The organism is Massilia sp. BSC265 (assembly GCF_000740675.1).
Taxonomy (GTDB): Bacteria; Pseudomonadota; Gammaproteobacteria; order Burkholderiales; family Burkholderiaceae_D; genus Telluria.
The window spans coordinates 283,341-512,735 of the sequence record NZ_JPXI01000033.1 but is presented as its reverse complement, the minus strand read 5'-3'; the positions used below and the strand labels follow the sequence as shown (position 1 = coordinate 512,735).

Below are 229,395 nucleotides of genomic sequence, written 5' to 3'. Positions count from 1 at the left end.
CAAGTCTTATGTAGGAATAGGACTACACCTATTTCCGGAAAGCAGTAGGTATTACCTTATCCGACACGCATACGGAGGCGCGAAGATGTTCACACCGGCGCGCACTCCGCCAGTGTATGATCGGCGGTTTGCATCATCGTATGGGCACGCCACCGTGCCAATACTTCTTCCTGTGAGCTGAAAATGAACCAAGAAAACACCCCGCCGAATCCTGCGGAGCTCGATTCACTCGACTCGATCGCCGATTGCCTGGCCGATGCTTTCGAGGATGGCGACGGCGCCGTCATTACCGTCGCCATGCAGGCCGTGGCGAGGGCGCCCGGCCTCGGCGCGCTGGCGGCGGCCGTCGGCATACCGCGCGAAGAACTGCAGGCCGCCCTGGTAGCGGAAGAATTCAACCTGGATCTTACCCTTGAGATCATGAAGGTGGTCGACCTGCACATGTCGGGTGGGCGCGGCTAAGCAGCCGCTTTTCTGTCCAGCTAGTCTCCCAACGAAAAACGCGCCTTGCGGCGCGTTTTTCTTTCCGTGCGTGTTCAGCTCCCTCAGTCCGACGACGCCTCGCCCTGCATCGAGCCGGCGCCTTGCTCCAGGAAGGAGCGCAGCATCCATGCATTCTTCTCGTGTACTTCCATGCGGGTGGTCAGCATGTCGGCGGTTGGGAAGTCGTCCAGCTCGTCGGCAACCTTGACGCCTTCACGCATGGTGCGCACCAGGATCTCGTTGCCTTCGACCAGCTGGCGGATCATTTCCTTGGCCGACAGTACTTCCGGCTCTTCCTTGATGCTCGAGAGTTGGACATAGCGCTGCGAGGTGGCCGGCGCGAAATGGCCGAGGGCGCGGATGCGCTCGGCGATTTCGTCCAGCGCGTTCCATTGCTCGGTGTACTGCTCCTCGAACATCACGTGCAGGGTCGAGAACATCGGCCCGGTGACGTTCCAGTGAAAATTGTGCGTCTTCAGGTAGAGCATGAAAGCGTCGCTCAAGACGGTCGACAGCGAATCGACGATCTTGGCGCGGTTTTCGGTGTTGATTCCGGTATCCATGTGCATCGTTTTTCTCCTGAGGTAAGTGCAGTGTTTGTAAGGAAATGACAACACTGTCATAGATACATCAGCTTAGCACCGCTGTAAAAAATGCGTGTTTCGAGTGTCACGGTTCATTAGCGGGGCGGTGGGAATGTGTGCACATTGATCATCCGGCTGTCTTTACAATGCTGGGCATCTCTCACGAATGAAGGATGTGCATGAAGCGACTTTCCATCATCGCCGCGCTGCTGGCGATGGCCGCGCCTGCATTTGCCCAGGACGGTACCCCGGCGGAAGCGCCAGCGGCCGCCGAAAAGGTCGAAGTCAGCAGCATCAGGGATCCGGAGCTGCTTCCCTACCGCCGCATGGTACGTGGCCTCGACGCATGGGAAGAGAAGCGTGCGCTGGCGCCCAAGGCAGACCTGCGCTTCGAACTGTGGACGAAGGATGGCAAACCGGCGCAAACCGACGGCCTGCAGCTGCGCATCGCCGGCGATGCGGTCAGTATCGCACTGCCGCTCGACGCGGACGGCACTTTCGTCCTGCCGCGCAGCCAGGAAGCCTTCGACGACAAGGCGGATCTGGTCTCGAACCGCAAGAAGGCCGAGATCCGCTGGCGCCCGCGCGTGCGCACGCCAGGCGTCCCGGAGAACGCGCGGCGCCTGGGCGACCTGCGCCTGGAGTGCGAAGTCAGCGTTGCCGTACGCAAGGAAGAAATACCGCTGCTGTACCGCGCCGGGGCCGCAGCGGCAGGCGGCCTGTGCAGGTTGCCGATGACCGGCTACATCTATCGTGCGCCGAAGCGTCTTGCTTCGGCCACCGTGGTGTCGGGCGAGCGCAAGGCCAGGCTGTCGCTGCTCGGCAACGGGGAAGGCTACCATGCGCCGCTGCGCGACAAGAGCTGGGGCGACGAGGCGCTGGTGGTGTACGAGTTCGCCGAGCCCCCGGTTCCGCCTGCGCCGTAAACGGCAGATGGGCGGCACAGCCGCCCATCTTCAGGAAACGAATCCGCCGGCTTGGTTGAGGCTTAGTTGATGCTCCCGCTCGCAGGCATCATCGTCTCCACCGGAGTGTCGCTCGCGAACAGTTGGGCGCAGTCCACCTTGTCGAAGGCATAGTGCTTGCCGCAGAAGTCGCAGTTGATGCCCAGCTCGCCCAGATCGGCCAGCGCCGACTCGACCTCTTCCTGGCCCAGCATCTTGAGCATGTTGCCGACTTTCTCGCGCGTGCAGCTGCAGTGGAACTGCGGGTGCTGCGGATCGAACACGCGGATGGTCTCTTCCCAGAACAGGCGCTTGAGCAGGGTCTCGATGCCGGTGGACAGGAGCTCCTCGCGCTTGAGCGTCTGGCCCAGCATCACGGCGCGGTTCCAGGTCTCCAGGTCTTCGGCTTCGGAAGCCTGCTTCTGCTGGTCGTCCTTGCCGCTGTGGCGCGGGAGCTTCTGCAGCAGCAGGCCGCGCGAGACCTGGTCGTCGGCCGCCAGCCACAGGCGCGTGTCCATCTGCTCGGAACGCAGCATGTAGTTCTCGATGACGGTCGCCATGTCCTCGCCGATCAGCGGCACCACGCCCTGGTAGGGCTGCTGGCCGGGCACCTTGTCGACCGGGTCGAGGGTGATCACGAAGCGGCCCTTGCCGTGCGCATTGAACATCTGGGTCAGCGTGGCGTCGTCGGCCAGCTCGGCATCCGGCGCCAGTTTTGCCGTGGCGCGGATGCGCAGCTGGGCGTCGCACTCGACCACCAGCAGGCGCACCGGGCCATCGCCGAAGATCTGCATCACGATGGCACCGTTGAATTTCAGGTTGGCCGACAGCAGGGCGCTGGCCGCCACCATCTCGCCGAGGGCGGCGCGCACCGCCTTCGGGTAGGCGTGCCTGGCCTGGATCTCGCGCCAGGTGTCGGAAATCTCGATCAGCTCGCCACGCACGGCAGCGTTATCGAAGATGAATTTCTGGAGGGTGTCGCCGGTTTGAGTCATATCTTCAGTAGTCATTCTTTATCCGATCAGCTTGAGCTCCGCCTTGAATAGCTGGCCGCGCGCCACGTAGCTCGCGGCGCTGGCCTCCAGGCGCAGCATGTCTTCTTCCGTCAGGGTGCGCACGACCTTGGCAGGTGAACCGAGGATCAGCGAGCCGTCCGGGAACTCCTTGCCTTCGGTGACCAGCGCGCCGGCGCCAACCAGGCAGCCCTTGCCGATCCGGGCGCCGTTCAGGATGACGGCCTGGATGCCGATCAGCGACCCATCGCCGACCGTGCAGCCGTGCAGCATGGCCTGGTGGCCGACGGTCACGTTCTTGCCCAGCGTGAGCGGGAAGCCCATGTCGGTGTGCATCACCGTGCCTTCCTGCACGTTGCTGTTTTCGCCGACGGTAATGCGCTCGTTGTCGCCGCGCAGCGTCGCGCCATACCACACCGAAGCATTCGCCTCCAGCGTGACCTTGCCGATCAGGGTTGCCGAATCGGCCACAAAGCTTGAGGCGTGGATCTCGGGCGCATGCTCGCCCAGCTGGTAAATCGCCATGGATGTGCTCGCGGAAGATTGAAATGCCGCTATTGTAAACCCTGCGTCCGCCATCGTCCGGTCGATGGCAAGTGGGGCCGGGCAAGACGAAATCAAGACTGAAGCGGTATAATGCGAACGGTCGTACTTTTTCGCCACTCTTTGCCCACAGCCCATGCAAGCATCCCGTTCCGAATTCCTGACCGTGCGCGGCCTGCGCACCCATGTGCGCCACTGGGGCCGCGAAGGCGCCCCCAAGATCTTCATGCAGCACGGCTGGATGGACGTCTCGGCCTCGTTCCAGTTCGTGGTCGACGCCCTGGAGGGCGATTGGCACGTGATCGCGTTCGACTGGCGCGGCTTTGGGCTGAGCGAGCGCTCGCATTCGGACACCTACTGGTTTCCGGACTACCTGGCCGACCTGGAAGCGGTGCTCGACCATTATGCGCGGGGCGATACGGTGAACCTGCTGGGCCACAGCATGGGCGGCAACATCGCCAGCCTGTACGCGGGCGTGCGGCCGCAGCGCATTGCCAAACTCGTCAACCTGGAAGGCTTCGGCCTGCCGGCCACCCGCCCGTCGCAGGCGCCCGGGCGCTTCGCCAAATGGCTCGACGAACTGCGCGCCAAGCCCGAGATGCGCGGTTATGCCAGCCTGGATGAAGTGGCGGCGCGGCTACAGAAGACCAATCCCCGTTTGCCGGCCGGGCGGGCAGCCTTCCTGGCAGGGCACTGGTCGGCGCAGGATCCGGATGGCCAGTGGCGCATCCTGGGCGATCCGGCGCACAAGATGACCGGGCCGCTGCTGTACCACGCCGACGAGGTGCTGGCCTGCTGGACGCAGATCACCGCGCCGGTGCTGTGGGTCGAGGCGGAAGAGACCGAGATGTGGCGCTGGATGGGGCCGAAGGAACAGGCCAGGGCGGAGATCGACCGGCGGCGCGAGCACCTGGCCGATGTGACGGCACGCATGATGCCGGAAGCGGGGCATATGCTGCATCATGATCAGCCGGAACTGCTGGCAAGGATGATCGAGGCGTTCTTGACCGGGGCCGAAGTGCCGGGCTGATGCCTTGCCTGCCCCTGGCGTTGTAGGCAGCCCTCAGCCAGTATCTCAATAAATTGCCGTGTGGAAATGCGTGTGCTACAGTCGCACCCGACCCGGCGCCCTGTGCGCCATCGAATCAGACTGACAGGATTACCATGCGATTTCGAGCCGGCCTCGCGCTTTGCGGCGCCCTCCTGACGGCAGGCTGCGCCGTTCCCTACAGCCCGGCCCCGGTGGCCACCAACTTCCCCAGCACCCAACAGGCCAAGCTGCAGGCGGCTGCGCACTGGGGTGTCATCGCACGCCACATGGCCGGCCAGCTTGCGCCTTCGCTGAAGGTGAACGCGAAGCGTCCGCTGTACGTCGGCTCGCAGCAGTCGAGCGCCTTTGCCCAGGGTGTCAGCGCTCACCTGGTCACGGCCCTCGTCAACGAAGGCTATATCGTGGTCAAGGTGCCGGACGCGAACACCCTGCGCATCGAACTCGACACCCAGGTGGTGGCTTTCTCGGCCAAGCGTCCGCAGTACAAGTTCACCGGCGAGCGCAGCCTGCTGGTGGCGGGCGCCTGGGTGCTGACCGAAATCGACCACACCGTCGAGTGGCTGGCCACTGCCGCCATCTTCGCCCAGGACGCCTATTCCTGGTTCCGTTCCCAGTTCGCCACCGGCGACACGCCGAAGACCGAGATCATCGTCAACCTGTCGCTGGCCGACGACGCGCGGTACTACGCGCGCACCACCTCGGTGTACTACACCACCGACAGCGATCGCGCCCTGTACGACGCGGCGGCGCAACCCACGAGGACCTACGCGGTTCGTAATCACTAAGCAGGAGGCCCCGGATGCGACCACTGACCTTTCGCGCCGCCGTGCTGGCGCTGCCCTTGATGCTCGGCGCCTGCGCCACGAATCCGGAAGCAAGTACCGACTACACCGCGGTGTCGGCCAACGCCTTCGTTGCCGCAAATTACCGCGCCGCCGACGCGCTGGCCCTGCAATTGCGCGGCAAGCTGGCGGACGACAAGCCGCTGATCATGGCCACCATCGTCAACATCGACGCGCTCGAGCAGACCTCGATGCTGGGCCGCCTGGTGTCGGAGCAGCTCTCGACCCGCCTTGCCCAGGGCGGCATGAAGATGCTGGAGATGAAGCTGCGCAACAGCGTCTACCTCAAGCGCGGACAGGGCGAGCTGATGCTCACCCGCGAGATCGGCGAAGTGGCCAGCACCCACAATGCCCAGGCCGTGGTGGTCGGCTCGTATGCCGAGACCCGCGATGCCGTCTTCATCAACGTCAAGGTGATCCAGCCGACCACCAACCTGGTGCTTGCCGGCCACGACTACGTGCTGGCGAAAGAGGGGACGGTGCGTTCCATGCTGCAATCCAACTGATCCCGTAGCCGCACGGCGGAGCGATTGGCGCGTACAATGTTTCGCTCTATTGCTATCGACGTCGCCGCGCCATGAAAGCCGATCTCCACTGCCATTCCAACGTCTCCGACGGCGTGCTCGCGCCAAGCGCCGTCGCCGCCTATGCCCGTAGAAGCGGTGTCGACGTCTGGGCGCTGACGGACCACGACGAGGTCGGCGGGATCAAGGCCGCGCGCAAGGCGGCCGGCGAGCTCGGGATGCGCTTCGTGGCCGGCGTCGAGATCTCGGTGACCTGGGCCAATGAAACCGTGCACATCGTCGGCCTGCAGATCGACGAGGACAACCAGGGTCTGGTCGACGGCCTGGCCGCCACCCGCAACGGCCGCCAGGCACGCGCGCAGGAAATCGCGGCCCAGCTTGCCAATGCCGGCATTCCCGGCGCCTACGAGGGCGCGCTGCGCTACGTCGGCAACCCGGACCTGATCTCGCGCACCCACTTCGCCCGCTACCTGGTCGAGATCGGCGCCTGCGGCTCGACCTCCGAAGTGTTCCGCAAATACCTCACCGAGGGCAAGCCGGGCTACGTGCCGCACCGCTGGGCCACGCTGGCCGACGCCGTCGGCTGGATCCGCGGCGCCGGCGGCATTCCCGTGATCGCGCACCCGGGTCGCTACCCGTTCAGCGACACGGCCGAAGGGGCGCTGTTCGACGAGTTCCGCCAGCTCGGCGGCAACGCCATCGAAGTGGTCACCGGCAGCCATACGCCGGACCAGTACCTGAGCTATGCCGAGGTGGCGCGGCGCTACGGTTTCCTGGCCTCGCGCGGCACCGACTTCCATGCGCCGGGAGAAGCCCGGGTGGAGTTTGCCGAGCTGCCGCCATTGCCGGCAGGGCTGACGCCGGTCTGGCATGACTGGTTCTGATGCTGTGTATAGCCGGCAAGTTCTGCACGCGACAGTAAAATAAAGTCGAAATCATTAGGTGAGACCGGCAAAGTCCTGTATCTTCAATCGGGCACAACATCAAGTCGTCGTTCTCGTTGGTCTCTTTCCCGTCTTGCCGTCCGGCAGTCCTGTTTGATTCCCTACAGTCGCTCTCTTCTTGCTTACCTGTGCATTCCGGCATTTTTGCCCTCATCACATTCAAGGTATTTACATGACTACTCAAACCGGCACCGTCAAATGGTTCAACGATTCCAAGGGCTTCGGCTTCATTACCCCTGACGCAGGCGGTGGCGACCTGTTCGCGCACTTCAAGGACATCCAGTCGGATGGCTTTAAAAGCCTGGCGGAGAACCAGCGCGTCTCCTTCGAACGCGCCAGCAGCCCGAAAGGCGACAAGGCGAGCAACATCCGCGGCATTTAAGCCGCCGGGGCGGCGCTCACGAGCCCGCCTTACTGCAATACCGAGGCCCGCACATGCGGGCTTTTTTTCGCTTGAAATTCCGGCTCGGCAGCCCAATCTTGGCAGCCTGACATCATCTTGCTGCCAGGAGGGCTTTCCATGAAACGCGTCGTTCTGTTCCTCGCCACCAACCTTGCGGTCGTGCTGGTGGTATCGCTCGTACTCAACCTGCTCGGGGTGGGGCGCGCCGTCACGGGACAGGGCATCGACATCGGCGCCCTGGCCGTGTTCTCGCTGGTGGTGGGCTTCACCGGTTCCTTCATCTCGCTCCTGATGAGCAAGCCGATGGCCAAGTGGTCGACCGGTGCGCGCGTCATCGAGACCCCTGCCAGCGCCACCGAACGCTGGCTGGTCGACACCGTGCGCAGGCTGTCCGAGCGCGCCGGCATCGGCATGCCGGAAGTGGCCGTCTACGAGGGCGAGCCGAATGCGTTCGCCACCGGCGCCTTCAAGAATTCCGCACTGGTGGCCGTGTCCACCGGCCTGCTGGCCAACATGAACCAGGACGAGGTCGAGGCCGTGCTCGGCCACGAGGTCGCGCACATCGCCAACGGCGACATGGTCACGCTTACCCTGATCCAGGGCGTGGTCAATACCTTCGTCGTGTTCCTGGCGCGCGTGGTCGGCTTTTTCGTGGATAAGTTACTGTTCCGCAGCGAAGACCGCGGCCCCGGTATCGGCTACATGATCACCGTGTTCGTGTGCGAGATCGCGTTCGGCATCCTGGCCTCGATCATCGTGGCCTGGTTCTCGCGCAAGCGCGAATTCCGCGCCGATGCCGGTTCCGCCAAGCTGCTGGGCACCCCGGTGCCGATGCAGCACGCGCTGGCCCGCCTCGGCGGCCTGGCGCCGGGGGCGCTGCCGTCGTCGATGGCCGCTTCCGGCATCTCGGGCAGCGGCGGCGGCTGGGGCGCGGTGTTCTCGACGCACCCGCCGATGGAACAGCGCATCGCCGCGCTGCAGGCGCTGCGCTAAGCTGCTGTCAAACGAAAACAAGACCAATGGCCCAATACTTCCAGATCCATCCCGAGAACCCGCAGCCCCGGCTGCTCAAGCAGGCTGCCCAGATCATCAGCTCGGGCGGGATCGTGGCTGCGCCGACCGATTCGGCCTATGCGCTGGTGTGTCGCCTCGACGACAAGGGCGCGGTCGAGAAGCTGCGTCGCATCCGCGGCGTCGACGACAAGCACCACCTGACGCTGCTGGTGCGCGACCTGTCCGAGATCGCGCACTTCGCGCGCGTCGACAACACGCAGTACCGGATGCTCAAGGCCACCACGCCGGGTCCGTACACGGTCATCCTCGAGGCCACGCGCGAAGTGCCGCGCCGCCTGTCGCACCCTTCGCGCAAGACCATCGGCGTGCGCGTCCCGGAAAACCACATCCTGCTGGCGCTGATCGAGGAGCTGGGCGAGCCCCTGATCGGCACCACGCTGCAGCTGCCGGGCGACGACCACATGCTGTCCGATCCGGACGAAGTGCTGGAGCGCCTGGGCAAGCAGATCGAGCTGGTGATCGACGGCGGCGCCGGCACGCTCGAGCCGACCACGGTCATCGACCTCACCGGGCCGGCGCCGGAACTGGTGCGCGAGGGCAGGGGGGATCCGGCTGCGTTCGGGCTGTAGGGTGTCCGGCGATGCCGAACGCGCGTTCAGCCAGCCCGGGAATAATCGATTCGTGTCTACTCAGCGTGTAGTCGGACGCGCTCGGCAAGCCGACCACCCTACGCCGCAGCATCCCGTCAAGCGATGCCTTCAGCAAGGTCTAACTGCCGGGTCCTGCGGACCTGATAGAATCGCGCACATGGATCCAGAACTCATACGCAATATCGCCGTCTACGCGCTCCCCGTTCTTTTTGCGATTACCCTGCACGAAGCCGCCCACGCCTATGTCGCCCGCTACTTCGGCGACAACACCGCCTATGCCGCCGGGCGCATGACGCTCAACCCGCTGGTCCATGTCGACATCCTCGGTACCATCGTCATCCCGATCGTGCTGTACCTGACCAGCGGCTTCGTATTCGGCTACGCCAAGCCTGTCCCCGTGGATTTCAGCCGCCTGCGCAACCCCAAGCGCGACATGGCCTGGGTGGCGCTGGCCGGCCCGGGCGCCAACTTCATCATGGCCTTCCTGTGGCTGGTGCTGGCGGTGCTGCTGGTGGCCTTCGGCGTGGAGGAGGAATTCCCGCACAAGGTGGCGCAGGCCGGCCTGTTCGCCAACCTCCTGATGTTCGCCTTTAACCTGCTGCCGATTCCGCCCCTCGACGGCGGCCGCGTGGTCACGAGCATGCTGCCGACCCGCCTGGCCTACAAGTTCTCGCGCATCGAGCCCTACGGTTTCTTCATCGTGCTGGCGCTGATCTTCCTGAACGTGCTGGCCTTCTGGGTGATGCCGGTGATGACGCTCGGCCGCATCCTGCTGCAGCTGATCGCCTCGCCCCTGACCCTGCTGCTCACATGAACATGATGAACCTGCCGGTCTCGCCCTGGGTCGCACGATTCGCTTCGCTGGCAAAGCCCGGCGAAGCGCTCGACCTGGCTTGCGGCAGCGGCCGCCACACGCGCCTGCTGGCGGCGCGCGGCATGCAGGTGCTGGCGCTCGACCGCAACCCGGAACTCCTGGGGCCGCTTGCTGGTCGCAATGTCGCCACGCTGCAGCACGACCTCGAAGCCGAGGGCGCCGTCTGGCCCTTCGAGCCGGGGCGCTTCGCGCTGGTCGTCGTCACCAATTACCTGTACCGCCCGTTGTTTGCGCAGCTGGCCGCCAGCCTGCGTCCGGACGGCATCCTGATCTACGAAACCTTTGCGCAGGGAAACCAGATCTACGGCAAGCCGTCGAATCCGGACTTCCTGCTGGCGCCCGAGGAACTGCTGGGCTTGGCACGCCAGGGTGGCTTGCAGGTGCTGGCCTACGAGGACGGCCACGTCGACCGTCCCCACCCGGCGCAGGTGCAGCGCCTGTGCGCGGCTGGCCCCGCCTTTGCCAAAACCGAGGCGCGGCTCGACCATAATGTGGCCACGAATGAACCATAGACGCGGGCTATCCGCTACAATCAGACTTTTATTTACTTTCCGGCACGGCCAACGCATATGATTAAGGGCAGCATCGTAGCAATCGTCACCCCGATGTTCGAGGACGGCAGTCTTGACCGCGACTCTCTGCGCAAGCTGATCGACTGGCACATCGCGGAAGGCACCGACGGCATCGTCATCGTCGGCACCACGGGCGAATCGGCCACCGTCTCCCCCGAGGAACACGCCGAACTGATCAAGATCGCGGTGGAGCACACCGCCGGCCGCATCCCGGTGATCGCCGGGGCGGGCGGCAACTCGACCACCGAAGCCATTTCGCTCACCCGGCACGCCAAAGACGTCGGCGCCGACGCCACGCTGCAGGTTGTCCCGTATTACAACCGCCCGACCCAGGAAGGCATGGTCCGCCACTTCAAGGCCATCGCCGAAGCGGTCGACCTGCCGGTGATCCTGTATAACGTCCCGGGCCGCACCGTTGCCGACATGAGCAACGAGACCGTCGCGCACCTGGCGCAGGTCGACAACATCGTCGGCATCAAGGACGCCACCGGCAACATCGGCCGCGGCATCGAGCTGCTGCGCATGGTCGACAAGTCCTTCGGCGTGTACTCGGGCGACGACCCGACCGCTATGGCCCTGATGTTCTGCGGCGCTGCCGGCAACATCTCGGTGACCGCCAACGTGGCGCCGCGCGCCATGCACGAGCTGTGCGTTGCCGCGATGGCGGGCGACGTGGCACGCGCGGTCGAGATCAACAACCGCGTGCTCGACCTGCATGCCAAGCTGTTCGTCGAGCCGAATCCGGTGCCGGTCAAGTGGGCACTGGCCGAAATGGGCAAGATCCCGTCCGGCCTGCGCCTGCCGCTGGCGCCGCTGGGCGCGTCCTTCCATGCTACCGTCCGCGGCGCACTGGCCCAGGCGGGCCTTCTCTCTGCCTGAACCCGCGAGGGTTCCGGTTCCTGGTAACTGATATCGAACGACATGACAAATCGCACTATTACGACCCTCGCGACTCCTGGCGCCGCGCGCGTGCTGACGCTGACCGCGATCGCGCTGAGCCTCGCCGGCTGCACCACCATCTTCGAATCGGACAAGGTTGACTACCGCGGCGCCAAGAAAGCCGCCGCCCTGGAAGTCCCGCCTGACCTGACCGCGCTGCAGCGCGACAACCGTTACGCCGTCCCGGACGGGAAGGGTGTCGCGACCGCCTCCGGCTTCCAGCAGCAGATGGGCGCACAGGGTGCGATGGCACCGGTGGCCGGTTCGATGCAGCCGATCGGCCCGGTCTCGACCGATGCCGTGAGCGTGCAGCGCAACGGCGACCAGCGCTGGCTGGTGGTCAAGCAGACCCCGGAACAGCTGTGGCCGCAGCTGCGCCAGTTCTGGGAAAACCAGGGCTTCGCCATCGAGACCGAGTCGGCCACGACCGGCACCATGGAAACCAACTGGGTCGAGAACCGTTCGAAGATTCCACAGGACTTCATCCGCCGGTCGATCGGCAAAGTGTTCGACAGCGCCTACTCGACCGGCGAGCGTGACAAGTTCCGCACCCGCCTGGAGCGCCTGCCGGACGGCTCGACCGAAATCTGGATCAGCCACCGCGGCGCCGAGGAAGTGCTGCAGGGTGCCCAGAAGGAAACCACGATCTGGACCGTGCGTCCGAACGACCCGGGCCTGGAGGCGCAGTTCCTGGGCCGCCTGGTGGCCCAACTGACCGGCGTGAAGGAAACCAAGCAGGCCGAGACCATGGTCGCCAGCGCACCGGTGGCGCCGCAGCAGGCCACGCTGGCCGGCAATGCGATCCAGCTGAACGAAGGTTACGACCGCGCATGGCGCCGCGTCGGCCTGGCGCTCGACCGCGTCGGATTCACCGTGGAAGACCGCGACCGCGTGCAGGGCATGTACTTCGTGCGCTACGTCGATCCGGATGCTGTGAACAAGGAAGGCTTCCTGAAAAAACTGTTTACCTTCGGCAGTGCCGAAGACAAGGCCAAGGAAGCCCAGCGTTACCGCGTGATCGTCAAGGCGGAGCAGGGCGCGTCGACCAGCCAGGTGACCGTGCAGACCAATGACGGCAAGTCGGAGACCGGCGAGACCGGCGCGAAGATCCTGAAGCTGCTGACGGATGAGCTGAAGTAATCCTGCGTTTCGATGCTCGATGAAAAACCGGCCTTGATGGCCGGTTTTTTTACGCCTGTTTGCCTGTACGGGAGCACCATCGGGCAACCCGTATGCAGCGCGCCAGCGCGCAGGCGAAAAAAAACCGGCCCGCAGGCCGGTTCCGAATCAGATCGTGCTGATTACTTGGTGGTCGCAGCAGCGTCAGCAGCCGGGGTGGTCGCAGCAGCGTCAGCAGCCGGGGTAGCGGTTGCAGCAGCAGCGTCAGCAGCCGGAGCAGCGGTGGTTGCGTCGGTAGCGGCCGGGGTGGCAGCAGCGTCGGTGGTAGCAGCAGCCGGTGCTTCAGCAGCGGTCGGAGCGGCCGGAGCAGCTTCTTCTTTCTTGCTGCAAGCAGCCAGAGCAACAGCCATCAGGGAAACGATCAGCAGGGATTTTTTCATGATTTTCCTTAATATTTCAAAAGTAAATACTGCTTGTTTGAATAATAATTACCGGTAATTATTGCTCAGAGGAATTCTCGTGCTTTCAGTAAAAGCAATGCTGCCAGATCGGCAACGGATCCTTCCTGACCTGATATTATAGCCAAATTTACTGAATCGCAATAGCGGAGTCATGCCTATGCGAAAGTAATTTGCGGCTTAATAAGCTTTATATTGTTTCAAGATGAAACGGCAAGGCCGTCAACTTGGTGACAATACCCTTATAACGTTCACAAGCCTGTTGTGGTTGACTGAAAGACAGGAAAAGATTCTTCCCAAATCGCATCGAAGCGGTGGCGCGGCAGGTCGACGGCGTCCGGCACGGCGAAGCTGGCCCCGCCCCGCATGTGCGCACTGTGAAAGCGGCGCACCACATGCACGTCGTCGGCAATGCAGAAGGAATCGGTGAGAGTGCGCAGGCCCTTGGGTGTGTTGCGGCAGCTGAGCAGGTGGCTGTAGTCGCGCAGCAGGCGTACGAAGCGCGGGTAGTGGCGCTCGATATGGGCAGGCGAGTGCATTGCCAGGCGCAGCACCCCGCCACGCTTGAGGAATTCCCGCAGGCTCGCCTCGACCTCGCTGGCTCCCAGCGGGAACACGGCGAAGTCGGGGTCGAACAGGTCGATGCGGGCGCGGGCAGCGGCCAGGCAGGCGCGGAACTGGATGTCGAATTCCGCCCGGGTATCGAAACGCACCGTCTGTGCTTCCTGCATGGCCGTCCTCCCTTACCCCAGCTCGACCCAGCCGTCCTGGTACCAGGTGTACAGGGCTTCGAGCACGTCGTCGGTGGCGCTGGCCAGCAGCTCGCCCTGGAGGCGCCGCTCGTTGGCCAGCACGTCCAGCACTGCCTTGTCGGCGCGGCCGACGGCGAAGGATTCGCCATTGATGAAGACGTTCTTGCCGCGGTAGAGCATCAGGGTCTTGCTCGACAGCTTCAGGCCCCGTTTCGCCGCGGTCTCCATGAAGCGGCCGACCGTCAGCGGCTTGGCCGGGCCGGTGAAGAACACGTTGTGTTTCGGTTCGGACAGGTATTCGCCCAGGAAGATGGTCACGTCTTCCTCGTCCCAGCGCACCTTGTTGAGCTCTTCGGTAATGGTCGAGAGCATCTCGCGCGGGATCTCGGCCGGGTTCTTCGGCTGCTGCAGGTCCGGATCGTCATAGCGGCCCGGCAGGTCGATCGAGTCGGCCATGAACTGCAGGAAGGCTTCGCCCAATTCCTGGAACGAAGGCGAACGGAAGCCGATCGAGTAGGTCATGCATTCGCCCTCGGCGACGCCGTCGTGGGCGTAGTGCGGCGGCAGGTAGAGCATGTCGCCCGGCTCGAGCACGAATTCCTCGTCGGCCTCGAAGTTGGCGAGGATCTTCAGCGGCAGGCCTTCGACCAGGTCCAGGTTCTGCTGCGCGCTGATGCGCCAGCGGCGCTTGCCCTGCGCCTGCAGCAGGAACACGTCGTAGGAGTCGAAGTGCGGACCGACGCCGCCCCCGTCGCTGGCGTAGCTGACCATCAGGTCGTCGAGGCGCGCGTCCGGCACGAAGCGGAACTGGCGCAGCAGTTCGTCGGCGCGCTCGTCATGGAGGTTGACGCCCTGGACCAGCATGGTCCATTCGCGTTCGGTGCGGGCCGGCAGTTCGGCGAGCGGGCCGTGCTGCATGTCCCACTGGCCGTCGCGCAGGGTCACGAGGCGCGATTCGACGTAGTTCTGGCGGGCGAGCTCGGCGAGTTTCGAGAAGGTGAGCAGGGGCTTGAAGCCGGGGATGGCCTGGCGGATCAGCAGCGGTTTCTTGTGCCAGTAATCGCGCAGGAACTGGGCGGGAGTAATATTCCCGAGAAGCTGTAATTTTTTCATGCGCCATTATAACCAGCCAATGAGGCACCCAACCATGCCATCCAAACAGGTGTCATAGTCGGGTGAGGGTATAATCCGGGGTTCATAACGAAAGGATCTGCGATGAAGATTGCCAAGAATACGGTCGTGTCGGTCAACTACAAGCTGTCGGACGCCCAGAACAACCTGATCGAGGAGGGCTCCCAGCCGATGGTGTACCTGCACGGCGGCTACGAAAACACCCTGCCGAAGATCGAAGAAGAACTCGACGGCAAGGAAGCAGGCTACTCGTCGACGATCCAGGTCGAGCCCGAGGATGCCTTCGGTGACTACGATCCGGAGCTGGTGAAGGTCGAAGACCGCAAGCGCCTCCCGGAACCGCTCGAAGTCGGCATGCAGTTCGAAGGCGTGGCCGAAGGCGTGGACGACGAACCGACCATCTTCACCGTCACCGACATCGCGGACGACAAGGTTGTGCTGGACGGCAACCACCCGCTGGCCGGCATGGCGCTGCGTTTCGACCTGTCGGTGATCGACGTGCGTGAAGCGACGCCGGAAGAGATCGCCCATGGTCACGTGCACGGTGCGCATGGTCACCATCATGAAGAGATGGAAGACAGCGAAGAGGGCGACCACTTCCGTAGCAAGCCGCTGTAAGCGCGGCGGATTGCATGCAGGGCGGTCGGCTGAGCCGACCACCTTACGGGCGCAGCCGCTAGCGGTGTGCTTCGCCCAAGCTGAACAACTTATCTCCCTTGCCCGCCACCCGCACCTCCACCGCGTGCGCACCGACGGACAAGTGCCCCAGATTGCCGCGCCATTCGATCGCCGGGCGGGCTTCCTTGGGCAGCCCGGCGCTGTCCACCACCAGTACCCGTCCCTTGAAATTGGCCGCACGCTGCTGCAACTGGCGGCGCGTTTCCGCAAAGCCATCCTGAATCGCAGGAGCCCGCTGCAGCAGGGCGCGCAGCCCGTTGGCCGGCTGTAGCAGCGGCTGCATATTCCCTTCGGCGAACAGCACCACCGCATCGACCTTGTCCTGCTTGGCGATCGCGAACAGGCGGTTGAGCCAGAAGCGGTTGGCCACGGTCCGGTCTTCGTACTCGCTGTTGCGTCCCGCGGCCGGCAGGTAGTGGTTGTTTGCCGCCGGCAGGTTGATGGTGGCGTACAGCACCTTGCCGACCTGCCAGTGGGCGTTCTCGGCATAGCTGCGGAAACGCGGGCTGCTCGACAGGCGCGTCAAGGCAAGCTTGTCCTTGCCGAGCGATTCCGGCTCGCCGTAGAACAGCTCGCGCAGCCGGTTCAGGCGTTCGATGGCATTCGTGCGGCCCGCCGAATTGCGGCAGCCGGTCCAGTCGTCTCCGCTCAGGGAAAGGATGACGGGGCGCCTGGCCTTGTCGAACAGCGCGCGCCGTTGCTGATACACGCTGTCGCGGCAGGTTTCCTGCTCGCTCTTGATGCCGTTGACCACCAGGAAGGCAAGGTCCTCGTCCTTCGCATCCAGCAGCACCTCCTTCAGCGCCTCCTCTCCACCCTGGGCTGCGCGGTGGCCCACGACCGCGAAGCGGTGCGCGTGCTCATCCGTTTGCTTTTCCTTTTTCTTGTCACGGGCGATGGCCGGCGCCGCGGCCAAGGCAGCCGCGAGCAGGCCAGCCAGGATGAAGGGACGGCGCGCCGGCATCAGGCGACGAGTCGCTTCAGCTCGTAGAGCCGTTCGAGCGCTTCGCGTGGGCTCAGGGCATCCGGGTCGATCGCAGCCAGGGCTTTGTGCAGCTCGTGGTTCACGCCATCGTCGGGAGCAGCATGGGGCGCCGGCGCCACGTCCGCCGCTTCTTCGGAAGGAGCGGCGAACAGGTCGAGCTGCGGCGTCGTGTCCAGCGCCTGCGATTCGAGGCGCGCCAGGTGCTTGCGCGCGGCGCGGATCACCGCGGGCGGCACGCCCGCCAGCTGCGCCACCTGCAGGCCGTAGCTCTGCGACGCAGGGCCGTCCTGCACCGCGTGCAGGAACACGATGCTGTCCTTGTGCTCGACCGCCGACAGGTGCACGTTCACCGCGCTCGGATGGGCTTCCGGCAGCTGGGTCAGTTCGAAATAGTGGGTCGCGAACAGGGTGAAGCTGCGGCTGGTGTCGATCAGGTGGCGCGCGATCGCCCAGGCCAGCGCCAGGCCGTCGAAGGTCGAGGTGCCACGGCCCACTTCGTCCATCAGCACCAGCGACTGCTCGGTGGCGCCGTTGAGGATGGCCGCCGATTCGGTCATCTCGACCATGAAGGTCGAGCGCCCGTTGGCCAGGTCGTCGCTGGCGCCGATGCGGGTATAGACGCGGTCGATCGGGCCGATCACTGCTTCGGTAGCCGGCACGTAGCTGCCCACGTAGGCGAGCAGGGTGATCAATGCCACCTGGCGCATGAAGGTCGACTTACCGCCCATGTTGGGGCCGGTAATCAGGAGCATGCGGCGGTCGTTCGACAGGCGGCAGTCGTTGGCGATGAAGCGTTCGATCTGGTTTTCCACCACCGGGTGGCGGCCTTCGACGATGGTCAGGCAGGGCTCCTCGACGAGTGTCGGCGCGCACCAGTTGTTGCGTACCGCATGGCTGGTGAGGGCCACCAGCGTGTCGAGCTGGGCCAGCCCGCCGGCGATCGACTGCAGGCAGCCGATGAAGGGGGCGAGGTCGCCCAGCAACTGGTCGTACAGCATCTTCTCGCGCGCCAGGGCGCGGTCCTGGGCCGACAGCGCCTTGTCCTCGAAGGCTTTCAGTTCCGGCGTGATGTAGCGCTCGCAGTTCTTCAGGGTCTGGCGGCGGCGGTAGTCTTCCGGCACCTTGTCGGCCTGGCCGTTGGTGACTTCGATATAGAAGCCGTGCACGCGGTTGTACTCGACGCGCAGGTTGGCGATGCCGGTACGGGCGCGCTCGCGCGCTTCCAGGTCGACCAGGAACTGGCCGGCGTTCTCGGACAGCGCGCGCAGTTCGTCGAGCTCGGCGTCGAAGCCGCGCGCGAACACCCCGCCGTCGCGCACCATCACGCTCGGCTCTTCCATGATCGCGCGGCTCAGCAGGTCGACGCAGGCCTCGGGTGGCGCCAGCAGGTCGTGGATCTCGCGCAGCAGGGACGTATCGCCCGGGACGAAGCAGCGCGCTACCCCCTCGCGCAGGGCGGGGAGCTGCTTCAGGCCGTCGCGCAGGCAGGACAGGTCGCGCGGGCGTGCCGACAGCAGGGCAATGCGGGTGGTAATGCGTTCGATGTCGGGCACGTTGGAAAGCAGGGCGGACAGGCCGTGCGTGGCTTCGGCTTGCGCCAGCGCGGCGATCGCCTCGTGGCGCGAGCGCGCCACGCGCTGGTTGCGGCGCGCGTGGTGCAGCCAGTGGCGCAGCATGCGCGAACCCATCGCGGTGCGGCAGCCGTCCAGCAGCGAGAACAGCGTCGGCGCTTCCTGGCCGCGGATGGTTTCGGTCAGTTCGAGGTTGCGGCGCGTCGCGGCATCCAGGCCGATGTATTCGTTTTCTGTTTCGCAGGCCAGGCTCTTCACGTGCTGCAAGCCACGTCCCTGGGTCGACTGGGCGTAGCGCAGCAGTGCGCCGGCCGCGCCGAAGGCGGCGCCCATGCCGTCCGCGCCGAAGCCGGTGAGGGTGGCCACGCCCAGCTGCTCCAGCAGCGCCTGGTGGCCCTTGAGGACGTCGAAGTGCCATTCCGGCACGCGGTTGGTGTGCGCCACCGGCTCGGATTCGAACAGGTCGGCGCTGTCTGCGCGCAGGATCTCGGCCGGCGCGATGCGTTCGAGTTCGTGCGCCAGCCGCGTCTCGGCGGCGCGTCCGTCGCCGGAAAATTCCATCAGGCGCAGCACGCCGCTGGCCAGCGACAGCCAGGCCAGGCCGACCGTGACGGTCTTGCGCTGTGAGAGGAGGCACATGGCCAGCAGCGGGCGCTCGGCCTTTTCCGGCAGCAGGTCGCTGTCGGTCAGGGTGCCCGGCGTGACGACCCGCACCACCTTGCGCTCCACCGGGCCTTTGGAGAGGGCCGGGTCGCCGATCTGCTCGCAGATCGCGCAGGATTCGCCGATCCTGACCAGCTTGGCCAGGTAGCCGTCGAGCGAGTGGAAGGGCACGCCGCACATCTTGATCGGCTGGCCGTTCGAGGTGCCGCGCGCGGTCAGGGTGATGCCGAGGAGTCGTGCCGCCTTTTCCGCATCGTCGTGGAACAGCTCGTAGAAATCGCCCATGCGGTAGAAGACCAGCATGGTGGGGTAATCGGCCTTAATGCGCAGATATTGCGCCATCATCGGTGTGACTTTTTCCGTCGCGCCCGTCTTGAGGGCGGCGGCGTTGATTTCGTTGGGAGCGTTCATTTCTTCGTGATCGGTACGGCAAGGCGGATGCTGGCCTGGGCTTGCCATTTTACCGCGATCGGCTCAGCCGGCGCTGCAAAACGGACAATCGGCCGGCCGAATGTTGCTTTGTTTGCGCTTGCGTCGGAAACGATGCCGGATTGTATCGATCCTTTGCCGACTGACTACAATTCTTGGACAAATGTGACCTACTTCCAGACACGGCATCCCCCTATCCTCGGCCTTTTCCTCACACCACAGGAGACGCCAATGACCATTCAAAAAAAACTCGTCCTGGGCATGATCGGCTCGGCCTGCCTGCTTGCTGCGTGCGGCGGCGACACGCTCGAGCTCGAGCCGCCAACGCCACAGATCAGTACCACCTTTTCCGGCTCGGCCGATGGCTGGCAGGGCGCTTTTGCCGACTATCACCCGGAAACCGCACCGACCGATGTCGTGTGGGAGTCGCGCGCCCTGCCGGCGCCCTTGTCAGGCCAGGCGTACTACACGGGTGGAACGAATCGCAGCGACGACCTGTTTATCTACAATAAGAAGAAATTCAGCGGCTACGCGCCATCCACCTCGTACCTGCTGCGCTTTGAAATCGAGATTGCCAGCAACCAGTCATCCGGCTGCGTCGGCGTCGGCGGCGCGCCGGGCGAAAGCGTCTACGTTGTCGCCGGAGCGGCGCCGACGGAACCGAAAACCGTCCTGAATAACGGGGAATACACGGTCAACCTCGACCGCGGCAACCAGGCGACACCGGGGACCGCGTCCCAGGTGCTCGGCAACGTCGCCAACGCGGTCCAGAACTGTGGTCCGCAGGTGTGGCAGACCAAGGTGCTCAAGAGTACGGCGCCGCTGGCGGTCACCAGCAATGCCAGCGGTGAAATCTGGGTCTTCTTCGGGATCGACTCCGGTTTCGAGGCAAAGAGCACCGTGTTCTACAAGTCGATCAAGGTCGCGGTCGAGCCGGCGCGCAAACCCTGATACGGCTGCCCATGGGGCGTCACGCCAGCGTGCAGGCGCCCGTCACCGCCGCTTTCCCATGCGCTTCCACCACGAATCCGCCTGTCGTGGACGTCGCACGCAACACGGCGGAGCTGCCCAAGGCCACCGGTGCGCGGAAGCGGCATTCGATGCGGGCAGCGCGGCCGCCGCTCGCGTTTTCCAGCGCGGCACAGGACGACGCTAGCGTGTGCATGCCATGGATGATCGGCGTGCGCATGCCCATCAGGCGGGCACTCCAGCCGGTCAGGTGGATCGGGTTCCAGTCGCCGGACAGTCGCGCATAGCGGCGGCCCGCCGCCCGATCGAGCGTCCATTGCGCCAGTGGGGTGCCTGACAGGTCGGTGTCGGCATCCGGCTGCTTCGCGCCGCCGCGTTCGCCGCGCCGGATGAGGTAGGTGCTGGAACAGCCGAATACCGGCCCGGCCTCCGTGCTGCCCGTGGTCTCCAGTACGCAGCGCAGCGCGCCGCTGGACGAAGGCGGCAGCATGCGCAGCACGGTGCGCAGTAACAAGGCCTGGCCGGGTACGGCCTTGCCGTGTTCCCCGAGCGCATTCTCCATGTGGACCAGTCCAGCGATCCTGAACGGGAAGCGCGGGTCGAGCATCGTGGCCAGGTGCGCGCGCTGGGCAGGCAGGTACCACCAGGTCAACGGAACATGATCGCCCGCGAAGCCGAAGGCCGCACGGTAACGCGCGATGTCGTCCAGCGGCAGGCTGTCGAGGCGGTACTCGGTAACGAGTTCCGGCAGGGCGGAAGGAAGGGGACGCTGCGGACGCTTGAATAGCGCCCGCAGCAGGATGACGGGACCCATGGCCGGCAGCGCCGGCACATGGGGAGCACGCACAGCAGGCTTCAAGCCTCGGCCACGCGCTGCTTGATGTGGGCGAGCGCCTCGTCCACCTGGTCGATCAGGATCAGGCACAGGTCGCCTTCTTGCAGGCGCGACAGCGCGCGGTCGATGGCGACGAATTCGCCGTTGATCTCTTCCACGTGGCTGGTGCGGGCGGCGCCGTCCAGTCCTTTGCGCAGCAGGGCGAGCACTTCGCCATCGGCGCGGCCGCGCTGGCACTGGTCCTGGTACAGCAGCACATCATCGAAGGACTTGCCGAGGATTTCGGTCTGCTGGGTGATGTCCTGGTCGCGGCGGTCGCCGGCGCCGCTGATCACCACCGAGCGGCGCTTGCCCGGCATCGCTTCCACCGCATTCACCAGGGCCGCGATCGCATCCGGGTTGTGGCCGTAGTCGGCAATCACGGTGGCGCCGCGGTAGTCGAACACGTTGAAGCGGCCCGGCGCATTGTCGCTCTCGCCCACAAAGGTCTTGAGGCCAAGGCGGATCTTGTCCCAGTCGATGCCCACGGCCCAGGCCGCGGCCACCGAGGCCAGCACGTTCTCGACCTGGAAGCCGATGGTGCCGCCTCGGGTGATCGGGACTTCGCCAAGGGGCACGCGGTGTTCGAGCTTGCCCTGCGCCGCTACCAGGTGGCCATCCTCGACGAAGACGACGCGGCGGCCCTGGGCGCGGTGCATCGACATGATCGGGTGGCCGGCGTCGAGGGCGAAGAAGGTGACGTCGCCGCGGGTGAATTCGGCCATCGCGGCCACGGCCGGGTCGGCCGCGTTCAGCACGGCCATGCCCCCGATCGCCACGTTTTGCACGATCACCCGCTTGAGCACGGCGAGGTCTTCGAGCGTGGTGATGTAGTTCAGGCCGAGGTGGTCCCCGGCGCCGATGTTGGTCACTACCGCCACCTGGCAGCGGTCGAACGCCAGGCCTTCGCGCAGCAGGCCGCCGCGCGCGGTCTCGAACACGGCCGCGTCCACGTCCGGGTGCAGCAGCACGTTGCGTGCGCTGCGCGGGCCCGAGCAGTCGCCACTGTCGATGCGGCGGCCTTCGATGTACACGCCGTCGGTGTTGGTCATGCCGGTGCGCAGGCCGGACGCCGTGAACAGGTGGGCGATCAAGCGCACGGTGGTGGTCTTGCCGTTGGTGCCGGTCACGGCCACCACCGGAATGCGGCCGTCGTCGCCTTCGGCGATCAGGGTGTCCATGATGGCTTCGCCGATCGGGCGGCTCTTGCCGAAGGAGGGCGACAGGTGCATGCGCAGGCCCGGCGCCGCGTTGACCTCGACGATGCCGCCGTTCTGTTCCTCGATGGGCTTGAGCACGCTGTCGCACACCAGATCGACGCCGCAGATGTCCAGGCCGACCATGTGGGCGGCGGCGATGCAGCGCTCCGCAACGTCCGGATGGACGTCGTCGGTTACGTCGGTGGCGGTGCCGCCGGTGGACAGGTTGGCGTTATTGCGCAACACCACGCGCTGGCCCTTGTCCGGCACGGAATCGGCATGCATGCCGCGGGCCGCCAGGGTCGCCAGCGCGATGTCGTCGAAACGGATCTTCGTCAGCGAAGTGGAATGGCCCTCGCCGCGGCGCGGGTCGCGGTTGACCTGTTCCACCAGTTCGCGCACGGTGTGCACCCCATCCCCGACCACGAAAGGCGGATCGCGGCGCGCCGCGGCCACCAGCTTGTCGCCGATGACGAGCAGGCGGTAGTCGTGGCCAGGCAGGTAGCGCTCGACCAGGATGTCGTCGCGGAATTCGGATGCGGCGTGGAAGCCGGCGGTCAGCTGTTCCCTGGTCGTGACGTTCACGGTCACGCCCTTGCCCTGGTTGCCGTCCTTCGGCTTGATCACGACCGGCAGGCCGATCTCGAGGGCAGCGGCCCAGGCGTCTTCCGGGTCGCTCACGCTGCGGCCCATCGGCACCGGCACGCCGGCGGCGTCGAGCAGCTTCTTGGTCAGCTCCTTGTCCTGGGCGATGGTCTCGGCGATCGCGCCGGTGGCATCGATCTCGGCGGCCTGGATGCGGCGCTGGCGGCTGCCCCAGCCGAACTGCACCAGGCTGCCTTCGGTCAGGCGACGGAAGGGGATGTTGCGGGCAACGGCGGCCTGCACGATGGCGCCGGTGGACGGGCCGAGGCGCACGTCCTCGTCCAGTTCGCGCAGGCGGGCCAGGGCACCTGCCAGATCAAAAGCCGTGTCCTTGCGGGCGGCATCGACCAGTTCCTGGGCCAGGGCCAAAGCCAGGCGGCCCACGTCTTCCTCGCTGTACTCGACCACCACCTGGTAGATGCCGCGCTCGACGGTGGCGGTGGTGCGGCTGAAGGTCACCGGGCAGCCGGCTTCGGCCTGCAGGGCCAGGGTCACGCGCTCGAGCACCTGGGCCAGCGGCACGGTGTCGTCATGGCCGTAGGGCTGCAGTTCGCCTACCTGCGGAAAGCGCGCGCGCAGGCGCGTCTCGAAACCGGCCAGCTCGCGGATCGATTCTTCTTCCGGCGTGCAGGAGACGATCGCCTCCACCGAAGTGTGATGGCTCCAGAGATTGGGGCCGCGCAGGGCCCTGACGCGAGATACTTCCATAAACCTTCAGTCCTTTCGGGGCGCTGCGCGAGCGGCAGGGGCTGCTCGGCATGGCCATGGCCGACTGTAGACGCCGGCCTTCTTGTTTAATGAGTTGCTTAGTGAATCGTCTTCTTCGGGGTGGCGTCGAAGGCGCGCAGGCCGCCGCAGATCAGGTCCGAGGGCACGCCCAGGGCCCAGGCCGCCGCCACTGCCGCCAGCACGCTGTCCGGGTGCTTCACCGTCGCCGGCGGGATCTTCGCCAGGTCGAGCAGGGCGGTTTCTTCGCTGCCTTCGGCCAGCGTAATGCGGTTGCCGCGCACGAATACGACGCGCTCGCCGCTTGCACGGTGCGCGGCCATGACAGGGTGATGCTCATCGAGCGCATAGAAGATCACGCGGCCGTCCGACAGTTCCGCCAGCGCCGCCACGGCTTCGTTCGCGGCGTTCAGCACCGCCGTGCCTTCCGGCAGGACGACATCGACCTGGCTGCGGATCACGTTGCGCAGGGCGTCCTGGTCCTTGATGTGGAATTCAGCCACATCGCCAAGTCCTTCCATGTCGGTGACGATGCCGACCAGGCAGCGGTCGTAGGGCAGGCCCTCCGACAGGATCGAGCGCGCGTTCGACTCGAACACGGCAGTCTGCACGGTGCGGTTGATCAGGAGGCGCTGGCCGGCGTCGAAGCCGGTCGAATCGCGGCTTGAAACCTGGCGCGCATCGAGGTATAGGCCTTCTCCGTTGGCCACGCCGACGTGCTTGCCGGTGATATGGACCAGGCAGCCCACCAGTCGCGCGATCAGGCTGGTGCCGAGCGTGCCGGTGACGCCGACCACCGGGATGCGCCCGGTTTCGCCTTGCGCAAACAGGTGGTCGACGATCGCCTTCCCGACCTTGCGCGGCTGGCCGCTGGCCGGCTTGATGTGGGCCAGCAGGCCGGGGCTCGAATTGACTTCGATGATGGCGCCGCGCTGTTCTTCCAGCGGGCGCGAGATGTCCTCGCACACCAGGTCGATGCCGGCGATGTCCAGGCCGACGATGCGTGCGGCCAGGGCGGCGGCGTGGGCGACCGAGGGATGGACCTGGTCGGTGACGTCGTCGGCGACGTTGCCGTTCACCTGGATCAGCACCTTCTGCCCACGCTGCGGCACGGAGTCGGGCGTGAGGCCCTGGCGTTTCAGGTCCAGCATGATTTCGCTGTCGTGCGGATTGACCAGGCCGAGCGGGTGTTCTTCGCTCTCGCCGCGGCGCGGATCGGTATTGATCTGGCTGTTGCACAGCTCGACGACGCTCGCACTGCCGTCGCCCGTCACCCACAGCGATTCGCCCTTGGCGGCGGCCACGACCTCGCGGCCGACCACCAGCAGGCGGTGCTCGTTGCCGGGGATGAAACGCTCGACCAGCACGGACTGGCTGTCGCCGGCCTCCGCGGCGATGGCATAGGCGGCGCTCACTTCCGCTTCGCTCATCAGGTTCAGGGTCACGCCGCGGCCATGGTTGGCGTCGACCGGCTTGACCACGACCGGCAGGCCGATGTCCTGCGCTTCTTCCCATGCCTCTTCGGCGCTCCTCACCAGGGCGCCTTCCGGCACCGGCACGCCGCAGGAAGAGAGCAGGGTCTTGGTCAGGTCCTTGTCGCTGGCGATGCCTTCGCCGATGGCGCTGGTGCGGTCGGTTTCGGCGGTCCAGATGCGGCGCTGCGCGGCGCCGTGGCCGAGCTGCACCAGGTTGCCTTCGGTGAGGCGGATCGAGGGGATGCGGCGGTCGGTGGCGGCATCCACGATGTGGGCAGTCGACGGGCCCAGGCACCAGCGGTCGACCAGCTCGGTCAGGCGCTGCACCGTGGCGGCCATGTCGAAGGGCGTGTCGTTGATGGCCGCCATCATGAGCCGGTGGCCGGCGTCGAGTGCGGCGCGGCCGACGATCTCGTCGCGGGTACGGAAGGCCATCTTGTAGACGCCGCGCTGGCCGGTCGAGCGGGTCTTGCCGAAGCCGGTCTTCATGCCGGCCATGTTCTGCAGCTCGAGCACGACGTGCTCGAGGATGTGGCCGGCCCAGGTGCCGTCGCGCAGGCGTTCCAGGAAGCCGCCGCGGTGACCGACACCGCAATGGTGTTCGACCAGGCCCGGCAGCCAGGCGGTCAGGCGTTCGGTAAACCCGGGCAGGGTGTTCGAGGGGAAGTCTTCGAGTTCCCCGATGTCGAGCCAGGCCTCGATCACAGGGCGGTAGGTCCAGATGTTCGGGCCGCGCAGGTGGGTCACGCGGAGGAACTTGATGTCGTTCTTCTTGTTCATGAAAAAATGTCTTTATCGGCTGCGACCATTCCGCACACCGCCGTCCTTGCCTTTAGTTGCCTGCCTGTTGCCTGCCTGTTGCCACGGTATCCAAGCCGCCTTTTGGCGGCGGACATCCGCAGTGCATCTCCGCAGTGCACCTCATATATACTTCCCGGCCCGGAATTTGCCGGGTCGAAATCTTTTCTCCCAGAACGCTTCATTTTGTCATCCAAAGGATACGTAGAAACGTTAAGCCTGTTTGTGGCACGCTTCACGCAACGGGCATTCCGGCAGTCCTGTGCATTGCCAAGCCTTGCCGCTGTTTGTATCCCACCAGAACCATATGCCTGATCTCGGGCACAAACCATGACAACTCAACAACTTGCTATTCCGTCGTTCCTGGCGGTCTCCGCCAATGTTTTGCCCGAACACTGGCAAAATGACGTCGCGAAACAGCTTGCACCAGGGGAAAACGTTTTAACGGGCGTTGAGGTTGACCTCGATGCGAAATTACGTTTCAAGAAGGGCATGGTGGTGGTCACCAGCCGCCGTTTGCTGGCCAAGGCCCCGGGCGAAGACGCCTGGCGCGACTGGTCCTACCGTCCGGGCCTGGCCTTGCGCCACCACGACCATGCCGGCGTCGGACACCTTGAACTGGTCGATACCGAAGGATTGCTGGGGGCCTGGCGCTTCACCCTGGGCCAGAACCTGGGCGCGATCCGGGTGGTCGACCACTTTAACGAGCAGGTCAAGAGCCATGTGACCGGCGTGGCGGTGACGCCGCCAGACCAGCACACCTGCCCCAGCTGCAAGGCGCCGCTCGAGGCCGATGACGCCGAGTGCGGGGTGTGCGCCAAGGTGCTGCACACCCCGCCGTCGACCTGGACCCTGTTCCGCCTGTGGCGCTTTGCCAGGCCCTACAAGGGGCAACTGCTGCTGGGCTTCCTGCTGATGGTCGGCTCGACCGGCGCGCACATGATCCCGCCCTACCTGACCAAGCCGCTGATGGACAATGTCCTGATTCCGTACCAGAACGGCCAGGTCATCGACACGAGCCTTGTCTATCTATATATGGGAGGCCTGTTCGGGGCGGCGCTGCTGGCCTGGGCGCTGGGCTGGGGCAAGACCTATGTGCTGGCGCTGGCCTCCGAGCGCATCAGCGCCGACCTGCGCTCGACCACCTATGAACACCTGCTGCGCCTGTCGCTGGAATACTTTGGCGGCAAGCGCACTGGCGACCTGATGTCGCGCATCGGCAGCGGTTCGGACCGGATCAGTGTCTTCCTGTCGCTGCACCTGCTCGACTTCCTGTCGGACGTCCTCCTGATCATCATGACGGGCGTGATCCTGTTCAGCATGAACCCCTGGCTGGCGCTGGTGACACTTGTTCCGCTTCCTTTCATCGCCTGGATGATCCACGTGGTGCGCGACAAGCTGCGTACCGGTTTCGAGAAGATCGACCGCGTGTGGGGCGAGGTGACCAACGTGCTGGCCGATACCATCCCCGGCATCCGCGTGGTGAAGGCCTTCGCCCAGGAAAAGCGCGAAGCGGCGCGTTTCCGCGAAGCGAACAAGCACAACCTGGCCGTCAACGACAAGCTGAACAAGGTCTGGTCGCTGTTCTCGCCGACCGTCTCGCTGCTGACCGAGATGGGGTTGCTGGTGATCTGGATATTCGGCATCTGGCAGGTGTCGCGCGGCGAGATCACGGTCGGCACGCTGACCGCCTTCATCGCCTACAGCGGCCGTTTCTACGTAAAGCTCGATTCCATGAGCCGCATCGTCTCGGTGACGCAGAAATCGGCCTCGGCGGCCAAGCGCATCTTCGACATCCTCGACCATGTGTCGAGCGTGCCGGACCCGGTCAACCCGGTGAAGGTCGGCAAGGTGGCGGGCAATATCGAACTGCGCGAAGTCGGTTTCCGTTACGGCAACCGCGCGGTCAACCGCGGCATCTCGCTCAAGATCCGGGCCGGCGAAATGGTCGGCCTGGTCGGCCATTCGGGCTCGGGCAAGAGCACGCTGGTCAACCTGATCTGCCGCTTCTACGATGTGGCCGAGGGCGCGATCCTGCTCGACGGCCAGGACATCCGCACCTTCGCCGTCAGCGACTACCGCCGCAACATCGGCCTGGTGCTGCAGGAGCCCTTCCTGTTCTTCGGGACGATTGCCGAGAACATCGCCTACGGCAAGCCGGGCGCCACGCGCGAAGAGATCATCGCGGCGGCGCGCGCGGCCCACGCCCACGAGTTCATCCTGCGCCTGCCGCAGGGCTACGACTCGATGGTGGGCGAGCGCGGCCAGGGCCTGTCGGGCGGCGAGCGCCAGCGCATCTCGATCGCGCGCGCGCTCTTGATCGACCCGCCGATCCTGATCCTGGACGAAGCGACGTCCTCGGTGGACTCGGAAACGGAAAAAGAGATCCAGAAGGCGCTCGACAACCTCGTGCAGGGCCGCACCACGATCGCCATCGCGCACCGCCTGTCCACGCTGCACAAGGCCGATCGCCTGGTGGTGCTGGACCGCGGCGTGGTGGTGGAAGAGGGCCGCCACGACGAGTTGATGGCGCGCGAAGGCGCCTACCACCGCCTCTACGAAGCGCAGGCGCGCAACGTGGACCAGGATCCGGATGACAAGGAAGACTAAATGACGACGAGTTTTCAACAAGGGTTCCAACTTCGGCGCGACAGTTTCGGCAAGCTGGTGCTGACCACCGCCGAAGGTGAAGAGCACGTCGGCGTCATCCCGGTGCGCGCCTTCCCGATCCAGGCGCCGACCAGGGGCATCTCGATGGTGCGCGAGGGCGGCAAGGAAGTGGCCTGGATCGACGACCTGGCCGAGGTGCCGGAACAGGTCCGCACCCTGGTGCAGGAGGAAATCGAGGGCCGCGAGTTCATCCCCGAGATCCTGCACATCAAGAGCGTGTCGAGTTTTGCCACGCCCTGCACCTGGTACGTGCAGACCGACCGCGGCGACACCGAGTTCGTGCTCAAGGTGGACGAGGACATCCGGCGCATCGGCGAGGCCTCGCTGCTAATCGCGGACAATCACGGCATCAACTTCCTGGTGCGCGACATGTTCGATATCGACAAGCAAAGCCGCAGGATCCTGGACCGCTTCCTGTAGCCGTCGAGGGCGCGCAGCGTACGGAGCATCCGTGCTACCGTCTTCCTTTGGCATGAACGGGACGGGGCAATGCAACGGACCGCGCTGGGGGGCGCGGCCGACCTGCGGGACGAAGCCGGGCTGGCCGCGGCGCTGGCTGTGGGGCCGCATTGCTGACTGGTTCGGCGTCCGGGTTGCGGGCTTCAGCGGCACCGTCCAGCCGCTGGAAAGCGCGCTGGCGAACGACCACGCCTTGTGGCGCGACATCGCCGGGCGCCATGGACTGGTGGAGGCGGACACCGGCGAATCCTTCTTCGACCTGTTCGCCCATCTGCGCGCGGCACGCCTGATTCCCTGATTTTCAAGCAAGCCGGTTGCACTGCCGGCTCGCTGGTGCTAAATTCGTTAACACGTTAACGATATGGGCGATATCCGTGCAACCCGAACACCACTCCATCCCGGCCGGCAGGATCCCGGTCGAGGCCACCTGCTGGCCGGTACCCGGTGCGGCCGCTACCGTCATCCTGCACCCGGCCACGGCAGTCACGCAGGCCTATTACGAGCCCTTCGCGGCGTGGCTCGCCGGGCGTGGGTTCAACGTCGTCACCTACGACTACCGCGGCACCGGCCGTTCGCGTCCGCACAGCCTGCGCGGCTTCAGGACGACCATGAGCGACTGGATCGACAAGGACGTCGCGGCCGTCACGCGCTGGGCCAAGGAGCGCTTTCCGGACCTGCCGCTGCTGGCCGTGGGGCATAGCGTGGGCGGCCATGCGATCGGCCTGTCGCCCGAAACCGCACGGCTGCGCGCCGCCGTGCTGGTGGCTTCGCACGCGGGTGCCAGCCGCACCGTGCGCGGCATCAAGGAGAGATTGCGGGTGCGCTTCGTGCTGCGCGTGCTGGCGCCGCTGCTGTGCGCCTTGTTCGGCTACATGCCGGGGCGGCGCATCGGCCTGGGCGAAGACCTGCCGCGCGGTGTGATGCTGCAATGGGCCGGCTGGACCGCGCTGCCGCGCTACTTCTTCGACGATCCGGAGGTCGACGCCGCGCGCCGCATGGCCCGGGTCGACATCCCGCTGCTGGTGCTGGGCTTCGACGACGATCCCTGGGCCAATCCGGTGGCCGTTGACATGCTGGTGTCGCACCTGGTCAATGCGCAGGTGGAGCGCCGCAACATCGATCCGCACACCGCCGGGGTGCCGGCAGTGGGGCACATGGGTTTCTTCCGGCGCCGCTGCGAAACGGCGCTGTGGCCGCAGGTGGCCGACTGGCTGCATGCCCGTGCCGGACAGGTAAAGGAGGTGGCGCATGCAGCAGGCTAAGTCAGCGACGCGGCCTCGTTTTGTTCATCTGCTGAACCGTGCTCAGCGCGCGCTGCAGCGCTGGATCGAGGCGCGGCCCGAATCCTGGGAAGGGATCAGCGCGGCCCAGGTCGGCCTGCTGTTCGTGCTGCAGGCGCGCGGCGATGCGGCAGTCGGCGAAATCGCCGCCGAACTGGGCGTGGCGCCGGCCGCCGTCACCAACCTGTCCAAGCGCATGCAGGCGGCCGGCATGGTCGAACGCGTCGCCGATGCGCGCGATGCGCGCCTGACCCGCCTCCAGATGACCGGCGCCGGCCGGGATGCCGGTGAACGCGCAGGGGAGGTGCTGCTCGAACTGAATGCGCGGCTGACCGAAGGTTTCACCCCGGACGAGCTGCAGCTTGTCGCGCGCTGGCTGTCCCAGGCGGCGGCACTGGAGCCGTGCCCGCCCCGGGATTGACCCAGCTTGTGGCGGGTGTCGACTTCCAGTGTACGTCCGCCCACATACCGGCAGGCAGAGCGCTGGTAGAGTCGTCACATCCGACAAGCTGCTGGAGATTCCCGTGGATTCGATCAACCGCAACCAGCCGGAACAGAACCGTAAGGACCTCAGCGGCCAGGAAGCCATGCAGCGCCTCAAGGACATGGCGAAGGATGCCGACAGCTGCTTCTTTGTCACCCAGGGCGGCATCGGGCCGAACCGGGGCGTGCGCCCGATGAGCGTGCGCGAAGTGGACGATGCCGGCCAGCTCTGGTTCCTGAGCGCCAGCGACAGCCACAAGAATGCGGAACTGGCGGCACACCCCGCCGTGAAACTGTATTTCCAGCAGGGCGCGCATTCCGGCTTCCTGGAGCTCGACGGCTATGCCGAGGTCCTCACCGACCGCCGGCGCATCAAGGAATTGTGGAACTTCATGCTCAAGACCTGGTTCACAGAAGGCGAGGATGACCCTCGCATCACCGCCATCCGCGTGATCCCGCGCCAGGGCTACTACTGGGACAACAAGCATGGGGATGTGGTCTCCGGCGCCAAGGTGGTGGTCGGTGCCGTGATCGGCAAGACGCTCGACGATTCGGTCGAGGGTAGGCTCAGTTTCTGACGGCCCGGACCCTGAACGATGCCGCAGTTGCACTTCCTCGTCGTCACCATCGGCTCGGCCGGTGACCTGTTTCCCTTCATGCGCATGGCGCTGGCGCTGCGCGATGCAGGGTACCGGGTAACGATGCTCGGCCCCGTGCAGCATGCGCCCTTCGTGGAGCCGACCGGCCTGGCCTTCCATGGCCTGCCGGCCGACGAAGCGGTGCTCGACCATCCCGACCTGTGGCACCCGACGCGCGGTCTGGCCGTGGTCTGGCGCGCTACCCGTCCGGCCATGGCGCAGGTGCCGGCCTTCGTGGCCGCGCTGCCGCATAGCGAACGCATCGTGCTGCTGGTGCATCCGCTGGCCCTGCCGGAAGCGGACCTGTGCCGCGTGCGCCGCCCCGGCCTGAAAGTGGCGGCGGCCTACCTGGCGCCCTCGAACCTGCCGACCGTGCATGACCCGCTGCTGCTCGGACCCTGGCCGGTGCCGCACTGGGTGCCGCTGGGCGCGCGCCGCTGGCTGTGGCGGCGGCTGGGCGAAGCCCTGATCAATCCGGTGGCGCTGCCGGATGTGAATGCGGCGCGTGCCGCCGAGGGACTGGCGCCGGTGTCCGACCTGATCGATACCATCGTGAAGGTGCCCGACCTGTCGGTGACCCTGTTCCCGGAATGGTTCGCGCCCACCCAGCCGGATTGGCCCCAGCCCCTGGTACGCACCGGCTTTCCGCTGTACGATCCAATGCCCCAGGCCGAGCTGTCGCCCGAAGTGGCGCGCTTCCTGGAGGCGGGCGCGAAGCCGGTGGTGTTCACGCCCGGCACCGGCAACTGCCAGGCGGCCTACTATTTTCGCTGCGCGCTCGACGCCTGCGCGCGGCGCGGCCTGCGGGCCATCCTGTTGACGCCGCACCGCGCGCAGTTGCCTGCCCATCTGCCGACACCGGTGCTGTGGCAGGACTACGTGCCGCTACGCGCTCTTCTGCCGCACGTGGCCGGGCTGGTGCACCATGGCGGCATCGGCACCACGGCCGAAGCCTTGCGCGCCGGCACGCCGCAAGTGGTGGTGCCGTTGGCGCACGACCAGTTCGACAACGCGGCGCGGGTCGGCAGGCTGGGCGTCGGCGGCAGCGTGCGCGCCGCCCGCCTGACGGCCCGGCGCCTGGAAAAGCGCTTGGCAGAAGTTGTCGGAAATAAAGCTGTCGACGATGCCTGCCGCAATGTCGCTGCGCAATGCGGACCCGCCGACCTGGGACCCTTGTGCGAACGGCTGGCGTCCCTCTTCGGCTGAACTGTTGGGGAACGCACGGTCAATTTCTTTTATGTAGGATGAAATACGGCATCGAACTCACGATGCCGGGGAATCCATGCGCCACAAGCCGACGCATCACAAGCGTGATGAGCCGCCCGCCGCCGGCGAAAGCCGCGAAGGCTACGTCCGGGTACGCGGCGCCCGCGAGCACAACCTGAAGGACGTCGACGTCGACATCCCGCGCGGCGCCCTGGTCGTGTTCACCGGCGTGTCCGGTTCGGGCAAGTCCTCGCTCGCCTTCGGCACCCTGTACGCGGAAGCCCAGCGACGCTACCTGGAATCGGTCTCGCCCTATGCACGCCGCCTGTTCCACCAGATGCCGGTGCCCGAGGTCGACGAGATCGACGGCCTGCCGCCGGCGGTGGCCCTGCAGCAGCAGCGCGGTTCGCCCACGGCGCGCTCTTCGGTGGGCAGCGTCAGCACGCTGTCGAATTCCCTGCGCATGCTGTACTCGCGCGCCGGCGACTATCCGCCGGGGCAGGAGCTGCTCTACGCCGAGTCCTTCTCGCCGAATACGCCGGAAGGGGCCTGCCCCGAATGCTCGGGCCTGGGCCGGGTGTATGAGGTGACCGAGCAGTCGATGGTGCCTGACGACTCGCTCACCATCCGCGAACGCGCCGTGGCCGCCTGGCCGCCAGCCTGGCACGGCCAGAACCTGCGCGACATCCTGGTCACCATGGGCTACGACGTCGACACGCCCTGGCGCGATCTGCCCAAGAAAGACCGCGACTGGATCCTGTTCACCGACGAGACCCCGACCGTGCCGGTCTACGCCGGCCTCACACCTAGGGAAACGCGAGCGGCACTGAAGCGCAAGGACCCGCCGAGCTACCAGGGTACCTTCACCGGCGCGCGCCGCTACGTGCTGCAGACCTTTGCCAACACCGAAAGCGCGTCGATGAAGAAGCGCGTAGCGCGCTATATGGTGAGCACGGAGTGTCCGCTGTGCCGCGGCAAGCGCCTGCGCCGGGAAGCGCTGTCGGTGACCTTTGCCGGCATCGACATCATGGAACTGTCGCGCATGCCGCTGGCGCGGCTTAGCGAGCTGTTGCAGCCTTATGCCGCGGGGGAAGCGGCCAGGGACAGTACGCGCGCCAGGGAACATCCCGAACAGATGATCGTCACCCGGCGCATCGCCCAGGACCTGTGCGCACGCCTGGGCGTGCTGCTCGACCTGGGGCTGGGCTACCTGGCGCTGGAACGCAGCACGCCGACCTTGTCGCCGGGCGAGCTGCAACGCCTGCGCCTGGCGACCCAGGTGCGTTCGAACCTGTTCGGCGTGGTCTACGTGCTGGACGAGCCCTCGGCCGGCCTGCACCCGGCCGATACCGAAGCCCTGCTCGATGCGCTGGCCCAGTTGAAGGCCGCCGGCAACTCGCTGTTCGTGGTCGAGCATGCGCTCGACGTGATCCGGCGTGCCGACTGGATCGTCGACGTCGGGCCGCAAGCGGGCGAGAAGGGCGGGCAGGTGATATACAGCGGCGTACCCGACGGCCTGAAGCGGGTGAAGGAATCGCAGACGCGCCGCTACCTGTTCGACGAAGCGCCATTGGAAAAGCGCACGCCGCGCCAACCGACCGGCTGGCTGCGCCTGGAGGGCGTGCGCCGCAATAACCTCGACGGCATCAGCGCCGAATTTCCGCTCGGTGTATTGAGCGCCGTGACCGGCGTGTCCGGCTCCGGCAAGTCGAGCCTGGTCAGCCAGGTGCTGGTCGAACTGGTCGGCGCCGCCCTCGGCCAGGCCGCTCCCGAGGCCGACACTCCGGAAAGCGAAGAACCCGGCCTGGAACAGGAAGCCGGCCTGCCGCTCGAAGGCCGCATCGTCGCCGGCATGGAAGGAATCCGGCGCATGGTGCGGGTCGACCAGAAGCCGATCGGCCGCACCCCGCGTTCCAACCTGGCGACGTACACCGGCCTGTTCGACCAGGTGCGCAAGCTGTTCGCCGCCACGCCGGATGCGAAGAAGCGCCGCTACGATGCCGGCCGCTTTTCCTTCAACGTGGCCAAGGGGCGCTGCGAGCACTGCGCGGGCGAGGGTTTCGTCATGGTCGAGCTGCTGTTCCTGCCCAGCGTGTATGCGCCATGCCCGACCTGCGAGGGCGCGCGCTACAACGCCAAGACCCTCGAGGTCCGCTATCGCGGCAGGAACATCGCCGAGGTGCTGGGCATGACGGTGGGCGAGGCGATTGGCTTCTTCGAGGGCGAGCCGTTGGTGGAGCGCTCGCTGGAAGTGCTGCTTGAAGTGGGCCTGGACTACCTGCGCCTGGGCCAGCCGGCCACGGAACTCTCGGGCGGCGAAGCGCAGCGCATCAAGCTCGCGTCCGAGCTGCAGCGCGCCGGCCGCGGCAACACCTTGTATGTGCTGGACGAGCCGACCACCGGACTGCATCCGCGCGATGCCGATCGCCTGGTGCTGCAGCTCAACCGCCTGGTCGATGCCGGCAATACGGTGATCGTGGTCGAGCACACCATGCGCGTGGTGGCCGGCTGCGACTGGGTGATCGACGTCGGTCCCGGCGCCGGCGACGAGGGTGGACAGGTAATCTGCGCCGGGCCGCCGGCCGAGGTGGCGGCTTGCAAGGCCAGCAGGACTGCGCCCTACCTGGCCGCTCATCTCCCTTAGCCGAATTTCACCAGGTTCATCGCGGTAAGCGCCCCGCCCGGGAACTGGGTCAGGCGGCCGCTCTTGGCCAGTCCGCCCGGGTCCACCGGGAGATAACTTAGTTGTCCCGCCAGACCGGCCACCTGCGCCTTTGCCGGCGGATCGTCCGCAGCCACGAACAGCAGCCGTTGCCCGCCCTTGGTGCGCGGATCGGTGGCCAGCAGCGCCGCGAAAAGGTGATTGAAGTCCTTGACCACGCGCGCTCACCGGGCAGTTCCGGAGCAGCAGCTGGCCGAGCATTTCCGGGCCGGCTGATCGGGGTATTTATTGCTTAACTGACAATTGTCGTGCTAGTAAGGCAATCCAATTGTGTGCGAGAAGAACACAGGTTGCGTTACACTTAGGATATTTTTTTCCCAACATTTGTCGCGCATGACTGGCTCCTCCATCGATAACCAACAATTCCGGCGCATCCTGACCCGCAATGTGGCCCTGCCGCTGGGAATGAGCGTCATCACCGCGATCGTCTTCGTGGCCATCATTGCCTATCTGATCAATGTCCTGACCTGGGTCGAGCATTCCGAGCGGGTGATCGGCCAGGCCCAGGAGGTCAGTAAGCTGTCGGCCGAGATGGAAGCGGGTATGCGCGGCTACCTGATCGCCGGCGACGAAGGTTTCCTGGCGCCGTATTCCTCGGCCAAGGAGCGCATGAAGAGCGGGCTGCAGAGCCTGGATGAGACGGTCAGCGACAGCCCCGTGCAGACCGAGCGGGTCAAGCGCATCCAGGCTGCACAGTCTCAGTGGGAACAGTTCGCAGACAACATGATCGAGCTGCGCCGCGGCGGCTTCGACGTGGTCGAGGCCGTGCGTACCGGCCGCGGCAAGAATCTCACCGACGAAATCCGCCGCAACTTCGACCTGTTCCTGGACGCCGAACGCCGCCTGCTACAGGAGCGCAACGATTCGGCGCGCGGCGTGACAACCTGGTCGGTCGCCATCTTCCTGTTGCTGAGCCTGTCGATCGGCGGCGGCCTGGCCATGTTCGGGCGCCGCCAACTGGTCAGCCTGTCGACTTCCTACCAGGAAGTGCTGGAGCACGAGGCCGAGCACAATGCCCAGCTGCGCCACCAGGACTGGCTGCGTTCCGGCCAGGCCGAACTGGCCACGAAGAGCGCCGGCATCCATACCCTCGAACCGCTGGCCGACGCGGTGCTGGCCTACGTGACGCGCTACCTGGAGGGCGTGGTCTCGGCCATGTACGTGCGCAGCGAGGAAGGCGTCCTGCGCCGCATCGGCGCCTACGGCTTCGCCCACGACACCGCCGAGCACGCCCAGCTGATCCAGCCGACCGAATCGCTGGCCAGCCAGGCCGCCAACGAGAACCGCATGCTGCACCTGCGCGAACTGCCGGAGGGCTACATCAAGGTCGGTTCCGCCCTGGGCGAAGCCTCGCCGCGCGAATTGCTCATTGCTCCGGTGGTCAACTACGGCAAGGTCAAGGGCGTGATCGAGATCGGCTTCCTGCATCCGGTTACGGCGCGCGACCGCGAGTTCCTGGAACTGATCGCGCCGAGCGTCGGCGCCTCGATGGCGGCCGTGCTGTACCGCCAGCGCCTGCAGAACGCGCTGGAAGAAACCCAGACCCTGAACGAGGAACTGCAGGTCCAGCAGGAAGAGCTGCGCACTGCCAACGAGGAGCTGGAAGAGCAGTCGCGCGCGCTGGAAGAATCGCAGACCGCGCTGGAAAACCAGCAATCCGAGCTGCGCGCCACCAACGACCAGCTGGCCGAGCAGGCGCTCAACCTCGACATGAAGAACGCGGCCCTCACGGCCGCTCAGGAGCAGCTGCGCCAGCGCGCGCTCGAACTGGAACGCGCCAGCCGCTACAAATCGGAATTCCTGGCCAATATGTCGCACGAGCTGCGCACGCCGCTCAACAGTTCGCTCATCCTGGCCAAGCTGCTGGCCGATAACGCTGCCGGCAACCTCAATGAAGAGCAGGTGCGCTTCGCCCAGACGATCTACTCGGCCGGCAACGACCTGCTGCACCTGATCAACGACATCCTCGACATCTCGAAGGTCGAGGCGGGCAAGCTGGAACTGGTGCCGGAAGAGGTGCCGCTGCGCCGCATGGTCGAGGGTCTGGCACGCAGCTTCGAGCCGCTGGCGCGCCAGAAAGCGCTCGACTTCAGCGTGGCGATCGACCCAAACGTGCCCGGCACCATCACCACCGACCGCCAGCGCGTGGAACAGATCCTCAAGAACCTGTTGTCCAACGCAGTGAAATTTACCGACAGCGGCGCCGTGGGCATGACCGTGGGCGTGACGCCGGAAGGCTGGGTGCAGTTCAGCGTGCGCGATTCCGGCATCGGCATCGCCCCGGACCAGCAGGAAAAGATCTTCGATGCCTTCCACCAGGCCGACGGCACCACCAGCCGCCGCTTCGGCGGCACCGGCCTGGGCCTGTCGATCTCGCGCGACCTCACCAGCCTGCTGGGCGGTACCCTGAACGTGTCGAGCCAGCCAGGCGAGGGCAGCCTGTTTACCCTGAGCCTGCCGCGCAGCGGCGCCGTGGCGGCTACGCCGCCGCCAGCGCCAGTCCTGAGCCCTGCGCTGGCCCCGGCGCAGCCGGCGCCCGTGGCAATCGCGGCCACGCCGGCGCCTAGCGCGGCCCCGGGGGCCGAGCCGGCCGCCAGCTTCCCGGACGACCGCGACAAACCGGCTGCCGGGATGCGCACCGTGCTGGTGATCGAGGACGAGCCGGAATTTGCACGCATCCTGTTCGACCTGGCGCACGAACTCGACTACCGCTGCCTGGTGGGCCTCAGCGCTGGCGAGGGCCTGGCGCTGGCCGCCAGCCAGAAGCCGGACGCGGTGCTGCTCGACATCCGCCTGCCGGACAGCTCCGGCCTGTCGGTGCTGCAGCAGCTGAAGGACAACCCGGCCACCCGCCATATCCCGGTGCACATCGTCTCGAGCGTGGAGAACGGCGGCGAGGCCCTGCACCTGGGCGCGATCGGCTATGCCCTGAAACCGACCAGCCGCGAACAGCTGGAAGAGGTGTTCCGCAAGCTGCAGGAAAAATCGAGCCAGAAGATCAAGCGCGTGCTGCTGGTCGAGGACGACGAGCGCCAGCGCGACAGCGTGGTGCAATTGATTGCCGACGCCGATGTCGAGATCAATGCGGTCGGTACCGGCGGCGACGCCCTGGCCCTGCTGAAAGAGCAGATCTTCGACTGCATGATCATCGATCTCAAGCTGCCCGACATGCAGGGCGGCGAGCTGCTCGAACGCATGGCCAGCGAGGAAGTCTGCTCCTTCCCGCCGGTGATCGTCTACACCGGCCGCAACCTCACGCGCGACGAGGAGGCCGAGCTGCTCAAGTATTCGCGCTCGATCATCATCAAGGGTGCCCGTTCGCCCGAGCGCCTGCTGGACGAGGTCACGCTGTTCCTGCACAAGGTGGAAAGCGAGCTCTCGTCGGAGCGCCAGACCATGCTGAAAGCCGTACGCGGGCGCGACCGCGTGTTCGAAGGGCGTACCATCCTGCTGGTGGACGACGACGTGCGCAACGTGTTCGCGCTGACCAGCGCGCTCGAATCGCGCGGCGCCCGGGTCGAGGTGGGACGGAATGGCTTCGAAGCCATCGCCAAGCTCGACGACATTCCAGGCATCGACCTGGTGCTGATGGACGTGATGATGCCGGGCATGGATGGCCTGGAAGCGACCCGCCGCATCCGCGCCGACGGACGTTTCGACCGCCTGCCGATCATCGCGATCACGGCCAAGGCGATGAAGGACGACCAGGAGCAGTGCCTGGCCGCCGGCGCCAACGACTACCTGGCCAAGCCGATCGACCTGAGCCGCCTGTACTCGCTGCTGCGGGTGTGGATGCCGGCGCTGGAGAGGATGTGAGCCCGGAGATTCCCGAACAACCGGACGACTTCGACATCGAGCTCAAGATGCTCATGGAAGCGGTCTACCTGAAGTACAACTACGACTTCAGGGACTACACCGGTGCGTCGCAGAAGCGCCGCATCCTGGTGGCCATGCGCGAGATGGAATGCGTCACCGTGTCCGCCCTCCAGGCGAAGGTGATGCACGAGCCGGACGGCTTCGCCCAGCTGCTGCAGTACCTGACCATCCCCGTCACCGAGATGTTCCGCGACCCGGAATACTGGGTGGCGCTGCGCGAGCACGTGGTCCCTTTCCTGAAGACCTATCCCTCGCTGAAGGTCTGGGTGGCCGGCTGCAGCACCGGCGAGGAGGTGTATTCGCTGGCCATCCTGCTGCAGGAAGAAGGACTGCTCGAGCGCACCATCATCTACGCCACCGACATCAACCCGGAATCGCTGGAAGCGGCGCGGCGCGGCGTGTTCAAGCTCGACGCCATGCGCCAGTACACCGAGAACTACCAGAAGGCCGGCGGCAAGCGCGCCTTTTCCGACTATTACACGGCGGCCTACAAGGGCGCGCTGTTCGACCGCGCATTGGTGGAGAACGTGACCTTCGCCGACCACAGCCTGGCCACCGACAGCGTGTTCTCGGAGACCCATTTCGTCAGCTGCCGCAATGTGCTGATCTATTTCAACCGCAAGCTGCAGGACCGCGTGCTCGCTTTGTTCCACGAGTCGCTGTGCTACCGAGGCTTCTTGGGACTGGGCAGCAAGGAGAGCATCGAGTTCTCCAGCCATGCCGACCGCTTCGACGTGCTGGCCCGGCGCGAGCGCATCTACCGCAAGGGCGCCGCATGAGCATCCGGTTAAGCGCACCGGCGGACGTCGGCCAGGCCCTGCGCGGGCGCCGCGTCGAACTGGTCGTCATCGGCGGCTCGGCCGGCGGCGTCGATGCGCTGTTCCAGCTGCTGCCCGGCATTCCGGCCGACTACCGCGCCACCGTCGTGTGCATCCTGCACGTGCCGGCCGGCCGCGACAGCCGCCTGGCCGAGCTGTTCGACCTGCGCGCCGCGTTGCCGGTGCGCGAGGCGCGCGACAAGGAGCCGCTCGAACCCGGCGTCATCTATTTTGCGGGATCGGGCTATCATCTGTCGATCGAGCGCGACCGCTGCTTCTCGCTCAGCTGCGAGCCGCCGGTGCAGTTCGCGCGCCCGGCGATCGACGTGCTGATGGAGTCAAGCGCCGATGCCTACGGCCCGCGGCTGGCCGGCATCCTCTTGAGCGGCGCCAACCATGACGGCGCCGACGGCATGTGCCGCATCCGCGAGTGCGGCGGGCTGACCGTCGTGCAGGACCCGGGCGAGGCCCAGGCCAGTACCATGCCGATCGAGGCGATCCGCCGCTGCGCCCCCGATCTCGTGCTGCCGCTGTCCGGCATCCGGACACTGCTTCCCATGCTGAGGAACCTATGAGCTCGCAAGACCCTAGCAAACTCCTGATCGTCGACGACCTGCCGGAAAACCTGCGTGCGCTCGACGCCCTGATCCGCGGCGAAGGACGCCTCGTCTACCAGGCTTCCTCGGGCGAGGAAGCACTGGCGCTGATGCTCGAACACGACTTCGCGCTCGCCATCCTCGACGTCCAGATGCCGGGCATGGATGGCTTCGAACTGGCCGAGCTGATGCGTGGCACGGAACGCACGCGCAACATCCCGATCGTGTTCGTATCCGCCGCCGGCCGTGAGCTGAACTACGCCTTCAAGGGCTACGAGACGGGCGCGGTCGACTTCCTCTACAAGCCGCTCGATTCGGATGCGGTGCGCAGCAAGGTCAACGTGTTTGTCACGCTCGACCAGCAGCGCCGCCAGATGCAGCGCCAGATGGCCGCGCTCGAGCGCAGCCGCCAGGAGCAGGAAACCCTGCTGCGCGAGCTGAACCAGACCCAGGAAGAACTGCAGCGCTCGCTGCGCATGCGCGACGAATTCATGTCGCTGGTGGCGCACGAGCTGCGTACGCCGCTCAACACCCTGTTCCTGGAAGCGCAGATGCGCAGCCTGCAGCTCAAGCGCGGCACGCTGGCCGCCATCAAGCCCGAGCAGTTCGAGACCATGATCAAGCGCGACGAGCGCCAGATCAAGGCCATGATCCGCCTGATCGACGACATGCTCGACGTCTCGCGCATGCGCAGCGGCCAATTGTCGATCCGCCCGGGGCCGGTAGCGCTGATGGACCTGCTCGAGCGGGTAGTGAGCGACCTCTCGCTACAGGCGGCGGCCACCGGCTGCAAGATGTCATTGCAGCCGCATCCGCCGGTGGCAGGCTGCTGGGACGAGTTCCGCATCGAGCAGGTGGTGGTGAACCTGCTCACCAATGCCTTGCGTTACGGCGGTGGGCAGCCGGTCGAAGTCAGCGTTCACTACGCGGGCGACACGGTGCGGATCGACGTGCGCGACGAGGGCAAGGGCATTGCGCCCAGCGACCTGGAACGCATCTTCGAACCCTATGAGCGCGGCGCGCGCAACGGCGAGCCGAAGGGGCTGGGCCTCGGGCTGTATATCTCGCGCCAGCTGGCGATCTCGCATGGGGGCGAGCTGCGGGTGAGCAGCAAGCCGGGGGAGGGCTCGACCTTCTCGCTGATTCTGCCGACCTGCGAGCAGACGGTTGCCGCGGCTACTACGGTTTGATGTTTTCTGTATCGTAGGGTGGGCGGGTTCTCCGCCCACGCGGTGATCGCTACCGGTTCCAATACCGTACCGAATGATCTCGCTGCAAACTATCACCGCGTGGGCGGGAGACCCGCCCACGCTATGAAAACCATCCTGTAACACATCTCCTCTATCCTCCTCAATCGAAGCACGGGTTGCACGACGCTGTCGTTTCGTCCACACTTCACGATTGCGCCGGCTTGCCGGCGTGATTACCCTTCGAAAGGGGAGAGCAATGCTTGTTTGATAGTTAAAATCAATCACGAGCATCGCATCAATCAATTTCACAAAAGACGACCAGGGCAGTACACTGGCGTCTATCAAATCTCTCAACAACCCGAAAACAGGAGAATACATGTCCCTCATCAACACCCAGATCAAGCCGTTCAAGGCCACCGCTTACCACAACGGCAAGTTCATCGATCTGACGGAAGAGAACTTCAAGGGCACCTGGTCGGTTCTGATGTTCTACCCGGCTGACTTCACCTTCGTCTGCCCGACCGAACTGGAAGACCTGGCTGCATTCCAGCCGGAATTCGAAAAGATGGGCGTGAACGTGTACGGCGTGTCGACCGACAGCCACTTCGCGCACAAGGCATGGCACGACACCTCGGAAGCCATCAAGAAAGTGAACTACCCGCTGATCGGCGACCCGACCGGCACCCTGTCGCGCAACTTCGAAGTCATGATCGAAGAAGAAGGCATGGCACTGCGCGGCACCTTCGTGATCAACCCGGAAGGCCAGATCAAGGTCATGGAAGTGCACGACAACGGCATCGGCCGCGACGCGTCGGAACTGATGCGCAAGGTGAAAGCTGCCCAGTACGTCGCATCGCACCCGGGCGAAGTGTGCCCGGCCAAGTGGACCGAAGGCGCCGAAACCCTGACCCCGTCGCTGGACCTGGTCGGCAAGATCTAAGCTGGCAGTAGAGTAGTACCGTGCCGGGCCGCCGCGGCGGCCCGGTGCATTTCAGGGACCCGTTCTGGGTTCCAGGCACCGCCATACATTGAACAATAACGTCATAGTCAAGGAAAACATCATGCTGGACGCAACCCTCAAGAAGCAGTTGCAAGCCTATCTGGAAAAAGTGGTGCAGCCGATTGAGCTCGTTGCATCGCTGGATGATTCGCCGAAGGCGCGTGAAATGGATGAACTGCTCCGCGAAATCGCCGCGTTGAGCAACAAGATCACCGTGCGCAACGACGGCAACAATGCCCGCAAGCCGTCCTTCTCGATCCAGCGCGTGGGTACCGATATCGCCGTGGATTTCGCCGGCATTCCGCTCGGCCACGAATTCAGCTCGCTGGTGCTGGCACTGCTGCAGGTGGGCGGCCACCCGATCAAGCTGGACCAGGCTGTCATCGACCAGATCAAGGACCTGGACGGCGACTATGTATTCGAGACCTTCATTTCGCTGAGCTGCCACAACTGCCCGGAAGTGGTGCAGGCTCTCAACGCGATGTCGGTGATTAATCCGCGCATCAAGGTCGTCGCCATCGACGGCGGCGTGTTCAAGAGCGAAGTCGAAGCGCGCCAGATCATGGCGGTACCGATGATGTTCCTGAACGGCCAGCACTTCGGCCAGGGCCGCACCAGCGTGGAAGAGATCCTCGCCAAGATCGATACCGGCGCCGGCGCCCGCAAGGCGCTTGAACTGAACAAGAAAGACCCGTTCGACGTGCTGATCGTCGGCGGCGGTCCTGCCGGCGCGGCCGCGGCGATCTATGCTGCCCGCAAAGGCATCCGCACCGGCGTGCTGGCCGACCGTTTCGGCGGCCAGGTGCTGGACACGCTCGCCATCGAGAACTTCGTCTCGATGAAGGAAACCGACGGCCCGAAGTTCGCCGTTGCCCTGGAAGAGCACGTCAAGCACTACGAAGTCGACATCATGAACACCCAGCGCGCCAACAAGCTGGTCGAAGGCAAGCTGATCGAAGTGCACACCGAAACCGGTGCGGTGCTGAAGTCGAAGTCGGTGATCCTGGCCACCGGCGCCCGCTGGCGCGAGATCAACGTGCCGGGCGAGCGCGAGTACCGTAACAAGGGCGTGGCGTACTGCCCGCACTGCGACGGCCCGCTGTTCAAGGGCAAGCGCGTGGCCGTGATCGGCGGCGGCAACTCGGGCGTGGAAGCGGCGATCGACCTGGCGGGTATCGTCAAGGAAGTGACCCTGATCGAGTTCGGCGCCGAACTGCGTGCCGATGCGGTCCTGCAGCGCAAGCTCTACTCGCTGAAGAATGTCACCGTCATCAAGTCGGCGCAGACCACCGAGATCCACGGCGACGGCAAGATCGTCAACGGCCTGTCGTACAAGGACCGCAACAGCGGCGAACTGAAGCGCGTTGACCTGGAAGGCGTGTTCGTCCAGATCGGCCTGGTGCCGAACGCCGAATGGCTGAAGGGCACGCTGGACCTGTCGGCGCACGGCGAGATCGAAGTCGACGCCAAGGGCCAGACCTCGATCCCGGGCGTGTTCGCGGCGGGCGACGTCACCACGGTGCCGTTCAAGCAGATCGTGATCGCGGTGGGCGAGGGCGCCAAGGCCTCGCTGGCGGCCTTCGACTACCTGATGCGCCTGCCGGTGGAGGAAACCGGCGCTGTCGAGGAAGCCAAGGCAGCTTAAGGGCAAGCAGGCTGCCCGGCCTGCCTCGCTCCCCAGCCAGGAACGCCATTCCCCTCATGGGATGGCGTTTTTTTTACGCGCTACGCGTCCAGTTTACTGGATGAATAAATCCAGTATAATGGACGCATGGACATCAACGAACTGATTTCCCGCCGCGTGCGAACCTTGCGCGAGGAGCGGGGTTTGTCGCTCGCGACGCTTGCCGAACTGAGCGGAGTAGGCCGCTCGACCATTTCCCTGATCGAGCGTGGCGAAAGCAGCGCCACCGCCACGGTGCTCGACAAGCTGGCCAGCGCCCTCGGCGTCACCCTGGCCTCGCTGTTCGAGCAGGCCGGCGACGGCGGTGCCGAGCCCTCTCCCGTCTCGCGTACCGCGGAGCAGCCGGTATGGACCGATCCGGTCACCGGCTACCTGCGCCGCAACCTGTCTCCGGCAGCGCCTTCGCCGATCCAGCTGGTCGAGGTGGTCTTCCCGCCCGGCCAGCGGGTGGCCTTCGAGACCTCGACCGGCGACGTCGACATCCGGCAGCAGGTCTGGATCATCGAAGGAGAAATGGACATCACGGTCGGCGACGGACACTGGCACCTGGACAGCGGCGACTGCCTGGCCATGCGCGTGGACCGGCCGACCACCTTCCATAACCGCGGCGGCAAACCGGCGCGCTACGTGGTGGCGCTGGTGACGCAGGCGAATATCTCTAACAGGAGGAATGGATGAACGAAGCCGTCACAGTACGGCGCCTCGGTGCCCGGGAAGCCTTCGACGCCGTCGAGGCCCTGGCCGACGTGCTGGTCGATTGCGTCGAAGGCGGCGCTTCCGTGAGTTTCATGCTGCCGCTGGCGCGCGACAAGGCCCTGGCGTTCTGGCGCGGCGTGGCCGAGGGTGTCGCGCGCGGCGAGCGTGCCCTGCTGGTGGCCGAGGATGCCGAGGGCCGGATCGTCGGCACCGTGCAGCTGGTCACGGCGATGCCGGACAACCAGCCGCACCGGGCCGATGTCGCCAAGATGCTCGTTCATCGCCGTGCGCGCCGCGCCGGCATCGCACGGCGGTTGATGGCAGAGCTCGACGAGGTGGCGAAAGAGGAGGGGAAAAGCGTGCTGGTGCTCGACACGGTCACCGGCGGCGATGCCGAACGCCTGTACGAGCGTGCCGGATGGCAGCGGGCCGGCGTGGTGCCGAAGTTCGCGCTGATGCCCGGCGGCGAGTTGTGCGCGACGACATTCTTCTACAAGCATCTCTAGCATTGCTCTACGGATCGCCGTGACGCCTGGAGCAGGCGTGATATCGGTGTGCACGCGTAGCTTGGCCGAATAAACGCTTATTCGGTTCGATCATTTTGTCGATTACATCGCATGCATCGACATGACAAGACTTGTTTTTCTTCCATCGGCACGCCGTCAGAATATCCCGGGAAAATGCCGGCAAATCAAAACGGAAATTTTCGGACCGGTATTGTACAGGTGTTTTTCTTTATTAAGCCCGCCTATTTTCTATCTTTTGAAATAGCCCGATAAACGGACTCATATATGAAATAGCTGTTAGTATGAATTTCCGCTCTAGGTGAATTTCGCTGAATCGGCAATATGAAGGTTTACCACAATGATCCAATATGGACTAAGCCGTTTTATCGAAAACAACATGGAGCCCATCATGCAGGCATGGGAGGATTTTGCGCGAACGATCGAGCCGCCCGCCTTGACGATGGACGATGTCGAACTGCGGGACCATGCCAAGCAAATGCTGCATGCCTTCGCCGCCGACCTGGCCACACCGCAATCCGAATACGAGCAGATCGCCAAGTCGAGAGGCCTTGGAAAGCGCGGGCCCGACGATACGGCGGCCGAGACGCACGCCGAGGCCCGCCTCCTGTCGGGGTATACCGTTGTCCAGCTTGTCTCCGAGTACCGTGCATTGCGTTCGAGCGTGCTGATGCTGTGGGCTGCTGACACGGGAGGTCATCAGCGCAATGATCTTGCCGACATTACCCGCTTTAATGAAGCGGTCGACCAGGCCTTGGCCGAATCAATTGCCCGCTACGAATTCATGGTCAAGCAATCGCAGAACATGTTTCTTGCGATTCTTGGACACGACCTGCGCAATCCGCTCGGCACCGTGGTTTCCGGGGCGAGCTTTCTCATGCAAGCCGTCGACCTGCCGCCCAAATACATCCTCGTGGCGACCAGGATGTTCAACAGCGGCAAACGCATGAGCAAGTTGATCAACGACCTGATCGATTTCACGCGTACCCACCTCGGTCCAGGCATCCCGATCCGCGTCAAGCAAAGCAGCCTTGTCGGGTTATGTGAAGAGGTCGTCAACGAGGCACGCACCTTCCATCCCGAGCGCTCGATCGAGCTGCAGGTTCCGGGAAAGCTCGATGCCATCTTCGATGAGGGGCGCCTGGCGCAAGCGATGTCGAACCTGATCGGTAACGCGATCCAGTACAGCTCCCCGAATTTTCCGGTGAGCGTCCGGCTTTCCAGCGACAACGATACAGTCAGCATCTCCGTGAACAATCGGGGAGAAACCATTCCGCCGGACAAGATGGCAAGCATTTTCGATCCGATGGTACGCATTGCATCGCACGTCAGCCAAATGGACCAGAACGATACGGAACGTACCAGCTTGGGTATCGGCCTCTACATTGCGCGCGAGATCATCCACGCACATGAGGGGAAGCTTCATGTCACATCAAATATGGAGGATGGAACGACCTTCATGGTGACAATGCCGCGCCTGCCGGCAGGATTTCGCGATGCTGATGCGGCAACGGGTTTCAAGATGCGCCAAAGCCCAGGCAGCCATGATTGACGATACCGATACCAGTAATGTGGTAGAGCACAGAATTGCGGGACCCCGGTTCAAGACCCTGGTGATCGATGACGAACCCGAGCTTGCAAATATCGCCGGAGAATTGCTCACCTATTATGACATCGAGGTGCTGGTCGTTTATTCGGCGCGTGAAGCACTCGTGCTCCTGGAAGCACACGGCGATATCGACGCAATTTTTTCCGACGTGATGATGCCTTGCATGACCGGATTGGAATTGGCGGAAACTGTTGCCAACGCCTACCCATCGATCAGGATCGTTCTCACCTCCGGATTTACTGCGCGTGCTCTTTGGGAGCGGCACACGCGCCGTTTTCCCTTCATCGGGAAACCCTATTCCATCGAAGCAGTGATCCAGCTTCTGAAGTCCTAGATCCGTCGCGCACTACCGTGCGCTCAGTGAAAAGCAAGAAGCAGGGAGCCGGTCAGCGCTTCGGTCTCGAACAGCAGCCAGGTGGCCGCGCTGGCCAGTGCCAGGTGGACTGCGGTCCAGGTCATTGGATGATGGCGTGCCATGATGAGACTCCCTGATCGCTTGGATTCGTAGTGATGATGGTGTCATCTTAGCCACCTGTCCCGACCATAACCATCGGCAAAAACACCGTCGCTTTGTAGGAGTAAAGCTTGTGTCATTGCCACGAAGAATTGAGGTTACGCGACGGGCGTGGCAAAAGTTGAGTTCCTACGGGTGAGGTAGGCTGCGTCCTATATTGCGTGGCATGTGGGAGGCATAGAGTAGCGTGCATCATGACCCGACACGAACCCAAACTCCTGCACCGCGGCCTGCTCGCCGTGCGCCGTAACACCATCCGTCGCCTGCTGCGTTCCACCTTCGGAATCGACCAGCTGCGCGAAGGCCAGCAACGCGTCATCGACAGCGTCCTCGACGGCAAGGACACGCTGGCGATCATGCCCACCGGCGGCGGCAAGTCGCTGTGTTACCAGATCCCCGCCAAGATGCTCGAGGGGATCACGATCGTCGTCTCGCCCCTGATCTCGCTGATGAAGGACCAGCTCGAGAAACTGGAAGAGCTCGGCATCCGCTCGGTGCAGGTCAACAGCAGCCTGAATGCCGAGGAAGAAGCCGCCGCGATCGAGGCGATCGCGGGTGAAGCCTGCGAGATCGTGTTCTGCACGCCGGAACGCCTGGTCTCGCCCGAATTCATCGACGTCCTCAAGGGGGTCACGCTCGACATTGTCGTCGTCGACGAGGCGCACTGCATCTCGCAATGGGGGCATGATTTCCGCCCGGCCTACATCGGCCTGTCCGCGGCCCTCGACGCCCTTGGCAAGCCACCGGTGTTGGCCTTGACGGCGACCGCGACCGAAGACGTCATGGCCGACATCGGCAAGCAACTGGGCCGCAAGCTAAATGTCATCAACACCGGCATCTACCGGCCCAACCTGCACTACAGCGTGGTGCAGGTGACCAATCCGCAGGAAAAGCTGACGCAGGCATTGAAGCTGGTGCAGGAAACCGAGGGCATCGGCATCGTCTATGCCGCCACCGTGAAGGTGGCCGAGGAAATGCTGGCCGTGCTGGAAGAAGCCGGCGAGTCGGTCACGATCTACCATGGCAAGCTGGCAGCCAGCGAGCGCAAGCAGAACCAGGACATGTTCATGAACGGCGAGCGCCGCGTCATGGTGGCCACCAATGCCTTCGGCATGGGCATCGACAAGAGCGACACCCGCTTCGTGATCCACCTGCAGATTCCGGCCAACCTCGAATCCTATTACCAGGAATCGGGTCGCGCCGGACGCGACGGACTCGATGCGACGTGCACGCTGCTGTTCCTGCAGGACGACAAGCGCATCCAGCAGTTCTTCCTGGTCAAGCACTATCCGGCCGAAGCCGAACTGCACATGGTCTACGAGACGGCGCGCGAACTGGCCCAGGAAGGACCGCTGACCATGGAGCGCCTCGAAACCGCACTCGAGGGCGCAGGTGAAGCCAAGCTCAAGGTCTGCATCAAGCTGCTCAAGGATGCCAAGTTGCTGCGGCAAAACCGCAAGCTCGCGTTCTCGGTGCCGAACAAGGAGCCTGAACCGGGAGTGTTCGGCAAATTGGCCGAGGTCTATGTCCAGAAAGCTGAACGGGAACGCGAGGCGCTCGACCAGATGGTAGGCTATGCCGTAAGCGGCTTTTGCCGCTGGAAGCTGTTGCTGGACTATTTCGGCGACGAAGTCGACGGCTTCGAGAGCTGCTGCAAGTGCGATAACTGCCTGAACCCGCCTGCGCTGACCTTGACGGAAGACATCAAGATCCGCGATGACGAATTCGACCGTGAACCTGCTCCTGTGCCTTCCGGCCCGCAATTCGACCTCGGCAGCCGCGCCAAGGCGCCGAAGTACGGCGAGGGCACCGTGGTGGCCGTTGCCGGCGACCAGGTGACACTGGCGTTTCCGGGCCAGGAAGAACCGCGAACCTTCCTGGCTGAATTTCTGGAGCCAGCCTGAGGCTGCGCTTTTTCTGTGAAAGGACCGCATGGGAGACATGGTCGTCGTCCGCAAGGAGGGGCTGTACTGCGTACCTGGTGGGTTCTACATCGACCCCTGGCGCCCGGTGGACCGGGCCGTGATCACGCATGCCCACGGTGACCATGCGCGCTACGGCCACGGCCACTACCTGTCGGCGGCGCCCGGCGTCAACGTCTTGAGGTCGCGCCTGGGCGACATCCACGTCCAGGGCCTCGGGTACGGCGAGACGATCCAGCACAACGGCGTCACCATCTCGCTGCACCCGGCCGGCCACGTGCTCGGCTCGGCGCAGGTCCGCATGGAGTGCGGCGGCGAGGTCTGGGTGGCCTCGGGCGACTACAAGGTCGAACCCGACAAGACCTGCGCCCCCTTCGAGCCGGTGCGCTGCGATACGTTCATTACCGAATCCACCTTCGGCCTGCCGATCTACCGCTGGGATCCCGAGCAGCAGGTCATCGACGAAATGAATGCCTGGTGGCGCCGCAATGCCGACGAGGGGCGCTGCAGCGTGGTGTTCGCCTACGCCTTCGGCAAGGCCCAGCGCATCCTCTCGCGCCTGGATGCATCGATCGGGCCGATCGTCTGCCATGGCGCGGTGGAGCCGCTCAACCGTGTGTACCGCGCCGGCGGCGTGGACTTGCCGGAGACCGTCATGGTCAGCGAGATCGACAAGGCGCTGCTGCGGCGGGCGATCGTGATCGCGCCGCCTTCGGCCAGCGGCTCGCCCTGGATGAAACGTTTCGGCGACTACAGCGATTCCTTTGCCAGCGGCTGGATGCTGCTGCGCGGCGCCCGGCGGCGGCGCGGGGTGGACCGCGGCTTCGTGCTGTCCGACCATGCCGACTGGCCTGGCTTGATGAGCGCCATCAAGGCGACCGAGGCACAGCAGGTGATCGTCACCCACGGTTCAATTCCTACCATGGTGCGCTGGCTGTGCCAGAACGGGCTGGACGCCAAAGGCTTCGATACCGAATACGGTGACGAGGAAGAGGACGAGGCTGGCCCGCCGGCGGGCGCGGCGGCGAACAGGGTGCAGAAAGAGGCGGCAGCGGAAACGGAGGCATCGGAACCGGAAGGAGCGGCCGATGCGTGAATTCGCCCGCCTGTACGCCGAACTCGACGAAACCACCTCGACCACCCGCAAGCTCGACGCCCTGCAATCCTATTTCTCGCACGCCGCCCCCGAAAACGCTGCCTGGGCGGTGTACTTCCTCGCCGGCGGCAAGCCGCGCCAGGCGGTACCGACGAAACTGCTGCGCCAGTACGCCATCGAATATTCCAGCCTGGACGACTGGCTGTTCGACGAGTCCTACCACGCGGTGGGCGACATGGCCGAAACCATCGCCCACATCCTGCCGCCGCCCACCCGCCGTAGCGACGTCGGGCTGGCCGAGTGGATGGAGCAGAGGATCGGCCCCCTGCGCGGCGCCGACCCGGGCACGATCCGGGAAGCCCTGTTCGCGGCCTGGGATGAACTCGACTGGCGCGAGCGCTTCCTGTTTGTGAAGCTGATCGGCGGTGGGTTCCGCGTGGGCGTGTCGCGCCTGCTGGTCACCCGCGCGCTGGCGGCGATCGCCGCCGTCGACAGCAAGCTGATCGCCCAACGTTTGATGGGCTGGACCGACAACTCCGTTAGACCGACCGCCGCCAGCTTCCTGCAGCTGATCGCCGCGCAGTCGGATGAGGAACACAAGCTGCGCGGCGGCCAGCCCTATCCTTTTTTCCTGGCGCACCAGCTGCAGGGCGAGCCGAGCGCCCTGGGCGAGGTCGACGACTGGCAGGTGGAGTGGAAATACGACGGCATCCGCGCCCAACTGGTCCGGCGCGGCGGCCAGAACTTCCTGTGGTCGCGCGGCGAAGACCTGATCACCGAGCGCTTTCCCGAGTTGGCCAATGTGCGGATTCCGGAAGGGACGGTGCTGGATGGCGAGGTCCTGATCTGGCAGCCGGGTTGCGATGCGCCGGCGCCGTTTGCCGACCTGCAGAAGCGCATCGGCCGCAAGACCCTGAGCGCGAAATTGCTGAACGAACTGCCGGCGGTGCTGTGCTGCTACGACCTGCTCGAATTCGGCGGCGTCGACTTGCGCGCGCTGCCCCAGCACGAGCGGCGCGCGCTGATGGAGACCGAGGTGGCGGCCATCGACGTGCCGCAGCTGCGCCTCTCGCCCGTCGTGCAGGCCGGCAGCTGGGACGCGCTGGCGGCGCTGCGCGCCGAGTCGCGCCAGCGCGGCGTCGAGGGCATGATGCTCAAGGCGCGCAGCGCGCAGTACGGCGTGGGCCGTACCAAGGATGTCGGCACCTGGTGGAAGTGGAAGATCGATCCGTATACGGTGGACGCGGTGCTGATCTACGCCCAGGCCGGCAGCGGTCGCCGCGCCTCGCTCTACACCGATTACACCTTCGCCGTGTGGGACGGGGAGGGCGAGGAGCGCAAGCTGGTCCCCTTCGCCAAGGCTTATTCGGGCCTGACCGATGCCGAGATCCAGCAGGTGGACAATGCCGTGCGCAAGACCACCATCGAGAAATTCGGGCCGGTGCGTTCGGTGAAGCCGACCATGGTGTTCGAGATCGGCTTCGAGGGCATCGCCCTGTCGACGCGCCACAAGGCCGGCATCGCGGTGCGCTTCCCGCGCATCCTGCGGCGGCGCTTCGACAAGCCGGTCGAGGAAGCCGATACCCTCGATACCCTGAAGGGGTTGCTGGCAGCCGCCTAGTGCAGGCGGCTGCGCTTGCGGTTATACATCTGCTCGTCGGCCAGCAGCACATAATCCACCAGCGACTGCCCGCTGAGCGGATTGCAGGATACGACGCCAGCGCTGACCGATACGGTGTAGGGCCTCTCCTGCATCAGGTTGAAGGCACGCAGGTTGGCCTCGATACGGTCGAGGATCGCGCGCGGGCGTTCATCGTCCAGGGTATAGGCGACAAACTCGTCCCCGCCGAGGCGCGAGACCACGTCGGCCTGGCGGAAGGACTGGCGAAACACCTGTGCCGCATCGCGGATCAGGCCGTCGCCGGCGTCATGGCCGAGTTCATCGTTGACGCGTTTCAGGCCGTCGATGTCGGCGAAGATCACGGCGCTGCGTGCACGCTTGCGCTGCGCCACCTTGAAGACGCGTTCCGCCTGCACGAAGAAGCCGCGCCGGTTGTACAGGCCGGTCAGCACATCGGTAAGCGACAGCATGCGCATCCTGGTGGCCGCCTCGTCGCGCAGCGCCAGTTCGACGGCATGGGCCGCGGCCGTATTGGCCATGTTCTCGCGATGCTGCGTGATCTGTTGTTCGAGGATGGTGCGCGTTTCGATCTTGCCCAGTGCCGCCGCCGTCAGCTCGAGGATGGTCTGGTCGATGCGCCGGCAGCCATCCCCGGCTTCCTCGGGCAGTGCACGGTCCCAGGCGAAGGTGAGCGAGGCCAGTGCGGCATGCACGGGGACGGCAAGCGAGAGCATGCGTGCATCCGGCGGAACATCCTCGACGAAGGAGTCCGGGTCAGGGCTTTCCAGGGAGGACAGCTGCGCCATCCCCGCAGGGTAGAGAGAATGCGCCGTGTCTGTGTCATGGGCCCTGCCGAGGTGGTCGAAACCCGTCAGGACCCAGCGTCCGTTGCGCAGGATGAGCAGGGCCGCTTCCGGTTGCAGCATCTCGGCGATGGTGCGGCCGGCCAGGGCTAGCGTACTGGCGATGTCATCGGTCTGGAACAGTTCGCGGGACAAGGCCAGGAGAACGCTCAGCTGGGAAGCGGCCAGGGGCAGGGCTCCTGCTTGATCTTTGCTCATCATCGTTGTCTCCATGCTTCGCTTGCCCGGCACCGGCCTAATCGTCGGCAGGGCCGGGAGGGAAGGGGACGATCGCTTCCGAGATCGCCTGTTCGGCGCTGGGCGTACGGCGCAGTCCGGGGTGGTCGAGTACGCGCGCGATGACATCTGCAGGAACATGCATGTACTCCATATAGTGCCTTGCGACCGAGCGATCGCGCACCATCAGGATGTTGACCCCGCGCGTCACCACATTCGCCGTCTCGATATCGGTTCGCCTCTGCCGTTCGCTCATGTATGTCCTGTCCGCCACGCTTTCCAAAGGCTCACCATACACCCATTTCGCCGCGCATCGCGGAAAAGTTCGGCGTTTGCCTCAGTACTATTTCGCGCTAGATACTAGCTCATGACGCATGGGCCATCCGGCCCGTGTTCGCTGGACGGATGGCCTGCGCCGCCCGCGATGCTCCTCTGCTAGACTCGGCCCGAGGCCGGCGTCTCCGGCATACCCGGCCGCACCTGGAACTGCAAATGCAAGCAAGCATGGACACGAGATTCGATCAAGAGCGTACGGCCGGCGTGCATGTCCGACCGCCTAGGGGTGCATGAGCGGGCCCACGCCAGCCACCGTCAAGGCATGGTTCGCCGCGCGCGGCTGGACGGCCTTCCCCTTCCAGCGCCAGGTCTGGAAGGCGGCGTTGGCCGGCCAGTCCGGCCTGTTGCACGCCAATACCGGTGCCGGCAAGACCTTTGCAGTCTGGTTTGCCGCCCTGCAGCGCGGCGCGCTCGTCAAGGGCAGGAAAGCGGCCGGACTGCGGGTCTTGTGGATCACGCCGATGCGTGCGCTCGCCGCCGACACCCAGCGCGCGCTGGAAAGTTCGGCAGCCGAGCTGGCGCCCGACTGGACCATCGGCGCACGCACCGGCGACACCGGCTCGGCCGAGCGCGCGCGCCAGTCGCGCAAGATGCCGGCCACGCTGGTAACCACGCCCGAGAGCCTGTCGCTCATGCTCAGCCACGCCCAAGCCGCCGAGCAGTTCAAGCACCTCGACATGATCGTCATCGACGAGTGGCACGAGCTGATGGGCAGCAAGCGCGGCGTGCAGGTGCAGCTGGCGCTGGCGCGGCTGCGGCACTGGCGCCCCGGGCTCGTGGTCTGGGGTGTGTCCGCGACCATGGGCAACCTGGACCTTGCGCGCCAGGTGCTGCTCGGTGGCGACGACGGGGTGCTGGTGGAGGGCGACTTGCGCAAGCAGATCGTCGTCGACTGTTTGATCCCCGAGAACGTGGCGCGCTTCCCCTGGGGCGGCCACATGGGCCTGCAAATGCTCGGTCCCGTGATCCGCGAGATCGAACAGCATGAGGCGACGCTGGTCTTCACCAATACCCGCGCCCAGTCCGAGATCTGGTACCAGAACATCATCGACGAGCGCCCCGACTGGGCCGGCCTGGTCGCGCTGCACCACGGCTCGCTCGACCGCGAAGTACGCGAATGGGTCGAGATGGGTCTCAAGAAGGGCGGGCTGAAGGCCGTGATCTGCACCGCCAGCCTGGACCTGGGCGTGGACTTCCTGCCGGTCGAGCGCGTGCTGCAGGTGGGCAGCGCCAAGGGCATCGCGCGCCTGCTGCAGCGGGCCGGGCGCAGCGGCCACGCGCCGGGGCGGGTGTCGCGCGTGACCCTGGTGCCGACCAACAGCCTCGAGCTGCTGGAAGCGGCCGGCGCCAAGAAGGCAGTGGCGGCGCGCCGTATCGAAGGCCGCTACGTGCCCAACAAACCCTTCGACGTGCTGGTGCAGCACCTGGTCACGGTGGCGCTGGGCGGGGGCTTCCGCTCGGGCGAGCTGTACGAGGAGGTGAAGCGCGCCTGGTCGTATCGGAACCTGGACGAGGAAGAGTGGCAGTGGGCGCTCGATTTCGTGGCGCGCGGCGGCCAGAGCCTGACCGTCTATCCGGAATACAAACGCGTGCTGCCGGACGAGGAGGGCGTCTACCGCGTGCCGGATGTGGCGATCGGACGCCGTCACCGCATGGGCATCGGCACCATCGTGTCCGACTCGACCATCTCGGTGAAGTACATGAGCGGGGGCCGCATCGGCAGCGTCGAGGAATCCTTCATCTCGCGCCTGAAGCCCGGCGACCACTTCCTGTTCGGCGGGCGCATCCTGGAATTCGTGCGCGTGCACGAGATGACGGCGTTCGTGAAGCGCGCCACCACCAACCGCGGCGCCATCGCGCGCTGGCAGGGCGCCAAGATGCCGATGTCCTCGGAGCTGGCGCATGCGGCGCTGGAAGAGCTGCGGCTGGCCTCGCAGGGCATCTACGACAGTCCCGAGATGGAGGCGATCCGTCCGCTGGTCGACATCCAGTGCCGCTGGTCGGCGCTGCCAACCAGCGAGACCCTCGTCATCGAAAGCATGAAGAGCCGCGAAGGCTGGCACTTGTTCGTCTATCCGTTTGCGGGGCGTTCGGTGCACATGGGGCTGGCCTCGCTGTTCGCCTACCGGATCGGACGCATGCAGCCCTCGACCTTCTCGATTGCGATCAACGACTACGGTTTCGAACTGCTCACACCGGAGCCGGTGGACTGGTCCCGCATGTTTGCGGCCGGGATGGGCCTTGATGTGGACCTGTTCAGCACCAACTGCCTGCTGGAAGACGTGCTGGGCAGCCTGAACGCCACCCAGCTGTCGCAGCAGCGCTTCCGCGAGGTGGCGCGCATCGCAGGCCTGGTATTCCAGGGCTATCCGGGCCAGCCGAAGTCGAACCGCCAGCTGCAGGCCTCGTCCTCGCTGTTCTTCGAAGTCTTCCGCAAGCATGACTCGGGCAACCTGCTGCTGACCCAGGCGCAACGCGAAGTGCTGGAGCAGGAGCTGGAGCTGACGCGCCTGCGCGAGACCCTCGTTGAGCTGCACGGGCGCCGCGTGGCCTTCCGCGAAGTCAGGCGCGCCACGCCCTTCGGCTTCGCGCTGATGGTCGAACGCTTCCGCGAGAAGGTCAGCACCGAGAAGCTGTCCGACCGCGTCGCCCGCATGGTGCGCGAACTCGAGAAGGCGGCCGCGGCATGACCGGCGCATCAAGCAAGAGCGCCAGCAGCGTCGCGGTCCGGGTCGCCGGCGAAACGGTCCTGCTGCTGCCGGAGAAGGCGCTGTACTGGCCGCATGAAAGCATGCTGGTCATCGCCGACATCCACTTCGGCAAGGCGGCGGCTTTCCGCGCGCTCGGCGTGCCGGTGCCGCGCGGGACCACCACGGAAAACCTGCTCGGGCTCGACGCCCTCGTCGATGCGCACGGGGCGCGCCATGTGGTCTTTCTCGGCGACTTCCTGCATGCGCGCGCGGCCCATGCGAGCGCGACCCAGCAAGCCATGCTGGCCTGGCGCGAACGCCGTCGCGACCTGCAGCTCACGCTGGTGCGCGGCAACCACGACCGCCATGCGGGCGACCCGGCCGAGGCGCTCGGCATCGACCTGGTGGACGAACCGCATGCGCTCGGCCCCTTCGCCTTCTGCCACCATCCCGACCTCGATATGGCGGGGGGAAATCCGGGGTATGCCCTGGCCGGCCATATTCACCCGGTCTATGTGTTGGCGACCCGCTTCGATGCGCTGCGCCTGCCGTGCTTCGTGGTCGGGGAAGACCGCATGATCCTGCCTTCCTTTGGCGCCTTCACCGGCGGGCATGCGATCCGTCCGGAGCCGGGCGACAGCATCTACGTCACATCCGGCGACACCGTCCACTGCGTACGATAGCGTACCGACCCATTGTCGTGCTGGCGCGAAAATTCTTCTCGACATTGAGGTGATCCTGTACCGCCATCGACAAGGGAGGAGAAGCCATGGTTTTCCGCAAGCTCTTGCAAGCCGGGTTCGCCGCGCTGATTGCGCTCGGACCGGTCCTGACGGGGAGTGCCACCGTCCAGGCCCAGCAAGTCCAGAACCGCGCCTACGGGCCGGTCATCAACGGGTTCAATGTGGAAGAAGTGCGCCGCCTGACGCCCGGCGTCGGGCTGCATTTCGACCTGTACGGCAGCCCGGGGGGCATTGCGACGCTGCGCATCGACGGCGCCACCCGCAACCTGAACCTGACCGAAGTCGAGCCCGGCCAGTACACCGGCAGCTATACCATCGGCACCCACGACCGGATCCGCCCGGAAAGCGGGGTGACCGCCAACCTGCGCCTGGGCAACCAGGTTGCCACGAGCTTGCTGAGCGAATCTCTGCTGCAGCCGAACGCACCGCGGGAACGGCGCGGCCAGTTGGCTGCGGCGCCGGCGATCGAGCGCTTCGACGTGCAGGGCAGCCCGGACCTCAGCCCGGGCAATGAACTGCGCTTCACCGTGTTCGGCACGCCGGGTGGCCGTGTCGAAGTAGCGATTGCCGGAGCGCGCGGCGTGTTCTTCCTGCCGGAAGTGCGGCCGGGCGAGTACGACGCCGTGTACACGATTCGCAACGCCGACCGGATTGCCCCGGACAGCCGCGTCACTGCGACCATCCGCGCCAACGGCCGCTACACCACCTCGGTGCTGGGCCGTCCGCTGCAGGCGGGTGGACTGGCAAACGCGCGCATCAGCGAGCCGCGCCAGGCGCGCTACTGCACCAACTGCGCGGTGGTAGAGGCGGTGAACGTGATCGAAGTGTCGGGTAATGGCAATTACCTGGGCACGGCAGGCGGGGCCGTCATCGGTGGCCTGCTCGGCAGCCAGGTCGGCAGCGGCAGCGGCCGTACCGCGGCCACGGTGGCGGGCGCCGTGGCGGGTGGCATGGCAGGCCGCAACGTCCAGCGCAACATGAACCGCAGCCAGCGTTATGAGGTGGTCGTGCGCTATTCGACCAGCGGCGCGACGCAGATCCTGCAGTTCGAGAACGATCCGGGTTTCCGCCAGGGGGATCGGGTGCGGGTGAACAATGGAGTGTTGTCGCGGGATCAGTAACGGTAGAGCACTTTTATACCGTAGGGTGGGCGGCTTCGCCGCCCATGCGTTCAAGCCCAGCGAGATCTGCCCGTTCGTTATGTCATCCGTCCACTATCACCGCGTGGGCGGCAGAGCCGCCCACCCTACATAACAAGGGGCGGCCTTGTTGTTTTTCAGGCACACCGTTCAGGCGGTTGCCAGGACCTGGTCGTCACCCGGCTGTTCGCTCTCGGCCTTCTGCTTGGCACCACCCTTGGTGCGCGAGCGCGACGGCGGCAGGCGGCGCAGGGTCTTGAGCGCTTCGGCGTCCTTGATGCCGATGGTGCGCTGGTCGACGGTGATCAGGCCGATCTCGTTGAAGGCCGACAGGGTGCGGCTGACCGTTTCCAGCGTCAGGCCGAGGTAGCTGCCGATCTCGTGGCGCGTCATGCGCAGGTTGAACAGCTTGCTCGAGTAGCCCATTGCGGCAAAGCGGTCGGCCAGCGAGACCAGGAAGCGGGCCACGCGGGCTTCGGCGGACAGGGCGCCGAGCATGCCGATCATGGTCTGCTCGCGCACCAGTTCGCGGCTCATGACCCCGTACATCATGTTTTCGAGCTCCGCGTGGACGCGGCCGAGGGCGGTCAGCTTCTTGAACGGAAGCAGGATCAGGTCGCAGTCGGACAGGGCCACCGCTTCCGAGGCGTAATGGCGGGTGTGGATGCCGTCCACGCCCAGCATGTCACCCTTCATCGGGAAGCTCAGCACCTGCTCGTTGCCGAACTCGTCGATGAGCACGGTCTTGAGGAAGCCCGAGTTGACGATGTACAGGGTGTCGAAGGCCTGGCCGATGGTGTGGACACGCTGGCCGGTCTTGAACTGGACATGCTGGAACAGCAATTCTTCGGAAGTCACCGAGACGCTGGCCGGGATGCGGAGCAGGTCGCAGACTTCCTTGAGGTTGGACCAGAGGCGTCCCTGGCGCTGGCGGCCAGCTTCCATGGGGGAGTGCAGGGTCGGCTGGGTGACGTTGCGTTGTTCTGACGTTGGCTAGGACTGCATACTCATCTCCAGGTGAAAGACTCAAGGTTTCAGGCGGCGACCACAGGGCGGAGCAAGCAACCGGGGCTAGAGCAGAACCTTGCTGCAGGTTGGCTCACGCTGGGACTTGGATCGCAAGCAAGTCGAAACGCTGGATTCAGTATGCCAACACGAGTCCGGCACGGATATCAGCGATGGCTGAATATGTAGGTAGGAAGGCTGACAGACCTGTAGGAATAATCCGACCGACAATGTTGAACGACAGAGGGAAGAGCCGGGAAGGCGTTGTAGGAGGAGGGGCAGTGCGGGGACGGGGAGGATGCCCCCCTGGGAGGGGCAACTGGCGGCACAAAATCGCCGCCAGTGTGTCTAATTCTTCTTGATCCTAGGCCTTCATCGGTGACAAGAGCCGGTGCGCCACGGCGTACTGCACCATTTCGGACAGCGAGGTCATGCCCATCTTCTGCATGATGCGGGTCTTGTGGGTACTGACCGTCTTGACCGACAGGTGCAGGTTGTTGGCGATCTCGGTGATCGATTTCCCGCCGACGAGAAGCGAAAACACCTCGAATTCACGGTCGGATAGCTGTTTATGCAACAACTGTTCGTTCGGCGCCATGATATTCAGCGCCAGCTGCTCGGCCACCTCGGTACTGATATAAGGACGTCCCGAGGCCACCTTGCGGATCGCGCCGACCAGCTGGGTGCCCGCGCTCTCCTTGGTGAGGTAGCCCTGGGCGCCGGCGCGGATCGCCCGCACCGCGTACTGTTCTTCCTCGTGCATGGTGAGGATCAGGATCGCCAGCTTGGGCGCCTCGCTGCGCACCTGGCGGATCAGGTCGACACCGCTGCGGCCCGGCATCGACAGGTCGAGCAGCAGCAGGTCGAATCCGCCCTGACGCACCTGAGCCAGCACTTCGAAGCCGTTGGTCGCTTCTCCGGCGATCTCGATATCCGGCGCCCCATCGAGGATGCGCTTGAGTCCTTCGCGCATGATCGTGTGGTCGTCGGCAATGACGATGCGAATCATAAAACCATCCTTCTTGGTGAAAGCGACGATGACCGGTTCAGGCTAACACAGGACGGCGCCGGCATTTGTCGTTCTTTCTTCACGCGGGCTTCCTTTTCAGGCGGGTACAGGCTCACTGATCAGGCGGTGCACCAGCACTGGCTTGGTCGTGTGCGACAACACCTTGTTGGTGACGCTGCCAAGCAACAGCTGGCCCCAGCCGCTGCGGCCGTGCGATCCCATGAAGATGAGGTCGCAGCCTTCCTGCTCGGCGACGTCGACGATTTTCAGGGCCGCAGTATCGGAAAACGCGGTCATGCAGCCGTGCTTCAGGCCCGCGCCGGCGCAGGACCGCATGATCTTGCCCATGTACTCCTCGCCCATGCGGCGCATCTGCGCGATATATTCTTCTTCGCTCGGGTAGGAGGGGGGGATGATTTCCACGTACACGGGATACTGATACTCGGGAGCGACGAACAGCGCCAGCACCTCGGCGCCCATCTGTTGCGCGAATTTGACGCCGGCGCAGGCCGTATGCTGCGACACGGCCGAGCCGTCGGTGGTGATCAGGATTTTGCGGTACATGGTGACTCCTCCAATGGCCACGCCATTCTGGGGCGTACCGGGCGCGGCGGCGATTGCAAGAACGCAAACTGTTGAGCTCGATCAAACTTCGGGCTCTTATTTTCCGGCAAGAGGGATACGATGACAAGCAGACCCGTCGAGTTACGAAAAACAACACCTCCCTTGTGTAAACATTCAGGAACCGTGCTGTTTAATTGTCGCGGAATTAAGTTTCGCTGTCCATTTTGTTGTGTCTCTGCCGATGAGATTTACCTGTGGCAACTACGCTGCTACACTCGCATGCAAACCTTGAACCAACCGGCATTGCCGCCCGTGCGCACCGGATGGTTGCAGTAATCACACCGAATGCAACGCTCATTGCGAACTAATACACCATGGAGAAGCAGGGATTATGACCGACGCCGCTGACGATTTCGACGCATTATTCGAGGAAGTGGCGGCCCAGCGCGCCAGCGCTCCGGCTGCCCCTGCGCCGGCGGCCGAGCCGGCACCTGCCGTCGCTGCCGCCACCGTTGCCGCAGACGAAGACGACCTCGACTCCCTGTTCGACCAGGTCTCGGCGGCGAGCGCACCTGCCGCTGCCGCTCCGGTTGCCGCCGTTGCCGCCCCGGTGGCCGCCGCGCCGGCCCTGCCGCCCGCGACCAGCGACGGCGAACACGCGATGTTCGAGCGCCTCGGCGGCATCGTGCGCCTGCTGCACGATTCGCTGCGCGAGCTCGGCTACGACAAGGCGCTGACCGAGGCTTCCTCGGCCATCGTCGACGCCCAGGACCGCCTGGAATATGTCGCTACCCTGACCGAGCAGGCCGCCAACAAGGTGCTCAACACCCTGGACGACGGCATGCCGGCCCAGGACCTGCTGTCGAAGCAGGCCAAGGACATGGAGACCCGCTGGGCCGACCTGTTCTCGGGCAAGCTCAGCCTGGATGAATTCAAGGCCCTGGCCGGCGATTCGCGCCAGTTCGCCACCGCCGTGAACGAAGCGACCGAAGCCGAGAAGGCGCGCCTGCTCGAAATCATGATGGCCCAGGACTTCCAGGACATCACCGGCCAGCTGATCAAGAAAGTGGTCAAGATCACCCAGACGGTGGAGAACGAGCTGGCGCAGCTGCTGCGCGACCACGCTCCGGCCGACCTGAAGGAAAAGCTGGCGAAGAAGGAGGTGCCGTCGCCGCCCGCGCCTGCGCCGCTGATGCAGGGTCCGTCGGTGCCGGAGTCGGCACTGAACCAGGATAGCGTTGACGATCTTTTGGCCGATCTGGGGTTCTAATGGACGATATGCTCAAGGACTTCGTCGTCGAGGCGATGGACCTTGCGGTAAATGTTGAAGAACATTTGCTGCGCCTCGAACGCGATCCGGACAACAAGGAAACACTGAATGCGGTGTTCCGCTCCTTCCACACGATCAAGGGCGGCGCCGGCTTCATGGGCCTGCCCGCGCTGGTCGCGGCCTGCCACCTGACCGAGAACCTGTTCGACGCCCTGCGCACCGGACAGGCGCCGGTGACACCGCTGGCGATCGAGGCCGCACTCGAAGCGTCGGGTTTCGTGGCCGACCAGCTCAATGACCTGAACAACGGCACGCCGCCGGAAGGCCTGGCGCAGATGCCGGCCGCCCTCGAGCGCATCCTGACGGACGCGATCGAAGGCAAGGGCGCACCGAGCGCCGCGCCCGCCGCGCCGGTGGCTGCGCCCGCGCCTGCGCCAGTCGCCGTCGAGCCTGCCGCCGCTGCCGCGGCGCCGGGCCCAGGTGACGATGGCCTCGACTGGGTCGGCATGTACAACGCCGTGGTGCCGGCCAGCGCCGCGATCGCCGCAGGATCGGCGCCCGCAGCGGCGGCCGCGGCTGCGCCGGTTGCCGCCGCTGTCCCGGCCGAAGCCGCACCGGCCGCCAAGCAGGGCGGCTGGGACGGCGTCGATCGGCGCCAGAACGACAAGGTCGCCGATGCGCGCGCCGCCGCAGCCCCGGCCAAGGACGAAAGCATCCGTATCGATGCGGTCAAGCTGGACGCGCTGCTGGAAGTGGCGGGTGAATCGGTGCAGGCCGCGAACCAGGCCGCCGTGCTGCTCGAACGCCTGCAGCAGTTCAAGTTCGAAGGCCCGGCCGCCGCCCTGATGGCAACGCTCACCGAGACCCTGGAGCGCGCCTCGCGCTACTCGGCCGAACTGCAGCGCGCCACGCTGGCGACCCGCATGCAGCCGGTCGGCCGCCTGTTCCAGAAGTTCCCGCGCCTGGTGCGCGAGCTGGCCAAGGACCTCGGCAAGGACGTCGAGCTGACCATCGAAGGCGCCGAGACCGAAGTCGACCGCGTCGTGGTGGACAGCCTGTACGACCCGCTGGTACACATGCTGCGCAACGCACTCGACCATGGTGTCGAGTCGCCGGAAGAACGCATCGCCGCCGGCAAGCCTGCCAAGGCCTTCATCCTGCTGAAGGCATGGCAGGAAGCCAACAGCGTCATGATCGTGCTGCAGGACGACGGCAAGGGCATGGACCCCGTCAGGCTGCGCCGCAAGGCGATCGACAAGGGCCTGATCGGCGAGAACGGCGCCCCGAACGACGACGACGCCTACCAGCTGGTGTTCCTGCCCGGCTTCTCGACCAAGGAGGTGGCTTCCTCGGTCTCCGGCCGCGGCGTGGGCATGGATGTGGTCAAGACGGCGGTCGAGAAGAACCGTGGCGCGATCCGCATCGAATCGCAGCTCGGCCAGGGCACGCGCTTCGCGATTCGCCTGCCGATCGAACTGTCGATCGTGCCGACCATGCTGGTGTCGACCTCCAGCGCCTCGCTGGCGCTGCCGATGGCCGTCGTCGAGCGCGTGGTCGAGTTGCCGGAAGAGTTCCAGTGCGTCGGCGGCGCGCCGGTGCTGAAGGACCAGGGTCGCCCGCTGCCGGTGCGTTCGCTGGCCCTCGCCCTGGGCTACGAAGCCTGCTCGGAACGCGTCGGCATCGTCATCAACGCCCCGCAGCCGTATATCCTGGCGGTGGAAGCGGTGGACGGCACGGCCGACCTGGTGATCAAGCCGATGACCGCGCTGTCGGTCGAGGGCATCACCGGCACCGCGCGTTCGGCCGAAGGCGAACTGGTGCTGGTGGTGGGACTGTCCTTCCTGATGGATGGCTGCCGCTCCACGGTCCGTTTGGCCGCGTAAGTAGTTACTGCAGTGCGCAAAGCGGTCCAATGACCGCTCTGTGACAAAAGCGCATACAAAAGCCTGAGCAAGCCTGCTCAGGCTTTTTTTATTTGCATGCTGAGTTGTCTATGCAAATAACATTTGCTTTTATTTTTATTCCTTAGCAGAAAAATGCGTTGCCCCCGCTTGGTGCGGCAGTGCACAATTATGGCATAATCAAAAACCGTCCCCGCGCTTCGCCATTCCTTGGGGTACCGCCTTCACCGGATAGACCATGCAAAAAACGCTCTACGACAAACTCTGGGATTCCCATGTCGTGCGTGCCGACGCCGATGGCACCACCGTCCTCTACATCGACCGCCACCTGGTGCACGAAGTCACCAGCCCGCAAGCCTTCGAGGGCCTGCGCGAGGCCGGCCGCGGGCTATGGCGCACGGCCGCGAACCTGGCGGTGGCCGACCACAACGTGCCGACCACCGACCGCGCCCACGGCATCGCCGACCCGACCTCACGCCTGCAGGTCGAGACCCTGGACGCCAATGCGAAGAGCTTCGGTCTCACCTACTTCGACATGAACGACAAACGCCAGGGCATCGTCCACGTGATCGGCCCGGAGCAGGGCGCCACGCTGCCCGGCATGACGGTGGTCTGCGGCGACTCGCACACCTCCACCCATGGCGCCTTCGGCTGCCTGGCGCACGGCATCGGCACCTCGGAAGTCGAGCACGTGCTGGCCACGCAAACCCTGCTGGCCAAGAAGTCGAAGTCGATGCTGGTGCAGGTCGACGGCGAACTGCCGCCGGGCGTGACCGCCAAGGACATCGTGCTGGCCGTGATCGGCAAAATCGGCACCGCCGGCGGCACCGGCTATGCCATCGAATTCGGCGGCTCGACCATCCGCGCCCTGTCGATGGAAGGCCGCATGACGGTCTGCAACATGGCGATCGAAGCGGGCGCGCGCGCCGGCATGGTCGCGGTGGACGACACCACCATCGACTACGTGAAGGGCCGCCCGTTCTCGCCCAAGGGGGAGCAGTGGGAGCAGGCCGTCGCCTACTGGCGCACCCTGCACTCGGACGAAGGCGCTGCTTTCGACACCGTCGTCAGGCTCGATGCGGCGGAGATCCGTCCCCAGGTTACCTGGGGCACCTCGCCCGAGATGGTGACCTCGGTCGACGGCCGCGTGCCTGATCCGCGCGAAGAGAGCGACCCCGTGCGCCGTGGCGCCATCGAGAAGGCCCTGGCCTACATGGACCTGGCGCCGAATACCCCGATCGAGCAGATCCGGATCGACAAGGTCTTCATCGGCTCCTGCACCAACTCGCGCATCGAAGACCTGCGCGCCGCAGCAAGCGTCGTGCGCGGCCGCCAGCGCGCGCCCAACGTCAAGCTGGCGATGGTGGTGCCGGGGTCGGGCCTGGTCAAGGAACAGGCCGAGCGCGAAGGCCTGGACCGCATCTTCACGGAAGCCGGCTTCGAGTGGCGCGAGCCGGGCTGCTCGATGTGCCTTGCCATGAACGCCGACCGCCTGGCTCCGGGCGAGCGCTGCGCCTCGACCTCGAACCGCAACTTCGAGGGACGCCAGGGACAGGGCGGCCGCACCCACCTGGTGTCGCCCGCGATGGCGGCGGCGGCAGGCATCGCCGGCCATTTTGTCGACGTACGCGCACTCTGAAACGTTAATGAACTCTTGAACAAGCCGCTTTATCCGTCATACCGAAACAGGAACATCATGAAAAAAGCAATCGCCCTCGCACTCGCCGCAGCATTCGTCCTCACCGGCTGCAACACCATCTCGGGCATCGGCAAGGACGTGCAGAAGGTCGGCCAGGTCGTCACCAGCGCCGGCGGCAAATAACAATTCATCAGGAGCCGGAGCGACCATGGATAAATTCACCGTACACGAAGGACTGGTGGCGCCGCTCGACCGCGCCAACGTCGACACCGATGCCATCATTCCGAAGCAATTCCTGAAATCGATCCGCCGCACCGGCTTCGGCCCCAATCTATTCGACGAGTGGCGCTACCTGGACCACGGCGAGCCGGGCCAGGACTGCAGCACCCGTCCGGTCAACCCGGATTTCGTGCTCAACCAGTCGCGCTATGCGGGCGCCTCGATCCTGCTGGCGCGCAAGAACTTCGGCTGCGGCTCCTCGCGCGAGCATGCGCCCTGGGCCCTGCAGCAGTACGGCTTCCGCGCCATCGTGGCGCCGAGCTTCGCCGACATCTTCTTCAACAACTGCTACAAGAGCGGCCTGCTGCCGATCGTGCTGTCCGAAGAAGCGGTGGACGGCCTGTTCAAGGCGGTGGAGGCGAACCCGGGCTTCAAGCTGACGGTGGACCTGGAACAGCAGCGCATCAGTTCCGCCGACGGCAGCCTGTCGTACGGCTTCGCCATCGACGACTTCCGCAAGTACTGCCTGCTCAACGGCCTGGACGACATCGGCCTGACCCTGCGCCACGCCGACGAGATCCGCGGCTTCGAACAACGCCACCTGGCCGCCCAGCCCTGGCTGGCCAACACGATTTGAGAGAGACCGCATGAAAATCGCAATCCTGCCGGGTGACGGCATCGGCCCGGAAATCATGGACCAGGCGGTCAAGGTCCTGGACGCGCTGGGCGAACCGTTTGAAATGGAAACCGCCCAGGTCGGGGGCGCCGGCTACGCGGCCCACGGCCACCCGCTGCCGGAAGGCACCCTGAAGCTGGCCAAGCAGGCCGACGCAGTGCTGTTCGGCGCCGTCGGCGATTACCAATACGACACGCTCGAGCGCGCGCTGCGCCCGGAGCAGGCCATCCTCGGCCTGCGCAAGGAGCTCGGCCTGTTCGCCAACCTGCGCCCGGCCATCCTGTATCCGGAACTTGCAGGCGCCTCCACGCTCAAACCCGAGGTCGTCTCCGGCCTCGACATCCTGATCATCCGCGAGCTCACCGGCGACATCTATTTCGGCAAGCCGCGCGGCGTGCGCGAATGCCCCGACGGGCCGTTTGCGGGCCAGCGCGAAGGCTTCGACACCATGCGCTACGCCGAAGGCGAAATCCGCCGCATCGCCCACGTGGCATTCGGGGCGGCGCGCAAGCGCGACCGCCGCGTCACCAGTGTCGACAAGGCGAATGTCCTCGAGACCTTCCAGTTCTGGCGCGATATCGTTACCGACGTCCACAAGGAATACCCGGACGTCGAGCTCGAACACATGTACGTCGACAACGCGGCCATGCAGCTGGTGCGGGCGCCGAAGAAGTTCGATGTCATCGTTACTGGTAACATGTTCGGCGACATCCTGTCGGATGCCGCCGCCATGCTGACCGGCTCGATCGGCATGCTGCCCTCGGCCTCGCTCGATGCGAACAACAAGGGGCTGTACGAGCCCTCGCACGGCTCGGCGCCGGACATCGCCGGCCAGGGCGTGGCCAATCCGCTGGCGACCATCCTGTCGGCCGCGATGATGCTGCGCTTTACCTTCGGCCGGACGGAGCAGGCCGACCGTATCGAGAACGCGGTCAAGCGCGTGCTGGCCCAGGGGCTGCGCACCCCCGACATTTACGAAGCAGGTACCAGCAAGGTCGGTACCGAAGAGATGGGCAATGCCGTAGTTGCAGCCCTCCAATAATTTGAACTATCCAAGGGAAAAATAATGAAATTAGTAGGCCTGGTAGGTTGGCGCGGCATGGTGGGTTCGGTCCTCATGCAGCGCATGCAGGAAGAGGGCGATTTCGACCACATCGAGCCGGTGTTCTTCACCACCTCCAACCCGGGCGGCGCCGCGCCTAAGATGGCGAAAAACGAAACCCTGCTCAAGAGCGCGACGGACATCGCCGAGCTGTCGAAGTGCGAGATCATCATCTCGTGCCAGGGCGGCGACTACACCACCGAGGTGTTTCCAAAGCTGCGCGCGAGCGGCTGGAACGGCTACTGGATCGACGCCGCATCGACCCTGCGCATGAACGACGACGCCGTCATCGTGCTGGATCCGGTGAACAAGGACGTCATCAAGAACGCCATGTCGCGCGGCGTGAAGAATTTCATTGGCGGCAACTGCACCGTGTCCTGCATGCTGATCGGCCTGGGCGGCCTGTTCGAGCGGGGCCTGGTCGAGTGGATGACCTCCATGACCTACCAGGCGGCATCGGGCGGGGGCGCCCAGCACATGCGCGAGCTGCTGACCCAGTTTGGCACCATCAACCAGTCGGTCAAGCCGCTGCTGGACGATCCGGCTTCGGCCATCCTCGAGATCGACCGCACCGTGCTGGCGACCCAGCATGGCCTGAGCGCCGAGGAGACCAAGCAGTTCGGCGTGCCGCTGGCCGGCAACCTGATCCCCTGGATCGACAAGGACCTGGGCAACGGCCAGTCGAAGGAAGAGTGGAAGGCAGGCGCCGAGACCAACAAGATCCTGGGCCGCGGCGAAGGTTTCGGTACCAGGGCCATCCCGGTGGACGGCCTGTGCGTGCGCATCGGTGCGATGCGCTGCCATTCGCAGGCACTGACCATCAAGCTGGCCAAGGACGTGCCGCTGGATGAGATCAATGACATCATCGCCTCGCACAACCAGTGGGTGAAGCTGGTGCCGAACACCCGCGAAGCCTCGATGCGCGAGCTGTCGCCGGCCGCCGTGACCGGCAGCCTGACCATTCCGGTGGGCCGCCTGCGCAAGATGTCGATGGGTAACGATTACCTGTCGGCCTTCACCGTGGGCGACCAGCTGCTGTGGGGCGCCGCCGAGCCGCTGCGCCGCATGCTGCGTATCGTCCTCGATAAGTAAGTCCTTGCAGGGAGGTCGGCCATGCCGTCCTCCCGCGGGCGATTCAGTCGCCGCACCGTGTTGCCAGCCTTGCCACGACCACTATAAAATTGCCAAGCGCTTGTAATCAAACGCTATCAATTTCACTCCGCATCGGTCATTCTGGCCACACATCCTCTGTCGCCGCGCCATCCTTGTGCGCGGGGAGCTTGCATGCTCCAGAGCATGATGATATGTTGAGACTCCCGGGAATTGTCTTTCCTCTGGCCAACTTCCTTAGGTTTAACCATCCATTGCCCATTATGCATTTTCAACACCGTCCTCCGCTTATGGCGTTTGCGCTGAAAGCAGTCACCGCAGCCGTCGCCAGCGCCGTGCTCCTGTCGCCCGCTGCCCAAGCTGCCGGCCTCGGGAAACTGACGGTGCTGTCGGCGCTCGGCCAGCCGCTGCGTGCCGAAATCGAACTGACGACGACCGCCGGCGAAGATGCATCGAACATGGCAGTGAAACTGGCCTCGCCTGAAGCCTTCCGTGCGGCCAACATCGAATTCAACCCGGCCCTGCTGTCGCTGCGCTTCAATGTCGAGCAGCGCGCGGGGCGCCAGTTCATCCGCGTCACCTCGACCCAGCCGCTGAACGAGCCCTTCGTGGACATGCTCCTCGAGCTGTCGTGGAATAACGGCCGCCTGGTACGCGAGTACACCTTCCTGCTCGATCCGGCCGAACTGCGCAACACCCAGCCGGCCCAGGTGGCGGCCGAGACGCGTCCGGCAGCGGCCCAGGCGGCTGCTCCGGCTGCACAGTCGCGCCCGCTTGCACCACAGCCGGCAGCGCCGGCGGCGCAACAGCCGCAGCAGGCTCCGGCGCCGCGCGCCGCTGCGCCCGCGCCCGCCGCCGCGATCGATACCCCGTCCAGCTACCGCGTGCGCCAGGGCGACACCCTGGGCAAGATCGCCGCCAAACTCAAGCCCGCGGACATCTCGCTCGACATGATGCTGGTGGCCTTGTACCGCGCCAACCCGGACGCCTTCATCGGCAACAACATGAATCGCTTGAAGTCGGGCCAGATCCTGTCGGTGCCCGATTCGAGTGCCATGCGTGGCACCGGCGACGCCGAGGCGCGCGGCATCGTGGTTGCGCACGCGGCCGACTTCAATGCCTACCGCAACAAGCTGGCAGGGCAGGTCGCCAATGCCGCCCCGCAGCGTACCCCGCAGGCCGGCCAGAGCGCGGCCGGCAGAATCACTGCCAAGGTCGAGGAACGCCCGACCGCGGCCAACGAATCGCAGGACCAGCTGCGCCTGTCGAAAGCCATCCAGGCGGCGGCTGGCGCGCAGGGCGATGGTAATAAGGCAAGTGCCGAAGACACCATTGCGCGCGAGCGCGAGCTGGAGCAGGCCCAGGCCCGCGTGAAGGAACTCGAGAAGAACGTCAATGAGCTCGAACAGCTGATGACGGTGAAGAGCCGTTCCGGCAGCGAGGTGCAGAATGCCGCCGCGGCGGGCGTCGCAGGTGCCGCAGCCGGCGTTGCCGCCGGCGCGTCCGCGGCTCCGGCAGCCAAGCCGGTCCCGAAGGCCGACCCGGTCACGCCGGCCGAGCCCAAGCTCGTGGAGAAGAGCTTCGCCGACACGCTGATGGACAACATCAACTACCTTGCCGCCGGCGCCGCCATCCTGCTGCTGGGCGCGCTGGGCATCTCGCAGCGCCGCAGGAAGAAGGGGGACGGCGCCAAGGCCGTCGTCGCCGAACCCTCGGTGCTGGGCGTGCCGACCCAGGCCGCGCATTCGCTGTTCGCGGAAGCGGGCGGCCAGAGCGTCGACACCAGCAACAGCGTATTCAATTCCAGCTTCGCTCCCTCGGCTTCGCAGCTCGACACCAATGAAGTCGATCCGGTCGCGGAAGCCGACGTCTATATCGCCTACGGCCGCGATGCCCAGGCCGAAGAGATCCTGAAGGAAGCGCTGCGCACCCATCCGGAGCGCCATGCGGTGCGCCTGAAGCTGCTCGAGATCTACGCGGCCCGCAAGGACCTGCGTGCCTTCGAGACCCAGGCCAGCGAGCTGTACAGCCTGACGCGCGGCCACGGCGACGAGTGGGCACAGGCCGCCGCGCTCGGCCTGAGCATCGACCCGAGCAATCCCTTGTATGCCAGCGCCACCGGCGCCGCGCCGGTCACGCCGGCCCCGAGCCCGCAGGAGCGCGACCAGCAGTCGCTGCTGTCGCAGCAGCTCGAAGCGTCGTTCCGCGGCGCTTCGGCACCGGCAACTGCGGCAGCGCTCGGCGCAGGCGCGGCCTATGCCGCGATGGACCACGACGAACAGCAGGACACGACCGCCGTGCCGGTGGCCGACGCTACTGCGGCAGCCGAGCAGCGCCTTGATGCCAACTCGCTCGACTTCGACCTTGGCGGCCTGACCTTCGAGCCGGTCGCCAGCACCGAACCGATCGCCATGGCCGGCCCCGGCCATGATGCCGCCCTGGATGAAACCGCCGTGCCGGACCTCGACTTCGCACTGGACCCGCTCGATGATTCGTCGATCACCGAGCCTCCGGCCGACGTCACCGCGGCCCCTGCGCCCGCCGGCGAGGAGCCCTTCGACCTGGCCTTCGACATGAGCTTCGGCGAGCCGGAAACCGCCGCGCAGCCCGAGGCGGCAGCGGCTGTGCCGGGATCGGACGTGGACATGGCCGGGCTGGCCGCCGAATTCGACCTGCCGCCGCTGCCCGCGGTGGCGGAAGACGAGGTGCCTGCGCTTGCCGCGACGGCCGCCTCCTCGGCTGCGGGCGCCGAAGCGGACCCGCTGTTCGACCTCGACACCATGGACTTCGGCCTGCCGCCCACCCCGGCGGCGCCTGCTGCCGTGGCCGACGCCACCCCGTTCCGCGACGAGGTGCCGGCCATCGCCGCACCGGTGTCGGCCGTGTCGCTCGGCACGGACGACCCGCTGTTCGACCTCGACACCATGGACTTCGGCAGCCCGGCCGAACAGGCCGCTGCGCCAACCCTGACCCCGGCACCGGTCGAGCCCTTCGAATTCGACGCGCCGCAGGAAGCAGCCAGCCCGGCGGACAGCGAAGCGATGCCCTTCGACATCCCGTCCACTGGCGACGACCCGTTCGCGCTGGACGAGGTCCCGGCGATTGCGCCGACTGCCGCCGCGCCTGCCGCGGCACCGGTGGAGCCGAACTTCGACCTGGCCGACATCGACCTCGACCTGCCGTCCTTCGAGCAGCCTGCGGTCGCGAACGCCGACCTGCCGGTGCCCGGCGAGGCGCTCGCGCCGGCAGCGATGTCGCCGGAATACATGGAAATGGAAACCAAGCTCGATCTCGCGATCGCCTACCAGGAAATCGGCGACAAGGAAGGTGCGCGCGAGCTGCTCGATGAAGTCATCAAGGGTGGCAGCAGCGAACAGGTGAGCAAGGCCAGCGCAATGCGCTCCCTGCTCGCGTGAGGCGCATCGCACTGGGTGTCCAGTATGTAGGCACCACCTGGAACGGCTACCAGAAGCAGCCGGCACGCAACACGGTCCAGGACCAGCTCGAGATCGCCCTCGAGAAGTTCGCCTGCACGCCGCTTGGCACCACCTGCGCCGGCCGCACCGATGCCGGCGTGCACGGCATCGAGCAGGTGGTCCACTTCGACACGGAGCTCGACCGCGCCATGCAGAGCTGGGTGCGCGGCGTGAACGCCTTCCTGCCCGACTCGATCGTGGTGCGCTGGGCGCACGAGGTGGCGCCCGACCCCGACGGCAACGAATTCCACGCGCGCTTCTCGGCGCGCTCGCGCACCTATCACTACGTGCTCTACAACCACCCGAACCCGTCGGCGCTGCTGGCCGGCCGGGCAGGGTGGGTGTTCCGTCCGCTGGACGTGGAGCGCATGGTTGAAGCTGGCCGGTACCTGATCGGCGAGCACGATTTCTCGGCCTTCCGGGCCTCGGGCTGCCAGGCCAATTCGCCGGTGAAGCAGATGCACGAGGTGAGCATCGAGCGCTACGGCGACGTGCTCGTGTTCACGGTGCGGGCCAGCGCCTTCCTGCATCACATGGTGCGCAATATCGTCGGCTCGCTCATCTATGTGGGCACGGGCCGCAACGAGCCGGCCTGGATGAAGGAAGTGCTGGAGAGCCGCTCGCGCGACGTTGCCGCGCCCACCTTCATGCCCGATGGCCTGTACCTGGCCAAAATCGATTACGATCCCAAGTGGGGATTGCCGCAGGAGCCTGCGCATCCGCTGCCGTGGCTGTAAGCCGCTACTTGGGAATGACTATGCAACGCACCCGTATCAAGATTTGCGGCATCACGCGCGAGGAAGACCTGCGCGCGGCCGTTGATTCCGGCGCCGACGCGCTGGGATTCGTTTTCTATTCGAAAAGCCCGCGCTATGTCACGCCCGAGCAGGCTGCCGAGCTGTGCACGGCGCTGCCGCCCTACGTCAGCGCCGTGGCGCTGTTCGTCAATGCCAGCGTGGAAGAGCTGAGGGCGGTGGCGGCCAGGGCGCCGCTGTCGCTGATCCAGTTCCACGGCGATGAAACGCCTGAAGCGTGCGCGGAGCTGGCTGCAGCCGTGCAGCGTCCCTTCGTGCGGGCCTTCCGCGTCAGGCCGGACACAAGCCCGGATGAACTGCTAGAATATGAGCGTATATACCGCGCCGCCAGTCCCTGGTTCTCCGGCCTGTTGCTGGATACCTGGGTGGACGCCTACGGCGGCGCAGGAAAGGTCTTCGATTGGTCTCTCGTCCCAAAAGAGCTCGCGCCTCGGGTCGTTTTGAGTGGTGGCTTGAACGTACAAAACGCGACTGACGCGATCGTACGTGTTCGTCCCTTCGCGGTCGACGTCAGCAGTGGCGTCGAAGCACGGAAGGGCATCAAGGATGCCCGCATGATTGCCGACTTCATCAAGGCCGTGCGGGCCGCCGGCGCCATCATTACGAGTGAGAACCATCATGAAAGATCGTCCTAGCGGAAATACTCCGCTGTTCCAGACCCCTGACTACCAACTGCCTGACCAGAGCGGGCACTTCGGTCCCTACGGCGGCAGCTTCGTCGCCGAAACCCTGTCGCACGCGCTGGCCGAGCTGAACGAGGCCTATGCGCGCTTCTCCACCGACCCCGAATTCCTCGAAGAATTCCGCTACGAGCTGGCCCATTTCGTCGGCCGTCCGTCGCCGGTGTACCACGCGCGGCGCTGGTCCGAGCAGCTGGGGGGCGCCCAGATCTTCCTCAAGCGCGAAGACCTGAACCACACCGGCGCGCACAAGATCAACAACGTGATCGGCCAGGCGCTGCTGGCGCGCCGCATGGGCAAGAAGCGCATCATCGCCGAGACCGGCGCTGGCCAGCACGGCGTGGCCACCGCCACCATTTGCGCGCGTTTCGGCATGGAGTGCGTGGTCTACATGGGCAGCGAGGACGTCAAGCGCCAGGCCCAGAACGTCTACCGCATGAAGTTGCTGGGCGCGACCGTCGTGCCGGTGGAATCGGGCTCCAAGACCCTGAAGGACGCGCTCAACGAAGCGATGCGCGACTGGGTCACCAACATCGAGAACACCTTCTACATCATCGGTACCGTGGCGGGACCGCACCCGTATCCGATGATGGTGCGCGACTTCCAGTCCGTGATCGGCGAGGAGTGCCGCGTGCAGATGCCGGCCATGACCGGCCGCCAGCCGGACTACGTGCTGGCCTGCGTCGGCGGCGGTTCCAATGCGATGGGCATTTTCTATCCCTACATCGACGAGCCGGGCGTGAAGCTGGTCGGCGTGGAGCCGGCGGGCGAGGGGCTGGAGACGGGCAAGCATGCGGCGTCCTTGAATGCCGGCATCCCGGGCGTCCTGCACGGCAACCGCACCTATCTGCTGCAGGATGAGAACGGGCAGATCATCGAGACGCACTCGGTGTCGGCCGGCCTGGATTATCCGGGCGTGGGGCCGGAACACGCCTGGCTGAAGGACATCAAGCGCGCCGAGTATGTGTCGATCACGGACGAGGAAGCCCTCGGCGCCTTCCACGACTGCTGCCGCATCGAAGGCATCATCCCGGCGCTGGAGTCGTCGCACGCGATCGCCTACGCGACCAAGCTGGCGCCGACCCTGGGCAAGGACAAGCTCATCCTGGTCAACCTGTCGGGCCGCGGCGACAAGGACATGCACACGGTGGCGCAGAGGATGGGGCTGGATTTCAGCTGACCCATCTTTTGCTCATCCATCCGTACATTCTCATAGAAAGAACAGCATGTCCCGTATCGCATCGACCTTTGCGTCCTTGAAGGCGCAGAACAAGACCGGCCTCGTCACCTTCATCACCGCCGGCGACCCCGGGCCCGAACTGACGGTGCCCCTGATGCACGCCCTGGTGGAGGGCGGCGCCGACGTCCTGGAACTGGGTGTCCCGTTTTCCGACCCGATGGCCGAAGGCCCGGTCATCCAGCGCGCCTGCGAGCGCGCGCTCAGGTTCAACATCGGCCTGAAGGACGTCTTCGGGTTCGTCCGTGAATTCCGCGAGACGAACACCACGACGCCGGTGGTCCTGATGGGCTACGCCAACCCGATCGAGCGCATCGGCCCCGACAGCTTCATTCGCTGCGCGAAGGAAGCGGGCGCCGACGGCGCGATCGTGGTCGACTATCCGCCGGAAGAGTGCGCGGCCTTCGCGGAAGCCATGCGCGCCAACGAGCTCGACCTGATCTTCCTGCTGGCCCCGACCTCGACCACCAAACGCGTGCAGCAGGTGGCGCAGTACGGCAGCGGCTTCAGCTACTACGTCTCGCTGAAAGGAGTGACGGGCGCCGGCAGCATCGACACGCAAGACGTCGCACGGCGCGTGAGCGCGATCCGCGAGCACGTCAAACTTCCGATCGGCGTCGGCTTCGGCATCCGCGACGGCGCCACCGCGCGTGCGGTGGCGGAAGTGGCGGACGCGGTCGTGATCGGCAGCCGCATCATCCAGGAACTGGAGTCGGTGCCGAAGGAGCGGGCCGTGGAAGCGGTGCGCACTTTTACCTCCGGTATCCGCAGCGCCCTGGACGCCTGAACGAAGATTGCCTTCACGCAAGACGCGGCTTGTGCCGGCACGTCTTGTGCTGGAGGTCATCGAGGTACATTGGATTCGTTGTTCCTATAAACGATTCTTTGGATCCTACGATGAAAATACATATTGTCAACGTATCGGTCGGCCAGTCTGCCAAGGTCCTGGCCGTGCTGTACACAGTCATGTCACTGCCCATCATGCTGTTCGTGACACAGGGACGCCATCGCGGCGTCCTTTTTTTTAAAGATGTCGGATTGCTAATTAGCCGGGCGACAGCATTCGACAAGCGGGGCGCTTGCGGCTACACTACCGCCACTTCGAAGACTTGCCGCAAGGAGAAAAGATGAGTTGGCTAGAAAAACTGCTGCCCCCACGGATCCAGCGCTCCGATGCCGCCAAGAGTAAGACCATGCCCGAAGGGCTGTGGGTCAAGTGCCCGTCGTGCGAGTCGGTCCTGTACCGCGCCGACCTGGAATCGAACCAGCATGTTTGCCCCAAGTGCGACCATCACATGCGCATTCGCGCCCGCGAGCGCCTCGATGCGCTGCTCGACGAAGGCGGCCGCTATGACATCGGCCAGGAAACCCTGCCGGTCGATACCCTGAAGTTCAAGGACAGCAAGAAGTATCCGGACCGCCTCAAGCAGGCCATGGATGCCACCGGCGAGACCGATGCCCTGATCGTACAGGGCGGCTCGATCATGAGCCTGCCGGTCGTCGTTGCCTGCTTCGAATTCGAATTCATGGGCGGCTCGATGGGCTCGGTCGTCGGCGAGCGCTTCGTGCGCGGCGCCCAGGTGGCGCTCGAGCAGAAGGTGCCCTTCATCTGCATCACCGCCACCGGCGGCGCCCGCATGCAGGAAGGCCTGCTGTCGCTGATGCAGATGGCCAAGACCACCGCCATGCTGACCAAACTGTCGGAGAAGAAGCTGCCGTTCATCTCCGTGCTGACCGACCCGACCATGGGCGGCGTCTCGGCCTCGTTCGCCTTCATGGGCGACGTCGTCATCGCCGAACCGAAAGCCCTGATCGGCTTCGCCGGCCCGCGCGTGATCGAGAACACCGTGCGCGAAAAGCTGCCGGAAGGCTTCCAGCGCGCCGAGTTCCTGGTGCAGAAGGGCGCCGTCGACATGATCGTCGACCGCCGCAAGATGCGCGAGGAAATCGCCCGCCTGCTGGCACTGCTGCAAAACCAGGCCGCCGACGCGCTGGCCTGATCCACTCCTGGTGCGGGCGTCCACGCGTCCGCACCAGCGCCCCGCGCGCTATCACCGAAGTTCATCCAATGTCCACTCTCCCGACCACCTTGCCCGACTGGCTGGCGCTGCTCGAGTCGCGCCATGCCGAAACCCACATCGACATGGGGCTCGACCGTGTCCGCGCCGTCAAGGAACGCATGGGGCTGGCCTTCGGCTGCCCTGTGATCATGGTAGCCGGCACCAACGGCAAGGGCTCGACCTGCGCCATGCTGGAAGCCATGCTGCTGCAGTCCGGCTACCGCGTGGGCCTGTACATCAAGCCCCACTTCCTCGACTTCAACGAGCGCGCCCGCATCAATGGCGAGATGGCTTCCGATGAAGCGCTGGTAGCCAGCTTCGATGCCGTGGAAAGCGTGCGCGGCGAGGTCTCGCTGACCTACTTCGAATTCACCACGCTGGCGATCATGCACCTGATCTCCCAGGCAAACGTGGACGTCGCGATCCTCGAGGTCGGCCTGGGCGGACGCCTGGACGCCGTCAACGTGGTCGACGCCGACGTGGCGATCGTCACCAGCGTCGACATCGACCACACCGACTACCTGGGCGACACCCGCGAGGAGATCGGCTTCGAGAAAGCGGGCATCTTCCGTCCGGGTAAGGCCGCGATCTGCAGCGATCCGGTGCCGCCGCAATCGCTGGTCAAGCATGCCGAAGACATCGGCGCCGACCTGTGGCTGCTGGGCCGCGACTTCAACTACCAGGGCGACCAGCAGCAGTGGAGCTACGGCGGCCGCGGCCAGCGCCGCAATTCGCTGGCCTATCCGGCCCTGCGCGGCGCCAACCAGCTGCTCAACGCCTCGGCCGCGCTGGCCGCGCTCGAGGTGCTGCGCATGGAGCTGCCCTGCGGTGCGCAGGAGGTGCGCGCCGGCCTGGCCATGGTCGAGCTGCCGGGACGCTTCCAGGTGCTGCCTGGCCGTCCGACCCAGGTGCTGGACGTGGCCCACAATCCGCATGCGGCGGCGGCCCTTGCGCACAACCTCGGCAACATGGGCTTCCACCGCTTTACCTATGCGGTGTTCGGCATCATGGAAGACAAGGACATCGAGGCCGTGATCGCTCCGCTGCGCGGCATCGTCGACCACTGGTGCGTCACCGCGCTGCCGTCGCCGCGCTCGAGCGACCCGCAGCAGCTGGCCGAGAAGCTCGCGGCCCTGAAGCCTGCCGGGTCAAAGCCCGATGATTTTTCGGTCACGCCTTTCGCCACGCCGGCCGAAGCCTATGCGAATGCCGTGAGCCGCGCAGGGGAGAATGATAGAATTGTGGTCTTTGGCTCGTTCTACACGGTCGCCGGCGTCATGGCGGCCCGCAAAAACTCACTACACTGATTCTAGATACGCATGGGCTTGTTCTCGTTCGGTAGCAAAAACAAGCAAGACACTGTCCGGGACAGTGGCCACTTCGTCAAGGACGACGATGCCGCCTACGGGCAGCAGGCCCGCGCCAAGCGCGCTTCCCACGCCGGCGAAGGCGCCAGCCGCGCTCGCGGCCGCACCGGCGCCGATCCGATCCTGCCCGAGAAGAAGCGCGCGCGCCGCCGCCTGGTAGGCGCGATCGCGCTGGCCCTCGCCGCGGCGGTCGGCCTGCCGATGCTGCTCGATTCCGAGCCCAAGCCGCTCGGTGCCGACATCGCCATCAATATCCCGTCCAAGGACAAGGCGGCGCCGCTGCCGGTGCCGGCGGCGGCCACCGTCGACAGCGGCGAGGAAATCGTCGAGCCGACGGACGCCGTGACCGCCGACACGGTCCAGCCGCAAGCGGCCGTGCCCGCAGCCGCAGTGGCGACCCGGCCGGCCGATCCGCCGCCGCTGCGCACTCTCGACACCGCCCGTACCGAGCCCACCGCGCCAAAGGCCGAACCGAAGCCGGAACCGGCCAAGCCCGAGCCCAAGCGCGAGCCGAAACCGGAAGCGCACCCGAAGGTCGCCGACCTGGAGCCGAAGAAGCTTGACAAGCCGGCCGAGAAGCCGCCGGTCAAGCCGGTCGACGCGAAACCGGACCTTGCCCAGAATGACGCTGCCCGCGCCATGGCCATCCTCGAGGGCAAGCCGGTCGTCAAGGCAACCGGCCCGTCGCAGAAGTATGTGGTCCAGGTGGCCGCGCTGGCGACACAGCAGAAGGTGGATGAGCTGCAGGGCCGCCTGCGCGCCGCCGGCGTGTCCTCGTTCACCGAGAAGTCGGGTGAGCTGATCCGCGTGCGGGTGGGGCCGTACACGAAGGAAGAGGGCGAAAAGATCCGCTCGAAACTCATCAGCATGGGCCTGTCGGGCACCATGGTGCCGCTCTGATTCCAGAAAAATAAGGTGTTGTTGGCGTGACGATTTTCGATTACCTGGTCTTGTTCGTACTGGTATCGTCCGTCATCATTTCCACCCTGCGCGGGCTGGTGAAGGAGATCTTGTCGCTGCTGGGCTGGATCGTGGCATTCGTGGTGGCGAATGCCTACGGCGCCAAACTGGCACCGATGCTGCCGGAATTGCTTCCTGGCGAGACCGCGCGCCTGATCATGGCCTTCGTGCTGCTGTTCCTCGGCGTGCGCATCCTGATGGGCCTGCTATCGCTGGCCATCGGGGCCCTGATCACGGCCACTGGCCTGAGCCTCGCGGACCGCGGGCTCGGTGGATTGTTTGGATTGGCGCGCGGCATTGTAATCGTGCTGGCCGCCGTCATATTGTGTGGGATGACTTCCATTCCGCAACAGGATTTCTGGAGGAACGCGCTGCTCTCGCCGATGGCGGAAACCGGAGCGCGCACGGTCAAACCCTTTCTCCCGGCTGCCCTGGGGCAGCACATCAGATTCTAGATTCGGTTTCAACCTTTTGTAATCAGCAGTCCAGTTTTAGGAGCGCACCATGTGTGGCATCGTCGGCGTCGTCTCGAACAATCCCGTCAACCAGCTTCTGTATGACGCATTGCTGCTGCTGCAGCATCGCGGCCAGGACGCGGCGGGTATTGCAACCAATCACAGCAGCATGTTCTCGATGTACAAGGCCAACGGCCTGGTACGCGACGTGTTCCGTACCCGCAATATGCGTACGCTGCAGGGCAACACCGGTATCGGCCACTGCCGCTACCCGACCGCTGGTTCCTCGAGCGAGGAAGAAGCGCAGCCGTTCTACGTGAACGCGCCCTTCGGCATCACCCTGGCCCATAATGGCAACCTGACCAACCAGGCCCAGCTGAAGGAAGATCTGTTCAAGAACGACCGCCGCCACATCAACACCGATTCCGATTCGGAAGTGCTGCTGAACGTGCTGGCCCACGAGATCCAGGAAGCGGCCGACGGCTACAAGCTCGACACCGACGCGGTGTTCAAGGCGGTGGCGGCAGTGCACCGCCGCGTGCGCGGCGCCTATGCGGTGGTGGCCCAGATCGCCGGTCACGGCATGCTGGCCTTCCGCGACCCCTTCGGCATCCGTCCGCTGTGCCTCGGCGTGAACGAGGGCGAGCACGGCACCGAGTACCTGGTAGCAAGCGAATCCGTGGCGCTGGAAGGTCTGGGCTTCCGCTTCGTGCGCGACATCGCGCCGGGCGAAGCCATCTTCATCGGCAACGACGGCACTTTCCACGAGCGCCAGTGCGCCGAGAACCCGTCGCTGAATCCCTGCGCCTTCGAATACGTCTACCTGGCCCGTCCGGATTCGGTGATCGACGGCGCTTCGGTGTACGCGACCCGCCTGCGCATGGGCGAATACCTGGCCGACAAGATCCGCAAGGAGATCCCGGTCGAAGACATCGACGTGGTGATGCCGATCCCGGATTCCTCGCGTCCGGCCGCGATCCAGCTGGCGCTCAAGCTCGGCGTCGAGTACCGCGAAGGCTTCATCAAGAACCGCTACATCGGCCGCACCTTCATCATGCCGGGGCAGAACATGCGCAAGAAGTCGGTGCGCCAGAAGCTCAACGCGATCGCCTCCGAGTTCAAGGACAAGAACGTGCTGCTGGTCGACGACTCGATCGTGCGCGGCACCACCAGCCGCGAGATCGTGCAGATGGCGCGCGACGCCGGCGCCCGCAAGGTGTTCTTCGCCTCGGCCGCGCCGCCGGTGCTGTACCCGAACGTGTACGGCATCGACATGCCGACCCGCGACGAGCTGATCGCCCACGGCCGCACGGTCGAGGAAGTCTGCAAGGAGATCACCGCCGACCGCCTGGTCTATCAGGACGTCGATGCCCTCAAGCGTGCGATCTCGGACGTCAACCCGGCGCTGAAGAACTTCGAGGCCTCCTGCTTCGACGGCGTGTACGTGACCGGCGACGTGACCCCGGAATACCTGGACCGCCAGGAATCGGCACGCCACAACGGCGGCAGCAAGGGCGTCGAGGACGCCGCGACCAACCAGCTCAACCTCAACCGTCCGGTCACGGCCGAGTAAGGGGAGCCCTGGCATGACGGACAAGCGCTACGGTTTCACGACCACCATCCTGCACAACGACCGCAGGAAGAGCATCGAGCAGGGCTCGCTGCACAAGCCGGTGCACACCTCGGTGGCCTTCGGCTACGCCGATGCGCGCCAGCTGGCCTCGGTCTTCCAGGGCAAGGAGCCGGGCTTTCGCTACGGGCGCCAGGGCAACCCGACCGTGGGCGCGCTCGAGGACAAGATCACGAAGATGGAAGACGGCGTCGGCACCATCTGTTTCGCTACCGGCATGGGCGCGATCGGCGCCCTGTTCCAGGGGCTCTTGAGGGCGGGCGACCACATCGTCTCGTCGTCCTTCCTGTTCGGGAACACCAACAGCCTGTGGCAGACGGTGGCCGGCCAGGGTGTGGCGGTGGACTTCGTCGATGCGACCGATGTGGCGAACGTGGAAGCGGTGCTGCGGCCGGATACCCGCATGGTGTTCGTCGAGACCATCGCCAACCCGCGCACCCAGGTGGCCGACCTTGCGCGCATCGGCCAGCTGTGCCGCGAGCGCGGCATCCTGTACGTGGTCGACAACACCATGACCACGCCCTGGCTGTTCCGCCCGAAGGCGGTGGGGGCGGGCCTGGTGGTCAATTCGCTCACCAAGTCGATCGGCGGCCACGGCAACGCGCTGGGCGGCGCCCTGACCGACACCGGCCTGTTCGACTGGAACGCCTATCCGCACATCGCCGCCAACTTCCGCAAGCAGCCGGTAGCAGCCCAGGGCCTGGCCCAGCTGCGCGCCAAGGCCCTGCGCGATTTCGGCGCCGCGCTCGGACCGGAGGCGGCACACCACATCGCGGTGGGTGCCGAGACGCTGGCGCTGCGCATGGAGCGCACCTGCGCCAACGCGCTGGCGCTGGCGCAGATGCTGGAGGCCGATCCACGCGTGTCCGCAGTCCACTACCCGGGACTGGCTTCGCATCCGCAGAACGGCATCACGAAGGAGCTGTTTCGCGCCGGCGGCTCCCTGATGAGCTTCGAGCTGCGTGAGGAGATCGACCCCTTCGATTACCTCAACCGCCTGCAGCTCGGCGTCCCGGCCAGCAACCTGGGCGACACCCGTACCCTGGTGATCCCGGTGGCGCACACGATCTTCTTCGAGATGGGGCCGGAGCGGCGCGCCAGCATGGGCATCGCCGAGTCCTTGATCCGCGTCTCGGTGGGCATCGAGGATACCGAGGACCTGCTGGCGGACTTCCGCCAGGCGCTGGAAGCGTAACAGGACGGCAGCCTTCGGGTTGCCGTTTTTTCGTAGGGTGGGCGGCTCCACCGTGCAAGCCGAGGCGCCGTGCACACCGTGTCGCCCACGCGGTGAGCGCTGGCGGCTCCGCTTGCGGGCTCGAGGATCTTGCCGCTGACAATCGCCGCGTGGGCGGCCCAAGGGCGCGGACAATGCTTGTCGCCAGGTGGAGCCGCCCACCCTACGGGAAACGTGCCCGCTCCTTTTTGTTTCAGCGGTTGAGCAGGGCGCCGGATTGCCGCTATCATGGGATTTCTTTTCATCCTATCCACCTGCCATGAAGACCAAGCTGTTCCTTGCATCCCTGCTGCTGTGCGGCGCCGCCCTTGCCGGCGAGCTGGAAGACGCCAACGCCCTGTTCGAGAAGAAGGACTACGCGGGCGCAATGAAGATCTACACCAAGCTGGCCAATGCCGGCAATCCAGCCGCGCAGCAGGCGCTGGGGCAGATGTATTTCTATGGCGAGGCGGGGGAGGTCGACGAAGCCAAGGCCGCGGCCTTGTTCAAGAAAGCTGCCGCGAAGGGCAACAAGGTCGCGATCGCATCGCTCGAGCTGATCGACCAGCGCGTCAAGCGCCGCAAGGATATCGACTACTGGATCAAGGGCTACGACGGCGAAGACCTGAAATCGGGCGAGTTCCGCTGTGCGGCTCCGCGCATTCCGGCGGTGTCGAAGGTCAACGCCGACATCGACCGCATCAGCGCGGCCGTGCAGGCCTGGCAGGAGTGCTACAACAAGTACGTGACCAACCTGAATGCCGCCTTGCCGCTGACCAAGCGCGTCCCGGCCGACATCCAGAAGCTGATGAACAAGGAAGAGCTTGAAAAATCGAACGCCTACCTGGCGCAGTTGCAGGAAAACCTGACCGAGGAAGCGAAGGTGAGTTCGAAGCTGGTGCTGGCCGACTACGCCGCGTGGCGCTCGGCAACCGATGCCTATGTGACGGCGCACAACCAGATGGTGAAGTCCGCCAAGAAGGATTCGCTCTGAGCGGACAAGAAGATCCAGTCGGCGACGGGGCTTTGCTGCACAAATGAACGGGGGCAATCAGGCAACGAGCCCGATTGCCCCCGTTCGCATGCGGATCCGAATCGCGGCCTAGTGCCAGCTGCGCATCAGGCCGACAGCCAGGCCTTCCAGCGCGAATTCGTCTTCCGGCCGCACCTCGATCACGTTGAAGTCCGGGTTCTCCGGTAGCAGCTCGACCAGGTTGCCGGTCTTGCGGTAGCGCTTGACGGTCACTTCCTCGCCCAGCCGGGCGACCACGATCTGGCCGTTCTTGGCGCTGTCGATCTTCTTTACCGCCAGGAAATCGCCATCGCAGATGCCGGCGTCGCGCATCGACCAGCCTTTGACCTTCAGCAGGAAGTCAGGGCGGGCCGAGAACATCGCGGCGTCAACCGAGTAGGTGGCCTCGACGTGTTCCTGGGCCAGGATCGGCGAACCGGCGGCCACGCGGCCGACCAGCGGCAGCGACATCATGAGGTTAGGGGGCGGCATCGGAATCTGTTCGACCGAAGCGCCGACCAGGCGGATGCCGCGCGAGGTGCCCGGCGAAATTTCGATGGCACCCTTGCGCGCCAGGGCTTGCAGGTGTTCTTCGGCCGCATTGGCCGACTTGAAGCCCAGCTCGGCCGCGATTTCGGCGCGGGTCGGCGGGAAACCGGTGTTCTCGATCGCTTCCTTGATCAGGTTAAGGATCTGTTCTTGCCTTGCAGTGAGCTTGAGCATGGATGTGTTACAGCAATAGGTTGTGTGAGTAGACTGTATTTTTGTACAGTATTCGTGTATGCGCAAGGGGAAACACGGGAAAACTGTAAAAAAATTGTGCAATGCGTTCGCATTCGTGGTGTAAATGCGTGCTGTTCGCCGTCTTCTGCCGGGCTCGACCATGCCTGGGTTTCCATCCGCTGCTTTTTCAGGCTATAATCGAAGGCTTTCCCTTCCCACACTCGTCTTGACGCCGAGGTGGGCATTTGTTTAAACGTCCTCAAGGAGTGTTGCATGCGTCATTATGAAATCGTTTTTATCGTCCACCCGGACCAGAGCGAGCAAGTCCCGGCGATGATCGAGCGTTACAAGACCACGGTGACCAGCCGCGGCGGTAACATCCATCGCGTGGAAGACTGGGGCCGTCGCCAGATGGCTTACCAGATCCAGAAGCTGCCGAAGGCTCACTACATCTGCATGAACATCGAGTGCGACAACGAGACCCTGGTCGAGCTGGAAACCGCATTCAAGTTCAATGATGCCGTCCTGCGTCACCTGACCGTCAAGATGAAGAAGGCCGAAACCGCACCGTCGCCGATGATGAAGTCGGTCCAGCGCGAAGACGCAGCCAAGAGCCACCGCGCAGAAGCAGCTGCTGCTGCCCCGGCCGCCGCTGCCTGAGTTTTTCCCAGGAATTCGTAGAGCGTAGTGAACCAGCTCCAGCTCATCGCGACCATCGCGGAGCGAGACGTACTGCGTTACACCCCGGCCGGCGTCCCCATCGTGGGGGCGATCCTGCAGCATGGTTCGCAGCAGGAAGAAGCAGGGGTGGCCAGGCTGGTCGAGTTTGAAATTCCCGCGCTGGCCGCGGGCACGATTTCAGGCAGGATGGCCGACGCCGAACTCGGCGCCGCCTACCGCTTCGAAGGATTCCTCGCACGGAAGAACCGCAACAGCAAAGCCTTGGTGTTTCACATCATTGATTTCAGTGCCGCGTAACAGTACTCGGCCTATTTAGATTACAGATACAGGAGCCTCGAAATGGCATTCGGTAAAAAGTTCGACAAAAACAAAGCTAAAGAAAAACTCAAGCGCAAACAGCAGAACCCGCTGTTCAAGCGCAAGAAATTCTGCCGCTTCACCGCCGCAGGCGTGGAACAGGTGGACTACAAGGACGTCGACACCCTGAAGGACTTCGTCCAGGAAAACGGCAAGATCATGCCGGCACGCCTGACCGGTACCAAGGCGCACTACCAGCGCCAGGTCGACACCGCCATCAAGCGCGCACGCTACCTCGCGCTGCTGCCGTACACCGACCTGCACAACGCCTAATCGTCGGCACGTCAGTCAGAATACCTGGAGAAAAATATGCAAGTTATCCTGCTCGAAAAAGTGGTCAACGTCGGCAACCTGGGCGACGTCGTCAAAGTCAAGGATGGTTACGCACGTAACTTCCTGATCCCGCAAAAGATGGCACGCCGTGCTACCCAGGCCGCCGTGGCCGAGTTCGAAGTCAAGCGCGCCGAACTGGAAAAAGCAGCAGCTGAAAAGCTGTCGGCTGCCCAGGCGCAAGGCGACAAGCTGAGCGGCATGACCGTCACCATCGCCCAGAAAGCCGGCGTGGACGGCCGCCTGTTCGGTTCGGTCACCAACTTCGACATCGCCGAAGCGCTGAGCAAGCAAGGCTTCCCGGTCGAGAAGTCGCAGGTTCGCATGCCGACCGGCCCGCTGAAGACCACCGGCGAATTCCCGGTCGCCGTCGCGCTGCACACCGACGTCGTCTCGGAAATCACCATCGCCGTCGTCGGCGAAGCTGCTTGATGAGCGCACCAAGGGAGCTGCGCTAAGCTTCTGTTGTGTCAATGAAAAAGCCGGGTTCGCCCGGCTTTTTTTACGACCTGAAAAACCGGTCATTTATGACAGCCGTGTGACAGGAGAAGGTATAATGCCCGCCATGAATTCCCCAGCCGATCCGCAAGTCGATTCCCTGCGCATCCCGCCGCATTCCATCGAAGCAGAGCAGTCCGTCATCGGCGGTCTCCTGCGCGACAATGCCGCGTGGGACCGCATCGCCGACTTCATGCACGCGGACGATTTCTACCGCTACGACCACCGCATCATCTTCGAACAGATGGTCCGCCTGATCAACGCCGGCAAGCCTGCCGACGTGATCACGGTCTACGAGGCCTGCAACCAGCTCGGCAAGGCCGAGGAGGTGGGCGGCCTGCAGTACCTGAACGCGATGGCGCAGAACACGCCGTCCGCCGCCAATATCCGCCGCTACGCCGAAATCGTGCGCGACCGCGGCATCCTGCGCAAGCTCATCACCGTCGCCGACGAGATCTCGGGTAACGCCTTCAACCCGCAGGGCAAGGAAGTCAAGCAGATGCTCGACGAGGCCGAGTCGAAGATCTTCGCCATTGCCGAGCAGGGCGCGCGTGGCGCCCAGGGCTGGACCGCAGTGCAGCCGCTGCTCACCCAGGTGGTCGAGCGCATCGACGAACTGTATTCGCGGGAGAACCAGGGCGAGATTACCGGTGTGCCGACCGGCTTCATCGACCTCGACCGCATGACCTCCGGCCTGCAGCCGGGCGACCTGGTGATCGTCGCAGGCCGTCCCTCGATGGGCAAGACCGCGTTCTCGGTCAACATCGGCGAGAACGTCGCGATCGAAGCGGGCCTGCCCGTTGCCGTGTTCTCGATGGAGATGGGCGGCGCCCAGCTGGCCATGCGTATGCTCGGCTCGGTGGGCCAGCTCGACCAGCACCGCCTGCGTACCGGCCGCCTGAACGACGAAGACTGGCCGCGCCTGACGCACGCCATTCAAAAAATGAATGACGCCCAGCTCTACATCGACGAGACGCCGGCGCTGAATCCGATCGAGATGCGCGCACGGGCACGACGCCTGGCGCGCCAGTGCGGCAAGCTGGGCCTGATCATCGTCGACTACCTGCAGCTGATGCAAGGCAGCCAGCCGGGCGACAACCGGGCGTCCGAGATCTCGGAGATCTCGCGAAGCCTGAAAGGCCTGGCCAAGGAGCTGCATTGCCCCGTCATCGCACTGTCCCAGCTGAACCGCTCGCTGGAACAGCGACCCAACAAACGTCCCGTCATGTCCGACTTGCGCGAATCCGGCGCTATCGAACAGGATGCGGACGTGATCATCTTCCTGTATCGCGACGAGGTCTACAACCCCGACTCGCCCGACAAGGGAACCGCCGAGATCATCATCGGTAAGCAGCGTAACGGCCCGATCGGGGCGATTCGCCTTACCTGGATCGGCTCCTATACCAAGTTCGGCAACTACAGCGGCAACCTCGCCATCTACCAGGGCGACTAAGTTTCCGAGTATGCCGGTATCACTTACCGCTGCCAGCCGTGGCAGCGGTTTCGAAGTCCCAAGAGATTCACAACGGAGAATAATATGTTCGGACGCCTGATGCCCCAGGAGGGCAAGTTTTTTGACCTGTTCAACCAGCACGCCGCGCTGTGCGTGAAGGGCGCGCAGGAAATGGTTGGCCTGATGACCAACTTCGACGACCTGGAGAACCGCACCCACGCCGTGGAGAGCATCGAAAAACAGGCGGACAAGATCACCTACGAATGCGTCGACCTGCTGCACAAGACCTTCATCACCCCGCTCGACCGCGATGACATCCACAAGCTGATCACCAGCATGGACGACATCCTCGACATGATGGAAGACGCGGCCCAGACGGTCTCGCTGTACGACCTGCACGCCGTGACCCCGGAAGCCGCGCGCCTGGCGGAACTGTGCCTGGCGGCCTGCAAGAAGGTCCAGGAAGCGGTCGCTCTGCTGCACGACATGGGCAATGCCCACGAGATCGTCGCCATCTGCGAAGAGATCGACCGCTTCGAGTCGGATGCCGACCACGTGATGCGCGCGGCCATGTCCAAGCTGTTCCGCGACGAGCCGGACGTGCGCAACCTGATCAAGATGAAAGCAATCTACGAAATCCTCGAAACGGTCACTGACCGTTGCGAGGACGTCGCCAACATCGTCGAAGGCATCGTCGTCGAAAACGCATAACGCGCCAAGAACAAGAACAATTATGGAATCTCTACAAATCAGCATTTACGTGCTGGGTTTCCTGGTGCTGCTGGCGCTGGTATTCGACTTCATGAACGGCTTCCACGACTCGGCGAACTCGATTGCCACCGTGGTGTCGACCGGCGTGCTCAAGCCCCAGCATGCGGTGGCAATGGCTGCCTTCTTCAACTTCATCGCGATCTTCGTGGTCAGCATGAAGGTGGCCCAGACCATCGGCAAGGGCACCATCGAGCCCGAGGTGGTTGACCATTACGTCATCTTCGGCGCCCTGGTCGGGGCGATTACCTGGAACATCATTACCTGGTACTACGGCATCCCCTCCTCGTCCTCGCACGCCCTGATCGGCGGCCTGGTAGGCGCCGCGGTGGCCAAGTCGGGCACCGGCGCGCTGATTTCCGCCGGTCTGATCAAGACCGTGATGTTCATCGTGCTGGCACCCATGCTGGGCTTCATCCTGGGTTCGACCATCATGCTGCTGGTCTCGTGGATTTTCGTGAAGTCCACCCCGCGCAAGGTCGACGTGTGGTTCCGCCGACTGCAGCTGGCCTCGGCGGCCGGCTACTCGCTCGGCCACGGCGGCAACGATGCGCAGAAGACCATGGGGATCATCTGGATGCTGCTGATCGCCGCTGGCGTCACCAGCCCGGACGACGCGCTGCCGCCAGCCTGGGTCATCATCTCGTGCTACGCCGCGATTGCCTTCGGCACCCTGTTCGGTGGCTGGCGCATCGTCAAGACCATGGGCCAGAAGATCACCAAGCTCAAGCCTGTCGGCGGCTTCTGCGCCGAGACCGGCGGCGCCATGACCCTCCTGATGGCCAGCTTCTTCGGCATCCCGGTATCGACTACGCACACCATCACCGGTGCCATCGTCGGTGTTGGCGCATCACGCAAGACCTCGGCGGTGCGCTGGGGCGTGGCGGGCAACATCGTCTGGGCCTGGATCTTCACCATCCCGGCATCGGCCTTCATGGCAGCGATCGCCTGGTGGATCGGCACCCACATCATGTGATCGAGCGCTTGCGCGCTTGCTGAATGTAAAGCCCGGCACTGCCGGGCTTTTTTTGCGCACTTTACGGTACGAGGCCCAATTTACGCCAACTTCCGGCGCGCTGGCAGGTCTTACTGGTTCTGTTGACCTTGCGCTCTTGCGCCCGAGTTTGGATGAGTCCACGTACCGATCAACCCGTTCTGGCCGGCAAACCGGCCCGCCTGCGGGCGCCCAGCCGCCTGCGCCCGCTGTTGGACTTCCTGCGCCAGCGGCTGGGCTTGCTGCTGCTGTGGCCGGCGATTGGATTGCTCGGGGGACTGCTGCTGTGGAGTTATGTGCTAACCGATCTCGAGAATGACCGCCGAGCCCGGCAGGCTGAACTCGAGCGGCAGGTCGATGCCTATAGCCGCAGCTATGCCATCCGCGTGCGCCGCTCGGTGGCCGATACCGATCGCCTGCTGCTGCTGTTGCGCCACAACTGGATGGTGTCGGGCCGGCATCTCGACCTTGCGGGAACCATCGAGGCCGGCATCTTTTCCAGGCAGTACATCGCGGGTGCAGGCCTAGTCGATCGCAAGGGAGTGGTCCTCACCAGCTCGCACCCGGATGCGGTGGGCTGGAACTTCGGCGACAAGCCGTATTTCACCGAGCAACAGCGCTCCGGGGGCGACCATCTCTACGTCAGTGCACCGCTCGAGGGGCGCCTGTCGCATCGCGAGGTGATCGCCTTCTCGCGTCCGCTGCTGTCGCCCCGCGGTGCATTCGACGGCATTGTATTGGTGTCGGTCTTCCCGGCCTTCTTCACCCAGCACTACGCCGAACCCCTGCTGGGCCGGCAGGGCTTCGCGGCCGTGACAGGCAGGGACGGTGTGGTCCGGGCCTGTCGTCACGGCGATGTCGAGCACACGGCGGAGGTGCCTTTCCTGCTGAAGCCTTTTCGCCCCGTGGTGGTGCAGGGCGTAGCCCGCCTCGAAGGGAGGCCCTGGTTCACGGACGGGCGTGCGCGAGTGGTCGGGTGGCAACCGATTCCGGGTATCGGACTGACCGCCCTTGTCGGGGTCGACGAGTACACCGCCATGGCCCCGTACCGGAATCATCGTGAGACGGCGCTGAACGGCGCCTGGTGGAATACTGCCTGGCTGACCCTGGCGGCCTTGCTCGCCACCAGCTTCTATGTGCACGCGAAATGGAAGCGGCACCAGCTCGACACCATTCGCGCCACCTACCGCCTGGCCACCGAGGACGCGGGCGAGGGCTTCTTCATCCACCGGCCGTTGCGCGACCGGCACGGCGTGGCACGCGATTTTGAGATTCTCGACTGCAACAATCATGGCGCGAAGATGTTCAGCAGGGAGCCCGGACAGATCATCGGCCGCCGGCTGTCCGATTTTTTCGACGGCCAGATTTTCGAGGATATTCGAGCGTGGCTGAGCGAGGCCCTCGAGGCTGGCCGCTTCGAGAGGGAGATCGAAGTAAGGCCGCGCCCTGGCCAGCTGCTCCATGCCAGCTGGGTCCACTACAAGGCCGTGCGCGCCGGCGAGGACCTGGCCGTGACGATCCGCGACATCAGCGAGTCCAAGGCCCACTTGAGCGAGCTCGAGCGCAGGAGTAATTCGGATGAACTCACCGGCTTGCCGAACCGTTACTGGATCCAGCAATACCTGCCGCGGGCGATCGACCGGGCGCGCGCCGATGGGCATGCGCTGGCGGTGCTGTTCATCGACCTGGACGGCTTCAAGACCGTCAACGACGTGCTCGGGCACGCGGCCGGCGACGAGCTGCTGCGCACCGTCGGCAAGCGCCTGACCCTGGCGGTGCGTCCCAACGACCACGTGGTGCGCCTGGGCGGCGACGAATTCGTGGTGGTGCTCGACCACGTCGGCGGCGCCGCCGATGTCGAGCACGTCGCCGGGCGCGTGCTGGCTGCCTTCCATGACGGCTTCCACCTGCAGCATGCGACCCATGTGCTGAATGCATCGATCGGCATCAGCATGTTTCCCGAGCACGGCGACGATGCCGAAACCCTGCTCAAGAATGCGGACATTGCGATGTACGCGGTCAAGACCGAAGGGAAGGGCAATTACTGCTTCTTCCAGTCGCGCTTTTTCGAGGCGATCCGCATCCGCCTCGAGACCGAGGTGGAGTTGCGGCGCGCCCTCGAGCAGCAACAGTTCGTGGTGCACTACCAGCCGCGCGTGGACCTGCTTGAGGGCAAGGCTTCGAGCATGGAAGCCCTGGTGCGCTGGGAGCGCCCGGGCCAGGGGCTGACCGGGCCGGACCACTTCATCCCGCTGCTCGAAGAGACCGGCCTGATCGTGCAGCTGGGCGAGCAGGTGCTCGACAGCGTGTGCCGCCAGCTGGTCCACTGGGCGCGCCAGGGCGAGCCGCTGGTGCCGGTGTCGGTCAACGTCTCGCCGCGCCAGTTCGGCCAGTCCGATATCCTTGCGCTGTTCCGCGCTGCAATTCAGCGCCACGGCATCGATCCCTCGCTGCTGGAAATCGAGCTGACCGAATCGTCGATGATGCAGGAGGGAATTGGCGAGTCGGCGGTGTTCCACCAGTTGCGCGAACTGGGCATCAAGCTGTGCCTCGACGACTTCGGCACCGGCTACTCCTCCTTGTCGCAGCTGCAGAAGCTGCATTTCGACGTGCTCAAGATCGACCGTGCCTTCGTGCTGCGGATCGAACACCCGGAAGGCGACACCCTGATCGCCTCGATGATCGCGATGGCGCATGCGCTCGGCATGCGGGTGGTCGCCGAGGGTGTCGAGAATCCCCGGCAAATGCAACTGCTTAAGTCGCTGGGCTGCGACGAAGGGCAGGGCTTCTTCTTCTCGCGTCCGGTTCCGCCCGGAGCGCGCCAGCCGCTCGGCGTACACATTCCTCAGCCCGCACATGCCGCACCTTGAATAGCTGAGCGATTTTGTGCGTGTTCCTTTGCATTTTTGCTAACGCTGGTAGTAATATTACACGGTGGCGCCCGCCACTGCTGCTGCCTTCGGCAATGCTGCCCGGGTAATCAGCGTTTAAAAACAATGACAAAGGGGACATCATGCGCAACAGACGTAGTTTGACTTCACGGCTGCGCTTCGGCCTGGCCGCTTGCAGCATATTGGCTGCGGTGGCTGGCGCCGGCTTGCCGGCAGCCAGTGCCTTCGCCCAGCAGCCGGCCGCGACCGCCGCCGCGCCCGTCGCGCCCGGCACGATCCGTATCCACTTCCGCCGGGTCCAGGACGATACCGCCCAGTGGGGCGTGTACTCCTGGGATGGCCCGGCCAGGCCGAGCTCGGCCTGGATCACGGACCGCTTCATGTTCACGCAGAGCGACGATTTCGGCGGCTGGGTCGACATCGCGTTGGCACCCGGCAAGACGGCGCTGTGGTTCCTTGTTACCGATGGCAGCGGCACCAAGAACTGCGGGGCCGACCAGGGCGCGCCGCTGCCGGCCGACGTGGGGAGCAAGGGACACGAGATCTGGCTGCTCGAGGGCGACTGCAGCATCTACACGGCCCCGCCCGCGCTCAGCTACGGCAGCCTGGCCCAGGCCGGCGCGCACTGGTTAACGGCCCATACTCTCGCCTGGCCGGGCGTGCCTTCCACCGGCAGCTACAAACTGTACTACGCGGCGAACGGCGGCCTCGGCTCCGGCGCCGGGGGCGTCACGGGCTTTGATGGCAGCATGGACCTGAGCCTGGCGCCGCTGCCGGATGCCGTGCGCACCAAATTCCCGCACCTGGCAGGGGCCACCGGCCTGTCGCTGTCGGCTGGCGACGCAGCGAAAGTGGCCCTGCTTGCCAGCGCGCAGTTCGCCATCGCCCAGTTCGATGCCGCCGGCAAGCTGGTGCAGGTGACCTCGCTGCAGACCGCCGGCATGCTCGACGAGGTGTTCGCCGCCCGCGCGGCCAACGAGAAGCTGGGCGTGAGCTTCAACCGGGCAGGGGTGCCGACCTTCCGCGTCTGGGCGCCGACCGCCAAGTCGGTGGCGCTCGACATCTATCCGGATGCGGACGCGCCCGCGAGCACCCAGGTAGCAATGCGCTTCGATGCCGCCACCGGTGTCTGGAGCCATACCGCTACGGATGCGGGCTGGACCAACCGCGCCTACTACACCTACACCGTCAAGGTGCTGTCGCGCTGGGCGAACAACACGCTGGTGACGAATACCGTCACCGACCCGTATTCGCTGAGCCTCAACGCCAACAGCGCGCGCTCTTTCGTCGCCAACCTGGATAGCGAGCAGCTCAAGCCGCGCGGCTGGGACAAGCACCGCATCCCGGACCTCGCGCATGCCGCCGACATCTCGCTGTACGAACTGCACGTGCGCGACTTTTCCCTCGGTGACGAGTCGGTACCGGCTGCGCGCCGCGGCAAGTACCTGGCCTTTACCGAACGCGATTCGCGCGGCATGCGCCACCTGAAGTCCCTTGCCAAGGCCGGGCTGACCCATGTGCACCTGCTGCCGGCCTTTGACCTGGCCAGCATCAACGAAGCCGGCTGCATCACGCCCGTCATCCCCGATGCCGGCCCGGCATCAAGCGCGCAGCAGGCGGCAATCGAAGCGGTGCGCGACAGCGACTGCTTCAACTGGGGCTACGACCCGGTGCACTACAACGCGCCGGAGGGCAGCTATGCCTCGGATGCGAACGACGGCGCCGCCCGCGTGCGCGAGTTCCGTTCCATGGTGCAGGGCCTGCACGAGGCCGGCCTGCGGGTGGCCATGGACGTGGTCTACAACCACACCAGCTCCTCGCAGCAGGGACCGCTGTCGGTGCTCGACAAGATCGTGCCGACCTACTATTACCGCCTCAACGAGAAGGGCGCCAACCTGAACGACAGCTGCTGTGCCGACACCGCCGCCGAGCACACGATGATGGGCAAGCTGATGATCGACTCGGTGGCCCTGTGGGCCAGCGAGTACAAGGTGGACAGCTTCCGCTTCGACATCATGACTTTCGCGCCGCTGGACGTGATGAAGCAGTTGCAGACGCGCGTCAACGGGGCCGCAGGCCGCGAGATCTACCTGTATGGCGAAGGCTGGAACTTCGGCGCCGTGGCCGACGACCAGCGCTTCGTGACGGCGCGCCAGGCCAACCTGTTCGGCACCGGCATCGGTTCCTTCAACGACCGCCTGCGCGACACGGTGCGCGGCGGCGGCTGCTGCGACGGCGGCGAGAACCTGATCTCCCAGCAGGGCTTCATCAACGGCGTGTGGTACGACCCGAACCGCCTGGCCAGGCAATCGCGCGACGATGCGCTGCGCCTGGCCGACCTGGTGCGCGTGGGCCTGTCCGGCACCTTGCGCGACTACCGCTTCGTCGACCGTTTCGGTTCGCTGCGCAGCAATGCCGACATCGACTACTTCGGCCAGCGCGCCGGCTACACCGCCAGCCCGACGGAGACCATCAATTACGTCGAGAAGCACGACAACCAGACCCTGTTCGACATCAACGCCTTCCGCCTGCCGCAATCCACGAGCCTGGCGGACCGGGTGCGGGTGCAGAACCTGGGCGCGGCCATCGTGCTGCTGTCGCAGGGCATCCCCTTCATCCATGCGGGCCAGGAACTGCTGCGCTCCAAGTCGCTCGACCGCGACAGCTACAACGCGGGCGACTGGTTCAACCGCCTCGACTACAGCTACGCGTCGAACAACTTCGGCGTGGGTCTGCCATCCAGCGACAAGAACCGCGACAACTGGGGCCTGATGACGCCGGTGCTGGAGAATCCGCTCATCAAGCCGGATACCAAGGCGATCCTGTCGGCCAAGGGCGCCTTCGAAGACCTGCTGCGGATCCGCACGGACAGCGCTTTGTTCCGCCTGCGCACCGCGAAGGACGTCGAGGAGCGCCTGCGCTTCTACAATACCGGGCCGGACCAGCTGCCCGGCCTGGTGGTGATGCACATCGACGGCGAGAAGCCGAGCCGCTACCCGGACGCGCGCTACCGCAGCGTGGTGGTGCTGTTCAACGTGGACAAGGAAGCCAAGACCATCGCCATTCCGGAGCTGAAGGAGCGCCGGCTCAAGCTGCACCAGGTGCAGGTGAGCTCGGATGATCCGGTGGTGAAGACCTCGAGCTACGGCAACGCGGACGGCAGCTTCACGATTCCGGCGCGTACCACGGCGGTGTTCGTCGAGAAGGGGGCCAACCGCGGCGACGATTGAGGTTTCGTAGGGTGGTCGGCTCCGCCGACCGCGCGTCCAGCTTGTCGATGCTCTGTCGCAGTTCATGCCGGAGTTGGACGCGCGGCCGGCATGGCCGGCACCCTACGGTCCTCTCCTCATCCGATTTGCAGGACTACCGGATACACACCGCCCTGACCATCTTGATGTCCGTATGCCCGGCCAGCACCTTCTCGATGCCGTCCATCTTCAGGGTCAGCATGCCGTCGTCGAGCGCCGCGGCGAGCAGGTTTGACACCCGGGCATGCTCGACCAGCAGGCGCTTGACCGCATCGGTGCCGAGCATCAGTTCATGCAGGCCGATGCGGCCGCGGTAGCCCTTGTTGCACTCGTTGCAGCCGACTGGACGGTACAGGGTGAAGCGGCCCGCGCCATCGCCATGGCGTCCGCGCCAGTCCGCCAGGATCCTGCGGCGCGCCGCCTGCGGGTCGTCCTTGAAGGACGCGGTACCGCGCAGGTCTTCGCAGTATTCGGCCAGCAGCGATTCCACTTCCGCTTCATCCGGGTGATAGGGCTGGCGGCAGCCCGTGCACAGGCGGCGCGCCAGGCGCTGCGCCAGGATGCCCAGCAGGGCGTCGGCGAAGTTGAAAGGATCCATGCCCATGTCGAGCAGGCGCACGATCGATTCAGGGGCGCTGTTGGTGTGCAGGGTGGCAAACACCAGGTGGCCGGTCAGCGAGGCTTCGATGCCGGTGCCGACGGTCTCCTTGTCGCGCATTTCGCCTACCATGATCACGTCCGGGTCGGCGCGGAGAAAAGCCCGCATGACGCTGGCGAAGTCGAGCCCGGCCTTGCGGTTCACCTGCACCTGGCGCAGGCCTTTCTGGGTGATCTCGACCGGATCTTCGGCGGTCCAGATCTTGGTCTCCGGCGTGTTCAGGTGGTGCAGGATCGAGTGCAGGGTAGTGGTTTTGCCCGAGCCGGTGGGGCCGCACACGAAAAACAGGCCGTAGGGCTTTTCGATGGCCGGCAGCAGGCGCCCGAGGTTGTAGTCGGTCAGGCCGAGCTTCGCCAGCGGGATCGGCTCGCCGGCCTGCAGGATGCGCATCACCACGTCTTCCACGCCGCCGCTCGATGGAATGGTTGCCACGCGCAGCTCGATGTCGAGCGGGCCGTACTTCTTGAAGCGGATCTTGCCGTCCTGGGGCTTCCTGCGCTCGGAGATGTCGAGGTCGCACATGATCTTGATGCGCGCCACCAGGGCGCTGCGGTAGCTCGACGGGACCTCGATGTAGGGCACCAGCACGCCGTCCTTGCGGAAGCGGATGCCGGTCTTGCCCTTGCCCGGCTGCGGCTCGATGTGGATGTCCGATACGCCCTGGCGGTAGGCGTCGACGATGACCTTGTTCAGCAGGCGCACCAGCTCGTTCTCGACCGCTTCCGAGACGTCGGACGGGGCTTCGCCGTCCTCGTCGTCTTCCAGCCCGGAGAGCAACTCGCCGACCGACTCGCTGGCGCCGCCGCTGCCGAAGAAGGCATCGAGGGTCTGGCGGAAATCGGCGCGCGTGGTGACGCGCCAGGCCACTTGCGATCTCGGGAACAGCTGGGCCACGATGCGGCTGGCGGCGGTGCGTTCAGGGTCGAGCGCCATCACCACCAGGCCGCCGGGACCGTCCTCGAGCGGCAGCCAGCCGTTCTCCTCGACGTACTGCGCCTTCAGGTTGCGCAACAGGTCGACCGGCTTGACCCGGTCCGGACGGAAGGGCTCGTAGGGCAGATTGAAGAAGTGCGCCAGCGTCGCCCCGATGGCGGTACGGCGCACCTGCAGTTCGCCTTCCAGCACCCCTTCGAGGTCGGTGTCGAGTTCACGCGCGTGGCGGCCCGCCTGTTCCAGTTCGGCCTGGGTGAGCACGGCTTCCTGCACCAGCGCGTCGTACTTGCCGCGCATGCGCTGGGGGCGCAGGCGCTGGCCGAGCGCCACCGACAAGGTCTCGCCCAGCTGGCGCACCGCCTCCATGGCGCGCGGCGGGAAAGGGCCGCCGCTGCCGTTCCTGCCCCTGTGGTTGATGAACTGGACCACGCCCAGCAGTTCGCCGGCCTTGTCCTGCAGCGGGGCGACCAGCATCTCGCGCGTGCGGTAGCCGGTGCGCTGGTCGACGCCGCGCTGGAACTGCAGTTCCGGCGACAACCGGCGTAGTTCGGCCTCGTCGTAGACGTCGGCGATCTGGACCGCCTGGCGCGTCTGTGCCACGAAGCCGGCGATCGAGGAGGGACCGAGGGGCAGGCGCAGGTCGCGGAAGGTGGCCAGGCCGGTCTTGACCTTGGAGACGATGTGTTCCCTGTCCGGCCCAACGGCGTACAGGGTGAAGCGGTCGCAGTCGAGCAGGTCGCAGAAATCCAGCCCGAGGTCGAGCATGATTTCCTCGACGTTGGCGGTGGCGTGGATCCGGTTGGTGACCTGCCGCAGCTTCTGGTAGAAGGCCAGCTGCCCGGCGGCGTCGTCCGCCAGGGTGCCGGCAGGAAGGCCGGCCGACGCGTTCACAGCGTGACTTCCAGGCCTTCGAAGGCCAGGTGTACCTGCAGGCTGCCGAGGCGGTCGCGGTAGCGCGCCATCGCGGCGGCGAATGCGGCCTCGAGATCGTCGTCGCTACGGGTCGGCTCGTGGTGGGTGCAGTACAGGGCGCGCGCGCCGACGCGCAGCGCCATCTCGATGGCGGCGTCGAAGGTGCCGTGGCCCCAGCCGGCCTTGGACGGGTATTCCTCGCGGGTGTAGGAAGAGTCGACGATCAGGGCGTCCACGCCCGCCATGGCGGCGTCGATCGCGCGCTGGCGCTCGAGCAGGTGCGCTTCGAAGGCGTCGAAGGCGGCGTCGCCCGGGGGATAGGGGTTGTGCCAGGGCTCGTGGTCGCCGGTGAAGAACAGCGAACGGCCATTGCACGAGACACGGTAGCCGAGGTTGGTGACCGGGTGGTTCATCAAGACGTTGCCGATCGATGCGTCGCCGACCTCGACCGGCGTGCCGATGTCGAGGGTGCGGTAGTCGATGGTGGCGCCCATCTGGGTTTCGCTGACCGGGAAGTAGCTGTTCTGCAGCTGCACCGCCATCACGTGCTCGATGCCCTTGCCCGTCACCGGGTCGTAGGCGCCGTGCAGGCGCACCCGGCTGCCCTTGATGAACAGCGGGGTGAAGAAGGGCAGGCCATGGATATGGTCCCAGTGGCTGTGGGTGATGAAGATGTTGGCCTGGACCGGGGGCGTTTGTGGTGTCTGTGGCCGCGCCAGCAGGTGCTGGGCCAGCGGGAACAGGCCGGTGCCGGCGTCGAGGATGATCAGGGTGCCATCGTCGCTGCGCACTTCGATGCAGGTTGTGTTGCCGCCGTAGCGCGCCGTGCGTGGACCTGGGGACGGAATGGAACCACGCACCCCCCAGAAGCGGAATTTCATCAGGACTCCCCGGCCAAGACTTCTTTATGTTTTTGGAATACCGAGCATGATAAGGCCTTTGTTCCCAAAAGCATCAAAAATCCGCATTTTTTGAAGTCCCCCCACCGCTGGGATATACACCGGGTCGTAACAAAGCTACACTTCTGAGAAATTACCAATTGGCAAAAAGAGTTCCCGTGTGCATATGCATCAGCTTGCTTCCGGGGCGAACACCATGCAAGAGCTGAATCCCACACAAATCGCGCAACGCCTGCACCAGCTTACGGAAGTCAGCGTGGCGCTGGGGGATACGCACGACACCGCAGCACTGCTCGACCGTATCCTGCGCGTGGCCAAGCACATGACCGATGCCGACGGCGGCACCCTGTACCGTCCCAGCGATGACAGGAAAAGCCTGTGCTTCCACATCTCGATCAACGACACCCTCGGCATCTACCAGGGCGGCGTCAGCGGCAAGCCGATCGACATCGCGCCGGTGCCGCTCTATGACAGCTACGGCAACAAGAACCTGGCTTCGGTGGCGGCCTACGCGGCCAACTTCAACCAGTCGGTGAACATCGAGGACGTCTACAAGGCGGACGTGTTCAACTTCTCGGGCATGCGTTCCTTCGACGCCGCCTTCGGCTACCACTCGCAGTCCTTCCTGACGGTGCCGATGACCGACCACGAGGGCGAGCTGGTGGGCGTGCTCCAGCTGGTCAATGCGAAAGACCCGGCAACCGGCGCCATCCGCGCTTTTTCCCCGACCGACCAGCGCTTCATCGAGGCGCTGTCGGCGCAGGCGGCGGTGGCGCTGACCAACCAGCTGCTGATCCAGCAGCTGGAAAACCTGCTGGAAGCACTGGTCAACCTGATCAACATCGGCATCGACGAGAAGTCGCCCTATACGGGGCGCCACTGCCAGTTCGTGCCCGAGCTGACCATGATGCTGGCCGAGGCGGCGCACAATACCGACCAGGGACCGCTGGCGGCTTTCCGCATGACCGACGCCGACCGCAAGGAATTATGGCTGGCCGGCCTGCTGCACGATTGCGGCAAGATCACCACCCCGGTGCACGTGGTCGACAAGTCGACCAAGCTGGAAACCATCTTCGACCGCATCCACCTGGTCGACACCCGCTTCGAGGTACTGCTGCGCGACTGCGAGATCCGCGCGCTGCGCGCCAGGTGCGAGCCCGGCGCCGACGTCGAGACGATCGAGGACCGCCTGCTGTCGGAACAGATGCGCATCCGCGCCGACCGCGATTTCCTGCGCCGCGCCAACGTGGGCAGCGAGGGAATGTCGCTTGACGACCAGGAGCGCGTGCGCCGCATCGCCCAGTACCGCTGGACCGGGCCCGATGGCCGGGAGCAGGACTTCCTCAGCGAGGACGAGCTGCGCAACCTGTTGGTGCGCTTCGGCACCCTGACCGACGACGAGCGCAAGATCATCAACAACCACATCGACGTCACCGTGCGCATGCTGGAGTCGCTGCCGTGGCCGAAGCACCTGAAGAACGTGCCGGAATACGCAGGCGGCCACCACGAGCGCATGGACGGCAAGGGCTACCCGAAGGGCCTGACGAAGGAGCAGATGTCGGTCCAGGCGCGCATCATGGCGATCGCCGACATCTTCGAAGCGCTCACCGCCTGCGACCGTCCCTACAAGAAGGGCAAGAAGCTGTCCGAGTCGCTGCAGATCCTCGGCAAGTTCGCCCTCAACGGCCACATCGACCCGGACCTGTTCGACATTTTCATGCGCAACCGCGTGTACCTGCAGTTCGCGCACAAGAACATGGATGCGCACCAGATCGACGAAGTGGACGAGACCCAGATCCCGGGCTACCGGCCGTAATCCCTGCCTGTTGTCATGAGACGGCTACGCCAGGCATTTTCCAGGTATGGTGCGCGTTGGGCGCTCGGGCTGCTGCTGACCTGCATCGCCGTGGCGTACACGCTCGATTTCTGGACCAGTCACGCGATCGAGCGCCAGGACACCATCATTGCCGACATGCGCATGCGGCTCGAGCCATTCGAGCTCGACCCGAGCATCGTCATCGTCGACATCGACAGCAAGAGCCTGAACGAGGTCGGGCGCTTCCCCTGGAGCCGCAACGTGATGGCCAGGCTGGTGGAGCAGCTGACGCAGCACTACGGGGTCGGGGCGGTGGGCTTCGACGTGTCCTTCCCCGAGCCGGATACGAGTTCCGGCTACGAGGTGCTGGAGCGCCTTGCAGAGCATGAGCTGAAGGGCGTGCCCGGGCTGCAGCGCCAGCTTGGACAGCTCAAGCCGGTGCTCGACTACGACGGGTTGTTCGCGCAGGCCATGCAGGGACAGTCGGTAGTACTCGGATTTAATCTTGCTGACAGCATGGCCAAGGGCGTGCTGCCGCCGCCCGCGTTTACCGAAGAAGACCTGAACGGGCGCCTGTTGCTGGCGCGCGCCTACAAGGGTTACGAGGCGAACATCGCGCGCCTGCAGCAAGCTGCCGCCGGCGCCGGCGTGTTCACCGCGATTCCGGATGCCGACGGGCTGGTGCGATCCTCGCCCTTGCTGTTCCAGGTCGGCGATGGATACTACCCCTCGCTGTCGGTGGCGACCGTCGCAGCCGTCATGCAGGCGACGGCCGTCAAGCCGCTCTTCGGCGAGACCGTCGACACTTTGTCTGCGAACGAGCGCGACGCCAGCACCGTCGAACATATCGCCGTGTTCTCCAAATCCGGAAACGTGCGCTTCCCGGTCGGCGAGGCCTTGAGCGCGACGGTCCAGTACCGCGGCAGCGGTGGTCCGGATGGCGGGGGCTTCCGCTACGTGTCGGCAGTCGACGTGCTGAACGGGAAAGTGGCGGCGGATGCACTCGCCGGAACGATCGTCCTCATCGGAACCACCGCGCCGGGCTTGCAGGACTTGCGCGCGACGCCGGTGAGGAGCGACTTCCCGGGGGTCGAGATCCATGCCAACCTGATCAAATCGATGCTGGACGGGCGCTTCAAGACCCGTCCCTGGTATGCGCAGGCGCTCGAGTGCGTGGTCGTCGCGGCGGTCGGGATGGTGCTCACGGTCGCGCTGGCGGTGCTGTCGCCCGCCTGGTCCGTGCTGGCGGCCGCTACTGCCTTCGCGGGTGTGGCCGGCATGAATTTCTACATGTACTTCGAGCAGGACGCGGTGCTCAGGGTCTTCATCTGCCTGCTCCTGATCGCCGCCCTGTTCGTCATGAACCTCGCCTGGGGCTACTTCTTCGAATTCCGCAAGGGCAGGGCGCTGGTTTCGCGCTTCGGCGAATACGTGGCGCCCGAGCTGGTGCAGAAGATGGCCGAAGACCCGGAAGCCTACAACATGGACGGCGAGAGCCGCGAGCTGACCGTCATGTTCGTCGACGTGCGCGGCTTCACCACCATCTCCGAGGGCCTGAGCCCGAAGGCGCTGCGCGAGTACATCAACATCTACCTCACCGCGATGTCCGAGGACATCCGCTCCAGCCACCAGGGCACGCTCGACAAGTACATCGGCGACGCCGTGATGGCCTTCTGGGGCGCGCCGGTCGCTTTTGCCGACCACGCCAGCCGCGCCGTGGCGACTTCGCTCCTGATGCAGGCCAGCGCCGCGCGCCTGAACCGCGACTTCCTGGCACGCGGCTGGCCGGAACTGAAAATCGGCATCGGCCTGAATTCCGGCCCCATGCACGTCGGCGACATGGGGTCGAAGATCCGCCGCGCCTACACGGTGATGGGCGACGCCGTGAACCTCGGTTCGCGCCTGGAGGGCATCACCAAGGTCTACGGCGTCGGCATCGCAGTCGGCGCCGCCACCAGGCTGGCAGCCCCCGAATTCGTCTATCGCGAGCTCGACCTGGTGCGTGTGAAAGGCAAGAACGAACCGGTCGCCATCTACGAGCCGCTCGGCAAGCCGGCGGAGCTGGCCCCTGCCGTCATGGACGAACTGGCCCGGTGGGATGCTGCGCTGGTTTTGGTGCGCCGCCAGGACTGGGATGCCGCGCAAGAAGCCATAGAAGCGCTTGCCGTGGACCACCCGGAGCGCGGCCTGTACACCCTGTACCTGGAGCGCATCGACCACTACCGTGCCCATCCCCCGGGCCAGGATTGGGACGGGGTGACGACCTTCGACACCAAGTAACCCTGCCGATCCTGCCGCGCATGCAGGACTTTGCTGCAGTGTGTCATTCAAGCAACGCAATGCCCCCCTCGTCATGGGGGAAGTTTTCCTTATCGTTCTGGTTTTTCTCCATTGCAACAAAAAGCTCGTTACACTGCCCTCGAACTTGGCGGCCGCTTGGCTCGCATCTTGATGATTAAGAAGAGAAACTTATAAAAACAACAGTTTATAAAGCAAATCCGATGAAACAATGCTTTGCGCGCCTGCTTGCAGGCTCAGTGCTCGCCATGGCCGTGGCGAGCGCCTGGGGGCAGGAAGCCGGGGCCGCCGGCGCCCCGGACGACATCGTCCGCTTCGAGATCAGCCGCTTCGAGGTAAGCGGAAACACCTTGCTCGGCGCTGCCGAGATCGACGGCGCGGTGACGCCGTTCACCGGCAAGGGCCGCGACTTCGGCGACGTCCAGCGCGCCCTGGAGGCGCTCGAAGCGCTGTATCACGCGCGCGGCTACAAGCTGGTCACCGTGCAGCTGCCGGAGCAGGAACTGGACGGCGGCGTGGTGCGCCTGCACGTGCTGCAGACCAGGATCGGCAAGGTCGCGGTCGAGGGCAACCGCAGCTTCGGCATTGAAAACATCCGCCGCAGCCTGCCGGCGCTGCGCGAGGGCGATACGCCCAACCTGACGCGCGTCTCCGCGAACCTGAAGCTGGCCAACGAGAACCCGGCCAAGAAGCTCAAGCTGAGCCTCGGCAGCGGCGCGCAGGACGAGACCGGCGTGGACACTGTCAATGCGCGCATCGAGGTGGTGGAAGAGCGCCCCTGGACCGTCATGGCCAACTTCGACAACACTGGCACCGGCGCGACCGGCAGGACACATGCGGGCCTGGTGCTGCAGCATGCCAACCTGTGGGGCCGCGACCATGTCGCCAGCCTGCAGTACACCACCACGGCCGAGGAGCCTTCGCAGGTCGCGGTCTGGGGCCTGGGCTACCACGTGCCGCTCTACGCACAAGGCGCCACCCTCGACCTGTACGCCAGCTATTCGGACGTGGATTCGGGCGTGGTCAGCGCCGGCCTGTTCGACTTGGCGGTCAGCGGCCGCGGCGCGGTCTACGGCGCCCGCTACGGCATGGTGCTGGCCAAGCGTACGCTGGGAGGGCGCGAGCTCGAGGGCCGCCTGGTCTATGGCCTGGAAGTGAAAGCCTACAAGAACAGCGTCATGCTCTTCAACCAGGATTTCGGCAACAACGTCACCGTGCGTCCGCTCAGCATCGGCTACCTCGGGCGCGTGGCGCTGGACAACGGCGACATCAACGTGGCGGCGACGCTGCTGCGCAACGTCCCGGGCGGCTCGCGCGGTGCGCAGGAAGACTTCACGATGGCGCGCTCGGGAGCCAAGGCCGGCTACACCGCCTTGCGCCTGGCCGGTGTATCGAGCAGCACCATCGGCGCCAGCGACTGGCTGACCCGCGTGCTGGCCAATGCCCAGTACTCGCCGGACGCGCTGGTGCCGGGCGAGCAGTTCGGCGCCGGCGGCTCCACCAGCGTGCGCGGTTTCGACGAACGCGCGCTGTCGGCCGACTCGGGCCTGGGCCTGAACCTGGAAGTGTACACGCCGAACCTGTGCAGCCGCAGCGGCTGGCAATGCCGCCTGCTGGGCTTCTACGACGCCGCCTACGGCAAGCGCAACAAGGCGCTGCCGGGCGAGTTGCGCAGCACCGCCATCGCCAGCGCCGGCGTCGGTCTGCGCTTCTCGGCAGGCCGCGCGGCCAGCCTGCAGGTCGATTACGGCAATGTGGTGAAAGAGGGCGCCCTGGGCGGCGCCGACAAGGACAGGCTGCACGTGCGCGTCGGCCTGGCCTACTAGAAGGGGTGTGAAATGAGCTTCGTGCGAAACGGATTGATCCGTTTATCCCGGGCGGCGCTGTGCGTCGCCGCCTGTTTTGGCGGCGTCGCCAGCACGGCCGCCGCGCCGACCCTGCCGAAAGTGGTGGCGGGCCAGGCGACGTTCTCCCAGGACGGCAACGTGTTCTCGATCACGAACACGCCGGGGACCATCATCAACTGGCAGAGCTTCTCGGTAAACGCCGGCGAGGTCACCCGCTTCATCCAGCAAAGCAGCGACAGCGCGGTGCTGAACCGGGTCAGCGGCCAGGACCCGAGCCGCATCCTCGGCGCGCTGCAGTCGAACGGCAAGGTCTTCCTGATCAACCCGAACGGCGTGGTCTTCGGGCAGGGCGCACGCGTGGAGGTGAACGGCCTGGTGGCCTCGACGCTGGACATGAGCGACGCCGACTTCCTGGCCGGGAAGAAGAACTTCACCGCCGGTCCGACTGCAGGGAAGGTCAGTAACGAAGGCACGATCACGACCCCGAGCGGGGGCAAGGTCTTCCTGGTGGCGCCCAACGTCGAGAACAGCGGCGTCATCACCGCTCCGAACGGCGAGGTGGTGCTGGCGGCCGGCCGCAGCGTGCAGCTGGTCGATTCCAGCAACCCCGACCTGAGCGTGGTGGTGTCGGCGCCGGGCGACCAGGCCATCAACCTCGGCCAGGTGGTGGCGCAGGGCGGCCGCATCGGCATCTACGGCGCGCTGGTGAACCAGCGCGGCGTGCTCAACGCCAACAGCGCGGTGCTTGGCCGGGACGGCAAGATCGTCCTGAAGGCGAGCAAGGAGACCGTGCTGGAAGGGGGCAGCGTCACCAGCGCCGGCAGCATCGACCTGCGCGCGAACGACCGCATCAACCTGGCTGCAGGCAGCCTGCTTGCGAGCCCGGATTACATCGACCTGACATCCAACCAGATGACGCTTGCCGGCGACATCAGCGGCGTCAATGGCCTTGCCCCGGTGCTGTCCTTCAACACCTTCGACAACACCCGGGCGATCCTGCTGCGCGGCACCGCGCCCAGCTGGGCGCTGGGCCTGGACCCGGCGCGCCTCGGCGCCTTCGACGCCTACGAGATCAACATCGGCAACAGCGGCCATGCGGCGTCGATCAGCATCGACCAGGGACTGACCATGGCAGGCAACCTGGCCATCGACACCGGCGGCTCCATCAACATCAACGCCGCGGTACGCCTGACCGGCGCAAACAGCCAGTTCATCGGCACGCTGCACCGACCCTTGGGCAGCGGAGCCATGGTCAGCAACGTGGGGTCGATCGAAGCCGCGAAGAAGATCAGCCTGCTGGGCGCCGACCAGGTCCAGGTCTACGGCGCGATGGCGTCGGGCGCCATCGACATCAGCGCCGGCAGTGGCGGCATCCAGCTGAACACCGGGACGAGCCTCTCCGCAAACGACACCATGACACTGCGCGGTGCGGGCATGCTGTACCAGGAGGGTGGCGCGGTCGTGAAGGCGCCGCGGCTGCTGATCGAAGGCGACTCGGTCCAGATGCTGGGCGCCAACCAGGTCGGCACGCTGGCCGGCAAGGCCACCCGCGCCGAAGCCGGCAACCTGCGCTTCCGTTATACCGGGGATCTGAAGATCGGCACCGTCGCCGGCGTGTCGGGCCTGGCGGCGCCGGTCGAACTGGCGCTCCAGGGGGGCGCCCTGACTGCCGATGCGGATATCCAGGCCCGCGCGGTGCTGGTCGAGGCCGACGCTATCGGTGGTAACGGCCGCTTCATGGCATCCTCGATGCTGTACCTCGAGTCAAGCAACGGCATCGGCAGCGCAGGCAGCCCGCTGCGCACCAGCGCCACGGTCCTGAATGCCTTCAATACCGGCAGCGGTAGCACGCCGATCAACATCCAGAACGACCGCGCACTGGTCGTGCGCGACGTGGTCCAGGCGGGAGGCGGATCGATCTCGATCGAGACCACCGGTGGCCTGACCGTCGCCGCCACCTCAGTGGAAGGCCAGGGCGTCAGGACCGGCAGCGGCGACATCAGCCTGGTCACGCATAGCCCCCTGACCATCGAGGGCCGGGTCAGCACCGAGAGCGGCAATGTCGCGCTGCTGGCAGATAACAATGGTGCACTGACGATCCGCGAAGGCGGGCAAGTCGCGTCGGCCTCGGGCGCCGTCCGCCTCACCGGCGGCCAGGTCAGCTACGCGCCGGGCAGCGTGACCGGCCGGCTGGAAGTCGTACAGACCAAGCCGGGAACCCAGCAACCCGACCCCGGACGGCCCGATCCCGATCCGGCCCCGCCGCAGCTGAACGTCTGCCTGGCCAATCCGGATACCCCGGGCTGCAGCCGCGTGATCGAAGTGGCCACCCGCACCTGCATGAGCGATCCGGATGGCCCGGGCTGCGCCCAGGTGCTGCCGCCGGTGGACACCTGCCGCACCAACCCCGGCAAGCTTGGCTGCACCGTGGTCATGCAGCGTGAAGAGATCCGCCAGTGCATCGCCACGCCGAAGGCGCAGGGTTGCGCCGGCGTGCTGCCGCCCTTCGAAACCTGCGAGAAGTCGCCGGCGACCTATGGCTGCGCGCCGGTGATCGCGGAGCGGGATGCGATCAGCCAGTGCATCGCCACGCCGACCGCGCCAGGATGCGGCGAGACCCTGCCGCCGCTGGCGACCTGCCGCCTTGATGCCGGCGTGTACGGCTGCGCGCCGGTGATCGCGCGCGCCGAGTTCCTGGCCTGCGTCGCCAACCCGACGGCCGCCGGCTGCGCCCAGCGCCTGCCGGCCCTGCCGCTCTGCAAGGCCACGCCGGGCATCGAGGGCTGCGCGCAGGTGCTGCAAGCGGCCTTCGATGCCTGCCTGGTCAACAAGGGCGACCCGTCCTGCGCCGGCATCCTGCCGACCCTGTCGCAGTGCGAATCGAACAAAGCCATGGCCGGCTGCGAGGCGGTGCTGCCGACCCTCCAGCAGTGCGTCGGCAGCCCGACGCTGCAGGGCTGCTCGGTGATGCTGCCGCGCCTGGAGCAGTGCGTGGTGAACCCGAACCTGGCGGGCTGCGAGGCCGTGCTGCCGAAGCCCGACTTCTGCAGCACGCACCCGACCGACCCGCGTTGCGCCGTGTTCAACCCGGCGCCGGCCCAGGGCGGGGGCGAGTCGAAGAAGCCTGTGGCCGAGGCCCAGCAGACCACCGTCAACCTGATCAATACGCGCACCCCGGCGCAAGAGAAGCTGCCGACGGCGGTCGGCAGCGGTACGGGAGACGGCGGCGCGGGCGGCAGCAAGCCGTCGGAGCAGCCGGAGAACCGGTCCGGTCCGGCGGCAGGCACGAACACTGGAGTAAAGAATGAAAAACCAGCCACAAAAATGTACTGCAACTAGGGCCTTGAGCGCGCTGCTGTTCGCGGCGCTGCTCGTGACCGGCAATGCCGCCTGGGCCGCGCAGGTCGCCGGCGTGGTGGCGCGCCTGAGCGGCCCGCTGATGGCGAAGAAGGCCGACGGCAGCGTCAAGGTGCTGGGCCTGAAGTCGGAGATCGAGAGCGGCGATACGCTGGTGTCGGAAAAGAACACCTACGCGCAGATCAAGTTCATCGACAACAGCGAGATCACGCTGCGCCCCGGCACCACCTTCAAGGTCGAGAACTTTTCCTTCGACGAGGGCAAGCCGGACGGCGACAATGCCAGCTACAGCCTGGTGAAGGGCGGCCTGCGCTCGATCACCGGCCTGATGGGCAAGCGCAACAAGGAGAAGTTCTCGCTGAAGACACCGACCGCGACCATCGGTATCCGCGGCACCACCTTCATTGCGCAATTCGTGCCGACGCCGGCGCCAGGCGCGGCGCCACCGGTGCTGGCGCCCGGCCTGCACCTGAACGTGACCGATGGCGCCATCATCGTGACCAACAACGGCGGCTCGCTCGGCTTCCAGGCCGGCCAGTTCGGCTACGTGCCGAACGTGAACCAGCCGCCGGTGATCGTCCCGAGCAACCCGAACATCCAGTTCGTGCCGCCGCCGGCCTTCGACGCGGGTAGCGGTGTCGGCGGGCCGCAGGCCGGCGCCGGTCCGGCACGGGAGAACGCCGTCGACTGCGTCGTGCGCTGAGCCGACGTCTTCCCGCAGAGCCCCGTGCGCCCCAGGCCGACGGGGCTTTTTACTTCAAGAGCGCTGGGCGCGAGCGCGTTCGAGCAGCAGCTCGCGTTCGCGGCTGTTGGCGGTCATGGCGGCGGCGCGTTCGAATTCGCGGCGCGCTTCCTCGAAGCGGCCCAGCTTGGAGAGCAGGTCGGCGCGCACGCTCGGCAGCCAGTGGTAGCCGGCCAGCTTGCCCTCCAAGGCCAGCGCATCGGCCAGCGCCAGGCCGGCGTCAGGGCCGTCGGCCATGCCCACGGCCACCGCACGGTTCAGTTCGACCACCGGCGAGGGCTGGAGCTGGGCCAGCTCGGCGTACAGCGCCGCGATCGCCCGCCAGTCGGTGTCCGCTGCGACGCGGGCGCGGGCATGGCAGGCCGCGATCTCGGCCTGCAGCACATAGGGGCCCCGTGGCAAACCGGGCTGTGCGGCGCGCGCCAGGGCGGCGAGGCCGCGCCGCACCAGCATGCCGTCCCAGCGCGAACGGTCCTGGTCGAGCAGCAGCACCGGCCGGCCTTCGGCATCCAGGCGCGCCCCCATGCGCGAGGCCTGCAGCTCCATCAGCGCCACCAGGCCGTGCGCTTCCGGCTCGTCCGGCGCCAGTTCGGCCAGCATGCGGCCCAGGCGCAAGGCTTCGTCGACGAGGGCCGGGCGCATCCAGTCTTCGCCGGCGGTGGCGGCATAGCCTTCGTTGAAGATCAGGTAGACGGCTTCCAGCACGGCGCCGAGGCGCTCGCCCAATTCGTTCGGCGGCGGCAGTTCGAAGGGCACGCGTGCTTCGGCAAGCAGGCGCTTGGCGCGCACGATACGCTGGGCCATGGTGGCTTCCGGGACCAGGAAGGCACGCGCGATCTCCTGGGTGGACAGGCCGCCCAGCAGCTTGAGCGTGAGCGCCAGGCGCGCGTCGAGCGAGAGCACCGGATGGCAGGCCGTGAACATCAGGCGCAGCAAGTCGTCCTGGAAGACGTCGTTGCGCGCGGCGTCCAGGCCGTCGACGAAATCAGGGACAATCAAGGCCTCCTGTGCTTCGAGGTCGAGGCCGATCTGCTCGAGCTTCTGCTGGAGCAGGCGGTCGCGGCGCAGGCGGTCGAGCGCGGCGTGCTTGGCCGTGGTCGTGAGCCAGGCGCCCGGATTGTCGGGGATGCCCTGGCGCGGCCAGTGCTCGAGGGCCGCTACCAGGGCGTCCTGGGCCAACTCCTCGGCCAGGCCGACGTCGCGCACCATGCGCGCTACGACGGCCACGATCTTCGCCGACTCGATGCGCCAGACGGCGGCGATGCTGCGTTCGACCTGTGCGTCCATCAGATTTGAACCGCGGCGTATTCGGCCGGCTGCCGGGCGGGCGCGTCTTCGATATGGGTCAGCGCCCACATGTGGCCGTCGAGATCCGCGAAGCCGTGCTGGTACATGAAGCCGTGGTCTTGCGGGTCTTCCGGCAGGGTCGCGCCGAGCGAGAGCGCCTTGCTTGCCACTGCATCGACCTCGGCGCGGCTGTCGCAGAACAGGCAGAGGAGGGCGATGGTGCTGGTGCGCGGGTCGGCCATCGGCTTCCTGGTCAGGGTGCCGAAGAAGGATTCGGCGCACAGCATGACGAAGATGTCGTCCGACACCACCATGCCGCAGCCATGCCCGCTGCCGAACTGCGGATCGAAGGAAAAGCCCAGGGCGCTGAAGAAGGCCTTGCTGCGCTCGAGGTCCCTGACCGGGAGGGTGATGGCGATGCTCTTTTTCATGGTGGCTCCTTTCAGGCGGCGGCGTGGCTGGCGGGGCAAAGCACGCGAAGGTCGTCGAGCTCGTAGAGCCGGCGCACTTCGATCTCGGCGTCAAGCAATTCGCCATGCGGGGCGGGGAAGCGGCGCGACCATTCCATCGCCTCTTCGCGCGAGCGCACCTGGATCAGGGTGTAGCCGGCGACCAGCTCCTTGGTCTCCGTGAAGGGGCCGTCGGTGAAGGAGCGCCGTCCTTCGTGGTAGCGGACGCGCCAGCCGTCGCGGCTGGGCTGCAGCCCATTGGCTTCGAGCAGGACGCCGGCCCGGGCCAGCTCCTGGTTGTAGTCGTGCATGGCATCGAACAGCTCCTGGCTCGGCAGGATGCCGGCTTCCGTGTCCGCTGTGGCCTTGACGATGATCATGAAACGCATGTCGGTCTCCTTGTCGTGGGGTGGCGCCAGGCGGCGCTCACTCCTACGACGAAGGATGGCGCCGTGAATCGACATGCCGGTTCATTTATTTTGCGTGCGCGAAGCAGGGCGCCAGGGCGCGCACCTCGACAGTGGCCCACTCCGCCGCCGGACACTGCTGCGCCAGCGCGATCGCCTCTTCGCGTGTGTCGACGTTCACCAGGAAGAAACCGCCCACCATTTCCTTGGCCTCGGCAAAGGGACCGTCGATAATGCGTGCCTTCCCGCCGGGAGCGCTCACGCGTACCGCCCTGTCCGTCGATGCCAGCGATTCCGCCCCCAGCAACAGGCCACGGCTGCGGAGGTCCTCGCCCCAGCGCAACATGCGGTCGTAGACGGCGCGGCCTTCAAGCTCGCCGCGGGTGGCGCGCTGGCCGATGGGTTCATGGATCAACAGCATGTGTGGCATCGGAATCCCTCCTGGTTGGACTGAACCCGGCTATTCTAAGCTGCCGCACCCCGGCGGGCATGCTGCAGCGCGCAAATCCATTTGACACCCAGTTGCACCAGCAGTGCGGCGCCGGTCGCCAGCAGGAAGGCCGAGGCGGCCGGCTGCGCGCCCAGCAGGGAGGACAGCACCAGGCAGAACACCGTAAAGGCGTAGTAGCCGTTGACCATGCCGCGCAGCAGCGCCACCGCGAAGCCCGGCCCGCTGTCCCGATGCGAGAAGCCCACCAGCACCGTGCTCATCACCGGAAACATCGCAAACAGGCCGGAGAGGCGTGGACCGAGCGTCGCTGCGGCATAGGTCACGCCCAGCGACAGGGCAGCGGCGGCCAGCATGCGCCAGGGGAGGTCGCCGGCCGGCTTGCCGGGTGCGGCCTGTTCCGCGCCAGGCCCGTACAGCCGCGGCGCCACCAGCAGCGCGAGCACGACGATGGGGAAGCCTGCCCATGGCGGCAGCGACACGGACTGCAGCAGCAGGACGGCGAGCCCATAGGCGAGCAGGGCGGCCGCCATCGCCCGCGGCATGCCGAGGGCAGGGACCAGCAGGAGCTTTAACAGGAAGATCATGCGCGACGAATAGCGGGCACAAAAAAAACGCCCGCCAGGTGGCGAGCGTTCCGGACTGCGCCTGCCCGGAAGGGCAGGCGATGGTAAAACACGCTTACAGCACGTCGCTGGCATGGTCCGCCAGGCGTGAGCGTTCGCCGCGCGCCAGGGTGACGTGGCCGCTGTGGCTCCAGCCCTTGAAGCGGTCGACCACATAGGTCAGGCCGCTCGAGCCTTCGGTGAGGTAAGGTGTGTCGATCTGGGCGATGTTGCCGAGGCACAGGATCTTGGTGCCGGGACCGGCACGCGTGACCAGGGTCTTCATCTGCTTCGGCGTCAGGTTCTGCGCCTCGTCGATGATGAGGAACTTGTTGACAAACGTGCGGCCGCGCATGAAGTTGAGCGACTTGATCTTGATGCGCGAGCGGATCAGGTCCTGGGTCGCGGCGCGGCCCCAGTCGCCGCCGTCGCTGTCGGACTTCATCAGCACTTCCAGGTTGTCGTCGAAGGCGCCCATCCACGGCGACATCTTCTCCTCCTCGGTACCCGGCAGGAAGCCGATGTCCTCGCCCACCGGCACGGTGACGCGGGTGACGATGATCTCGTTGTATTGCTTGGTCTCGAGCACCTGGGCCAGGCCCGCCGCCAGGGCCAGCAGGGTTTTACCCGTACCGGCCTGGCCGAGCAGGGTGACGAAGTCGCATTCCGGGTTCATCAGGAGGTTGAGCGCGAAGTTCTGCTCGCGGTTGCGCGCCGTGATGCCCCAGACATTGTTCTTGTTGTGGCTGTAGTCGCGCAGGGTCTGGAACACCGCGGTCTTGCCGTTGATCTGTTTTACCTGGCCATAGAAGGGCGCTTCGCCGTTCTGCGGCTCGATGAACACGAATTGGTTCACCAAGAGGGTCGGGATCACGGGACCGGTGATGCGGTAGAAGGTGGTGGAGTAGCCGCTCTTGTTTTCCTGCCAGGACTCCATGTCCTTGCCGTGCTTGTTCCAGAAATCGTCCGGCAGCTGGACGATGCCCGAGTACAGCAGGTCGGTGTCTTCGAGCACGTGGTCGTTGAAGTAGTCCTCGGCCGGCAGGCCCAGCGCACGCGCCTTGATGCGCATGTTGATGTCCTTCGAGACCAGCACGATGGCGCGGCCCGCCATCCGGTCTTCGAGCGCACGCACCACGCCCAGGATCTGGTTGTCGGCCTTGCCTTCGGGCAGGCCTTCGGGCAGGGGCGCGGAATCCAGGTTGGTCTGGAAGTAGAGGCGGCCCCGGGCATCCTTGTTGCCCAGCTTGGCCAGCGGGATGCCGGCCTCGATCGCGTCGTCGTCGACGTTGGCGATCAGGGCATCGAGGGTGCGCGCCACCTGGCGGGCGTTGCGCGCGACTTCCGACATGCCCTTCTTGTGGTTGTCGAGCTCCTCGAGCGTCATCATCGGCAGGTAGACGTCGTGCTCCTCGAAGCGGAACAGCGAGGTCGGGTCGTGCATCAGGACGTTGGTGTCGAGCACGAACACCTTGGTGGTGCCGCTGCGATCGGCCTTGCGGCTGGTGGACGACTTGACCGTGACCTCGACCGGCTTGTGCTTGGCCGGATGCGGCTGGTCGGCGTCGGTCTCCCGCAGGCGCGCGCCGGCACCGTCCTTCGACTTGCGCGCCGGACCCTTGGCCAGCGGCGCTTCGCCGGTGGGGGCGTCGGCGTTCGGGGTGCCCACGACATTGACGGGCGCGGTGCCGGTGACGCCGGCGGCGGCGTCATTGGCGGCGGGGGCTGCGGCAGCCTTGGCCTTGCGTGCCCGGGTCGCCTTCGGCGTCGGCACGGCCTGGCCGCTGATCAGTTCTTCGAGGTCGGCGTCGGCCGTCGCGGACGCCGGGCGCACGGACGACTTGCCCGGTTCGGCCTTGGGATAATCTTTTGCCAGCAGCATGGTCGCTGGCTTGGTTGGCATTTTTGGCAGTGGCATCAGGTTCTCGATTCGAAAAAGGTCTTAATGGGACGCGCAGGCGCAGCACGGGGCGCGCCGCTGCACGGAAACGATGCTACTTAAGGTGTACTGCGGGAGGTGTTGCTGTTGCTGGCGCTGCCAGCTTGAGGGCTGCAGCCGGAGGATGCCGGTCCGGCGGCAGCGGGAGAGATGATGCTGATGATCGTCGTGATGAAATGCGCGGTAACTCAAAATAGGTGGCAATCGTCCAGCAAAGTTATTGGTAACTGGGTTGCTGGAGCCATCCGTTTTCAGGGCTGGCTCTTCAGAAATTCCAGCACTTCGGCCACGTGGTCGTTGACTTTCACGCCACGCCATTCTTTCACCAATCGGCCTTGAGCGTCAATGATAAACGTACTGCGCTCAACGCCGCGCACTTGTTTGCCATACATGTTTTTCATCTTCATGACACCGAACTGCTTGCACACCGTTTCTTCCGGATCGGAGATCAGTTCGAAGGGCAGGCCCAGCTTGGCCTTGAAGCCTTCGTGCGAACGCAGGCTGTCGCGGCTGATGCCGTAGATCTCGGCATTCGTGGCCTGGAACTCCGGATAGGCCTCGCGGAAGGCAATGCTCTCGGTCGTGCAGCCCGGGGTGTTGTCCTTGGGATAGAAGTACAGCACGGTGTACTTCGCCGGCCGCCCGGCCAGCTCGAAGGTCTGGCCTCCCGTCATGGCAGCGGTGAAATTGTCGATGGTAGCGGCGTTTGGGCTCTCGGCCACGGGGTTTCTCCTGGTGTCATGGCGCACTGGCGCCGGGTCCCTGCAGGGCAGCGGATACCGGAATGATAATCGGCGCGGCCGCCCCTTGCTAGTCCGTATTTACATCAGCAATGGGGCAAAGCTGGTGCGGACCGGGTCTCAACCCGCAATATGGCATAGGTTTTCATTTCTTCAAGATGCAAAATGGAAATAATTTGCATCCCGCTACGCGCCTGCAGGACGACCGAATGACACGACCGGAGACACACCGCGGCGGGCGCGGCGTGAAGTGGAAAGCGGCAGGCTGGAAATCAGGCGCCGTCGATGATCAGGGCCAGCGTGACCTTGCGTCCTTCGCCCATCAGCACGTTATAGGTGCGGCAGGCGGCCTGGCTATCCATGCAGTCCACCCCGACATGCATGCTCGAGAGGCTGGCCACCAGTTTCGGATGGACGAAGCGCTGGCGCTCGCCGGTGCCGAGCACCACGACGTCGGGCGCATCCTTGGCAATTTCCTCGAAATGGGCAGCGGTCAGGTCTTCGAAACGTGCCACGTTCCAGGCACGCGGCGGCACTTCCGGCATGACGGTCAGGCTGTAGTTGAAACGCTCGGCGTTGATCTCGACCCCGCTGGCGTCGTAGCCGGTGACGGTCTGGTACTGCTGGGTATTGTCGGAATGGAGCTTCATCGTATCGCGAGATGGTGAGCCGCAGCGATGCCCGGCGGGGCAGTTGGCGGCAGGTTGGCATCGAAGCATCCATTGTAACCCGGAGAGGTGGGCTGTCCCGCATCGCCGGATGGAGCATGATCGGACCGGCGCTATCCGACTTCATCCGGTGCCGGTGCATAGTAAAGGCTGCCAAACGTCCCGGCAGTGCTCTCCGGCAGGATTTTATTCGGTCGGAACGGGGTAAGGTTGCTTAAATCGAGCGCTTTCGGCAGAATGGGTATTTTTCGCACTGCAACAAAAGCGCACGACAAGCGCGGGCGCGCGAGCCATATCTCACAGGGGACACTTTGCGACCGATCTCGAAATCGAACAAGCTGGACGACGTCTGCTACGAAATCCGCGGCCCGGCCCTGGAACAGGCCCGGGCGATGGAAGAAGACGGCCAGAAGATCATCAAGCTGAACATCGGCAACCTGGCGGTGTTCGGTTTCGATCCGCCCGACGAAATCGTGCACGACATGATCCGCAACATGCACGGCGCAGCCGGTTATACCGACTCCAAGGGCATGTTCGCGCCGCGCAAGGCGGTGATGCACTACACCCAGGGCAAGAACATCGCCGGCGTCGGGATCGATGATATTTACCTGGGCAATGGCGCATCGGAACTGATCGTTATGGCCATGCAGGGCCTGCTGAATAATGGCGACGAGGTGCTGGTGCCGGCCCCGGACTACCCGCTGTGGACCGCGGCCGTCAGCCTGGCCGGCGGCGCGCCCATCCACTACGTGTGCGACGAGGGCGCCGGCTGGCTGCCCGACATCGAAGACATGCGCCGGAAAATCACCCCCAATACGCGCGCGATCGTCGTCATCAATCCGAACAACCCGACCGGCGCCTTGTATCCGCGCGAAGTCCTGCTGGACATCATCGAGCTGGCGCGCCAGCACCAACTGATCGTCTACGCCGACGAGATCTACGACAAGACCCTGTACGATGGCGAAGAGCATGTTTCCATTGCCTCGCTGGCCGACGACGTCCTGTTCGTGACCCTGAACGGCCTGTCGAAGAATTACCGCTCCTGCGGCTACCGAGCCGGCTGGATGGTGGTGTCGGGCGAGAAGCGCCACGCCAGGGACTACATCGAGGGCCTGAACATGCTGGCTTCGATGCGCCTGTGCGCCAATGCGCCGGGCCAGTTCGCGATCCAGACCGCCCTTGGCGGCTACCAGAGCATCGCCGACCTGGTCGGCCCCGGGGGACGCCTCCTGAAACAGCGCGACCTCGCGCACAAGCTGCTCACCGACATTCCGGGTGTGTCCTGCGTCAAGCCAAAAGCGGCGCTGTACATGTTCCCACGCCTCGACCCGAAGATGTACCCGATCGCGGACGACCAGCAGTTCATCTGCCAACTGCTGTCCGAGGAAAAAGTGCTGCTGGTGCAGGGCACCGGCTTCAACTGGATCGCCCCGGACCATTTCCGGCTGGTGTTCCTGCCTAATTCCGACGACTTGACGGATGCCTGCGGACGCATCGCGCGCTTCCTGGACGGGTACCGCCGACGCCACGCGCGCTGAGGCGGGCGACGTTGCTCCTTTTTGGTCATTAACGAAGATACGAGATCATGAAACCCATCAAAGTAGGCCTCCTGGGCATCGGCACCGTCGGTGCGGGCACCTTTAACGTTCTTCAACGCAACCAGGAGGATATCCGCCGCCGCGCCGGCCGCGGAATCGAGATCACGATGGTGGCGGCGCGCAACCTGGAAAAGGCACGCGGCATTGTCGGCGCCGCCGTGGAAGTGGTGGCCGACCCATTCGCCGTGGTGAACCACCCGGACATCGACATCGTCGTCGAGCTGATCGGCGGCTACGAGCTCCCGCGCGAATTGGTCTTGAGGGCAATCGCCAACGGCAAGCATGTCGTCACGGCGAACAAGGCCCTGCTGGCCCTGCACGGCAACGAGATCTTCGCCGCAGCCCAGGAAAAGGGCGTGATGGTGGCCTTCGAGGCGGCCGTCGCCGGCGGCGTGCCGATCATCAAGGCGCTGCGCGAAGGCCTGACGGCAAACCGCATCGAATCGGTGGCCGGCATCATCAACGGCACCACCAACTTCATCCTGTCGGAAATGCGCGAAAAGGGCCTGGACTTCGCCACCGTGCTGAAGCAGGCCCAGGAGCTGGGCTATGCCGAGGCCGACCCGACCTTCGACATCGAGGGCGTGGACGCGGCGCACAAGCTCACCATCATGTCGGCGATCGCCTTCGGCATCCCGGTGCAGTTCGACAAGGCCTACATCGAGGGCATCAGCCAGTTGCAGGCACGCGACATCCGCTACGCCGAGCAGCTCGGTTACCGCATCAAGCTGCTGGGCATCGCACGCCGCACCCATACGGCGTCGGGCGAAGGCATCGAGCTGCGCGTGCATCCGACCCTGATCCCGGCGGCACGCCTGATCGCCAACGTGGAAGGCGCGATGAATGCAGTGCTGGTGCAGGCCGACGCGGTGGGCGCTTCGCTGTACTACGGCAAGGGCGCGGGCTCGGAGCCGACTGCCTCGGCCGTGATCGCCGACCTGGTCGACGTGACCCGCCTGGCGACCGTCGACCCGTACTGCCGCGTGCCGCACCTGGCTTTCCAGCCGAACGAGATGACCGACGTCGCCATCGTGCCGATGGCCGAGATCACCACCAGCTACTACCTGCGCGTCTACGTGAAGGACCAGCTCGGCGTGATGGCCGACCTGACCCGCATCCTGGCCGACGCCGGCATCTCGATCGACGCGGTGCTGCAGAAGGAGCCGGGAGACCAGGTCAACCTCGACATCATCCTGCTCACCCACCAGACCCGCGAGAAGAACATCATCGCGGCGATCGAGAAGATCGAGAACCTGCCGGCAGTGATCGGCAAGGTCACGCGGATTCGCCTCGAAACGCTGGCCTGAGAACCCCGCCGCCGCAACGGCGGTGGGCTGGCCGGAGGACAGGTGTTGCCGGGCACAACATGATTCGAATTCTGCGGCATTGCCCGCAAATTCGAATCATTTTTTTTGCCGGCCGGCTGCGTGTTCAGGGCTGTCACGCCTGAGGCAGGCCGAGCGGCTGCATCGCGTGTGGAGGCAGGGCATCCTGCCAGGCTGGTGGCGGAGTGTCGTCATCGTCGATGAACGCACAGGACAGGGCCAGCATGTCGTGTTCGATATGGTCGAACAGCGCCGTCGTCACGCTGGCGTAGCGGAGGAGGAAGTCGGAAGAGGTCATCCGCGGATTCTACCTGCGCTGCGCTGCACAATCGCGTTGTGTGTACGGATGCTTGAGACGTTTCAATCAAGTTTATCAATGCCTCCGGTTGACATGGCACGCCGCTTGAACCGATTGGCGGACTATGCTTTTTACCCATCCGGTATCGCCAGCCGAGACTTTAGGAATTAATATCGGCGACGCAACGATGAGATGGGGCAATATCCTTTGTATGGTCCCGGTGCCTGTTGTAGATTACGACTTCCTTGAACAAGAGATAAGCGCATGAGCCAACCGAGCCAGTTCTCCCTGCTGACGCAGCGCCGTTTCGGCCCCTTCTTCTGGACCCAGTTCTTCGGCGCCTTCAACGACAACCTGTTCAAGACCGCGCTGCTGGTGGCGCTAACCTTCGACACCGCGAACTGGACCACGCTTGATCCGGGCATGCTGAACAACCTGATCGCGGGCCTGTTCATCCTGCCCTTCGTGCTGTTTTCCGCGACCTCCGGCCAGATCGCCGACAAGTTCGACAAGGCGCGCATGGCCAGGTTCGTCAAGCTGCTCGAAATCGCCATCATGCTGGTGGCCGGTATCGGCTGGCTGACCCACACGCTGTGGGTCCTGGTCGCCGCCGTGGTCGGCATGGGCTTGCACTCGACCCTGTTCGGCCCGGTCAAGTACGCCTACCTGCCGCAGCACCTGAAATCCGAGGAACTGGTCGGCGGCAACGGCGTCATCGAGATGGGTACGTTTGTGGGCATCCTGCTGGGCGAGGTCGCGGGCACGCTGCTGGTCGGCGTGAAACCCTGGGGCATCGAGCTGGTCGCCGGCGGCACGCTGCTGTGCGCGGTGCTGGGCTTGTTCGCTAGCTGGCGCATCCCGCCATCGCCGGCGCCGGTGCCGGAGCTGAAGATCAGCCGCAATCCCTTCGCCGAATCGATCCGCAACCTGAAGTTCTCGAGCCAGAATCGCACCGTGTTCCTGTCGATGCTGGGCAATTCCTGGTTCTGGTTCTACGGCGCGCTGGTGCTGTCGCAGTTCCCGCTGTACGCCAAGGATTACCTGCACGGCGACCACAGCGTGATCATGCTGCTGCTGACCGTGTTCTCGCTCGGCATCGGCGCCGGTTCGCTGCTGTGCGAAAAGCTCTCGGGCCACAAGGTCGAGATCGGCCTGGTGCCTTTCGGCTCGATCGGCCTGTCGGTATTCGGCATCGACCTGTATTTCGCCAGCGTGGCCTATGCGGAGCTCAACGGCACGGCGACCGTGGGCGCCATCGCCTTGATGGGCCTGCCGGGCGCGTGGCGCATCATGCTCGACCTGGTCCTGATCGGCGTGTTCGGCGGCCTGTTCATCGTGCCCCTGTTTGCGCTGATCCAGACCCGCTGCGACCCGAAACACGTGTCGCGCACCATCGCCGGCATGAACATCCTGAATGCGCTGTTCATGGTGGCGGCCGCCGGCGTGGCGATCGTGCTGCTGGGGCAGGGCTTCACCATTCCTGAAATGTTCCTGGCGACGGCGCTGCTGAACGCCTGCGTGGCGGTGTACATCTTCTCGCTGGTGCCGGAATTCCTGATGCGCTTCCTGGCCTGGATGCTGATCCACACCGGCTACCGCGTACGCACCATCGACGCCGACCGCATTCCAGAGCAGGGCCCTGCGGTGCTGGTTTGCAACCACGTGAGCTACGTCGACGCACTCGTCATCGGCGCCGCCAGCCCGCGTCCGATCCGCTTCGTGATGGACCACCGCATCTTCAGGACGCCCTTCCTGCGCTGGATCTTCCGCGCGGCCAAGGCGATCCCGATCGCACCAAGCAAGGAAGATCCGTTCATGATGGAGCGCGCCTTCGTCGACATCGCGGAAGCGCTGCACCAGGGAGAACTGGTGTGCATCTTCCCGGAAGGGAAGCTGACCCATACCGGCGAGATCAACGAGTTCCGCAGCGGCATCGCGAAGATCGTCGAGCGCAGCAAGGTGCCGGTGATCCCGATGGCCCTGCGCGGGCTGTGGGGCAGCGTGTTCACGCGCGATAAGTCGAATGTGTTCGAGCGTTCGTTCGCGCGTGGGATCCGCTCGAAGCTGGCGCTGGCGGTGGGGCATCCGGTAGCGCCGGAGGCGGCCTCGCCGGAGTATTTGCAGCAGCAGGTGCTGGCGTTGCGGGGGGATTGGAAGTAGGCAGGGCCGCCGGCATGCGGCGACAGTGCCAATGCTTTGACAGGATGATCGTGCTTCACGACACCCCGGTCGATTTGTAAGACATCATTGTGAATGTAGCCTATGACGCCTGGCATCAGCTTCAGCAAGTTGTCGTCTGATGAGGACATGCTTGCTCTGCAAGTGGAGATCCGTGACGGGCGTTCCTTGTTCTCCACCGATATATACGTTGGACATAAAAAACTCGCCGACACGGTGTCGGGACTCCACAAATTCAAGGATCAGATCCACGGAGGCTTGTTCAACCTTCGATTCGGCGAATTCGGGCCGGAGTATGCATCTGGCGCGCTTGACGTTCGCATGCATTTCCGAAAAAGAGCCAAGCTCTTTGTGCGCGTATTGGCGCAGTCCGAGTTCAGCCGCTTCGAAGATCGGGAGTTCGCCAGCGAGGCAACGCTGCATTTGATGTCGGAGCCAGTATTGCTCGACAATTTCATTTCCGCCCTCGGTATGTTGAGTGAGGGGAGAGCTGACCATGCCGAATTGGAAGCGCTCGAATGGTACTAGCTCGTGCATCGGTGGCTTGGACGCCGACTGTCCAGGTAGGCCTGCACCAGCGTTGAAAATTCGACGCTCGCCTTGATTCTGGAAACATGGCCAGCGAGGTATTGGCTGATCTTTATTTTATGCTGCCTACTACACTTCCCCGCCTGCAAGGCGACACAGTCGAGCTGAGGAGCATGACCAGTGGCGACGCCTCGGCGCTTTTCCAGATTTACAGCGATCCGGCGGTCATGGAATATACGGATGAAGAGCCATTCAACAATCCGGGAACGGTTTCACTGATGCTCCAGAGTGTTCATACGCTGCTGGTAAAGGGCGAATCCCTGGAGTGGGCGATCGTGCCTATTGGTAGTGATACCCCCATCGGTACCTGTGGATTGCACAGCTTCGACGAGTCGCTTCATATGGCGGAGGTGGGCTGCTTGTCGAGACAGTCGGCTTGGGGAAGCGGCCATATGAGAGCAGCAATCACGCTGCTGACGATCTACGCCAGGGATGTCCTTGGCTTAAGCCATCTCGTGGCCGACATTCATTCAGATAACCGACGTGCGCAACGCATGTTCGAGAAACTGGGATTCCGGCGTGTCGCCCGCGAGTCGTGGAGCAAGGCCCTGGAAAAGCAAGCGTAAGCTGGGTGGCTGTTCGGTGGCGTGCGTTGGCCAGGAGGTCGTGCCGGTGGTTCCGGTAATGTGTTGTCGATCTCGATTCGACCTGAATGCGAAGCATCGGTGGCACGAGCATCCAATCCCCTCTAGCGAACGTCGGGACGGAACACATCAAACAAAAAGGCCAACCGATGGTTGGCCCCAATGATGGATTTGTTGGTCGGGGCGAGAGGATTCGAACCTCCGACCCCCTGCACCCCATGCAGGTACGCTACCAGGCTGCGCTACGCCCCGACTAACTCGGAAATTATATCAGAGCTCGTCCAAAAACTTGAGTTTTTGTAATACGTTTGCGCGCAGATTTTTGCGCTTTCGCATATCGAGCCCGTCAATACGGTCTCCGCTAGGGGAAGGCAAGTGCCCCGTCATCCGTGCGCGCCGGCCTCTGCGGGGCAGCCGCCAGCAGCTCGACGGCAGCCTCCAGCACCGTGCGCGGCGCCAGGGAGTCCAGGCAGGCATGGTGGCCCTGCGGGCAGCTGCTGCGCAGGCAGTTGCGGCAGCTGACGTCATGGAACAGCAGGCGGTGCGCGACGCGCCAGGGTGTGTGCTGGGGATTCGTCAGCGCGTACAGGTCGACCAGGGGCGTGCCGACGGCGGCCGCGATGTGCGCCGGCCCCGTGTTGCCGGTGATGAGCAGGCTTGAGCCGCGGATGAGTGCGCCCAGCTCTCCCAGTTCGAGCTTTCCGATCAGGGAATGCGTCGCGGCTTTCCAGGCCTCGGCCAGCGGACGCAGCGCATCCGCCTCGCCGCGGTCGCCGGTCAGGACGATCGGGTAGCCGAACTGCCTGCGCAGCATGCCGATCAACACCAACCAGTGCCGGAGCGGGTAGCGCCGCGATGCGGCACTCGCGCCCGCATGCAGCACCAGGTAGGGCGCCGCCGGATCGATTCCCGCATCTTCCAGCTTGGTGCCGACGCGCGACGCGTCCGCCGCCGGGACGGCGAAGGAGAGCGTGGTGTCGGAAGTCGCGCAGCCGACATGGGCGACCAGGTCGAGCTGGCGCTGCACTTCGTGGCGGCTTGCGCGTTCGAGCTCGCGCTCGGGCACCCAGTCGGTGAGCAACTGGTAAGGATTCTCGCGGCAGGAGGCCAGCCGCAGCGGAATGCCCGCCAGGTGGCACAGCATCGCGGCGGGCAGAGGACTTTGCGAATACGTCGTGAAGATCACGGCGGCGTCGAAGCGCTGGGCAGCGAGCTGCGTGGCGCATTCCTGCAGGGCTTCCGTGCCCGCCGGCTCCGCGTGCTTCATCCAGGGGGCGCGGTAAGCGATCGCGGCGTCGAGCTCGGGGATGCAGGGCGCGACCGCCGCGCCGGAAGGCGAGGTGAGCAGCGTGAGGCGGCAGCCCGGCAGGGTATGGCGCAGGGCCCGGATCGCCGGCGTGCACATGAGCACGTCGCCGAGCGAATCGAGCCGGACGCACAGGATGCGCCGTACGGACTGCCAGGGGCGCGACAACCGGGTGCTCATGGCGCCTCCCTCGTGAAGCTGTCTCATCGCGCCTCGTCGTGCGAGGCGATCAGCACGGCGGCGGAATACAGGTCCGGCGCCATGCGGGTGGGCACGCGGCGCGGGCCGAGCCGCCATTCGGTCTCGTTGCCGTTGTCGATCAGGAGCGTGTGGCAGCCGGCGCGGTTGCCGGCTTCGACGTCGTGCAGGATGTCGCCGATCATCCAGGATTCGCGCAGGTTGATGTCGTGTTCGTGGGCGGCCTTGATGAGCATGCCCGGCGAGGGTTTGCGGCAGGCGCAGACCATGGCATAGGTGCCGACCGTGCCCAGCGGGTGGTGGGGACAGTAATAGAAGCCGTCCAGCGTGAGGTGTTCGCGGAACAGCAGGTCGGCCAGGCGGTCGGCGACCGGTCCCATGGCTTCTTCTCCGAAGCAGCCGTGCGCGATGCCGGACTGGTTGGTCACGACGAAGAAGCGGTAACCGAGCCGCGCCAGCAGGCGCAGGGCGGCGCCGGCCCCGCTCACCAGCCGGATCCGGCGCGGCTCGACATTGTAGGGAAGGTCGTCGACCAGGGTGCCGTCCTTGTCGAGGAAGATCGCTTTCATGTCAGGGCCAGGAGGTTTCGCGCAGCGGCAGGACGGTGAGTTCGGCGACGACCGTGGTGGGCGGCAGCACCAGCACGGAATGGATGGCGTCGGCGACGTCGGCCGGGTCTTGCAGGCTGTCGGGGTCGAGGTCGGGGAAGCGGTCGAGCAGGAAGGGCGTGCGCATGCCGCCGGCGATCACGGCGGTGACGCGGATGTTTTCTGGCCGCAGTTCGGCATGCAGCGCATGCGACAGGCCCAGCAGGCCCCATTTGCTGGCGTGATAGGCGCTGGCATTCGGCCAGGCGCGCTTGGCGGCGGTGGAGGCGATGTTGACGATGTGGCCGCCGCCGTGGCGGCGCATCGCGCCGGCTGCGTACTTGGACAGCAGGAAGGGCGCCGTCAGGTTGGTGCCGACCACGCGCAGCCAGTCTTCGTCCTGCAGGTCGGCGATCGGCAATGTAACGTCGGTGCCGGCATTGTTGACCAGGATGTCGAGGCGTCCCAGCACGCCGACGGCGTGCTCGATCACGCGCGGCGCGGCGCCTGGGTCGGCAATGTCGACGCCCAGGGCATGCGCCTGCGCGCCCTGTTCGCGCAGCTGCGCCATGCTGTCGGCCAGGCGCGCGGCCTGCAGGTCGACCCCGAAGATGCTGGCGCCGGAGGCGGCCAGGCGGCATGCGAGTGCGGCACCCAGGCCGCTCGCGGCGCCGGTCACCAGTACGGCCTTGCCTTGCAGGGAAGGATGATGCTGCGTCGTGGTATTCATGGGCTCCTCAGGTAGCTTGGCGCGCCTAGCAATTCCCTGATGGCTCGACGATGCGTCGGTGGGCCGCATCCCTTGCCTCAGGGTTTTGTCAGTCGCTTTTAGTTGGGGTAGGCTGCAGCTTGTGCCGCCGGCCGGGTGGCATCCAGCACGTCGGCGTAAATGGCGGCCAGTTGGGTGGCAACGTGGCGCCAGGTGTAGTGTTCGCAGGCTCGGCGGCGCCCGGCTTCACCCATCGCGCGCGCCAGCTCGGGATGGCGGTGCAGTCGCGCCAGCCGGTCGGCCAGCGCCGCCGGGTCGCGTGAAGGAATCAGGAAGCCGGTTACGCTGTCGCTGACGGTGCTCTTGATGCCGCCCACTTCGGCGCCGACCACCGGGCGGGCGCAGGCCATCGCCTCGACCGGCGTGATGCCGAAGGGCTCGTACCAGGGCGTGCTGGCGAAGACGTTGGCGGCGCTGTAGTAGTCGCGCAGCACGGCGCGCGGCTGCTGCCCCGTGAAGCGCACGTGCGCCGCGATGCCGAGGTCGGCCGCGACACTGCGCAGGCGTGCCAGCTCCAGGCCGTCGCCGCCGCCGGTGTGGCCACCGAGGTGACCATTGAGGCGACCCCTGAGGTGACCGCCGGGATGGCCGCCGAGGTCTCCACCGACCACCAGCAGCTGTGCGTCGACGCCATAGCGGTTGCGCAGCATGGCCACGCCCTGGATGACGGTGTCGACACCTTTGCGCGGCACCATGCGGCCGAGCTGGAGCACGATGAAGCGGCCTTCCTCGAGGCCAAGGCGTGCACGGGCTTCTAGCATCGGCACCGGCCACAGCTCATCGGGCGAGAAACCGCAGGGCGTGATCGCGATGCGCGAGAGCGGCGCGCCATAGAGCCGTTCCATGTCGTAGCGGTCTTGCGGGCACTCGGCGATGATGCGGTCGGCCGTGCGCATCAGCGCCGCTTCGATGCGCATGCGTTCGACGGGGAAGGTGTCGGCCGTGCCCTGCGCGAGGCGGCGCACCCGGCCCAGCGCATGGAAGGTGATCACGAAGGGAAGTCCGAGCGCCTCCTTGAGGTGCTGTGCGACCATGCCCGACATGAAGAAGTTGGCGTGCACGATGTCGTAGGCGGCCGGCTGGCGCCGCGCGAAGCGGGCGACGTAGCGCGAGAACGCATCGATGTGCGGCAGCATCTGCTCTTTCGGCACGTGGCGCGGTGGCCCGGCCGGCACGTGGATGACCCGGATGTTGTCGCTCCAGTGCACGACCTGGGACTGCTCGGGCGCGTCGCGGCGCGTGAAGACGTCGACCAGGTGTCCGGCACGGGCCAGTTCGCACGCGAGCTGCGCCACGTAGACGTTCTGGCCACCGCAGTCGACGCTGCCGGGTGCGGCCAACGGTGACGCGTGGTCGCTGATGATGGCGATGCGGCGACGTGCGCCCGTGCTGCCTGCGGCCAGGGGCGGATGGGAAACCGGGAGGACGTCCGCCTGCGCAGACGCCCCGATGGCCGCATCGGCCGCCGCCTGTCCTGCGGTACCTGCTGCCATCGCTGCTGCCATGTTCGCTGCGGCCTGGATTTCATCGAGTTTCATGCTGACTCCTGCCGGGCCGGGCCCAGGCCGGTAACGTGGCGCAGCGCGGCATCCCAGTCGCTGCTGAAGCGTCCGATCGAAAAGCGGTCGCGTGCGGTGCGGCGGGCGCCTTCGCCGAGTTGGCGGGCCAGGCCCGGATCGTCGAGCAGGGCCTGCATGTGCGCCAGCAGCGGCTGCAGGCCGGTCGCGGTGTAGCCCGACACGCCGTTCTCGATGACGGTGGTCATTTCGGCGGTGGCGAAGGTGACTACCGGGAGCCCGGCCATCATGGCCTCGATGACGGCCAGCCCCAGGCTCGAATAGCGGATCGGGCTGAACAGGAAGCGATAGCGCGCCATGAAGGCGGGCAGCCGGGCATGCTCGATTTCGCCCAGGCCGCCGAGCTCGTGCGCGGCCATGCCGACCAGGTCTAGCGGCACCGCCTCGCGCGCCTGCAGGAACAGGTCGGGCCCCATGCGCCGGCCGCGCCGTGCCAGGTGGTTGGTGACCACCAGCCCGCGCGCCAGCTCGCCGCTGTACTGCACCTCGTGCGCGGCCGGGACGCCGTGCTCGATCACGCGCACCGGCGTGCGTCCGTTGTCCCACATCAGGGCGTTGAAGGGGGTGACGTGCACCAGCAGCACGTCGGGATCGTCGACCGGATGGCGGGTGTTGGTGGGGTGGGCCAGCGGCGGATCGTGTTCGAGGTAGATGCGCGGCAGCGCCCGCTGTGCCGGTGCCAGGAATTCGTACTGGTCCTTCTCCCACTGGTAGTCGTCCTGGAACAGGATGCAGTCGAATTCGTGGTGGCGCGCGTGCTCGACGGGAAGGTCGTGGACGTTGTCGCGCCAGGGCATGCTGCCGCAACGGCCGCCGTAGCCGGGCGGGCAGCCGGGCTTGGACAGGACGTAGAACTCGTGCGGCGCGTGCGACAGGTAGTGCAGGTAGCTGCCGTGGGTGTGCCAGGTGAGGACCTTCAGTCTGCGCATGGCGGCCTCAAGCGAAACGGACGCGGTAGCGCACCGCCCCGGCCAGGCGCCAGAACACGGCCAGCGGCGGAAGCAGGGCCGAGGTGATGACGATATCGGCCACATGCGACGGCGAGTGCGTGACGCCGCGCAGACGGTGCGCACACAGGCGGGCCGTGAGCAGCACCCAGCCGGCAAAGGCAAGGCCGGCCAGCACCGGCAGGCCGGCCAGCAGCCCCGCCAGGGCGAGCAGCAGCACGCCGACAATCGCGTAGTGGTCCCAGCGCGGGCGCGCCTCGACCTTCTGCCGGTACAGCGCAGGATGCTTCTTGTAGAGCAGGGCGTCGAACACCGCATGGCGGATCTGCAGCAGGCTGGCGCCCCAGGGCGCGGGGCGGACCGGATGGACCACGAGGGCGCGCGGTGCCCGCACGATGGACATGCCGTGTTCGAGCAGGCGGAAATACATGTCGGCATCGCTGCCCCGCGGCACGCTGAAGCGCTCGTCGAAGCCGTCGAGCCGCTCCAGCACGGTCTTGCGGAAGAAGCAGCTGGCGCTGGTGAAGTCGGCGGCCTCGTGCCCGTGGGCACTACGCTGGTATTCGGTGGGGCGGGCCGGGACCGGGGTCTGAATGCGTCCACAGACCACCTCGGCGTCGTCACGCAAGGCGGCCAGGCCCTCCGCCAGCCAGCCCGGTTCCGGTACCGCGTCGTCGGTCGTGAAGGCAACAATGGGGGCGCGCGCGGCGCGCCAGCCGCGATTGCGGCTTGACGCCGGGCCGACCGGCCCCGGGTTGGCGACGTAGGAAAGGCGCGGGCCGCGCTCGAGCGTGCGGGTGCGCCAGCCGGCGACCAGGTGCAGGGTATTGTGATTGGGTTCGTCGTCGACGACGACGATTTCGACCTGGTGCGGATCGAACTGCTGGCGCACCAGCGCGTCCAGGCAGCGGTCGAGCAGGTCCATGCGGCCACAGGCCGGCACCACCACCGAAACCGCGATCGTTGCATCTTCCGTCCTTGCAGGCATGATCCACCTCCGCTTGCGCTCCACGCACGTGCGCCGCCCACCGCGACATGCGGACAACGGGACGTGTTGAGTGCGGTTGGAGTCGCGCAGGAACGGACGGGTTCCGCCAGGCCGGGGAGGGTTGGAGCTGCGTCAATGTTCGGCCCGGATCAGGCCAGGGACGCGGCAACGCGCAGGGAAGAGAGGGGCGCGCAAAGGGGCGGCAGGGCCGCCCCGGCATCCGCTCAGTTACAGCTCAGTGACAGCTCAGTTAAAGCTCAGTGACAGCTCTGTTGCAAGTTATTTGCGCGAGAAACCGGTATCGTCGTCCATCTTGCGGTCGCCCGCCAGGCGGTTCGCACCGGCCGGGCTCTTCGGCAGCCCGCCGGCGACGTCGTTCGATTCGTGCACCGGATTCGTGTCCGCCTGCACGCTCTGGCCCGGCTTCCACCCCTGGTCCTCGCTGCGCGGCCCGGTATTGCCGGGGCTGCGCGGCAGGCCGCCGGCGGCATCGTTCGATTGGTGGACGTCCGGCGTACCGGCATCGCGTCCACCGGGACCTGTCTGGGAGCCGTTGCGGTCCGTGCTCGACTGCTGGTTCTGGCCCCCCTGGTCTCCTTTGCCCTGCTCGTTCTGCTGGCTCATGATTCCCTCCTTTGCTGGTTGCCACGCGGGCCGACGGCCATGCCGGTGCCTTCGCGGTTGGCCGTGTCGCTTTGCTGGTTGCCGTAGCCGACCTGGGCGGTCGTGCCCTGCGACTGGTAGGTGCCGGTCGGCACGCCGTGGTGGCGGCCGAGCGAGCCTCCCTGCAATTCGGGCTGCGCCGCATCGTGCGGGTTCATTGCGTGCACGTCCTGGCTGTGGCCCTGCTGGTTGGCCGGGTGGGCGCGCAGGTCGGTGCCGGAATGCTTGTCGCGGTGGCCGACCGGCTGCTCCAGCAGGCCCCAGGCGCCCGAGCGCTGTTCCATCTGGCGCTGGTGGCTGTCGGTGATGCCCTGTTGCGGGCCCGAGCCCCCGGTCTGCTGGCTCTGCATCGAGCCGCCCGGCAAGTCGTTGGGAACGGCGCCCGGCAGGGTGGTCTCGTAGTCGGCCCGGCTGCCGTCCTCGGCGGCCACTTCCTGCTGGTCCATCCGGGAGGGATCCTGGTTGGGATGCATCTCGTTCCCGCCGCGGATCTCCTGCTGCTGGCTCGGCCCCTGCGGGTAGGTATGGTCCATCGGGCCGGATTTGGTATTGCCCTTGGAGCCGGGCGTCCATTTTTCGTTGGCGCCGTTGTTTGTCTGATTGTTGAATTCGCTACGTTGGTTCGCGTCCATGTCGACTCCTTTCGATGTGTCGGCGGAAGGCCTGCAAGTCCCGCCTAATCATAGCCATGATGCGTACCATGATGCGCGCGCACCCTTCAACACAGTATAGGAAGACGTAGGGGGGCCGTGTAGGACTGATACTGAAGGGCTTGTTGACGACTGGAAGTACATTTTCACTGATGCATTTTCTGTCGCGCGATGTCCTACAAAGTCATCTGAAAGCGTCCTATACCGGCATTCATCAGTGCTACCTAAGATGATTTCGCTGGTCACTCATCGGGCTTCAGCTTGACCGGCAACAGCCTGCCGCAGGACGCGGCGGTTCATAAAGCGTACAAGGGAGAAGATCATCATGGCCTCAAGCAATCAAGGTAGCAAGCAAGGCGGCAATCAGGGCGGCAACAGCCAGAGCAGCGGTACCCGCAACCGCGGTTTCGCGTCGATGGATCCGGCCCGCCAGCGTGAGATCGCCAGCCAGGGCGGCAAGGCTGCCCACGCCAAGGGCACGGCCCACGAGTTCACCTCGGAAGAAGCCCGCCGTGCCGGCAGCATGAGCCACGGCAACCGCCAGTCGGCCAACGCCGGCTCGGGTGGCCCGTCGCGCGCAGCGTCAAGCAAGGGCGGCCGCAACTCGCAGGGCGGCCGCGGCTCGAAAGAGTAAGAGCCAAAGGCTCTTACGCCATGTCACGGTCCCTGCAAGGCAGGGACCAGTGGCGGATCGGACACGGGGAGCGCAAGCTCCCCGTTTTGTTTTTTGACACGACAGTGGGATGCGGTAGAATCGCTGCGCCTTTTTCAACCTTTCCCTAGGAATATCGTCGTGAAACCTGCGGTAATTCGTCAAGTCAAGAGCATGGCCATGTCATGCGATCGCGTCGGCAACCTGTTGCTGGTCAAGTTTGCCTGCAAGGGCGCCGGCGACGTCCAACTCTATGTGCCTGCGACCATCGTGTTCTGGCTGCTCAAGCACCTGCCGGCCAATCGCGACCCGAACCTCGCGCCGCCCCCGCCCTGCGCGCCGGTGACCCAGCAGGATTGGGACAACCCCTACACCCCGCGTGCCGAATACGTACAGTGCAAGGAGCTGCCCGGCACCCTGCGCATGACCTTCGCTTCGAATGCCAAGGAAGACCTCACCGTGGTGCTGGACCGCAGCAACGTCGAACTGATGCGTCAGATCATGCTGATGTACGCCAAGGACCTGATCGACCTCGACGCGCAGTAATCGCCGCAGTCATCGCGCCTCACAGGGCGCCGGCATCGCGCCGGTCCCTGTCCGGTCGCCGCATGTAGCGCATCGCTGCACGCATCGCTGCAGTAATATGCGCTTCTCTTGAACGGACAATGAAGGATTCGCCATGCCCATCAAAATCAGCCAGGCCTTCGATTCCGGCGCCATCGAGGTCGTGCGCGCCGACGGCCCGAAGGCGATCGACCTGAACCTGCGCGCGGATTCGCACGCCGACATCCACCAGTGGTTCCACTTCCGCCTGCAGGGCGCGCGCGGCCAGGCCTGCGCGATCCGCTTCCTGAATGCGGGGCAGGCCACCTACCCGAAAGGCTTCGAGGACTACCAGGTCGCCGCCAGCTACGACACCGAGAACTGGTTCCGCGTGCCAACCAGTTTCGACGGCCAGGTGATGACGATCAACCACACGCCTGAACTCGACAGCATCTACTACGCCTACTTCGAGCCCTATACCTGGGAGCGCCACCTGCGTTTGCTCGGCGAAGTGGCCGAGAACCCGCTCGCGCGCGTGCACGACATCGGCACCACGATCGACGGCCGCGACATGAACCTGGTCGTGATCGGCAACCCGCAGGCGGACAAGAAGATCTGGGTGATCGCGCGCCAGCATCCGGGCGAGACCATGGCCGAGTGGTTCGTGGAGGGCATGATGGATGCGCTGCTGGACAACGCCAATCCGGTGTCCCGCAAGCTCCTGCAGCGCGCGGTGTTCTACATCGTGCCGAACATGAACCCGGACGGCTCGGTGCGCGGCAACCTGCGCACCAACGCGGCCGGCGCCAACCTCAACCGCGAATGGATGACACCTTCGCCCGAGCGCAGCCCGGAAGTGCTGTGCGTGAAGAACAAGATCCACGAAACCGGCGTCGACATGTTCTTCGACATCCACGGCGACGAAGCCTTGCCGTACAACTTCGTGGCCGGCAGCGAGATGCTGGCCGATTTTACGCCGGAGCGTCTGGCCACCCAGAATGCGTTTATCGAGCGCTACATGGCGGCCAGCCCGGACTTCCAGAACGTGCATGGCTACGCGGCCAGCAAGTACAACGAGGAACTCCTCACGCTGGCCTCGAAGTACATTGGCCACACCTTCAAGTGCCTGTCCCTGACCCTGGAAATGCCGTTCAAGGACAACGCCAACCTGCCCGACCCGCATAGCGGCTGGAACGGCGCACGCAGCGCGGCGCTGGGCGCGGCGATCCTGCAGCCGATCCTGCAGACGCTGGCGCTTGATCAACGATAGGGAGCGGGCATGGGCGTCGAAATCGAGCGCAAGTTTCTCCTCTCCGGCGACGGCTGGCGCACGCTGGGGGAGCCGGTGCTGCTGCGCCAGGGCTACCTGTGCTCGGACCCGGTACGCACCGTGCGCGTGCGCATCGAGGGCGACGAAGGCAGGCTCACCATCAAGAGCAAGGGCACGGGTGTGAGCCGCGGCGAATGGGAGTATCCGATTCCCCTGCAAGAGGCGCAGGAACTGCTCGACACCCTGTGCGAGCGTCCGCTGATCGAAAAATACCGGCGCCGCATCGCGCACGCCGGCTTCACCTGGGAAGTCGATGAATTCCTGGGCGAGAACGCCGGCCTGGTGGTGGCCGAAATCGAACTGCCGCGTGAAGACGCCGTGTTCGAGAAGCCCGACTGGATCGGCCAGGAAGTCAGTGGCGACAAGCGCTACTACAACTCCAGCCTGATCCGTTTCCCATATTCACAGTGGACTAATCCATGATTCGAGTTTCACGCCGTGGCGCGCTGGCATTGGGCCTGGCCGCGCTGCTGCCGGCGCTCGCCGGTTGTGCTGCAACTGCAACGAACGCTGCATCCTCGACCCACTTTCCTCCCGCAGGCGAGTGGGCCCGCAAGTCGCCCGCCGAGCTCGGCATCGATGCCAACGCCCTGGCGGCCGCGGTGCAGTTCGCGCAGTCGCGCGAGACCACCCGCGCAGTCGATTTCTCGGACCAGGAAGCGACCTTCGGCAGCCGCCTCGGGTCGATGCCGACCGAGCGCGCCCGCACCAACGGGCTGGTGATCTACAAGGGCTACGTGGTGGCCGAATTCGGCGACACGAATTTCGTGGACCCGACCTATTCGGTGGCCAAGAGCATGCTGGCGACGGTCGCCGGCGTGGCCGTGCGCGACGGCCGCATCGCCGTCGATGAACCGGTAGGCAAGCGCGTCACCGACGGCGGCTATGCCTCAAGCCGCAATGCGCAAGTCACCTGGAAGCAGCACCTGCAGCAGGAGACCGAGTGGGAAGGCAGCCTGTGGGGCAAGAACGCCGACTTCATCGGCCGGTCAGCCTTCGGCGCCGGCGAGCGCAAGCCGCGCGCCTTGCAGGCGCCGGGCAGCTTCTACGAGTACAACGACGTGCGCATCAACCGCTTTGCGCTGTCGCTGCTGCGCGTATTCGACCAGTCGGTGCCGCAGGTGTTCAAGCAGCAGGTGATGGACCCGATCGGCGCCTCGAACAGCTGGAAATGGGTGCCCTACCATAACAGCTATGTGGAACTGAACGGCAAGCAGGTTCCGTCCGTTAGCGGCGGCACGCGCTGGGGCGGCGGCATGTGGATCAATTCCTGGGACATGGCGCGCTTCGGCTACCTGTGGCTGCGCGGCGGCGAGTGGCGCGGCAAGCAGGTGCTGCCGGCGTCCTACGTCAAGGAAGCGCTCACGCCAAGCGCGCATGGTCCGGACTACGGCTACCTGTGGTGGCTGAACACCAAGGGCAAGAACCTGCCGGGCCTGCCCGCCAACGCCTATGCGGCACTGGGCGCGGGCAGCAACACTGTCCTCGTGTCACCCGACCACGATCTGGTGATCGTGTGGCGCTGGCACGCCGGCAACGCCGCCGAGTTCGCCACCAAGGTCATCGCCAGCCTGCCGCGCTGACTCCTTCGCCGGCCTGCGTCCGCAGGCCGCCGGGTTCAGCTGTCGAAGCGTTCTGCCAGGCGGGGAAACATGCCCGGCAAGTCGTCTTCATCCCATTTCTCGCCGGACGGTATCGTTGTCTCGTCCGAAAAGTCACGTTCCAGTTCCCCGCCGCCTTTCGACTCGAAGACGCCGAGGGCGACATAGCCGAACGACTCCAGATCGTAGTAGTCCGCATCTTCAACGGTGGCGAGCGAGTCCGGATTGTCCAGCGCCTGTTCGAACACCTGTTGGCCTTCCGAGATCAGCCAGTCGCGGAAATAGCGGAAACCGTCGTCGGAACAGCCGCCATTCATCAGGTAGGCCGCTCCCCAGAGATTCCAGCGATTCGCGCGCCGGAGGAGCGTTTCATAGAGGCGCTGGAACGACTGGATCGTGTCGAGCGGAAGACGCTCCAGTTCCAGCCGGAGCGTTTCCGGCCGTTCCTCGACATCCTTGCCGGCTGCCTCGCGCGCGGCGCCGACGATGCGCCAAAATTCAGTTTCTTCTATATCGGCCTTTCTGATACAGGTGAGGGGACTGCAGCGCTCACTGCCTGCGCTGCTGCGCGAACCAGTCGAACAGCCCGGCCTCGCCGTAGGCATGTACCCACGCCTCGATGTGGCCGGCTTCCGGCAGCACCGTGTATTTCACATTCCCGCCTTGCGCCTTGAGCGCCTCCACCATGCGCGCCGATTCCTGCTCCGGCACGGCGTCGTCCTTCAGGCCGTGGAAGGCCCACACGGGAATGTCCTTCAAGCGGCTGGTCAGGCGCGGGATGCCGCCGCCGCAGATCGGGGCGACCGCGGCGAAGTAGTCCGGATAGCGGGACGCGAAATCCCAGGCGCCGTAGCCGCCCATGCTGATGCCGGTCAGGTAGACGCGCTTCGGATCGACGTTGTAGCGCTTCAGGACGTCGTCGAGCATGGCTTTCAGCCTGAACGCGTCCCACCATTCGCCGTCGGGAATTTGTGGCGAGACCACCATGAAGGGGAAGTCCGGATCCTTTTCGACGATGGCCGGCGGGCCCCAGGTCTTTACCTTGTTCAGGTCGGTGCCGCGTTCGCCCGAGCCGTGCAGGAACACGATCAGGGGGACCTTGTCGCCCTTGACGGAGTAGGACTTCGGGAGGAAGGTCAGGTAGCTGATCTTCGTCTTGACGGCGGTGCTGCGCGCCTGCTGCGGGGATGCGGGCGCGGGCTTCTGCGTGGCGGCAAGCACGGCGCTGGCGGCGCACAGGCCGAGGGCGGCGACGGCGAAGCGAACAATGGGGCGGGGCATGAGTGGCATCTCCTTAGGTTATAGGTATCCGTCAACTGTAGCATGGCCACATGCTCAGATGACAAGATCAGCAGGAGAGGGTGGGAGGTGGAACGCCGCGCGGGCCGGGCGGCCCGCGCGGGTGTAGCAGATGGCGACTCAGTGGAAGTGCTCGCTCCCGGCCGGCGTATCGTCCGGCATCTCGGCATGCACCAGCTCGCCCGTGGGGTCGGCGAAGAGCGGGCCGCCGCAGTCGTCGCAGTACTCGGCGACATAGCGCTCGTTGATGCGCTTGATGTGGGCGATGCCGGCCTCGTTCAGGTGGGCCACGATCTCGTTGATCGGGGTCAGCGGGGCAGGGCCGGTGGCGAACGGCCCTTCCATCGGCGTGCCGTTCTCGTCTTCCTGGCCATACAGCGGCCACACGATGCCGTACATGACGTCGCTGTCCTGGCGCATCGTGAACGAGATGCGGTATTCGTCGATCTGGATGTCGCTTGATTCTTCGCCGAAGCCGGCGATGACGGCGCGCAGGTCCGAGGGCTCCACGCCCAGCGTGTGGGTCAGGTAGTGGACGGCGGCGCGGATCGAGATCGGGCGGATCAGCTTGTCGGCTTCGCGGCAGGCCACGTAATAGGCTTCCGGCAGCAGCAGCTCGACGCCGCAGCCCGGCAGCAGGCGCGCGATGTTGGCCGTACCTTGGGTGCGCCACTGTTCCAGCGCCCGGTTGCGCTCTTCGGCGAAACCGATGTGGTGCTGCGGCTCCTGCCAGCGGAACATGGGCGCCCCTTGCGGCGCGACGATGGCCACCAGCAGGTAGCGGGTGTCGGCCAGGAAGGGCGCGGTTTCTTCCACGCGTGCGGCGGGCTTGACCGTGCCACCCTTGTGCGCGGCGGCCGCCAGCTTGTGCGTCAGCGCATAGGTTTCGGCATGGGTGCGCGGCAACTGGTCGATCGAGTACAGCGTGGGCGCCATGCAGATGCGGGTGCCTTCGGCCAGCAGGTGGGCCGAGAAGTGCGCCTGCAGGGTGCTCAGCATCTCCGGCGGGATATTGCCCGAGGCGATGGAGAAGCGGGTCCAGGCGAGCACGGGCGCCGCCACCAGCAGGGCCTGCCAGGTGACGTCGCCGCCGTCCTGCTGCTCGACCATGGTGGCCGATTCGCTCACGGCCTCTACCGCATCCATCAGCACGTCGTACGAGGCGAGATCGTCCTTGAACAGGACGTTCAGTGCGGCGTCGATGCTGTCCTGGTGGTTGGTCTTGAGCAGCTTCTGCAGTTGCGTGTCCAGTTGGTGCTCCCAGGTCCGTTCTTCGACGCGGCTGGCGGCCTGCATGATGGCTTGCGCAATGCTGACGAGACGCTGGCTTTCGGCGGAAAGTTTAGGGGTTGAATCTTTCGAAGGACGACGCATGGCGCTAGGGGTCTCTCTTTTCAAATAGTGGTCAAGGTCATGATAAACCCATATCTCCGGTATTGTAGTTGATTCGGCCACATGCCATGAACACAAGGCCACCACGAAGGGATAGAGCGCGCTTGCAAAAAATCTAAATAGAAAGGATAATGCGAATCGTTCTCATTAACGTCACTCATTTGCGTCACCTTTCGATCCGGCGCCTTCCCCTCTGACCAAACAAAAAATGACCACGATCACCTCGCAGGCAAGCAGCACCTTCATCAAGAGCAAGAAACACTCCCGTCCTTCCGCTCCCGTCATGTCGGCTTCCGCAATGGCCGTGCTGGCGACGCTGGCCATGCCCTTGGCCCATGCCACCGGCCTGGAAGAGGCTCCTGAACTGCATGAGGGCGCCAGCCTGCCCAAGGTGGTCGTCAACGCAGGCGCCGACCGCGCCGTGCAGGGGCCGGTCAAGTCGAGCTCGGACAAGTTCACTGCGCCGCTGCTCGACACCCCGAAATCGGTCACGGTCGTGACCTCGGAAACCATCTCGCAGACCGGTGCCGTGTCGCTGACCGACGCCCTGCGCACCGTGCCGGGCATCACCATTGGCGCCTCGGAAGGCGGCAACCCGGTGGGCGACAACCTGTTCATCCGCGGCTACAACGCCCAGACCGACACGTATATCGACGGCGTGCGCGATTCCGGCTCGCAGTCGCGCGAGATCTTCGCCATCGAGCAGGTCGAAGTGGTCAAGGGCCCGAACTCGGCGCTGGGTGGCCGTTCCTCGGCCGGCGGCGGCATCAATATCGTCACCAAGACCGCCAAGGACAGCAACTTCAACAATGCCACCGTCGGGCTGGGCACCGACAAATACGCCCGCGTCACTGCCGACCTCAACCGCGTCGTGGGCGAGAACACGGCCTTCCGCCTGAATGCCATGGTCCACGCCAACGACGTTGCCGGCCGCGACATCGTGAATAACGAGCGCTGGGGCATCGCACCGACCGTGACCTTCGGCCTGAACGGCCCGACCCGCGCGATCCTGAGCTACTACCACATGGAAAGCCACGAGATCCCGGATACCGGCATCCCGTTCAACAATCCGGTCACCAGCGGCCCGGACGTCGCGAAGAACGGCGGCGGCACCCCCTTCACCGTGGACCGCGAAGCCTTCTACGGCCTGAAGAACCGCGATTTCCGCGACACCAAGACCGACGTCGCCACCGTCGACCTGCGTCACGAGTTCAGCCCGAACCTGGCGATCCGCAACGTGAGCCGCTGGGGCAAGACCGGCCAGGACTACGTCTACACCCAGCCGGACGATTCGAAGGGCAACACCGTCCGCTACGGCACGGTCTGGCGCCGCGCCAACACCCGCGACGTCGATACCCGGACCTTGGCCAATTCGACCAGCCTGACCGGTAACTTCGCTACCGCAGGCATCAAGCACAGCTTCAATGTCGGCGTCGAGTTCTCGCGCGAGGACACCGACCGCGGCAGCTTCGTGTTCAGCCCGGGCACCAACAACCCGCGGACTGGCACCTTCACCTGTCCGACCGCGGGCGCAGCCACCCTCTACAACTGCACCACCCTGGTTAACCCGAACCCGTATGATCCTTGGGTTTATACCCGCACCAAGTCGCCAACCCTGACCACGGTCGAGACCCGCACCCGCGCCGTCTACGGCTTCGACACCATCGAGTTCACTCCGCAGTGGCTGCTGAACCTGGGCGCGCGCTGGGACGACTTCTCGAGCGCCCTGTTCACCCCGGCCACCGCGACCGCGGGCGTCACGCGTGCCCGCGTCGAGTCGAATTTCGACACCTACCAGGCCGGCCTGGTGTACAAGCCGAAGGCAAACGGCAGTGTCTACGTGTCGTGGGCGACGTCGGCGACCCCGCCGGGCAACGATGGCGGCGACGGCCTCGATGCGCTGACCGTGCAGATCCAGAACCTGCAACCGCAGAAGAGTCGCAGCATCGAGCTGGGCACCAAGTGGGAAGTCCTGCCGGGCGGCCGTCTGTCGGTCAGCGCCGCCGTGTTCAAGAACGACATGGACAATGCCCGCGTCACCGCGCCGGACGGCACCACCCAGAACGTGGGCCGCAAGGAAATGAAGGGCGTCGAGTTCGGCCTGTCGGGCCGCATCACCAACGCCTGGACCGTGTTCGGCGGCTACACCTACCTGGACGGCATCATCGCCGACAACGGCTACGTCAACGCCAACGCCGGCACCACTGCTGCGCCGCGCTGGATCCCGTCGCCGTTCAACGGCAACGCCTTCCCGACCACGCCGAAGCACAGTGCTTCGCTGTGGACGACCTACGCGGTAAGCCGGGCCCTGACGATCGGCGGCGGCGCCAACTTCGTGGACCGCCAGTTCGCCAACGTGAACAACACCAAGTATTCGCCGGCCTACACGCGCTTCGATGCAATGGCGACCTACACGCTGAGCCCGAACGTGTCCTTCCAGCTGAACATCCAGAACCTGACGGACAAGCTGTACTTCGACCGCGTCTCGTCGCCGCACTACGCCGGCGTGGGCCCGGGCCGCTCGGCCACCCTGATGGCCAACCTCAAGTTCTGATACCGGGTACCACCCCCGCCGGGCAACCGGACTTCGCCCTCCTGATATGATCCGGGGGGCATTTTTCTTTTTACGAAGGATGAAGACATCATGATGCTGCACATCCCGGGCGTGCTTCAGCGCGAACAGGTCGCCGCCATCCGCGCCCGCATGGCGGGGGCGCCCGAATGGGTGGACGGGCGCGAGAGCGTCGGCCCGCAGGGCGCCCAGGTCAAGCGCAACCGCCAGCTGAAGGAAGGCTCGCCGCTGGCGGTCGAACTGGGGCAGGTGGTGAGCGCGGCGCTGATGAACAATCCGCTGTTCTTCTCAAGCGTGCTGCCCTTGCGGATCCTGGCCCCTTACTTCAACGCCTACGGCGGGGGAGAGCACTACGGGCTGCACGTCGACGGCGCGATCAGGCCCCAGCGTGGCGGATTGCCGCCGGTGCGGGCGGACGTGTCGACTACCGTGTTCCTGAGCGATCCGGACGATTACGACGGCGGCGAGCTGGTGGTCGTGGATGCCTACGGCACGCATGAGGTCAAGCTGCCGGCGGGCGACGCCATCGTGTATCCGTCGGGGAGCGTGCACCAGGTGCTGCCGGTGACGCGCGGCGAGCGCGTGGCGTCCTTCCTGTGGACCCAGAGCATGGTGCGGGACGACGGGAAGCGCGCCGTGCTGTTCGAGCTGGATACCAACATCCAGAAGCTCCGGGCGGCGCATGGCGAGACCGAGGCCATCGTGGGGATCACGGGGCATTATCACAACCTGCTCAGGATGTGGGCTCAGACCTGAGGGCGCTGCCTCTCCTGCGGGAGCCGCCCGCGCTTCGAACGCTTGTGTGTAGCAGCTTGTCGCCAGTCCCAGTTTCACATACGCGAAGCATGCAGCGATCAACAAGGCATACATGACGCAGACGCTCACGCCAATCAACGTTCGCTCGTTCATGGTGCTCTCCTGGCTGTTCATGGCGGCGACAGGCTAGTACGTTTCCCCTTCCAAGTCCTCCCGTACCGCTCAGGCTTCGCCCGATGACCCCTGCGGGACGACCTGGCGATACCGGCCAGGCACAAGACACAAGGCGGAACCTTTGCAGGTTCCGCCCTTGCAGGCACCGCGATTGCGGGTGGGCGTCAGGCACCCTTGAAGCGTGCGATGGTGTCGATCAGTTCGTCCGCCACCACAGGTTTGACCAGGTGGGCCGCAAAGCCGGCCTGCTGCGACATCCGGCGGTCCTGTTCCTGGCCGTAGCCGCTGACGGCGATGAACGTGGCGCCGGCGCAGCGCGGCTGCTGCTTCAGGGTTTTGGCCAGCTCGTGTCCGCTCATGTCCGGTAACCCGATATCGAGCAGGATGAAATCGAAGTCCTTCCGTCCGGCGACCGCCAGCGCGGCCTGCGCCGAATGCTCGGTCCTTACCTCGTGCCCCGCGGTCTGCAGCAGCATGGTGAGGGTGTTCGCGGCGTCGACATTGTCATCCACCACCAGGATGCGGCTGGCCTGTGCGACGGCCGCGGTGGCAGCGCCGGTGGTAGCGGCCAACGTGCCGTGGACCGCCGGCAGCAAGGGCAGGTGAACGGTGAACGTACTGCCCTGGCCGGCGCCGCCGCTATGGGCCTCGACGCTGCCGCCGTGCAGCTCGACCAGCTTCTTCACCAATGCCAGGCCCAGGCCAAGCCCGCCCTGGGCACGGTCGGGCGTGCGCTGGCCCTGGGTGAACAGGTCGAACACGGCCGGCAGCAGGTCCTGGCCGATGCCGATTCCGTTGTCCTGCACCTCCAGGATCGCGCTCCCGTCCCGTTGCCGCAGGCTGACGCGCAGCGCGCCGCCGTCGGGCGTGTATTTCGCGGCGTTGCTGAGCAGGTTGGCCGCGACCTGGATCAGCCTGGTCCGATCGCCGCTCACAGGCATGGGATGGGCCGGGGTGTCCAGCGCCAGGCGATGGCCCCGGGCTTCGATCAGGGGCGTGACCTGCTCGACGGCTTCGCGCAGCACGTCGCCGAGTTCCACCTCGGTCTTGTTGATCGTGACCAGTCCACGGGTGACGCGCGACACGTCCAGCAAGTCATCGACCAGATGCGTCATGTGCGTCACCTGGCGCGAGATGACCTCGCTCGCCTGCCGGACCCGCGGCTCGTTCGCAAAGAGCATGCGCAGGAGCTGGGCGGCACTGCTGATCGGCGCGAGCGGGTTGCGCAGTTCGTGCGCCAGCATGGCCAGGAACTCGTCCTTGCGCCGGTGCTCCCGCTGCAGGTGCTCCTGCTGCCGCTGCAGGCGATCGAGCATCTGGTTGATCGACCGGGCGAGGGTGACCGTTTCGCTGCTGCCGGCAAGGTTGGCGCGCTCCCCGGCAATGCCTTCTTCGCCCAGCCTGCCGGCGAACTGCTCGAGCTTGCGCAGGTCCTGGGTCAGGCCAAGCGAAAGGCGCTTCCCCAGCAGGAACACCACCAGGGCGAGCAGGGCCGCGATGCCGCCGATCAGGTCGTACTGGGATGAGGGCGCCTCCAGGACATCGTCGAGCCCGGAGGTGTCGACGTGCAGTGTCAGGCCCAGGTGCGCGAGCTGGGCAGGCACCTTGACCGGCATCTCCAGGATGTCGTCTGCCTGCGCCGCCCGTGCCTGTCCCTTCCACCTCAGGGTGGATGACGGCCCCGGGTGCAGGTCCTGCATCGTGACCTTGTAGACCAGCGCACCCTCGGGGGTATTGGTGCGCGAATAGCGCAGCAGGCTGACGCCGACGAGTTCCGCGCCTTGCGGCCGCTGGAAAATGGCCGCGTTTTCCACGCCGCGATCGATGCGGTCGCGCAGCCAGGCAAGTTGCTCTTCGTCGAAGCGATCGAGGCCGTTGCCGGCAACCGGCTTGCCTTCGAAATCGGTGAACAGGACCTGGACCGGAATGCCGTCGATCTGGCGCAGGCCGCCGAGGAAGGGCGCCAGGTAGGTTTCCTTACCCGCACTGTCCACCAGGCCGGTTGCCAGGATGGGGCTGTTCGCTACTTCGCCCATGCGCGAGACGAGCGTGGCGAGGGTGTCGTTGACCGTTCTCGCATTAAACGCGGCCTCGCGCTGCTGCAGCAGCGCGACAGCGGAAGCGTGCTGGCGGTTGACCAGCCAGAGCGATGCGGCTGCCACCAGCAGCACGGCGACGCCGGCCAGGATGGCCGAGGCGAGCGCAAAGCGCTGCGTCAGGCTCGCAGTCCGGGAGGTCGACCAGGGCGCCATGATCAGTCGTCGGTCGGCACGAGCACGCCGTCCGCACGATAGCGGGCGATCAGGAGCTCGCGCGCGCTCAGCGCTTCATGGCGGGTCGGCGTGAAGGGCGGCGCATAGGTCTTCACCAGTCCGTGATGCACGCGCACCTTCTCCAGGGCGTCGCGCACGGCTTTCCTGTCGGTGCTTCCGGCCAGGTCGATCGCCTTGGCCAGGATGTGCATCAGGTCATAGGCATGCGCTACGCCCACCGGTCCCTGGATGTCCTCGATCCTGCGGACAGGAGACACGGTGGCGACGCTGCTCATGAAGCGCGCGAGCTGTTTCTTGTCGGCCCTGAAGAAGGAAAAGGTCTGGATGACGGAAAAGTCGACCTCGTTCAGGGCAGGGCCCGCTTGCCTGACGAACTCGCCGCCCGTGACGCCCCAGTGGCTCAGGATCGGTATGCGTTCGGCCTTCGGCAAGGCGGCCACTTCGCGCACCAGGATGGCTGCTTCATCGTCATTGGCGACCAGGACGATCGCCTGGGCGCCGGCGCTGCGCAGCGCCTTGTACTTGGCGACCAGGGACTGGTCGCGCCAGTTGTACCAGGCGGTCTGCACGATCGTGATGTCCGGCTTTGCGGCAGCGAACTTTTCGGCGGCAGCCAGGTTGCTGCGTCCCCATGAGGTATTGGTCAGCAGCAGCCCGACGCGCTGCAGGCCCCGCTTGTGTGCGGTCTGCAGCAATTTCGGCATGGCCAGGCTGTCCCGCAGCGACAGGCGGTAGGCGTAGTTGGGCTGCATGCCGTTGTCGATGATGCCGTCGGCCGACGACCAGACCGCCATGAACAAGGTCTTGGTCGCCTTCAGGGTCGGGAGCTCCTCGATGATCACGGGACTGAAGCGGCCTCCGAACACGGCGACCAGATCGGGCATGCGCGCAAACTCTTCGATGTTGCGGATGCCGCGGGCCGGAATCGAGCGATGGTCCTTGGTGACGAGTTCGAGGGGCCTGCCGTTCAATACGCCGCCGGCGCGGTTGATCTCGGCAATGGCCGTGCGCATGCCCAGCTCGACGGCCTGGGCCGAGGTACTGTTATCCAGGCCGAACTCGGCGTCAAGGCCGACGCGCACCGGCTTCGGCTCCGCGCTCGCCGGGGCGATCCACAGGACGATGACAATCAGGCTGGCAAAGATGCCGGCAACAAGCTTGCTCAAATGGGAAACGATGGGGGTCAACATAGCTGCTACGGTGAAATCGGTTCAGCATTGTAATCGGCAAACGCGCAGGCGCGGCCTCAATGAGCTGCCAAAGGCTCGTAGTTTGGCACGACGGAAATAACTTGGAATAGATAGCTTCCATTTTAGAGGAAGATTCTGGCTGTTGCTTGACAACAATTTGCTTTGCTAGTTTTGTAATTAGGTTCTAAGATGATTCAAAGAAAGATTTTAACCACCAAACGCGCCCATCTCATGAAAGTAAAGCTTTACAACGCTGAAGTTGACATCACCGAAGAGCGCAACGCATACCGTGAGGTACGCAGACGCTTCGCGAATCTTCCCGACGCAGCCGTGGACCAGTTCAACCAGGCCTATCGGGAATGTGGCGATTGCCACCAGTTCGCCGACATCGGCTATGCAAAGGGGCGCCAGATCATTGCTGCAGCGGCTCAGGTGGGCGTGGACTATCTTATCGAGCGTGGTTGCTATGACCTGACCCATGAGGTTTTTGTCGGGCAGTATCTGGCACCTTACCTGACCTGGGGCGCGGCATTTTCGGAGTGGGACAGTGTCTACGCCGAGATCATTGCCGAAGGTGCGGAGATGGAAGCCCACCGTCAGCGCCGCATGCAGAACCGCTCGCGCTTCGTGGGCGGAGGCTTCGGTATCGCGGGGGCGGTCAAGGGAATCGCCATGGCCGGCGCGGCCAATGCGGCATGGGGAATGGCCCACGGGTTGCGCAACGCGATCGGCAGCGCAAGCACACGCGCTGCGCAGAAGAAGCAGCTGAGCGCATTCTTCAACGACGAACAAAACCGGGCTTTCCTCGCCAACGCGATTCATCTCAACGTGAAGGCAGTACATGTGGCTGTATTCGAATTCATCGTGAAGAACGCCGATGGCTGCATGCCTGCATTCCTCGCTGACCTCGACCTGGTGGAACGGGCGGTCCGTCTGCAGAGGAACCTAATGGATGGAAAAATCCCGGTGAGCGCTGCGGCGGACGTGGTCCCGGAAATCCTCGAAGGCAATCCCTATGACGACAACCGGTATCGGCTCGCCTTGTCAGTGCTGGGGGATCCTGATCACGAGCTGGAATGTTACGGCTTGTCGCACGACATTGATGTCCTCGACATGAAGTTGCAACAGATTAAGACTGAGATCAATCCACTGTTCAGCGCGCCCCAGTTCTCGCCGGCTGCGGCGACCGAACAACTCACGGCGCTGGCGACCAGGCTTGGGTGCCTTTACGATGATGAAGTCGCTGCCCTCATGGAAAAAATCGACCAGAAGGGCCGGACGCTCGACAAGCACATTTACGCGACCGTCGATGAAATGCAGCAGGCCGAACGGGAGCGGGACCGCCTGCGGGATGCCCTTGGCGCAGTTGGCAGCGACCTGGGCGAAGAGCAGGTGAAGCTGGCGGGCCTGAAAGCGCAAAGCTACGTCTATCACGGCGCCGATGCAATCATCAGGGAGCTGCAGGACAAGCTGGACGCGATGGACATGAAGCAGCGTAAATTCGACGGACATGTCTATTCCTCCCAGGCCGAAGCCCAGCAGGCTCGCACAGACAAGAAAGCGATCCATGCGGTGTTCGTCGTCGGCAGCCAGATCAGCCAGGACCTCGACAAGGAACGGGAAAAACTCGCCCAGCTGCGGACGGGTACGTTCGTGTACCGCCAAGCAGGTGACATCCTCGATGCGTACGAAGAGAAGATCAATAGCGAAGAACTGCGGCACAAGACCTACGATGGACAGGTCTATCCTTCGCGAGCGGAGGCGGAACAGGCGCGACAACGACAAGCCATCGCTGAACGTGAGGCGCGCGTCAGTTCGTCACAGGCGTCCGATGTGGTCGAACGTTCCCGGGACAGCACCGAGGTACCCGCTGCCCCGCTGAAGTCGATCGGTGTGGGGCTGGCGTTTGGCCTGTTTATTTTCCCGTTCATGGCACCCTTGGTATTCCTCCGCAAGGCGTACACGGGAGGGGCCCGCATGTTCGCTGTTGCGGTATTTGCCGTCTACGCGTACGTCGGATACAACGTCTACCTGGACGATACGAGCACACGCTTGACAGCGCCGCAACTTGCGCAGTCGAGTAATCCGCCACCCCTTGTCCATCCGGTTGCGTTGACAAAGCCCGCGCAGCCCGACACGCCTCCGGCGACGTCGCAAGAGCCTGTGGAAGCTGCTCCACCTTTCGTGGGAAAGCGCATGTTCAATTTCATGGGAGGGAACGGAACGCAAAACGCGATCGTGATCGATGCGAACGGTCAGGCGCGGGTAGAAAGCCTGGGTACGACCGGCTCCGCCGTGGACTACGAAGGTCCTTTCGTCAACCCGCTTCCGTTCCAGGATGGCCGTGCATTGCTGTTCAGGGGCGGCGAAGTGCATCTGCTGAAGGGAGATACGGTGGAAACAGGATGTGCCGAGGAAGGCAAACCGTGCGTATCACAGTTGTATGCTGATTAAGGTCTGCCGCTCGGAGGACGGGTGAGCCGGGCATGATCGCTCATGGCTGGTCGGCTTGAGGCCGCCCCGTTGACGAGTCCGGAAATAGATTGACAGCTGTAAGCAGCAGGAAGAGTTCGTTCTTGCTTCCCCCCGAGCGCCCGATGAATCTCATCGGGCGTTTTGTCTTTCAATGCATCGCCGGGCGGCGAAACAGGCTACTCGTCGCACGAGGCGCCCGGCATCTGGTCGTCAGTCAAGAACGCTGTCCTGCCCGACAGCGATCGCCATACCTACGAGGAGGGCATACGGCGCGGGTCTGGCACTATGGCATCGAAAAGCCTGGCACTTGATTCGCTACCTGCAAAAAAAGGCTGGAACCCACGCAGGTTCCAGCCTTTTTTGTCGCCCTCGGTGTGCCGGCCTGGTAGACCGTACGCGCGGCTTGGATTGACGTGGCCATGATGAATCATGAGCAGATGAGTCAAGTGTAGTGGCTTCGCGGCAGTATGACGAGTCCATGCGCGTAACAACAACACCCTGCGTCCCTGTTTAGTCCAAGCAGCAGACACGCCGATCACATCTCATCGGCGATCAGCCCATGGGGTAAGGGCTCCGTTAAAACCGAAATGGTGGGAAAGTGTTCGTCTAGGCCAAGTTGATACTTGCCGAATGCCTGCACTGAAGAATTTCTCCCCTCGTGCTGCAGTTCCTTGACGTCATGAAGATGGTCGACCATATGGCCCTCCTTGTTTGTGTATCAGTGCAGCCACCATAAGCGGTTATGGTGCAGTGCACAATCCAACAAGGCTTGTCCGCTTGTAGTCATTTGCCTACTTTCCGGCGGTCAGTTGATGAGGAAAACAAAAGGCCGGAACCTTTGCAGGTTCCGGCCTTTTTCACTTGCAGGCGACCCGCTCGCGCGGGCCCCCTCCAATTACGCAGCCAGCAGCTGGCGCAGCACGAACGGCAGGATGCCGCCATGCTTGTAGTAGTCGACTTCGATCGGGGTGTCGATACGCAGCAGCACTTGGACTTCCTGCGATTCGCCGTTTTCACGGTGGATCACCAGGGTCGCCAGTTGTTGCGGCTTGATCTCGCCTTCCAGGCCCTTCAGGTCGTAGGTTTCCTTGCCGGTGATGCCCAGCGACTCGACGCTGTCGTTGCCGATGAATTGCAGCGGCAGCACGCCCATGCCCACCAGGTTCGAGCGGTGGATACGCTCGTACGAGCGCACGACCACGGCCTTCACGCCCAGCAGCTGGGTGCCCTTGGCGGCCCAGTCGCGCGACGAGCCGGTGCCGTACTCTTCGCCGCCGAAGATCATGGTCGGGGTGCCTTCCGCCACGTACTTCATCGCTGCGTCGTAGATCGACATCTGTTCGCCGGTCGGCTGGTGGATGGTGATGCCGCCTTCGACTGCGGAACCGTCGGCCTTCGGCGGGATCATCTTGTTCTTGATACGCACGTTGGCGAAAGTGCCGCGCATCATGATCTCGTGGTTGCCGCGGCGCGAGCCGTAGGAGTTGAAGTCCGCCTTCAGGACGTTATGTTCCTTGAGCCACTTGCCTGCCGGGCCGTCTTCCTTGATCGAACCTGCCGGCGAGATGTGGTCGGTGGTGATCGAGTCGCCGAACACGCCCAGTGCGCGCGCGCCGGTGATGCCGGTGGCGGCGGCCTTCGGAGTCATCTCGAAGTCGGCGAAGAACGGCGGCTCGGCGATGTAGGTCGACTCAGGCCAGTTGTACACTTGACCTTCGGTCGACGACACGCGCTGCCACAGTTCGCCCGGGTTGCCCTTCACGTCGGCGTAGTTCTTCTTGTACACCTCGGAGTTCATCGCCAGGCGCATCAGCTCGCCCACTTCCTGCGACGACGGCCAGATGTCGCCCAGGTAGACGTCGACACCGTTGGTGTCCTTGCCGACCGGCTCGCTCATCAGGTCCTTGGTCATGTTGCCGGCGATCGCGTAGGCGACGACCAGCGGCGGCGAGGCCAGGAAGTTCGAACGGATGTTCGGGTGGATACGCGCTTCGAAGTTGCGGTTGCCCGACAGGACGGCCGAGGCGACGATGTCGTTCTCGACGATCGCGGCGTTCAGTTCCGGGGTCAGGTCGCCGGCGTTACCGATGCAGGTGGTGCAGCCGTAGGCGGTCACGCCGAAGCCCAGCTTTTCCAGGTAAGGCAGCAGGCCGGCCGCGGTCAGGTACTCGGTGACCACGCGCGAGCCAGGGGCCAGCGAGGACTTGATGTGCGGAGCGACGGTCAGGCCGCGCTCGACCGCCTTCTTGGCCAGCAGGCCGGCAGCCAGCAGCACGCTCGGGTTCGAGGTGTTGGTGCAGGAGGTGATCGCAGCGATCAGGACGTCGCCGTTCTTCACGCGCACGCCGTTGGTCGTTTCGTAGACCTTGTGCAGGTCTTCCGGCGACTTGTTGAAGCCGTTCTGGGTGGTCGGCTTGCTGAACAGCTCGGTGAAGGTGTTCTTCACGTGGCCCAGTTCGATACGGTCCTGCGGGCGCTTCGGGCCAGCCAGCGACGGGGTGACGGTCGACAGGTCCAGTTCCAGCACGCGGGTATAGTCGATCTCGCCTTCCTGCGGGATGCCGAACATGCCCTGGGCCTTGTAGTAGTTCTCGAAGGCAGCCAGTTCTTCTTCGGTACGGCCGGTGCCGCGGAAGTAGTCGACGGTTGCTTCGTCCACAGGGAAGAAGCCCATGGTCGCGCCGTATTCCGGGGCCATGTTGGCAATGGTGGCGCGGTCGGTGGTCGACAGCGAGCGGGTGCCGGCGCCGAAGAACTCGACGAACTTGCCCACGACTTTTTCACGGCGCAGCATTTCGGTAACGGTCAGCACCAGGTCGGTCGCGGTGCAGCCTTCGCGCAGCTTGCCCTTCAGGTTGACGCCGATGACGTCCGGGGTCAGGAAGTAGACCGGCTGGCCGAGCATGCCGGCTTCCGCCTCGATGCCGCCCACGCCCCAGCCCACGACGCCGACGCCGTTGATCATGGTGGTGTGCGAGTCGGTGCCCACCAGGGTGTCCGGGTAGTACACGTCGCCCTGGCGCATGACGCCGCGGGCCAGGTATTCCAGGTTGACCTGGTGGACGATGCCGAAGCCCGGCGGCACGACGCCGAAGGTGTCGAAGGCCTGCATGCCCCACTTCATGAACTGGTAGCGCTCGTTGTTGCGCTGGAATTCCAGTTTCATGTTCAGGTCCAGCGCGCCCGGCTCGCGGAAGTGGTCGATGGTGACCGAGTGGTCGACCACCAGGTCGACCGGCACCAGCGGCTCGATCTTCTTCGGATCGGCGCCCATCTTGGCGGCCACGTTGCGCATCGCGGCCAGGTCGGCCAGCAGCGGCACGCCGGTGAAGTCCTGCAGGACGACGCGGGCGACGACGAACGGGATCTCTTCGGTGCGCTCGGCGGTCGGGGCCCAGTTGGCGAGCTGCTTGATGTGCTCTTCGGTGACCTTCTTGCCGTCGCAGTTACGCAGCACGGACTCGAGGACGATACGGATCGACACCGGCAGGCGCGACAGGTTCACACCGAGGGCTTCGCCCAGCGCCGGCAGCGAGTAGTACTGGCCGTTCTGGCCGGCGCCAGCCGGGAATTCCTTCAGTGTGTTCAGGGTGTTGCGAGACATAATCTCTCCTTCAGTGGGGATATGTGTTGTTATTCCGGTACTGCTAATACTGCTCGATTACAACCAGGCGATCCGACGGTGTCAGCCGCGGATCAGCCGTTCGATGAAGCAGGCGCTGCCGCCACGATCGGCGCCGCCTGCTCGGCGTTCTTGCATTCGTTGGCCAGCTGCCGGTTCAGCTTCGAATCCAGCAGGATGCCCTTGGCCGGGATGCCGATCCAGATCAGTCCCCAGTGCGGGTTCTCGAAGCGCTGCGCGCCGGTGGTCGTGCCGACACGGGTCAGGCGGTGCAGGCGCTTCTTCCAGCGCAGGGCAATGTGGCCGTCTTCTTTTTCGTTCTTGTAGATCGTGATCTTGTTGCCAAGTTCGCAATCGAATTCGGTGACGACGGTGTCGGTGATGTCCGGCTCGTCGATGACCTCGGCGCCATAGGCCGAAGCGGCAACGGCTGCTGCGGCGCCGGCGCCGGCGGCCGCCTTCTTTGCCTTCGAGGTCGGCTTGGCCTTCGTCTTTGCCTGGGCTTTCAGGACGGCTTCGGCTTTCGGGTGTTTTTCGGTGGCGGCAACCGCGTTGGTGCAGATGCTTGCGGCCGCGAGCGCAAACGCGCTGGCGGCAAAGAGTCGGGAGAGGAGGGTGGCCATTAGTTGGAATCCGTGTGGTTGACGATCGCCGCAGCGGCTTCCGGCAGCGCCAGGCCTGCCAGTTTTGCGCGCTGCAACACGGTCCAATAATATCGGTAGCTCGCGCGGTCGTGCAAGCGACCGTGTTGCGCGATCGGCCCCCAGTTCGCGGCCATGGCCTCGGTCAAGATATTCGTCGCTTCGTTCACTTCCGACAGGCGCGGCGTGAAGGCTTTCAGGATCGGCTTGATCTGGTCCGGGTGGATGCTCCACATGCGGGTGAAGCCGAATTCCGCGCCGGCGCGCTGGGCGTCGTTGGCCACGACCGCGCTGTCCTTGATGTCGGTGGTGACGTTGTGCGAGGGTACCTTGCCGTGCGCATGGCAGGCCGCGGCCATCTCCAGCTTGGCACGCACTACCAGCGGGTGCGTAAACTGGCCCGGGGTGCGCATGGCGCTGGCCGGCACCGCGCCGTAGTGGGCGGAGACGAAATCCATGATGCCGAAAGACAGGCACTCGACCTGGGGCAGGGCGGCGATGTCGTAGGCCTCGCGCAGGGCGCAATGGGTCTCGATCAGCACGTGCACGGGAAGATCGTCGCGGCCGGCCTTGACGGCATGCTCGTTGATCAGGTCGATGGCGCGGATCACTTCGTCGGCGCTCTCGACCTTCGGCAGCACCACGTAGGCCAGGCGCTCGGCGGCGCTGCCGACGATGGTGGCGACGTCGTTCGCGAAATGCTCGCTGCCGGTGTCGTGCAGGCGCACGCCGATGCGCTTGAAGCGGTTGTCGTCGCTATTGACGAGGCTTGCCACGAGGGTTGCGTGCGCGGCTTCGCTACCCGCGACGGCGCCATCTTCGCAGTCAAAGGTGATGTCGAAGACGGGCCCAAGCTCTTGTTGCAGGGCCATCGATTTGCGCATCAGCTTCTCCGAGCCGGCGTAGTGGTCGCAGGCGGGAAGGAGGAGCGGCTGGCGTTTGCCCTGGAATAAAACCTCGGAAGGATGCATGGTATGTCTTGAAGCGGATCGGCCATGCCGCGCAGCGGACTGCATCGGCATGGCACGGTTAGCGCGGCCGGATGGCCGCGCCGGGATTGTTGCCTGAGCCGGCAGCTCAGCTCAGCAGATGAGCGACGCCGGCCTTCTCTTCTTCGAGTTCTTTCAGCGTCAGGTTGATGCGCTCCTGCGAGAAGGCGTCGATTTCCAGGCCCTGCACGATCTTGTACTCGCCGTTTTCGGTGGTCACCGGGAAGCCGAACATGGTGCCTTCCGGGATGCCGTACGAACCGTCCGACGGGATGCCCATGGTGGTCCACTTGCCGCCGGTGCCCAGCACCCAGTCACGCACGTGGTCGATCGCTGCGTTGGCGGCCGACGCCGCAGACGACGCGCCGCGCGCTTCGATGATGGCCGCGCCGCGCTTGCCGACGGTCGGCAGGAAGGTGTCGCGGTTCCAGACGTCGTCGTTGATCAGTTCCTTGACCGACTGGCCGTCGACGGTCGCGAAGCGGTAGTCGGCGTACATGGTCGGCGAGTGGTTGCCCCACACGGCCATCTTCTCGATCGCGCCGACCGGCTTGTTCAGCTTGGCGGCAACCTGCGACAGGGCGCGGTTGTGGTCCAGGCGCAGCATGGCGGTGAAGTTCTTGGCCGGCAGGTTCGGGGCCGACTTCATGGCGATGTAGGCGTTGGTGTTGGCCGGATTGCCGACCACCAGCACCTTGACGTCACGCGAAGCGACGGCGTCCAGGGCCTTGCCCTGCACGGTGAAGATCTGGGCGTTGGCTTCCAGCAGGTCCTTGCGCTCCATGCCCGGGCCGCGCGGACGGGCGCCGACCAGCAGGGCCACGTCGGCATCCTTGAAGGCGGTCATCGGGTCGGCGTGGGCGGTCATGCCGGCCAGCAGCGGGAATGCGCAGTCGTCGATTTCCATCATGACGCCCTTGAGCGCCTTCTGTGCCTTCTCGTTGTCGATCTCGAGCAGCTGCAGGATGACCGGCTGGTCCTTGCCCAGCATGTCGCCGTTGGCGATGCGGAACAGCAGGGAATAGCCGATCTGGCCGGCCGCGCCGGTAACGGCGACGCGCATTGGGGTTTTTGCCATGATGAATCTCCAAAGTGGGAAGAAAATCGTTCGAACGACAGCGGTCGAGCCGAAGGTGCGTATTCTGGAAGCTGCAATGATACCAAAAGCGCACCGTGTCAATTGGATATCGCGCGCGTAGCGACAGGGTAGGCGCGGAGGTCCAAGCCGACCGCGAGTTTATGCCTCGAGTGTTCTATCTGTCAATTCATATCATATGTCTTATATAAGACACATGTCTTGGCAGTCATATACTGGACTTACGACCACATTTTGTGGTGAAATCGCGGTCTATGAACCCCCTTCCACCCAACAGCAGCGATGCAACCGGCAGCGACGCATCGCCGTCGTTCCGTCCGCTGTACCAGCAGATCAAGGCCCTGATCACCCAGAGCCTGCAGTCCGGCGAGTGGAAGCCGGGCGAACTGATGCCGAGCGAAGTCGAGCTGGCGGGGCGGTTCAAGGTCAGCCAGGGCACGGTGCGCAAGGCCATCGACGAGTTGGCGGCCGAGCACCTGGTGGTGCGCCGGCAGGGGAAGGGCACCTTCGTTGCCACCCATGCCGAGGAGCGCGCCCATTTCCGCTTCCTGCGCCTGATGCCCGACGAGGGCGTTCCCCACCATCCGGACAACCGCTTCATTGCCGTGCTGCGCATCCGCGCCACGGCCGAGGTCGCGCGCTTGCTCGAGCTGAAGTCGGGCGACGCCGTGGTCTACATCAAGCGCGTGCAGTCCTTCGACGGCGTGCCGACCATCCTGGAAGAGCTGTGGCTGCCGGGGCAGTTGTTCAAGGGACTCACTGCCGAGCGCCTGGTGGAATACAAGGGACCGATGTACGGGCTGTTCGAGTCGGAATTCGGCACCCGCATGATCCGGGCGACCGAGAAGATCCGCGCGGTGGCGGCCGATGCGGCAGCTGCGGAGCACCTGAAGGTGCCGGAAGGCACGCCGCTGCTGTGCGCGGACCGGGTGTCGTTCAGTTATGGCGACAAGCCCGTCGAGCTGCGCCGCGGAATGTATTCGACGGCGCGCCACCATTACCAGAACGAGTTGTCATGACGAACAAGCAAATACGGTGTCGACATGTCGATGCCGATGCGGTGGACCCTGAACGGCCCTCTGCAGCGATCGCTACAAGCGATTAAAATAAGTTGGTTTTGCGTAAGCGACGAACAGTGCCCGGTTCGCCGCAGGGATGCCCCGGTTATCTTCTACTGGATGCTTGGTGCCCCGTCACAAAATCGGCGAAAATGAAGGGTTCACTAAAAAACTGTCGTCATAGAGGGAGGTGTTTCATGTCCGAAGCCGTGAGAGAAGCTGCAAAAAAAGGGCGGCCGGAGTTCCGCAACGTTGGCATTGGGGATATTACGAGTAAATATCGCATGCCGCCATCGGCCATCGTGTCGATCCTGCACCGCGTGAGCGGCGCTGGTCTGTTCCTGTTCCTGCCGTTCCTGCTGTATCTGTTCCAGGAAAGCCTGCTGTCGGAAATCTCGTTCGAGCACTTCCGCGGCGTTGCAAGCCACTGGTTCACGAAGATCATCCTGCTGGGCCTGTCGTGGGCTTACCTGCACCACTTCGTGGCCGGCGTGCGCCACCTGTTCATGGACAACCACCTGGCCCTGGACAAGGATGCCGCCCAGAAGACCGCACGCTGGGTGCTGATCATCAGCCTGGTACTGACCGCACTGGTCGGCCTGAAACTGTTCGGAGTGTTTTAATCATGGCAAACAAGAATAACATCGGACCGCGCCGCCTCGTCGTCGGCGCCCACTACGGCGTCAAGGACTGGCTGGCGCAGCGCGTCACGGCCATCGTCATGGCCGTCTTCACCGTCGTGCTGCTGGTTTCCTTCCTGACCGGCCAGAACTTCACCTACGAAGGCTGGGCCGGCCTGTTCGCCCGCCAATGGTTCAAGCTGTTCGCCCTGGTGACCTTCCTGGGCCTGTTCTACCACGCCTGGGTCGGCATCCGTGACATCTGGATGGACTATGTGAAGTCGGCAGGCCTGCGCCTGTTCCTGATGCTGGCGACGATCTTCTGGCTGCTCGCCTGCGCCGCCTGGACCGTGCAAATTCTCTGGAGTGTGTAATCGTGGCAGCAATCAAAACTGCAATCCCTACCCGCCGCTTTGACGCGGTCATCGTTGGCGCCGGCGGTTCCGGCATGCGTGCATCGCTGCAGCTGGCCGAAGCCGGCCTGAACGTGGCGGTGCTGTCGAAAGTGTTCCCGACCCGTTCGCACACCGTGGCTGCCCAGGGCGGCATCGGTGCTTCGCTGGGCAACATGAGCGAAGACGACTGGTACTGGCACATGTTCGACACCGTCAAGGGTGGCGATTACCTGGGCGACCAGGACGCGATCGAATTCATGTGCCGCGAAGCACCGAAGGTCGTGTACGAACTCGAACACTTCGGCATGCCGTTCGACCGTAACCCGGACGGCACCATCTACCAGCGTCCGTTCGGCGGCCACACCGCGAACTTCGGCGAGAAACCGGTCCAGCGCGCCTGCGCCGCGGCCGACCGTACCGGCCACGCACTGCTGCACACCCTGTACCAGCGCAACGTCCGTGCCCGCACCCACTTCTTCGTCGAGTGGATGGCCCTCGACCTGATCCGCGACGCCGACGGCGACGTGCTCGGCGTGCTGGCCCTGGAAATGGAAACCGGCGACGTGATGATCCTGGAAGCGAAGACCACCATCTTCGCCACCGGCGGCGCAGGCCGCATCTTCGCCGCCTCGACCAACGCCTTCATCAACACCGGCGACGGCATGGGCATGGCGGCACGCGCCGGCCTGCCGCTGCAGGACATGGAGTTCTGGCAGTTCCACCCGACCGGCGTGTCCGGCGCGGGCGTCCTCATCACCGAGGGCGTGCGCGGCGAGGGCGGTATCCTGATCAACTCGAACGGCGAACGCTTCATGGAGCGCTATGCGCCGACCCTGAAGGACCTGGCGCCGCGCGACTTCGTCTCGCGTTCGATGGACCAGGAGATCAAGGAAGGCCGCGGCTGCGGTCCGAACAAGGACCACGTGCTGCTGGACCTGCGCCACATCGGCGCCGACACCATCAAGAAGCGCCTGCCGTCGATCCTGGAAATCGGCCACAAGTTCGCCAACGTCGACGCCACCAAGGAACCGATCCCGGTCGTTCCGACCATCCACTACCAGATGGGCGGCATCCCGACCAACATCCACGGCCAGGTGGTCGCACCTGACGGCACCGGCGGACAGAAGATCGTGGGCGGCCTGTACGCGATCGGCGAATGCGCCTGCGTCTCGGTCCACGGCGCGAATCGCCTGGGCACCAACTCGCTGCTCGACCTGGTGGTCTTCGGCCGCGCGGCCGGCAACCACGTCGTCGCGTCGAACCTGAAGCAGAAGGTCAACAAGGCCCTGCCGAAGGACGCCGCCGACTTCGCGCTGGACCGCCTGAACCGCCTCGAGACCTCGACCGGCGGCGAGAAGGTCCAGCACGTGGCCAACGACATCCGCGCCACCATGCAGAAGTTCTGCGGCGTGTTCCGCACCCAGGAACTGCTGGATGCGGGCGTCAAGGAGATCATGAAGCTCGACGAGCGCCGCAAGCACGTCTCGTTCAAGGACAAGTCGAAGGTGTTCAACACCGCCCGCGTGGAAGCGCTGGAACTCGACAACCTGATCGAAACCGCCAAGGCGACCATCGTGTCGGCAGCGGCGCGCAAGGAATCGCGCGGCGCCCACGCCCACAGCGACTACCCGAACCGCGACGACGAGAACTACATGAAGCACACCCTGTTCTTCTCGGAAGGCAACCGCCTCGAGTACAAGGCGGTGGTCACCAAGCCGCTGACCGTCGATACCTTCAAGCCGAAGGCCCGTACTTTCTAATATTTTTTAAGGCCGGGGAGGGTTCTCCGGCCTGAATAAACAGGTAAAAACATGGCACGCACCGTCCAACTGAAGATCTACCGCTACGATCCGGACAAGGATACGAAGCCTTACATGCAAGACGTCACCGTCGAGCTGCAAGATACCGACAAGATGCTGCTCGACGTCCTGCAGCGCATCAAGTCCGACGTCGATGACTCGCTGGCCCTGCGCCGCTCCTGCCGCGAAGGCGTGTGCGGTTCGGACGCAATGAACATCAACGGCAAGAACGGCCTGGCCTGCACCACCAACTTGAACGAGCTGACCCAGCCGATCGTGCTGCGTCCTCTGCCGGGCCTGCCGGTGGTGCGCGACCTGATCGTCGACATGACCAACTTCTTCAAGCAGTACCACTCGATCAAGCCCTACCTGATCAACGACTCGATCAAGCCGGAGAAAGAGCGCCTGCAGACCCCGGAAGAGCGCGAAGAGCTCGATGGCCTGTACGAGTGCATCCTGTGCGCCTGCTGCTCGACCTCGTGCCCGTCGTTCTGGTGGAACCCGGACAAGTTCGTCGGCCCGGCCGGCCTGCTGCAGGCCTACCGCTTCATCGCCGACTCGCGCGACGAAGCCACCAACGAGCGCCTGGACAACCTGGAAGACCCGTACCGCCTGTTCCGCTGCCACTCGATCATGAACTGCACGGACGTGTGCCCGAAGGGCCTGAATCCGAACAAGGCGATCGGCAAGATCAAGGAACTGCTGGTTCGGCGCGCGATTTAATTCGCGTTTTAGTATTTCACTGCACGTACCGCGTGGGCGGCAAAGCCGCCCACCCTACGAGACCCACGATACCTGTAGGGTGGGCGGGTCTCCCGCCCACGCGGTCCAATGCAAGCATCAAGCAGCAACTTGCAGCATCCCGCAGTAAAGATGCCGCAAATACAGTAAAAGTACCGTACTGCCTATTCCCGGCATGCGGAGTATGATGTTGACCCAACAACGGACTCTAGTGAAAACGCATCAATCCGATCCCGCCAACCGTGCCCGCTTGCGCTGGCGTGCGCGTCGCGGCCTGCTCGAGAACGATTTGATCCTCACGCGCTTCCTGGATGCGCATGAAGAAGAATTGACCGACGAGGAAGTCGATGCGCTGACCCGCTTGCTGGACCTGGCGGACAACCCGCTGATGGACCTGCTGCTGGGTCGCTCCGAACCGGAAGGCGAGGTCGACCAGCCGCATGTGCGTGCCCTGCTGGCGCGCCTGCGGCAGGCGTAGTTCGGATGAACTTCGCAGCCAGATTTCGACATTGTTTTTAGATCCACTCCCACAAGAAGGAAGTGCCATGAATATCTCTGATACCAAAGCCACCCTGTCGTTCTCGGACGGCAGCCCGTCGGTCGACATGCCGATCTACAAAGGGACCATCGGCCCGGACGTCATCGACATCCGCAAGCTGTACGGCCAGACCGGCAAGTTCACCTACGACCCCGGCTTCATGTCGACCGCAGCGTGCAACTCGAGCATCACCTACATCGACGGTGACAAGGGCGAACTGCTGTACCGCGGTTACCCGATCGAGCAACTGGCCGTCAACTGCGACTTCCTGGAAACCTGCTACCTGCTGCTGAACGGCGAACTGCCGAACGCCGAGCAGAAGGCCACCTTCACCAACACCGTGACCAAACACACCATGGTCCACGAGCAGATGCAGTTCTTCTTCCGTGGCTTCCGTCGTGACGCGCACCCGATGTCGGTGCTGGTCGGTACCGTGGGCGCCCTGGCCTCGTTCTACCACGACTCGCTGGACATCAACGACGCCAAGCAGCGCGAAATCTCGGCCATCCGCCTGATCGCCAAGCTGCCGACCCTGGTCGCCATGGCATACAAGTACTCGATCGGCCAGCCGTTCATGTACCCGCGCAACGACCTGTCCTACAGCGCCAACTTCATGCACATGATGTTCGCCAACCCGTGCGAAGAGTACAAGGTCAACGACGTGCTGGTGCGCGCCCTGGACCGCATCCTGATCCTGCACGCCGACCACGAGCAGAACGCATCGACCTCGACGGTCCGCCTGGCCGGCTCGTCGGGCGCCAACCCGTTCGCCTGTATCGCTGCCGGTATTGCCTGCCTGTGGGGCCCGGCGCACGGCGGCGCCAACGAAGCCGCACTGACCATGCTGAAGGAAATCGGCTCGGTCGAGAACATCCCGGCCTTCATCGCCAAGGTCAAGGACAAGAACTCGGGCGTGAAGCTGATGGGCTTCGGTCACCGCGTGTACAAGAACTTCGACCCGCGCGCCAAGCTGATGCGCGAAACCTGCCACGAAGTGCTGAACGAACTGGGCCTGCAGGACGACCCGCTGTTCAAGCTGGCGATGGAACTGGAACGCATCGCGCTGGAAGACGAATACTTCGTCTCGCGCAAGCTGTACCCGAACGTCGACTTCTACTCGGGCATCGTGCAGTCGGCCCTGGGCATCCCGGTCTCGCTGTTCACCGGTATCTTCGCGATGGCCCGTACCATCGGCTGGATCGCCCAGTGGAACGAAATGATCGCCGATCCGGAACAGAAGATCGGCCGTCCACGCCAGCTGTTCATCGGCTCGCCGGTGCGCGACGTGCCGTCGATCGACAAGCGTTAATTTCTAACGCAGCGTCATCAGGGAGCGGGCTTCGGCCCGCTTTTTCGTTTACTGCACGTGGTAGCTGAGGAAACGGTGATCGACGAGGGCGGCATGCGCCGATAGGCGCCGCCGCCGGTATCGCAGGCATCCTCACGTCAACGCGAGATGCCGCATGGAGGATGGCTGCCTGGATCAGCCGCGGCCAGTGCTGCTGCCCGACGTGCTGCCGGTCGGGCTTCCGGTACCGGTTCCCTGCGAGCCGCTGGAGCCGCTGGAGCCGCTGGAGCCGCTGGAGCCGCTGGAGCCGCTGGAACCACTGGAACCACTGGAACCACTGAAACCACTCGAGCCGCTGGTGCCGCTCGAACCGCTGCCGCTGGTACCGGTTCCCATCGTGCCGCTGCTGCCACTGCCGCCGCTAGTACCGGTTCCCATCGTGCCGCTGCTGCCACTGCCGCCGCTAGTACCAGTCCCCATCGCGCCGCTGTCTCCGCTGCTGCCGGTCGCCCCGGAGCCCGAACCACTGCCGCTGGCGCCGGTCCCCATCGTGCCGCTTGTGCCGCTTGTGCCGCTTGTGCCGCCGGTGCCGGTGCCTGCTGCGCCGCTGGCGCCCGTGCCGCCGCTGCTGCCGGTCGCCCCGGAGCCGCTGCCGCCAGACGTGCCCGAGCCCGATGCGCCGCTGCTGCCCGCCGCCCCGGTCCCGGAAGTACCGCTCGATCCGCTTGCGTCCGAGTCGCTGCTACTCGACTTGCTCTTCTTCTGTTTCTTCTTCTGCTTCTCTTCCTTGCTGCTAGAACCGGTGCTGCCGCTGCCCGAGCTGCCCGAGGTCTGTCCCGTCGCTTGCGAACCCGACTGGCCTGCGGTGCTGCCCGATTGGGCGACGGCATTCGCGGATACCGCCATGGCAGCGGCGACCGAGGCGCCGAGCATTGCTTTCAATAATTTATGCATCGTCATTTTTAATCTCCTAGATTCTCAAAGGTGGGGAAAGCTCAACAATATCAATGACATGCGAGCGTTCTGAGTGTAGGGGGGCGATTTTGAAACGAGCGCGCGGTAGCCGTTTAGCAACCCAGCCTCCTTGGCTGCCGCTACTGCGCTTGGGCAGACGTCAGACAGCGGACCAGTTCAACAGTTCAGGATCTTCAATCGGCAACCGTGCCGTGGCCATGGCGGCAGCGCGTGCGGGTACACTCATCACCAGCCTTCATCACCACGTACCGGGAGCAAGCATGGCACGCCTGCCGATCAAGACCGTCGACGTCTTCACCACCGTCCCGTTCAAGGGCAATCCGGTTGCGGTCGTACTGGACGGCACGAGCTTGTCGACAGCCCAAATGCAGCAGATCGCCCGCTGGACGAACCTGTCCGAAACGACCTTCGTGCTGCCGCCGACAGAGCAGGGTGCAGACTACCGGGTACGGATTTTCACGCCCGGCGCCGAGCTGCCCTTCGCGGGCCATCCTACGATCGGTACCGCGCATGCATTGCTGGAGGCGGGCATGGTACGCGCAGACAACGGTATCCTGGTGCAGCAATGTGGCGCCGGGCTGGTCACGCTGACTGTCGAGGGGGCAGGCTCGGCGCAGCCCTGGATTGCGTTCGAGCTGCCGACGGCTAGCCTGACGGCGCTGGATGCAGCCGAGGCGGCGCAGCTGGAGTCGATCCTCCGCGCCGACCTGGAGGTGAATGTCGTGCCCTACCTGGTCGACGTCGGCCCGCGCTGGGTGATTGCCCAGCTGACGAGCGCCCGGGCGATCCGGGCAGCCCGGCAGGCATCGAAGTGCGCGCCTTCGCACCGGCCCATGGCGTCAACGAGGATCCGGTGTGCGGCAGCGGCACTGGCGCCGTGGCGGCCTACCTGCGCCACACGCGGCAGCTGGGGACCTTCGGAAGCGAGGTGCTGGCCACCCAGGGTGAAATGCTCGGGCGCGCCGGGGTGCTCCGGCTCTCGATGTCGGACGAGGCGATCCGGGTCGGTGGTCATGCGCTGACTTGTATCGACGGGACGCTGTCCGTATGATCGCCGGTCCGGAACAGAACGATCAGGAGACAGACAAGCATGCCGGCTCGGGAAGATATTGTTTTACTGGCCTCGTATAACGCGGGCATGAACGGCAGGCTGTATGCCGCCGCCGCGACCTTGCCGAAAGACGTGCTGAGCGCCGACCGGGGTGCATTTTTCGGTTCGATCATCGGCACCCTGAATCACATCGTTGCAGGGGATACCATCCGGCTGCGCCGCTTCATGGGGCATCCGTCGAATTTCGCTTCCTTGACGGCAATGGCCGACATTCCAGCGCCCGCCGGCCTTGCACATCGCTACAGCGACGACCTGGAAACGCTGCTGGAGCACCGCAGTCGCCTCGATGCGATCATCATGGCCTTGGCGGTCGAGGTATCGGACAGCGACCTGGCACAGCCGCTGGCGTACCGGAATTCACGCGGCGACAACCGCAAGAACTTCGGCAGCCTGCTACTGCACTTCTTCAACCACCAAACCCATCACCGTGGACAGGCGAGTACCTTGTTGTCGCAATCCGGCGTCGATATCGGCGTCACCGATCTACTGGAGTGGATACCCGATCAGCATTGAAGCAATTCTGCCCGCGATTATTTCTTGCATGAAAGCCCGTCAATCACTAATATCGGATCGAGTTACCAAGCATTTGAGAGTATTGGTAACGCTTTTGACCGATTCGAGATTGATTGGACAGGCAGATGAAGCCAACTCTTCGGATGTTAGTCGCGCTGGGCGCTGCAACGTGTTCTCTAGGCGCCAGCGCCCACGGCGGCGGCCTGAATGCGGACGGTTGCCACGTCAACCGCAAGACCGGTGACTACCATTGCCACCGCAGCCCTGCAAAGTCGCCGATCTCCGAGTCCTATGCCACGGCCCAGGCCGTGGCGCCACTCGCGACGGGCGCGCAGAGAAGCACGCGCGGCGCGGCTGCCTTTGCAAACTGCGCAGAAGCGCGCGCGGCGGGCGCTGCGCCGGTACGAATCGGCGAGCCGGGCTATGGCGCCCACCTCGATCGCGACGGGGATGGCATCGGATGCGAACCTTACCGTGGACGACGCTAGCATTCGCGGGGACAGGATGAACGAAGTGCGCAAACCTTCGTTCCTGCGACACGCAGCCGCTGCCTTTGTGTTGTCTGCTTGCCTGCCCCTGCAAGCTTCGGGCGGACTGCTCGACGACGAAGAGGCCCGCAAAGCGATCCTTGCGCTGAGCGCCAAGGTCGACAGCAAACTGCGCGACATCGACGCGAACATGCGTGAACTCCATGCGCGCATCGATACCAAGGGCGACAGGATCATCGGCCTCGACATGCTGAACCAGCACGAGCAGACCATGCGGGAACTGGCAAGCCTGCGTGGCCAGATCGAGGTGCTGACGAACGAGATCGCCAACGCACGGAAAAATCAGAAAGACCTGTACGCCGACCTTGACGCGCGTATCAGGAAATTTGAATCGCGCCAGGAAGCAGCCGAGACGGCGCCGACAGAAAAGAAGTCCTACGACACCGCGATGAACGCCCTCAGGGCCGGCGACTACAAGGACGCCGCCGGCAAGCTGCATGCCTTCCTGCGCCTCTTTCCCGATTCCGATTACGCTGCCGACGCCCGCTACTGGCTGGGCAATTCTTACTTTGCCCACGGCGACTACAAGAAGGCCATTGTAGCCCATGAAGACATGGTCGCCCGCCATGCCGACAGCGCCAGTGTGCCCGACGCGATGCTCAACATCGCCGCCAGCTATTCCCAGTTGAACGACAAGAAGAACGCGACGAAGTCACTGCGGCGCGTGATCTTGACCTATGCAGGTTCGCACGCGGCGAACATCGCCAGGGAGCGGTTGGCACAGTTGAAATAGGAAAGGGTAAGCATAGGGCTGCATGCCGGCGGGTTCGCTTTTAGTGCGCCATGCATCCAGCTATAATGCGGTCCTTTAGCACCACGCCAGACCCGGCTCGTTGTACAGACAGATGGTCGCCAGCCTTCCACGCATCCGCTCCACCCGCTACGTCATCGCCTTGCTGCTGACGCTGGCGATGGTGTTCGCGCACTGGCAGGGCCTGGCGCACCGGATCGCGCATGCCACGCAGTATGCGTCCACCACAGTCGACACTGCCGTCAACGGCTCGGCAGCGTCGCACCAGAAAACCGTCCCGCACTCCTGTCTCGCCTTCGACGCCGCCACGGTCGCGCCCGCACTGGCCACACCCGCGTGCACGACTGCCATCCTGCCGCCTGTCCGGGTCCTCGCCCTCTGGACCGCATTCGATTCCTGGAATGCGCCGTTCACGCCGTATTTCTCTTCCCGCGCGCCACCCGTCGCCTGATGTCCTGAATCTCCCGACCCGCTGCGCCGGCCCCGCGCGCGCGCGTCCCTCCGTCTTTGTTTTTAGGATTTCATCATGTACGTCCAGCGCACCATCCTGGCGAGCGCGGTATTGACCGCACTCGCACCATGCGCGTTTGCACAGACCACTAGCGGCCAGCCGGTCGCGACCGTTGTCGTGACCGCCACCCCCTTCAATGCCGCCGAAGGCGACCAGATCCTCACGCCCGCCAAGGTGCTGGCCGGCGACGAACTGCGCAACAAGCTGGGAGGCTCGCTGGGCGAGACCCTGTCCAGTGAACTCGGCGTATCGGCCTCGGCCTTCGGCGCCGGCGCCTCGCGCCCCATCATCCGCGGCCTGGAAGGCAACCGCGTCAAGGTGCTCGAAAACGGCATGTCGGTGTCCGACCTGTCGGGCCTGTCAAACGACCACGCCGTCACCGGCGAAGCGGCCACCGCACGCCAGATCGAGATCCTGCGCGGCCCGGCGGCGCTGCTGTACGGCTCGGGCGCCATCGGCGGCCTGGTCAACGTCGTCAACGAGCGCATCCCGACCGAGCTGCACGAGAAGCCGAGCGGCGTGGTGGAAACCCGCTACAGCAGCGTCGACCATGGCCGCGCCGTTTCGTACTCCGCAGACGCCACGAGCGGCAAGGTGGCGCTGCACGTCGACGGCAGCGGCCGCGATGCCGGCGACTACCGCGTGCCCGGGCTTCCCGATGGCGACACGCTGCAGAATTCGGCACTGCGCCAGCACACCCTGGGCGCGGGGGCGTCGTACGTCGGGAAACGCGGCTACCTCGGCGCCTCGGTCAGCACACTGAAGAAGAAATACGGCATCCCGGGCGGGGAGGGCTCCAGGATCGACCTCGACCAGACCCGCTACGACATCGACGGCCAGCTCGACGCCCCGATGGCGGGCTTCGAGAAGCTGCGCTTCAGGGCCGGCTATTCCGACTACGGCCACGTGGAGCTGAATGCCGAAGGCGGTCCGGAAACCGTGTTCTCGAACCGCTCGCTCGAGTCGCGCCTGGAGCTGGCCCATAAGCCGCTCAGTGGCTGGCTCAAGGGCTGGGAAGGCAGCTTCGGCATCCAGACCGAGCACACGCGCTTCTCCGGCCTGAGCGCGGACAGCGGCGAATCGGCCACGGTGCCGGTGACGGTGTCGGATACCCACGCCGCCTTCCTGGTCGAGCAGCGCCAGTTCGGCAAGACGCGCGTCAACGCCGGTGTGCGGGTGGAATCGGTGAAGCGCGAACCGGAAGGAGCCGCGCCGCGCCGCAGCTTCGACCTGCTGTCCTGGTCGGCGGGCGCGATCTGGCCGCTCGCCAAGGATTACACGGTGGGCGTGACCGCCTCGGTGGCCCAGCGTGCACCGGGCACCGACGAGCTGTATTCGGGCGGCCCGCACGAATCGACCCTGACCTACGACATCGGCAACCCGAACTTTAACAAGGAAACCTCGCGCAACCTGGAGCTCTCGTTCCGCAAGGTGACCGGCCTGGTGCGCTGGCAGGCGAACCTGTTCGAGAACCGCGTGCGCGACTTCATCTACGGCGAAGTGGGCGACACCTTGCTGGACGACGAAGGCAAGCCGGGCGACGAACTGCGCGAGCGCATCTTCCGCCAGGCGGATGCGACGATCCGCGGCATGGAAGCCGAGATCAGCTACAACCGCCACCCGCATGCCGACGGCCTGTCGCTGCGCGCCTTCGGCGACCTGTCGCGCGGCTCGCTGGACGACGCCGGCAGCCTGCCGCTGCAGCCGGCCAAGCGCGTCGGCTTCGAGGCCGGCTACCGCGAGGGCGCGCTGCGCGGCGGCGTCTCGGTGCTGCGCGCGTTGAAGCAGGAGCGCCTGGCCTCCTTCGAGTCGACGCCGACCCCGGCCTACACCCAGCTGGATGCCAACCTGTCCTATACCCAGCGCTTCCGGAATGCCGACCTGACCTGGTTCATCATCGGCAAGAACCTGCTCGACGAGGACATCCGCATCTCGACCTCGGTGCTGAAGGATGTGGCGCCGCTGCCGGGGCGGAACATCACGGTCGGCGTGCGCGCGGCGTTCTAATCGATGGCGCTTGCGGCCGGCGGTATTCGCCGGCCGCGGCGCTGCTATAATCGGCGCATTCCCCGAGGTGACCTTTTGCGCCGGATTATCACACTCCTCCTGCTGCTCTGCCTTCCCATGTATGGCTTCGCCATGCAAGGCGGCTTGCCACAGGCTTACGGCGCAGGATCCCTCGCGCACGCGGTGGCGCACGACGAGAACATCCTGCACCACCACCACGAGGACGACGGCTCGGTCCACTACGACGCATCGGAAAAGTCGCTCGCCCATGCGCAGGACCACCACTCCTGCGCGCAACCGGTCGATCTGCTCCTGCCTCCGCTCATCGTTCCGCCCGAACAGCTGCTGTCCAGCGTGGCCGTGCCGGCTGCCGACACTCTGACGGAAACCTTCCTCGACGGGCCACGAAAACCGCCTCGTTACGCCCCCGGCCACGCCGCCGGGGGAACGACGCACGCCTGAGCGAATCCTGACGCGCGACGCATTGCGCTCCCAGTGCGCTCCATTCGCGCTCGTGCGCCTTCCTTCGGTAGATTTCGATGCTCACCGATGGAGAACACATGCGCACCCGCCGCCTGTCCCTTACCCTTCTGGGTGCCGCGCTTGCCCTGCCATGCTGGGCGCTTGCGGCACCGCCAGCCACACTCAAACACGCCGTCGACGGCGCCTGGCAGCGCGTGCCCGACGCGCGCACGGTCGAAGCGCGCCAGATCGAGGCCGCGGAGGCACGTGCCACCGCCGGCTCCTGGTTGGCGACGCCGCCCACGCTCGGCCTGTCCCAGAGAAGGGATGAGAGCGGGTCGGAACGCGCGCAGCGCGAATCCGAGATTTCCGTTTCGTCCACATTCTGGCTGCCGGGCCAGAAATCGGCGAGAGAAGCGCTGGCCGCGCGCGGCAGCCATGAAGCCGCCGCCCATCTTGTCGCCACCCGCCTGGCCGTGGCCGGGCTGGTGCGCAACCGGATGTGGGAAGCGGCCGCCGCCCAGGTCACGCTGGAAGAAAAGCAGGACCACCTGCATCACCTCGAAGGGCTCGCCCATGAAGTACGGCGCCGTGTCGAGGCCGGCGACCTGGCGCGCAGCGACGGGCTGCTGGCCGACCAGGAAGTGCTGGCCGCACGCATCGAGGTCGGCAAGGCGCGCACCGCCGCCGCCGAGGCATTGGCGCGCTTCCAGGTCCTGACCGGCTTGCCGGAACTGCCCGCGCTGGAGCCGGAGCCGCTGCGGGAAGCGGATGCCCCTGCCAGTCCGCGCCTGCTTGCTGCCCAGGCCTCCGAGCAGCGCGCACGCGCCGCCTTGCGGCTGCTTGAGGCGAACCGCGCCGCGCCGCCCACCATTGCCTTGTCGGTGCGCCGCGAAGAAGAGCGCATGCTGCGCGAACCGACGCGCAGCGTGGGCGTCGCCCTGCAGATCCCGTTCGGCAGCGCCGCACGTAACCGCAGCGTCGAAGCCCAGGCGCAGACCGTGATCGCGACCGCGGCCGCGGAAGCGGCCGAGGCGCAGGCCGCCAGCGGCGCCGACCTCGCGGTCGCCCGCGCACGCCTGGCGAATGCCAGGACGGCGTTCGACGATGCAGTGGCGCGCGCCAAGGCCCTGCACGAGCACACCGCGCTGTTCGAGAACGCCTTCCGCCAGGGCGAGCGCGGCCTGGCCGACCTGTTGCGCTCGCGCGCGCTGACCCATGAAGCCGACGTCGCCGTGGCCCAGCAAAAAGTCGCAGTCGGGCACGCCCATGCGCAACTCAATCAAGCACTAGGAATCCTTCCATGAAAACCCTGACCCTGTTCTTTGCGGCCATGCTGGCCATGTCGGCCGCACTGGCCGGCCCGGGCGCGCACGGGCCGAACGGCGAGCACCTCGACGCCCCGTCCACCGCCGCAGGCAGCGCGCTGCCGCGCATCGAGACCTTTAGCGAAGCCTTCGAGCTGGTGGGCCAGCTCTCCGGCGGCGAACTGTCGATCATGATCGACCGCTACGAAACCAACGAGCCGGTCCTGAACGGCGTGCTGGAAGTGCAGTACAGGAACCTCAAGGCGAAAGCCAAATTCCACGCCGACATGGGCGACTACGCCGTCGACGATCCGGACCTGTTGGCCGCGATCTCGAAGCCGGGCGCACATCCTTTGTTGTTCACCCTGGTGGCGGGGGAGGAGAGCGATCTGCTGCAAGGAACGCTGCAGGTGACGCAAGCCACTGAGGAGCATGACCACGATCACGGACATTCGGCATGGCGGCCCTGGCTGCTGGCCGCCATCGCGGTGCTTGTCCTGGCCGCGCTGGCATTCCTCGTGCGCCGCAAGCGTCAACGCAAGGAAGCCTGAACATGAAACAACGCATTTTCGCCGGCCTTGTCGCCGGTTTCATCTCGACTTCCCTGCTGGCCTCCCCGGGAGCGCACGGCCCCAACGGCGAGCACCTCGACGAGAAGACCGGCGCGACGGCCAGCGGCCTGGCGCGCCTGCCCGACGGCAGCGTCAACGTGCCGAAGCTGGCGCAGCGCCGCATGGGTGTGCGCACGCTGATGGTAAAGGAGGGGGAGTACGCACGCACGGTGGTGCTCAACGGCCGCGCCGCCATCGACCCGAACGCGGGCGGCCGGGTGCAGGCGCCGTTCGCGGGCCAGATCGCGCCGGGCCCGCAGGGCTTGCCGGTGGCCGGCCAGCGCGTGGTGAAAGGGCAGGTGCTGGCGCGCCTGCGCCCACTCGGGGACGCCATCGAACGCGGCAACCAGGCCGCCGAACTGGCAGGCCTGCGCGCCAACCGCGAGTTGCTGGCCAAGCGGGTCAAGCGTCTGGAATCGCTCGAAGGCGTGGTGCCCGCCAAGGAAGTCGAGGCGGCCCACGCCGAGCTGGCCGCCACCATCGGCCGCGAGCGCGCGGTGGCCAGGTCGATCGGCGGCGTGGAAAGCATCAATGCACCGGCCAGCGGCATCGTCGCCAGCGCGGCCGTGCTCAACGGCCAGATGGTGGAGCCGCGCGAGGTGCTGTTCGAGATCGTCGATCCGCAACGCATGCTGGTCGAAGCCCTGGCCACGGATGCCTCGCTGGCACGGCGGATCAGCAGCGCGACGCTGGCTGACGCGGCCGACGTCCGGCTCACCCTGCTCGGGGGAGGGCGCAGCCTGCGCGAAGGCGCGGTGCCGCTGAACTTCCGGGCGCAAGGCAAGACGCTCGACCTGGCGGTCGGGCAGCCGGTGACGGTGCTGGCGAAGCTGAATACGACAGTGAAGGGCATCGCCCTGCCGGCATCGGCGCTGGCGCGCAACCAGGCCAACGAGACCGTGGTGTGGATCAAGTCCGGGGCCCAGCGCTTCATCGCGCTGCCGGTGGAGGTCACCCAGATGGATGCCGGGACCGTGATCGTGACCAGGGGGCTCAGCCCCGACAACCGCGTGGTGGTCCAGGGCACCTCCCTGATCAACCAGATCCGGTAGGCAGCACATGTTCAATACCATAGTCAGTTTCAGCCTGCGCAACCGCCTGTTCGTGCTGGCGGCGGCGCTGCTGCTGATGGCCTACGGGGCTTACACGGCCTCGCGCACCCCGGTGGACGTGTTCCCCGACCTGAACAAGCCGGTGGTCACGGTGCTGACCGAAGCTGGCGGCATGGCGCCCGAGGAAGTCGAGCAGCTGGTGTCCTTCCCCATCGAGACCTCGCTGAACGGCATGCCGGGCGTGACGCGGGTACGCTCGGTGTCCGGCGTCGGCCTGTCCATCGTGTATGCGGAATTCGACTGGGGCACGGACGTCTACCGCAACCGCCAGCTCGTGTCCGAGCGCCTGGGACTGGTGAAGGAACAGCTGCCGGGCGATATCTCGCCGATGATGGGACCGGTGTCCTCGATCATGGGAGAGATCATGCTGATCGCGCTGCCGATCGACGTGGCCAGGACCGACCCCATGAAGGCGCGCGAATACGCCGACTTTGTCCTGCGTCCGCGCCTGCTGTCGATTCCGGGCGTGTCGCAGGTGATCCCGATCGGCGGCGAGGTGCGCCAGCTGCGCGTGCAGCCGGATACCGCGAGGATGGCGCAGTTCGGCGTCTCCCTGGAACAGGTATTGACCGCGCTGCGCGGCTTCGCGGCCAATACCAGCGGCGGCTTCATCGACCTGAACAACCGGGAGTACCTGATCCGCAACCTCGGACGCACCACGCGCCTGGAGGACATCAAGGGGCTATCGGTGGCCTACCGCAACGGCATGCCGGTGCTGCTCGAACAGGTGGCGAGCGTGGCCTATGCGCCGGCCTTTAAGCGCGGCGACGCCGGCATGAACGGCAAGCCGGCGGTGATCGTCAGCGTGCAGAAGCAGCCGGCCGGCGACACCGTGCGCCTGACGCGCGACATCGAAGGCGCACTGGCGGAACTGAAGCAGGGCCTGCCGGCCGGTATTTCGCAGCCCGTGGTGCTGTTCCGCCAGGCGAACTTCATCGAGGCCGGCGTCGGCAATGTGGTGGAGGCGCTGCGCGACGGTGCCATCCTGGTGGCGATCGTGCTGTTCGCCTTCCTGCTCAGTGCCCGTACCACCCTGATCTCGCTGGTGGCGATCCCGCTGTCGCTGGCGGTGACGGCGCTCGCTTTCCACCTGCTGGGCCAGTCGATCAACGTCATGACGCTCGGCGGGCTGGCCATCGCCATCGGCGAGCTGGTGGACGATGCCGTGGTCGACGTCGAGAACATCCTGCGAAGGCTGAAGGAGCGGGACAAGACCGGGCCGACGGTGCAGACAGTGCTGGAAACCATCTGGCACGCCTCGGTCGAGGTGCGTTCCGGGATCGTCTACGCCACGGTGATCGTGGTGCTGGTATTCATTCCGCTGTTCGCGCTGCCGGGCATCGAAGGGCGCCTGTTCGCGCCGCTGGGCATTGCCTACATTGCGTCGATCCTGGCCTCGATGCTGGTGTCGATGACGGTGACGCCGGTGCTTTCCTATTACCTGTTGCCGAAGATGAAGCGCCTGCAGCGCGGCGACAGCCCGATCGTGCGCCGCCTGAAGGCATGGGACACGGCGGCACTAGGCTGGTCGCTGCCGCGCATCCACTTTGTGCTGGGCAGTGCGGTGGTCGTGGTGCTGCTGGCCGCCGCCTCGGTGCCATTCTTCCCGCGCGCCTTCCTGCCGGCCTTCAACGAAGGCTCGCTGGTGATGGGCATGACCTTCACACCGGGCACTTCGCTGGCGGAAGCGAATCGCATGGGGGCGCTGGCCGAGACGCTGGTCGCCCAGGTGCCGGAAGTGAGCAAGGTCGGGCGCCGCACCGGCCGCGCCGAGCTGGATGAACATGCCGAGGGCGTGCACTCGTCCGAGTTCGAGATCGACCTCAAGCCCTCGGAGCGCGATCGCGAAGCGGTCATGGCCAGCATCCGCAGCCAGCTGGTCAGCATCCCGGCGGCGGTCGCGATCGGCCAGCCGATCTCGCACCGGCTGGATCACCTGCTGTCGGGCGTGCGCGCCCAGGTCGCCGTGAAGATCTACGGCGATGACATCGACACGCTGCGCGGCCTGGCCGAGGGCCTGCGCAGCCGCCTGGACGGTGTGCCGGGCCTGGTCGACCTGTCGGTGGAGCGCCAGGTGTTGATCCCGCAGGTGAAGGTGCGCGTCGACTACCGCAAGGCGGCCCAGCACGGCCTGGCGGCGGGCGAGGTGCTGCAGGCGCTGCAGTCGCTGTCCGAGGGCACGCGCGTAACCCAGGTGATCGACGGCGCGCGCCGCTATGACCTGGTGGTGCGCCTGGCGGACGCCGACCGCTCGCCGCAGGACCTGGGCCGCGTCATGCTCGGCAGCCCGGCGGGACAGGTTTCATTGTCGAGCATCGCCACGGTGGAAGAGGGCGACGGTCCGAACCAGATCGGCCGCGAGAACGGGCGCCGGCGCATCGTCGTGTATGCGAATACGGACGGCTCCAACATGTCGCACATCATCGAGGACGTGCGCCAGGCAGTGGCGCAGACCCGGCTCCCGGGGGGCTACTTCGTGAGCGTGGAAGGGCAGTTCCAGGCGCAGGAGCAGTCGCAGCGCCTGATCGCGGCCCTGGCGCTGGCCTCGCTGGTGATGATCTTCCTGGTGCTGTATTCGCGCTACCGCTCGTCGGCGCTGGCCCTGGTCATCATGGCGAATATCCCGTTCGCGCTGGTCGGCAGCGTGATCGCGATGTGGATCGCGGACGTCTCCTTGTCGGTGGCCTCGATGGTCGGCTTTATCACGCTGGCCGGGATCGCGACGCGCAACGGCATCCTCAAGATCAGCCACTACATCAATCTATGCAAGTTCGAGGGCGAGCGCTTCGGGTGGCCGATGATCGTGCGCGGTTCGATCGAGCGCCTGACGCCGGTCCTGATGACGGCACTGGTGGCGGCCTTTGCGCTCACGCCGCTGTTGCTTGCGGCAGATGCGCCGGGCAAGGAAATCCTGCATCCGGTGGCGGTCGTCATCTTCGGTGGCCTGGTCAGTTCCACCTTGCTCGATTCGCTGCTGACGCCGCTCATCTTCTGGAAGGTCGGGCGGCGTCCGCTGGAGCGGCTGCTGGCGGAGAAGGACAGCAACACGTATTGACTGATACGGTTTGTAACCAGGGCCCGGTGGCGGCGCCCATCATGAGCCGCCACATGTTTTCCGGAGCAGGAACATGAAGAAGATGTTTGTAGTGGCAGCACTCGCCGGCGTCATCGTGTCGGGCCAGGTCCTGGCGCATGGCGCCAAGCCGAAACATGGCGGCATCGTGCAAACCGCGGGCGACCTGTCCTTCGAGCTGGTGGCCAGGGAAGGCGTCACCACCATTTATGTCGACGACCACGGCAAGGACAAGGAGACTCTCGGGGCGACCGGCACCCTGACCGTGCTGAAGGGCACACTGAGGACCGAGCTGCCGCTGGAATCGGGCGGCAACAACACCCTGGTCGTGAAAGGCAAGGCCGGCCTGGAGAAGGGCAGCAAGGCGGTGGCGGCAGTGAATTTCGCGGACAAGAAGGCCGTCAGCGTGCGCTTCTCGGTAAAGTAAGTCCGGACCCGGCTCAGGGGTTCCAGCTGCACTTGCCGCGCAGGATGGCCGCGCCCCAGAAGGGCAGGGCGAACAGGCCGCCGAAGCCGTAGTTCCAGTTCTTGGTGCTGAAGGTGGACGGCTGGTGCCTGGTTGCGTTCGGGCCCAGGCAATGCGGCTTCTCCGCCTCGGAGAACTTGCGTGCGAATTCCTTGTAGGCGCCGCCGCTCAATGCCGTGCCGCTGGACGGCATGGCGCTGGCCGGCATCTCTTCCAGCACGGCGCGGACCGCTGCCTTGATGGCCTCGTCGCTCGGGCGCGTACTCGCGATGGTGCTCTGACCCGGCGCCGTGGCCTGCGTGGCAGGGCGCGCGAAAGGGTCGGGCTGCGGCAACCTGGGCGTGTCCGGCGCATCCGCACGGGCGAGGAGTACCGGGCCGGCCGCGAGCGCTACGAGGATCGTCAGGAACGTGGCTTTCATTGTCATATCGCTGAGTTGATGACCAGGGGACTGTACCTGAACGGGTTGCCATATTCTTAAGCCGGCATGAAGACCTGAATAATTATGTGGATCGGATAAACGAGAGGAGGATGGATGGGAACTGAACGGAGCTTCGTCGACTACGTGACCGAGGTGGCGGGACTCGGCAGCCGGCTGACGCACAAGAAGATGTTCGGAGAGTATGCCCTGTATCTCGACGGCAAGGTAGTCGCCTTTGCCTGCGACAACAGCCTGTACATCAAGCCGTCGAAAGCCGCGACCATACTCGCAGCGGATCTGCCGCAAGGGCCGCCGTATCCAGGCGCGAAGGACTATCCGATCGCCGACGAGCTGCTCGACGATCCGGACGCGCTGCGCCGCCTGATCGAGGAAACCGCAACCCTGATGCCGTTGCCGAAGCCGAAGAAGGCGCCAGTGCCCAAGCGCGCCGGCTGACACGCTTTCATTACCGGGTGTACTGATAAGCGCCCCGGATTCACGAGCCACAGTCATCAGCCCCTGCATTTTCCACATGCGGTGCGGCCTTTCCACGCCCCTACTATCCCGGGGCTGCACCCAAGAACGAACTGCACGCCCCGAAAATTGAAAAAGCGTTATGTTCTTGCCTTCGGTCTCGCATGCGCGTTTTCGTCAAATCGGAACAGGCGTCCAGCGCGACGCCACGCCGACCTCCGGCTGAGGGAGTCGCATGCCGGCGCTCCGCGTCGTCCTTCGCGCAAGCGCAAGCGCCAGCGTCACCGGTCCATACAAGCATTCTTCAAGAAAGGAAGAACGATGCCCGACTTCGATCCCAACCGGCGCCAGTTGCTCAAGGCGTCGACCGTCGCCGTGGGCGGCGTCGCAGTAAGCTCCCAGCTTGCGGCACCCGCCCAGGCGGCTCCCGCCGCCCAGCCGGCAACGTCCACCACGCCCACCACGATGAACGTCCGGCTGAAAGTCAACGGCATCGAGCATCAGCTGATGGTCGACCCGCGCACCACGCTGCTGGACGCCTTGCGCGACCGCCTGCACCTCACCGGCAGCAAGAAGGGCTGCGACCAGGGCCAGTGCGGCGCCTGCACGGTGCTGGTCGACGGCCGCCGCGTCACCTCCTGCCTGACCCTGGCCGTGATGCAGGAAGGCCATGAGGTCACCACCATCGAAGGCCTCGGCACCCCGACCAACCTGCATCCGCTGCAGCGCGCCTTCATCAAGCACGACGGCTACCAGTGCGGCTTCTGCACCCCGGGCCAGATCTGCTCGGCCGTGGGCATGCTGGAAGAGATGCGCGCCGGCGTGCCGAGCCACGTCACCGCCGACCTGAACGCCAGCCCGCAGCCGAGCGACATGGAATTCCGCGAGCGCATGAGTGGCAACCTGTGCCGCTGCGGCGCCTATTCGAACATCCAGGAAGCGATTGCCGAGGTGGCTGGACTCGGAGCAGGAGCCAAGCGATGAAAGCCTTTACCTACGAACGGGCGAAAACCCCGCAGGAAGCCGCCGCTACCGCCGCGCGCATCCCGAACTCGCGCTTCGTTGCCGGCGGCACCAACCTGCTGGACCTGATGAAGCTCCAGATCGAAACGCCGGCCCACCTCATCGACGTCAACGACCTGGCGCTCGACCGCATCGAGCCGCTACAAACCGGCGGCCTGCGCATCGGCGCGCTGGTGCGCAATGCCGACCTGGCCGCCGACGGGCGCGTGCGGCGCGACTACGGCGTGCTCACGCGCGCGCTGGTGGCCGGCGCCTCGGGCCAGCTGCGCAACCAGGCCACCACCGCCGGCAACCTGCTGCAGCGCACCCGCTGCCCGTATTTCTACGACACCAACGTCCCCTGCAACAAGCGCAAGCCCGGCAGCGGCTGCAGCGCCATCGGCGGCTTCACCCGCCTGCACGCCATCGTCGGCCAGAGCGAGGCCTGCATTGCGACCCATCCGAGCGACATGGCGATCGCCATGCGCGTGCTGGACGCCCAGGTCGAGACCATCGACCCGAGCGGGGCCACGCGCGTGATCCCGATCGCCGACTTCCATCGCCTGCCGGGCAATACGCCGCACATCGACCACAACCTGAAACCCGGTGAGTTGATCACCGCGGTGACGCTTCCGCCCCCTGTCGGTGGCGTGCAGAGCTACCGCAAGGTACGCGACCGCGCGTCGTATGCCTTCGCGATCGTGTCGGTGGCCACCATCATCCAGCGCGACGGCAGCGGCCGCGTGGCGCTGGGCGGCGTCGCCCACAAGCCGTGGCGCGTGGAGTCGGCCGAAGCCGCGTTCCCGCGCGGGGCGCAGGCGGTGGCGAGCGGCTTGCTCCAGGGCGCCCGCACGACCGAGGACAATGCGTTCAAGGTGCCGCTCGTCGAGCGCACCCTGGCCGCCGCCATTGCGGACGCAAAAGCGAACGCCCAAGCCTAAGCGGAAGGGATAGCCATGAAATTCAACGAACCAGCCACCAGCAACCCGATCGACCAGCTCAAGGTGGTGGGCCAGCCGATCGACCGCATCGACGGCCCGCTCAAGACCACCGGCACGGCGCCGTATGCGCTCGACCGCCACGACGTGGTGCCCAACCAGGCACACGGCTACGTGATCGGCTCGGCCATTCCCACCGGGCGCATCGTCTCGATGGACCTGGCGGCGGCCAAGGCGGCGCCGGGCGTCATCACCATCGTCACCGCCCAGAATGCCGGCAAGCTCACCAAGGGCAACTTCAACACCGCCATGCTGCTGGGCGGGCCGCGCGTCGAGCACTACCACCAGGCCGTGGCGCTGGTGGTCGCCGAGACCTTCGAGCAGGCGCGCGACGCAGCCTCCCTGGTGCGCATCAAGTACGAGCGCGACAAGGGCGATTTTGATTTGCAGGCGGTGCAGAACAAGGCCATCGCGCCGAAGTCGGAAGCGGCTGAAACCAAGATCGGCAACTTCACCGGCGCGTTTGCCTCGGCGCCCGTGAAGCTCGACGCCGAGTACCACACCGCCCACGAATCGCACATGATGATGGAGCCGCACGCCAGCGTCGCGGCCTGGGACGGCGACCGGCTCACCGTCTGGACCTCGAACCAGATGATCGCCTGGGCCAAGGGCGACCTGGCCAGGACCCTCGGCATCCCGAAGGACAAGGTGCGCGTGCTGTCGCCCTACATCGGCGGCGGCTTCGGCGCCAAGCTGTTCCTGCGCGCCGACGTGGTGCTGGCGGCGCTGGGCGCGAAAGCGGCGCGCCGGCCGGTACGCGTGCCGCTGCAGCGCGCGCTCATCCCGAACAACACGACGCACCGCTCGGCCACCGTGCAGCGCATCCGCATCGGCGCCACCCGTGAGGGCAAGATCACGGCGATCGGGCACGAAAGCTGGTCCGGCAACCTGAAGGAAGGCTCGCCGGAGAACGCGGCGACCCAGACCCGCTCGCTGTACGCGGGCGAGCACCGCATGACCTCCAACCGCGTAGCTGCGATGGACCTGCCGGAGGCGAACGCGATGCGCGCGCCGGGCGAGGCACCCGGCATGGCCGCGCTCGAGATCGCGATGGACGAGATGGCGGAAAAGCTGGGCATGGATCCGGTGCAGTTCCGCATCGTAAACGACACCCAGATGGTGCCGGACAATCCCGAGAAGCCTAGCTCCAGCGACCCGCAGTCGAAGAAGCCGGAGAAGGAAAAGCATATTGCCAACCCCCCGTTCTCGAAGCGCCAGCTCGTCCAGTGCCTGCAGACCGGAGCGCAGCGCTTCGGCTGGGAGCGCAGGGCGGCCAAGCCCGGCACGGTGCGAGATGGCCGCTGGCTGGTGGGCATGGGCGTGGCCGCGGCTTACCGCGACAGCATGCTGACCAAGTCGGCGGCGCGCGTGCGCCTCGACCGGCGCGGCATGCTGACGGTGGAAACCGACATGACCGACATCGGCACCGGCAGCTACACCATCATCGCGCAGACGGCCAGCGAGATGATGGGCGTGCCGCTGGAAAAGGTGCGGGTGCGGCTGGGCGACTCGAGTCTGCCGGCCTCGTGCGGTTCCGGCGGCCAGTGGGGCGGGCACAACTCGACGGCGGGTGTGTACGCCGCCTGCCTGAAGCTGCGCGAGGCAGTGGCGCGTTCGGCCGGTTTCGAGCCCGAGCGCAGCATCTTCGCCGGCGGCCTGGTGCGCATGGGTGAGCGCAGCCTGGCGCTGGAGCAGGCGGTCCGCGAGCGCGAACTGGTCGGCGAAGATCTGATCGAGTACGGCGACATCGACGAGCGCTTCAAGCTGGCCACTTTCGGCACGCACTTCGTCGAAGTGGGTGTCGACGCCGTGACCTGCGAAGTGCGCGTGCGCCGCATGCTGGCGGTGTGCGCGGCAGGGCGCATCCTCAACCCGAAGACGGCGCGCAGCCAGGTGATCGGCGCGATGACGATGGGCGCCGGCGCGGCGCTGATGGAGGAACTCGCCGTCGACAAGCGGCTCGGCTACTTCGTCAACCACGACCTGGCCACTTACGAGGTGCCGGTGCACGCGGACATCCCGCACCAGGAAGTGATTTTTCTGGACGAGGTCGATCCGATGTCCTCGCCGATGAAAGCCAAGGGCATCGCAGAGCTGGGCATCTGCGGCGTGGCGGCAGCCGTCGCCAATGCGGTGTACAACGCGACCGGCGTGCGGGTGCGCGAGTATCCGATCACGCTCGACAAGCTGATCACGAAGATGCCGCTGCAGGTGTGACATGGCAGGGTGGACGGCCGAGCCGTCCACCCTGCGACTTGCATCAAGGTATCGTGCGCGCTGTTGACGAAGGCGCCACGAAGGCTATACTGCCGTCCCCATGAACCCACCACGCTTCACATCGCCAGCTACCGCCGCCGCCCGGCAGGGAAGGGGCTTCACGGGGTCCGTCGAGCGTGACCGCGCCGCCGTGACACGGGCGGTGCAAACGTCGTCCGGCAAGCTCGCCCGGCTCGTTCGGGCTCGGTGAGGACAGCGCAAGCGTTCTTCCGTCCTCCCGAGCCTCCCCTCATTTCCTACACCGCCGGCCACACTCCGTGGCCGTACCGACTATTCGCCCGTCAATTGCGGGCAAGCACCAGGAGAAACAATGAAACCAAGCATCCTCGTCTCATGGCTGGACATGGACCGCCTCGACCGCATGCTGGATTACCTGCCGGCCACCCAGGCCGCCGCACGCGATGCCTTGCTCGACGAACTCGGCCGCGCTGGCTTGGCGGAACCATGGGAAATGCCGCCCGACGTCGTCACGATGAACTCGCGCGTGCGCTTCGTATTTGACGATGCCGAGGACGAAGTAGCGATGACCCTCAGCTACCCGAAGGACATGGACGGCGCTCCGGACAAGCTGTCGATCCTGACCCCGGTCGGCACCGCGCTGCTGGGCCTGAAGGTCGGCGACACGATCAGCTGGGAGCGCCCGGACGGCGCCCTGTTCGCGGTCACCGTGCGCGGCATCGAGTACCAGCCCGAGCGCGACGGACAGTACCACCGCTAGCCTGCAGCAGCATCACGAGCGCCAGTACGATCGCACAGGCGATCCAGGCCGACCACAGCGTGTGCGTGAGGAAATGGGCACCGCGCATCTGCTGCATCCACCCCAGGGCCAGTCCGGGTACCAGCGCCACGCAACAGGCGCGCCCGGCCCGGCGGCCCGGCCCCGGCAGCCACACCACCACCAGCGACACCAGCCACAACGCGCTCGAGGCGTGGCCGGCCGGCAGGCAGTGGCCGGGCAAGCAGAGCCTGCGGCCGGACGGCATCGACGATCGCCGCCGCCACGAAGCAGGCTGCCGGCAGCGTCAGCTCCGCCTTGAGTATCCCGTGGCCGAAAGTCGTGGTCAGCCAGGCCTCGCGCCAGGGGAACGCAGCGGCGCTGCGCTGGTACAGCCAGTCGGCCAGGACCAGGTAGAACAGCAGCACGACGATCGCGAAGCTGCCGGCCAGCAGCGGCAGCCGCGCCAGCGAGAAGCCGCCGATGGCGTGGATGAAACCGGACCAGAAGTTGATGTTGGCGGCGGTGGCCAGCAGCAGGGCGACGCCGAAGACGAGCAGGTTGGCGCTGATGCGCCGCGAGGGGATAGGGTGCACTTCGCTTCCATCGAACCGCGCGGCCGGAATGGCCGCGTTACCTGGGCAGGATACGAAGCGGGACGTGAGCTGCCGCTCAAGCGGCCGTCAAGACCGTGTGAACATGCGATCTACGCGGCAGGAAAGTTGGTCGCGAAGGTAATCGTGAAGCGGCTGCCACCCTCTGCGCGCGCTTCGTAGGCGAAGCCGGCGCCCAGGAAGTCGCAGATGCGCCGCGCCAGCGCGAGCCCAAGCCCGGTGCCGCCCGACCCGCTCGAGGGCGCGCCGCCGCTGCCCAGGGTGGCCACCACCGCCGGCGGCAGGCCCGGGCCGGTGTCCTCGACCACGACCCGGCCCGGCAGCAGGCGCACTACCACTTCGCCCCCGTCGGTGTACTGGCAGGCATTGCGCACCAGGTTGCCGATGGCGGCAGCGCACAGTTCGCGCGGGGCGCGCACCGCCAGCGGCGGGCCGTCGAGGAAGCGCAGGGTGACCGGCTTGCCGGCCACCAGCACGCGGTATTTTTCGACTTCTTCTTCTGCCACGGCATGCACGTCGACCGGCGGGAGGGTACCGAGGTCGGGAGCGCGCGCCAGCAGCAGGAGCACGGTGACCGATTCCGCGGCCTCGCGAGCCGCGCGGTAGATGCGTTCGGCCGGGGCGCGCACGGCGGGTGCGGCGCCTTCCTGCATCAGGATCTCGGCGGCGCCCATGATCACGGTGAGGGGGCTGCGCAGCTCGTGGCTGACGTCGCCCGTGAAGTAGCGTTCGCGGTCGAGGAAGGCGCGCAGTTCGGCGGTATGGGCCTCCAAGGCGCGCGCGAGCACGCCCAGTTCGTCCTTGCGTGCTGTGAGCGCCGGCGGGGCGCTGTCGTTGCGGACCGACTGCGCCAGCTCGCGGATTGGCGTGACCACGCGGGTACCGAGGAAGCCGCCGAGCAGCGAGGCCAGCAGCACGAAGCCGATGAACACGGCGGCGAACATCGAATACACCACCAGCTCGATCTTGTCGTAGTCGCTTTCGTGGTCGACCAGCACCCAGCTGCCGCGCACATCCTGTCCGGCCAGCACATGCAGCCGGGTGGCGCCGACGTCCACCTTGTGCACGCCCTCGGGCAGGCCGCGCAGCGGCGCGGGAATTGCTTCGTTGCGGTGGAAGCGCAGCCCGGCCGGCATGTCCACGTCCAGGCCCGCCGCATGGCGCGGCGCAGCCCAGGCCACGGCCGCTTCCAGGCGCTTGTCGACCAGTTCCACCTCGATGCCTTCCACCGCGATGGCCGCAATGATGGCAAAGAAGGCCGAGGCGCCAAGGCCGAACAGGACGAAGGCGACGACGATGCGGCGCTTCAGGGAATCAGCGGGGCGCATCGCGCTGCGGGCTTTGCCGGGGATCGCCTTGCACCAGCTTGTATCCGACGCCCGCCACCGTCTGCAGCATCGGGGTGGCGAAGGGCTTGTCGATCGCCTGGCGCAGCGCATGGATGTGGGTGCGCAGGGCGTCGCTGTCGGGGCGGTCCTCGCCCCACACGGCCTGCTCCAGGGTTTCGCGGGTGACGATGCGCGGCGCGCTGGCGAGCAGGCAGCGCAGCAGCGTGTAGCCGGTGCGGGTGAGCTGCACCGGGACGCCGGCGCGCGCGGCTTCCTGGGTGTCGGGATCGAAGCTCAATTCGCCGAAGCGCATGGTGGAATGCACCGCATGGGCGGCGGCCGAGCGGCGCACCAGCGCCTTCAGGCGCGCTTCCAGTTCCACCAGGGAGAAGGGCTTGACGAGGTAGTCGTCGGCGCCGCTGTCGAAGCCGGCCACCTTGTCGGGCAGGCTGTCGCGCGCGGTCAGCATCAGCACCGGCGTGGACTTGCCGAGCTCGGTGCGCAGCTTTTGGCACAGCTCCAGCCCGTTCAGGCCGGGCAGCATGACGTCCAACACGATCACGTCGTAATCGTTCTCGGAGGCGAGCGCCAGCCCGCCGTAGCCGTTGCGGGCGGAGTCCAGCTGGTGGCCCTTCGGTTCCAGGAAACCGTACAGGTTAGCGAGGATGTCCGGGTGGTCTTCGACGATGAGGATGCGCATCCGTTTATTTTAGTGCACCGCCGTGCTTGTTATCCATGGTGCCGATACGCGGCGAGCTGGCGCGCGCGGCGCCAGATCTCGAAGAAGCGCTCGCCGCTGATCGAGGAGCAGGAGCGCATCGACGCGACCATGCGCCGGACCAGTTCGGCGTCCTGCCGGTCGAGCGTGGCCAGCGGGTGGGCCCAGCGCGGGCGACCCGTCACCCGCCCGAAGAGCAGGCGCGGCAGGGCGACCAGCACCAGGGTCGGCATGAACAAGGGAATCAGGAAACCCCACCAGGGGCCCCAGGCCAGGCCGAGCAGCGCCGCGCTCAGGAAGGAGAGCGCCAGGGTAAGCAGGTAGAGCGGGCGTCCTTGCCGCTCCAGCCAGTCGGGCGGGTATTTCCTGGCGAGACGGCGTGCGATGCCCTCCAGCATCAGGAGCTGCTGGAAGGTGACGGCATCGGGATGGGCTTGCGCTTGCCTGCTCACGGTGGTGGCGCCTTGTTCGAAAGAGTGCATGCTTCGGGCCGGACCGGCCCTGTCCGAAGAGTAGGCTGCCGGCTGTGAAGAACGCGTAAGGATGCGCTAAAGGAACGTGTGCCCGGCCAGAAGAAACACGGCGGCATTGGCATTTGTTCACGCATGCATTATCGTTGGGACGTTTGACCGTTCCGTTACATTGCAATAAGTGTTGCATGCTTGCCGCATGCTCCTGTCATAGAAAGAGACCATGAAACGATTCCTTGCCGCCGCCTTCCTGTTCCTCAGCCTGCTCAGTGCTGCCCACGCCGAGACCGATGCCGCGCTCACCAAGCAGGTCAATGCCTTCGTCGACGAATGGCACGACGACGCGGCCAAGGCCCGCATGGCCTATTTCGACAAGATCGCCCCGGACGGCGTCTACATCGGCACCGACCGCACCGAGCTGTGGAAGCGCGACGCGTTCAAGACCTGGGCCAAGAAGTACTTCGACGCCAAATCGGCCTGGACCTTCAAGGCCACACGCCGCAATGTGTATGCGTCGAGCGACAAGTCGCTGATCTGGTTCGACGAGCTGCTCGACACCGCGAACCTCGGGCCGTGCATGGCCAGCGGCGTGATCCGCAAGACGGCCAAGGGCTTCGAGATCGTGCATTACCAGCTGTCGGTGGCGGTGCCGAACGAGGTAGTGGATCAGGTGACCAAGCTGATTGGCGAGCACGAAAAAGCAGGCAAAGGGGCCGGCAAATAAGGGGAGACCGCACGGCCGTTCCCGTGCGGTTATCATCAGCGGATGTCGCAACTGAATTCACCTTACATCGGCCGCTTCGCCCCATCGCCGACCGGTCCGCTGCACGCCGGTTCGCTGGTGGCGGCCCTGGCCAGCTACCTCGACGCCCGGGCCCACCACGGCACCTGGCTGGTGCGCATCGAAGACATCGACGAGGGCCGCAGCGTGCCCGGTGCGGCCGAAGGCATCCTGGCGCTGCTGGCGCTGCTGGGCATGCATGCCGACGGCGAAGTCGTCTGGCAGAGCCGGCGCAAGCATCTGTACCAGGCCGCTGCCGAGCGCATCGTCCAACACACCTATGCCTGCGGCTGCAACCGGCGCGAAATCGCCGATTCGCGCCTGGGCTTCGCGCCCGACGGCGCCGCCATCTATCCCGGCACCTGCCGCTACGGGCTGGCTGAGGGACGCAGCATGCGCAGCCTGCGCCTGCGCGTGCCCGAGCCGGGCCATGACGTCATCAGCTTCCACGACCGCTTCGCGGGCGAGGTGAGCCAGCGCCTGAACGCCGAATCCGGCGACTTCGTCCTGAAGCGCGCCGACGGTTTCTGGGCCTACCAGCTGGCGGTGGTGGTGGACGATGCCGAGCAGGGCGTCACCGACATCGTGCGCGGCGCCGATCTGCTCGACTCCACGCCACGCCAGATCTTCCTGCAGCGCGTGCTCGGGGTGCCGACGCCGCGCTACCTGCACGTGCCCGTGGTGCGCAACGAGAACGGCGAAAAGCTATCGAAGCAGACCGGTGCGCTTGCCGTGGCGCCGGGCGACGAGGCGGCCGCAGTCGATGCGCTGCTGCAGGCCGCGCGCTTCCTCGGCTTGCCGCACTTGTCCCTGGCGCGGCCGGCATCGCTGCACGCCTTCTGGCAGGCGGCGATACCGGCCTGGAGCCGGTTGCTGGCGTCACGCGAAGGTGCCGTGATCACTTGACCCGGCTGGGCCGCCGGCGCGCCATCAGCGCCAGTCCTGCCAGGCCGACCCCCAGCATTCCCCAGGTCGCCGGTTCCGGAATCGGCGCCGCCACGACGAAGCCGCGGATCTCGCCGTTCGGATACTGGGTCGTGTGGATGTTGAGGTAGGCCTGGTTGCCGTTCATCGCATTGACCAGCGCCGAGCTGGCCGCCGCCGGCGTCCCGCCGAACTGGGCCAGGAAGGCGGGCTCCCAGACCGCCGGGTCGCCCAGGTCGAAGGTGTGGGTATATTCGCCGGCGGTGACCATCATCGGGAAATCCACCAGCGATACCGCGGGCGGCGCCACCCCGGTAAAGGCCTCGGTCGTGCAGCAATGGATGTGGGCAACGACCGTGCCGCTGGTAAGGTCGCGGAACGGCACTTCGGCCCGCAGCAGCGAGCCGTCGACCTCGAAGGTGGCAACGCTCGAACCGGGCGACCCGTTGGGCGGCGACTCGGCCGGGCCGCTGGACACGGCGCGGTAGATGTCGGCACCCTGGGCCGCCGGTGCGAGCGCCAGCGTTGAAGCGGCGAGCGCAAGTGCGGTCAGTACTTTTTTCATGGCAGTCCTCCTGATTAGGAAAGAATCCAAACAGCACACCCGGGTGGGTGTACTGCTGAAAAAAGTAGCGCATCAATTCTGCACCGTCCACACCGTACGGGCGATAAAAGTACCGCGGGCAGAAGCGTTGAAGAAAAGGCACAGCGGCCCTTGATTACGAAGTGATCGAGGATTGCGCAGGATCGTGACCTCGCCATCGCCTTCCGGGAAGGCGCATTGTATTTCCGGGCGCGGGCGGCCGTGCTCGCGCAGGGCTTCCTCGACATCGGATTCGGACAGGCGGGAGTTGCGCACCACCTGGATTCAAGCGTGCGCGACAGGGCAGTCAGGGAGGGGGCGGGGCCGTGTTGACGGCTTCCCAGGCAGCAAGTTCACGCTCGTAGCGCGCCAGTGCTTCCTCGTAGAGATCGAAAACGCAGGGCACGCAACCGCTGCGGCAGCAGTCCTCGAGCTCGGGCTGGACCGGCGCGACAGGCCGGGGCGATGCCGTGTTCATTCCTTGCGCCCGGCCTCGCCGTTGAGGATCTGCTGGATTTCTTCTCGCTCTTGCTTGCTGACGTGGCCGCGCAGTGCGGCCAGCACCAGTTCCTTGCCGGAGCCGGAAAAGGCCTTGTGGATCAGGTCCTTGATCAGGCCGGCTTGGTGCCTGTCCTGGGGCTGGGCCGGCGCGTACACGTGTGCACGCGCGCTTTCGTCGCGGGTCAGCAGGCCCTTGGCGTGCATCATCTGCAGCAGCCGCAGCACGTTGGCATAGGCCATGTCGGGCCGCGTCTCAAGCGCCGCCTCGTGCACCTGGCGGGCAGTGGCGGGGCCGAGCCGCCACAGCAGGCGCAGCATTTCCAGTTCGGACGGGGTCGGCTTGGCGGGAACGTCGGGAGTGCTCATGGATCTAGAATAAATGATCTAGACCGCCAAGTCGAGTCATGCGGTCGGGGCCATCCTAATCGTGGAGCCGATACTCGCGCAGATCGAACACGGTCCTGCCGTTTTCCCGCATGCACACGCCGGTCATGGTCTCGCCCTGCCGCAGCACGTGCCTGATGCGGGTGCCGACGGCCTTGCCGGCGCAGGCGGCGTGGGCTTCGGCAGGTATTTCGGGCAGGGGCGGCGGCGTGGGTGGCGCGGGCGGCGCCGGGATCGCGGGCATGGATGGGGGAGGGGGCGGGGCGATACCTGCGACCCGCTCGACCGGGAGTTCTGGCGGCGCCGGCGGAGCGGGTGGTGCCGGCGGGGTGGGCGGGACCGGCGGCGGCGGGCATTTGCCCTTTACGGTCGACTCGCACTTGTAGTGGACGTGCACGCCCGCCTGGGCGCTGCCGACAAGCAGGCCCAACAGGGCGAGGGCGGCGAAGGCCTTGTTTTTCGTTTGCATGGTGGTCTCCCTTGGCTGCGGCCCGCGCCGTGCGGCGGGCCATGGGTACATCCTGCATGCCAAATGTGGAGAAATGATGGAGCGTCCGCCTGCAGGCCGCAGCGCGATGGCGCTCAGAGCCTGCTCAGCGCCCGCTCCCGCTCCTCGCGCAGTGCGGGAGGCGCCTCCTGGCCGGCAAGGGCCTGCAGTGCGAGGCGATGGGCCGTGGCCAGCGCGGCGGCCGGCTCTACCGCCACGTCCGGCTTGACCCCGACGCGCTCCCAGCCGGGGCCGGTCAAGACCTTCCATTCGGCGATGAACAAGGCGTAGCCCTGGCCCACTGAGTACTTCAGTCCGCCGTTACCCGCGCCGGCCGAGGTTTCCCCGATCACCTTGACACGACCCACGCGCGCGCCGCTGTAGGCAAGGATCTCGGCGGCCGACGCGCTGCGCCGGTCGATCAGCACATACACCGGCACCGCGGCCAGTGCCTTGCTGCCCAGCGCAGGGTCGGTCTTCACCTCGCTGCGCACGCCGGCGGCCCGGTTCTCGGAAGCATGGAGCAAGGTCGGCGGCGCATCCGGCGCATAGAAGTGGCTCATGATGTACCCGACCGTCTCGGGCGCGCCGCCGTAGTTGCCGCGCAGGTCGATGATGAGGGCATCGCTGTTGGCGAGGAAACGCATGGCCGCCTCCGCCGTCGCGCGCGACAGGTCCAGCGGAACGAAGGACGACAGGCGCAGGTAGCCGACGTTGCCATCGAGGCGCTGCACCGCCTCGAAACCGAAATTGGTACGGGCGATCGCGGCAGCGTCGCGCCCGTCGATGCGTCCGGTGCGCACGACCTGGCGTGCCTGCCCACCCGGCCCGGCCGCCGTCATGGCGCAGGGAGCGCCCGAGCCGGGCACGAATTCGGACTGCGGTTCGTAGCTCATGCGCAAGTGCAGGTCGGGCTGGATCGCCTGCATGGCCTGGGTGACCGCCCTTGCGTAGGCCTGCGGATCGGATACCTTGTCCAGCTCGGCCTTTTGCGCCAGCAGGCCATCGGCGACCCTGGCGCCGAGCGCAGCGTCCAGGTAGCGTTCCCGCAGGATCTGGGCGCTGCGATCGATGACGGCGCCCCGGTCGGCCAGCGCGGCCGGGGACGGGAGGAACAAGGCGGCGCCGGCGAGAAGACCGGCGAGCAGGCGTACGGATTGCATGTGGCACCTATTGATGGCAAAGGAAGCTGGTGAGCGCGAGCCTGTCCGGGCCCTACCTGTATTGCCGCGACGGTGCGAAAAAGTTCCAGTCAGAGATCGAACCGGTAGCCGAGCCCGTAGATGGAGTGGATCGGCTCCAGCCCGGGCGCCGCCGCCTCGATCTTGCGCCGCAGGTTCTTGACATGGCTGTCGACGGCGCGGTCGGTGGCCTCCAGGCTGTCGGCGCGGGCGGCGTCCAACAGCTGGGTGCGCGAGAACACCCGGCCCGGACGGCGCGCCAGCGTTGCCAGGATCGCGAATTCGCTCGGGGTCAGGTCGAGCGGCTGGCCGTGGATCGTGATGCGGCGCGCCGCCTCGTCGATCGCCAGCAGGCGTGGAGGCTGGGCGGTACCCGCGCGGCGCAGGATGGCCTTGATGCGGGCCATGAGTTCGCGCGGACTGAAGGGCTTGCACAGGTAGTCGTCGGCGCCGGCTTCCAGGCCGAGCAGGCGGTCGATTTCCTCGACCCGCGCGGTCACCATGATCACCGGCAGCTCGTTGCCCGGTTCGTCGCTCTCGCGCAGCGCGCGGCACAGCGACAGGCCGTCGAGCCCGGGCAGCATCAGGTCCAGCACGACCAGCGCAGGCGGAGCGGTGCGGATCGCGGCCAGCGCCTCGCGGCTGTCGCCGAATACCTGCGGCGCATAACCGGCGGCGCGCGCGTAGTCGGCAACCAGCGCGGCCAGCTCCGGTTCGTCTTCCACGATCATGATGGCCTGGCTCATGCGGCGTCTCCCGACAGCGGCAGCGACAGCGTCACGCGCAGGCCTCCGAAAGGCGAGTGGGCAAAAGCGAGCTTGCCGCCCTGCGCCTCGAGCAGGCGCCGGCACAGGGCCAGGCCGAGTCCGGCGCCGCCGTGGGCGCGGCTGCGCGAGGCGTCCACGCGGTAAAAGCGCTCGGCCAGGCGGGGCAGGGCCTCATTCGGGACGCCCGGCGCGCTGTCGTCGATGACGAGGTGCAGGTGGGCACCGTCGGCATGCGCATGCAGCGCGATGTGTCCACCCGGTGCCGTATAGCGCAGGCTGTTCTCGAACAGGTTGTCGAGTACCTGGCGCAGGCGGTCGGGGTCGGCCAGCACCCGGGTGCGGGCGGGTGCTGCGCCCGGTTCGAAGGCCAGCCCGGCCGCCTGCAGGCGTGCGGCAAAACCCCGCGCGTGGGAGGTGGCCAGGTACCACAGGTCGAACGGTACCGGCTTGCAGTCGAGCGCGCCCACGTCGGCACGCGCCAGCGCATACAGCTCGTCGATCAGCTTGTTCAGGGCCAGCACCTGGCGCAGCATGGCCTCGACGGTCTCGGGGGTGGCGCTGCGCACGCCGTCCTGCAGGGCTTCGAGCTGGGCGCGCAGTACGGCGAGTGGGGTGCGCAGCTCGTGCGAGGTATCGGCCACCCATTGGCGGCGTGCCCCTTCCGCGCTCTCCAGCTGCTGGGCCAGGGCGTTGAAGTGGCGCGCCAGGTCGCCCAGTTCGTCACTGCGCGAGGCCGGCAGGCGCACTTCGTAGCGGCCGCCGGCCAGGGCGCCGGCGCCTGCGGCGAGCTGTCGGATCGGCTGGCGGAAGTGGCGCGCCAGCAGCACGGCGGCGAGCGCGCTCAGGCTGACTGCCGCGGCCACGATCAGCCACAGGCTGCTGCGCAGCTGCTGCAGGAAGGCGAGCGCCATCGCGTCGCTGGGCTGGTGGCTGGGCGCCACTCCCAGGTAGCCGACCGTGCGCCCGTCGACCTCGATGGCGCGCCGGGCCAGCGGGAGCGAGCCGGGCCTGCGGCCGGCCAGGTAGCCGCCGTTCGCATCGAGCAGGGTCACGCGTTGGTGCAGGTCGTAGGTGACGCCGCCGGCGGGTGGGACGTCCAGGCGCGGTGCAGGCAGGGGCATCGTGGGTGGCGCGGGTGGAGCGGGCGGAGCCGGTGGCGCCGGCGGGACGGGACTGTCCACGGGAGCAGCCGGAGCCGGGGCGCTGGTGCGTGCCAGCCGGGCAGGCGGCAGGGGCGCCGCCGGCACCTCCGGCGCGGGCGGCACGGTCATCGCGCGGCGCTCGCGTTCCTCCTGCAGGCGCACCAGCTCCTGCGCAATCCAGCCGCGCCGTTCGTCGCCGGGGGGCAGGAATTGCCAGCCGCCCTGTGCCCGGTAGCGCGCTGCGAGCGCGCCCGACAGTTCGTCCAGGCGGTCGAGTTCGATGCCGACGGCGTAGTCGCCGAAACTGGCCAGCACGTTCTGGCGCAGCAGGTGGACGGCGCTGGCCGCCACTGCGAGGATGGCGAGCAGGACCGATAGAAAAAGGCGATGGCCGATGGAAAATTTCACAATGTCTAGTCAGCGTAAGACTACATGAGAGAGATGTTTTATTCTCAAAGGAAGAAGCGAACGTTCATCCTATTCTAGTCGTGGCAAAACTACAAAATCAATTTCTCCCAGTCTGACAGAGTAGACGCCCGGAGCTGGCAAGGCCTCCTCCTACAAGATTGTTGCCACTTTTGGGTGGTCTGCCGGGCTCGCCATGATTAGGATGGGCCTGTCTCAGCCACTTTCGGCTGATGCTTTCAACGATGAACAGGAGGCAACTATGGCATCGAATAAACAAGGCGGCAACAAAGGCAAGCAGGGTGGCAACCAGCAGAGCGGCGATACCAGCAACCGTGGTTTCGCATCGATGGATCCGCAGCGCCAGCGCGAGATCGCCAGCGAAGGCGGCCGTGCGGCGCACGCATCGGGCAATGCCCACGAGTTCACCTCGGAAGAGGCACGCCGTGCCGGCTCGATGAGCCATGGCGGCGGTGGCGGCCAGCAGAGCGGCGGCCAGGGCGGCAACCAGCAAAGCGGCGGCCGTGGCGGCAACCAGGCCAGCGGCGGCGTGCAGGGCGGTTCGCCCGAGCAGCATGCCAAAGCCGGCTCGCAGAGCCGCAAGAACGACAAGTAAGCGGTAGGGCGGGCGGTTTTTCCCGCCCACGCGGTGATGGTTGGCGGCAAGATCATCCGGCACGATAGCGGAGCCACTACCTGTCACCGCGTGGGCGGGAGACCCGCCCACCCTACTTAATAAACATCGCGCCGGTAGCGTCCCTCGGCCGTGAGCGCGTCGAGCATCTCCGCGCCCAGCACCTCCGTCAGCGCCTCGTGCACGCCGCCTGCCATTCCCTGCAGGCTACCGCACACATAGATCGCCGCACCCCCTTCGACCCAGCTGCAGAGCAGCGAGGCGTGTTCGCGTACCAGATGCTGTACGTAGCGCGGCGTCGACTGGTCGCGCGAGAAGGCGAGGTCGAGCCGGGCCAGGCCGTCTGACGCGAGCCATCCCTGCAGCTCGTCGCGGCACAGGAAGTCGTGGGCGGCATTGCGTTCGCCGAACAGCAGCCAGTTGTCGCCTTTGCCCGCATCGATGCGGGCCTTGACCAGCGCCCGCAAGCCCGCCAGCCCGCTGCCGTTGCCGATCGCGATCAGGGCACGCCCCGCATTGCCGTTCAGGCGGAAGCGCCCGTGAGCGCGGATGCGCAGGCGGATCACGTCGTCCAGGGCCGCGGTTTCGCACAGCCAGCCGGATGCCGCGCCCGGGCTCCCGTCCTCGCGCCGCTGCAGGCGCACCAGCAGTTCCAGCCGGCCTTCGGAAGGCAGGGAAGCGATCGAATATTCGCGCGGATGGTCAGGGTCGGCGGGCGCGCTGACCTGCGCCAGGTCGCCGGCTTCCCATGGCGGCAGCGCAGCCTCCACGGGGACCAGCGCGACGCGGTAGAGCGGTGCGCCGGCGCTGCCCGGATTGGCGAGCACGCGCTGGACGATGCGCCAATCGCCGTAGCTTGGCGCTTCCCAGTCCGGTGCGTCGCTGGTGCCGGCCAGGCGGCCGATGTGATGCTGCCATTCGGCCAACGCGGATGCATTGCCGCGGTCGACGTCGATGCGCCCGAACAGCGGCGTGGCGCCGTGCGCCGCCAGCCAGCCGTCCAGCGCACGGCCGAAGCCGCAGTAATTCGTGTAGCTGCTGTCGCCCAGCGCCAGCACGGCGTAATGCAGGTGCGAGAGGTCGGCTGCCGTTCCCATGGTCGCCCCGGCGAAACGGGCGGCGGTGTCGGGTGCGTCGCCTTCGCCATAGGTGCTGGCGATGAACAGGATGCGGCCGGCACGCGACAGGGTATCCGCATCGAGCTCGGACATGCAGACGGCGCGTGCCGACAGGCCGCCCAGCCTCAAGGTGGCGGCAGTCTGCCCGGCCAGGTATTCGGCGCTGCCGGTCTGGCTGGCATGGATCACCAGCCAGTCGGCCTCGCCCGTGCCGGCCTTTTGACGTGCCGCGGCGCGGGCGCGCCAGAGCGCGAAGCACATCGCCAGGTAGCCGCCGGACAGGGCAAGGGCACTGCCCCAGCGCGCGGGCTCGGTTGTCAACAGCGTCGGCATCATCATTGCAACAATTCGCGCCAGGCGGAAGAGGTGTGTTCGGCCAGGCCGTCTCCGTGGCGGACGAGGTAGCGTCCCGCAATGCCGCGCGCATCGGCAAAGGCCAGGCCAGCCTCGACGCCCATCACGGTCAGTGCGGTGGACAGCGCATCGGCCACCATGCAGGTGCCGGCCACGACCGTGCAGGAAGCGATGCCGTTGGCGATCGGATAGCCGGTGCGCGGGTCGAGCGTATGCGAGATGCGGCGCCGACCCGCGCTGCGCTGCGCATCAATGAAAAAACTGCGGTAGTCGCCCGAGGTGGCAACGGCCAGCCCGTGCAGGGCGACCACGGCCTGCGGACCGGCGGCGTCGGGGACGCCTTCGATCTCGACCCACCACGGCTCGCCGCCCGGCTTCATGCCGGCGCCGCGCAGTTCGCCGCCGACCTCGACCAGGTAGTGGCGCACGCCATGGCGTTCGAGGCAGAGCCCCAGGCGGTCCACGCCATAGCCCTTGGCGATCGAGGAGAAATCGAGGGTGGCGCCGCCCGGCTGCAGCAGGCGGCGGCCGGCGTGGTCGAGCTGTGGGGTGGCCCTGGCGCGCCACGCCAGGGTACTGGCGATTTCGTTGTCAGTAGGCGCCTGGAAGCCGGCACTGTCGTGGCGTCCGGTCGGGCCGAAGCCCCACAGCCTGGCCAGCGCACCGGCGGCCGGGTCGTAGGCGCCGGCCGTGTCCTCGAGCACCCGCAGCGCGAAGTCGGCCACCTCGAAGAACTGCGGCGGCAGCGCATGCCAGCTCCCGCCCGGTGCGCGGTTATAGCGCGAGAGCAGGGAGGCTTCTTCCCAGTGGCTCATCTGCGCGACGATCTCGTCCAGCTCGCGCTGCAGGGCCGCCTCGAGGTCTGCATCGACCCCGGGCGGGACCAGCATCTGTGCCGACCAGGTGGTGCCCATCGAACGGCCTGCCGCCTTGCGCAGCAGGCTGCCGGCGGGAGGAAGTGCCGTATCGATCTCGAACGGAACGAGAACGCTGCGCATCAATGCCGTGCCGTCCCTTACTGCGGCAGCACTTCGAAGGTGGCGGCGTAGGTATAGCGCTTGGCGCCCGCCTGCTGCGCGGCGCCGCGCTCGCCGTGCGGCACGCTGGCGCTGAGGTAGTACATGTTCGGCGTGGCCACGGTGAAGCTGGCTTCGCCCTTGGCGTCGGTGGTCAGGCGCTGTTCGCCCGAGGAGCCGCGGTACTTGGCGGTGCCCGGTACCACGCTGAACGGCATGCCGGCCGCCGGCTTGCCGTCGAGCTGGAAGCGCACGCGGATCGGCTCGCCGACGCGCAGGTCGGACGGGTGGGTGACCGGGACCATCTCCAGGCCGACGCCGCTCGGCTTGAGGGCGGTCTCGTTCATCTTGTTGGCCGAGACAAAGGTTTCCAGGCGCGTGTGCACGTTGGTGCTCTGCACCTCGGTGGCGCCCGCCGGGACCTGCACTTGCGGGCTGCCCTGCGGGCCGCGGAAGCGCTTGGTTTCGCCACCCAGCTTGTAGCTGCCCATCACGTTGTTGTTGACGATCGCCAGGCGGTAGGTGCCGTCCTTCGGCAGGCGCAGGTCGAGCGTGCTGCGGTACTTGCCCAGCACCGCGCCTTCGGCCTTGGCGGTCACGCCATCCGGATCGGTGATCATCAGGTTGTCCAGGCGCAGCGGGGCGTGGTTGAACTCGAACAGCTGGTTCGAGATCCCCGCGTCGAGCGTGACCCAGGCTTCCTTGGCGTCGACCATGGTGCTGTTCGGGAGTAGCCAGGCGTCGTGCGCCTGGGCGGTCAGCGACATGCCGGCGAGAATCAGTCCCAGTGCGGCGGCTTTGGTGAAGCGAAGTTGTTGCATGGTCTACTCCTGTCGTTTTATCGGATGTTATGTAACTTCTGTCGTTATTGGATCTGGAGCGACACGGCGCCCAGTTCGTCCTTGCCCGCCGCGCTGGCGGCGACCTTGCCCTTGCCGGTCCAGTTGAACGGCAGCTTGACCACTTCGCGCCCGCCCGATTCGCGCGATGCCTCGACCACCAGCGTGTAGTCGCCGGCCGGGAGCTTGTCCAGGCCGGTGCGCGCGCCGTCGAATTTCATCGTATGGGCGCCCGGCGGACGGGTTGCGCCGCTCACGCCGTCGATCGGCATGGTGGCGTCGCGGCCGGCCTTGCGCCACCAGGTGCGCAGGTCCTTCAGCCACTTTTCGCCTTCGCGGTTCTTCATCTTGACGTCGTACAGCACGGCCAGGTTCGAGGCCACGGTCTGGTCGGCGCGCTCGATCCAGATCGCGACATAGGGCTTGTGGTATTCGGCGACGTTCAGCCGCGGCAGCTCGAACTTGACGGACAGGTCGGCGCCCACGGCCCAGCTGGAAGCCAGCGGCAGGGTCAGGAGGAGCGAGTGGGACAGTTTCATGCTTGGTCTTCTCTAGGTAAATAGTAGAGCGATGAAGGAGGATTCAATGGACGAACAGCAGGGCCAGCACGATCGGCAGCACGACGCCGAATCCGACCACGGGCCAGGTCGACGGCCGCTTGGCCGCGTGGTACTTCAGGATCAGGAAACCGGTGATGCAGAACACCACGCAGGCGACGGAGAACATGTCGATGAACCAGCTCCACACCGGCCCGGTGTTGCGGCCCTTGTGCATGTCGTTCAGCCACGAGATCCAGCCGCGGTCGGTCCGTTCGTATTCCACGCTGCCGTCGCTGGCCAGGCGCAGCCAGGCGTCGCCGCCCGGGCGGGGCAGGGCGAGGTAGGCATCGTCTTCGCTCCACTCGGCGCGCTTGCCGCGCACCTCGACCGGGAAGGAGGCATTGGCCCAGTCCGCGATCTCGCTCGGCAGCGGCACGTTGGCGTCGGCATGCTCCCGCGCGTACTGTTCCAGCTGGGCGCGCAACGGCTCCGGCAGGGTGGTTTTCAGGCGCGTCACCTGGGGCTCCGCCTCGATCAGGCTGGCGTTGTTGAGGGTCAGGCCGGTAAAGCTGAACAGCAGCATCGCCATCAGGCAGATGGCGGAACTGATCCAGTGCCACTGGTGCAGCTGCTTCAGGTAGACGGCGCGACGCGCACCCGGCAAGGCAGGGGGAGCGGCCGATGCGGCGGCAGATGCAGGGGTGGAAGTGGTCGGTCCAATCGGGCTCATCATCAAATGATAACGATTATCATTTACGTGGTCAACCGTACATTGTGGCTTTACAAATAGAAATAAATAATTTCTCAGCCGGAGCCCTGTCTTGCATCAGACCTTGCGTTACAATACCGTGCGCTAAAAGGCAAGAGGGCCGTAAGAGGCCGCTTGTCATGTAATTCGTCCTTCCCCACAACTTGATGTAGTAAGTGCGATCCGCTAACCGGTCAGGCCGTGTCGCGGAAGGTTAGACCAACCCGCCCCATACTCGCGAAGCGCGAAGAAAGGTGAGCAAGAATGATGCAGCAACAGAATGCGAACTCGTACCTGTTCGGCGGTAATGCGCCGTACGTGGAAGAGTTATATGAAGCGTACCTGAACAATCCGGGTTCGGTCCCGGAAAACTGGCGCGCTTACTTTGACCAGATGCAGCACGTGCCTGCCGTGGACGGCTCCAGCCGCCCGGACGTGGTCCACTCGTCGGTCGTCGCCTCGTTTGCGGAACGCGCGAAGCAGGGCCCCATCCGCACCATCAGCGCCTCGTCGGACCCGGAAATGGGCCGCAAACGCGTGGCCGTCACCCAGCTGATCGCCGCCTACCGCTACCTCGGCTCGCGCTGGGCCAACCTCGACCCGCTGCAGCGCCAGGAACGTCCGCCGCTGCCGGAACTCGACCCGGCCTTCTACGGCTTTACCGAAGCGGACCTCGACACCGTCTTCAACATCAGTAATACCTACTTCGGCAAGGAAACCGCGCCGCTGCGCGACATCCTGAACATGCTGCGCGACACCTACTGCCGTTCGATCGGCGCTGAGTTCATGTACATCAGCGACCCGACCGAGAAGCGTTGGCTGCAGGAGCGCCTGGAGTCGATCCGCTCGACTCCGACCTTCACCGGCGACAAGAAGAAGCACATCCTCGAGCGACTCACCGCGGCCGAAGGCCTGGAGCGCTACCTCCACACCAAGTACGTCGGCGCCAAGCGTTTCTCGCTGGAAGGCGGCGAATCCTTCATCGCCTCGATCGACGAAGTCATCCAGCGCGCCGGTGAAAAGGGTGTGCAGGAAATCGTCATCGGCATGGCCCACCGCGGCCGCCTGAACGTGCTGGTCAACACCCTGGGCAAGAGCCCGGCCGACCTGTTCGAAGAATTCGAAGGCAAGCACGCCGACGACCTGCCTGCGGGCGACGTGAAATACCACCAGGGCTTTTCGAGCGACATCTCGACCCCGGGCGGCCCGGTCCACCTGTCGCTTGCTTTTAATCCTTCCCACCTCGAGATCGTCAACCCGGTCGTCGAAGGTTCGGTCAAGGCGCGCATGGACCGCCGCGGCGACCGCAAGGGCAAGGAAGTGCTGCCGATCCTGGTGCACGGCGACGCTGCGTTCGCCGGCCAGGGCGTGGTCATGGAAACCCTGAACCTGGCCCAGACCCGCGGCTACGGCACCGGCGGTACCGTCCACATCGTCATCAACAACCAGATCGGCTTCACCACCTCGGACCCGCGCGACGCCCGTTCGACCATCTACTGCTCGGACGTCGTCAAGATGATCGAGGCACCGGTGCTGCACGTGAACGCCGACGATCCGGAAGCGGTCGTGCTGGCCTCGCAGATCGCGATGGACTACCGCACCGAATTCGGCAAGGACGTGGTCGTGGACATCGTCTGCTACCGCAAGCTGGGCCACAACGAGCAGGATACCCCGGCGCTGACCCAGCCGCTGATGTACAAGAAGATCGCCAAGCACCCGGGCACCCGCAAGCTGTACGCGGAGAAGCTGTCTGCGCAGGGCACCGTGCCGCCGGAAACCGGCGACCAGCTGGTGGCCGAATACCGCGCCGCGATGGACGCCGGCAAGCACACCATCGATCCGGTGCTGACCAACTTCAAGAACAAGTACGCCGTCGACTGGGCGCCGTTCCTGAACAAGAAGTGGACCGATGCCGCGGATACCGCCGTGCCGCTGACCGAACTGAAACGCCTGGCGGAACGCATCACCAAGGTGCCGGAAGGCTTCAAGCCGCACTCGCTGGTCGAGAAGGTCCTGAACGACCGCGCCGCCATGGGCCGCGGCGAGATGAACCTCGACTGGGGCATGGGCGAGCACCTGGCCTTCGCCACCCTGCTGTCGTCGGGCTACCCGGTCCGCCTGTCGGGCCAGGACGCCGGCCGCGGCACCTTCGTGCACCGCCACGCCGTGCTGCACGACCAGAACCGCGAGCGCTGGGACCAGGGCATCTACCTGCCGCTGGCCAACGTCTCGGACAACCAGGCCAACTTCACCGTGATCGACTCGGTGCTGTCCGAAGAGGCGGTGCTCGGCTTCGAGTACGGCTACTCGACCGCCGAACCGAACACCCTGACCATCTGGGAAGCCCAGTTCGGCGACTTCGTCAACGGCGCCCAGGTCGTCATCGACCAGTTCATCGCCTCGGGCGAAGCGAAATGGGGCCGCGCCTCGGGCCTGACCATGATGCTGCCGCACGGCTACGAAGGCCAGGGTCCGGAGCACTCGTCGGCACGCATCGAGCGCTTCCTGCAGCTGTGCGCCGACAACAACATGCAGGTGGTGCAGCCGACCACGGCCGCCCAGATCTTCCACCTGCTGCGCCGCCAGATGGTGCGCCAGTTCCGCAAGCCGCTGGTGATCTTCACCCCGAAGTCGCTGCTGCGTAACAAGGACGCCGGCTCGGCGCTGACCGACCTGGCCAAGGGCGGCTTCCAGACCGTCATCGGCGAAGTGGACGAGAAGATCGATGCAGGCAAGGTCAAGCGCGTGCAGGTCTGCTCGGGCAAGGTCTACTACGACCTGGTCAACACCCGCAAGGCCCGTGGCGCCAGCGACGTCGCGATCATCCGTATCGAACAGATGTATCCGTTCCCGCACAAGTCGTTCGCGGCCGAACTGAAGAAGTTCCCGAACGCGACCGAGGTGGTGTGGGTGCAGGACGAGCCGCAGAACCAGGGTCCGTGGTTCCAGATCCAGCACAACATCTTCGAAAACATGGAAGAGGGCCAGCGCCTGGCGTATGCCGGCCGCGCCGCTTCCTCGTCGCCTGCGGTCGGCTATGCCGACAAGCACGTGGCGCAGCAGAAGGAACTGCTGGAGACCGCGTTCTCCAAGCTCAAGGGCTTCATCCTGACTAAGTAAAAGAAAAACACACCACGCCCCGGGCTTCGGCCCGGGGCTTTTGCACAGAATAATTAACGGAGTTACATCAACATGGCACAAATCGAAGTCAAGGTCCCCCAACTGTCGGAATCGGTTGCTGAAGCGACCCTCCTGTCCTGGCACAAGAAAGTCGGCGAGAAGGTCTCGCGCGACGAGAACATGATCGATATCGAGACCGACAAGGTGGTCCTGGAACTGCCGGCCCCGAGCGAAGGCGTCATCGTCCAGCTGATCAAGGCCGACGGCGCGACCGTCGTGTCGGGCGAAGTCATCGCCATCATCGACACCGAGGCGTCGGAACAGACCAGCCCGGTGGCAGTGCGCTCGGCACCGGTGCAAGCCGCCCCTGAGGCATCGGCCGCAGCCGCCCCGGCCGCAGCCAGCACCGGCTCGAAAGGCGACGTCGCGATGCCGGCCGCCGCCAAGATCCTGGCTGACAACAACATGAGCGCTGCCGACGCCACCGGCACCGGCCGCGACGGCCGCGTGACCAAGGGCGACGCCCTGGCCGCCGTTGCCAACAAGCCTGCCGCTGCTGCCGCTCCGGCACCGGCCGCCAAGCCGGCCCTGCAATCGGTCGCCGCACCGGCCCCGGTCGCCCTGGGTGACCGTCCGGAAGAGCGCGTGCCGATGAGCCGCCTGCGCGCCCGTATCGCCGAGCGCCTGCTGCAGTCGCAGCAGACCAACGCCATCCTGACCACCTTCAACGAGGTGAACATGGCGCCGGTCATGGAACTGCGCAACAAGTACAAGGACAAGTTCGAGAAAGAGCACGGCGTCAAGCTGGGCTTCATGTCCTTCTTCGTCAAGGCCGCTGTCGCCGCCCTGAAGAAGTACCCGATCCTGAATGCGTCGGTCGACGGTAACGACATCGTCTACCACGGCTACTTCGACATCGGCATCGCCGTCGGTTCGCCGCGCGGCCTGGTGGTCCCGATCCTGCGCAACGCCGACCAGATGTCGATCGCCGAGATCGAGAAGAAGATCGGCGAATTCGGCGCCAAGGCCAAGGACGGCAAGCTGACCCTGGAAGACCTGACCGGCGGTACCTTCTCGATCTCGAACGGCGGCGTGTTCGGCTCGATGCTGTCGACCCCGATCATCAACCCGCCGCAGTCGGCGATCCTGGGCGTGCACGCCACCAAGGACCGCGCCGTCGTGGAGAACGGCCAGATCGTCATCCGCCCGATGAACTACCTGGCCATGTCGTACGACCACCGCATCATCGACGGCCGCGAAGCCGTGCTGGGCCTGGTGGCCATGAAGGACGCGCTGGAAGATCCGGCACGCCTGCTGCTCGACCTGTAAATCGGCAGCGCAGTGCAGTGGCGGACGTGCCGGTGACGGCATGTCCGCCGACACAGCAGCATCAGATGGGCACGCACGCGTGCCGTCTGCGAACACCAGGGAGGACCGCCATGATCTCCGATGAAATCCGGCGTTTGCACGAACTGCACCAGGCCGGCGCCCTGACGGACGCCGAATTCGAGCAGGCCAAGGCGAAAGTGCTGGCCAGCGAGCGGGTGAGCCTGGACAAGGAGGGCAGGAGCAGTGCCGGCTTCGGACCGCCGCCCGGCAGCTTCGAGGCGAAGTTGAAATCCTTGCGCCGTACGCGCCGCGACCGCTGGCTCGCCGGCGTCTGCGGCGCCCTGAGCGACGGCTTCGGCATGGACGTCTATGCCTGGCGCCTCGTGTTCGTCCTGCTCACCCTGGTGACCTCCGGTTTCGGGGCGCTGGCCTATCTGGCGCTGTGGATCTTTGTCCCAGAAGAATAAATAAGGAAGCTATTCATGAGTAACGAGAAACAATTCGACGTCGTCGTGATCGGCGGCGGCCCTGGCGGCTACATCGCCGCCATCCGTGCAGCCCAGCTGGGCTTCAAGACCGCCTGCATCGACGCGTGGAGCAACGCGGCAGGCAAGCCGGCCCCGGGCGGCACCTGCACCAACGTCGGCTGCATCCCCTCGAAGGCCCTGCTGCAGTCGTCGGAACACTTCGAGCACGCCGGCCACGCCTTTGCCGACCACGGCATCAAGGTCGGCGGCCTGGAGCTCGACCTGCCGACCATGCTCAAGCGTAAGGACACCATCGTCAAGCAGAACAACGACGGCATCCTGTTCCTGTTCAAGAAGAACAAGGTCAGCTTCTTCCACGGCCTGGGTTCGTTCGCCGGCAAGACCGACGACGGCTACACCATCAACGTGAGCGGCCCGACGACCGACACCCTGACCGCCAAGAACGTGGTCGTGGCGACCGGTTCGAACGCACGCCAGCTGCCGGGCGCGGAATTCGACGAGAAGCTGATCCTGTCGAACGAAGGCGCACTGGCGATCGACGCCGTCCCTGGCAAACTCGGCGTGATCGGCGCCGGCGTCATCGGCCTGGAAATGGGTTCGGTGTGGCGCCGCGTCGGCGCGGAAGTCACCGTGCTGGAAGGCCTGCCGACCTTCCTGGGCGCTGTCGACGAGCAGATCGCCAAGGAAGCGCACAAGCTGTTCACCAAGCAGGGCCTGAAGATCAACCTGGGCTGCAAGATCGGCAAGATCACCAAGGGCGAGAACAATGTCACCGTGGAATACGCCGATTCGACCGGCGCCGAGCAGACCGCAACGTTTGACCGCCTGATCATCTCGATCGGCCGCGTGCCGAACACCAATGGCCTGGGGATCGAGACCGTCGGCCTGCAGCTCGACGAGCGCGGCTTCGTGGTCGTGGACGACGAATGCCGCACCAGCCTGCCGGGCGTGTGGGCAGTGGGCGACGTCGTGCGCGGCCCGATGCTGGCGCACAAGGCGGAAGAAGAGGGCGTCGCGGTTGCCGAGCGCATCGCCGGCCAGCACGGCCACGTCAACTTCAACACCATCCCGTGGGTCATCTACACCTCGCCGGAAATCGCCTGGGTCGGCAAGACCGAGCAGCAACTGAAGGCCGAAGGCGTGTCGTACAAGGCCGGCACCTTCCCGTTCATGGCCAACGGCCGTGCGCGCGCGCTGGGCGATACCTCGGGCATGGTGAAGTTCCTGGCCGATGCCGTCACCGATGAAATCCTGGGCGTGCACATCGTCGGCCCGGTCGCTTCGGAGCTGATCTCGGAAGCCGTCGTCGCGATGGAATTCAAGGCCTCGTCGGAAGACATCGCCCGCATCTGCCACGCACACCCGTCGCTGTCGGAAGCCGTCAAGGAAGCCGCGCTGGCGGTGGACAAGCGTTCGCTCAATTTCTAAGGCTTTACGGTAGGGTGGGCGGCTCTGCCGCCCACGCGGTCAAACCACGTGTCCCGGCCCGCGCCGTGGCGTGCAACCGTGCGTTGACCGCGTGGGCGGGAGACCCGCCCACCCTACGTTTACAGCCTCATGCACGCGGCGCCACACCCGTCCCGTGCCACGTAAGATCATCATCATGAACGTCCAAGAGTATTACCAGCACGCGCTGACCGAGCGCGGCTTCACGTCCGACCCGGCGCAGGCCGCCGCGGTGGAACGCCTGCAGCAGGCGTACGACGACTGGGTCCACTACAAGGCCCAGCGGTCGTCCGCTTTCAAGCGTCTCATCAACCGTCCCGACGTGCCGAAGGGCGTGTACATGTGGGGCGGGGTAGGGCGCGGCAAGTCCTTCCTGATGGACTCCTTCTATTCGGTGGTGCCGGTGGTGCGCAAGACGCGCCTGCACTTCCACGAGTTCATGCGCGCCGTCCACGGCCAACTGGACGAGCTGAAAGGCGTGGCCGACCCGCTCGACGAAGTCGCCAAGCGCATCGCCAAGAAATATCGCCTGATCTGCTTCGACGAGTTCCACGTCTCCGACATCGCCGATGCGATGATCCTGTACAACCTGCTCAAGGCCCTGTTCGACAACGGCGTCAGTTTCGTGATGACCTCGAACTACGAGCCGTCCACGCTGTACCCGGACGGACTGCACCGCGACCGCATGCTGCCCACCATCGCGCTATTGCAGGAAAGATTAGACGTGCTGAACGTCGATGCCGGCAACGACTACCGCAAGCGCGCCCTGGAGCAGGTGCAGGCCTACTACACGCCGCTGAATGCCGCCTCCGACCATGCGCTCCGCGAAGCCTATGCCAAGGTGGCCGACACCGCCGACGAGAGCCCGATCGTCCATATCGAGAACCGCGAGATCCGTGCGCTGCGCCGGGCCGGCGGGGTGATCTGGTTCGATTTCGCCACCCTGTGCGGCGGGCCGCGTTCGCAGAACGACTACCTGGAACTGGCTTCGCGCTTCCATACCGTGATCCTCTCCGGCATCCCGGCCATGTCGGCCGGCCAGTCCTCGGAGGCGCGTCGCTTTACCTGGCTGGTGGACGTGTTCTACGACCACAAGGTCAAGCTGATCATGTCTGCGGCAGTCGAACCCGAAGAGCTGTACACCCAGGGTATGCTCGCGAACGAATTCCACCGCACGGTCTCGCGTATCATTGAAATGCAGTCGCGCGAATACATGCTCGCCGAACGCCGCGGCGCAGCCGATTCCATCGCCTGAACGAAAGGACATCATGACGAGTCACCCTATTTTTCGTGCAGGCCAGCGCGTCCTCTGTGCGGCCGTGGTCGCAGTGCTGCTTTCCGCCTGCGCCAGCGTCGAGCCGGGCCCTTCGGTGGAATCGGTCGACCCGACTACCTCGGTGGCACAGGCCGACCAGCGCCTGGCTGCGGTTGCCGCCGAGCGCGCCGCGATCGAAGCGCGCTACGCTGAACGGGAAGCGGTCTGCTACGAGAAATTCTTTGTCAATCACTGCCTGGACGAAGCGAAAGAGCGCCGCCGTGTCGCCCTGGTCGCGCAGCGCAACGTCGAGATCGAAGCGGAGCGCTTCAAGCGCCGCGTGAAGGTCGAGGAACGCGACCGCGAGATCGCCGCCGCGGACGCCGAGTACAAGGCCGAGGAGGCGCGCCTGGCGGCCGAGCCGCCACCGCCGCCGCGCGAAACGACGGCGCTGCCGCCACCCCGCCCGTCGCCGGCCGCGTCGCGCATGGCGCGCCGCAATGCCAAGGCGAAGGAAGAGGCGGCCCGGGCGCCCCAGGAAGCTGCGAAGACGGCGGCGAACGTGCGCGCCTACGAGGAGCGCAAGCGCAAGGCGGAGCAGAAGCAGAAGGAAGTCGCGGAGCGCGTGGCCGAGCGTGAGGCGAAGGCTGCGGCGCGCAAGGCGCAGGAAGAGAAGGCGAAGTCGGCGCCGGCGGGGAAGTAGGAAGTGGCTCGACGGGCGTCTGTGTGACGCCCGGCTTCCTGTGCCAGGGCGGCAAGGTGGCGTTCAGACAATCCGCCCGATTTTCCCTGAGAATCCATCCTGCGCCGGTTTCACCAACTTCACGATTGCCATCGAGCAGTTCCCCCCCTTGCCCTGCGAGCGCTCCTGCGCCTTGTTGATCAGCATTTCCGATGCCTGCCGCGGCGTGGCCTTGCTGGTAGCCGTTGCCAGTTCTGCATCCGTGAAGAAATGCCATAAGCCATCCGATGCCAGCAGGAACACGTCCCCCGCCGCCAGCCCGCTGTGGCTGCCGATCGTCACGAAGGGTTGCTTGCGGCTGTTGCCCATGACGTTGAGCAGCAGCCTGGACCTGCGGTGGTTCTTCGCCGCTTCCTCCGGCAGCTTGTCGCTCGACATCAGGTGCTGTACATAGACCGCATCACTGGTGCGCGCCAGGCACTTGGCGTCCTTGAAGTGGTACAGCCGCGAGTCGCCCACATGGCCCCACACGGCCTCGCCGTGCGGCGTCAATACCAGGCCGACGAAGCTCGCATGCGCCTCGGTCCCTTCGCTTGCCCCACCCATGACGGCATTCATCTTCATCACGAGATGGGTCTCGCTGACGATGTCCCGCAGCAGCTGGGCGAGCCGTTCCAGGCTGGGACGGTCGCCCGGCTTGAATTCGTCGAAGACCTGGCGCGCCGTGTGCAGCACCTGGTCCGCCCCTGCAGCGCCGGCGATGCCGTCCGACAGCACGGCCAGCACATAACCGGGCGCGCGGGCGCCGGTCAGCAGGACGACGCGGTCGTTCTGCTGCGGGCGGTTCCCGATGTGTTGCGCGGTTCCCGCTTCGATCTTGTATGTTGTCATAAACCCTTAATTCCGTAGCGCCTGCGCCAATCTTTGTTGGCGGCAACCTCAGCGTAGATTAAACTATGCACCGAGAAGCCGTGGCGTTGCAAGCCGAACACAAGCGGCCGCGATTGGCTAGCATCGCCACGCTGCCGTGCACCGCCGGCGCCACTACCCCAGCCCCCGCAAACGCTTTGTACAGAACTGTTTGGAACAGCCATCATGACCGACGTCCAGGACATCCAGCGCCGCATCATTGAACTCGACGTGGAGCACCGCGACCTCGATGCCGTCATTTCGATGCTCTCCGCGGACGGCCATGCCGACCAGCTCCAGTTGCGCCGTTTGAAGAAGCGTAAGCTGCAGCTCAAGGATCATATTACGCTGCTGAAGATGCAGCTGGTGCCCGATATTCCAGCCTGACCCAGGCCTCAAAGAAACAACATATTTTGACCGACCATCTCCCCGCATCGATTGCGGACTCCGGTGTTACCGCCGAGCCGGCGGGCGCGGTGCCGCAGGGCGACGTGCTTCCGGCCGGTGTTAGTCCGGGTAAATACGACGAAGAGCTCGACCGCTTGTTCGGTCCGGGCGGCCCGCTTGCGCCTGCGGTCGGCACCTTCAAGCCGCGCAAGTCCCAGACCGAAATGGCCAAGGCCATCGCGGCGGCGATAGCCGATCAGAAGGTGCTGATGGCCGAGGCCGGCACCGGCACCGGCAAGACCTTCGCCTACCTCGTCCCGGCCCTGCTGTGGGGCGGCAAGACCATCATCTCGACCGGCACCAAGAACCTGCAGGACCAGCTGTTCCTGCGCGACATCCCGACCATCCGCGCCGCGCTGCGCGCGCCGGTGTCGGTGGCCCTGCTCAAGGGACGCTCGAACTACGTCTGCCATTTCCACCTGGAACGCACGCTGAACAACGGACGCTTGACCTCGCGCGACGACGTCGGCCACCTGCGCGAGATCTCGCGCTTCATCAAGATGACCAACTCGGGCGACAAGGCCGAGCTGGCCAAGGTGCCGGAAAACGCCACGGTCTGGAACCTCGTCACGTCGACCCGCGACAGCTGCATGGGCGCCGAGTGCCAGTACTACCAGGACTGCTTCGTCATGAAGGCGCGCAGGGAGGCCCAGCAGGCCGACGTGGTCGTGGTCAACCACCACCTGTTCTTCGCCGACGTGGCCCTGAAGGACACCGGCGTGGCCGAACTGCTGCCCTCGGCCAACACCATCATCTTCGACGAGGCGCACCAGTTGCCGGACACCGCGACGCTGTTCTTCGGCCAGTCGGTCTCCACCTCGCAGGTGCTGGAGCTGTGCCGCGACGTGCTGGCCGAAGGACTGGCGCATGCGCGCGGCCCCGACTGGGCCAAGGTCGTCACGGTCGTCGAGAAGGCGGCGCGCGACCTGCGCCTGACCTTCCCGGAAGGCGGCACCCGCCTGTCGCTGCCGCAGATCCTGCCGACCTCGGCCTTCTTCCCGGCGCTGGAAAAGCTGAAAGAAGAACTGTCCGGCATGATCACCGTGCTGGAAGAACATTCGGCCCGCGCCGAGACGATCGAGGCCTGTCGACTGCGTGCGCACGAGCTCAGCGCATCCTTCGATGCGTGGAAGCCGGATACCAAGAAAGGCAAGGCGGTGGCGGGCGATGACGCCGTGTTGTGGGTCGAAGCCTTCAATTCCTCGCTGCAGCTGCACAAGACGCCGCTGTCGATCGCCCCGATTTTCTCGGGCCAGCGCGAAGGCACGCCGCGCAGCTGGATCTTCACCTCGGCGACGCTGGCGGTGAAGAACGACTTCAAGCATTTCTCCGACCAGATGGGCCTGACGGGCGAGCCGGCCATGACTTGGCCGAGTCCGTTCAATTATGGCGAGCAGGGCATCCTGTACGTGCCGACCGGGCTGCCGGAGCCGAATTCCTTCCAGTACACCGATGCCTGCGTCGACATCGCGCTGCCGGTGATCGAAGCGGCGGGCGGACGCACCTTCTTCCTGTGCACCACGATCCGCGCCGTCAACAAGGTGGCCGAGCGCCTGCGCGAAGAGTTCGCCGCGCGCGGGCTGGACTTCCCGCTCTTCGTGCAGGGGGAACGCGGGCGTACCGAGCTGCTCGATTCCTTCCGCAATGCCGGCAATGCCGTGCTGGTGGGCAGCCAGAGCTTCTGGGAGGGCGTGGACGTGCGCGGCGACGCGCTCTCGCTGGTCATCATCGACAAGCTGCCCTTCGCCCCGCCGGACGATCCGGTACTGGCGGCGCGCATCGAGGTCATGGAAAAGCAGGGGCTGAACGGCTTCATGCACCACCAGCTGCCGGAGGCGATCATCACGCTCAAGCAGGGCGCGGGGCGCCTGATCCGCGACGTGGACGACCGGGGCGTCCTGATGATCTGCGACCCGCGCATCATTACCAAGCCGTATGGACGGCGCATCTGGCAGAGCCTGCCGCCGTTCAAGCGCACGCGGGTGCAGGCGGATGTGATCGAGTTCTTCCAGCCGGGGACCATCGCCGACGCGGCGGATTTGAACGCGTAGGGTGGGCGGGTCTCCCGCCCACGCGGTGATCGTTACCGGCTTCGTTTTCGCGCCGGATGATCTTGCCGCAAACTATCAGCGCGTGGGGTGATCTGGTCCAGTGGACCAGATCACAAGCCGCCCACCCTACAAATCCGATGCACATCCGTTACGGGCAGATAACGACCTTGCCCGTCACCTTCCGCGCCGCCATGTCGTTCAAGGCCCGCGCCGTATCTTCCAGTTTGTAACGCGCCGACACCAGCGGCTTCAATTTACCTTCCGCCATCCACCCCAGCATCTGCCGCATCGCGGCCAGGTTCGCGGCCGGCTCCTTGCGGACAAAATCGCCCCAGAACACGCCCACCACCGAGGCGCCTTTCAGCAGCATCAGGTTCCAGGGCAGCTTCGGGATCTCGCCGGCCGCAAAGCCTACCACCAGGTGCCGCCCGCGCCAGGCGATCGAACGCAGTGCCGGCTCGCTGTACTTGCCGCCCACCGGGTCGTAGATCACGTCCGGTCCGCGCCCATCGGTCGCCGCCTTCAGCGCCTCGCGCAGGTCTTCCTTTTCGTAGTTGATCACGGCATCCGCACCGTGTTCGCGGCAGATCGCCAGTTTCTCGTCGCTCGAGGCCGCAGCAATCACGCGCGCGCCCAGGGCCTTGCCGATCTCGATCGCCGCCAGCCCGACGCCGCCGGCCGCACCCAGCACCAGCATGGTCTCGCCCGGCTGCAGGGCGGCGCGGTCCACCACCGCGTGGTGCGAGGTGCCGTAGGTGAGGGTGATCGCGGCGGCGGTGTCGAAGTCCATGCCGGGCGGCATCGGCATCAGGGATTCGCTAGGGGCCAGCGCCTGCTCGGCGAAGGCCCCCGTGCGAGTGAAGCCGATCACCCGTTGGCCCGGCGCGTAGCCGCTGACGCCTGCGCCGACGGCGCGCACCGTGCCGGCGAATTCGTTCCCCGGCGTGAAGGGCAGCGCGGGCCGCACCTGGTACTTGCCCTGCACTGTCAGCACGTCAGGAAAATTGACGCCGGCCGCGTTCACGTCGACCACGACTTCGCCCGCGCCCGGCACCAGTTCGGGCAAGTCTTCGATCACGAGCTGGTCGATCGGACCCCAATCCTTGCAACGTACCGCTTTCATTTCCTCTCCTTTACGTCAAACACTTCTTTCCAGGACACCTGCATCAATCGGCGGCATTATGCCTGAAGGTGCATTCCACGCTACTTTCGAAGGATGCTGTCGAGCCCGCCAGCACGCTTGTGTGCACGCAAAGTGGCCGAGGTCGGTGACGCTAGAGTCGAAGGAAACCGGCTTGGCGCATTGAAATGGGGGGCAGGCAATGGCAATCCGTTACGGGTGTTTTTTCAGCTACGCACACGGCAGGCACGACCTGATGAAACGGTTCAAGGAAGCCTTGGCCGACGCGTTACGCTGCTATCTCGAACCACACTTCGACAACGAAGACGAACTGTTCATCGACACCGAACAACTGGGTGGCGGCGACGACCTCGACCGCAAGATCGCGCGCGCGATGTGCGAGAGCGTTTGCATGATCCTCATCTACACACCCAAGTACGAGGCGCATGCCTATACGCGGCGCGAGTACGCCGCCATGCGCCTGCTCGAGCGCGAACGCGCGGGCTGGTACGAACTGCCGAGCCGCCTGATCATCCCGGTGATCATGACGCGGCATCCCGAATCGCTGCCGCCGGAAATTACCGAGAACACCTTCTACGTCGACTTTTCGCATTTCACCATGGCGACAAGCGACCTCAAATCCAACCCGGACTTCCTGCCCGACATCGGCAAGATGGTCCAGCGCATCGCCAGGCATTATCAGGAACAAAAAAAGCATACGCCACCCGGGCACGACTGCAACCAATTCGTGCTCCCCGATGTCCCACCAGAATGGCGCGCGATGCCAAGCCTGACTTTCCCAAAAAAATAACGAGGAGTCGCATGGAACAGAATCGCTCTACGCTTGACACACTGGACAGTCCCGGCCAGGTGACCACCCTGTATGCCTATGAAGGCGGCCCCGCCCGCAACGGCCTGCTGGCCGCCATGGCGCAGCAGCTGGCCGGGGACGCGGACGGGGCGCCCGTGCTGGCGATCGATTGGGACCTCGCTTCGCCGTCGCTGCACGGCTATTTCGGCCAGCGGCCCGATGCCGCGGACGACGACTGCCTCCCCGGCCTGGTGGACTTTGCCGGCGCGCTGCTCGGGGAGTTGCGGCGGCGCCGTATCGCACGCGACGATGGCGGCGGCGAGCTTGCCGCTCAGTTGGCTGATTCCGTGCTCGACGCCGTCGACTGGCGGCCCTACGTGCAGCGCGTGCATGGCCGCCGCCCGCTGTACCTGATGCGGGCCGGCCGTTTCGATGAAGACTATGCCGAACGTGCCGAACGCCTCGACTGGGTGGCATTGTTCGATGCCTGCCCGGCGCTGCTGCGCCGCTTCGCGACCCGCCTGGCCCGCCATTTCCGCCACGTGCTGGTCGCCAGCGGGGCCGGCCGCTCTTCCAGCGTCAGCGCCTGCACGGCCCTCGTGCCCGATCGGCTGATCGGCCTGTTCACCCCCGCCGCCGGGAGTATCGACGGGCTCGAGGGTGTGGTGAGCCGGGCCATCGAGTACCGCTGCACCCATGAGGACGAACAGCGCCCGCTGCTGGTCTATCCGGTGGCGTGCAGCGCCGACGGGGCGCGCAGCGACACCGGCCAACGCTGGCGCCGCGGCGATCCCGCCGAGGGCCTGGCCGGCTACCAGCAGCGTCTCGAAACGCTGCTGCGCGGCAGCTACGGCGTCGGCTGGCTGCGGCTGGAAAGCTGGTTCGACGAGGTCCAGCTGCCGGTGTGCGAAGCCCTCGCGATCGCAGGCCCCGGGCACGCCGCGCTGGCGCATCCGGCTTCCTGCCTGCTGACGTGGTTCGCCGAGGGATGCTTCCCCTGGCAATCGCTGGCCGAAGTGCGCCTGCGCGCCTCGCTTGCACGCGTGCGCGTCCAGGAAGGCGAGGCCGCTGGCGCGCGGCTGGCCGCCTGCCTGGCGCGGCTCGCCGAGCTGTGCAGGGAAGAAGGGCGCGTCAACGAAGCGCGCGAGCTGTTGCGCGAGAGCCTGGCATTGCGCAGCGCCGCCTTGGGTGAAGACCACGCGGACACCCGTGCCACCCATGTCGCGCTGGGAGCAGTGGACCTGGCCGGCGGCAGGCTGGACGATGCGCGCCAGCGCTTCGAGCAGCAGGCCCAGCTGTGCGCCAGCGTGCTGGGAGCGGACCATCCCGAAACGCTGGCGGCACGCTCGTGCCTGGCGTCCGTGCTCGGCCGGCAGGGTGAGGGCGAGCGGGCGCTGGCGCTGCACGAGCAGGTGGTCTCCACCTGCGAGCGCCTGTGGGGAGATGCCCACCCCGCCACGCTCGACAGCCTCGAAGATCTCGCCGTCACCCTCGGCCGGCAGCACGAGAACGGCCGGGCGCGGCTGCTGTTCGAGCGCGTATTCGAAGGCCGGCGCCGCGTGCAGGGTGCCGAGCACGAGGACACGCTGCGCTGCGGACAGCGGCTGGGCCAGCTGCTTGGCGAAATGGGCGACCTCGGCAATGCGCGGCGGCTGCTCGAAGCCGTGCTGCGCGTGCGCGAGCGCTACGATGGCGCCCATGCCTTGCCGACGGTGCCCGTGCGCGAGGCGCTGGCCAAGATCCTCGCGGCCCAGGGCGACATGGCTGCCGTGCGCAGCCTACGGGCGTCGCCTGCGCCGCTCCGCGAGGCCGAGCCCGGCGGCACCCATCCGGACGAGCACCATGCCATCGACAGCCTGCAGCAACAGTGCGCGCAACTGAAGGCCCTGATCGAGCAGGACAGCCGGATGGAGGCACGTGCGCTGGCCGACAGCATGCGCCAGTCGGTGCAATGGCTGAGTGTGGCACTTCCGCTACGCCAGCGCGTGGCGGCGATGATCGAGCAGGTCTACCTGCAGGAGGGAGACAAGGACGCGGCGCTGGCGCTCAACAAGGATCTGGTGTCCTCGCTGGAGGGGGCCCTTGTCCGGGCGAGGCGCGACAAACTGCCGGTATTGTGATGGCGGCAAATCTCGGTGCAATAGCGACAAAAATCGTTGGCAAGATGGCTATTCCATGACAGGAAAAGTCTCCTCACGGAAACAAAAAACGCGTTACCGACGAGCGATCCGGGCGTTGCTTCAGGTAAAATCGCTGGCATGCGAATTCTTATCAGTAACGACGACGGCTACCTGGCGCCTGGTATCAGTGCGCTGGCCGATGCCTTGTCCGCGATCGCGGACATCGTGGTGGTCGCACCCGACAGCAACCGCTCGGGTGCGTCGAATTCGTTGACGCTGGACCGCCCGCTGACGGTCACGAAAGCCGCCAATGGCTTTCATTTTGTCAATGGCACGCCGACCGATTGCGTCCACATCGCCCTCACCGCGATGGGGGATGCGCCGCCCGATCTGGTCGTTTCCGGCATCAACAACGGCCAGAACATGGGCGACGACACCCTGTATTCCGGGACCGTCGCCGCCGCCACCGAAGCTTACCTGTTCGGCATTCCGGCAATTGCCTTCTCGCAGGTGAACCCGGGCTGGGCGCATGTCGATGCCGCGGCCAGGGTGGCGCGCGAGATCGTCGAGCGCCGCTTCGACAAGCTCGAACTGCCCTTCCTGTTCAACGTGAACATCCCGAACCTGCCCTACGAGCAGATCGGTCCGCTGACGCCGTCGCGCCTCGGCCGCCGCCACCAGGCCGAGCCGGTCATCCGCTCGCAGGATCCGCGCGGCCGCGAGATCTTCTGGATCGGCGCGCCCGGTGCCTGCCGCGATGCGGGCGATGGCACGGATTTCCATACCACCGCGCAGGGCTGCGTGTCGATCACGCCACTGCAGATCGACCTGACCCACAAGGCACAGCTGGAACTGCTGCGGGGGCTCGTATGAGCGAGAAAATGAACGAGAAGCGCAGCACCTTTCCGCTGCCGCTGTCCTCGGTAACCGGGAGCGGTGTCCGCAAGCCGGGAACTCCCGTGCCGGTGGCCACGCCGCAGACCGCAACACGTAATGCGAGCACTGCGGCAAGCACTGCTTCAAGCACTGCGGCCGGCACCGCGGGCCGCGCCGGTTTCGCCGCGCCGGCGCCGCGTCTGCCCGGCTATGCCCAGGCCCACACGCCTTCCGCGCCGGTCGCGCAGCGTTCCGACCTGATGGCCTCGGAAGCGGTGCGCCGCGCCATGGTGGCGCGCGTGGCGAAACAGGGCGTCAAGGACGGCATCGTGCTGGGCGCGATGGAAACGGTGCCGCGCCACCTGTTCATCGAACCGGCCCTGTCGGCGCAGGCGTACATCGATGCATCGCTGCCGATCGGGCACAACCAGACGATTTCGCAGCCCTACATCGTCGCACGCATGATTGAGGCAATGCGCGAAGCGACGCGCGCCTCCCCCCAGGAAGGCAGGCAACTGTGCCGGGTGCTCGAGATCGGCACGGGCTGCGGCTACCAGGCCGCCGTGCTGTCGTTTGTTGCGCGCGAGGTGTACTCGATCGAGCGCATCAAGCCGCTGCACGAGCTGGCCAAGTCGAACCTGCGGCCGCTGAGGATCTCGAACCTGCGTTTGCAATACGGTGATGGTATGCTAGGCTTGCCGCAGGTAGCACCTTTCGACGGCATCATCCTTGCAGCCGCGGGACTCGAAGTGCCGCAAGCGCTGCTCGAACAACTTGCCATCGGCGCGCATCTCGTCGCGCCGGTTGGTGCCCAGGTCCAGCACCTGCAACGTATCACCCGCATCGGTAAAAGCGAGTGGGCCAGCGAAACGCTGGAAGCGTGCCACTTCGTACCGCTGCGCCCCGGCACGATCTAGCGGGTTTCGCCTGTGCCGGCGCCAGCGCGCGGGCGCACCGATGCAATCCGTCCCGGCCTGCCGGGTCAACCCCGCCGGCCCTGCCGGCGTTGAAGAGCCTGGTCCAACCGGCATGACCGCGGCCGACGATGTCCGCCGGCGTGTTTCGCCCCTGGCACTGTTGCCGGGACGGCGCGCCACAGAACATGAACAGAAAATAGAAAGACAATGAAACAAGCATCCCATTTGCCCCGTCTTGCCCTGATTACTCTTGCCTTGAGCCTGCTGGCCGGCTGTAATTCCGTGACCCGCCAGGCGCCTGTCGTCGAACGTGCCGCCGCGCCAAAAGTCGTCCAGTCGCGTCCGGCCCCGGCGACCCGCGTCGAGGAGCCGAAGGAAGAGAAGGGCATGTACACCGTGCGCCGTGGCGACACCCTGCTGCGTATCGCACTGGACCATGGCGAGAACTACCGCGACATCGTCGCCTGGAACAACCTGCGCGACCCGGACGACATCAAGGTCGGCCAGGTCCTGCGCGTGTCGGCGCCGGAACGCGGCGAGCGCACCGCCGGCGTTCAGACCCAGCCGGTGCCGATGCCGCCGAGCGTCACCCCGCCGCGCAAGACCGAGCCGCGCGCCGACAAGCAGCCGTACAATGAGACCGTTGCCGCCCGTCCGGAATCGGGCGCGCGCACCGAGCCGGTGCGCCCGGCCGCGCCGGCCCAGCCGACGCCTGCGGCGGCAACCCCGGCGGTCGCTGCCAGCAGCACGGCGAGCGCGAATGACGACGACAAGCTGAGCTGGATGTGGCCGGCCGACGGCCGCATCGTCGCTACCTTCGACGAAGGCCGCAACAAGGGCATCGACATTGCCGGCCGTCCGGGCCAGCAGGTGGTGGCTGCGGGCGCCGGGAAGGTAATGTACGCTGGCAGTGGCATCCGGGGTTATGGTAACCTCGTCATCGTCAAGCACAACAACAGCTTGCTGTCGGCTTACGCGCACAACCGCAAGATCGTCGTCAAGGAAGGCGACAACGTGGCCAAGGGCCAGATGATCGCGGAAATGGGCGACTCGGACGCCGACTCGGTGAAATTGCATTTCGAAATACGCCAACAGGGCAAACCCGTCGATCCGGCGAGGTTCCTGCCCGGTCGATAGAGGTTCGCGGGTGTGAAAAAACGCCCACGGCAAGTGCTGCGCGATCCGACGCCGAGTCGAAGACAGTACGTTAGTACGGCGAGAGGAGGCAACGCAGCCATGGGCGAATTTTTCACAGACGCGTAGGAAGCTTATGACGCAGCCGCCGCACACGCTGGATCCGCAGGAGTCAGACGAGTTTCCGGACGAACCGGAGCACGGCGGCGGCGCTGCGACCGACGGGGAGGACATCCTTCCCGGGCCCGACGTGGACACGGTGGACGAGTTGCGCAAGGTCTTGCAGGCCGAACTCGCCACCGACACCACCCAGCACTACCTCAACCAGATCGGCACCCGCCCGCTCCTGAGCGCGGCCGAGGAAGTCCAGGTCGCCACGCTGGCCAAGGCGGGCGACTTCGCGGCGCGCCAGAAGATGATCGAGCATAACCTGCGCCTGGTCGTCTCGATCGCCAAGCACTACATCAACCGCGGCGTCGTGCTGCTCGACCTGATCGAAGAAGGCAACATCGGCCTGATGCGCGCCATCGACAAGTTCGAGCCCGAGCGCGGTTTCCGTTTTTCCACCTACGCCACCTGGTGGATCCGCCAGAGCATCGAGCGCGCCATCATGAACCAGGCGCGCACAGTGCGCCTGCCGGTGCACATGGTGCGCGAACTCAACCAGATCCTGCGCGCCAAGTACCACCTCGAGGCACAGAAGCACGACGGCAAGGAAGCCTCCAGCGAGGATATCGCCAGCCTGGTCGGGCGGCCGGTGGAGGAGGTGCAGGACATCCTGGCACTGTCCGAGCACGCCGCCTCGCTTGACGCTCCGCTCGACAACGACCCGACCTCCAGCCTGATGGACATGCTGCCCGACGACGGCGAAGCCAGTCCGGACGCGCGCGCCGAGCAGCATGAAATGACGGCCCTGGTGCGCGACTGGCTGACACGGCTGCCGGACAAGCAGCGCCTGGTGGTCACGCGGCGCTTCGGGCTGGACAACGACGATCCGGCCACGCTGGAGACCTTGGCCGAGGAGATGGGCGTGACGCGCGAGCGGGTACGCCAGATCCAGCAGGAGGCGCTGGTCAAGCTCAAGCGCGCGATGGCGGCGCGCGGAGTGGTGCGGGATTCGCTTTTGTAGGGTGGGCGGGTCGCCGCCCACGCGGCCAACTGTCTCCAGCACTGTCGCGGAGGTTCATGCGCCAACGATCACCGCGTGGGCGCCATCCCTGGCATTGCCCGAAATCACCCTGCCACCCTACGATCATCCCTGTTGTAGCACCCACCCCATTTCCTTGCTATCATGCTGCCCGGGCGCATTCCGCCCATTTTTTATTGGCGAACTCCATGCGCAGCGAGTCCTGCGCCCACTCCCTAATTCTTTTGACCACCATGCAAGAAACTTTCATCGACATCAAAGCCCTGGATGCGGACGCGCGCGGCGTCGGCCACCTCGAGAATGAAGACGGCACCCCGGGCAAGGTGATCTTCGTCGAAGGCGCACTGCCGGGCGAGCGCGTCAGCTTTGAGACCCTGCGCAAGAAGAAGAACTGGGAGTCGGGCCGGATGGTCACCCTGCAGCGCGCCTCGTCGATGCGGGTCGAGCCCAAGTGCCAGCACTTCGGCTACTGCGGCGGCTGCTCGATGCAGCACCTGGAGCCCTCGGCCCAGGTCGCGATGAAGCAGCGCGTCCTCGAGGACAACCTCTGGCACCTTGGCAAGGTGAAGGCCGAGAACATCATGCGCCCGCTGTACGGCCCGACCTGGGATTACCGCTACCGGGCGCGCCTGTCGGTGCGCCACGTGGCCAAGAAGGGCGGGGTGCTGGTGGGCTTCCACGAGCGCGCCTCGTCCTACGTGGCCGACATTACCTATTGCGAAATCCTGCCGGACCACGTGGCGCGCCTGATCGTGCCGCTGCGCGAGTTCGTCGGCCAGCTGTCGATCTACAACCAGATGCCGCAGATCGAAGTCGCCATCGGCGAAGAGGTGACCGTCCTGGTGCTGCGTATCATGGCGCCGCTCACCCCGGCGGACGAGGAATTGGCCAAGGCCTTTGCCGACAAATGGGAGATCCAGTGGTGGCTGCAGCCGAAAGGCCCGGATACCGCCTACCCATACTACCCGCTGGGCAAGGAACTCTACTACACGCTGCCGGAATTCGGCATCAGGATGCCGTTCAAGCCGACCGACTTCACCCAGGTGAATCACCAGATCAACCGCGTCCTCGTATCGAAGGCGCTGCGGCTGCTGGACGTTCAGCCGGGCGAGCGGGTGGCCGACCTGTTCTGCGGCCTGGGCAATTTCACGCTGCCGCTGGCAACCCAGGCGCGCGAAGTGGTGGGCATCGAAGGCAGCACCGCGCTGACCACGCGTGCGCTGGAAAATGCGCAGGCCAACGGGCTGGCCGCCAAGACCTCGTTCTCGACCCGCAACCTGTTCGAAGTGACCAAGGAAGACCTGGTCGCGCTCGGCCGTTTTGAGCGCATGCTGGTCGACCCGCCGCGCGACGGCGCGATGGCGCTGTCGCTGGCGCTGGCCGACCTGCGCCAGACGCATGAGGAGCTGATGCCGCAGCGGATCGTGTACGTGTCCTGCAGCCCGTCGACGCTGGCGCGCGATGCGGGCATTCTGGTTCACAAGGCCGGGTACGTGCTGAAGAAGGCGGGGGTGTGCAATATGTTCCCGCATACCTCGCACGTGGAGTCGATTGCAGTGTTCGAACTGGGCCCGAAGCCGGTGGCGGCGGCCGCCTACGAAGTGCCTGCCGAGGCCGCTTGAAGCAGGATGGCCGGCTTCGCCGGCCGCGCGCCCGATCCAGTGTAAACGGATGCGACGCGACGATTCCAGGGGTGGCTGAACGCGCGGTCGGCAGAATCGGCCGTCCTGCAGGAAGCGCAAAAAAAAAGCCGACCATCTGGTCGGCTTTGTCATTGCAGCTGAGACCGCTCAGTCGTCGCTGCCGCCGGCCAGGCCCAGCAGGCGCAGCAGGCTGGTGAAGATGTTGTACACATCCAGGTAGATTGCCAGGGTCGCGCTGATGTAGTTGGTCTCGCCGCCGTTGACGATGCGCTGCACGTCATACAGGATGAAGGCCGAGAAGATACCGATTGCCAGCACCGAGACGACGATCGAGATCGCCGACATCTGCAGGAAGATGTTGGCCACGATCGCCAGCAGCAGTACGATCACGCCGGCAAACAGCCAGCTGCCCATGCCCGAGAAGTCGCGCTTGGTCGTGGTGGCAATGCTTGCCATCACGGCAAACACGCAGGCGGTGCCGCCGAAGGCGGTCATGATCAGCGAACCGCCGTTGCTGTAGCCGAGGGTGTGGCGCAGCAGCGGGGTCAGCATCAGGCCCATGAAGAAGGTGAAGCCCAGCAGCATGGCCACGCCGACCGCCGAATGCTTGGTCTTCTCGATCGCGAACATGAAGCCGAACGCGATGGCGAGGAAGATGATGAAGCCCATGCCGCCGCTCAGCATCGGCAGCTCCATCGATACGCCGATGAAAGCGCCCAGCACGGTCGGGATCATCGACAGCGCGAGCAGCCAGTAGGTGTTGCGCAATACCTTGTTGCGGGTAACCGCACTACCAGCGCCTTTGGTCAGGTCAACAGTACCTTGCGATTGCGAGTTTGGGAACATCTTGTGCCTCCGGTTAGTGGATGAGCGTCACTGGAAACTTACATCGGCCAACTTAGTTGTAGCTTAAGCAGGGCTGAAACCAGGACGATTTTGCTCCGCAACTCTACCACTTTGCTTGCCAGTGCCGCAATATCGGTTATATGAGGGATGTATGGTAAAATTAAAGGTTGATTGAGTTCAGAAATTATCTAGAAGTTCTTGATCTAAACCTTACTTTTATTGGAGTTTTTACATGGCAATCGAACGCACCCTGTCGATCATCAAACCGGACGCAGTTGCAAAAAACGTGATCGGCCAAATCTATAGCCGCTTCGAAGGCGCTGGCCTGAAGATCGTTGCTGCCCGCATGACCCAGCTGTCGCAAGCCGAAGCCGAAGGCTTCTACGCGGTGCACGCAGCGCGTCCGTTCTTCAAGGACCTCGTGAACTTCATGATCTCGGGTCCGGTGATGATCCAGGTGCTGGAAGGCGAAGGCGCGATCCTGAAGAACCGCGACCTGATGGGCGCCACCGATCCGAAGAAAGCAGAAGCCGGCACCATCCGCGCCGACTTCGCCGACTCGATCGACGCCAACGCCGTCCACGGTTCGGACGCCGCTGAAACTGCTGCTGTGGAAATCGCCTACTTCTTCCCGGCACTGAACGTCTACTCGCGTTAATTAGTAGGGGGAGCGCATCCGGGGCGCGCCCCGGTTGATTTCCCCGGACTAATTTAAATGAGTAAGCCACTCGCTCGCGGCAAGGCCGGCGCGAGTGGCTTCAGGAATAAAGGATTTTGCCATGACGACTCTCACCAACCTGCTGGACTTCGATCCCGCGCAACTCGTTGCGTACTGCGCCGAGCTGGGTGAGAAACCGTTCCGCGCCAAGCAGCTCCAACGTTGGATCCACCAGTTCGGCGCGTCGAGCTTCGACGACATGACCGACCTGGCCAAGTCGCTGCGCGAAAAACTCAAGACCCGCGCCGAAGTCCGTGCGCCGGGCATCATCAGCGACCATACCTCGCTTGACGGCACCCGCAAGTGGCTGGTCGACGTGGGCAATGGCAATGCCGTGGAAACCGTGTTCATTCCGGAAGAAAACCGCGGCACGCTGTGCATCTCGACCCAGGCCGGCTGCGCCGTCAACTGCCGCTTCTGCTCGACCGGCAAGCAGGGCTTCAACCGCAACCTTACCGTGGCCGAGATCATCGGCCAGCTGTGGATGGCCGAGTTCGAGCTGCGCAAGACCAAGGGCATCGAGCCGGGGCCCAAGGGCGAGCGCCAGATCACCAACGTGGTCATGATGGGCATGGGCGAACCGCTGCTCAACTACGAGCCGACCGCGACCGCGCTCAAGATGATGCTCGACGATAACGCCTACGGCCTGTCGCGCCGCCGCGTGACCCTGTCGACCTCGGGCGTGGTGCCGAACATCGACAAGCTGTCGCAGGACGTGCCGGTGGCCCTGGCCGTGTCGCTGCACGCGTCGAACGACGCCCTGCGCGACATCCTGGTGCCGCTCAACAAGAAATACCCGCTGCGCGAGCTGCTGGCCGCGTGCAAGCGCTACCTGGAGTTTGCCCCGCGCGACTTCATCACCTTCGAGTACTGCATGCTCGACGGTTTCAACGACAGCGACGAGCATGCGCGCGAACTGATCGCGCTGGTGAACGACCCGGTGGTGGGCGTGAACTGCAAGTTCAACCTGATCCCGTTCAACCCGTTCCCGGAGTCGGGCCTGACCCGCTCGAAGAACCCGCGCATCAAGGCCTTCGCCCAGGTGCTGATGGACGCCGGCATCGTCACCACCGTGCGCAAGACGCGCGGCGACGATATCGACGCCGCCTGCGGCCAACTGGCCGGCGAGGTGCAGGACCGCACCCGCGTGGCCCAGCGCATGGAAAAGATGGCCGAGTACCAGAAGAAGTTCGGCGCCGACTTCGGGCGCATCGTGGAGATCCCGTCCTGATGGGCCGCGCCGCCGGCCGTGCCGTTCTTGTCGTCGCGCTGGCCGTGCTGGCCGGCTGCGCCAGCAATGGCAGCGGCAGCGGCGGCGAACTGAAGACCGCGTCCGACGTGACGGCGGCGGAAAAGCGCGCGTCGATCCGGCTGCAGCTGGCGGTCGGCTACTACCAGAACGGCCAGTACGAGACCGCCCTCGACGAGGTCAAGCAGGCGATTGCGGCCGACCCCGGCAATGCCGAGGCCTACGGCCTGCGCGCGCTGATCTACACCGCGATGGGCCAGCTGCCGCTGGCCGACGAGAACTACCAGACTGCGCTGCGCCTCAAGCCGGGCAACCCGGACCTGTCGAACAACTACGGGTCCTTCCTGTGCACCTCGCTGAACAAGCCGGCCCAGGCGATGCCTTACTTCGATACGGCGCTGCGCAATCCGAGCTACCAGACTCCCGTGAGCGCGCTGGTGAATGCGGGGCTGTGCAGCATCCGCAGCAAGAATTTCCAGGCCGCCGAGCGCTACCTGCTCGAGGCCGTGCGTTACAACCCCGACCTGCAGGCGACGAATGCCGGCCTGGCGCGGGCCTACTACGAGCGGCGCGACTACACGCGCGCCGGTTTTTTCATTAACCGCCTGATCGAGACTTCGAAACTCGACACGCTGTCGGCCGACGCGCTCTGGCTGGCTTTGCGCGTGCAGCGCAAGCTGGGCGACCGGACGCAGGAAGCCAGCCTGGCAGCCCAGCTGCGGCGGCGTTTCCCCGGTTCGCCGGAGTACGCGGCCTTCGAGCGCGGCGCATTTGAGTGAGACTAGCAACATGAACGAGCATGCAGACCAGCCGGCCACGCCGGGCAACGACGCTGGCATTCCCGGCAAGACCCTGCAGTCCCAGCGCGAAGCGATGGGCTGGAGCGTGGAGCAGGTGGCCGACCAGCTGAAGCTGGCGCCGCGCCAGGTGGTGGCGCTGGAAGCCGGCGACTACGCCTCGCTCCCGAGCCCGGCCGTGACGCGCGGCTTCGTGCGCGCCTACGCCAAGCTGCTGAAGATCGACGCCACCCCGCTGGTCGCCAAGATCGAGATGAACATGCCGCCGGAAGCCCAGGCTGGCGCGACCGCCTCGATTCCGCGCCGCGAGCAGCGTCCGGCCTCGTTCTCGCAAAGCCGTTTCCCGATCGGCGGCAAGCGCAATAAAGTGCCGGTCGGCCTGGTCGCCGGCGCCGTGGTGCTGGTCGCCGCCGGCGCCGCGCTCTGGCACTTCGGCCTGATCCCGGGCAGCCAGCAGCCGGAAGCCGACAACGCCGCCGTGCTCGAGACGCCCGCACTGACGCCGAGCGGCGGCGCACCGGCAGCGCAGGATCCTCTGCTGAACCCGTCGGTGCCCCTGATCTCGGTGCCGGCGCCGGCAGGCGAGGGCGCCGCCGCGCCGGCAGGCACTGCCCCGGCAGGCACTGCCCCGGCCGGCGCGACGCCGCCGGCTGCAGCACCGGCAACCGCGCCCGCAACTGCGCCAGGCGCCACGCCGGCCGCGCCGGCGGCCACGCTGGCAGCACCCGTGACCGCCGCGCCTGCAACCCCGGCGGCAACCCCGGCGGCAGCCCCGGCAGCCGCCGGCGCCAACGCGTTGGTGCTGAACGTGCGTGAAGACGCCTGGGTCGGCGTGGTCGTCGGTGGCAAGCGCGTCCTCTGGCGCGAGGTCAAGGCCGGCTCGACCGAGACCATCGACGTCACCGGACCGGGCACCCTGACCGTCGGTAACCCGGGCGCCGTGACGGCGACCCTGCGTGGTTCGGCTGTCAGCCTGGAGCAGGCGCCGGGCAAGAAGTTCGCCCAAGTGTCCTTGAAGTAATCGTTGAAGCAAGCATGGAACAGAACATGATCGTGAATCAACCCTGTATCGGCGAACCGATTCCTTCAGGCCCGCTGGCGCGCCGCGCGAGCCGGAAGGTCGCGGTCTCGCATGGCCAGCGCACTGTCTGGGTCGGCGGCGATGCGCCGGTGGTGGTGCAGTCGATGACCAACACCGACACCGCCGACGCGATCGGCACTGCGATCCAGGTGAAGGAACTGGCGCGCGCCGGTTCCGAGATCGTCCGCATCACCGTGGATACTCCGGCCGCCGCCGCCGCGGTGCCGGCGATCCGCGAACAGCTCGACCGCATGGAAATCGACACCCCGCTGGTGGGCGACTTCCACTACAACGGCCACCTGCTGCTGCGCGACTATCCGGAATGCGCGCAGGCGCTGTCGAAGTACCGCATCAACCCGGGCAACGTGGGACAGGGCGCCAAGCGCGACACCCAGTTCGCCCAGATGATCGAGATCGCCGCAAGGTACGACAAGCCGGTGCGCATCGGCGTCAACTGGGGCTCGCTCGACCAGTCCCTGCTGGCGCGGATCATGGACGAGAATGCCGCCCGCGCCACCCCGTGGAGCGCCCAGGCCGTGATGTACGAAGCGCTCATCACCTCGGCGATCGAGAACGCCGTGCGCGCCGAAGAAGTCGGCCTGGCGCGCGACAAGATCATCCTGTCGTGCAAGGTGTCGGGCGTGCAGGACCTGATCGCCGTCTACCGCGAACTGGCGCGCCGCTGCGACTATCCGCTGCACCTGGGCCTGACCGAGGCCGGCATGGGCAGCAAGGGTATCGTCGCTTCGACCGCGGCGCTGTCGGTGCTGCTGCAGGAAGGCATCGGCGACACCATCCGCATTTCGCTGACGCCGGAACCGGGCGGCGACCGCACCAGGGAAGTCGTGGTCGGCCAGGAGATCCTGCAGACCATGGGCCTGCGCAAGTTCACCCCGATGGTGATCGCCTGCCCGGGCTGCGGCCGGACCACCTCGACCGTGTTCCAGGAGCTGGCGGACAACATCCAGACTTTCCTGCGCGAGCAGATGCCGGAATGGAAGAAGACCTATCCGGGCGTGGAAGCGATGAACGTGGCCGTGATGGGCTGCATCGTGAACGGCCCGGGCGAATCGAAGCACGCCAACATCGGCATCAGCCTGCCGGGCACGGGGGAATCGCCGGCGGCGCCGGTGTTCGTCGACGGGCAGAAGGTGGCGACCTTGCGCGGCGAGCGCATCGTCGACGAGTTCAAGACCATCGTGCTGAACTACGTGCAGAAGAACTACGGACGCGAAGCCGTGCCAGAATAAGACTGTAGGGTGGGCGGGTCTCCCGCCCACCCTACGAGAAGCGAAAGAAAATATGTCCAAACCAGAAAAAATCGTCGCCGTCAAAGGCATGAACGACATCCTCCCGCAAGATGCACCGATGTGGGAGCTGTTCGAGAACACCGCCGAGACCATCCTGAAGAGCTACGGCTACCAGAAGATCGTCACCCCGATCGTCGAGGACACGTCCCTGTTCGCGCGCGCCATCGGCGCCGTCACCGACATCGTCGAGAAGGAGATGTACTCCTTCGAGGATTCGATGAACGGCGACCAGTTGACCCTGCGTCCGGAGGGCACCGCTGGCGTGGTGCGCGCCGTACTCGAACATAACCTCGTGTACGACGGCCCCAAGCGCCTGTGGTACAAGGGCCCGATGTTCCGCCACGAGCGCCCGCAGCGCGGCCGCTACCGCCAGTTCTTCCAGTTCGGCGCCGAAGCCGTCGGCTTCTCGGGCCCGGACATCGACGCCGAGCTGATCATGCTGTGCCGCCGCCTGTGGGACGACCTCGGCCTGCAGAACGTGCGCCTCGAGCTGAATTCGATCGGCAATGCCGACGAGCGCCTGCGCCACCGCGCCGACCTGATCGCCTACCTCGAGAAGCACGAAGACATCCTCGACCTGGAAGCCAAGCGCCGCCTGCACAGCAACCCGCTGCGCATCCTGGACACCAAGAACCCGGCCATGCAGGACATGGTCAACGGCGCGCCCAAGCTGCTCGACTACCTGGGCGAAGAGTCGCTGGCGCACCTGAACGGCCTGCGCAAGATCCTGGACCGCAACGCGGTGCAGTACACCATCAACCCGCGCCTGGTGCGCGGCCTCGATTACTACAACCGCACCGTGTTCGAGTGGGTCACCGACGAGCTGGGCTCGCAGGGCACCATCTGCGCGGGCGGCCGCTACGATCCGCTGATCGAGCAGTTCGGCGGCAAGGCGACCCCCGCGGTCGGCTTCGCGATGGGCATCGAGCGCATCATCGAACTGATGAAGGGCCTGGGCGAGACCCAGACGCCAAGCCAGTGCGACGTCTACCTGGTGCACCAGGGCGAGGACGCCCAGCTGCAAGCCTTCATCCTGGGCGAGCGCCTGCGGGATGCCGGCCTGGATGTTGTGTTACATTGCGCAACGCCGGCAGGTGCGGGCAGCTTCAAGAGCCAGATGAAGAAGGCCGACGGCAGCGGCGCCGCGTTCGCCGTCATCATCGGCGAGGACGAAATCGCGTCGAACCAGGCAGTCGTCAAGGCAATGCGCGCAGACGTCGACAAGGCGGCGGGCGAGCAGCAGCAATCGAAGGTCGCTTTCGAAGACGTGGTCGACTATGTGGTCGACCAGATCGTCGGCGATCACGACCACGATCATGATCACGTGCATTACCACCCTTAAGACCGGTACCGATTCACCAACACAATAACGACAGACACTGAGCAGACAATGGCATACGACCTCGAAGAACAGGAACAGATAGCGAACTTCAAGGCCTTCTGGGCCCGTTTCGGCAACCTCATCATGGGCGTGCTGATCGTCGCGCTCCTCGCCTACGCCGGCTACAACTTCTGGCAGTCGCGCCAGCGCACCCAGGCCGTCGAGGCCTCGGCGCTGTACGACGAGCTGCAGGCCGCGCTCGGCGCCAGCGACAACGCCAAGGCCCAGCGCATCGCCGGCGACATCAAGCAGAAGTACGAAGGCACCGTCTATGCCCAGATGGCGGCCCTGGCTGCTGCCAAGACGGCGTTCGAGGCAAGCGACCTGAAGACCGCCAGGGCCCAGCTGCAATGGGTGGCGGACAATGGCAACGACGAGTACAAGGCCATTGCCAAGCTGCGCCTGGCCGGCGTGCTGCTGGACGAGAAGTCGTATGACGCCGCCCTCAAGCTGCTGAATGACAAGTTCCCCGAGCAGTTCTCGGCTGAAGTGGCCGACCGCAAGGGCGACGTCCTGGTGGCGCAGAACAAGATCGCCGAAGCACGTCAGGCCTACGTGGCCGCGCTGGCAGCAATGCACAAGGATAATCCGGGTCGCCAGCTGGTCCAGGTCAAGCTCGAAGCCATCGGCGGCACCGTGCCGGAAGCGACAGCCAAGGGCGCCGCGGCCGCTGCGTAACCCTCAAGATTGAAGGCCCGCACCCGCCGCGAACGGTCGGGCGCGGGCTTTGCGTCCTCTACAGTCCAGGAACAAGGTAAAAGAATATGCGTATTAGCAGCAAACTTGTTGGTGTCGGTGTACTGGCCCTGATCACGGGTTGCTCGAGCCTGCCCTCGCTCGGCTCGCTCAATCCCTTCGCCTCGAAGTCGAAGACCGACCAGCCGGCGCCCCTGAGCGAACTGAAGGCGAGCATGGCCGTGCGTACCGCATGGAAGCTCGACATCGGCAAGGCCGGCCCGTACACGTTTTCGCCTGCACTGGCCGGCAACACCGTGGTGGTGGCCGGCGGTCAGGGCGACATCGCCCGCGTCGAAGCGGACAGCGGAAAGCAGTTGTGGCGCATCAAGGCCGGCAGCGAGCTGTCGGCGGGCGTCGGCACCGACGGCAACCTGATCGTGGTCGGCGGCACCAAGGGCACCGTGATCGCCTTCGACATGGACGGCAAGAAGCTGTGGACCTCGCAGCTGTCGAGCGAGCTCCTGTCTTCGCCGGTAGTGGGGCAGGGCATCGTCGTCGCCCGCAGCCTCGACAACCGCATCGTCGGCCTGGACGCCAAGACCGGCGAAAAGAAATGGACCGTGCAGCGCGTGACCCCGTCGCTGACCCTGCGCACCGCGCCGGGCATGATCATCAACGGCAGCGACGTCATCGTCGCCCAGCCGGCCGGCCGCCTGTCCTCCATGATCCTGGCCACCGGCGCGCCGCGCTGGGACCAGGAAGTGGGCGTGGCGCGCGGCGCCACCGAGCTCGAGCGCGTGACCGACATCGGCGGCGCCCCGGTGCTGTTCGAGGGCGAGGTCTGCGCCGCCTCCTACCAGGGCCGGGTTGCCTGCTTCGACGCGGCGGCCGGTTCGCCCAAGTGGACCCGCGACCTGTCTTCCGAAGTCGGCGTCGCCGTCGACCAGCGCTTCGTGTTCGCCGCGGACGACAAGGGCGCCCTGTACGCCTTCAACCGCGACACCGGCTCGAATGCCTGGAAGAACGACAAGCTGGCCTTCCGCCGCCTGTCGACCCCCATCTCGTATGGACGCGCGGTGGCGGTCGGCGACTACCAGGGCATCGTGCACTTCCTGTCGCGCGAAGACGGCTCCTTCCTTGCACGCGCCGCAACCGACGGCAGCGCCGTCATCGGCACCCCGGTGGTGGCTGGATCGCACCTGATTTTTCAAACACAAAATGGAACTGTGGCCGCCATCGCGGTCGAATAGAATAACTACATGAAGCCGGTAATTGCACTCGTTGGTCGCCCGAACGTCGGGAAGTCGACCCTATTCAACCGCCTGACCCGCTCGCGGGACGCGCTGGTGGCCGACCTCCCTGGCCTGACCCGCGACCGCCACTATGGCGAAGGCCGGATCGGCGAACGGCCGTTCCTGGTCATCGACACCGGCGGTTTCGAGCCGGTGGCCAAAGAGGGCATCATGCACGAGATGGCGCTGCAAACGCGCCAGGCGGTGGCGGAAGCCGACGTCGTCGTGTTCATCGTCGACGGCCGCCAGGGGCTGACCCCGCACGACAAGACCATCACCGATTACCTGCGCAAGACGGGCCGGAAAGTCATGCTAGTGGTTAATAAGTCCGAGGGCATGAAGTACACCTCGGTCACTGCCGACTTCTACGAGCTGGGCATGGGCGATCCGTATGTCATTTCCGCCGCCCACGGCGACGGCGTGCACGACCTGGTGAACGAGGCGCTCGATTTCGCCTTCGCCAACCGTCCCGACGAGGAAGAGGAAGCGGAGCATCCCGACCACGGCATCAAGATCGCCATCGTCGGCCGCCCCAACGTCGGCAAATCGACCCTGATCAACACCCTGGTCGGCGAGCAGCGCGTGATCGCCTTCGACATGCCGGGCACTACCCGCGACTCGATCGAAGTGCCCTTCGAACGCGAAGGCAAGAAATACACCTTGATCGATACCGCCGGTATCCGCCGCCGCGGCAAGATCTTCGAGGCCATCGAGAAATTCTCGGTGATCAAGACGATGCAGTCGATTTCGGATGCCAACGTCATCATCCTGTTGCTCGATGCCCAGCAGGACATCTCCGAACAGGATGCCCACATCGCCGGCTTCATCCTGGAGTCGGGCAGGGCGCTGGTGGTGGCCGTCAACAAGTGGGACGGCCTGCAGTCGGACCAGCGCGACCAGGTCAAGATGGACCTCGACCGCAAGCTGGACTTCCTGTCGTTTGCCAAGACCCATTTCATCTCGGCCCTGAAGGGCACCGGCATCAGCCAGCTGATGAAGTCGGTGGATGCGGCCTATGCGGCGGCCACGGCCAACCTGTCGACCCCGCGCCTGACCCGCGCGCTGCAGGAAGCGATCGAGAAGCAGGAACCGAAACGCAAGGGCAGCACCCGTCCCAAGATGCGCTATGCCCACCAGGGCGGCCAGAACCCGCCCATCATCGTCATCCACGGCAATGCGCTGGAAGCCGTCAGCGACCCGTACAAGCGCTATCTGGAAAAGCATTTCCGCGATACCTTCAACCTGGTCGGTACCCCGGTGCGCATCGAATTCAAATCCGGTAAGAATCCCTTTGCCAAGGAGCAGAATTAGCCGTAGCAGTACGACAAAAAGTGGCGAAACAGGTTACAGTAGCTCAGGGCTTTCATTCGCCACAGCGGAATGTGGCCCAGGCACTTGAAAAATGGCAAATTGCCACAAACTCGCATCTACACCCACTGAATTACAACAACATTACGGAGCTGTTATGAGCAACAAAGGGCAACTGTTACAAGACCCATTCCTGAACGCGCTGCGCAAGGAGCACGTCCCCGTCTCCATTTACCTGGTCAACGGCATCAAGCTGCAAGGCCACATCGAATCCTTCGACCAGTACGTCGTCCTGCTTCGTAATACCGTGACCCAGATGGTCTACAAGCATGCCATTTCCACTGTCGTCCCGGCACGTGCCGTCAACCTTAACCTCGACTCCGAAGCCGAGTAAGGCCGATGGCTGACGCCCCCGGCAACACCACCATGCGCGCAGCGCTGGTCGGCATCGATTTTGGTGCTGGCGATTTCACCGCCAGCCTGGAAGAGCTGTCGCTCCTTGCGCGTTCCGCCGGCGCCGAACCGATCACCACGGTCACGGCCAAGCGCAGCAGTCCCGATCCGGCCCATTTCGTCGGCAGCGGCAAGGCCGACGAGATCAAGATGGCCTGCAAGGCCGACGGGATCGACCTCGTCATCTTCAACCACGCCCTGTCGCCTGCCCAGCAGCGTAACCTCGAGCGCCGCCTCGAGGTGCGGGTGGTCGACCGTACCAGCCTGATTCTCGACATCTTCGCCCAGCGTGCCCAGAGTCACGAGGGCAAGCTGCAGGTGGAGCTGGCGCAGTTGCAGCACCTGGCCACGCGCCTGATCCGCGGCTGGACCCACCTGGAGCGTCAGAAGGGCGGTATCGGCCTGCGCGGCCCTGGTGAAACCCAGCTCGAGACCGACCGCCGCCTGATCGGCGAGCGCGTCAAGATGCTGCGCACCCGTCTCACCAAGCTGCGCAAGCAGCACGAGACCCAGCGCCGCCAGCGCGGGCGCAACCAGACTTTCTCGGTCTCGCTGGTCGGCTATACCAACGCCGGCAAGTCGACCCTGTTCAATACGCTCACCAAGGCCGGGGTGTATGTTGCGAACCAGCTGTTTGCAACGCTCGACACCACCAGCCGCCGGCTCTACCTCGGCGACGAAGTGGGCAGTGTGGTGATTTCCGATACGGTCGGCTTCGTGCGCGAACTGCCGCACCAGCTGGTGGCGGCGTTCCGCGCCACGCTGGAGGAAACCATCCATGCCGACCTCCTGCTGCACGTGGTCGACGGCAACTCGCCGGTGCGCATGGAACAGATCGAGCAGGTGAATGAAGTCTTGCGCGAGATCGGCGCCGATCATGTCCCCCAGATCCTGGTCTGGAACAAGATCGACGCGGCCGGGCTGGAGCCCGGGATCGAGCGTGATGAGTATGATAAGATCAGCCGCGTTTTCATCAGCGCCCACAGCGGAGCCGGCCTGGACCTGCTGCGGGATGCCATCGTCGAGGCGGCGATGGCGGCGCGCCAGGAGCACATGCGGGATGGGGAAGAACCGGCGGTGGGCGGCTCCCTCGCCAATCCTGCAGAGAACAATATGACAACCCCTACCCATCTCGGGCCACACTAGCCTATGCTCGTTTCCTTATTAAAACGTTGCGGCATCAAACTGTCGCTGAACGATCCACGTTGGGGCCACAAGCCCGACGGTGACCACAAGGCCCAGGAGGGCCGCCGGCCGGGCGAAGGCCCGCCCGACCTCGATCAACTCTGGCGCGACTTCAACGCGCGCCTGAACCGCATCTTCGGCGGCCGCAACAACGGCGGCGACGGCGGCGGCGGTCCTGGCGGCCGTGGCGACATGCGCGGCGCCGGCATCACTGCGGGCGTGGTGGCGACCATCGTCGGCCTGATCTGGCTGGCGAGCGGCGCCTTCATCGTGCAGGAAGGCCAGACCGGCGTCGTCACCACCTTTGGTAAGCTCAGCCATACTACGGGTGCCGGCTTCAACTGGCGCTGGCCGTATCCGATCCAGGCCCACGAGACCGTCAACGTGTCGACGATCCGTACCGCCGAGATCGGCTACCGCGCCAACGTGCGCAACAAGCAGCCGCAAGAGTCGCTGATGCTGACCGACGATGAAAACATCATCGACATCCAGTTCGCGGTGCAGTACACGCTCAAGGATCCGGTCCAGTGGCTGTTCAACAACCGCGAGAACGACGAGACCGTGCGCCAGGTCGCCGAGACCACCATCCGCGAGGTCGTCGGCAGGAGCAAGATGGACTTTGTCCTGTACGAAGGCCGCGAGAAGGTTGCCGCCGACGTCCTCCAGGCGATGCAGCAGATCCTCGACCGCTACGCGCTGGGCGCGCTGATCACGAACGTGACCATGCAGGGCGTGCAGCCGCCGGAACAGGTGCAGGAAGCCTTCGACGACGCCGTCAAGGCCGGCCAGGACCGCGCCCGTGCGCGAAATGAAGGCGAAGCGTATGCCAACCAGGTGATTCCGCAGGCGCGCGGCCAGGCCTTCCGCCTGATGCAGGACGCCGAGGCCTACCGCTCGATGGTCGTCGAGAACGCAACCGGTAACGCCTCGCGCTTCGACCAGGTGGTGGCCGCCTACGCCAAGGCGCCGGCCGTCACCCGCGACCGCATGTACATCGACACGATGCAGCAGATCTTCTCCAGCACCAGCAAGGTGATGGTCGATTCGCGCGCGGGCAATCCGATGATCTACCTGCCGCTGGACAAACTGATCCAGCAGGGCGCCGGCAACGAGAGCGTCGGCGCCCGTTCGGGTCCGGTGCAGGTGCCGCAGTCGGCGCCGCCGTCGGACGTCATGCAAGCCATGGATTCGGTGCGCCAGCGCGACAGCCGGAGCCGCGATTCCTCACGTGACCGGGAGAGCCGTTAATGAACCGCCTCGTAACTCTTTTTGTGGCGGGCTTCATTGCCCTGATGCTGCTGTCGTCCACCGTGTTCGTGGTCGACCAGCGCCGTTTCGCCATCGTGTTCGCCCTGGGCCAGGTGCGCGACGTGATCACCCAGCCGGGCCTGCACTTCAAGCTGCCGCCGCCGTTCCAGAACGTGGTCTACCTGGACAAGCGCATCCTGACGCTCGACACGCCTGACGCCGACCGTTTCATCACGGCCGAGAAGAAGAACATCCTGGTGGATGCCTTCATGAAATGGCGCATCACCGATCCGCGCCTGTACTACGTCAGCTTCAGCGGCGACGAAACCCGCGCCCGCGACCGCCTGTCGCAGATCATCAAGGCGGCCCTGAACGACGAGATCACCAAGCGCACCG

209 protein-coding genes, 1 tRNA gene and 1 pseudogene (1 of these 211 cut by a window edge) are annotated in these 229,395 nt (G+C 65.5%); 142 read left to right on the top strand and 69 right to left on the bottom strand.

Translation table 11 applies throughout. The annotated features are described in order from the left end of the window. Positions 1-183 precede the first annotated feature (183 nt). On the top strand, positions 184-462 hold the full coding sequence (locus tag MA09_RS14480) for a hypothetical protein (RefSeq protein WP_036249643.1): 279 nt from the start codon (positions 184-186) through the stop codon (positions 460-462). An 83-nt stretch (positions 463-545) separates the two neighbouring features. Here MA09_RS14480 and MA09_RS14475 read toward each other — a convergent pair whose 3' ends face one another. Then, the gene (locus tag MA09_RS14475) at positions 546-1,052 is read right to left on the bottom strand and encodes a Dps family protein (protein WP_036249640.1); all 507 of its coding nucleotides are present in this window, start codon (positions 1,050-1,052) and stop codon (positions 546-548) included. A gap of 194 nt (positions 1,053-1,246) precedes the next feature. On the opposite strand from MA09_RS14475, the gene MA09_RS14470 reads away from it, so the two are divergent. After that, positions 1,247-1,993, top strand: a complete 747-nt coding sequence (locus MA09_RS14470; protein WP_051933444.1) for a hypothetical protein — start codon at positions 1,247-1,249, stop codon at positions 1,991-1,993. Between the two features lie 62 nt (positions 1,994-2,055). Here the strand turns inward: MA09_RS14470 and hslO are convergent, their stop codons facing one another. Both hslO and MA09_RS14460 read right to left on the bottom strand, forming a co-directional pair. After that, a complete protein-coding gene (gene hslO / locus MA09_RS14465; protein WP_152594660.1) occupies positions 2,056-3,021 on the bottom strand; it encodes an Hsp33 family molecular chaperone HslO in 966 nt (321 codons plus the stop codon). A gap of 3 nt (positions 3,022-3,024) precedes the next feature. Then, a complete protein-coding gene (locus tag MA09_RS14460) occupies positions 3,025-3,549 on the bottom strand; it encodes a gamma carbonic anhydrase family protein (RefSeq protein WP_036249631.1) in 525 nt (174 codons plus the stop codon). Positions 3,550-3,703: 154 nt separating this feature from the next. On the opposite strand from MA09_RS14460, the gene MA09_RS14455 reads away from it, so the two are divergent. The 11 genes from MA09_RS14455 (at position 3,704) to bamC (ending at position 12,520) form a co-directional block, all read left to right on the top strand. Beyond that, complete coding sequence (locus tag MA09_RS14455) at positions 3,704-4,597, top strand: alpha/beta fold hydrolase (RefSeq protein ID WP_036249629.1); 894 nt, start codon at positions 3,704-3,706, stop codon at positions 4,595-4,597. Between the two features lie 134 nt (positions 4,598-4,731). Next, on the top strand, positions 4,732-5,403 hold the full coding sequence (locus tag MA09_RS14450) for a hypothetical protein (protein WP_036249626.1): 672 nt from the start codon (positions 4,732-4,734) through the stop codon (positions 5,401-5,403). 14 nt (positions 5,404-5,417) lie between these two features. Beyond that, a complete protein-coding gene (locus MA09_RS14445) occupies positions 5,418-5,966 on the top strand; it encodes a FlgO family outer membrane protein (protein ID WP_036249624.1) in 549 nt (182 codons plus the stop codon). A gap of 71 nt (positions 5,967-6,037) precedes the next feature. Next, positions 6,038-6,868: a 3',5'-nucleoside bisphosphate phosphatase gene (locus MA09_RS14440; protein WP_036249622.1), complete on the top strand. Its 831-nt coding sequence runs from the start codon at positions 6,038-6,040 to the stop codon at positions 6,866-6,868. A 232-nt stretch (positions 6,869-7,100) separates the two neighbouring features. After that, on the top strand, positions 7,101-7,310 hold the full coding sequence (locus MA09_RS14435; RefSeq protein ID WP_036249619.1) for a cold-shock protein: 210 nt from the start codon (positions 7,101-7,103) through the stop codon (positions 7,308-7,310). 138 nt (positions 7,311-7,448) lie between these two features. Next, positions 7,449-8,324: a protease HtpX gene (gene htpX / locus MA09_RS14430; RefSeq protein ID WP_036249616.1), complete on the top strand. Its 876-nt coding sequence runs from the start codon at positions 7,449-7,451 to the stop codon at positions 8,322-8,324. 26 nt (positions 8,325-8,350) lie between these two features. Continuing rightward, complete coding sequence (locus MA09_RS14425; RefSeq protein WP_036249613.1) at positions 8,351-8,974, top strand: L-threonylcarbamoyladenylate synthase; 624 nt, start codon at positions 8,351-8,353, stop codon at positions 8,972-8,974. 178 nt (positions 8,975-9,152) lie between these two features. Further along, positions 9,153-9,809, top strand: coding sequence for a site-2 protease family protein (locus MA09_RS24640; RefSeq protein WP_036249611.1), 657 nt, complete (start codon positions 9,153-9,155; stop codon positions 9,807-9,809). Beyond that, the gene (locus MA09_RS14415; RefSeq protein WP_373887848.1) at positions 9,806-10,381 is read left to right on the top strand and encodes a class I SAM-dependent methyltransferase; all 576 of its coding nucleotides are present in this window, start codon (positions 9,806-9,808) and stop codon (positions 10,379-10,381) included. The genes MA09_RS24640 and MA09_RS14415 overlap by 4 nt, the downstream gene beginning before the upstream one ends. Positions 10,382-10,438: 57 nt before the next feature. Beyond that, on the top strand, positions 10,439-11,320 hold the full coding sequence (gene dapA, locus MA09_RS14410; protein ID WP_036249609.1) for a 4-hydroxy-tetrahydrodipicolinate synthase: 882 nt from the start codon (positions 10,439-10,441) through the stop codon (positions 11,318-11,320). Positions 11,321-11,362: 42 nt separating this feature from the next. Next, on the top strand, positions 11,363-12,520 hold the full coding sequence (bamC, locus tag MA09_RS14405) for an outer membrane protein assembly factor BamC (RefSeq protein WP_051933443.1): 1,158 nt from the start codon (positions 11,363-11,365) through the stop codon (positions 12,518-12,520). Between the two features lie 161 nt (positions 12,521-12,681). On the opposite strand, the gene MA09_RS24165 is transcribed toward bamC, so the two are convergent. From MA09_RS24165 to MA09_RS14395, 3 genes are all read right to left on the bottom strand, one after another. Further along, positions 12,682-12,939 carry a hypothetical protein gene (locus MA09_RS24165; protein WP_081897597.1) on the bottom strand — a complete coding sequence of 86 codons (258 nt, stop codon included), beginning with the start codon at positions 12,937-12,939 and terminating at the stop codon, positions 12,682-12,684. A 269-nt stretch (positions 12,940-13,208) separates the two neighbouring features. Continuing rightward, positions 13,209-13,688, bottom strand: coding sequence for a hypothetical protein (locus MA09_RS14400; protein WP_036249606.1), 480 nt, complete (start codon positions 13,686-13,688; stop codon positions 13,209-13,211). Positions 13,689-13,700: 12 nt separating this feature from the next. Continuing rightward, positions 13,701-14,822: a cupin domain-containing protein gene (locus MA09_RS14395; RefSeq protein WP_036249603.1), complete on the bottom strand. Its 1,122-nt coding sequence runs from the start codon at positions 14,820-14,822 to the stop codon at positions 13,701-13,703. A 102-nt stretch (positions 14,823-14,924) separates the two neighbouring features. On the opposite strand from MA09_RS14395, the gene MA09_RS14390 reads away from it, so the two are divergent. Next, positions 14,925-15,458, top strand: coding sequence for a peptidylprolyl isomerase (locus tag MA09_RS14390; protein WP_036249601.1), 534 nt, complete (start codon positions 14,925-14,927; stop codon positions 15,456-15,458). Between the two features lie 58 nt (positions 15,459-15,516). Here MA09_RS14390 and MA09_RS14385 read toward each other — a convergent pair whose 3' ends face one another. Both MA09_RS14385 and mutS read right to left on the bottom strand, forming a co-directional pair. Beyond that, on the bottom strand, positions 15,517-16,482 hold the full coding sequence (locus MA09_RS14385) for a hypothetical protein (protein ID WP_036249598.1): 966 nt from the start codon (positions 16,480-16,482) through the stop codon (positions 15,517-15,519). Further along, positions 16,482-19,148, bottom strand: coding sequence for a DNA mismatch repair protein MutS (gene mutS / locus MA09_RS14380; RefSeq protein WP_036249595.1), 2,667 nt, complete (start codon positions 19,146-19,148; stop codon positions 16,482-16,484). Before mutS ends, MA09_RS14385 begins: the two co-directional genes overlap by 1 nt. Positions 19,149-19,175: 27 nt before the next feature. Between mutS and MA09_RS14375 the strand changes: the two genes are divergently transcribed. Beyond that, a complete protein-coding gene (locus MA09_RS14375; RefSeq protein WP_152594659.1) occupies positions 19,176-20,117 on the top strand; it encodes a hypothetical protein in 942 nt (313 codons plus the stop codon). Positions 20,118-20,136: 19 nt separating this feature from the next. Here MA09_RS14375 and MA09_RS14370 read toward each other — a convergent pair whose 3' ends face one another. From MA09_RS14370 to cphA (MA09_RS14360), 3 genes are all read right to left on the bottom strand, one after another. Beyond that, positions 20,137-20,982 (bottom strand): MaoC/PaaZ C-terminal domain-containing protein, encoded by an 846-nt coding sequence (locus MA09_RS14370; RefSeq protein ID WP_152594658.1) that lies wholly within the window; start codon positions 20,980-20,982, stop codon positions 20,137-20,139. Between the two features lie 8 nt (positions 20,983-20,990). Then, on the bottom strand, positions 20,991-23,561 hold the full coding sequence (gene cphA / locus MA09_RS14365) for a cyanophycin synthetase (RefSeq protein ID WP_036249593.1): 2,571 nt from the start codon (positions 23,559-23,561) through the stop codon (positions 20,991-20,993). Positions 23,562-23,659: 98 nt separating this feature from the next. Beyond that, positions 23,660-25,834 carry a cyanophycin synthetase gene (gene cphA, locus MA09_RS14360; RefSeq protein ID WP_036249591.1) on the bottom strand — a complete coding sequence of 725 codons (2,175 nt, stop codon included), beginning with the start codon at positions 25,832-25,834 and terminating at the stop codon, positions 23,660-23,662. Positions 25,835-26,344: 510 nt separating this feature from the next. On the opposite strand from cphA (MA09_RS14360), the gene MA09_RS14355 reads away from it, so the two are divergent. The 8 genes from MA09_RS14355 to MA09_RS14320 all read left to right on the top strand — a co-directional run bounded on the left by MA09_RS14355 (position 26,345) and on the right by MA09_RS14320 (position 35,232). Further along, on the top strand, positions 26,345-28,462 hold the full coding sequence (locus MA09_RS14355) for an ABC transporter ATP-binding protein (RefSeq protein WP_036249588.1): 2,118 nt from the start codon (positions 26,345-26,347) through the stop codon (positions 28,460-28,462). Continuing rightward, complete coding sequence (locus tag MA09_RS14350; protein WP_036249585.1) at positions 28,463-28,942, top strand: DUF1854 domain-containing protein; 480 nt, start codon at positions 28,463-28,465, stop codon at positions 28,940-28,942. Positions 28,943-28,973: 31 nt separating this feature from the next. After that, complete coding sequence (locus MA09_RS14345; protein WP_229440715.1) at positions 28,974-29,279, top strand: hypothetical protein; 306 nt, start codon at positions 28,974-28,976, stop codon at positions 29,277-29,279. Positions 29,280-29,355: 76 nt separating this feature from the next. Continuing rightward, positions 29,356-30,243, top strand: a complete 888-nt coding sequence (locus MA09_RS14340) for an alpha/beta fold hydrolase (RefSeq protein ID WP_373887847.1) — start codon at positions 29,356-29,358, stop codon at positions 30,241-30,243. Beyond that, positions 30,230-30,682: a MarR family winged helix-turn-helix transcriptional regulator gene (locus MA09_RS14335; RefSeq protein ID WP_036249579.1), complete on the top strand. Its 453-nt coding sequence runs from the start codon at positions 30,230-30,232 to the stop codon at positions 30,680-30,682. Before MA09_RS14340 ends, MA09_RS14335 begins: the two co-directional genes overlap by 14 nt. A gap of 103 nt (positions 30,683-30,785) precedes the next feature. Beyond that, positions 30,786-31,322 (top strand): pyridoxamine 5'-phosphate oxidase family protein, encoded by a 537-nt coding sequence (locus tag MA09_RS14330; protein WP_036249577.1) that lies wholly within the window; start codon positions 30,786-30,788, stop codon positions 31,320-31,322. A gap of 18 nt (positions 31,323-31,340) precedes the next feature. Beyond that, positions 31,341-32,588, top strand: coding sequence for a glycosyltransferase (locus MA09_RS14325; protein WP_051933441.1), 1,248 nt, complete (start codon positions 31,341-31,343; stop codon positions 32,586-32,588). Positions 32,589-32,664: 76 nt separating this feature from the next. Beyond that, positions 32,665-35,232: an excinuclease ABC subunit UvrA gene (locus MA09_RS14320; RefSeq protein WP_036249574.1), complete on the top strand. Its 2,568-nt coding sequence runs from the start codon at positions 32,665-32,667 to the stop codon at positions 35,230-35,232. Here MA09_RS14320 and MA09_RS14315 read toward each other — a convergent pair. Next, entirely contained in the window at positions 35,229-35,468 is a 240-nt protein-coding gene (locus MA09_RS14315) for a hypothetical protein (RefSeq protein WP_051933440.1), read from the bottom strand. The two genes, MA09_RS14320 and MA09_RS14315, sit on opposite strands and share 4 nt — an antisense overlap. Positions 35,469-35,643: 175 nt before the next feature. On the opposite strand from MA09_RS14315, the gene MA09_RS14310 reads away from it, so the two are divergent. From MA09_RS14310 to MA09_RS14250, 13 genes are all read left to right on the top strand, one after another. Next, complete coding sequence (locus tag MA09_RS14310) at positions 35,644-39,126, top strand: response regulator (RefSeq protein ID WP_036249572.1); 3,483 nt, start codon at positions 35,644-35,646, stop codon at positions 39,124-39,126. Between the two features lie 47 nt (positions 39,127-39,173). Beyond that, on the top strand, positions 39,174-39,965 hold the full coding sequence (locus tag MA09_RS14305) for a protein-glutamate O-methyltransferase CheR (protein ID WP_036250114.1): 792 nt from the start codon (positions 39,174-39,176) through the stop codon (positions 39,963-39,965). Further along, positions 39,962-40,579, top strand: a complete 618-nt coding sequence (locus MA09_RS14300) for a chemotaxis protein CheB (protein ID WP_051933439.1) — start codon at positions 39,962-39,964, stop codon at positions 40,577-40,579. The genes MA09_RS14305 and MA09_RS14300 overlap by 4 nt, the downstream gene beginning before the upstream one ends. Continuing rightward, the gene (locus MA09_RS14295; RefSeq protein WP_036249570.1) at positions 40,576-41,790 is read left to right on the top strand and encodes a hybrid sensor histidine kinase/response regulator; all 1,215 of its coding nucleotides are present in this window, start codon (positions 40,576-40,578) and stop codon (positions 41,788-41,790) included. The genes MA09_RS14300 and MA09_RS14295 overlap by 4 nt, the downstream gene beginning before the upstream one ends. A gap of 376 nt (positions 41,791-42,166) precedes the next feature. After that, a complete protein-coding gene (ahpC, locus tag MA09_RS14290) occupies positions 42,167-42,730 on the top strand; it encodes an alkyl hydroperoxide reductase subunit C (RefSeq protein ID WP_036249567.1) in 564 nt (187 codons plus the stop codon). Between the two features lie 121 nt (positions 42,731-42,851). Continuing rightward, positions 42,852-44,435, top strand: coding sequence for an alkyl hydroperoxide reductase subunit F (ahpF, locus tag MA09_RS14285; RefSeq protein WP_036249565.1), 1,584 nt, complete (start codon positions 42,852-42,854; stop codon positions 44,433-44,435). A 126-nt stretch (positions 44,436-44,561) separates the two neighbouring features. After that, positions 44,562-45,152, top strand: coding sequence for a helix-turn-helix domain-containing protein (locus tag MA09_RS14280; protein ID WP_036249563.1), 591 nt, complete (start codon positions 44,562-44,564; stop codon positions 45,150-45,152). Next, positions 45,149-45,676: a GNAT family N-acetyltransferase gene (locus MA09_RS14275; RefSeq protein ID WP_036249561.1), complete on the top strand. Its 528-nt coding sequence runs from the start codon at positions 45,149-45,151 to the stop codon at positions 45,674-45,676. The genes MA09_RS14280 and MA09_RS14275 overlap by 4 nt, the downstream gene beginning before the upstream one ends. Before the next feature lie 397 nt (positions 45,677-46,073). Then, on the top strand, positions 46,074-47,246 hold the full coding sequence (locus MA09_RS14270) for a HAMP domain-containing sensor histidine kinase (protein WP_229440713.1): 1,173 nt from the start codon (positions 46,074-46,076) through the stop codon (positions 47,244-47,246). Then, on the top strand, positions 47,239-47,637 hold the full coding sequence (locus MA09_RS14265) for a response regulator (protein ID WP_036249560.1): 399 nt from the start codon (positions 47,239-47,241) through the stop codon (positions 47,635-47,637). Before MA09_RS14270 ends, MA09_RS14265 begins: the two co-directional genes overlap by 8 nt. A gap of 374 nt (positions 47,638-48,011) precedes the next feature. Then, positions 48,012-49,721: an ATP-dependent DNA helicase RecQ gene (locus MA09_RS14260; RefSeq protein WP_036249559.1), complete on the top strand. Its 1,710-nt coding sequence runs from the start codon at positions 48,012-48,014 to the stop codon at positions 49,719-49,721. A gap of 28 nt (positions 49,722-49,749) precedes the next feature. Continuing rightward, the gene (locus MA09_RS14255; protein WP_036249558.1) at positions 49,750-50,835 is read left to right on the top strand and encodes a ligase-associated DNA damage response exonuclease; all 1,086 of its coding nucleotides are present in this window, start codon (positions 49,750-49,752) and stop codon (positions 50,833-50,835) included. Beyond that, on the top strand, positions 50,828-52,456 hold the full coding sequence (locus MA09_RS14250; RefSeq protein WP_036249556.1) for an ATP-dependent DNA ligase: 1,629 nt from the start codon (positions 50,828-50,830) through the stop codon (positions 52,454-52,456). The genes MA09_RS14255 and MA09_RS14250 overlap by 8 nt, the downstream gene beginning before the upstream one ends. On the opposite strand, the gene MA09_RS14245 is transcribed toward MA09_RS14250, so the two are convergent. Further along, positions 52,453-53,520: a diguanylate cyclase gene (locus MA09_RS14245; RefSeq protein ID WP_229440711.1), complete on the bottom strand. Its 1,068-nt coding sequence runs from the start codon at positions 53,518-53,520 to the stop codon at positions 52,453-52,455. The genes MA09_RS14250 and MA09_RS14245 overlap by 4 nt on opposite strands. 34 nt (positions 53,521-53,554) lie before the next feature. After that, the gene (locus tag MA09_RS14240; RefSeq protein WP_036249554.1) at positions 53,555-53,791 is read right to left on the bottom strand and encodes a hypothetical protein; all 237 of its coding nucleotides are present in this window, start codon (positions 53,789-53,791) and stop codon (positions 53,555-53,557) included. A gap of 310 nt (positions 53,792-54,101) precedes the next feature. Between MA09_RS14240 and MA09_RS14235 the strand changes: the two genes are divergently transcribed. The 3 genes from MA09_RS14235 (at position 54,102) to MA09_RS23740 (ending at position 58,425) form a co-directional block, all read left to right on the top strand. Then, positions 54,102-56,561 (top strand): ligase-associated DNA damage response DEXH box helicase, encoded by a 2,460-nt coding sequence (locus tag MA09_RS14235; RefSeq protein WP_036249552.1) that lies wholly within the window; start codon positions 54,102-54,104, stop codon positions 56,559-56,561. After that, positions 56,558-57,244, top strand: coding sequence for a ligase-associated DNA damage response endonuclease PdeM (pdeM, locus tag MA09_RS14230; protein ID WP_036249551.1), 687 nt, complete (start codon positions 56,558-56,560; stop codon positions 57,242-57,244). Before MA09_RS14235 ends, pdeM begins: the two co-directional genes overlap by 4 nt. An 86-nt stretch (positions 57,245-57,330) precedes the next feature. Further along, a complete protein-coding gene (locus MA09_RS23740) occupies positions 57,331-58,425 on the top strand; it encodes a glycine zipper 2TM domain-containing protein (RefSeq protein WP_051933438.1) in 1,095 nt (364 codons plus the stop codon). 168 nt (positions 58,426-58,593) lie between these two features. Here the strand turns inward: MA09_RS23740 and MA09_RS14215 are convergent, their stop codons facing one another. From MA09_RS14215 to MA09_RS14205, 3 genes are all read right to left on the bottom strand, one after another. Then, entirely contained in the window at positions 58,594-59,388 is a 795-nt protein-coding gene (locus MA09_RS14215; protein WP_027866725.1) for a Crp/Fnr family transcriptional regulator, read from the bottom strand. A gap of 424 nt (positions 59,389-59,812) precedes the next feature. Next, positions 59,813-60,457: a response regulator transcription factor gene (locus tag MA09_RS14210; protein ID WP_036249548.1), complete on the bottom strand. Its 645-nt coding sequence runs from the start codon at positions 60,455-60,457 to the stop codon at positions 59,813-59,815. Positions 60,458-60,553: 96 nt separating this feature from the next. After that, complete coding sequence (locus MA09_RS14205; protein WP_036249546.1) at positions 60,554-61,021, bottom strand: universal stress protein; 468 nt, start codon at positions 61,019-61,021, stop codon at positions 60,554-60,556. Positions 61,022-61,412: 391 nt separating this feature from the next. Here MA09_RS14205 and MA09_RS14200 point away from each other — a divergent pair, with 391 nt between their 5' ends. The 20 genes from MA09_RS14200 (at position 61,413) to MA09_RS14110 (ending at position 83,825) form a co-directional block, all read left to right on the top strand. Beyond that, the gene (locus MA09_RS14200) at positions 61,413-62,291 is read left to right on the top strand and encodes a protein phosphatase CheZ (RefSeq protein WP_036249543.1); all 879 of its coding nucleotides are present in this window, start codon (positions 61,413-61,415) and stop codon (positions 62,289-62,291) included. Further along, a complete protein-coding gene (locus MA09_RS14195; RefSeq protein WP_036249540.1) occupies positions 62,291-64,174 on the top strand; it encodes a chemotaxis protein CheA in 1,884 nt (627 codons plus the stop codon). The genes MA09_RS14200 and MA09_RS14195 overlap by 1 nt, the downstream gene beginning before the upstream one ends. Positions 64,175-64,430: 256 nt before the next feature. Then, on the top strand, positions 64,431-65,831 hold the full coding sequence (leuC, locus tag MA09_RS14190; protein ID WP_036249538.1) for a 3-isopropylmalate dehydratase large subunit: 1,401 nt from the start codon (positions 64,431-64,433) through the stop codon (positions 65,829-65,831). Positions 65,832-65,888: 57 nt separating this feature from the next. Continuing rightward, entirely contained in the window at positions 65,889-66,014 is a 126-nt protein-coding gene (locus MA09_RS24635) for an entericidin A/B family lipoprotein (protein WP_152594657.1), read from the top strand. A 25-nt stretch (positions 66,015-66,039) separates the two neighbouring features. Continuing rightward, positions 66,040-66,687: a 3-isopropylmalate dehydratase small subunit gene (leuD, locus tag MA09_RS14185; protein ID WP_036249535.1), complete on the top strand. Its 648-nt coding sequence runs from the start codon at positions 66,040-66,042 to the stop codon at positions 66,685-66,687. Between the two features lie 10 nt (positions 66,688-66,697). After that, entirely contained in the window at positions 66,698-67,768 is a 1,071-nt protein-coding gene (gene leuB, locus MA09_RS14180) for a 3-isopropylmalate dehydrogenase (protein ID WP_036249533.1), read from the top strand. Between the two features lie 24 nt (positions 67,769-67,792). Next, complete coding sequence (asd, locus tag MA09_RS14175; RefSeq protein WP_081897594.1) at positions 67,793-68,920, top strand: aspartate-semialdehyde dehydrogenase; 1,128 nt, start codon at positions 67,793-67,795, stop codon at positions 68,918-68,920. A gap of 308 nt (positions 68,921-69,228) precedes the next feature. Further along, positions 69,229-72,354 carry a FimV/HubP family polar landmark protein gene (locus MA09_RS14170; RefSeq protein ID WP_081897593.1) on the top strand — a complete coding sequence of 1,042 codons (3,126 nt, stop codon included), beginning with the start codon at positions 69,229-69,231 and terminating at the stop codon, positions 72,352-72,354. After that, positions 72,351-73,151 carry a tRNA pseudouridine(38-40) synthase TruA gene (gene truA, locus MA09_RS14165; RefSeq protein WP_036249525.1) on the top strand — a complete coding sequence of 267 codons (801 nt, stop codon included), beginning with the start codon at positions 72,351-72,353 and terminating at the stop codon, positions 73,149-73,151. The genes MA09_RS14170 and truA overlap by 4 nt, the downstream gene beginning before the upstream one ends. Positions 73,152-73,171: 20 nt before the next feature. Then, the gene (locus tag MA09_RS14160; protein WP_036249522.1) at positions 73,172-73,864 is read left to right on the top strand and encodes a phosphoribosylanthranilate isomerase; all 693 of its coding nucleotides are present in this window, start codon (positions 73,172-73,174) and stop codon (positions 73,862-73,864) included. After that, on the top strand, positions 73,848-75,089 hold the full coding sequence (trpB, locus tag MA09_RS14155) for a tryptophan synthase subunit beta (protein ID WP_036249519.1): 1,242 nt from the start codon (positions 73,848-73,850) through the stop codon (positions 75,087-75,089). The genes MA09_RS14160 and trpB overlap by 17 nt, the downstream gene beginning before the upstream one ends. A gap of 46 nt (positions 75,090-75,135) precedes the next feature. Next, a complete protein-coding gene (gene trpA / locus MA09_RS14150) occupies positions 75,136-75,933 on the top strand; it encodes a tryptophan synthase subunit alpha (RefSeq protein WP_036249516.1) in 798 nt (265 codons plus the stop codon). A gap of 110 nt (positions 75,934-76,043) precedes the next feature. Next, positions 76,044-76,277 carry a hypothetical protein gene (locus MA09_RS14145; protein WP_036249514.1) on the top strand — a complete coding sequence of 78 codons (234 nt, stop codon included), beginning with the start codon at positions 76,044-76,046 and terminating at the stop codon, positions 76,275-76,277. Further along, a complete protein-coding gene (gene accD / locus MA09_RS14140; protein ID WP_027866740.1) occupies positions 76,274-77,146 on the top strand; it encodes an acetyl-CoA carboxylase, carboxyltransferase subunit beta in 873 nt (290 codons plus the stop codon). Before MA09_RS14145 ends, accD begins: the two co-directional genes overlap by 4 nt. Positions 77,147-77,214: 68 nt before the next feature. Beyond that, the gene (folC, locus tag MA09_RS14135) at positions 77,215-78,513 is read left to right on the top strand and encodes a bifunctional tetrahydrofolate synthase/dihydrofolate synthase (protein WP_036249511.1); all 1,299 of its coding nucleotides are present in this window, start codon (positions 77,215-77,217) and stop codon (positions 78,511-78,513) included. A gap of 12 nt (positions 78,514-78,525) precedes the next feature. Continuing rightward, the gene (locus tag MA09_RS14130) at positions 78,526-79,473 is read left to right on the top strand and encodes an SPOR domain-containing protein (RefSeq protein WP_036249508.1); all 948 of its coding nucleotides are present in this window, start codon (positions 78,526-78,528) and stop codon (positions 79,471-79,473) included. Positions 79,474-79,499: 26 nt separating this feature from the next. Further along, complete coding sequence (locus MA09_RS14125) at positions 79,500-79,988, top strand: CvpA family protein (RefSeq protein ID WP_036249505.1); 489 nt, start codon at positions 79,500-79,502, stop codon at positions 79,986-79,988. 49 nt (positions 79,989-80,037) lie between these two features. Next, on the top strand, positions 80,038-81,561 hold the full coding sequence (purF, locus tag MA09_RS14120; protein ID WP_036249504.1) for an amidophosphoribosyltransferase: 1,524 nt from the start codon (positions 80,038-80,040) through the stop codon (positions 81,559-81,561). Positions 81,562-81,574: 13 nt separating this feature from the next. Continuing rightward, positions 81,575-82,813: a cystathionine gamma-synthase family protein gene (locus tag MA09_RS14115; RefSeq protein WP_036249501.1), complete on the top strand. Its 1,239-nt coding sequence runs from the start codon at positions 81,575-81,577 to the stop codon at positions 82,811-82,813. A 298-nt stretch (positions 82,814-83,111) separates the two neighbouring features. Beyond that, the gene (locus MA09_RS14110) at positions 83,112-83,825 is read left to right on the top strand and encodes a hypothetical protein (RefSeq protein WP_036249498.1); all 714 of its coding nucleotides are present in this window, start codon (positions 83,112-83,114) and stop codon (positions 83,823-83,825) included. A gap of 108 nt (positions 83,826-83,933) precedes the next feature. On the opposite strand, the gene lexA is transcribed toward MA09_RS14110, so the two are convergent. Beyond that, positions 83,934-84,566 carry a transcriptional repressor LexA gene (gene lexA, locus MA09_RS14105; protein WP_036249496.1) on the bottom strand — a complete coding sequence of 211 codons (633 nt, stop codon included), beginning with the start codon at positions 84,564-84,566 and terminating at the stop codon, positions 83,934-83,936. 273 nt (positions 84,567-84,839) lie between these two features. Here lexA and rpsF point away from each other — a divergent pair, with 273 nt between their 5' ends. The 9 genes from rpsF to pulA all read left to right on the top strand — a co-directional run bounded on the left by rpsF (position 84,840) and on the right by pulA (position 95,768). After that, entirely contained in the window at positions 84,840-85,226 is a 387-nt protein-coding gene (rpsF, locus tag MA09_RS14100) for a 30S ribosomal protein S6 (protein ID WP_020656856.1), read from the top strand. Positions 85,227-85,253: 27 nt separating this feature from the next. Next, positions 85,254-85,544, top strand: coding sequence for a primosomal replication protein N (gene priB / locus MA09_RS14095; protein WP_036249494.1), 291 nt, complete (start codon positions 85,254-85,256; stop codon positions 85,542-85,544). A gap of 42 nt (positions 85,545-85,586) precedes the next feature. Further along, entirely contained in the window at positions 85,587-85,877 is a 291-nt protein-coding gene (gene rpsR, locus MA09_RS14090; RefSeq protein ID WP_036249492.1) for a 30S ribosomal protein S18, read from the top strand. Between the two features lie 36 nt (positions 85,878-85,913). Then, entirely contained in the window at positions 85,914-86,366 is a 453-nt protein-coding gene (rplI, locus tag MA09_RS14085; protein WP_036249490.1) for a 50S ribosomal protein L9, read from the top strand. Positions 86,367-86,499: 133 nt separating this feature from the next. Then, positions 86,500-87,885, top strand: coding sequence for a replicative DNA helicase (locus tag MA09_RS14080; protein WP_036250103.1), 1,386 nt, complete (start codon positions 86,500-86,502; stop codon positions 87,883-87,885). 84 nt (positions 87,886-87,969) lie between these two features. Continuing rightward, positions 87,970-88,596, top strand: coding sequence for a DUF47 domain-containing protein (locus MA09_RS14075; RefSeq protein WP_036249487.1), 627 nt, complete (start codon positions 87,970-87,972; stop codon positions 88,594-88,596). Positions 88,597-88,618: 22 nt separating this feature from the next. After that, entirely contained in the window at positions 88,619-89,629 is a 1,011-nt protein-coding gene (locus MA09_RS14070; RefSeq protein WP_036249484.1) for an inorganic phosphate transporter, read from the top strand. A gap of 152 nt (positions 89,630-89,781) precedes the next feature. Beyond that, on the top strand, positions 89,782-92,517 hold the full coding sequence (locus MA09_RS14065; protein WP_051933437.1) for an EAL domain-containing protein: 2,736 nt from the start codon (positions 89,782-89,784) through the stop codon (positions 92,515-92,517). 143 nt (positions 92,518-92,660) lie between these two features. Then, positions 92,661-95,768: a pullulanase-type alpha-1,6-glucosidase gene (gene pulA / locus MA09_RS14060; protein ID WP_036249483.1), complete on the top strand. Its 3,108-nt coding sequence runs from the start codon at positions 92,661-92,663 to the stop codon at positions 95,766-95,768. Positions 95,769-95,901: 133 nt separating this feature from the next. Here the strand turns inward: pulA and MA09_RS14055 are convergent, their stop codons facing one another. Both MA09_RS14055 and MA09_RS14050 read right to left on the bottom strand, forming a co-directional pair. After that, positions 95,902-97,674, bottom strand: coding sequence for a GspE/PulE family protein (locus tag MA09_RS14055; protein ID WP_373887850.1), 1,773 nt, complete (start codon positions 97,672-97,674; stop codon positions 95,902-95,904). Between the two features lie 590 nt (positions 97,675-98,264). Beyond that, positions 98,265-99,170 carry an MBL fold metallo-hydrolase gene (locus tag MA09_RS14050; RefSeq protein WP_036249480.1) on the bottom strand — a complete coding sequence of 302 codons (906 nt, stop codon included), beginning with the start codon at positions 99,168-99,170 and terminating at the stop codon, positions 98,265-98,267. A 214-nt stretch (positions 99,171-99,384) separates the two neighbouring features. On the opposite strand from MA09_RS14050, the gene MA09_RS14045 reads away from it, so the two are divergent. The 5 genes from MA09_RS14045 (at position 99,385) to MA09_RS14025 (ending at position 109,209) form a co-directional block, all read left to right on the top strand. Further along, on the top strand, positions 99,385-101,004 hold the full coding sequence (locus MA09_RS14045) for an HD family phosphohydrolase (protein ID WP_036250095.1): 1,620 nt from the start codon (positions 99,385-99,387) through the stop codon (positions 101,002-101,004). A 15-nt stretch (positions 101,005-101,019) separates the two neighbouring features. Continuing rightward, positions 101,020-103,284, top strand: a complete 2,265-nt coding sequence (locus MA09_RS14040) for a CHASE2 domain-containing protein (RefSeq protein WP_036249478.1) — start codon at positions 101,020-101,022, stop codon at positions 103,282-103,284. Positions 103,285-103,505: 221 nt separating this feature from the next. Then, a complete protein-coding gene (locus tag MA09_RS14035; protein WP_036249476.1) occupies positions 103,506-105,128 on the top strand; it encodes a ShlB/FhaC/HecB family hemolysin secretion/activation protein in 1,623 nt (540 codons plus the stop codon). Positions 105,129-105,140: 12 nt separating this feature from the next. Next, positions 105,141-108,488: a filamentous hemagglutinin N-terminal domain-containing protein gene (locus MA09_RS23735; RefSeq protein WP_081897592.1), complete on the top strand. Its 3,348-nt coding sequence runs from the start codon at positions 105,141-105,143 to the stop codon at positions 108,486-108,488. A gap of 4 nt (positions 108,489-108,492) precedes the next feature. Continuing rightward, positions 108,493-109,209 carry a FecR domain-containing protein gene (locus MA09_RS14025; RefSeq protein WP_229440707.1) on the top strand — a complete coding sequence of 239 codons (717 nt, stop codon included), beginning with the start codon at positions 108,493-108,495 and terminating at the stop codon, positions 109,207-109,209. 54 nt (positions 109,210-109,263) lie between these two features. Here MA09_RS14025 and MA09_RS24630 read toward each other — a convergent pair whose 3' ends face one another. The 8 genes from MA09_RS24630 to MA09_RS13985 all read right to left on the bottom strand — a co-directional run bounded on the left by MA09_RS24630 (position 109,264) and on the right by MA09_RS13985 (position 115,773). Then, a complete protein-coding gene (locus tag MA09_RS24630; protein ID WP_036249473.1) occupies positions 109,264-110,535 on the bottom strand; it encodes an RNA polymerase sigma factor in 1,272 nt (423 codons plus the stop codon). After that, the gene (locus MA09_RS24625) at positions 110,535-110,966 is read right to left on the bottom strand and encodes a VOC family protein (protein ID WP_036249470.1); all 432 of its coding nucleotides are present in this window, start codon (positions 110,964-110,966) and stop codon (positions 110,535-110,537) included. The genes MA09_RS24630 and MA09_RS24625 overlap by 1 nt, the downstream gene beginning before the upstream one ends. Positions 110,967-110,977: 11 nt before the next feature. Further along, on the bottom strand, positions 110,978-111,373 hold the full coding sequence (locus MA09_RS24620) for a YciI family protein (RefSeq protein ID WP_051933434.1): 396 nt from the start codon (positions 111,371-111,373) through the stop codon (positions 110,978-110,980). A gap of 85 nt (positions 111,374-111,458) precedes the next feature. Then, the gene (locus MA09_RS14005; protein WP_036249467.1) at positions 111,459-111,821 is read right to left on the bottom strand and encodes a YciI family protein; all 363 of its coding nucleotides are present in this window, start codon (positions 111,819-111,821) and stop codon (positions 111,459-111,461) included. Positions 111,822-111,856: 35 nt separating this feature from the next. Continuing rightward, entirely contained in the window at positions 111,857-112,426 is a 570-nt protein-coding gene (locus MA09_RS14000) for a hypothetical protein (RefSeq protein WP_051933433.1), read from the bottom strand. A gap of 94 nt (positions 112,427-112,520) precedes the next feature. Continuing rightward, positions 112,521-114,362 (bottom strand): PhoH family protein, encoded by a 1,842-nt coding sequence (locus tag MA09_RS13995; protein ID WP_036249465.1) that lies wholly within the window; start codon positions 114,360-114,362, stop codon positions 112,521-112,523. A 272-nt stretch (positions 114,363-114,634) separates the two neighbouring features. Further along, a complete protein-coding gene (locus MA09_RS13990) occupies positions 114,635-115,105 on the bottom strand; it encodes a peroxiredoxin (RefSeq protein ID WP_081897591.1) in 471 nt (156 codons plus the stop codon). Between the two features lie 290 nt (positions 115,106-115,395). Further along, a complete protein-coding gene (locus tag MA09_RS13985; RefSeq protein WP_036249464.1) occupies positions 115,396-115,773 on the bottom strand; it encodes an Mth938-like domain-containing protein in 378 nt (125 codons plus the stop codon). Between the two features lie 329 nt (positions 115,774-116,102). Between MA09_RS13985 and MA09_RS13980 the strand changes: the two genes are divergently transcribed. Continuing rightward, entirely contained in the window at positions 116,103-117,329 is a 1,227-nt protein-coding gene (locus MA09_RS13980; RefSeq protein ID WP_036249461.1) for a pyridoxal phosphate-dependent aminotransferase, read from the top strand. A 47-nt stretch (positions 117,330-117,376) separates the two neighbouring features. Then, complete coding sequence (locus MA09_RS13975) at positions 117,377-118,696, top strand: homoserine dehydrogenase (protein WP_036249459.1); 1,320 nt, start codon at positions 117,377-117,379, stop codon at positions 118,694-118,696. 133 nt (positions 118,697-118,829) lie between these two features. Here MA09_RS13975 and MA09_RS13970 read toward each other — a convergent pair whose 3' ends face one another. Next, positions 118,830-119,012 carry a hypothetical protein gene (locus tag MA09_RS13970; protein WP_036249457.1) on the bottom strand — a complete coding sequence of 61 codons (183 nt, stop codon included), beginning with the start codon at positions 119,010-119,012 and terminating at the stop codon, positions 118,830-118,832. Between the two features lie 264 nt (positions 119,013-119,276). On the opposite strand from MA09_RS13970, the gene MA09_RS13965 reads away from it, so the two are divergent. From MA09_RS13965 to MA09_RS13955, 3 genes are all read left to right on the top strand, one after another. Continuing rightward, a complete protein-coding gene (locus tag MA09_RS13965; RefSeq protein WP_036249455.1) occupies positions 119,277-121,172 on the top strand; it encodes an MFS transporter in 1,896 nt (631 codons plus the stop codon). Between the two features lie 102 nt (positions 121,173-121,274). Beyond that, complete coding sequence (locus MA09_RS13960; protein ID WP_036249452.1) at positions 121,275-121,718, top strand: hypothetical protein; 444 nt, start codon at positions 121,275-121,277, stop codon at positions 121,716-121,718. Positions 121,719-121,804: 86 nt separating this feature from the next. Then, complete coding sequence (locus tag MA09_RS13955; protein WP_051933432.1) at positions 121,805-122,344, top strand: GNAT family N-acetyltransferase; 540 nt, start codon at positions 121,805-121,807, stop codon at positions 122,342-122,344. Positions 122,345-122,537: 193 nt separating this feature from the next. On the opposite strand, the gene MA09_RS13950 is transcribed toward MA09_RS13955, so the two are convergent. The 9 genes from MA09_RS13950 to MA09_RS13910 form a co-directional block, all read right to left on the bottom strand. Continuing rightward, positions 122,538-122,614 (bottom strand) — tRNA-Pro (locus MA09_RS13950). A 109-nt stretch (positions 122,615-122,723) separates the two neighbouring features. Further along, a complete protein-coding gene (locus tag MA09_RS13945; RefSeq protein WP_051933431.1) occupies positions 122,724-123,848 on the bottom strand; it encodes a glycosyltransferase family 9 protein in 1,125 nt (374 codons plus the stop codon). 23 nt (positions 123,849-123,871) lie between these two features. Continuing rightward, positions 123,872-124,435 (bottom strand): HAD-IIIA family hydrolase, encoded by a 564-nt coding sequence (locus MA09_RS13940; RefSeq protein ID WP_036249449.1) that lies wholly within the window; start codon positions 124,433-124,435, stop codon positions 123,872-123,874. A 1-nt stretch (position 124,436) separates the two neighbouring features. Then, positions 124,437-125,183: an SDR family oxidoreductase gene (locus tag MA09_RS13935; RefSeq protein ID WP_036249447.1), complete on the bottom strand. Its 747-nt coding sequence runs from the start codon at positions 125,181-125,183 to the stop codon at positions 124,437-124,439. 98 nt (positions 125,184-125,281) lie between these two features. Beyond that, positions 125,282-126,760: a glycosyltransferase gene (locus tag MA09_RS13930; protein WP_229440705.1), complete on the bottom strand. Its 1,479-nt coding sequence runs from the start codon at positions 126,758-126,760 to the stop codon at positions 125,282-125,284. Continuing rightward, positions 126,757-127,728, bottom strand: coding sequence for a glycosyltransferase family 4 protein (locus tag MA09_RS13925; protein ID WP_036249444.1), 972 nt, complete (start codon positions 127,726-127,728; stop codon positions 126,757-126,759). The genes MA09_RS13930 and MA09_RS13925 overlap by 4 nt, the downstream gene beginning before the upstream one ends. A 7-nt stretch (positions 127,729-127,735) precedes the next feature. Continuing rightward, positions 127,736-128,734 (bottom strand): glycosyltransferase family 2 protein, encoded by a 999-nt coding sequence (locus MA09_RS13920; RefSeq protein ID WP_036249441.1) that lies wholly within the window; start codon positions 128,732-128,734, stop codon positions 127,736-127,738. Positions 128,735-129,013: 279 nt separating this feature from the next. After that, on the bottom strand, positions 129,014-129,358 hold the full coding sequence (locus tag MA09_RS13915; protein ID WP_036249438.1) for a hypothetical protein: 345 nt from the start codon (positions 129,356-129,358) through the stop codon (positions 129,014-129,016). After that, complete coding sequence (locus tag MA09_RS13910) at positions 129,355-130,029, bottom strand: hypothetical protein (protein WP_036249436.1); 675 nt, start codon at positions 130,027-130,029, stop codon at positions 129,355-129,357. The genes MA09_RS13915 and MA09_RS13910 overlap by 4 nt, the downstream gene beginning before the upstream one ends. 343 nt (positions 130,030-130,372) lie before the next feature. Between MA09_RS13910 and MA09_RS13905 the strand changes: the two genes are divergently transcribed. From MA09_RS13905 to MA09_RS13885, 5 genes are all read left to right on the top strand, one after another. Further along, a complete protein-coding gene (locus MA09_RS13905; protein WP_036249432.1) occupies positions 130,373-130,681 on the top strand; it encodes a KGG domain-containing protein in 309 nt (102 codons plus the stop codon). A gap of 198 nt (positions 130,682-130,879) precedes the next feature. Continuing rightward, positions 130,880-131,245, top strand: coding sequence for a hypothetical protein (locus MA09_RS13900; protein WP_051933485.1), 366 nt, complete (start codon positions 130,880-130,882; stop codon positions 131,243-131,245). A gap of 133 nt (positions 131,246-131,378) precedes the next feature. Beyond that, positions 131,379-132,512 (top strand): M14-type cytosolic carboxypeptidase, encoded by a 1,134-nt coding sequence (locus MA09_RS13895; RefSeq protein ID WP_036249426.1) that lies wholly within the window; start codon positions 131,379-131,381, stop codon positions 132,510-132,512. A gap of 9 nt (positions 132,513-132,521) precedes the next feature. After that, complete coding sequence (locus MA09_RS13890; RefSeq protein WP_036249423.1) at positions 132,522-132,995, top strand: CYTH domain-containing protein; 474 nt, start codon at positions 132,522-132,524, stop codon at positions 132,993-132,995. Then, complete coding sequence (locus MA09_RS13885) at positions 132,992-134,155, top strand: serine hydrolase (RefSeq protein ID WP_036249421.1); 1,164 nt, start codon at positions 132,992-132,994, stop codon at positions 134,153-134,155. Before MA09_RS13890 ends, MA09_RS13885 begins: the two co-directional genes overlap by 4 nt. Before the next feature lie 35 nt (positions 134,156-134,190). On the opposite strand, the gene MA09_RS13880 is transcribed toward MA09_RS13885, so the two are convergent. The 3 genes from MA09_RS13880 to MA09_RS13870 all read right to left on the bottom strand — a co-directional run bounded on the left by MA09_RS13880 (position 134,191) and on the right by MA09_RS13870 (position 136,846). Then, on the bottom strand, positions 134,191-134,778 hold the full coding sequence (locus MA09_RS13880; RefSeq protein ID WP_081897590.1) for a DUF4240 domain-containing protein: 588 nt from the start codon (positions 134,776-134,778) through the stop codon (positions 134,191-134,193). After that, a complete protein-coding gene (locus MA09_RS13875) occupies positions 134,723-135,454 on the bottom strand; it encodes a prolyl oligopeptidase family serine peptidase (RefSeq protein ID WP_081897589.1) in 732 nt (243 codons plus the stop codon). The genes MA09_RS13880 and MA09_RS13875 overlap by 56 nt, the downstream gene beginning before the upstream one ends. Positions 135,455-135,592: 138 nt before the next feature. After that, positions 135,593-136,846, bottom strand: a complete 1,254-nt coding sequence (locus tag MA09_RS13870; protein WP_036249419.1) for a DUF2863 family protein — start codon at positions 136,844-136,846, stop codon at positions 135,593-135,595. Positions 136,847-137,072: 226 nt separating this feature from the next. Here MA09_RS13870 and MA09_RS13865 point away from each other — a divergent pair, with 226 nt between their 5' ends. Both MA09_RS13865 and MA09_RS13860 read left to right on the top strand, forming a co-directional pair. Next, the gene (locus tag MA09_RS13865) at positions 137,073-139,418 is read left to right on the top strand and encodes a TonB-dependent siderophore receptor (protein ID WP_036249416.1); all 2,346 of its coding nucleotides are present in this window, start codon (positions 137,073-137,075) and stop codon (positions 139,416-139,418) included. A 90-nt stretch (positions 139,419-139,508) separates the two neighbouring features. Next, complete coding sequence (locus tag MA09_RS13860; RefSeq protein WP_036249413.1) at positions 139,509-140,192, top strand: Fe2+-dependent dioxygenase; 684 nt, start codon at positions 139,509-139,511, stop codon at positions 140,190-140,192. A gap of 338 nt (positions 140,193-140,530) precedes the next feature. On the opposite strand, the gene MA09_RS23730 is transcribed toward MA09_RS13860, so the two are convergent. Together MA09_RS23730 and MA09_RS13850 are read right to left on the bottom strand one after the other, a co-directional pair. Further along, complete coding sequence (locus MA09_RS23730; protein WP_051933429.1) at positions 140,531-142,618, bottom strand: ATP-binding protein; 2,088 nt, start codon at positions 142,616-142,618, stop codon at positions 140,531-140,533. 2 nt (positions 142,619-142,620) lie between these two features. Continuing rightward, on the bottom strand, positions 142,621-143,805 hold the full coding sequence (locus MA09_RS13850; protein WP_200883068.1) for an ABC transporter substrate-binding protein: 1,185 nt from the start codon (positions 143,803-143,805) through the stop codon (positions 142,621-142,623). Between the two features lie 213 nt (positions 143,806-144,018). Here MA09_RS13850 and MA09_RS13845 point away from each other — a divergent pair, with 213 nt between their 5' ends. Then, the gene (locus MA09_RS13845; RefSeq protein ID WP_152594656.1) at positions 144,019-146,283 is read left to right on the top strand and encodes a hypothetical protein; all 2,265 of its coding nucleotides are present in this window, start codon (positions 144,019-144,021) and stop codon (positions 146,281-146,283) included. Positions 146,284-146,839: 556 nt separating this feature from the next. Here MA09_RS13845 and MA09_RS24860 read toward each other — a convergent pair. The 5 genes from MA09_RS24860 to MA09_RS13825 all read right to left on the bottom strand — a co-directional run bounded on the left by MA09_RS24860 (position 146,840) and on the right by MA09_RS13825 (position 152,634). Continuing rightward, positions 146,840-147,001 carry a hypothetical protein gene (locus tag MA09_RS24860; protein ID WP_161783223.1) on the bottom strand — a complete coding sequence of 54 codons (162 nt, stop codon included), beginning with the start codon at positions 146,999-147,001 and terminating at the stop codon, positions 146,840-146,842. A gap of 198 nt (positions 147,002-147,199) precedes the next feature. Then, complete coding sequence (gene acnA / locus MA09_RS13840; RefSeq protein WP_036249407.1) at positions 147,200-149,908, bottom strand: aconitate hydratase AcnA; 2,709 nt, start codon at positions 149,906-149,908, stop codon at positions 147,200-147,202. 92 nt (positions 149,909-150,000) lie between these two features. Then, entirely contained in the window at positions 150,001-150,549 is a 549-nt protein-coding gene (locus tag MA09_RS13835; protein ID WP_036249404.1) for a hypothetical protein, read from the bottom strand. Next, on the bottom strand, positions 150,549-151,538 hold the full coding sequence (locus tag MA09_RS13830) for a CoA ester lyase (protein ID WP_036249401.1): 990 nt from the start codon (positions 151,536-151,538) through the stop codon (positions 150,549-150,551). Before MA09_RS13830 ends, MA09_RS13835 begins: the two co-directional genes overlap by 1 nt. Before the next feature lie 106 nt (positions 151,539-151,644). Beyond that, positions 151,645-152,634, bottom strand: coding sequence for a malate dehydrogenase (locus MA09_RS13825; RefSeq protein ID WP_036249398.1), 990 nt, complete (start codon positions 152,632-152,634; stop codon positions 151,645-151,647). Positions 152,635-152,906: 272 nt separating this feature from the next. Here MA09_RS13825 and MA09_RS13820 point away from each other — a divergent pair, with 272 nt between their 5' ends. From MA09_RS13820 to MA09_RS13730, 20 genes and pseudogenes are all read left to right on the top strand, one after another. Further along, positions 152,907-153,671: a GntR family transcriptional regulator gene (locus MA09_RS13820; protein ID WP_036249397.1), complete on the top strand. Its 765-nt coding sequence runs from the start codon at positions 152,907-152,909 to the stop codon at positions 153,669-153,671. 248 nt (positions 153,672-153,919) lie between these two features. Next, entirely contained in the window at positions 153,920-154,333 is a 414-nt protein-coding gene (gene sdhC / locus MA09_RS13815; protein ID WP_036250065.1) for a succinate dehydrogenase, cytochrome b556 subunit, read from the top strand. Between the two features lie 2 nt (positions 154,334-154,335). After that, complete coding sequence (gene sdhD, locus MA09_RS13810; RefSeq protein WP_036249395.1) at positions 154,336-154,704, top strand: succinate dehydrogenase, hydrophobic membrane anchor protein; 369 nt, start codon at positions 154,336-154,338, stop codon at positions 154,702-154,704. Between the two features lie 2 nt (positions 154,705-154,706). Next, positions 154,707-156,485 (top strand): succinate dehydrogenase flavoprotein subunit, encoded by a 1,779-nt coding sequence (gene sdhA, locus MA09_RS13805; RefSeq protein WP_036249392.1) that lies wholly within the window; start codon positions 154,707-154,709, stop codon positions 156,483-156,485. Between the two features lie 51 nt (positions 156,486-156,536). After that, a complete protein-coding gene (locus MA09_RS13800; RefSeq protein WP_036249389.1) occupies positions 156,537-157,247 on the top strand; it encodes a succinate dehydrogenase iron-sulfur subunit in 711 nt (236 codons plus the stop codon). A 229-nt stretch (positions 157,248-157,476) separates the two neighbouring features. Beyond that, positions 157,477-157,743, top strand: coding sequence for a succinate dehydrogenase assembly factor 2 (locus tag MA09_RS13795; RefSeq protein ID WP_373887846.1), 267 nt, complete (start codon positions 157,477-157,479; stop codon positions 157,741-157,743). Positions 157,744-157,810: 67 nt separating this feature from the next. Beyond that, complete coding sequence (gene gltA, locus MA09_RS13790; protein ID WP_036249387.1) at positions 157,811-159,112, top strand: citrate synthase; 1,302 nt, start codon at positions 157,811-157,813, stop codon at positions 159,110-159,112. 187 nt (positions 159,113-159,299) lie between these two features. After that, positions 159,300-160,118 (top strand): hypothetical protein, encoded by an 819-nt coding sequence (locus MA09_RS24615; protein ID WP_161783222.1) that lies wholly within the window; start codon positions 159,300-159,302, stop codon positions 160,116-160,118. Between the two features lie 208 nt (positions 160,119-160,326). Then, a pseudogene (locus MA09_RS13780) lies at positions 160,327-161,117 on the top strand (PhzF family phenazine biosynthesis protein). Between the two features lie 39 nt (positions 161,118-161,156). After that, on the top strand, positions 161,157-161,690 hold the full coding sequence (locus MA09_RS13775) for a DinB family protein (protein WP_036249385.1): 534 nt from the start codon (positions 161,157-161,159) through the stop codon (positions 161,688-161,690). A gap of 125 nt (positions 161,691-161,815) precedes the next feature. Continuing rightward, on the top strand, positions 161,816-162,178 hold the full coding sequence (locus MA09_RS25315; RefSeq protein ID WP_229440703.1) for an excalibur calcium-binding domain-containing protein: 363 nt from the start codon (positions 161,816-161,818) through the stop codon (positions 162,176-162,178). 16 nt (positions 162,179-162,194) lie between these two features. Next, positions 162,195-162,971: a tol-pal system protein YbgF gene (gene ybgF / locus MA09_RS13770; RefSeq protein WP_036249383.1), complete on the top strand. Its 777-nt coding sequence runs from the start codon at positions 162,195-162,197 to the stop codon at positions 162,969-162,971. A gap of 100 nt (positions 162,972-163,071) precedes the next feature. After that, on the top strand, positions 163,072-163,440 hold the full coding sequence (locus tag MA09_RS25055) for a hypothetical protein (protein WP_051933427.1): 369 nt from the start codon (positions 163,072-163,074) through the stop codon (positions 163,438-163,440). Between the two features lie 75 nt (positions 163,441-163,515). Continuing rightward, positions 163,516-165,507: a TonB-dependent receptor gene (locus MA09_RS13760; protein WP_036249380.1), complete on the top strand. Its 1,992-nt coding sequence runs from the start codon at positions 163,516-163,518 to the stop codon at positions 165,505-165,507. Between the two features lie 75 nt (positions 165,508-165,582). Further along, complete coding sequence (locus MA09_RS13755) at positions 165,583-165,969, top strand: hypothetical protein (RefSeq protein ID WP_152594654.1); 387 nt, start codon at positions 165,583-165,585, stop codon at positions 165,967-165,969. Between the two features lie 98 nt (positions 165,970-166,067). Beyond that, positions 166,068-167,276: a TolC family protein gene (locus MA09_RS13750; protein ID WP_036249376.1), complete on the top strand. Its 1,209-nt coding sequence runs from the start codon at positions 166,068-166,070 to the stop codon at positions 167,274-167,276. Then, the gene (locus MA09_RS13745) at positions 167,273-167,827 is read left to right on the top strand and encodes a hypothetical protein (protein ID WP_036249373.1); all 555 of its coding nucleotides are present in this window, start codon (positions 167,273-167,275) and stop codon (positions 167,825-167,827) included. The genes MA09_RS13750 and MA09_RS13745 overlap by 4 nt, the downstream gene beginning before the upstream one ends. Positions 167,828-167,829: 2 nt before the next feature. Continuing rightward, complete coding sequence (locus tag MA09_RS13740; RefSeq protein ID WP_036249370.1) at positions 167,830-168,939, top strand: efflux RND transporter periplasmic adaptor subunit; 1,110 nt, start codon at positions 167,830-167,832, stop codon at positions 168,937-168,939. A gap of 7 nt (positions 168,940-168,946) precedes the next feature. Further along, positions 168,947-172,054 carry an efflux RND transporter permease subunit gene (locus tag MA09_RS13735; protein ID WP_036249367.1) on the top strand — a complete coding sequence of 1,036 codons (3,108 nt, stop codon included), beginning with the start codon at positions 168,947-168,949 and terminating at the stop codon, positions 172,052-172,054. A 73-nt stretch (positions 172,055-172,127) separates the two neighbouring features. Further along, positions 172,128-172,499, top strand: coding sequence for a hypothetical protein (locus tag MA09_RS13730; protein ID WP_036249364.1), 372 nt, complete (start codon positions 172,128-172,130; stop codon positions 172,497-172,499). Between the two features lie 13 nt (positions 172,500-172,512). Here the strand turns inward: MA09_RS13730 and MA09_RS13725 are convergent, their stop codons facing one another. After that, entirely contained in the window at positions 172,513-172,959 is a 447-nt protein-coding gene (locus MA09_RS13725) for a hypothetical protein (RefSeq protein WP_036249362.1), read from the bottom strand. A 114-nt stretch (positions 172,960-173,073) separates the two neighbouring features. Here MA09_RS13725 and MA09_RS13720 point away from each other — a divergent pair, with 114 nt between their 5' ends. The 5 genes from MA09_RS13720 to rnk all read left to right on the top strand — a co-directional run bounded on the left by MA09_RS13720 (position 173,074) and on the right by rnk (position 178,428). Further along, positions 173,074-173,415, top strand: coding sequence for a TfoX/Sxy family protein (locus MA09_RS13720; protein WP_036249360.1), 342 nt, complete (start codon positions 173,074-173,076; stop codon positions 173,413-173,415). A 339-nt stretch (positions 173,416-173,754) separates the two neighbouring features. Beyond that, positions 173,755-174,417 carry an aldehyde dehydrogenase iron-sulfur subunit PaoA gene (gene paoA, locus MA09_RS13715; protein ID WP_036249357.1) on the top strand — a complete coding sequence of 221 codons (663 nt, stop codon included), beginning with the start codon at positions 173,755-173,757 and terminating at the stop codon, positions 174,415-174,417. Then, a complete protein-coding gene (locus tag MA09_RS13710) occupies positions 174,414-175,376 on the top strand; it encodes a xanthine dehydrogenase family protein subunit M (RefSeq protein WP_036249354.1) in 963 nt (320 codons plus the stop codon). Before paoA ends, MA09_RS13710 begins: the two co-directional genes overlap by 4 nt. A 15-nt stretch (positions 175,377-175,391) precedes the next feature. Next, positions 175,392-177,650 (top strand): aldehyde oxidoreductase molybdenum-binding subunit PaoC, encoded by a 2,259-nt coding sequence (gene paoC / locus MA09_RS13705; protein WP_036249352.1) that lies wholly within the window; start codon positions 175,392-175,394, stop codon positions 177,648-177,650. Positions 177,651-178,020: 370 nt separating this feature from the next. Next, positions 178,021-178,428, top strand: a complete 408-nt coding sequence (rnk, locus tag MA09_RS13700) for a nucleoside diphosphate kinase regulator (protein WP_036249350.1) — start codon at positions 178,021-178,023, stop codon at positions 178,426-178,428. On the opposite strand, the gene MA09_RS25595 is transcribed toward rnk, so the two are convergent. From MA09_RS25595 to MA09_RS13680, 4 genes are all read right to left on the bottom strand, one after another. Next, complete coding sequence (locus MA09_RS25595) at positions 178,373-178,693, bottom strand: phosphatase PAP2 family protein (protein WP_373887845.1); 321 nt, start codon at positions 178,691-178,693, stop codon at positions 178,373-178,375. The two genes, rnk and MA09_RS25595, sit on opposite strands and share 56 nt — an antisense overlap. A 438-nt stretch (positions 178,694-179,131) precedes the next feature. Further along, a complete protein-coding gene (locus MA09_RS13690; protein ID WP_036249345.1) occupies positions 179,132-180,367 on the bottom strand; it encodes a sensor histidine kinase in 1,236 nt (411 codons plus the stop codon). Next, on the bottom strand, positions 180,354-181,067 hold the full coding sequence (locus MA09_RS13685; protein ID WP_036249341.1) for a response regulator transcription factor: 714 nt from the start codon (positions 181,065-181,067) through the stop codon (positions 180,354-180,356). Before MA09_RS13685 ends, MA09_RS13690 begins: the two co-directional genes overlap by 14 nt. A gap of 29 nt (positions 181,068-181,096) precedes the next feature. Further along, the gene (locus MA09_RS13680) at positions 181,097-181,567 is read right to left on the bottom strand and encodes a hypothetical protein (protein ID WP_036249339.1); all 471 of its coding nucleotides are present in this window, start codon (positions 181,565-181,567) and stop codon (positions 181,097-181,099) included. Positions 181,568-181,778: 211 nt separating this feature from the next. Here MA09_RS13680 and MA09_RS13675 point away from each other — a divergent pair, with 211 nt between their 5' ends. Together MA09_RS13675 and gluQRS are read left to right on the top strand one after the other, a co-directional pair. After that, positions 181,779-182,279 carry a nuclear transport factor 2 family protein gene (locus MA09_RS13675; protein WP_036249337.1) on the top strand — a complete coding sequence of 167 codons (501 nt, stop codon included), beginning with the start codon at positions 181,779-181,781 and terminating at the stop codon, positions 182,277-182,279. 42 nt (positions 182,280-182,321) lie between these two features. Continuing rightward, entirely contained in the window at positions 182,322-183,242 is a 921-nt protein-coding gene (gene gluQRS, locus MA09_RS13670) for a tRNA glutamyl-Q(34) synthetase GluQRS (protein ID WP_036249335.1), read from the top strand. On the opposite strand, the gene MA09_RS13665 is transcribed toward gluQRS, so the two are convergent. The 8 genes from MA09_RS13665 to MA09_RS13640 form a co-directional block, all read right to left on the bottom strand. Beyond that, a complete protein-coding gene (locus MA09_RS13665) occupies positions 183,235-183,825 on the bottom strand; it encodes a CHRD domain-containing protein (RefSeq protein ID WP_036249332.1) in 591 nt (196 codons plus the stop codon). The genes gluQRS and MA09_RS13665 overlap by 8 nt on opposite strands. A 72-nt stretch (positions 183,826-183,897) precedes the next feature. Further along, positions 183,898-184,122 carry a hypothetical protein gene (locus MA09_RS24610; protein ID WP_152594653.1) on the bottom strand — a complete coding sequence of 75 codons (225 nt, stop codon included), beginning with the start codon at positions 184,120-184,122 and terminating at the stop codon, positions 183,898-183,900. 28 nt (positions 184,123-184,150) lie between these two features. Then, positions 184,151-184,321 (bottom strand): oxidoreductase-like domain-containing protein, encoded by a 171-nt coding sequence (locus MA09_RS24145; RefSeq protein ID WP_081897586.1) that lies wholly within the window; start codon positions 184,319-184,321, stop codon positions 184,151-184,153. Beyond that, positions 184,318-184,710 carry a BlaI/MecI/CopY family transcriptional regulator gene (locus tag MA09_RS13660; protein WP_036249330.1) on the bottom strand — a complete coding sequence of 131 codons (393 nt, stop codon included), beginning with the start codon at positions 184,708-184,710 and terminating at the stop codon, positions 184,318-184,320. Before MA09_RS13660 ends, MA09_RS24145 begins: the two co-directional genes overlap by 4 nt. Positions 184,711-184,765: 55 nt before the next feature. Continuing rightward, the gene (locus MA09_RS25050; RefSeq protein WP_036249327.1) at positions 184,766-185,197 is read right to left on the bottom strand and encodes a hypothetical protein; all 432 of its coding nucleotides are present in this window, start codon (positions 185,195-185,197) and stop codon (positions 184,766-184,768) included. A gap of 113 nt (positions 185,198-185,310) precedes the next feature. Then, positions 185,311-186,378, bottom strand: a complete 1,068-nt coding sequence (locus tag MA09_RS13650; protein WP_036249324.1) for a S41 family peptidase — start codon at positions 186,376-186,378, stop codon at positions 185,311-185,313. Between the two features lie 89 nt (positions 186,379-186,467). Beyond that, a complete protein-coding gene (locus MA09_RS13645; RefSeq protein ID WP_036249321.1) occupies positions 186,468-187,142 on the bottom strand; it encodes a response regulator in 675 nt (224 codons plus the stop codon). Next, positions 187,139-188,713 (bottom strand): ATP-binding protein, encoded by a 1,575-nt coding sequence (locus tag MA09_RS13640; RefSeq protein ID WP_051933426.1) that lies wholly within the window; start codon positions 188,711-188,713, stop codon positions 187,139-187,141. The genes MA09_RS13645 and MA09_RS13640 overlap by 4 nt, the downstream gene beginning before the upstream one ends. Before the next feature lie 259 nt (positions 188,714-188,972). Here MA09_RS13640 and MA09_RS13635 point away from each other — a divergent pair, with 259 nt between their 5' ends. Next, a complete protein-coding gene (locus MA09_RS13635) occupies positions 188,973-189,326 on the top strand; it encodes a KGG domain-containing protein (RefSeq protein ID WP_036249319.1) in 354 nt (117 codons plus the stop codon). A 116-nt stretch (positions 189,327-189,442) separates the two neighbouring features. Here the strand turns inward: MA09_RS13635 and MA09_RS13630 are convergent, their stop codons facing one another. From MA09_RS13630 to MA09_RS13610, 5 genes are read right to left on the bottom strand one after another with little or no spacing between them, the layout of a single operon-like run. Beyond that, on the bottom strand, positions 189,443-190,795 hold the full coding sequence (locus MA09_RS13630; RefSeq protein ID WP_036249317.1) for a sulfite reductase subunit alpha: 1,353 nt from the start codon (positions 190,793-190,795) through the stop codon (positions 189,443-189,445). 2 nt (positions 190,796-190,797) lie between these two features. Next, the gene (locus tag MA09_RS13625; RefSeq protein ID WP_036249315.1) at positions 190,798-191,814 is read right to left on the bottom strand and encodes an FAD:protein FMN transferase; all 1,017 of its coding nucleotides are present in this window, start codon (positions 191,812-191,814) and stop codon (positions 190,798-190,800) included. 17 nt (positions 191,815-191,831) lie between these two features. Further along, the gene (locus MA09_RS13620; RefSeq protein ID WP_036249313.1) at positions 191,832-192,653 is read right to left on the bottom strand and encodes a DUF4198 domain-containing protein; all 822 of its coding nucleotides are present in this window, start codon (positions 192,651-192,653) and stop codon (positions 191,832-191,834) included. Positions 192,654-192,697: 44 nt separating this feature from the next. Then, entirely contained in the window at positions 192,698-193,210 is a 513-nt protein-coding gene (locus MA09_RS13615; RefSeq protein ID WP_036249310.1) for a DUF2271 domain-containing protein, read from the bottom strand. Positions 193,211-193,253: 43 nt separating this feature from the next. Then, on the bottom strand, positions 193,254-193,940 hold the full coding sequence (locus MA09_RS13610; protein ID WP_051933480.1) for a PepSY-associated TM helix domain-containing protein: 687 nt from the start codon (positions 193,938-193,940) through the stop codon (positions 193,254-193,256). Between the two features lie 282 nt (positions 193,941-194,222). On the opposite strand from MA09_RS13610, the gene MA09_RS13605 reads away from it, so the two are divergent. The 6 genes from MA09_RS13605 (at position 194,223) to MA09_RS13580 (ending at position 202,299) form a co-directional block, all read left to right on the top strand. After that, the gene (locus tag MA09_RS13605) at positions 194,223-197,078 is read left to right on the top strand and encodes a 2-oxoglutarate dehydrogenase E1 component (RefSeq protein WP_036249305.1); all 2,856 of its coding nucleotides are present in this window, start codon (positions 194,223-194,225) and stop codon (positions 197,076-197,078) included. Between the two features lie 72 nt (positions 197,079-197,150). Further along, positions 197,151-198,407, top strand: a complete 1,257-nt coding sequence (gene odhB / locus MA09_RS13600) for a 2-oxoglutarate dehydrogenase complex dihydrolipoyllysine-residue succinyltransferase (RefSeq protein WP_036249302.1) — start codon at positions 197,151-197,153, stop codon at positions 198,405-198,407. Between the two features lie 110 nt (positions 198,408-198,517). After that, entirely contained in the window at positions 198,518-198,874 is a 357-nt protein-coding gene (locus MA09_RS13595; RefSeq protein WP_036249299.1) for a PspC domain-containing protein, read from the top strand. Positions 198,875-198,889: 15 nt separating this feature from the next. Further along, positions 198,890-200,323, top strand: a complete 1,434-nt coding sequence (lpdA, locus tag MA09_RS13590) for a dihydrolipoyl dehydrogenase (protein WP_036249296.1) — start codon at positions 198,890-198,892, stop codon at positions 200,321-200,323. A 175-nt stretch (positions 200,324-200,498) separates the two neighbouring features. Continuing rightward, entirely contained in the window at positions 200,499-201,596 is a 1,098-nt protein-coding gene (gene zapE / locus MA09_RS13585; protein WP_036250053.1) for a cell division protein ZapE, read from the top strand. 13 nt (positions 201,597-201,609) lie between these two features. After that, positions 201,610-202,299, top strand: a complete 690-nt coding sequence (locus tag MA09_RS13580; protein WP_036249294.1) for a hypothetical protein — start codon at positions 201,610-201,612, stop codon at positions 202,297-202,299. Positions 202,300-202,362: 63 nt separating this feature from the next. Here MA09_RS13580 and MA09_RS13575 read toward each other — a convergent pair whose 3' ends face one another. Further along, positions 202,363-203,169 carry a PP2C family serine/threonine-protein phosphatase gene (locus MA09_RS13575; protein ID WP_036249292.1) on the bottom strand — a complete coding sequence of 269 codons (807 nt, stop codon included), beginning with the start codon at positions 203,167-203,169 and terminating at the stop codon, positions 202,363-202,365. A gap of 204 nt (positions 203,170-203,373) precedes the next feature. Here MA09_RS13575 and MA09_RS13570 point away from each other — a divergent pair, with 204 nt between their 5' ends. Both MA09_RS13570 and MA09_RS13565 read left to right on the top strand, forming a co-directional pair. Then, positions 203,374-203,574 (top strand): YdcH family protein, encoded by a 201-nt coding sequence (locus tag MA09_RS13570; RefSeq protein WP_036249289.1) that lies wholly within the window; start codon positions 203,374-203,376, stop codon positions 203,572-203,574. An 89-nt stretch (positions 203,575-203,663) separates the two neighbouring features. Further along, positions 203,664-205,685 (top strand): ATP-dependent DNA helicase, encoded by a 2,022-nt coding sequence (locus tag MA09_RS13565; RefSeq protein WP_051933479.1) that lies wholly within the window; start codon positions 203,664-203,666, stop codon positions 205,683-205,685. A 148-nt stretch (positions 205,686-205,833) separates the two neighbouring features. Here MA09_RS13565 and MA09_RS13560 read toward each other — a convergent pair whose 3' ends face one another. Continuing rightward, on the bottom strand, positions 205,834-206,808 hold the full coding sequence (locus tag MA09_RS13560) for an NADPH:quinone oxidoreductase family protein (protein WP_036249287.1): 975 nt from the start codon (positions 206,806-206,808) through the stop codon (positions 205,834-205,836). A gap of 199 nt (positions 206,809-207,007) precedes the next feature. Between MA09_RS13560 and MA09_RS13555 the strand changes: the two genes are divergently transcribed. The 7 genes from MA09_RS13555 to rlmD all read left to right on the top strand — a co-directional run bounded on the left by MA09_RS13555 (position 207,008) and on the right by rlmD (position 215,432). Then, positions 207,008-207,616, top strand: coding sequence for a toll/interleukin-1 receptor domain-containing protein (locus tag MA09_RS13555; protein WP_036249286.1), 609 nt, complete (start codon positions 207,008-207,010; stop codon positions 207,614-207,616). Positions 207,617-207,627: 11 nt separating this feature from the next. After that, complete coding sequence (locus MA09_RS13550) at positions 207,628-209,736, top strand: tetratricopeptide repeat protein (protein WP_036249285.1); 2,109 nt, start codon at positions 207,628-207,630, stop codon at positions 209,734-209,736. A gap of 138 nt (positions 209,737-209,874) precedes the next feature. After that, on the top strand, positions 209,875-210,609 hold the full coding sequence (gene surE / locus MA09_RS13545; protein WP_036249283.1) for a 5'/3'-nucleotidase SurE: 735 nt from the start codon (positions 209,875-209,877) through the stop codon (positions 210,607-210,609). Positions 210,610-210,617: 8 nt separating this feature from the next. Next, the gene (locus MA09_RS13540) at positions 210,618-211,529 is read left to right on the top strand and encodes a protein-L-isoaspartate(D-aspartate) O-methyltransferase (RefSeq protein ID WP_036250049.1); all 912 of its coding nucleotides are present in this window, start codon (positions 210,618-210,620) and stop codon (positions 211,527-211,529) included. 207 nt (positions 211,530-211,736) lie between these two features. Next, on the top strand, positions 211,737-212,666 hold the full coding sequence (locus MA09_RS13535) for a peptidoglycan DD-metalloendopeptidase family protein (RefSeq protein ID WP_036249281.1): 930 nt from the start codon (positions 211,737-211,739) through the stop codon (positions 212,664-212,666). A 133-nt stretch (positions 212,667-212,799) separates the two neighbouring features. Beyond that, complete coding sequence (rpoS, locus tag MA09_RS13530; RefSeq protein WP_036249280.1) at positions 212,800-213,792, top strand: RNA polymerase sigma factor RpoS; 993 nt, start codon at positions 212,800-212,802, stop codon at positions 213,790-213,792. A 251-nt stretch (positions 213,793-214,043) separates the two neighbouring features. Further along, complete coding sequence (gene rlmD, locus MA09_RS13525) at positions 214,044-215,432, top strand: 23S rRNA (uracil(1939)-C(5))-methyltransferase RlmD (RefSeq protein ID WP_036250047.1); 1,389 nt, start codon at positions 214,044-214,046, stop codon at positions 215,430-215,432. Positions 215,433-215,600: 168 nt separating this feature from the next. Here rlmD and MA09_RS13520 read toward each other — a convergent pair whose 3' ends face one another. After that, complete coding sequence (locus MA09_RS13520; RefSeq protein ID WP_036249279.1) at positions 215,601-216,299, bottom strand: Bax inhibitor-1/YccA family protein; 699 nt, start codon at positions 216,297-216,299, stop codon at positions 215,601-215,603. Positions 216,300-216,531: 232 nt separating this feature from the next. Here MA09_RS13520 and ndk point away from each other — a divergent pair, with 232 nt between their 5' ends. From ndk to hflC, 13 genes are all read left to right on the top strand, one after another. After that, complete coding sequence (gene ndk / locus MA09_RS13515; protein ID WP_036249276.1) at positions 216,532-216,957, top strand: nucleoside-diphosphate kinase; 426 nt, start codon at positions 216,532-216,534, stop codon at positions 216,955-216,957. A 121-nt stretch (positions 216,958-217,078) separates the two neighbouring features. Further along, positions 217,079-218,248 (top strand): 23S rRNA (adenine(2503)-C(2))-methyltransferase RlmN, encoded by a 1,170-nt coding sequence (gene rlmN / locus MA09_RS13510; RefSeq protein ID WP_036249274.1) that lies wholly within the window; start codon positions 217,079-217,081, stop codon positions 218,246-218,248. After that, positions 218,248-219,045: a type IV pilus biogenesis/stability protein PilW gene (gene pilW / locus MA09_RS13505; RefSeq protein ID WP_036249271.1), complete on the top strand. Its 798-nt coding sequence runs from the start codon at positions 218,248-218,250 to the stop codon at positions 219,043-219,045. The genes rlmN and pilW overlap by 1 nt, the downstream gene beginning before the upstream one ends. A 10-nt stretch (positions 219,046-219,055) precedes the next feature. Then, complete coding sequence (locus MA09_RS13500; protein WP_036249268.1) at positions 219,056-220,084, top strand: helix-turn-helix domain-containing protein; 1,029 nt, start codon at positions 219,056-219,058, stop codon at positions 220,082-220,084. 26 nt (positions 220,085-220,110) lie between these two features. Then, positions 220,111-221,394 carry a flavodoxin-dependent (E)-4-hydroxy-3-methylbut-2-enyl-diphosphate synthase gene (gene ispG, locus MA09_RS13495; RefSeq protein WP_036250045.1) on the top strand — a complete coding sequence of 428 codons (1,284 nt, stop codon included), beginning with the start codon at positions 220,111-220,113 and terminating at the stop codon, positions 221,392-221,394. Between the two features lie 52 nt (positions 221,395-221,446). Continuing rightward, the gene (gene hisS / locus MA09_RS13490; RefSeq protein ID WP_036249265.1) at positions 221,447-222,796 is read left to right on the top strand and encodes a histidine--tRNA ligase; all 1,350 of its coding nucleotides are present in this window, start codon (positions 221,447-221,449) and stop codon (positions 222,794-222,796) included. A gap of 48 nt (positions 222,797-222,844) precedes the next feature. Next, positions 222,845-223,513, top strand: a complete 669-nt coding sequence (locus MA09_RS13485) for a tetratricopeptide repeat protein (RefSeq protein ID WP_036249263.1) — start codon at positions 222,845-222,847, stop codon at positions 223,511-223,513. Positions 223,514-223,599: 86 nt separating this feature from the next. Continuing rightward, complete coding sequence (gene bamB / locus MA09_RS13480) at positions 223,600-224,763, top strand: outer membrane protein assembly factor BamB (RefSeq protein WP_036249260.1); 1,164 nt, start codon at positions 223,600-223,602, stop codon at positions 224,761-224,763. A 9-nt stretch (positions 224,764-224,772) separates the two neighbouring features. Continuing rightward, complete coding sequence (gene der / locus MA09_RS13475) at positions 224,773-226,116, top strand: ribosome biogenesis GTPase Der (RefSeq protein WP_036249258.1); 1,344 nt, start codon at positions 224,773-224,775, stop codon at positions 226,114-226,116. A 154-nt stretch (positions 226,117-226,270) separates the two neighbouring features. Next, the gene (hfq, locus tag MA09_RS13470) at positions 226,271-226,507 is read left to right on the top strand and encodes an RNA chaperone Hfq (RefSeq protein ID WP_026354376.1); all 237 of its coding nucleotides are present in this window, start codon (positions 226,271-226,273) and stop codon (positions 226,505-226,507) included. 32 nt (positions 226,508-226,539) lie between these two features. Beyond that, positions 226,540-227,712, top strand: a complete 1,173-nt coding sequence (hflX, locus tag MA09_RS13465) for a GTPase HflX (protein WP_081897611.1) — start codon at positions 226,540-226,542, stop codon at positions 227,710-227,712. A 3-nt stretch (positions 227,713-227,715) separates the two neighbouring features. Then, positions 227,716-228,999, top strand: a complete 1,284-nt coding sequence (hflK, locus tag MA09_RS13460; RefSeq protein ID WP_036249255.1) for an FtsH protease activity modulator HflK — start codon at positions 227,716-227,718, stop codon at positions 228,997-228,999. Beyond that, a protein-coding gene (gene hflC, locus MA09_RS13455; RefSeq protein ID WP_036249252.1) for a protease modulator HflC crosses the window boundary here: on the top strand, positions 228,999-229,395 show its 5' end (the start). It continues 476 nt past the right edge of the window; only the first 397 of its 873 coding nucleotides appear in the window; the start codon lies at positions 228,999-229,001; its stop codon lies off the right edge, out of view. The genes hflK and hflC overlap by 1 nt, the downstream gene beginning before the upstream one ends.

Coding starts and splice junctions, on each gene's coding strand:
- MA09_RS14480 (WP_036249643.1), top strand. CDS start 184: ATGAACCAAGAAAACACCCCGCCGAATCCTGCGGAGCTCGATTCACTC.
- MA09_RS14475 (WP_036249640.1), bottom strand. CDS start 1,052: ATGCACATGGATACCGGAATCAACACCGAAAACCGCGCCAAGATCGTC.
- MA09_RS14470 (WP_051933444.1), top strand. CDS start 1,247: ATGAAGCGACTTTCCATCATCGCCGCGCTGCTGGCGATGGCCGCGCCT.
- hslO (WP_152594660.1), bottom strand. CDS start 3,021: ATGACTACTGAAGATATGACTCAAACCGGCGACACCCTCCAGAAATTC.
- MA09_RS14460 (WP_036249631.1), bottom strand. CDS start 3,549: ATGGCGATTTACCAGCTGGGCGAGCATGCGCCCGAGATCCACGCCTCA.
- MA09_RS14455 (WP_036249629.1), top strand. CDS start 3,704: ATGCAAGCATCCCGTTCCGAATTCCTGACCGTGCGCGGCCTGCGCACC.
- MA09_RS14450 (WP_036249626.1), top strand. CDS start 4,732: ATGCGATTTCGAGCCGGCCTCGCGCTTTGCGGCGCCCTCCTGACGGCA.
- MA09_RS14445 (WP_036249624.1), top strand. CDS start 5,418: ATGCGACCACTGACCTTTCGCGCCGCCGTGCTGGCGCTGCCCTTGATG.
- MA09_RS14440 (WP_036249622.1), top strand. CDS start 6,038: ATGAAAGCCGATCTCCACTGCCATTCCAACGTCTCCGACGGCGTGCTC.
- MA09_RS14435 (WP_036249619.1), top strand. CDS start 7,101: ATGACTACTCAAACCGGCACCGTCAAATGGTTCAACGATTCCAAGGGC.
- htpX (WP_036249616.1), top strand. CDS start 7,449: ATGAAACGCGTCGTTCTGTTCCTCGCCACCAACCTTGCGGTCGTGCTG.
- MA09_RS14425 (WP_036249613.1), top strand. CDS start 8,351: ATGGCCCAATACTTCCAGATCCATCCCGAGAACCCGCAGCCCCGGCTG.
- MA09_RS24640 (WP_036249611.1), top strand. CDS start 9,153: ATGGATCCAGAACTCATACGCAATATCGCCGTCTACGCGCTCCCCGTT.
- MA09_RS14415 (WP_373887848.1), top strand. CDS start 9,806: ATGAACATGATGAACCTGCCGGTCTCGCCCTGGGTCGCACGATTCGCT.
- dapA (WP_036249609.1), top strand. CDS start 10,439: ATGATTAAGGGCAGCATCGTAGCAATCGTCACCCCGATGTTCGAGGAC.
- bamC (WP_051933443.1), top strand. CDS start 11,363: ATGACAAATCGCACTATTACGACCCTCGCGACTCCTGGCGCCGCGCGC.
- MA09_RS24165 (WP_081897597.1), bottom strand. CDS start 12,939: ATGAAAAAATCCCTGCTGATCGTTTCCCTGATGGCTGTTGCTCTGGCT.
- MA09_RS14400 (WP_036249606.1), bottom strand. CDS start 13,688: ATGCAGGAAGCACAGACGGTGCGTTTCGATACCCGGGCGGAATTCGAC.
- MA09_RS14395 (WP_036249603.1), bottom strand. CDS start 14,822: ATGAAAAAATTACAGCTTCTCGGGAATATTACTCCCGCCCAGTTCCTG.
- MA09_RS14390 (WP_036249601.1), top strand. CDS start 14,925: ATGAAGATTGCCAAGAATACGGTCGTGTCGGTCAACTACAAGCTGTCG.
- MA09_RS14385 (WP_036249598.1), bottom strand. CDS start 16,482: ATGCCGGCGCGCCGTCCCTTCATCCTGGCTGGCCTGCTCGCGGCTGCC.
- mutS (WP_036249595.1), bottom strand. CDS start 19,148: ATGAACGCTCCCAACGAAATCAACGCCGCCGCCCTCAAGACGGGCGCG.
- MA09_RS14375 (WP_152594659.1), top strand. CDS start 19,176: ATGCTGGCCTGGGCTTGCCATTTTACCGCGATCGGCTCAGCCGGCGCT.
- cphA (WP_036249593.1), bottom strand. CDS start 23,561: ATGGAAGTATCTCGCGTCAGGGCCCTGCGCGGCCCCAATCTCTGGAGC.
- cphA (WP_036249591.1), bottom strand. CDS start 25,834: ATGAACAAGAAGAACGACATCAAGTTCCTCCGCGTGACCCACCTGCGC.
- MA09_RS14355 (WP_036249588.1), top strand. CDS start 26,345: ATGGTGGTGGTCACCAGCCGCCGTTTGCTGGCCAAGGCCCCGGGCGAA.
- MA09_RS14350 (WP_036249585.1), top strand. CDS start 28,463: ATGACGACGAGTTTTCAACAAGGGTTCCAACTTCGGCGCGACAGTTTC.
- MA09_RS14335 (WP_036249579.1), top strand. CDS start 30,230: ATGCAGCAGGCTAAGTCAGCGACGCGGCCTCGTTTTGTTCATCTGCTG.
- MA09_RS14325 (WP_051933441.1), top strand. CDS start 31,341: ATGCCGCAGTTGCACTTCCTCGTCGTCACCATCGGCTCGGCCGGTGAC.
- MA09_RS14320 (WP_036249574.1), top strand. CDS start 32,665: ATGCGCCACAAGCCGACGCATCACAAGCGTGATGAGCCGCCCGCCGCC.
- MA09_RS14310 (WP_036249572.1), top strand. CDS start 35,644: ATGACTGGCTCCTCCATCGATAACCAACAATTCCGGCGCATCCTGACC.
- MA09_RS14305 (WP_036250114.1), top strand. CDS start 39,174: ATGCTCATGGAAGCGGTCTACCTGAAGTACAACTACGACTTCAGGGAC.
- MA09_RS14300 (WP_051933439.1), top strand. CDS start 39,962: ATGAGCATCCGGTTAAGCGCACCGGCGGACGTCGGCCAGGCCCTGCGC.
- MA09_RS14295 (WP_036249570.1), top strand. CDS start 40,576: ATGAGCTCGCAAGACCCTAGCAAACTCCTGATCGTCGACGACCTGCCG.
- ahpC (WP_036249567.1), top strand. CDS start 42,167: ATGTCCCTCATCAACACCCAGATCAAGCCGTTCAAGGCCACCGCTTAC.
- ahpF (WP_036249565.1), top strand. CDS start 42,852: ATGCTGGACGCAACCCTCAAGAAGCAGTTGCAAGCCTATCTGGAAAAA.
- MA09_RS14280 (WP_036249563.1), top strand. CDS start 44,562: ATGGACATCAACGAACTGATTTCCCGCCGCGTGCGAACCTTGCGCGAG.
- MA09_RS14275 (WP_036249561.1), top strand. CDS start 45,149: ATGAACGAAGCCGTCACAGTACGGCGCCTCGGTGCCCGGGAAGCCTTC.
- MA09_RS14270 (WP_229440713.1), top strand. CDS start 46,074: ATGGAGCCCATCATGCAGGCATGGGAGGATTTTGCGCGAACGATCGAG.
- MA09_RS14265 (WP_036249560.1), top strand. CDS start 47,239: ATGATTGACGATACCGATACCAGTAATGTGGTAGAGCACAGAATTGCG.
- MA09_RS14260 (WP_036249559.1), top strand. CDS start 48,012: ATGACCCGACACGAACCCAAACTCCTGCACCGCGGCCTGCTCGCCGTG.
- MA09_RS14255 (WP_036249558.1), top strand. CDS start 49,750: ATGGGAGACATGGTCGTCGTCCGCAAGGAGGGGCTGTACTGCGTACCT.
- MA09_RS14250 (WP_036249556.1), top strand. CDS start 50,828: ATGCGTGAATTCGCCCGCCTGTACGCCGAACTCGACGAAACCACCTCG.
- MA09_RS14245 (WP_229440711.1), bottom strand. CDS start 53,520: ATGATGAGCAAAGATCAAGCAGGAGCCCTGCCCCTGGCCGCTTCCCAG.
- MA09_RS14240 (WP_036249554.1), bottom strand. CDS start 53,791: ATGAGCGAACGGCAGAGGCGAACCGATATCGAGACGGCGAATGTGGTG.
- MA09_RS14235 (WP_036249552.1), top strand. CDS start 54,102: ATGAGCGGGCCCACGCCAGCCACCGTCAAGGCATGGTTCGCCGCGCGC.
- pdeM (WP_036249551.1), top strand. CDS start 56,558: ATGACCGGCGCATCAAGCAAGAGCGCCAGCAGCGTCGCGGTCCGGGTC.
- MA09_RS23740 (WP_051933438.1), top strand. CDS start 57,331: ATGGTTTTCCGCAAGCTCTTGCAAGCCGGGTTCGCCGCGCTGATTGCG.
- MA09_RS14215 (WP_027866725.1), bottom strand. CDS start 59,388: ATGGAAGCTGGCCGCCAGCGCCAGGGACGCCTCTGGTCCAACCTCAAG.
- MA09_RS14210 (WP_036249548.1), bottom strand. CDS start 60,457: ATGATTCGCATCGTCATTGCCGACGACCACACGATCATGCGCGAAGGA.
- MA09_RS14205 (WP_036249546.1), bottom strand. CDS start 61,021: ATGTACCGCAAAATCCTGATCACCACCGACGGCTCGGCCGTGTCGCAG.
- MA09_RS14200 (WP_036249543.1), top strand. CDS start 61,413: ATGACCGACGCCGCTGACGATTTCGACGCATTATTCGAGGAAGTGGCG.
- MA09_RS14195 (WP_036249540.1), top strand. CDS start 62,291: ATGGACGATATGCTCAAGGACTTCGTCGTCGAGGCGATGGACCTTGCG.
- leuC (WP_036249538.1), top strand. CDS start 64,431: ATGCAAAAAACGCTCTACGACAAACTCTGGGATTCCCATGTCGTGCGT.
- MA09_RS24635 (WP_152594657.1), top strand. CDS start 65,889: ATGAAAAAAGCAATCGCCCTCGCACTCGCCGCAGCATTCGTCCTCACC.
- leuD (WP_036249535.1), top strand. CDS start 66,040: ATGGATAAATTCACCGTACACGAAGGACTGGTGGCGCCGCTCGACCGC.
- leuB (WP_036249533.1), top strand. CDS start 66,698: ATGAAAATCGCAATCCTGCCGGGTGACGGCATCGGCCCGGAAATCATG.
- asd (WP_081897594.1), top strand. CDS start 67,793: ATGAAATTAGTAGGCCTGGTAGGTTGGCGCGGCATGGTGGGTTCGGTC.
- MA09_RS14170 (WP_081897593.1), top strand. CDS start 69,229: ATGGCGTTTGCGCTGAAAGCAGTCACCGCAGCCGTCGCCAGCGCCGTG.
- MA09_RS14160 (WP_036249522.1), top strand. CDS start 73,172: ATGCAACGCACCCGTATCAAGATTTGCGGCATCACGCGCGAGGAAGAC.
- trpB (WP_036249519.1), top strand. CDS start 73,848: ATGAAAGATCGTCCTAGCGGAAATACTCCGCTGTTCCAGACCCCTGAC.
- trpA (WP_036249516.1), top strand. CDS start 75,136: ATGTCCCGTATCGCATCGACCTTTGCGTCCTTGAAGGCGCAGAACAAG.
- MA09_RS14145 (WP_036249514.1), top strand. CDS start 76,044: ATGAAAATACATATTGTCAACGTATCGGTCGGCCAGTCTGCCAAGGTC.
- accD (WP_027866740.1), top strand. CDS start 76,274: ATGAGTTGGCTAGAAAAACTGCTGCCCCCACGGATCCAGCGCTCCGAT.
- folC (WP_036249511.1), top strand. CDS start 77,215: ATGTCCACTCTCCCGACCACCTTGCCCGACTGGCTGGCGCTGCTCGAG.
- MA09_RS14130 (WP_036249508.1), top strand. CDS start 78,526: ATGGGCTTGTTCTCGTTCGGTAGCAAAAACAAGCAAGACACTGTCCGG.
- purF (WP_036249504.1), top strand. CDS start 80,038: ATGTGTGGCATCGTCGGCGTCGTCTCGAACAATCCCGTCAACCAGCTT.
- MA09_RS14115 (WP_036249501.1), top strand. CDS start 81,575: ATGACGGACAAGCGCTACGGTTTCACGACCACCATCCTGCACAACGAC.
- MA09_RS14110 (WP_036249498.1), top strand. CDS start 83,112: ATGAAGACCAAGCTGTTCCTTGCATCCCTGCTGCTGTGCGGCGCCGCC.
- lexA (WP_036249496.1), bottom strand. CDS start 84,566: ATGCTCAAGCTCACTGCAAGGCAAGAACAGATCCTTAACCTGATCAAG.
- rpsF (WP_020656856.1), top strand. CDS start 84,840: ATGCGTCATTATGAAATCGTTTTTATCGTCCACCCGGACCAGAGCGAG.
- rpsR (WP_036249492.1), top strand. CDS start 85,587: ATGGCATTCGGTAAAAAGTTCGACAAAAACAAAGCTAAAGAAAAACTC.
- rplI (WP_036249490.1), top strand. CDS start 85,914: ATGCAAGTTATCCTGCTCGAAAAAGTGGTCAACGTCGGCAACCTGGGC.
- MA09_RS14080 (WP_036250103.1), top strand. CDS start 86,500: ATGAATTCCCCAGCCGATCCGCAAGTCGATTCCCTGCGCATCCCGCCG.
- MA09_RS14075 (WP_036249487.1), top strand. CDS start 87,970: ATGTTCGGACGCCTGATGCCCCAGGAGGGCAAGTTTTTTGACCTGTTC.
- MA09_RS14070 (WP_036249484.1), top strand. CDS start 88,619: ATGGAATCTCTACAAATCAGCATTTACGTGCTGGGTTTCCTGGTGCTG.
- MA09_RS14065 (WP_051933437.1), top strand. CDS start 89,782: ATGAGTCCACGTACCGATCAACCCGTTCTGGCCGGCAAACCGGCCCGC.
- pulA (WP_036249483.1), top strand. CDS start 92,661: ATGCGCAACAGACGTAGTTTGACTTCACGGCTGCGCTTCGGCCTGGCC.
- MA09_RS14055 (WP_373887850.1), bottom strand. CDS start 97,674: ATGCGCGGCAAGTACGACGCGCTGGTGCAGGAAGCCGTGCTCACCCAG.
- MA09_RS14050 (WP_036249480.1), bottom strand. CDS start 99,170: ATGAAATTCCGCTTCTGGGGGGTGCGTGGTTCCATTCCGTCCCCAGGT.
- MA09_RS14045 (WP_036250095.1), top strand. CDS start 99,385: ATGCAAGAGCTGAATCCCACACAAATCGCGCAACGCCTGCACCAGCTT.
- MA09_RS14040 (WP_036249478.1), top strand. CDS start 101,020: ATGAGACGGCTACGCCAGGCATTTTCCAGGTATGGTGCGCGTTGGGCG.
- MA09_RS14035 (WP_036249476.1), top strand. CDS start 103,506: ATGAAACAATGCTTTGCGCGCCTGCTTGCAGGCTCAGTGCTCGCCATG.
- MA09_RS23735 (WP_081897592.1), top strand. CDS start 105,141: ATGAGCTTCGTGCGAAACGGATTGATCCGTTTATCCCGGGCGGCGCTG.
- MA09_RS24630 (WP_036249473.1), bottom strand. CDS start 110,535: ATGGACGCACAGGTCGAACGCAGCATCGCCGCCGTCTGGCGCATCGAG.
- MA09_RS24625 (WP_036249470.1), bottom strand. CDS start 110,966: ATGAAAAAGAGCATCGCCATCACCCTCCCGGTCAGGGACCTCGAGCGC.
- MA09_RS24620 (WP_051933434.1), bottom strand. CDS start 111,373: ATGCGTTTCATGATCATCGTCAAGGCCACAGCGGACACGGAAGCCGGC.
- MA09_RS14005 (WP_036249467.1), bottom strand. CDS start 111,821: ATGCCACACATGCTGTTGATCCATGAACCCATCGGCCAGCGCGCCACC.
- MA09_RS14000 (WP_051933433.1), bottom strand. CDS start 112,426: ATGATCTTCCTGTTAAAGCTCCTGCTGGTCCCTGCCCTCGGCATGCCG.
- MA09_RS13995 (WP_036249465.1), bottom strand. CDS start 114,362: ATGCCACTGCCAAAAATGCCAACCAAGCCAGCGACCATGCTGCTGGCA.
- MA09_RS13985 (WP_036249464.1), bottom strand. CDS start 115,773: ATGAAGCTCCATTCCGACAATACCCAGCAGTACCAGACCGTCACCGGC.
- MA09_RS13975 (WP_036249459.1), top strand. CDS start 117,377: ATGAAACCCATCAAAGTAGGCCTCCTGGGCATCGGCACCGTCGGTGCG.
- MA09_RS13970 (WP_036249457.1), bottom strand. CDS start 119,012: ATGACCTCTTCCGACTTCCTCCTCCGCTACGCCAGCGTGACGACGGCG.
- MA09_RS13965 (WP_036249455.1), top strand. CDS start 119,277: ATGAGCCAACCGAGCCAGTTCTCCCTGCTGACGCAGCGCCGTTTCGGC.
- MA09_RS13960 (WP_036249452.1), top strand. CDS start 121,275: ATGACGCCTGGCATCAGCTTCAGCAAGTTGTCGTCTGATGAGGACATG.
- MA09_RS13955 (WP_051933432.1), top strand. CDS start 121,805: ATGGCCAGCGAGGTATTGGCTGATCTTTATTTTATGCTGCCTACTACA.
- MA09_RS13945 (WP_051933431.1), bottom strand. CDS start 123,848: ATGAGCACCCGGTTGTCGCGCCCCTGGCAGTCCGTACGGCGCATCCTG.
- MA09_RS13940 (WP_036249449.1), bottom strand. CDS start 124,435: ATGAAAGCGATCTTCCTCGACAAGGACGGCACCCTGGTCGACGACCTT.
- MA09_RS13935 (WP_036249447.1), bottom strand. CDS start 125,183: ATGAATACCACGACGCAGCATCATCCTTCCCTGCAAGGCAAGGCCGTA.
- MA09_RS13930 (WP_229440705.1), bottom strand. CDS start 126,760: ATGAAACTCGATGAAATCCAGGCCGCAGCGAACATGGCAGCAGCGATG.
- MA09_RS13925 (WP_036249444.1), bottom strand. CDS start 127,728: ATGCGCAGACTGAAGGTCCTCACCTGGCACACCCACGGCAGCTACCTG.
- MA09_RS13920 (WP_036249441.1), bottom strand. CDS start 128,734: ATGCCTGCAAGGACGGAAGATGCAACGATCGCGGTTTCGGTGGTGGTG.
- MA09_RS13915 (WP_036249438.1), bottom strand. CDS start 129,358: ATGAGCCAGCAGAACGAGCAGGGCAAAGGAGACCAGGGGGGCCAGAAC.
- MA09_RS13910 (WP_036249436.1), bottom strand. CDS start 130,029: ATGGACGCGAACCAACGTAGCGAATTCAACAATCAGACAAACAACGGC.
- MA09_RS13905 (WP_036249432.1), top strand. CDS start 130,373: ATGGCCTCAAGCAATCAAGGTAGCAAGCAAGGCGGCAATCAGGGCGGC.
- MA09_RS13900 (WP_051933485.1), top strand. CDS start 130,880: ATGTCATGCGATCGCGTCGGCAACCTGTTGCTGGTCAAGTTTGCCTGC.
- MA09_RS13895 (WP_036249426.1), top strand. CDS start 131,379: ATGCCCATCAAAATCAGCCAGGCCTTCGATTCCGGCGCCATCGAGGTC.
- MA09_RS13890 (WP_036249423.1), top strand. CDS start 132,522: ATGGGCGTCGAAATCGAGCGCAAGTTTCTCCTCTCCGGCGACGGCTGG.
- MA09_RS13885 (WP_036249421.1), top strand. CDS start 132,992: ATGATTCGAGTTTCACGCCGTGGCGCGCTGGCATTGGGCCTGGCCGCG.
- MA09_RS13880 (WP_081897590.1), bottom strand. CDS start 134,778: ATGCCTACGGCGAGGCCGGGCTGTTCGACTGGTTCGCGCAGCAGCGCA.
- MA09_RS13875 (WP_081897589.1), bottom strand. CDS start 135,454: ATGCCCCGCCCCATTGTTCGCTTCGCCGTCGCCGCCCTCGGCCTGTGC.
- MA09_RS13870 (WP_036249419.1), bottom strand. CDS start 136,846: ATGCGTCGTCCTTCGAAAGATTCAACCCCTAAACTTTCCGCCGAAAGC.
- MA09_RS13865 (WP_036249416.1), top strand. CDS start 137,073: ATGACCACGATCACCTCGCAGGCAAGCAGCACCTTCATCAAGAGCAAG.
- MA09_RS13860 (WP_036249413.1), top strand. CDS start 139,509: ATGATGCTGCACATCCCGGGCGTGCTTCAGCGCGAACAGGTCGCCGCC.
- MA09_RS23730 (WP_051933429.1), bottom strand. CDS start 142,618: ATGGCGCCCTGGTCGACCTCCCGGACTGCGAGCCTGACGCAGCGCTTT.
- MA09_RS13845 (WP_152594656.1), top strand. CDS start 144,019: ATGATTCAAAGAAAGATTTTAACCACCAAACGCGCCCATCTCATGAAA.
- MA09_RS24860 (WP_161783223.1), bottom strand. CDS start 147,001: ATGGTCGACCATCTTCATGACGTCAAGGAACTGCAGCACGAGGGGAGA.
- acnA (WP_036249407.1), bottom strand. CDS start 149,908: ATGTCTCGCAACACCCTGAACACACTGAAGGAATTCCCGGCTGGCGCC.
- MA09_RS13835 (WP_036249404.1), bottom strand. CDS start 150,549: ATGGCCACCCTCCTCTCCCGACTCTTTGCCGCCAGCGCGTTTGCGCTC.
- MA09_RS13830 (WP_036249401.1), bottom strand. CDS start 151,538: ATGCATCCTTCCGAGGTTTTATTCCAGGGCAAACGCCAGCCGCTCCTC.
- MA09_RS13825 (WP_036249398.1), bottom strand. CDS start 152,634: ATGGCAAAAACCCCAATGCGCGTCGCCGTTACCGGCGCGGCCGGCCAG.
- MA09_RS13820 (WP_036249397.1), top strand. CDS start 152,907: ATGAACCCCCTTCCACCCAACAGCAGCGATGCAACCGGCAGCGACGCA.
- sdhD (WP_036249395.1), top strand. CDS start 154,336: ATGGCAAACAAGAATAACATCGGACCGCGCCGCCTCGTCGTCGGCGCC.
- MA09_RS13800 (WP_036249389.1), top strand. CDS start 156,537: ATGGCACGCACCGTCCAACTGAAGATCTACCGCTACGATCCGGACAAG.
- gltA (WP_036249387.1), top strand. CDS start 157,811: ATGAATATCTCTGATACCAAAGCCACCCTGTCGTTCTCGGACGGCAGC.
- MA09_RS13775 (WP_036249385.1), top strand. CDS start 161,157: ATGCCGGCTCGGGAAGATATTGTTTTACTGGCCTCGTATAACGCGGGC.
- MA09_RS25315 (WP_229440703.1), top strand. CDS start 161,816: ATGAAGCCAACTCTTCGGATGTTAGTCGCGCTGGGCGCTGCAACGTGT.
- ybgF (WP_036249383.1), top strand. CDS start 162,195: ATGAACGAAGTGCGCAAACCTTCGTTCCTGCGACACGCAGCCGCTGCC.
- MA09_RS13760 (WP_036249380.1), top strand. CDS start 163,516: ATGTACGTCCAGCGCACCATCCTGGCGAGCGCGGTATTGACCGCACTC.
- MA09_RS13750 (WP_036249376.1), top strand. CDS start 166,068: ATGCGCACCCGCCGCCTGTCCCTTACCCTTCTGGGTGCCGCGCTTGCC.
- MA09_RS13745 (WP_036249373.1), top strand. CDS start 167,273: ATGAAAACCCTGACCCTGTTCTTTGCGGCCATGCTGGCCATGTCGGCC.
- MA09_RS13740 (WP_036249370.1), top strand. CDS start 167,830: ATGAAACAACGCATTTTCGCCGGCCTTGTCGCCGGTTTCATCTCGACT.
- MA09_RS13735 (WP_036249367.1), top strand. CDS start 168,947: ATGTTCAATACCATAGTCAGTTTCAGCCTGCGCAACCGCCTGTTCGTG.
- MA09_RS13730 (WP_036249364.1), top strand. CDS start 172,128: ATGAAGAAGATGTTTGTAGTGGCAGCACTCGCCGGCGTCATCGTGTCG.
- MA09_RS13725 (WP_036249362.1), bottom strand. CDS start 172,959: ATGAAAGCCACGTTCCTGACGATCCTCGTAGCGCTCGCGGCCGGCCCG.
- MA09_RS13720 (WP_036249360.1), top strand. CDS start 173,074: ATGGGAACTGAACGGAGCTTCGTCGACTACGTGACCGAGGTGGCGGGA.
- paoA (WP_036249357.1), top strand. CDS start 173,755: ATGCCCGACTTCGATCCCAACCGGCGCCAGTTGCTCAAGGCGTCGACC.
- MA09_RS13710 (WP_036249354.1), top strand. CDS start 174,414: ATGAAAGCCTTTACCTACGAACGGGCGAAAACCCCGCAGGAAGCCGCC.
- paoC (WP_036249352.1), top strand. CDS start 175,392: ATGAAATTCAACGAACCAGCCACCAGCAACCCGATCGACCAGCTCAAG.
- rnk (WP_036249350.1), top strand. CDS start 178,021: ATGAAACCAAGCATCCTCGTCTCATGGCTGGACATGGACCGCCTCGAC.
- MA09_RS25595 (WP_373887845.1), bottom strand. CDS start 178,693: ATGCCGTCCGGCCGCAGGCTCTGCTTGCCCGGCCACTGCCTGCCGGCC.
- MA09_RS13690 (WP_036249345.1), bottom strand. CDS start 180,367: ATGCGCCCCGCTGATTCCCTGAAGCGCCGCATCGTCGTCGCCTTCGTC.
- MA09_RS13685 (WP_036249341.1), bottom strand. CDS start 181,067: ATGCGCATCCTCATCGTCGAAGACCACCCGGACATCCTCGCTAACCTG.
- MA09_RS13680 (WP_036249339.1), bottom strand. CDS start 181,567: ATGCACTCTTTCGAACAAGGCGCCACCACCGTGAGCAGGCAAGCGCAA.
- MA09_RS13675 (WP_036249337.1), top strand. CDS start 181,779: ATGAAACGATTCCTTGCCGCCGCCTTCCTGTTCCTCAGCCTGCTCAGT.
- gluQRS (WP_036249335.1), top strand. CDS start 182,322: ATGTCGCAACTGAATTCACCTTACATCGGCCGCTTCGCCCCATCGCCG.
- MA09_RS13665 (WP_036249332.1), bottom strand. CDS start 183,825: ATGAAAAAAGTACTGACCGCACTTGCGCTCGCCGCTTCAACGCTGGCG.
- MA09_RS24145 (WP_081897586.1), bottom strand. CDS start 184,321: ATGAACACGGCATCGCCCCGGCCTGTCGCGCCGGTCCAGCCCGAGCTC.
- MA09_RS13660 (WP_036249330.1), bottom strand. CDS start 184,710: ATGAGCACTCCCGACGTTCCCGCCAAGCCGACCCCGTCCGAACTGGAA.
- MA09_RS25050 (WP_036249327.1), bottom strand. CDS start 185,197: ATGCAAACGAAAAACAAGGCCTTCGCCGCCCTCGCCCTGTTGGGCCTG.
- MA09_RS13650 (WP_036249324.1), bottom strand. CDS start 186,378: ATGCAATCCGTACGCCTGCTCGCCGGTCTTCTCGCCGGCGCCGCCTTG.
- MA09_RS13645 (WP_036249321.1), bottom strand. CDS start 187,142: ATGAGCCAGGCCATCATGATCGTGGAAGACGAACCGGAGCTGGCCGCG.
- MA09_RS13635 (WP_036249319.1), top strand. CDS start 188,973: ATGGCATCGAATAAACAAGGCGGCAACAAAGGCAAGCAGGGTGGCAAC.
- MA09_RS13630 (WP_036249317.1), bottom strand. CDS start 190,795: ATGCCGACGCTGTTGACAACCGAGCCCGCGCGCTGGGGCAGTGCCCTT.
- MA09_RS13625 (WP_036249315.1), bottom strand. CDS start 191,814: ATGCGCAGCGTTCTCGTTCCGTTCGAGATCGATACGGCACTTCCTCCC.
- MA09_RS13620 (WP_036249313.1), bottom strand. CDS start 192,653: ATGCAACAACTTCGCTTCACCAAAGCCGCCGCACTGGGACTGATTCTC.
- MA09_RS13615 (WP_036249310.1), bottom strand. CDS start 193,210: ATGAAACTGTCCCACTCGCTCCTCCTGACCCTGCCGCTGGCTTCCAGC.
- MA09_RS13610 (WP_051933480.1), bottom strand. CDS start 193,940: ATGAGCCCGATTGGACCGACCACTTCCACCCCTGCATCTGCCGCCGCA.
- MA09_RS13605 (WP_036249305.1), top strand. CDS start 194,223: ATGATGCAGCAACAGAATGCGAACTCGTACCTGTTCGGCGGTAATGCG.
- odhB (WP_036249302.1), top strand. CDS start 197,151: ATGGCACAAATCGAAGTCAAGGTCCCCCAACTGTCGGAATCGGTTGCT.
- MA09_RS13595 (WP_036249299.1), top strand. CDS start 198,518: ATGATCTCCGATGAAATCCGGCGTTTGCACGAACTGCACCAGGCCGGC.
- lpdA (WP_036249296.1), top strand. CDS start 198,890: ATGAGTAACGAGAAACAATTCGACGTCGTCGTGATCGGCGGCGGCCCT.
- zapE (WP_036250053.1), top strand. CDS start 200,499: ATGAACGTCCAAGAGTATTACCAGCACGCGCTGACCGAGCGCGGCTTC.
- MA09_RS13580 (WP_036249294.1), top strand. CDS start 201,610: ATGACGAGTCACCCTATTTTTCGTGCAGGCCAGCGCGTCCTCTGTGCG.
- MA09_RS13575 (WP_036249292.1), bottom strand. CDS start 203,169: ATGACAACATACAAGATCGAAGCGGGAACCGCGCAACACATCGGGAAC.
- MA09_RS13570 (WP_036249289.1), top strand. CDS start 203,374: ATGACCGACGTCCAGGACATCCAGCGCCGCATCATTGAACTCGACGTG.
- MA09_RS13560 (WP_036249287.1), bottom strand. CDS start 206,808: ATGAAAGCGGTACGTTGCAAGGATTGGGGTCCGATCGACCAGCTCGTG.
- MA09_RS13555 (WP_036249286.1), top strand. CDS start 207,008: ATGGCAATCCGTTACGGGTGTTTTTTCAGCTACGCACACGGCAGGCAC.
- MA09_RS13550 (WP_036249285.1), top strand. CDS start 207,628: ATGGAACAGAATCGCTCTACGCTTGACACACTGGACAGTCCCGGCCAG.
- surE (WP_036249283.1), top strand. CDS start 209,875: ATGCGAATTCTTATCAGTAACGACGACGGCTACCTGGCGCCTGGTATC.
- MA09_RS13540 (WP_036250049.1), top strand. CDS start 210,618: ATGAACGAGAAGCGCAGCACCTTTCCGCTGCCGCTGTCCTCGGTAACC.
- MA09_RS13535 (WP_036249281.1), top strand. CDS start 211,737: ATGAAACAAGCATCCCATTTGCCCCGTCTTGCCCTGATTACTCTTGCC.
- rpoS (WP_036249280.1), top strand. CDS start 212,800: ATGACGCAGCCGCCGCACACGCTGGATCCGCAGGAGTCAGACGAGTTT.
- rlmD (WP_036250047.1), top strand. CDS start 214,044: ATGCAAGAAACTTTCATCGACATCAAAGCCCTGGATGCGGACGCGCGC.
- MA09_RS13520 (WP_036249279.1), bottom strand. CDS start 216,299: ATGTTCCCAAACTCGCAATCGCAAGGTACTGTTGACCTGACCAAAGGC.
- ndk (WP_036249276.1), top strand. CDS start 216,532: ATGGCAATCGAACGCACCCTGTCGATCATCAAACCGGACGCAGTTGCA.
- rlmN (WP_036249274.1), top strand. CDS start 217,079: ATGACGACTCTCACCAACCTGCTGGACTTCGATCCCGCGCAACTCGTT.
- pilW (WP_036249271.1), top strand. CDS start 218,248: ATGGGCCGCGCCGCCGGCCGTGCCGTTCTTGTCGTCGCGCTGGCCGTG.
- MA09_RS13500 (WP_036249268.1), top strand. CDS start 219,056: ATGAACGAGCATGCAGACCAGCCGGCCACGCCGGGCAACGACGCTGGC.
- ispG (WP_036250045.1), top strand. CDS start 220,111: ATGATCGTGAATCAACCCTGTATCGGCGAACCGATTCCTTCAGGCCCG.
- hisS (WP_036249265.1), top strand. CDS start 221,447: ATGTCCAAACCAGAAAAAATCGTCGCCGTCAAAGGCATGAACGACATC.
- MA09_RS13485 (WP_036249263.1), top strand. CDS start 222,845: ATGGCATACGACCTCGAAGAACAGGAACAGATAGCGAACTTCAAGGCC.
- bamB (WP_036249260.1), top strand. CDS start 223,600: ATGCGTATTAGCAGCAAACTTGTTGGTGTCGGTGTACTGGCCCTGATC.
- der (WP_036249258.1), top strand. CDS start 224,773: ATGAAGCCGGTAATTGCACTCGTTGGTCGCCCGAACGTCGGGAAGTCG.
- hfq (WP_026354376.1), top strand. CDS start 226,271: ATGAGCAACAAAGGGCAACTGTTACAAGACCCATTCCTGAACGCGCTG.
- hflX (WP_081897611.1), top strand. CDS start 226,540: ATGCGCGCAGCGCTGGTCGGCATCGATTTTGGTGCTGGCGATTTCACC.
- hflK (WP_036249255.1), top strand. CDS start 227,716: ATGCTCGTTTCCTTATTAAAACGTTGCGGCATCAAACTGTCGCTGAAC.